At 72.8% G+C, this 229,890-nt stretch carries 191 protein-coding genes and 7 pseudogenes (2 of these 198 cut by a window edge); 104 read left to right on the top strand and 94 right to left on the bottom strand.

Annotated elements, in window-relative coordinates:
• A protein-coding gene (locus DEJ43_RS03640; protein WP_015031956.1) for an Lrp/AsnC family transcriptional regulator crosses the window boundary here: on the bottom strand, positions 1-236 show its 5' end (the start). Its footprint begins 244 nt before the window's first position; 236 of the gene's 480 nt are visible here — the first part of the coding sequence; its start codon is at positions 234-236; its stop codon lies off the left edge, out of view.
• 250 nt (positions 237-486) lie between these two features.
• Here DEJ43_RS03640 and DEJ43_RS03635 point away from each other — a divergent pair, with 250 nt between their 5' ends.
• The 3 genes from DEJ43_RS03635 to DEJ43_RS03625 all read left to right on the top strand — a co-directional run bounded on the left by DEJ43_RS03635 (position 487) and on the right by DEJ43_RS03625 (position 3,601).
• Positions 487-1,941 (top strand): FAD-dependent oxidoreductase, encoded by a 1,455-nt coding sequence (locus DEJ43_RS03635; RefSeq protein WP_015031955.1) that lies wholly within the window; start codon positions 487-489, stop codon positions 1,939-1,941.
• Between the two features lie 77 nt (positions 1,942-2,018).
• A complete protein-coding gene (locus tag DEJ43_RS03630; RefSeq protein WP_041662053.1) occupies positions 2,019-2,426 on the top strand; it encodes a YciI family protein in 408 nt (135 codons plus the stop codon).
• A gap of 8 nt (positions 2,427-2,434) precedes the next feature.
• Complete coding sequence (locus DEJ43_RS03625; protein WP_041662052.1) at positions 2,435-3,601, top strand: RNA polymerase sigma factor; 1,167 nt, start codon at positions 2,435-2,437, stop codon at positions 3,599-3,601.
• Positions 3,602-3,623: 22 nt separating this feature from the next.
• Here DEJ43_RS03625 and DEJ43_RS03620 read toward each other — a convergent pair whose 3' ends face one another.
• Positions 3,624-4,268: a DNA alkylation repair protein gene (locus DEJ43_RS03620; RefSeq protein WP_051026013.1), complete on the bottom strand. Its 645-nt coding sequence runs from the start codon at positions 4,266-4,268 to the stop codon at positions 3,624-3,626.
• A gap of 348 nt (positions 4,269-4,616) precedes the next feature.
• Between DEJ43_RS03620 and DEJ43_RS03615 the strand changes: the two genes are divergently transcribed.
• The gene (locus tag DEJ43_RS03615) at positions 4,617-6,119 is read left to right on the top strand and encodes an FUSC family protein (RefSeq protein WP_041662048.1); all 1,503 of its coding nucleotides are present in this window, start codon (positions 4,617-4,619) and stop codon (positions 6,117-6,119) included.
• Positions 6,120-6,431: 312 nt separating this feature from the next.
• Complete coding sequence (locus tag DEJ43_RS03610) at positions 6,432-7,487, top strand: lactonase family protein (protein WP_015031950.1); 1,056 nt, start codon at positions 6,432-6,434, stop codon at positions 7,485-7,487.
• Positions 7,488-7,577: 90 nt separating this feature from the next.
• On the opposite strand, the gene DEJ43_RS03605 is transcribed toward DEJ43_RS03610, so the two are convergent.
• Together DEJ43_RS03605 and DEJ43_RS03600 are read right to left on the bottom strand one after the other, a co-directional pair.
• Positions 7,578-8,501: a sirohydrochlorin chelatase gene (locus tag DEJ43_RS03605; RefSeq protein ID WP_071891122.1), complete on the bottom strand. Its 924-nt coding sequence runs from the start codon at positions 8,499-8,501 to the stop codon at positions 7,578-7,580.
• 145 nt (positions 8,502-8,646) lie between these two features.
• Positions 8,647-9,651 carry an N-acetylglucosamine kinase gene (locus DEJ43_RS03600; protein WP_041662047.1) on the bottom strand — a complete coding sequence of 335 codons (1,005 nt, stop codon included), beginning with the start codon at positions 9,649-9,651 and terminating at the stop codon, positions 8,647-8,649.
• A 141-nt stretch (positions 9,652-9,792) separates the two neighbouring features.
• Here DEJ43_RS03600 and DEJ43_RS03595 point away from each other — a divergent pair, with 141 nt between their 5' ends.
• Positions 9,793-10,470, top strand: a complete 678-nt coding sequence (locus tag DEJ43_RS03595) for a uracil-DNA glycosylase (protein ID WP_015031947.1) — start codon at positions 9,793-9,795, stop codon at positions 10,468-10,470.
• A 133-nt stretch (positions 10,471-10,603) separates the two neighbouring features.
• Here the strand turns inward: DEJ43_RS03595 and DEJ43_RS03590 are convergent, their stop codons facing one another.
• Both DEJ43_RS03590 and DEJ43_RS03585 read right to left on the bottom strand, forming a co-directional pair.
• Entirely contained in the window at positions 10,604-11,686 is a 1,083-nt protein-coding gene (locus DEJ43_RS03590) for a WD40/YVTN/BNR-like repeat-containing protein (protein ID WP_015031946.1), read from the bottom strand.
• Positions 11,687-11,783: 97 nt separating this feature from the next.
• Positions 11,784-12,869, bottom strand: coding sequence for an NADH:flavin oxidoreductase/NADH oxidase (locus tag DEJ43_RS03585; RefSeq protein WP_015031945.1), 1,086 nt, complete (start codon positions 12,867-12,869; stop codon positions 11,784-11,786).
• Between the two features lie 123 nt (positions 12,870-12,992).
• Here DEJ43_RS03585 and DEJ43_RS03580 point away from each other — a divergent pair, with 123 nt between their 5' ends.
• Positions 12,993-13,364: an ArsR/SmtB family transcription factor gene (locus DEJ43_RS03580; protein ID WP_015031944.1), complete on the top strand. Its 372-nt coding sequence runs from the start codon at positions 12,993-12,995 to the stop codon at positions 13,362-13,364.
• Positions 13,365-13,380: 16 nt separating this feature from the next.
• Here DEJ43_RS03580 and DEJ43_RS03575 read toward each other — a convergent pair whose 3' ends face one another.
• Complete coding sequence (locus tag DEJ43_RS03575; RefSeq protein WP_015031943.1) at positions 13,381-14,028, bottom strand: DUF305 domain-containing protein; 648 nt, start codon at positions 14,026-14,028, stop codon at positions 13,381-13,383.
• A 176-nt stretch (positions 14,029-14,204) separates the two neighbouring features.
• Here DEJ43_RS03575 and DEJ43_RS03570 point away from each other — a divergent pair, with 176 nt between their 5' ends.
• The gene (locus tag DEJ43_RS03570; RefSeq protein WP_015031942.1) at positions 14,205-15,740 is read left to right on the top strand and encodes an LVIVD repeat-containing protein; all 1,536 of its coding nucleotides are present in this window, start codon (positions 14,205-14,207) and stop codon (positions 15,738-15,740) included.
• On the opposite strand, the gene DEJ43_RS03565 is transcribed toward DEJ43_RS03570, so the two are convergent.
• The 4 genes from DEJ43_RS03565 to DEJ43_RS03550 all read right to left on the bottom strand — a co-directional run bounded on the left by DEJ43_RS03565 (position 15,719) and on the right by DEJ43_RS03550 (position 18,996).
• Positions 15,719-16,390: a TetR/AcrR family transcriptional regulator gene (locus DEJ43_RS03565; protein WP_015031941.1), complete on the bottom strand. Its 672-nt coding sequence runs from the start codon at positions 16,388-16,390 to the stop codon at positions 15,719-15,721. The two genes, DEJ43_RS03570 and DEJ43_RS03565, sit on opposite strands and share 22 nt — an antisense overlap.
• Positions 16,391-16,519: 129 nt before the next feature.
• Complete coding sequence (locus tag DEJ43_RS03560) at positions 16,520-17,209, bottom strand: phosphatase PAP2 family protein (RefSeq protein WP_051025832.1); 690 nt, start codon at positions 17,207-17,209, stop codon at positions 16,520-16,522.
• Between the two features lie 89 nt (positions 17,210-17,298).
• A complete protein-coding gene (locus DEJ43_RS03555) occupies positions 17,299-18,240 on the bottom strand; it encodes a M56 family metallopeptidase (RefSeq protein ID WP_015031939.1) in 942 nt (313 codons plus the stop codon).
• Between the two features lie 144 nt (positions 18,241-18,384).
• A complete protein-coding gene (locus tag DEJ43_RS03550; RefSeq protein ID WP_015031938.1) occupies positions 18,385-18,996 on the bottom strand; it encodes a DUF5134 domain-containing protein in 612 nt (203 codons plus the stop codon).
• Between the two features lie 174 nt (positions 18,997-19,170).
• Here DEJ43_RS03550 and DEJ43_RS03545 point away from each other — a divergent pair, with 174 nt between their 5' ends.
• The 5 genes from DEJ43_RS03545 (at position 19,171) to DEJ43_RS03525 (ending at position 24,017) form a co-directional block, all read left to right on the top strand.
• Positions 19,171-19,722, top strand: a complete 552-nt coding sequence (locus tag DEJ43_RS03545; RefSeq protein ID WP_015031937.1) for a GNAT family N-acetyltransferase — start codon at positions 19,171-19,173, stop codon at positions 19,720-19,722.
• Between the two features lie 157 nt (positions 19,723-19,879).
• Positions 19,880-21,286: a DUF6421 family protein gene (locus DEJ43_RS03540; protein WP_015031936.1), complete on the top strand. Its 1,407-nt coding sequence runs from the start codon at positions 19,880-19,882 to the stop codon at positions 21,284-21,286.
• A gap of 35 nt (positions 21,287-21,321) precedes the next feature.
• Positions 21,322-22,083, top strand: a complete 762-nt coding sequence (locus DEJ43_RS03535; RefSeq protein ID WP_041662043.1) for an SDR family NAD(P)-dependent oxidoreductase — start codon at positions 21,322-21,324, stop codon at positions 22,081-22,083.
• Positions 22,080-23,162, top strand: coding sequence for a threonine aldolase family protein (locus tag DEJ43_RS03530; protein ID WP_015031934.1), 1,083 nt, complete (start codon positions 22,080-22,082; stop codon positions 23,160-23,162). The genes DEJ43_RS03535 and DEJ43_RS03530 overlap by 4 nt, the downstream gene beginning before the upstream one ends.
• A gap of 162 nt (positions 23,163-23,324) precedes the next feature.
• A complete protein-coding gene (locus DEJ43_RS03525; RefSeq protein WP_015031933.1) occupies positions 23,325-24,017 on the top strand; it encodes a B3/B4 domain-containing protein in 693 nt (230 codons plus the stop codon).
• Positions 24,018-24,053: 36 nt separating this feature from the next.
• Here the strand turns inward: DEJ43_RS03525 and DEJ43_RS03520 are convergent, their stop codons facing one another.
• A complete protein-coding gene (locus DEJ43_RS03520) occupies positions 24,054-24,776 on the bottom strand; it encodes a lysophospholipid acyltransferase family protein (protein WP_015031932.1) in 723 nt (240 codons plus the stop codon).
• Positions 24,777-25,065: 289 nt separating this feature from the next.
• Here DEJ43_RS03520 and DEJ43_RS03515 point away from each other — a divergent pair, with 289 nt between their 5' ends.
• From DEJ43_RS03515 to DEJ43_RS03495, 5 genes are all read left to right on the top strand, one after another.
• The gene (locus tag DEJ43_RS03515; RefSeq protein ID WP_015031931.1) at positions 25,066-25,377 is read left to right on the top strand and encodes a TlpA family protein disulfide reductase; all 312 of its coding nucleotides are present in this window, start codon (positions 25,066-25,068) and stop codon (positions 25,375-25,377) included.
• A 197-nt stretch (positions 25,378-25,574) separates the two neighbouring features.
• On the top strand, positions 25,575-26,105 hold the full coding sequence (locus DEJ43_RS03510) for a flavin reductase family protein (RefSeq protein ID WP_015031929.1): 531 nt from the start codon (positions 25,575-25,577) through the stop codon (positions 26,103-26,105).
• 189 nt (positions 26,106-26,294) lie between these two features.
• Complete coding sequence (locus DEJ43_RS03505) at positions 26,295-27,080, top strand: electron transfer flavoprotein subunit beta/FixA family protein (RefSeq protein WP_015031928.1); 786 nt, start codon at positions 26,295-26,297, stop codon at positions 27,078-27,080.
• An 87-nt stretch (positions 27,081-27,167) separates the two neighbouring features.
• Positions 27,168-28,130, top strand: coding sequence for an electron transfer flavoprotein subunit alpha/FixB family protein (locus tag DEJ43_RS03500; RefSeq protein WP_015031927.1), 963 nt, complete (start codon positions 27,168-27,170; stop codon positions 28,128-28,130).
• A 171-nt stretch (positions 28,131-28,301) separates the two neighbouring features.
• Entirely contained in the window at positions 28,302-29,591 is a 1,290-nt protein-coding gene (locus DEJ43_RS03495) for a DUF6986 family protein (protein ID WP_015031926.1), read from the top strand.
• 154 nt (positions 29,592-29,745) lie between these two features.
• On the opposite strand, the gene DEJ43_RS03490 is transcribed toward DEJ43_RS03495, so the two are convergent.
• The gene (locus DEJ43_RS03490; protein ID WP_015031925.1) at positions 29,746-30,780 is read right to left on the bottom strand and encodes a LacI family DNA-binding transcriptional regulator; all 1,035 of its coding nucleotides are present in this window, start codon (positions 30,778-30,780) and stop codon (positions 29,746-29,748) included.
• Between the two features lie 182 nt (positions 30,781-30,962).
• On the opposite strand from DEJ43_RS03490, the gene DEJ43_RS03485 reads away from it, so the two are divergent.
• Positions 30,963-31,946 carry an ROK family protein gene (locus tag DEJ43_RS03485; protein ID WP_015031924.1) on the top strand — a complete coding sequence of 328 codons (984 nt, stop codon included), beginning with the start codon at positions 30,963-30,965 and terminating at the stop codon, positions 31,944-31,946.
• Between the two features lie 88 nt (positions 31,947-32,034).
• Here the strand turns inward: DEJ43_RS03485 and DEJ43_RS03480 are convergent, their stop codons facing one another.
• The gene (locus DEJ43_RS03480; RefSeq protein WP_015031923.1) at positions 32,035-32,229 is read right to left on the bottom strand and encodes a hypothetical protein; all 195 of its coding nucleotides are present in this window, start codon (positions 32,227-32,229) and stop codon (positions 32,035-32,037) included.
• Positions 32,230-32,367: 138 nt separating this feature from the next.
• Here DEJ43_RS03480 and DEJ43_RS03475 point away from each other — a divergent pair, with 138 nt between their 5' ends.
• From DEJ43_RS03475 to DEJ43_RS03455, 5 genes are all read left to right on the top strand, one after another.
• The gene (locus DEJ43_RS03475) at positions 32,368-33,402 is read left to right on the top strand and encodes an NUDIX hydrolase (protein ID WP_041662041.1); all 1,035 of its coding nucleotides are present in this window, start codon (positions 32,368-32,370) and stop codon (positions 33,400-33,402) included.
• Positions 33,403-33,561: 159 nt separating this feature from the next.
• The gene (locus tag DEJ43_RS03470; RefSeq protein WP_015031921.1) at positions 33,562-33,954 is read left to right on the top strand and encodes a peptidoglycan-binding domain-containing protein; all 393 of its coding nucleotides are present in this window, start codon (positions 33,562-33,564) and stop codon (positions 33,952-33,954) included.
• Between the two features lie 74 nt (positions 33,955-34,028).
• Complete coding sequence (locus tag DEJ43_RS37725; RefSeq protein ID WP_051025831.1) at positions 34,029-34,418, top strand: peptidoglycan-binding domain-containing protein; 390 nt, start codon at positions 34,029-34,031, stop codon at positions 34,416-34,418.
• A 5-nt stretch (positions 34,419-34,423) separates the two neighbouring features.
• Positions 34,424-34,837 (top strand): peptidoglycan-binding domain-containing protein, encoded by a 414-nt coding sequence (locus DEJ43_RS03460; RefSeq protein ID WP_015031919.1) that lies wholly within the window; start codon positions 34,424-34,426, stop codon positions 34,835-34,837.
• Between the two features lie 44 nt (positions 34,838-34,881).
• On the top strand, positions 34,882-35,286 hold the full coding sequence (locus DEJ43_RS03455; protein WP_015031918.1) for a peptidoglycan-binding domain-containing protein: 405 nt from the start codon (positions 34,882-34,884) through the stop codon (positions 35,284-35,286).
• A 52-nt stretch (positions 35,287-35,338) separates the two neighbouring features.
• On the opposite strand, the gene DEJ43_RS03450 is transcribed toward DEJ43_RS03455, so the two are convergent.
• From DEJ43_RS03450 to DEJ43_RS03440, 3 genes are all read right to left on the bottom strand, one after another.
• Positions 35,339-35,992, bottom strand: coding sequence for a DUF7691 family protein (locus DEJ43_RS03450; RefSeq protein ID WP_041662039.1), 654 nt, complete (start codon positions 35,990-35,992; stop codon positions 35,339-35,341).
• A gap of 39 nt (positions 35,993-36,031) precedes the next feature.
• Complete coding sequence (locus DEJ43_RS03445) at positions 36,032-36,712, bottom strand: MBL fold metallo-hydrolase (RefSeq protein WP_015031916.1); 681 nt, start codon at positions 36,710-36,712, stop codon at positions 36,032-36,034.
• 84 nt (positions 36,713-36,796) lie between these two features.
• Positions 36,797-38,161: a dipeptidase gene (locus tag DEJ43_RS03440; RefSeq protein WP_015031915.1), complete on the bottom strand. Its 1,365-nt coding sequence runs from the start codon at positions 38,159-38,161 to the stop codon at positions 36,797-36,799.
• Between the two features lie 165 nt (positions 38,162-38,326).
• On the opposite strand from DEJ43_RS03440, the gene DEJ43_RS03435 reads away from it, so the two are divergent.
• A complete protein-coding gene (locus tag DEJ43_RS03435; protein WP_015031914.1) occupies positions 38,327-40,039 on the top strand; it encodes a geranylgeranyl reductase family protein in 1,713 nt (570 codons plus the stop codon).
• Positions 40,040-40,100: 61 nt separating this feature from the next.
• Here the strand turns inward: DEJ43_RS03435 and DEJ43_RS03430 are convergent, their stop codons facing one another.
• On the bottom strand, positions 40,101-40,577 hold the full coding sequence (locus tag DEJ43_RS03430) for a nitroreductase family deazaflavin-dependent oxidoreductase (protein WP_015031913.1): 477 nt from the start codon (positions 40,575-40,577) through the stop codon (positions 40,101-40,103).
• A 167-nt stretch (positions 40,578-40,744) separates the two neighbouring features.
• On the opposite strand from DEJ43_RS03430, the gene DEJ43_RS03425 reads away from it, so the two are divergent.
• From DEJ43_RS03425 to DEJ43_RS03410, 4 genes are all read left to right on the top strand, one after another.
• Entirely contained in the window at positions 40,745-41,440 is a 696-nt protein-coding gene (locus DEJ43_RS03425) for a TetR/AcrR family transcriptional regulator (protein ID WP_015031912.1), read from the top strand.
• A 129-nt stretch (positions 41,441-41,569) separates the two neighbouring features.
• Positions 41,570-42,766, top strand: coding sequence for a sensor histidine kinase (locus DEJ43_RS03420; protein WP_015031911.1), 1,197 nt, complete (start codon positions 41,570-41,572; stop codon positions 42,764-42,766).
• A gap of 14 nt (positions 42,767-42,780) precedes the next feature.
• Positions 42,781-43,446 carry a response regulator transcription factor gene (locus tag DEJ43_RS03415; protein WP_041663587.1) on the top strand — a complete coding sequence of 222 codons (666 nt, stop codon included), beginning with the start codon at positions 42,781-42,783 and terminating at the stop codon, positions 43,444-43,446.
• 81 nt (positions 43,447-43,527) lie between these two features.
• Entirely contained in the window at positions 43,528-44,100 is a 573-nt protein-coding gene (locus tag DEJ43_RS03410; RefSeq protein ID WP_015031909.1) for a dihydrofolate reductase family protein, read from the top strand.
• Here the strand turns inward: DEJ43_RS03410 and DEJ43_RS03405 are convergent, their stop codons facing one another.
• A complete protein-coding gene (locus DEJ43_RS03405; protein WP_041663586.1) occupies positions 44,101-44,835 on the bottom strand; it encodes a maleylpyruvate isomerase family mycothiol-dependent enzyme in 735 nt (244 codons plus the stop codon). It lies immediately after the preceding gene.
• A 66-nt stretch (positions 44,836-44,901) separates the two neighbouring features.
• Entirely contained in the window at positions 44,902-46,122 is a 1,221-nt protein-coding gene (locus DEJ43_RS03400; RefSeq protein WP_015031907.1) for an MFS transporter, read from the bottom strand.
• A 275-nt stretch (positions 46,123-46,397) separates the two neighbouring features.
• Here DEJ43_RS03400 and DEJ43_RS03395 point away from each other — a divergent pair, with 275 nt between their 5' ends.
• Positions 46,398-46,631, top strand: coding sequence for a hypothetical protein (locus DEJ43_RS03395; RefSeq protein WP_051025830.1), 234 nt, complete (start codon positions 46,398-46,400; stop codon positions 46,629-46,631).
• A gap of 245 nt (positions 46,632-46,876) precedes the next feature.
• Positions 46,877-48,103, top strand: a complete 1,227-nt coding sequence (locus DEJ43_RS03390) for an ROK family protein (protein WP_015031906.1) — start codon at positions 46,877-46,879, stop codon at positions 48,101-48,103.
• A 154-nt stretch (positions 48,104-48,257) separates the two neighbouring features.
• Here DEJ43_RS03390 and DEJ43_RS03385 read toward each other — a convergent pair whose 3' ends face one another.
• A complete protein-coding gene (locus tag DEJ43_RS03385; RefSeq protein ID WP_041662037.1) occupies positions 48,258-48,728 on the bottom strand; it encodes an SRPBCC family protein in 471 nt (156 codons plus the stop codon).
• Positions 48,729-48,864: 136 nt separating this feature from the next.
• Here DEJ43_RS03385 and DEJ43_RS03380 point away from each other — a divergent pair, with 136 nt between their 5' ends.
• A complete protein-coding gene (locus DEJ43_RS03380) occupies positions 48,865-49,635 on the top strand; it encodes an SAM-dependent methyltransferase (protein ID WP_015031904.1) in 771 nt (256 codons plus the stop codon).
• Between the two features lie 54 nt (positions 49,636-49,689).
• Here DEJ43_RS03380 and DEJ43_RS03375 read toward each other — a convergent pair whose 3' ends face one another.
• Positions 49,690-50,274 (bottom strand): DUF4865 family protein, encoded by a 585-nt coding sequence (locus DEJ43_RS03375; RefSeq protein ID WP_041662036.1) that lies wholly within the window; start codon positions 50,272-50,274, stop codon positions 49,690-49,692.
• Between the two features lie 34 nt (positions 50,275-50,308).
• Positions 50,309-50,893 carry a TetR/AcrR family transcriptional regulator gene (locus DEJ43_RS03370; protein ID WP_015031902.1) on the bottom strand — a complete coding sequence of 195 codons (585 nt, stop codon included), beginning with the start codon at positions 50,891-50,893 and terminating at the stop codon, positions 50,309-50,311.
• Between the two features lie 158 nt (positions 50,894-51,051).
• Between DEJ43_RS03370 and DEJ43_RS03365 the strand changes: the two genes are divergently transcribed.
• Genes DEJ43_RS03365 through DEJ43_RS03355 form a run of 3 tightly spaced genes read left to right on the top strand, consistent with a single transcriptional unit; the run spans position 51,052 to position 54,697 of the window.
• Positions 51,052-51,351 (top strand): SHOCT domain-containing protein, encoded by a 300-nt coding sequence (locus DEJ43_RS03365; protein ID WP_015031901.1) that lies wholly within the window; start codon positions 51,052-51,054, stop codon positions 51,349-51,351.
• Complete coding sequence (locus tag DEJ43_RS03360; RefSeq protein WP_015031900.1) at positions 51,348-52,136, top strand: ABC transporter ATP-binding protein; 789 nt, start codon at positions 51,348-51,350, stop codon at positions 52,134-52,136. Before DEJ43_RS03365 ends, DEJ43_RS03360 begins: the two co-directional genes overlap by 4 nt.
• Entirely contained in the window at positions 52,133-54,697 is a 2,565-nt protein-coding gene (locus DEJ43_RS03355) for an ABC transporter permease (RefSeq protein ID WP_015031899.1), read from the top strand. Before DEJ43_RS03360 ends, DEJ43_RS03355 begins: the two co-directional genes overlap by 4 nt.
• Positions 54,698-54,721: 24 nt before the next feature.
• On the opposite strand, the gene DEJ43_RS03350 is transcribed toward DEJ43_RS03355, so the two are convergent.
• Both DEJ43_RS03350 and DEJ43_RS03345 read right to left on the bottom strand, forming a co-directional pair.
• Complete coding sequence (locus DEJ43_RS03350) at positions 54,722-55,366, bottom strand: ATP-binding protein (protein ID WP_015031898.1); 645 nt, start codon at positions 55,364-55,366, stop codon at positions 54,722-54,724.
• A gap of 193 nt (positions 55,367-55,559) precedes the next feature.
• Positions 55,560-55,880 (bottom strand): hypothetical protein, encoded by a 321-nt coding sequence (locus DEJ43_RS03345; protein ID WP_015031897.1) that lies wholly within the window; start codon positions 55,878-55,880, stop codon positions 55,560-55,562.
• Positions 55,881-56,056: 176 nt separating this feature from the next.
• Here DEJ43_RS03345 and cds1 point away from each other — a divergent pair, with 176 nt between their 5' ends.
• A complete protein-coding gene (cds1, locus tag DEJ43_RS03340; RefSeq protein WP_015031896.1) occupies positions 56,057-57,202 on the top strand; it encodes an L-cysteine desulfhydrase Cds1 in 1,146 nt (381 codons plus the stop codon).
• Here cds1 and DEJ43_RS03335 read toward each other — a convergent pair.
• From DEJ43_RS03335 to DEJ43_RS03325, 3 genes are all read right to left on the bottom strand, one after another.
• Complete coding sequence (locus DEJ43_RS03335) at positions 57,162-57,662, bottom strand: SRPBCC family protein (protein ID WP_015031895.1); 501 nt, start codon at positions 57,660-57,662, stop codon at positions 57,162-57,164. The genes cds1 and DEJ43_RS03335 overlap by 41 nt on opposite strands.
• Positions 57,663-57,875: 213 nt before the next feature.
• Positions 57,876-58,316 carry an SRPBCC family protein gene (locus tag DEJ43_RS03330; RefSeq protein WP_015031894.1) on the bottom strand — a complete coding sequence of 147 codons (441 nt, stop codon included), beginning with the start codon at positions 58,314-58,316 and terminating at the stop codon, positions 57,876-57,878.
• A complete protein-coding gene (locus DEJ43_RS03325) occupies positions 58,313-59,140 on the bottom strand; it encodes a DeoR/GlpR family DNA-binding transcription regulator (RefSeq protein ID WP_015031893.1) in 828 nt (275 codons plus the stop codon). Before DEJ43_RS03325 ends, DEJ43_RS03330 begins: the two co-directional genes overlap by 4 nt.
• 133 nt (positions 59,141-59,273) lie before the next feature.
• Between DEJ43_RS03325 and DEJ43_RS03320 the strand changes: the two are divergent.
• Positions 59,274-61,763, top strand: a pseudogene (locus tag DEJ43_RS03320) (hypothetical protein).
• On the opposite strand, the gene DEJ43_RS03315 reads toward DEJ43_RS03320, so the two are convergent.
• The 5 genes from DEJ43_RS03315 to DEJ43_RS03295 all read right to left on the bottom strand — a co-directional run bounded on the left by DEJ43_RS03315 (position 61,733) and on the right by DEJ43_RS03295 (position 68,154).
• Complete coding sequence (locus DEJ43_RS03315) at positions 61,733-64,138, bottom strand: right-handed parallel beta-helix repeat-containing protein (RefSeq protein WP_015031890.1); 2,406 nt, start codon at positions 64,136-64,138, stop codon at positions 61,733-61,735. The pseudogene DEJ43_RS03320 and the gene DEJ43_RS03315 sit on opposite strands and share 31 nt — an antisense overlap.
• A 192-nt stretch (positions 64,139-64,330) precedes the next feature.
• Positions 64,331-64,939 (bottom strand): Rv1733c family protein, encoded by a 609-nt coding sequence (locus tag DEJ43_RS03310; protein ID WP_015031889.1) that lies wholly within the window; start codon positions 64,937-64,939, stop codon positions 64,331-64,333.
• Positions 64,940-65,062: 123 nt separating this feature from the next.
• Positions 65,063-65,887 carry an MOSC domain-containing protein gene (locus DEJ43_RS03305; protein ID WP_015031888.1) on the bottom strand — a complete coding sequence of 275 codons (825 nt, stop codon included), beginning with the start codon at positions 65,885-65,887 and terminating at the stop codon, positions 65,063-65,065.
• Between the two features lie 55 nt (positions 65,888-65,942).
• Positions 65,943-66,458, bottom strand: coding sequence for a DUF6643 family protein (locus DEJ43_RS03300; protein ID WP_015031887.1), 516 nt, complete (start codon positions 66,456-66,458; stop codon positions 65,943-65,945).
• A gap of 517 nt (positions 66,459-66,975) precedes the next feature.
• Positions 66,976-68,154 carry a glycosyltransferase gene (locus DEJ43_RS03295; RefSeq protein WP_015031886.1) on the bottom strand — a complete coding sequence of 393 codons (1,179 nt, stop codon included), beginning with the start codon at positions 68,152-68,154 and terminating at the stop codon, positions 66,976-66,978.
• A 58-nt stretch (positions 68,155-68,212) separates the two neighbouring features.
• On the opposite strand from DEJ43_RS03295, the gene DEJ43_RS03290 reads away from it, so the two are divergent.
• From DEJ43_RS03290 to DEJ43_RS03265, 6 genes are all read left to right on the top strand, one after another.
• A complete protein-coding gene (locus DEJ43_RS03290; protein WP_015031885.1) occupies positions 68,213-69,007 on the top strand; it encodes a glutamate racemase in 795 nt (264 codons plus the stop codon).
• Positions 69,008-69,069: 62 nt separating this feature from the next.
• Positions 69,070-69,642 carry a hypothetical protein gene (locus DEJ43_RS03285; RefSeq protein WP_051025829.1) on the top strand — a complete coding sequence of 191 codons (573 nt, stop codon included), beginning with the start codon at positions 69,070-69,072 and terminating at the stop codon, positions 69,640-69,642.
• Positions 69,643-69,933: 291 nt separating this feature from the next.
• Entirely contained in the window at positions 69,934-71,616 is a 1,683-nt protein-coding gene (gene lnt / locus DEJ43_RS03280; RefSeq protein WP_015031883.1) for an apolipoprotein N-acyltransferase, read from the top strand.
• A gap of 68 nt (positions 71,617-71,684) precedes the next feature.
• Positions 71,685-72,167: an NUDIX hydrolase gene (locus DEJ43_RS03275; protein ID WP_015031882.1), complete on the top strand. Its 483-nt coding sequence runs from the start codon at positions 71,685-71,687 to the stop codon at positions 72,165-72,167.
• Between the two features lie 55 nt (positions 72,168-72,222).
• Complete coding sequence (locus tag DEJ43_RS03270) at positions 72,223-73,032, top strand: 3-hydroxybutyrate dehydrogenase (RefSeq protein WP_015031881.1); 810 nt, start codon at positions 72,223-72,225, stop codon at positions 73,030-73,032.
• A gap of 47 nt (positions 73,033-73,079) precedes the next feature.
• Positions 73,080-74,972 carry a helix-turn-helix domain-containing protein gene (locus tag DEJ43_RS03265; RefSeq protein ID WP_041662033.1) on the top strand — a complete coding sequence of 631 codons (1,893 nt, stop codon included), beginning with the start codon at positions 73,080-73,082 and terminating at the stop codon, positions 74,970-74,972.
• Positions 74,973-75,053: 81 nt separating this feature from the next.
• Here the strand turns inward: DEJ43_RS03265 and DEJ43_RS03260 are convergent, their stop codons facing one another.
• Positions 75,054-76,421, bottom strand: coding sequence for an MFS transporter (locus DEJ43_RS03260; protein WP_015031879.1), 1,368 nt, complete (start codon positions 76,419-76,421; stop codon positions 75,054-75,056).
• Between the two features lie 694 nt (positions 76,422-77,115).
• Here DEJ43_RS03260 and DEJ43_RS03250 point away from each other — a divergent pair.
• On the top strand, positions 77,116-77,658 hold the full coding sequence (locus DEJ43_RS03250; protein ID WP_041662028.1) for an SMI1/KNR4 family protein: 543 nt from the start codon (positions 77,116-77,118) through the stop codon (positions 77,656-77,658).
• A 159-nt stretch (positions 77,659-77,817) separates the two neighbouring features.
• Here the strand turns inward: DEJ43_RS03250 and DEJ43_RS03245 are convergent, their stop codons facing one another.
• From DEJ43_RS03245 to DEJ43_RS03230, 4 genes are all read right to left on the bottom strand, one after another.
• On the bottom strand, positions 77,818-78,273 hold the full coding sequence (locus tag DEJ43_RS03245; RefSeq protein ID WP_071891119.1) for a hypothetical protein: 456 nt from the start codon (positions 78,271-78,273) through the stop codon (positions 77,818-77,820).
• A 215-nt stretch (positions 78,274-78,488) separates the two neighbouring features.
• Positions 78,489-78,893, bottom strand: a complete 405-nt coding sequence (locus tag DEJ43_RS03240) for an STAS domain-containing protein (RefSeq protein WP_041662026.1) — start codon at positions 78,891-78,893, stop codon at positions 78,489-78,491.
• Positions 78,894-79,181: 288 nt separating this feature from the next.
• Positions 79,182-79,586 (bottom strand): hypothetical protein, encoded by a 405-nt coding sequence (locus DEJ43_RS03235; RefSeq protein ID WP_233447919.1) that lies wholly within the window; start codon positions 79,584-79,586, stop codon positions 79,182-79,184.
• A 163-nt stretch (positions 79,587-79,749) separates the two neighbouring features.
• The gene (locus DEJ43_RS03230; RefSeq protein ID WP_015031873.1) at positions 79,750-79,974 is read right to left on the bottom strand and encodes a hypothetical protein; all 225 of its coding nucleotides are present in this window, start codon (positions 79,972-79,974) and stop codon (positions 79,750-79,752) included.
• A gap of 162 nt (positions 79,975-80,136) precedes the next feature.
• Here DEJ43_RS03230 and DEJ43_RS03225 point away from each other — a divergent pair, with 162 nt between their 5' ends.
• Positions 80,137-80,535: a hypothetical protein gene (locus tag DEJ43_RS03225; RefSeq protein WP_015031872.1), complete on the top strand. Its 399-nt coding sequence runs from the start codon at positions 80,137-80,139 to the stop codon at positions 80,533-80,535.
• Here DEJ43_RS03225 and DEJ43_RS03220 read toward each other — a convergent pair.
• The 3 genes and pseudogenes from DEJ43_RS03220 to DEJ43_RS03210 form a co-directional block, all read right to left on the bottom strand.
• Positions 80,530-81,372 (bottom strand): IS5 family transposase, encoded by an 843-nt coding sequence (locus tag DEJ43_RS03220; RefSeq protein ID WP_015031871.1) that lies wholly within the window; start codon positions 81,370-81,372, stop codon positions 80,530-80,532. The two genes, DEJ43_RS03225 and DEJ43_RS03220, sit on opposite strands and share 6 nt — an antisense overlap.
• 262 nt (positions 81,373-81,634) lie before the next feature.
• Positions 81,635-82,054: pseudogene (locus tag DEJ43_RS03215) on the bottom strand (DUF4240 domain-containing protein); the annotation flags it as partial.
• A 69-nt stretch (positions 82,055-82,123) separates the two neighbouring features.
• Positions 82,124-82,923, bottom strand: a pseudogene (locus DEJ43_RS03210) (IS5 family transposase); the annotation flags it as partial.
• A gap of 447 nt (positions 82,924-83,370) precedes the next feature.
• Between DEJ43_RS03210 and DEJ43_RS37975 the strand changes: the two are divergent.
• From DEJ43_RS37975 to DEJ43_RS03195, 3 genes and pseudogenes are all read left to right on the top strand, one after another.
• Positions 83,371-83,469: pseudogene (locus DEJ43_RS37975) on the top strand (IS21-like element helper ATPase IstB); the annotation flags it as partial.
• Positions 83,470-83,646: 177 nt separating this feature from the next.
• On the top strand, positions 83,647-84,228 hold the full coding sequence (locus DEJ43_RS03200) for a hypothetical protein (RefSeq protein WP_145953689.1): 582 nt from the start codon (positions 83,647-83,649) through the stop codon (positions 84,226-84,228).
• 36 nt (positions 84,229-84,264) lie between these two features.
• A pseudogene (locus DEJ43_RS03195) lies at positions 84,265-84,576 on the top strand (leucine-rich repeat domain-containing protein); the annotation flags it as partial.
• Between the two features lie 60 nt (positions 84,577-84,636).
• On the opposite strand, the gene DEJ43_RS03190 reads toward DEJ43_RS03195, so the two are convergent.
• From DEJ43_RS03190 to DEJ43_RS37970, 3 genes and pseudogenes are all read right to left on the bottom strand, one after another.
• Positions 84,637-85,530 carry an SDR family oxidoreductase gene (locus DEJ43_RS03190; protein WP_015031865.1) on the bottom strand — a complete coding sequence of 298 codons (894 nt, stop codon included), beginning with the start codon at positions 85,528-85,530 and terminating at the stop codon, positions 84,637-84,639.
• A gap of 91 nt (positions 85,531-85,621) precedes the next feature.
• A complete protein-coding gene (locus DEJ43_RS03185) occupies positions 85,622-86,422 on the bottom strand; it encodes an SDR family NAD(P)-dependent oxidoreductase (protein ID WP_015031864.1) in 801 nt (266 codons plus the stop codon).
• Positions 86,423-86,523: 101 nt separating this feature from the next.
• Positions 86,524-87,132: pseudogene (locus tag DEJ43_RS37970) on the bottom strand (molybdopterin-dependent oxidoreductase); the annotation flags it as partial.
• A 719-nt stretch (positions 87,133-87,851) separates the two neighbouring features.
• Here DEJ43_RS37970 and DEJ43_RS03175 point away from each other — a divergent pair.
• From DEJ43_RS03175 to DEJ43_RS03150, 6 genes are all read left to right on the top strand, one after another.
• Positions 87,852-88,253: a hypothetical protein gene (locus DEJ43_RS03175; protein WP_051025827.1), complete on the top strand. Its 402-nt coding sequence runs from the start codon at positions 87,852-87,854 to the stop codon at positions 88,251-88,253.
• Between the two features lie 744 nt (positions 88,254-88,997).
• Complete coding sequence (locus tag DEJ43_RS03170) at positions 88,998-90,455, top strand: tetratricopeptide repeat protein (RefSeq protein ID WP_041662022.1); 1,458 nt, start codon at positions 88,998-89,000, stop codon at positions 90,453-90,455.
• Positions 90,456-90,631: 176 nt separating this feature from the next.
• Complete coding sequence (locus tag DEJ43_RS03165) at positions 90,632-91,807, top strand: carboxylate-amine ligase (RefSeq protein WP_015031861.1); 1,176 nt, start codon at positions 90,632-90,634, stop codon at positions 91,805-91,807.
• Positions 91,808-92,145: 338 nt separating this feature from the next.
• Positions 92,146-93,930 carry an N-acetylglutaminylglutamine amidotransferase gene (locus DEJ43_RS03160; RefSeq protein WP_015031860.1) on the top strand — a complete coding sequence of 595 codons (1,785 nt, stop codon included), beginning with the start codon at positions 92,146-92,148 and terminating at the stop codon, positions 93,928-93,930.
• Positions 93,903-95,969 (top strand): S9 family peptidase, encoded by a 2,067-nt coding sequence (locus tag DEJ43_RS03155; RefSeq protein ID WP_015031859.1) that lies wholly within the window; start codon positions 93,903-93,905, stop codon positions 95,967-95,969. Before DEJ43_RS03160 ends, DEJ43_RS03155 begins: the two co-directional genes overlap by 28 nt.
• 90 nt (positions 95,970-96,059) lie before the next feature.
• Positions 96,060-97,526: an aminotransferase class I/II-fold pyridoxal phosphate-dependent enzyme gene (locus tag DEJ43_RS03150; protein WP_015031858.1), complete on the top strand. Its 1,467-nt coding sequence runs from the start codon at positions 96,060-96,062 to the stop codon at positions 97,524-97,526.
• 103 nt (positions 97,527-97,629) lie between these two features.
• Here DEJ43_RS03150 and DEJ43_RS03145 read toward each other — a convergent pair whose 3' ends face one another.
• Entirely contained in the window at positions 97,630-98,835 is a 1,206-nt protein-coding gene (locus DEJ43_RS03145; RefSeq protein ID WP_015031857.1) for an amidohydrolase, read from the bottom strand.
• A gap of 471 nt (positions 98,836-99,306) precedes the next feature.
• On the opposite strand from DEJ43_RS03145, the pseudogene DEJ43_RS37965 reads away from it, so the two are divergent.
• The 6 genes and pseudogenes from DEJ43_RS37965 to DEJ43_RS03115 all read left to right on the top strand — a co-directional run.
• Positions 99,307-99,597: pseudogene (locus DEJ43_RS37965) on the top strand (xanthine dehydrogenase family protein molybdopterin-binding subunit); the annotation flags it as partial.
• Between the two features lie 83 nt (positions 99,598-99,680).
• The gene (locus DEJ43_RS03135; RefSeq protein WP_015031856.1) at positions 99,681-100,016 is read left to right on the top strand and encodes a hypothetical protein; all 336 of its coding nucleotides are present in this window, start codon (positions 99,681-99,683) and stop codon (positions 100,014-100,016) included.
• On the top strand, positions 100,013-100,279 hold the full coding sequence (locus tag DEJ43_RS03130; RefSeq protein WP_015031855.1) for a DUF4235 domain-containing protein: 267 nt from the start codon (positions 100,013-100,015) through the stop codon (positions 100,277-100,279). Before DEJ43_RS03135 ends, DEJ43_RS03130 begins: the two co-directional genes overlap by 4 nt.
• 112 nt (positions 100,280-100,391) lie before the next feature.
• Positions 100,392-100,751 carry a hypothetical protein gene (locus DEJ43_RS03125; protein WP_015031854.1) on the top strand — a complete coding sequence of 120 codons (360 nt, stop codon included), beginning with the start codon at positions 100,392-100,394 and terminating at the stop codon, positions 100,749-100,751.
• A 227-nt stretch (positions 100,752-100,978) separates the two neighbouring features.
• On the top strand, positions 100,979-102,109 hold the full coding sequence (locus tag DEJ43_RS03120; protein ID WP_051026011.1) for a spore photoproduct lyase family protein: 1,131 nt from the start codon (positions 100,979-100,981) through the stop codon (positions 102,107-102,109).
• Between the two features lie 85 nt (positions 102,110-102,194).
• Entirely contained in the window at positions 102,195-103,133 is a 939-nt protein-coding gene (locus DEJ43_RS03115) for an NAD-dependent protein deacetylase (protein ID WP_086024624.1), read from the top strand.
• 121 nt (positions 103,134-103,254) lie between these two features.
• Here the strand turns inward: DEJ43_RS03115 and DEJ43_RS03110 are convergent, their stop codons facing one another.
• The gene (locus tag DEJ43_RS03110; protein WP_015031851.1) at positions 103,255-104,226 is read right to left on the bottom strand and encodes a YihY/virulence factor BrkB family protein; all 972 of its coding nucleotides are present in this window, start codon (positions 104,224-104,226) and stop codon (positions 103,255-103,257) included.
• A 323-nt stretch (positions 104,227-104,549) separates the two neighbouring features.
• Here DEJ43_RS03110 and DEJ43_RS03105 point away from each other — a divergent pair, with 323 nt between their 5' ends.
• The gene (locus DEJ43_RS03105; protein WP_015031850.1) at positions 104,550-108,860 is read left to right on the top strand and encodes a ricin-type beta-trefoil lectin domain protein; all 4,311 of its coding nucleotides are present in this window, start codon (positions 104,550-104,552) and stop codon (positions 108,858-108,860) included.
• A gap of 96 nt (positions 108,861-108,956) precedes the next feature.
• Here the strand turns inward: DEJ43_RS03105 and DEJ43_RS03100 are convergent, their stop codons facing one another.
• From DEJ43_RS03100 to DEJ43_RS03080, 5 genes are all read right to left on the bottom strand, one after another.
• Positions 108,957-109,490: a hypothetical protein gene (locus DEJ43_RS03100; protein WP_015031849.1), complete on the bottom strand. Its 534-nt coding sequence runs from the start codon at positions 109,488-109,490 to the stop codon at positions 108,957-108,959.
• A complete protein-coding gene (locus DEJ43_RS03095; protein ID WP_233447918.1) occupies positions 109,490-116,617 on the bottom strand; it encodes a polymorphic toxin-type HINT domain-containing protein in 7,128 nt (2,375 codons plus the stop codon). Before DEJ43_RS03095 ends, DEJ43_RS03100 begins: the two co-directional genes overlap by 1 nt.
• Before the next feature lie 358 nt (positions 116,618-116,975).
• Positions 116,976-118,343, bottom strand: coding sequence for a pyridoxal phosphate-dependent decarboxylase family protein (locus DEJ43_RS03090; RefSeq protein WP_015031847.1), 1,368 nt, complete (start codon positions 118,341-118,343; stop codon positions 116,976-116,978).
• A gap of 53 nt (positions 118,344-118,396) precedes the next feature.
• Positions 118,397-119,815, bottom strand: a complete 1,419-nt coding sequence (gene pntB, locus DEJ43_RS03085; RefSeq protein WP_015031846.1) for a Re/Si-specific NAD(P)(+) transhydrogenase subunit beta — start codon at positions 119,813-119,815, stop codon at positions 118,397-118,399.
• A gap of 1 nt (position 119,816) precedes the next feature.
• Positions 119,817-121,385 (bottom strand): Re/Si-specific NAD(P)(+) transhydrogenase subunit alpha, encoded by a 1,569-nt coding sequence (locus DEJ43_RS03080; RefSeq protein WP_199868634.1) that lies wholly within the window; start codon positions 121,383-121,385, stop codon positions 119,817-119,819.
• A 172-nt stretch (positions 121,386-121,557) separates the two neighbouring features.
• Between DEJ43_RS03080 and DEJ43_RS03075 the strand changes: the two genes are divergently transcribed.
• Positions 121,558-121,830, top strand: a complete 273-nt coding sequence (locus DEJ43_RS03075; RefSeq protein WP_086024623.1) for a DUF6296 family protein — start codon at positions 121,558-121,560, stop codon at positions 121,828-121,830.
• Between the two features lie 9 nt (positions 121,831-121,839).
• On the opposite strand, the gene DEJ43_RS03070 is transcribed toward DEJ43_RS03075, so the two are convergent.
• Positions 121,840-122,811, bottom strand: a complete 972-nt coding sequence (locus DEJ43_RS03070) for a helix-turn-helix transcriptional regulator (RefSeq protein ID WP_041663565.1) — start codon at positions 122,809-122,811, stop codon at positions 121,840-121,842.
• 62 nt (positions 122,812-122,873) lie between these two features.
• On the opposite strand from DEJ43_RS03070, the gene DEJ43_RS03065 reads away from it, so the two are divergent.
• Entirely contained in the window at positions 122,874-123,485 is a 612-nt protein-coding gene (locus DEJ43_RS03065) for a TIGR03086 family metal-binding protein (RefSeq protein WP_015031842.1), read from the top strand.
• Positions 123,486-123,549: 64 nt separating this feature from the next.
• A complete protein-coding gene (locus tag DEJ43_RS03060) occupies positions 123,550-123,948 on the top strand; it encodes a PIN domain-containing protein (RefSeq protein WP_015031841.1) in 399 nt (132 codons plus the stop codon).
• A 60-nt stretch (positions 123,949-124,008) separates the two neighbouring features.
• Here DEJ43_RS03060 and DEJ43_RS03055 read toward each other — a convergent pair whose 3' ends face one another.
• The 5 genes from DEJ43_RS03055 to DEJ43_RS03035 all read right to left on the bottom strand — a co-directional run bounded on the left by DEJ43_RS03055 (position 124,009) and on the right by DEJ43_RS03035 (position 132,613).
• A complete protein-coding gene (locus tag DEJ43_RS03055) occupies positions 124,009-125,256 on the bottom strand; it encodes a cytochrome P450 family protein (RefSeq protein ID WP_086024665.1) in 1,248 nt (415 codons plus the stop codon).
• A gap of 208 nt (positions 125,257-125,464) precedes the next feature.
• On the bottom strand, positions 125,465-126,886 hold the full coding sequence (locus DEJ43_RS03050) for a GH1 family beta-glucosidase (protein ID WP_015031839.1): 1,422 nt from the start codon (positions 126,884-126,886) through the stop codon (positions 125,465-125,467).
• An 83-nt stretch (positions 126,887-126,969) separates the two neighbouring features.
• Positions 126,970-128,082, bottom strand: a complete 1,113-nt coding sequence (locus tag DEJ43_RS03045; protein WP_015031838.1) for a DUF1996 domain-containing protein — start codon at positions 128,080-128,082, stop codon at positions 126,970-126,972.
• A gap of 27 nt (positions 128,083-128,109) precedes the next feature.
• Positions 128,110-130,296, bottom strand: coding sequence for a discoidin domain-containing protein (locus DEJ43_RS03040; protein WP_015031837.1), 2,187 nt, complete (start codon positions 130,294-130,296; stop codon positions 128,110-128,112).
• A gap of 124 nt (positions 130,297-130,420) precedes the next feature.
• Positions 130,421-132,613, bottom strand: a complete 2,193-nt coding sequence (locus tag DEJ43_RS03035; protein ID WP_015031836.1) for a discoidin domain-containing protein — start codon at positions 132,611-132,613, stop codon at positions 130,421-130,423.
• Positions 132,614-132,803: 190 nt separating this feature from the next.
• Between DEJ43_RS03035 and DEJ43_RS03030 the strand changes: the two genes are divergently transcribed.
• Positions 132,804-133,823, top strand: a complete 1,020-nt coding sequence (locus DEJ43_RS03030; protein WP_015031835.1) for a LacI family DNA-binding transcriptional regulator — start codon at positions 132,804-132,806, stop codon at positions 133,821-133,823.
• Positions 133,824-133,910: 87 nt separating this feature from the next.
• Here the strand turns inward: DEJ43_RS03030 and DEJ43_RS03025 are convergent, their stop codons facing one another.
• From DEJ43_RS03025 to DEJ43_RS03010, 4 genes are read right to left on the bottom strand one after another with little or no spacing between them, the layout of a single operon-like run.
• Positions 133,911-135,302, bottom strand: a complete 1,392-nt coding sequence (locus DEJ43_RS03025) for a GH1 family beta-glucosidase (RefSeq protein ID WP_071891116.1) — start codon at positions 135,300-135,302, stop codon at positions 133,911-133,913.
• A 35-nt stretch (positions 135,303-135,337) separates the two neighbouring features.
• Entirely contained in the window at positions 135,338-136,177 is an 840-nt protein-coding gene (locus tag DEJ43_RS03020) for a carbohydrate ABC transporter permease (protein WP_041662016.1), read from the bottom strand.
• Positions 136,178-136,211: 34 nt separating this feature from the next.
• On the bottom strand, positions 136,212-137,204 hold the full coding sequence (locus tag DEJ43_RS03015; protein ID WP_015031832.1) for a carbohydrate ABC transporter permease: 993 nt from the start codon (positions 137,202-137,204) through the stop codon (positions 136,212-136,214).
• Between the two features lie 11 nt (positions 137,205-137,215).
• The gene (locus DEJ43_RS03010) at positions 137,216-138,520 is read right to left on the bottom strand and encodes an extracellular solute-binding protein (protein ID WP_015031831.1); all 1,305 of its coding nucleotides are present in this window, start codon (positions 138,518-138,520) and stop codon (positions 137,216-137,218) included.
• 171 nt (positions 138,521-138,691) lie between these two features.
• Between DEJ43_RS03010 and DEJ43_RS03005 the strand changes: the two genes are divergently transcribed.
• Complete coding sequence (locus tag DEJ43_RS03005) at positions 138,692-139,999, top strand: ROK family transcriptional regulator (protein WP_015031830.1); 1,308 nt, start codon at positions 138,692-138,694, stop codon at positions 139,997-139,999.
• 9 nt (positions 140,000-140,008) lie between these two features.
• Here DEJ43_RS03005 and DEJ43_RS03000 read toward each other — a convergent pair whose 3' ends face one another.
• From DEJ43_RS03000 to DEJ43_RS02980, 7 genes are all read right to left on the bottom strand, one after another.
• A complete protein-coding gene (locus DEJ43_RS03000; protein ID WP_015031829.1) occupies positions 140,009-140,920 on the bottom strand; it encodes an ABC transporter permease in 912 nt (303 codons plus the stop codon).
• A complete protein-coding gene (locus DEJ43_RS02995; RefSeq protein WP_015031828.1) occupies positions 140,917-142,044 on the bottom strand; it encodes an ATP-binding cassette domain-containing protein in 1,128 nt (375 codons plus the stop codon). Before DEJ43_RS02995 ends, DEJ43_RS03000 begins: the two co-directional genes overlap by 4 nt.
• An 85-nt stretch (positions 142,045-142,129) precedes the next feature.
• Positions 142,130-142,285 (bottom strand): class IV lanthipeptide venezuelin, encoded by a 156-nt coding sequence (venA, locus tag DEJ43_RS37300; protein WP_015031827.1) that lies wholly within the window; start codon positions 142,283-142,285, stop codon positions 142,130-142,132.
• Positions 142,286-142,300: 15 nt separating this feature from the next.
• The gene (gene lanL / locus DEJ43_RS02990; RefSeq protein ID WP_015031826.1) at positions 142,301-145,153 is read right to left on the bottom strand and encodes a class IV lanthionine synthetase LanL; all 2,853 of its coding nucleotides are present in this window, start codon (positions 145,151-145,153) and stop codon (positions 142,301-142,303) included.
• A gap of 185 nt (positions 145,154-145,338) precedes the next feature.
• A complete protein-coding gene (locus DEJ43_RS02985; RefSeq protein ID WP_015031825.1) occupies positions 145,339-146,742 on the bottom strand; it encodes a sulfatase family protein in 1,404 nt (467 codons plus the stop codon).
• Between the two features lie 119 nt (positions 146,743-146,861).
• Positions 146,862-146,954: a putative leader peptide gene (locus DEJ43_RS38750; protein ID WP_368857827.1), complete on the bottom strand. Its 93-nt coding sequence runs from the start codon at positions 146,952-146,954 to the stop codon at positions 146,862-146,864.
• Between the two features lie 183 nt (positions 146,955-147,137).
• The gene (locus DEJ43_RS02980; RefSeq protein WP_015031823.1) at positions 147,138-148,583 is read right to left on the bottom strand and encodes a purine-cytosine permease family protein; all 1,446 of its coding nucleotides are present in this window, start codon (positions 148,581-148,583) and stop codon (positions 147,138-147,140) included.
• Positions 148,584-148,794: 211 nt separating this feature from the next.
• Between DEJ43_RS02980 and DEJ43_RS02975 the strand changes: the two genes are divergently transcribed.
• The 8 genes from DEJ43_RS02975 (at position 148,795) to DEJ43_RS02940 (ending at position 160,698) form a co-directional block, all read left to right on the top strand.
• Positions 148,795-149,475 carry a class I SAM-dependent methyltransferase gene (locus DEJ43_RS02975; protein WP_015031822.1) on the top strand — a complete coding sequence of 227 codons (681 nt, stop codon included), beginning with the start codon at positions 148,795-148,797 and terminating at the stop codon, positions 149,473-149,475.
• Positions 149,476-149,545: 70 nt separating this feature from the next.
• A complete protein-coding gene (locus tag DEJ43_RS02970) occupies positions 149,546-150,184 on the top strand; it encodes an HIT family protein (protein ID WP_041662014.1) in 639 nt (212 codons plus the stop codon).
• A gap of 549 nt (positions 150,185-150,733) precedes the next feature.
• Positions 150,734-151,303, top strand: a complete 570-nt coding sequence (locus DEJ43_RS02965) for an RICIN domain-containing protein (protein ID WP_015031820.1) — start codon at positions 150,734-150,736, stop codon at positions 151,301-151,303.
• Between the two features lie 279 nt (positions 151,304-151,582).
• Entirely contained in the window at positions 151,583-153,157 is a 1,575-nt protein-coding gene (locus DEJ43_RS02960; RefSeq protein ID WP_015031819.1) for an AbfB domain-containing protein, read from the top strand.
• A gap of 130 nt (positions 153,158-153,287) precedes the next feature.
• Entirely contained in the window at positions 153,288-154,397 is a 1,110-nt protein-coding gene (locus DEJ43_RS02955) for an ALF repeat-containing protein (protein WP_015031818.1), read from the top strand.
• A 443-nt stretch (positions 154,398-154,840) separates the two neighbouring features.
• Positions 154,841-158,830: a hypothetical protein gene (locus tag DEJ43_RS02950; RefSeq protein WP_015031817.1), complete on the top strand. Its 3,990-nt coding sequence runs from the start codon at positions 154,841-154,843 to the stop codon at positions 158,828-158,830.
• Positions 158,830-159,414 carry a hypothetical protein gene (locus DEJ43_RS02945; protein WP_015031816.1) on the top strand — a complete coding sequence of 195 codons (585 nt, stop codon included), beginning with the start codon at positions 158,830-158,832 and terminating at the stop codon, positions 159,412-159,414. Before DEJ43_RS02950 ends, DEJ43_RS02945 begins: the two co-directional genes overlap by 1 nt.
• Before the next feature lie 180 nt (positions 159,415-159,594).
• On the top strand, positions 159,595-160,698 hold the full coding sequence (locus DEJ43_RS02940; RefSeq protein ID WP_015031815.1) for a PP2C family protein-serine/threonine phosphatase: 1,104 nt from the start codon (positions 159,595-159,597) through the stop codon (positions 160,696-160,698).
• A gap of 54 nt (positions 160,699-160,752) precedes the next feature.
• Here DEJ43_RS02940 and ligD read toward each other — a convergent pair whose 3' ends face one another.
• Positions 160,753-161,682 carry a non-homologous end-joining DNA ligase gene (gene ligD, locus DEJ43_RS02935; RefSeq protein ID WP_015031814.1) on the bottom strand — a complete coding sequence of 310 codons (930 nt, stop codon included), beginning with the start codon at positions 161,680-161,682 and terminating at the stop codon, positions 160,753-160,755.
• A 352-nt stretch (positions 161,683-162,034) separates the two neighbouring features.
• Between ligD and DEJ43_RS02930 the strand changes: the two genes are divergently transcribed.
• Positions 162,035-163,219 carry a zinc-dependent alcohol dehydrogenase gene (locus DEJ43_RS02930; protein ID WP_015031813.1) on the top strand — a complete coding sequence of 395 codons (1,185 nt, stop codon included), beginning with the start codon at positions 162,035-162,037 and terminating at the stop codon, positions 163,217-163,219.
• 15 nt (positions 163,220-163,234) lie between these two features.
• On the opposite strand, the gene DEJ43_RS02925 is transcribed toward DEJ43_RS02930, so the two are convergent.
• The 4 genes from DEJ43_RS02925 to DEJ43_RS02910 form a co-directional block, all read right to left on the bottom strand.
• Positions 163,235-164,236: a PHP domain-containing protein gene (locus DEJ43_RS02925; protein WP_015031812.1), complete on the bottom strand. Its 1,002-nt coding sequence runs from the start codon at positions 164,234-164,236 to the stop codon at positions 163,235-163,237.
• Between the two features lie 37 nt (positions 164,237-164,273).
• On the bottom strand, positions 164,274-164,903 hold the full coding sequence (locus DEJ43_RS02920) for a flavodoxin family protein (RefSeq protein WP_015031811.1): 630 nt from the start codon (positions 164,901-164,903) through the stop codon (positions 164,274-164,276).
• A gap of 9 nt (positions 164,904-164,912) precedes the next feature.
• Positions 164,913-167,321 carry a molybdopterin oxidoreductase family protein gene (locus DEJ43_RS02915; protein WP_015031810.1) on the bottom strand — a complete coding sequence of 803 codons (2,409 nt, stop codon included), beginning with the start codon at positions 167,319-167,321 and terminating at the stop codon, positions 164,913-164,915.
• 468 nt (positions 167,322-167,789) lie between these two features.
• Positions 167,790-170,699, bottom strand: coding sequence for a class III lanthionine synthetase LanKC N-terminal domain-containing protein (locus DEJ43_RS02910; protein WP_051025822.1), 2,910 nt, complete (start codon positions 170,697-170,699; stop codon positions 167,790-167,792).
• A gap of 311 nt (positions 170,700-171,010) precedes the next feature.
• On the opposite strand from DEJ43_RS02910, the gene DEJ43_RS02905 reads away from it, so the two are divergent.
• The 3 genes from DEJ43_RS02905 to DEJ43_RS02895 all read left to right on the top strand — a co-directional run bounded on the left by DEJ43_RS02905 (position 171,011) and on the right by DEJ43_RS02895 (position 173,488).
• Positions 171,011-171,571: an HPP family protein gene (locus tag DEJ43_RS02905; RefSeq protein WP_015031806.1), complete on the top strand. Its 561-nt coding sequence runs from the start codon at positions 171,011-171,013 to the stop codon at positions 171,569-171,571.
• 79 nt (positions 171,572-171,650) lie between these two features.
• The gene (locus tag DEJ43_RS02900) at positions 171,651-172,193 is read left to right on the top strand and encodes an ArsR/SmtB family transcription factor (protein WP_015031805.1); all 543 of its coding nucleotides are present in this window, start codon (positions 171,651-171,653) and stop codon (positions 172,191-172,193) included.
• A 17-nt stretch (positions 172,194-172,210) separates the two neighbouring features.
• Complete coding sequence (locus tag DEJ43_RS02895) at positions 172,211-173,488, top strand: MFS transporter (RefSeq protein WP_199868652.1); 1,278 nt, start codon at positions 172,211-172,213, stop codon at positions 173,486-173,488.
• 76 nt (positions 173,489-173,564) lie between these two features.
• Here DEJ43_RS02895 and DEJ43_RS02890 read toward each other — a convergent pair whose 3' ends face one another.
• Positions 173,565-174,314 carry a hypothetical protein gene (locus DEJ43_RS02890; protein WP_015031803.1) on the bottom strand — a complete coding sequence of 250 codons (750 nt, stop codon included), beginning with the start codon at positions 174,312-174,314 and terminating at the stop codon, positions 173,565-173,567.
• 182 nt (positions 174,315-174,496) lie between these two features.
• The gene (locus DEJ43_RS02885) at positions 174,497-175,327 is read right to left on the bottom strand and encodes a DUF1206 domain-containing protein (RefSeq protein ID WP_015031802.1); all 831 of its coding nucleotides are present in this window, start codon (positions 175,325-175,327) and stop codon (positions 174,497-174,499) included.
• A gap of 284 nt (positions 175,328-175,611) precedes the next feature.
• On the opposite strand from DEJ43_RS02885, the gene DEJ43_RS02880 reads away from it, so the two are divergent.
• The 4 genes from DEJ43_RS02880 (at position 175,612) to DEJ43_RS37295 (ending at position 179,309) form a co-directional block, all read left to right on the top strand.
• Positions 175,612-176,406, top strand: a complete 795-nt coding sequence (locus DEJ43_RS02880; RefSeq protein ID WP_041663551.1) for a DUF4389 domain-containing protein — start codon at positions 175,612-175,614, stop codon at positions 176,404-176,406.
• A gap of 142 nt (positions 176,407-176,548) precedes the next feature.
• Positions 176,549-177,190 carry a macro domain-containing protein gene (locus DEJ43_RS02875; RefSeq protein ID WP_233447916.1) on the top strand — a complete coding sequence of 214 codons (642 nt, stop codon included), beginning with the start codon at positions 176,549-176,551 and terminating at the stop codon, positions 177,188-177,190.
• A gap of 169 nt (positions 177,191-177,359) precedes the next feature.
• Complete coding sequence (locus tag DEJ43_RS02870) at positions 177,360-178,976, top strand: ADP-ribosyltransferase domain-containing protein (RefSeq protein WP_015031799.1); 1,617 nt, start codon at positions 177,360-177,362, stop codon at positions 178,974-178,976.
• Between the two features lie 177 nt (positions 178,977-179,153).
• On the top strand, positions 179,154-179,309 hold the full coding sequence (locus DEJ43_RS37295; protein WP_015031798.1) for a DUF6131 family protein: 156 nt from the start codon (positions 179,154-179,156) through the stop codon (positions 179,307-179,309).
• Positions 179,310-179,423: 114 nt separating this feature from the next.
• Here the strand turns inward: DEJ43_RS37295 and DEJ43_RS37290 are convergent, their stop codons facing one another.
• The gene (locus tag DEJ43_RS37290; protein ID WP_051025821.1) at positions 179,424-179,624 is read right to left on the bottom strand and encodes a hypothetical protein; all 201 of its coding nucleotides are present in this window, start codon (positions 179,622-179,624) and stop codon (positions 179,424-179,426) included.
• A gap of 200 nt (positions 179,625-179,824) precedes the next feature.
• Between DEJ43_RS37290 and DEJ43_RS02860 the strand changes: the two genes are divergently transcribed.
• The 10 genes from DEJ43_RS02860 to DEJ43_RS02815 all read left to right on the top strand — a co-directional run bounded on the left by DEJ43_RS02860 (position 179,825) and on the right by DEJ43_RS02815 (position 190,743).
• Positions 179,825-180,049, top strand: coding sequence for a DUF6458 family protein (locus DEJ43_RS02860; RefSeq protein ID WP_041662008.1), 225 nt, complete (start codon positions 179,825-179,827; stop codon positions 180,047-180,049).
• A 62-nt stretch (positions 180,050-180,111) separates the two neighbouring features.
• Positions 180,112-180,486, top strand: coding sequence for a hypothetical protein (locus DEJ43_RS02855; protein ID WP_015031795.1), 375 nt, complete (start codon positions 180,112-180,114; stop codon positions 180,484-180,486).
• A gap of 173 nt (positions 180,487-180,659) precedes the next feature.
• Positions 180,660-181,898 (top strand): hypothetical protein, encoded by a 1,239-nt coding sequence (locus DEJ43_RS02850; protein ID WP_015031794.1) that lies wholly within the window; start codon positions 180,660-180,662, stop codon positions 181,896-181,898.
• Complete coding sequence (locus DEJ43_RS02845; RefSeq protein ID WP_015031793.1) at positions 181,882-182,658, top strand: hypothetical protein; 777 nt, start codon at positions 181,882-181,884, stop codon at positions 182,656-182,658. The genes DEJ43_RS02850 and DEJ43_RS02845 overlap by 17 nt, the downstream gene beginning before the upstream one ends.
• 135 nt (positions 182,659-182,793) lie before the next feature.
• Positions 182,794-183,363, top strand: a complete 570-nt coding sequence (locus DEJ43_RS02840; protein WP_015031792.1) for a GNAT family N-acetyltransferase — start codon at positions 182,794-182,796, stop codon at positions 183,361-183,363.
• 107 nt (positions 183,364-183,470) lie between these two features.
• Positions 183,471-184,718: an ABC transporter substrate-binding protein gene (locus tag DEJ43_RS02835; RefSeq protein WP_015031791.1), complete on the top strand. Its 1,248-nt coding sequence runs from the start codon at positions 183,471-183,473 to the stop codon at positions 184,716-184,718.
• A gap of 12 nt (positions 184,719-184,730) precedes the next feature.
• The gene (locus tag DEJ43_RS02830) at positions 184,731-187,469 is read left to right on the top strand and encodes an ABC transporter permease subunit (RefSeq protein ID WP_015031790.1); all 2,739 of its coding nucleotides are present in this window, start codon (positions 184,731-184,733) and stop codon (positions 187,467-187,469) included.
• Positions 187,466-188,230: an ABC transporter ATP-binding protein gene (locus tag DEJ43_RS02825; RefSeq protein ID WP_015031789.1), complete on the top strand. Its 765-nt coding sequence runs from the start codon at positions 187,466-187,468 to the stop codon at positions 188,228-188,230. Before DEJ43_RS02830 ends, DEJ43_RS02825 begins: the two co-directional genes overlap by 4 nt.
• Before the next feature lie 129 nt (positions 188,231-188,359).
• On the top strand, positions 188,360-189,163 hold the full coding sequence (locus tag DEJ43_RS02820) for a class I SAM-dependent methyltransferase (RefSeq protein ID WP_015031788.1): 804 nt from the start codon (positions 188,360-188,362) through the stop codon (positions 189,161-189,163).
• A gap of 152 nt (positions 189,164-189,315) precedes the next feature.
• The gene (locus tag DEJ43_RS02815; protein WP_015031787.1) at positions 189,316-190,743 is read left to right on the top strand and encodes a lamin tail domain-containing protein; all 1,428 of its coding nucleotides are present in this window, start codon (positions 189,316-189,318) and stop codon (positions 190,741-190,743) included.
• 43 nt (positions 190,744-190,786) lie between these two features.
• Here DEJ43_RS02815 and DEJ43_RS02810 read toward each other — a convergent pair whose 3' ends face one another.
• From DEJ43_RS02810 to DEJ43_RS02750, 13 genes are all read right to left on the bottom strand, one after another.
• The gene (locus DEJ43_RS02810) at positions 190,787-191,449 is read right to left on the bottom strand and encodes a deoxynucleoside kinase (RefSeq protein WP_015031786.1); all 663 of its coding nucleotides are present in this window, start codon (positions 191,447-191,449) and stop codon (positions 190,787-190,789) included.
• Positions 191,450-191,625: 176 nt separating this feature from the next.
• Complete coding sequence (locus tag DEJ43_RS02805) at positions 191,626-193,593, bottom strand: GDSL-type esterase/lipase family protein (protein ID WP_015031785.1); 1,968 nt, start codon at positions 193,591-193,593, stop codon at positions 191,626-191,628.
• A 355-nt stretch (positions 193,594-193,948) separates the two neighbouring features.
• The gene (locus tag DEJ43_RS02800; protein WP_015031784.1) at positions 193,949-194,302 is read right to left on the bottom strand and encodes a UBP-type zinc finger domain-containing protein; all 354 of its coding nucleotides are present in this window, start codon (positions 194,300-194,302) and stop codon (positions 193,949-193,951) included.
• Positions 194,299-195,789 (bottom strand): ATP-binding protein, encoded by a 1,491-nt coding sequence (locus tag DEJ43_RS02795; protein WP_015031783.1) that lies wholly within the window; start codon positions 195,787-195,789, stop codon positions 194,299-194,301. The genes DEJ43_RS02800 and DEJ43_RS02795 overlap by 4 nt, the downstream gene beginning before the upstream one ends.
• Positions 195,786-197,462 (bottom strand): NAD(P)/FAD-dependent oxidoreductase, encoded by a 1,677-nt coding sequence (locus DEJ43_RS02790; protein ID WP_015031782.1) that lies wholly within the window; start codon positions 197,460-197,462, stop codon positions 195,786-195,788. Before DEJ43_RS02790 ends, DEJ43_RS02795 begins: the two co-directional genes overlap by 4 nt.
• Before the next feature lie 141 nt (positions 197,463-197,603).
• Positions 197,604-198,230, bottom strand: coding sequence for a TOPRIM nucleotidyl transferase/hydrolase domain-containing protein (locus DEJ43_RS02785; protein ID WP_015031781.1), 627 nt, complete (start codon positions 198,228-198,230; stop codon positions 197,604-197,606).
• A 107-nt stretch (positions 198,231-198,337) separates the two neighbouring features.
• Positions 198,338-200,704: an alpha-N-acetylglucosaminidase gene (locus DEJ43_RS02780; RefSeq protein ID WP_106433672.1), complete on the bottom strand. Its 2,367-nt coding sequence runs from the start codon at positions 200,702-200,704 to the stop codon at positions 198,338-198,340.
• A 274-nt stretch (positions 200,705-200,978) separates the two neighbouring features.
• Entirely contained in the window at positions 200,979-203,222 is a 2,244-nt protein-coding gene (locus DEJ43_RS02775; RefSeq protein ID WP_015031779.1) for an RICIN domain-containing protein, read from the bottom strand.
• 80 nt (positions 203,223-203,302) lie between these two features.
• Complete coding sequence (locus DEJ43_RS02770; protein WP_015031778.1) at positions 203,303-204,670, bottom strand: chitinase; 1,368 nt, start codon at positions 204,668-204,670, stop codon at positions 203,303-203,305.
• 388 nt (positions 204,671-205,058) lie between these two features.
• The gene (locus tag DEJ43_RS02765) at positions 205,059-205,847 is read right to left on the bottom strand and encodes an ABC transporter permease (RefSeq protein ID WP_015031777.1); all 789 of its coding nucleotides are present in this window, start codon (positions 205,845-205,847) and stop codon (positions 205,059-205,061) included.
• Positions 205,844-206,821, bottom strand: a complete 978-nt coding sequence (locus DEJ43_RS02760) for an ATP-binding cassette domain-containing protein (protein WP_234104686.1) — start codon at positions 206,819-206,821, stop codon at positions 205,844-205,846. Before DEJ43_RS02760 ends, DEJ43_RS02765 begins: the two co-directional genes overlap by 4 nt.
• A gap of 176 nt (positions 206,822-206,997) precedes the next feature.
• Complete coding sequence (locus tag DEJ43_RS02755; RefSeq protein ID WP_015031775.1) at positions 206,998-207,840, bottom strand: DUF4097 family beta strand repeat-containing protein; 843 nt, start codon at positions 207,838-207,840, stop codon at positions 206,998-207,000.
• Positions 207,841-207,957: 117 nt separating this feature from the next.
• Entirely contained in the window at positions 207,958-208,476 is a 519-nt protein-coding gene (locus DEJ43_RS02750; RefSeq protein ID WP_015031774.1) for a hypothetical protein, read from the bottom strand.
• A 265-nt stretch (positions 208,477-208,741) separates the two neighbouring features.
• On the opposite strand from DEJ43_RS02750, the gene DEJ43_RS02745 reads away from it, so the two are divergent.
• From DEJ43_RS02745 to DEJ43_RS02735, 3 genes are all read left to right on the top strand, one after another.
• Complete coding sequence (locus DEJ43_RS02745) at positions 208,742-208,951, top strand: helix-turn-helix domain-containing protein (protein ID WP_030315760.1); 210 nt, start codon at positions 208,742-208,744, stop codon at positions 208,949-208,951.
• Entirely contained in the window at positions 208,951-209,502 is a 552-nt protein-coding gene (locus DEJ43_RS02740; RefSeq protein WP_041662004.1) for a Clp protease N-terminal domain-containing protein, read from the top strand. The genes DEJ43_RS02745 and DEJ43_RS02740 overlap by 1 nt, the downstream gene beginning before the upstream one ends.
• A 178-nt stretch (positions 209,503-209,680) precedes the next feature.
• Complete coding sequence (locus DEJ43_RS02735; RefSeq protein ID WP_015031771.1) at positions 209,681-211,072, top strand: TerD family protein; 1,392 nt, start codon at positions 209,681-209,683, stop codon at positions 211,070-211,072.
• Between the two features lie 27 nt (positions 211,073-211,099).
• On the opposite strand, the gene DEJ43_RS02730 is transcribed toward DEJ43_RS02735, so the two are convergent.
• Positions 211,100-212,083: a hypothetical protein gene (locus DEJ43_RS02730; RefSeq protein WP_041662002.1), complete on the bottom strand. Its 984-nt coding sequence runs from the start codon at positions 212,081-212,083 to the stop codon at positions 211,100-211,102.
• Positions 212,080-212,475 carry a hypothetical protein gene (locus DEJ43_RS02725; RefSeq protein ID WP_145953688.1) on the bottom strand — a complete coding sequence of 132 codons (396 nt, stop codon included), beginning with the start codon at positions 212,473-212,475 and terminating at the stop codon, positions 212,080-212,082. The genes DEJ43_RS02730 and DEJ43_RS02725 overlap by 4 nt, the downstream gene beginning before the upstream one ends.
• Positions 212,476-212,494: 19 nt before the next feature.
• Between DEJ43_RS02725 and DEJ43_RS02720 the strand changes: the two genes are divergently transcribed.
• Positions 212,495-216,706, top strand: a complete 4,212-nt coding sequence (locus DEJ43_RS02720) for a CHAT domain-containing protein (RefSeq protein ID WP_015031768.1) — start codon at positions 212,495-212,497, stop codon at positions 216,704-216,706.
• Positions 216,707-216,805: 99 nt separating this feature from the next.
• The gene (locus tag DEJ43_RS02715) at positions 216,806-218,293 is read left to right on the top strand and encodes a tetratricopeptide repeat protein (protein ID WP_015031767.1); all 1,488 of its coding nucleotides are present in this window, start codon (positions 216,806-216,808) and stop codon (positions 218,291-218,293) included.
• Positions 218,294-218,504: 211 nt separating this feature from the next.
• Here the strand turns inward: DEJ43_RS02715 and DEJ43_RS02710 are convergent, their stop codons facing one another.
• Positions 218,505-220,178: an acyl-CoA dehydrogenase family protein gene (locus DEJ43_RS02710; RefSeq protein WP_015031766.1), complete on the bottom strand. Its 1,674-nt coding sequence runs from the start codon at positions 220,176-220,178 to the stop codon at positions 218,505-218,507.
• Positions 220,179-220,327: 149 nt separating this feature from the next.
• The gene (locus tag DEJ43_RS02705) at positions 220,328-220,945 is read right to left on the bottom strand and encodes a TetR/AcrR family transcriptional regulator (RefSeq protein ID WP_015031765.1); all 618 of its coding nucleotides are present in this window, start codon (positions 220,943-220,945) and stop codon (positions 220,328-220,330) included.
• A 122-nt stretch (positions 220,946-221,067) separates the two neighbouring features.
• On the opposite strand from DEJ43_RS02705, the gene DEJ43_RS02700 reads away from it, so the two are divergent.
• The 6 genes from DEJ43_RS02700 (at position 221,068) to DEJ43_RS02675 (ending at position 227,116) form a co-directional block, all read left to right on the top strand.
• Positions 221,068-222,405, top strand: coding sequence for a hypothetical protein (locus tag DEJ43_RS02700; protein ID WP_106433812.1), 1,338 nt, complete (start codon positions 221,068-221,070; stop codon positions 222,403-222,405).
• A gap of 478 nt (positions 222,406-222,883) precedes the next feature.
• Positions 222,884-224,227: an ATP-binding protein gene (locus DEJ43_RS02695; protein WP_041661994.1), complete on the top strand. Its 1,344-nt coding sequence runs from the start codon at positions 222,884-222,886 to the stop codon at positions 224,225-224,227.
• A 1-nt stretch (position 224,228) separates the two neighbouring features.
• Complete coding sequence (locus DEJ43_RS02690; protein WP_015031762.1) at positions 224,229-224,636, top strand: roadblock/LC7 domain-containing protein; 408 nt, start codon at positions 224,229-224,231, stop codon at positions 224,634-224,636.
• The gene (locus DEJ43_RS02685) at positions 224,633-224,989 is read left to right on the top strand and encodes a DUF742 domain-containing protein (protein WP_015031761.1); all 357 of its coding nucleotides are present in this window, start codon (positions 224,633-224,635) and stop codon (positions 224,987-224,989) included. The genes DEJ43_RS02690 and DEJ43_RS02685 overlap by 4 nt, the downstream gene beginning before the upstream one ends.
• Positions 224,970-225,593 (top strand): GTP-binding protein, encoded by a 624-nt coding sequence (locus DEJ43_RS02680; RefSeq protein ID WP_015031760.1) that lies wholly within the window; start codon positions 224,970-224,972, stop codon positions 225,591-225,593. The genes DEJ43_RS02685 and DEJ43_RS02680 overlap by 20 nt, the downstream gene beginning before the upstream one ends.
• Positions 225,590-227,116, top strand: a complete 1,527-nt coding sequence (locus DEJ43_RS02675) for a cytochrome P450 (RefSeq protein WP_015031759.1) — start codon at positions 225,590-225,592, stop codon at positions 227,114-227,116. Before DEJ43_RS02680 ends, DEJ43_RS02675 begins: the two co-directional genes overlap by 4 nt.
• Here the strand turns inward: DEJ43_RS02675 and DEJ43_RS02670 are convergent.
• Positions 227,091-228,236 (bottom strand): terpene synthase family protein, encoded by a 1,146-nt coding sequence (locus tag DEJ43_RS02670; protein WP_015031758.1) that lies wholly within the window; start codon positions 228,234-228,236, stop codon positions 227,091-227,093. The genes DEJ43_RS02675 and DEJ43_RS02670 overlap by 26 nt on opposite strands.
• 685 nt (positions 228,237-228,921) lie before the next feature.
• Here DEJ43_RS02670 and DEJ43_RS02665 point away from each other — a divergent pair.
• Positions 228,922-229,890, top strand: partial view of an alanine--tRNA ligase-related protein gene (locus tag DEJ43_RS02665; RefSeq protein WP_071891108.1) — the 5' portion only. Its footprint extends 198 nt past the window's final position; the window shows 969 of its 1,167 coding nt (coding positions 1-969); its start codon is at positions 228,922-228,924; the stop codon falls past the right edge of the window.

Genomic DNA, 229,890 nt, shown 5'->3' with positions numbered 1-229,890 from the left:
TCCAGATGCCCCTGGGTCACCTCGACGTGCACGAAGGCGAGCACCGGGTGGCCCAGGGCGGCGGGGGAGAGGACCGGACCGGTCGCGGTGATCACCCCGTCCCGCTCCAGACGGTCGATCCTGGCCTGCACGGTGCCCCGCGCCACCCCCAGGATCCGGGCGTACTCGCGCACGCTCGTGCGCGGCTGCTCGATGAGCAGCCGCAGGATCCGGGTGTCGAGCTCGTCCACCGCCATGCCCGGCAGCCCTCCTCAAGATCGGAACGGCTCCATTCTGGTACGGAACCCATCATCCCCGGGTACCGGCGGCGGAGCGGAGGGGACCGACTGCTCCCTTCGGCTCCGGGTAGAGGCCCAGGAGCGGCGCGGGCGCGAGCCGCCGTCCGCCGGTCACCCGCCCGAGCCGCCGCCCGCCGGGCACCCGCCCCCGGGTGGAGCGGGCGCGAGCCGCCGTCCGTCGGCCACCCGCCCGTGGAGAGGAACGATCATGTGCGCGGCGCGTACGCACGGAGCCGGGAACTCGTACTGGCTGGACTCCGCACCGCCCGGCGCCCGCCCCCACCCGCCCCTCGACGGTGATCTCTCCGCCGACGTGGTCGTCGTGGGAGCCGGCATCGCCGGCCTGTGCACGGCGCACGAGCTGGTACGCGCCGGGGCCGACGTGGTCCTGCTCGAAGCCGACCGGATCGCGGCCGGGGTCACCGGGCACACCACCGGCAAGCTGACCGCCCTCCACGGCCTGCGGTACGCAGCCCTGAGCCGCGCTCACGGCGCCGCCGCGGCGGCCCGGTACGCCGACGCACAGCAGCACGCCCTGGACCGCGTGGTCCGGCTCGCCGCCGAGCTCGGCGGCGACGCGGAGCTCGAACACCGGCCCGCGTTCACGTACACCCCGGACGACGAGAGCGTCCCCGAGATCCGCGCCGAGGCGGCCGCGGCCTCGGAAGCCGGACTCGACGCCACCGTCGTGACCGAGACGGGACTGCCGTACCCGGTGGCGGCGGCCGTACGGGTCGACGGCCAGCTGCAGTTCCACCCGCGCCGCTTCCTCCTCGCCCTGGCCGAGGACTACGTCGCGCACGGCGGCCGGCTCCACGAAGGCACCCGCGTCACCGGGCTCCGGGAGGGCGCCGCGTGCCACCTGACCGTCGAGGGCGGGGTCACGGTCGACGCCCGGGACGTCGTCCTCGCCACCCACTTCCCGCTCCGCTGCCACAGCAGCCTCCTGGTGCGGCTCTCGGTGCGCCGCGAACTCGTCGTCGCGGCCGCCGTCGCGGAGCGCCACGCCCCGTACGGGATGTACCTGACGCCCGAGGGCGGCACCCGCTCGGTGCGCACCGCGCCCCTGGCCGAGGGGCGGCGGCTGCTGATCGTCACGGGAGAGACCTTCGAACCGGGGAGCGGCGGCGTACGCGAGCGGTACGGCCGCCTCGACGCCTGGGCCCGCGAGCACCTGCCGGGCTTCGCCGAGGCGCCCGAGGTCCACCGGTGGGCCGCCCAGGACGTCCACACCCCCGACGGGCTGCCCTGCGTCGGCCACGAACACCCCGACACCCAGCACGTCTTCCTCGCCACCGGCTTCGGCGGCTGGGGACTCAGCAACGGTGTGGCCGCCGGACACCTGCTCGCCGCCCACGTCACGGGCGCGCCCCGCCCCGCCTGGACGGAACTCGTCGACCCGCGCCGCTTGCTGCCCGTCCGGGAACTGCCGGGCGTGGTCCGGCGGCAGACCGCCGTGGCCCGCCACTACGTGGCGGGTTTCCGGCCCGGCCCCCGCTGTACGCACATGGGCTGCGAGCTGGGCTTCAACGCGGCCGAGCAGACCTGGGAATGCCCCTGCCACGGCTCCCGCTTCGCCACCGACGGCCGAGTCCTCCAGGGCCCGGCGACCGAGCCGCTGGAGCACCCCCCTCGTCCCGCCGGAAAAAAGCTCGGCCGGTGATGTCGAGAATCCGCGTCCTGCTCCGTCCCCGGGGAGAACGCGGCCAGAATGGCCGCACGGAACCGAGGAGAGACACCATGGCGAAGTACCTGCTGCTCAAGCACTACCGCGGCGCTCCGGCCCCCGTGAACGACGTGCCCATGGACCGCTGGACGCCCGAGGAGATCTCGGCGCACATGCAGTACATGCGGGACTTCGCGGGCCGGCTCGAGAAGTCCGGCGAGTTCGTCGACGGCCAGGCGCTCGCACCCGAGGGGACGTGGGTCCGCTACGACGGCGAGGGGCGCCCGCCGGTCACCGACGGCCCCTTCGCCGAGACCAAGGACCTCATCGCCGGCTGGATGGTCATCGACGTCGACGGCTACGACCGCGCCGTCGAACTGGCCGGAGAGCTGTCGGCCGCCCCCGGGGCGGGCGGGAAGCCGATCCACGAGTGGCTGGAACTGCGCCCGTTCTACGGCGTGCCGCCCACCGTCACGGAATGACCCCTTCGATGGACGAGGTCCTGCTCCGGACCCTCACGCCGGGCGTGCTCGGAGTCCTCGTCCGCCGCGGAGCCGACTTCGCGGCGGCTGAGGACGCCGTCCAGGACGCCCTCGTCGAGGCGGTCCGCGTCTGGCCGGAGGACCCTCCCCGGGACCCCAAGGGCTGGCTCGTCACCGTGGCCTGGCGGAAGTTCCTGGACGCGGCACGGGCGGACACCGCCAGGCGCCGCCGCGAGGACCGCGTCGAGGAGGAACCGGAGCCCGGTCCCGCGCCGGCCGCCGACGACACGCTCCAGCTGTACTTCCTGTGCGCCCACCCGTCGCTGACCCCGTCGTCCGCCGTCGCGCTCACGCTCCGCGCCGTCGGCGGACTGACCACCCGCCAGATCGCCCAGGCGTACCTGGTGCCCGAGGCGACGATGGCGCAACGCATCAGCCGGGCCAAACGCACCGTCTCCGGAGTCAGGTTCGACACGCCCGGCGACCTCGCCACCGTGCTGCGCGTCCTCTACCTGGTCTTCAACGAGGGCTACTCCGGTGACGTCGACCTCTCCGCCGAGGCCGTCCGGCTCACCCGGCAGCTCGCCGCCGCGGTCGACCACCCCGAAGTCGCGGGGCTGCTCGCCCTGATGCTGCTCCACCACGCCCGGCGGGCCTCCAGGACGGCGCCCGACGGCAGCCTGGTGCCGCTCGCCGAGCAGGACCGGAGCCGGTGGGACACGGCGGCGATCGCCGAGGGCGTCGCCGTCCTGCAGGCGGCGCTCGCCCGGGACCGGCTGGGCGAGTTCCAGGCGCAGGCGGCCGTCGCGGCACTCCATGCCGACGCGCCCACCGCCGGGGAGACCGACTGGGTGCAGATCGTCGAGTGGTACGACGAGCTGGTGCGGCTCACCGACAGCCCGGTCGTCCGGCTCAACCGCGCGGTCGCCGTCGGCGAGGCCGACGGACCGCGGGCCGGCCTCGCCGAGCTCGCCGCGCTGGACGCCGCGCTGCCCCGGTACGCCGCGGTGGCCGCGTACCTCCACGAGCGCGAGGGCGACCTGGCGACGGCGGCCCGGCTGTACGCCGAGGCGGCCCATCAGGCCTCCGACCTCGCGGAACGCGACCATCTGACCCGCCAGGCGGCCCGGCTCAACGCCCGGCTGCGCGGCGGCGGCGACGAGGAGGGGCGCTGACCCGCCCGCGGCCCCCGCTCCGCTACGCGTCCTGGCGGCGGCGCACCAGCTCGGTGATCCAGACGGGCGCGTAGGGGGAGGTGCAGCCCGGGGAGGTCGGGTAGTCCTTGAGCACCTCCAGGCGCTCGCCGATGCCGATGGCCCGGGCGCGGTGCTCCTCGCGTTCGATCCCGATCTGGGCCAGGCAGTGGTTCATCGCCCACTGGAGGCGGTCCGGGGCGTCCTTCATGTCGGCCTCGATGACGTCGAGGAGTCCCGCGAGGTCGAGGCCGTCGGGCTGCTTCGCGACCCGTTCGGTGGTCAGCGCCCAGCCGGCGCTCGCGACCACGGGATCGGGGTCGGCGAGCCAGGCCAGGCGCAGCTCCTCGGCGTGCGGGTTCTTCTTCACCACGTAGTTCACGAGCCAGTCGTGCACCTTGGGCGTGCGCGCCTGGCGCAGCATGGTGTCCAGCTCGTCCCGCCCGAAGGCCTTCGGGCGGCAGATCAGGAGCGCGAGCAGCCGCGCCGCCGTGTCCCCGGTCTCCCACAGCTGCCGGGCGAGCTCCTGCTGCGTCTTCAGCCGCTTCGCGACCGCCCGGAGCTTGCCGAGGTTCACCCCGTGGTCGTCACCGTGCCGCTCGTTGACCTCGCGTGCCTTGGGGTCCTCGAGCGCGGCCAGCTCGGCCATCACCTCGGCCACCGTCGTACCGGTCACCACGGCCTCCCTTCTGTCGCCGACATGCCGGTCCAGCCTACGAGCCGGACGCCCGGATGGTCCGTTGGTCTCCCGCTGGACCGGTTCGACGGCCCTGCGCTGGACCATTGGCCCAGCGAGACCGCGATGAGTTGAGCCAAGCGCCGCCCGGATGGTTTCCTTGTCGTATCCAGGTACTTTCGGCGCCGCGCAGCGCCGGGGCGGCGACGAGGCCGGTCCGGACCGCGGCGCCTTCGTCATGTCCGCGAGCCCCCACCACCCCGGGACGCCGCCGACAGGACGAAAGGCAAGACGAGGGGGCGGTTCACAGCCGTGAAGAGGATGTTCGTGGCACCCGATCCGGGGCACGTCAGGTTGAAGAACTCGCTGCGGGCGGTCCTGGGCATCGCGCTCGCCGTCGCCCTCGCCGAGCTCGCCGGGCTGTCCCTGACCGCTTCGATCACCGGCGGTCTGGCCGCGCTGCTCGCGCTGTTCACCGTCATGGACTCCACCGTCCGCGAGCAGGCCGTGACCACGCTCCTCCTCCCGGCCGCCGGCTTCCCCGTCCTCGCCCTGGCCACCGCGCTGCACGACCTCACCCCGCTGCGAGACCTCGCGTTCCTCGCGGTGGTCTTCTGCGGGGTCTACGCCCGGCGCTGGGGCCCGCGCGGACACGCGCTGGGGATCTTCGCGTTCATGAACTTCTTCACGACGCAGTTCCTGCACGCCGTGCCGGGCCAGCTCCCCGAGCTGTACGCGGCGGTGGGCATCGCCCTGGCCGCCGCCGGCGCGGTCCGCTTCGTCCTGTGGCCGCTGGAGCGGCGCACGCCGCCGCCCGCCGCACCGGCCCCGCTGCCCGGTACCGGGCTGGCCCGGGTGACCACCCGGCAGGCGATCCAGGCCGCCGCCGCGTGCGCGGTGGCGCTGGCGATCGGGCAGGTGCTGTCCGAGGACCGCTGGTACTGGGCCGTCGGCACGACCTGGTGGATCTTCGTGAACACCGTGTCGCGCGGCGAGACGCTGGTACGCGGCTTCCGCCGGGTCCTCGGCACCGTGATCGGGATCGCGGTGGGCATGGTCGTCGCCATCCCGCTCGACGGCGCCGTGCTGCCGACGGCCGCCCTGGTGGCCCTCTGCGTCTTCGGCATCTTCTACACCGCGCCCGTCTCGTACAGCTGGATGATGCTGGCCGTCACGGTGATGGCGGGGCTGCTGTACGGCCTGCTCGGCGTGCTCGACCCGGCCCTGCTCGTGCTGCGCCTCGAGGAGACCGCCGTGGGCGCGGTGTCCGCCGCGCTGGCCGTGCTGCTGATCCTCCCGGTCACCACCCACGCGATCAACGACGCCTGGATCCAGCGCGCCCTGCAGGGCGTGCGGTCGGCCACCTCCGCCTCCCTGCGGCGCCTGTCCGGCGACGCGGACGCCGACCCGACGCCGCACGCCGCCGAGCTGGAGCTGCTCCTCGGCCGCGTACGGCTGTCCCTCGCGCCCCTGGTCCACCCGCTGAGCCCGTTCCGCGGCCGGAAGGCCCGGGCCCGCCGGGTCCTCGCCCTGCTCGACGAGTGCGCCGAGGAGGTGCGCGGGCTCGCCGCGGTGGCGGCCGATCCGGCCGCGAGCCACGACGCCCGCCTCGCGGCGGCCTGCTGGCGCGTCGAGGCCGCGGTGGAGCGGCTGACCTCGCCGCGCTCCGGCTCCGGGGCGACGGAGCGGCACCCGGCGGACGCCGGTACCGCGCCAGTCTCCGGCCAGGCCGCGCTCGGACACGTCAGCGGCCTGGAGAAGCTCCTCGCCGCCCTCGACGAGCCCCTGCGGACGCCCCCGGGCTCGCTGCTCGTCCGCTCCTGACGCGGGTACGCGGGCGCTCGGCGGCTCCTGACGCGTGTCCGCGGGCGCTCGTTCGCTTCCTGACGCGTGTCCCCGGGCGCCGGGCCGGGTCCGGTGGCCCGCGACGCCTGGCGCGCCCTCGGCCGCTCCCGACGCGCGCCCGCGGGCGCCGGATTCCGTCGGGCCGGGTCCGGGGAGTCCCACCCGGCCCGCGACGTCCGGCACGCCCTCGGTCGCTCCCGACGCGCCGCCCCCACTTTGGTCTAGACCGCCTGCTACCGTCGGCCGGACCAAGGCCGGTCGACCGCGACCGGCGGGGACAGGGGAGGCGTCGTGAGCGACACAGGGACGGTTCAGGGGCGGGGCGCGGTACGGGCGTACATCGGCTCCTTCACCTCGGCGGGCGGCCGCGGAGTCCTCGCCGCCGACGTCGACGCCGAGACCGGCGCGCTGACCGTCACCGGTGCCAGCGACGCCCTCGCCGACCCCTCCTTCCTCGCGCTCGCGGGCCCCGTGCTGCACGCCGTGTCCGAGACCGAGGCGGGGGCCGTCGCCGCCTTCGACGTCAGCGGGCCAGCCCCCCTGCCGCTCGGCGCGCCCGTTCCCGTCGACGGCGCGGGCCCCACCCACCTCGCCCTCGCCGACGGGCACCTCCTCACCGCCAACTACACCTCCGGCAGCGTCACCGCCCTGCCCCTGGCCCCCGACGGCACCGCCCGCGCCGCCACGAGCGTCCTGCGGCACGAAGGCGGCGGCCCCGTCACCGCACGCCAGGCCGGACCGCACGCCCACCAGGTGCTCCCCGACCCCAGCGGCCGCTGGGTCGTCAGCGTGGACCTCGGCACCGACTCCGTACGGATCTGCGCCCTGGACCCCGCCACCGGGACGCTCCGCCTCCACGGCGAGACCGCGCTCCGGCCCGGCACCGGGCCGCGCCATCTCGCCTTCCACCCGGCCGGCACCCACGCCTACGTCCTGAACGAACTGGAGCCCACCCTCACCGTCTGCCGCTGGGACGCCGCCGCCGGCGTCCTCGAACCGCTCGCCGAGACCCCCGTCGTCCCCGACGGCACCACCGGACCCAGCTACCCCTCCGAGGTCGTCGTCGCCCCCGACGGACGCTTCCTCTGGGCCGCCGTCCGCGGCGACGACACCCTCGCCGTGCTCGCCCTCGACCCCGAAGGCGCCAAGGCGTCCCTGGTCGCCACCGTGCCCTGCGGCGGCACCTGGCCCCGCGACCTGACCCTCGCCCCCTCCGGCCGGCACCTGTACGCCGCCAACGAGCGCTCCGGCGACGTCACCTGGTTCACCCTCGACCCGGAGACCGGCATCCCGGCGCGCGCGGGCGCGATCGAGGCCCCCGCCGCCTCCTGCGTCGTCCTCGGCTGAGCCGACGGTCCGCGCCCGTCCGGCAACGCCGAAGGGCCGCGCCGGACATCCGGTGCGGGCCCTTCGACGTACGGGCGGGGCGGGTCGGCCTCAGAGCGCGGGCGCGCCCTGCGGCTGCTGCGGCGGGAGGCCCAGCGTGGCCGTGTACTGCGAGAGCACCAGCTTGCCGATCGCCGGGTAGGCCCCCAGCGGCTCGGCGGAGGCGCACCCGGCCTCCTTGGAGGCCTCGTCCAGCAGACCCTCGGCCAGCTCCGGGCCGATCAGGTACGGGGCGAGGGCGAGCTGCTCCGCACCGGCGGCGCGCAGCTGCTCGGCGACGGAGGCGATCGAACCGTCCTGGTCGAGCGCGGCGGCCATCACCGGGACGGCGAGGCGGGCGGCGAGCAGCATGCCGGTGATCCCCGCGGCCTGGACGGCCTCCTCGCCACCGACGGTGGCCAGGACGATGCCGTCGGCGGCCGTGGCGACCGTGAACAGCCGGGCCCGGTCGGCGCGGGCCAGACCGGCCTCGGAGAGGCGCACGTGCAGCGCCTCGGCGAGCAGCGGGTGCGGGCCGAGCACGTCGGTCAGCTCGGCGGTGTTGCCGGCGTCCATGACGGCCTGGCGGACCTGGCGCGTCTGGGCGCTGTCCGGGCCCGCGAGCAGCGGCACGACGACCGAGGCCGGGCCGGTGGGGGCGCTGACCTCGCGGCCGGCGGCCAGGGCCAGCTCGTACCGCTCGGTGCGCAGCGTGGCGGCGGCCGTGAGCACGGTCGCGAGCGAGGGGTACTCGGTGTCGTCGCCCTCGACGAAGCCGATCAGGGCGTCGAGACCGGGGAGCTCGGAGCGGGCGATGCTCACGACCTCTTCGGCGAGCGAGCGTATGGCGGCGGAGGGCACGCCGGGCACAGCGAGAACCAGTGCGGGAGCGCCCTCGGGCGCCGCCGCGGGTTCGGGGCGACGGTGCCGCCCGGACTGACGGGGTCGAGGCATTCGTACAGGCAGGCCGGAAGCAGGCCCAGTGGGGGAGCTCATGGCGCCGCATGCTACTGGTTTCGCCCGGCGTGCCGTCGGCTGAGGTGCGATCATGCGCCTTCTGCCCCCGTATGTCCTCCTTGCCGTGGGCATCCCTCACCCCCGGACCGGGCACACCGCCTCCCACCTGGGCGGATGCCATCGCCTACGACAGCTCGCCGCCGCACCGACGCAGCAGCGCGACGTCCTCCGGCAGCCGCAGCGTGCCGCCGGCGAGCGCCGTCGCCAGCGCGACCGCCCCGGCCAGCGGGTCGCCCTCCGGCGCCACCGTCCGGGCCTCGGGCAGCAGCTCGGCGAGCGCCGCCCGCAGGGGTACGAGCAGGGGGTCGCCCATCTTGAAGAGACCGCCGGTCAGTGCCACCCGCGCACCCGGCCCGGCGGGACACACCGCCTCGGCCGCCTCGGCGATGTGCCGGGCCGCCCGCGCGAGGACGTCCGCGGCCACCGGGTCCTCGGCCGCGCACCGCGCCACCTCGGGCGCGAAGGAGGCGAGCACCGCGGGCCGGTCCGTACGGGGGTAGAGCGCGCCCGGCAGCCCCGCCACCGGCCCGAACAGCTTCTCCGCGCGGGCCAGGAGCGCGGCGGAACCGCCCCGCCGCCCGTCGTGCGCGCGCATCGCCGCCTCCAGTCCGGCCCGGCCGATCCAGGCGCCGCTGCCACAGTCGCCGAGGAGATGGCCCCAGCCGTCGGCCCGCCGCCAGGCGGTCAGGTCCGTGCCGAGCGCGATCATGCCGGTGCCGCCCGCGACGACGGCGCCCGGCCCCTGTCCGAGCGCCCCCGCGTACGCGGTGACCGCGTCGGCCGCGAGCGCGAGCCGCCGGACGCCCCAGGCGGAGGCGAACGCGCCGGGGAGCTCGGCCCGCAGCTCGTCCCCGAGGGTGGCCATTCCTGCGGCGCCGACGGCCACCGCGACGACCGGCCGGTCGCCGTGGGGCTCCGTCAGGGCGCGGACCGCCGGCAGCACCTGGTCGAGGAAGTGCCGGGCGGAGATCCCGCCGGGCCCGGTCCGCACCGGTTCGCGGGAGGCACGGGTGCCGAGGACGGCACCGCTCGCCGCGTCGGCGAGCGCGATCCGCAGCCCCGAACCACCGGAGTCGACACCGACCACCAGACCGCCGGAGGGGCCGGGGGAGCCCGGGGACTCGTTCACGGAAACCACGGTGCACCGTCCTCGCAGCAGGTGGGGAGGGGAAGGGGGCGGGGGAGTGGGGGCGCGCGGGCGGAGTCTAGGGGGTCCGGCGGGAACGGGAGCGGAGTGGGGTGTCACTGTAGGCCGGTAGAGTGACGGACCGTGACAGCGCGACCGTTGAACGAACTGGTGGAGCCCGGCTGGGCGGAGGCCCTGAGCCCCGTCGCGGGCCGTGTGGCGGAGATGGGCGACTTCCTGCGCGCGGAGATCGCCGCGGGCCGGACCTATCTGCCGGCCGGACAGCACGTGCTGCGGGCCTTCCAGCAACCCTTCGACGAGGTGCGGGTCCTGATCGTGGGTCAGGACCCTTATCCCACGCCGGGGATGGCGATCGGCCTGAGCTTCGCGGTCGCGCCCGAGGTCCGCTCGCTGCCGGGCAGCCTGGAGAACATCTTCCGGGAGCTGCACACCGACCTCGGGCTGCCCCGGCCGTCGAACGGCGATCTGACCCCCTGGACCCGCCAGGGCGTCCTCCTGCTCAACAGGGCGCTGACCACGGCGCCGCGCAAGCCGGCCGCGCATCGCGGCAAGGGCTGGGAAGAGGTCACCGAGCAGGCGATCCGCGCGCTCGCCGCGCGCGGCAAGCCGCTGGTGTCGATCCTGTGGGGCCGCGACGCGCGCAACGCCCGCCCGCTCCTCGGCAAACTCCCCGCGATCGAGTCCGCGCACCCGTCCCCGATGTCGGCGGACCGCGGCTTCTTCGGCTCCCGTCCCTTCAGCCGCGCGAACGAACTCCTGCTGCAGCAGGGCGCCCAGCCGGTTGACTGGCGCCTGCCCTGACCCGGGGCTCGCCCGCCGCGGTCCCTGACCTCAGGCGGGCGCCGGAGTCCCTGACTTCCAGCGCCGGCCGGCCGACCCTCATCTCGGTCCCTGACCTCAGGCGCCGGCCGCACGGCCCCGTGCGGCCGGTGTCTCAGACCACCGCCGCCCGGACGCACAGCACGTCCGGCAGGTGATCGGCGAGGAGCTGCCAGCTGTCGCCGTCGTCCGCGCTGGCGTACACCTCGCCGTTGCGGTTGCCGAAGTACACGCCCGCCGGATCCGCGTCGTCCGTGCACAGCGCGTCCCGCAGCACCGTGCCGTAGTGGTCGCCCTCGGGCAGTCCCCGGCTCAGCGGCTCCCAGCTGGCCCCGGCGTCGGTCGTGCGGAACACCCGGCACCGGCGGCCGGCCGGGACCCGGTCGGAGTCGGCGGTGATGGGGAAGACATACGCGGTGTCCGGCCGGTGGGGGTGCGCGGCGACCGCGAAGCCGAAGTCGGAGGGCAGCCCGGCGCCGATGTCCGTCCAGCTGGCGCCCGCGTCGTCGCTGCGGAAGACACCCCAGTGGTTCTGGAGGTAGAGCCGGTCGAGATCGCCCGCGTCCTGGGCGATCTTGTGCACGCACTGCCCGAACTCCGGGTGCTGGTCCGGCAGGAACACCGCGGACACGCCCTTGTTGGAGGGCTCCCACGCCGCCCCGCCGTCCCGCGAGCGGAACACCCCGGCGGTGGACACCGCGACCGTGAGCGCGTCGGGGTCGCGGCGGTCGGTCACGACCGTGTGCACGGCCTCGCCGCCCCCGCCCGGAACCCACTGGGAGCGGGTCGGGTGCTCCCACAGCGGGCGGACGAGCTCGAAGGACTCCCCGCCGTCCGCCGACCGGAACAGGGCGGCCGGCTCCGTCCCCGCGTACACCACGCCGGGGGCGTGTCCGGGCGCCGGGTGGAGCTGCCAGACGCGCTCCAGGGAGGCGCCGGTGTCCTCGGGGAACTTCACGGCGGGGCGGGCCGGTTCGGTCCAGGTCCTGCCGAGGTCGTCGGAGTGGAAGACGGAGGGGCCCCAGTGGGCGCTGTCCCCGCCCACGAGCAGCCGCGGGACCGGCCCGCGGGTGTCGATGGCGACCGAGTAGACCGCCTGGGCGGGGAAGGCCGGATCGTCGAACTCCCATCGGCCGTCGTGCCTGCGGCCGATGAAGAGCCCCTTGCGGGTGCCTACGGTGAGGAGTACGTCGGGCATGGATGCCACCTCCAGGACGCCGTTGTCGCGGATACGGGCCAGTCTGCACCCGGCCACTGACAACGGCTCCCGGACACTCCCGCACCGGGCTCCCGGCTCAGATCGCCCAGGCGTACGGCGGCGGAGCCGGGTGGGTCGTCGCGCCCAGGTCGCGGGCGGCGCGCCGGGCCCAGGAGGCGTCGCGCAGCAGCTCGCGGCCCAGGAGCACGGCGTCGGCCTCGCCGTTGGCGACGATCTTCTCGGCCTGGTCGCTCTCGGTGATCAGACCGACGGCGGCGACCGGCAGCCCGGTCTCCGCCTTGACGCGCGCGGCGAAGGGCACCTGGTAGCCGGGGCCGACCGGGATCTCGGCCGGTCCGCCGTTGCCGCCGCTGGACACGTCGAGGAGGTCGACGCCGTGCTCACGGAGCAGCGCGGCGAACCGTACGGTCTCGTCGGCGGTCCAGCCGCGCTCCGCGAGCCAGTCGGTGGCCGAGACGCGGAAGAAGACGGGCAGCTCCTCGGGCCACACGGCCCGCACGGCGTCGACGACCTCCAGGGCGAGGCGGGTCCGGTTCTCGAAGGAGCCGCCGTAGGCGTCGGTGCGGTGGTTGCTGTGCGGGGAGAGGAACTCGCCGATGAGGTAGCCGTGGGCGCCGTGGATCTCGACGACCTGGAAGCCGGCGTCGAGGGCGCGGCGCGCGGCGTCCGCGAACTGCCCGGTGATCTCGTGGATGCGCTCCACGGTGAGCTCGGTCGGCACCGGGTGGCCCTCGGCGAACTCGACCGGGCTCGGCGCGACGGGCTGCCAGCCGGGGCCGTCCTCGGGGACGGGTCCGCGGCCCTCCCAGGGGCGCTTGGTGGAGGCCTTGCGGCCGGCGTGGCCGATCTGGATGCCGGCCACGGTGCCGTGGTCCTTGAGGAAGCCCGCGATCCGGCGCAGCGCCTCCGTCTGCGTGTCGTTCCAGAGGCCGAGGTCGGCGGGGCTGATCCGGCCCTCGGGGGAGACCGCCGTGGCCTCGACCAGGATCAGGCCGGTGCCGCCGGTCGCCCGGGAGGCGTAGTGGGCGAAGTGCCAGTCCGTGGCGACCCCCGCGTTCGGGCCGGTCATCTCCGCGGAGTACTGGCACATGGGTGCCATCCAGACCCGGTTGGGCACGGTCAGCGACCGCAGGGTGTAGGGCTCGAACAGGGCGACGCTCATGAAGGACTCCGTTTCGGGGTGCCTCGAAGGACGCTAGTACGATAGCTCTCGTAGTACGGCGTCTGTCAAACTACGAGGGTTCTCGTACAATGACGGAATCCCGGATGAAGTGGAGCCGCCGTCATGACGACCGCCACCAGCCCCCGCGCCCTCGAACACCCCACGCGCGCCCAGATCCGTCTCGAGGCGGTGCTGCACGCGCTCTCTGATCCGGTACGCCTGCGGATCGTGCGGGAACTGGCGAGCGAGCGCGCGGCACTCGCCTGCTCGCACTTCGTCCTCCCGGTCACCAAGTCCACGACGACGCACCACTTCCGGGTGCTGCGCGAAAGCGGCGTCATCCAGCAGATGTACCGCGGCACGGCCAAGCTCAACGCGCTGCGCGAGGACGACCTCGAAGCGCTCTTCCCCGGCCTCCTCGCCGCGATCCTGGCCGCGGCCGGAGCCCAGTCCGACCGCGACCCCGAGGACGGCCCGGCCTCCGGCGACCGGTGACGAAGTCCCCGGCCCCTCACAGCCCCCGCATGCGTCCGATCTCCGCCGTCTGCTGGGCGATCACGTCGTTCGCCATCTCCTCCACGAGCACGTTGTTGCCCTCGCTCAGCACCTCGGCCGCCATCGTCACCGCGCCCTCGTGGTGGGTGACCATCAGCTTCAGGAACAGCTCGTCGAAGGCCTCGCCCTTCGCGGCTCCGAGCTCCTTCAGCTGCGCCTCGGTCGCCATCCCCGGCATCGAGTGGTGGTCGTGACCGGCCTGTTCGCGCGGGCCACCGTTGTTTTTCAGCCAACCTTCCATCGCGTCGATCTCCGGCTTCTGCGCCGCTGCGATCCGCTCGGCCACCTTCTTGACCTGCGGGGAGGCCGCCCGCTGCGGGGCGAGCGCCGTCATGGTCAGCGCCTGCCGGTGGTGCACGACCATCATCTGGACGTAGGTGAAGTCCGCGCTGTTCGGGGTCTCGTCCGGCAGCAGCTTCGCGGCCTCCTCGGGCGATATCCGCTTCGCCGGTTCACCCGGCTTCCCTGGCGCGACCACCGTCCCCGTCGAGGACTTCCCCTCCGGAGCGCCCTTGTCCTGCCCCGACTCGCAGGCGGCCAGGGCGAGTACGGCGAGGGCGGACACGACGGCTGCGGCGACGGCACGCCGGCGGCGGATCAACAACGCGACCTCCAGAGGTTCTTGCGGGGACAGGGACCGTTCCTAGCACCATTCTCGGCTTGACCGATCAAAAACCTTCATTACGTCTGTGTTGCCATCTGTTGAGATGTGCACGGCAAGGAAGATACTGCCGGGGTCCAACACCCGTTCAACGCTGAACGGATACCAGGGAGGACGGAGTGACTTCGTTGCGTACCCCGCGTACCACGTCCCACACGCGCGATCCGCGTGCCCGGCTCAGACGCCTGGGCGTGGCATCCGCCGCGGCGGGCCTGCTGGCCACGCTGCTCGTGGCCGGACCCGCCACCGCGACCCCCGACCCCGGCGACGCGCCCGCCCAGGGCAAGGTCTCCTCGGAGCAGGCCGCCGAGGCGCGCTCCGCCATCCGGAGCGGTGAGATACCCGGCGTGGACGAGATCGTCCACAGCTCGAACATCGAGCACCTCGCGAACATCCCCAAGGACGCCCTCCAGAGCCTCAACACGGACCTCGCGTTCCAGGGCAAGTACGCCTTCGCCGGCAACTACGACGGCTTCCGGATCTTCGACATCAGCAACCCGAAGGCCCCGAAGACCGTCGCCCAGGTCCTCTGCCCCGGCTCCCAGAACGACATCTCCGTCTCCGGCGACCTGCTGTTCCTCTCGACGGACTCCTCCCGGAGCGACAACTCCTGCGCCAGCACCACGCAGCCCGCCTCCGTCAAGGAGTCGTGGGAGGGCATGAAGATCTTCGACATCAGCGACGTCCGCAACCCCAAGTACGTCGCCGCCGTCGAGACCGCCTGCGGCTCGCACACCCACACGCTGGTGCCCAAGAAGCGGGACGTGTACGTCTACGTCTCCTCGTACTCGCCGAACGCGGCGTTCCCGGACTGCCAGCCCCCGCACGACGGCATCTCGGTCATCAAGGTGCCGCGCAAGTCCCCCGAGAAGGCCGCGGTCGTCTCCTTCCCGGTCCTCTTCCCGGGCGAGGGCCCGGACGGCGGCGGCAACCCCGGTGGGCCCACCAACCCGGGCGTCTCCAAGACCACCGGCTGCCACGACATCACCGTGCTGCCGGAGAAGGACCTCGCCGCCGGAGCCTGCATGGGTGACGGCATCCTCTTCGACATCAAGGACCCCGAGCACCCGCGGGTCATCGACCAGGTGCAGGACAACGTCAACTTCGCGTTCTGGCACTCCGCGACCTTCAACCAGAAGGCGAACAAGGTCGTCTTCACCGACGAGCTCGGTGGCGGCGGCGGTGCCACCTGCAACGCCGAGGTCGGCCCGAACCGGGGTGCCGACGGCATCTACGACATCGTCGGCAAGGGCAAGAAGAGCAAGCTCGTCTTCCGCAGCTACTTCAAGATCCCGCGCCACCAGGCCGACACCGAGAACTGCGTCGCCCACAACGGCTCGCTGATCCCGGTCAAGGGCAAGGACCTCATGGTCCAGGCCTGGTACCAGGGCGGCGTCTCCGTCTGGGACTTCACCGACTCGGCCAAGCCCAAGGAGATCGCCTACTTCGAGCGCGGTCCGCTCTCCGCCACCACCATGGCGACCGGCGGCTCGTGGTCCGCGTACTACTACAACGGATACATCTACTCCAACGACATCGCGAAGGGCTTCGACGTCCTGAAGCTCTCCGACCGCCGTACCGACCCCGCGAAGCGGATCCGGATGGACGAGCTCAACGTCCAGACGCAGCCGGACTACTTCGACTTCGACGACTGACCGGCTGACGACCGGCCGGTCGGTGGTCTGACCACCGGTGTGCCGTCGGGCGGACCTCCGTCCGGCGGCATGCCCGCGTCCCAGTCGAGCCCGTAGCGGTGGAACAGCTCCGAGCGCAGCCGCGGCAGCGGCATCTGCGCCCCGGGCAGCAGCACCGCCACCACCGCGCCCATCAGCAGGGCGCGCAGCAGCGGATAGTCGGTGTCCACGTCCTCGGAGCCGTACCGCGTGACCGTGTCCCGGAGCAGGAACGCCAGGCGCTGCTGCTCCGGGCACTGCACGAACCCCTCCGCCTGCAGGATGCCCGCCATGTGCGTCCGCATCAGGGTGGGGCGCTCCGCCGCGAGGCCCAGGATCGCGTCGATCGCGCGGGCCAGCCGCTCCCGGCCGTCCTCGGTGCGCGGCTCGCGTTCCAGCGCCTCCTCCAGGGTGAGGTGCATCAGCCGGTGCACCGCCGACTGGAGGAGCTGCCGCTTGCCCGGGAAGTAGTACGAGATGAGTCCCCGCGCCGTACCGGCCCGCTCCGCGATGTCGCCGAGCGTGGTCGCCTCGTAGCCACGCGTGTCGACCAGCTCCAATGTGGCCTGCAAAATACGCTCGCGGGACCTGCGTCGAAGCTCTTCATTGACCGATGGGCTACGCGGGGACATGCTTGACTCCTGCGTTGACTGGCTGCCGGCCAATATACTCGGCGCATCCCGTCGGCATGCCTTCGTGGCAGGCCGCCGGGGAGGCCGTCTGTTCTGGGCGACACGGGGGATCGTCCAGAACAGGCGGCTTCACTCTGTTCCTTCCATTCTGCTCCGCGGCCCGCCGGTCTCCCCGGCCCGAGCGCCCGCCCCGGAGCCGCGCCGCTCGCTCCTGCGGTACGTCAGGACCGCCACGGCCACGCAGCACCAGCCCAGCAGCCAGCCCCCGAGGACGTCCGTGGGCCAGTGCACGCCCAGGTAGACCCGCGTCCAGCCCACGCCGAGCACCGAGACGAGCGCCACGCCCGTGAGCGCCCCCCAGCCGCGCCACTCGTCCCGCCACCGCAGGGCGAGGACCCACAGCAGCAGCCCGCAGGTGACCGTGGCCGTCATCGCGTGCCCGGACGGGAAGGCGGCGAACCGCGCGGAGTCGACCGGATCGCTCCACTGCGGCCGATCCCTGCCCACCAGCGTCTTCAGTCCCTGCTGGAGGCCGACGGCCAGCAGGCTCGTCGCGGCCACCCACAGGGCGAGCCGCCGCTCCCGCTTCCACCACAGCAGCACCACGGTGGCCGCGGCGAGGGCGCGCATCGTCCACGGGTCCCACACCCAGTCGCTGAGGAAGCGCTGGAGCCCGGTCAGGCCCGGTTCGGCCACGGCGTCGCGGTGCAGCGCCTCGGCCACCGCCCGGTCGAAGGAGAGCAGCGGCTCCCATCCCACGGCGACGAGCACGAGCAGGAGAACGGCCAGGGCCCCGGAGATCACGGCGGAGGTGAGCATGGGCCGATCCTGCCCGACGAGCGGCCCGGGGCGGTCTTCCGCGCTCCCCGCGCGCGCCGCGGCGTGCGACTCGACCGGCGTGCGCGCGGTCACCGCCATCCCAGCGCGCCGAGCGCCGGGACGAAGGCCACGAGCACCGGGACCACCGGCACCATGGAGGCGGCGGCGGTGAGCCGCAGACGGCGTCCCGCGGTGAGCCGGGGCGCCGCGGTGAGCAGCCGGTTCACCCGCCGGGGCAGGTCCCCGTACGGCGCGGTCCCCGGCCCGAACACCCCCCGGTCCTCGTTGAGTTCGACCAGTGCCAGCGCGATCGTGAGACGCCCGAACCGGCGCGAGGCCACGTCGTCGGCGGCCAGCTCCACCAGCCGGTGCATCTCCTCGCGGAAGGCCGCGAAGACCGGGATGCCGGGGAACCCGGCGGCCAGCGCCGCCGACCAGTGCCGCAGCCAGTCGTGCCGGGCGCGCGCGTGACCCTGCTCGTGCGCCAGGACCGCGTCGAGCTGTCGCCCCTTCAACCGCCGGAGCGCCGCCGTGGTGATGACCAGCTGGGGCGTGCTCCCCGACAGCCACCAGGCGTTCGGCCGCTCGCCCTCCAGGACGACGAGGCGCTCGCTGCCCGGCTGTTCGCCGGGCAGCAGCGGGGAGCGGACGAGCAGGTCGCAGCGGCGCTGCCGGCGCCGGGACCGTGCCTGGCCGAACTCCCGGCCGAGCATCGCCCCGGTCCACACCCCGCCGGCCGCCAGGGCGACCGCGAGCACCGCGGACCAGGGGCCGGTCGTGCCGAGCTCGTACGCGTCGACCACCGCGCGCGGTGCGGGGGCGAAGAGCTGCCCCCGGACGGCCTGCCAGGCGGTCGAGGCGCTGAAGGTCATGGAGAGCGCGAAGCTCAGCAGGACGGCGGCGACCACGCACTGCCAGACCCAGAGGGCCACCACGGGTTCTCGCTCCACCCAGTCCGCCCGGGACAGCAGCCGGGGGGCCGCGAGGGCGGTCAGGATGCCGAGCAGGAACAGCGCGAGGGAGACCCACATGGCCGTCACCCTATGAGGGGGATACGGGTCGGGGGTACGGCCTCGTACGTCAAGTGACGTACGCCACGGTTTCGTTGCCGCGTGGGGCCGCCGCAGCCGTACGGCACCGGCCCGGTCGGTGAGACGCCGGCCGGTGCCGGCCCGTCACAGCGCCACGAGCATGGCGAGCATCGCGAGCGCCATCGACAGCCTGCAGCTGAGCGTCAGTTCCGGGCGGGTCGCCCAGCCGGGACGCCGCGCCCCGCCGAGGGCTCCCGCGGGCGCGGGCGCCACCCCCACCGGGACCGGCACCGTCGCCCCGGGTATCGCCTCCGGCGCGAGCCGCGCGCCCGTGTGCAGCACGTACGCCGTGTAGTAGAGGAGCAGCGCGCCCGTGAGCACGGGTATGCCTCCCGCCGTGCCCACCGTGTGCCCCGTGTGCGCCCCCGGGTCGGGCGAGGCCATCGCCACCGCCATGTAGACCATGGCGAGCGAGCCGACGACATGGTGCGCATGCCGCCCGCCGTGCCGGAGCGCGACGAGGCCGTGCAGTGCGGCGCCGCCGAACACCGCCGCGTACACCCCCCAGCTCCACCCGGGCGGGGTGAGCACCGCGGCGGGCAGCGCCATGGTCGCCATCCCGAAGCCCATCACGGCCTCGCCGCCCGCGGCCCGCCGCTCCTCCCCGGCGCACGCGCGCATCCGCAGCAGGCAGGAGAACCCCGTCGCCGCGCACAGGGCGACCATCAGCCAGCCGGGCAAGGCCGGTCCGTGCACGGCACACCTCCCCCTCGACGCCGTCCCCTCCCCGGAGGATGCCCGGCCCCGGCCGGGCGCACGCGGGCGCACGGGTGCGCACAGGCGTACGGGGGGGGAGTGAAGAGGGCGGACGCTAGGCTCGGGAACGATCGCGTACGGCGATCGTCAGCGCCCGAGGGGAGCCCCGTTCACATGGACACCGCCACGCCGCAGGAGACCGGCCGGATCAGTTACCGCGAGGCGGTCCTGGACGACGTCCCGGCCCTGGTCCCGCTCGTGGAGTCGGCCTACCGGGGCGACGCCAGCCGGGGCGGCTGGACCACGGAGGCGGACATCCTCCAGGGGCAGCGCACCGACCCCGAGGGCGTGGCCGCCGTGATCACCACGCCCGGCAGCCGGCTCCTGGTCGTCGAGCGCGACGGCGAGATCGTCGCCTGCTGCCAGCTGGAGCACCGCGACGAGGCCGCCTACTTCGGCATGTTCGCCGTCCGGCCGGAACTCCAGGGGGCGGGCCTCGGCAAGCAGATCATCGCGGAGGCCGAGCGCCGGGTGCGCGAGCTGTGGGACGTGCGCGAGATGCACATGACGGTGATCTCGGTGCGTGAGGAGCTGATCGCCTGGTACGAGCGCCGAGGCTACCGCCGCACCGGGCGGATGACTCCCTTCCCGTACGGCGACGAGCGCTTCGGGCTGCCCCAGCGCGACGATCTGGAGTTCGAGCTCCTGGTGAAGCCGCTGGGCTGAGTCCTGCGGCGGAAGGGTGGCTTCCCCCCGTCTCCACAGGAAAAACTTCTGCGATCAGGGGGGTCGGGCAGGATAATTTCTCTTGGCCCCTCTTGTGGCTGAGAACCGTCCATGGTTACGGTGTCTCGACGCGAGGTTCTCCTGTGGAGGAAGAGGCATGACGGAAATTCTTGTGCAGGACGTGACCGGTGAGGGGATATCCACCGCCGCCCGGGTGATCGACCACCCCGCCTGGCCCGAGCTCAAGAATGCCGTGGAGGAGATCCGCGCCTGGCAGAGCGCCGACGGCTCCATCGACTTCGAGGCCGAGGGCGCACCCGCCCGCGCCTTCGCCGAGCTGACCCTCGACCGCGTCACCGCCGCGATCGAGCAGCTCTCCCCGCTGGTCCCGCACGACGCCGCGTACCACCGCGCCCTCGTCTCCGACCTGCGCAAGTGGGCCGAGAGCGGCTTCACGGTCCCGGACTTCCTGGACTCGCTGCTCGCCTTCCAGCCGGCCGCCGACCGGGTGGACGGGCTCCAGCACCTGGTGCTGTTCCCGATGTACACGCAGAACGGCAACCCCGACCGCAACCTCGAAGCCGTCGTGCTCCGCATGGTGTGGCCGGAGTGGCTCGCCGAGCTGGAGCGCACCCGCTACGACAACCCGCTGTTCTGCGGCATCACCTTCGAGGACTTCACCGCCGGGTACGACACCAACTCGGCCGTCCTCTTCCCGGAGACCATCGCCGTCCGCGAGGCCCCCGAGCGCTTCTCCTGGGGCGGCATCTTCTGCGACCGCGAGGCCGCGCGCTTCCGCAAGGTCACCGAGGCCGCCGTCGACACCCTCGGCATCCAGCTGCCCGCCGACATCGCCGCGATGATCGACGACCAGGAGCGCTGCGAGAAGGCCTTCGTGCTCTGGGACATGGTCCACGACCGCACCCACAGCCACGGCGACCTGCCGTTCGACCCCTTCATGATCAAGCAGCGCCAGCCGTTCTGGATGTACGGCCTCGAAGAGCTCCGCTGCGACCTCACCGCCTTCAAGGAGGCCGTGAAGCTGGAGGCCGAGGGCAACACCCACGGCCGTGACGTGCAGTACGCCGTCCTCTTCGACCGGATGTTCCGCTTCCCGCTCTCCGGCGACCGCAACCGCAACTACGACGGTCTCGGCGGCCAGCTCCTCTTCGCGTACCTTCACAAGCACGACGTGGTGCGCTGGACGGACAACACCCTCAAGATCGACTGGCAGCGGGCCCCCGAGGTCACCAACCAGCTCTGCGCCGACATCGAGAAGCTCTACCGCGACGGCATCGACCGCCCCAAGCTGGTCCACTGGTTCAAGGCGTACGAGCTCGTCTCCACCTACCTCGCCCCCCACCCGGGATCGAAGTGGGCCAAGGGTCCCGACGCCCTCGACCTGTCCCTCCCGCCGCGCAAGCTCGTCGACGACGTGCTTCCGGACGAGTTTCCGCTCAGCATGTTCTTTGAGGCCCTCGCCAAGAAGCTGAAGGGCGTGATCGCCGACACCAAGGGGATCACCGCCGCCGACGCCTCGCGGACCGAGCGGGCCGCCGCGTGAGCGCGCGTACGGAGCACACGGAGGAGGCGTCGCCCATGAACGCCAACGGAAACGGCGGGCCGCTCGACGGCGCCGTCATCGCGGTCGCCGGCGCGGCCGGACCGGCGGGCCGCGCGACGCTGATGCGTCTCGCGGAGGCGGGCGCGACCGTCGTCGCGTCCGACGCCGACCCCGCGCGCCTGGTGGAGGCCGTCGACGCCGCCCGCTACGCCCACGGCGGCGCCCGGGTCGTCGGCGACACCGTCGACCTGCTCGACCTGGACGCCACCCGCGACTGGGCCGCGAAGACCGAGAAGGAGTTCGGCCGGATCGACGGCCTGGTCCACCTGGTCGGCGGCTGGCGCGGCGCGGGCTCCTTCACCGAGACGGACCTCGGGGACTGGGACTTCCTGGAGAAGCTCCTGATCCGCACCGTCCAGCACACCTCGCTCGCCTTCCACGACGGACTGCTGCGCAGCGCAGGCCGCGGCCGCTACGCCCTGGTCAGCCAGGTCGGCGCGCACAAGCCGCTCGCCAACAACGCCGCCTACAACGCGGGCAAGGCCGCCGCCGAGGCCTGGACCCTCGCCATGGCCGACTCGTTCCGCAAGCTGGGGGGCGACGACGGCCCGCAGGCGGCGGCTGCGATCCTGGTGATCAAGGCATTGGTGCACGACGCCATGCGCGCCGAACGCCCCAACGCGAAGTTCGCGGGCTTCACCGACGTCACCGTCCTGGCCGACGAGATCGCCGGTCTGTGGAGCAGGCCCGCCCAGGAAGTGAATGGACAGCGTCTGTGGCTGACCCCCAAGCCGTGACCGCGGCACTCGGCCCCAGGACCGACGCACGTCGGCACCACGACCCGTCGGTCCGGGGCTTCGCCAGCGACAACTACGCCGGCGCCCACCCCGAGGTCCTCGCGGCCCTAGCCCTCGCCAACGACGGCCACCAGGTCGCCTACGGCGAGGACCAGTACACCGAGCACCTCCAGCGGATCATGCACGGCCACTTCGGCCCCACCGCCGAGGCCTTCCCGGTCTTCAACGGGACCGGCGCGAACGTGACCGCGCTCCAGGCGCTCACCGACCGCTGGGGCGCCGTGATCTGCGCCGAGTCCGCGCACATCAACGTGGACGAGGGCGGGGCGCCGGAGCGGATGGGCGGCCTCAAGCTGCTCACCGTGCCCACCCCGGACGGCAAGCTCACCCCCGAGCTGATCGACCGGCAGGCCTGGGGCTGGGAGGACGAGCACCGGGCGATGCCGCAGGTCGTCTCGATCACCCAGAACACCGAGCTGGGCACCGTCTACACGGTGGACGAGATCCGTGCGATCGTCGAGCACTCCCACGCCAAGGGCATGAAGGTGCACCTCGACGGCGCCCGGATAGCCAACGCCGCCGCCTCCCTGGACGTGCCGATGCGCGCGTTCACCAACGCGGTGGGCGTCGACGTCATCTCGTACGGCGGCACGAAGAACGGCATGCTCTTCGGCGAGGCCGTCGTCGTCCTCAACCCGGACGCGGTCAGCCACATGAAGCACCTGCGCAAGCTGTCCATGCAGCTCGCGTCGAAGATGCGCTTCGTGTCGGTGCAGCTGGAGGCCCTCCTCGCGAAGGACCTCTGGCTGCGCAACGCCCGCCACTCCAACGCGATGGCCCAGCGCCTCGCGGCCGGGGTGCGCGAGCTCGACGGGGTCGAGATCCTCTACCCGGTGCAGGCCAACGCCGTCTTCGCCCGGCTGCCGCACGACGTGACCCGGCGGCTCCAGGAGCGCTTCCGCTTCTACTTCTGGGACGAGAAGGCGGGCGACGTCCGCTGGATGTGCGCCTTCGACACCACGGAGGACGACGTGGACGCCTTCCTTCAGGCCCTGAAGGAAGAGCTGGCCCGCCAGTAGCGATCGCACGACGACACACGGCCGGACGGAGAGTCACCGACTCCCCGTCCGGCCGTTCGCGTACGCCGTCCGCGATGTGGATTCGAGTTCATTAGAGTGCACTATCGAGTGCTCTATGCTGGACTTCGACAGAGCGACCCGAACATCAGCGAACGGCGGACCATGACTCTCACGCTCACCGTCTCCGACGAGGTGCGCACCCTCGTCCCCGGCTTCACCGCTCTGGTCGTCGAGGCCCGAGGACTGATCAACGGACCCAGCGACGAAGCCAGTTCGGCCCTCCTCGACGAGGCCGCACGGCGGCTCGCCGAGCGCCTCGACGGCCGGAGCCCCGACCAGGACCCGCACATCGCCGCCTGGCGCGCCGCGTACACCGCGTTCGGCGCCAAGCCCTCCCGTACCCGCAACTCGGCCGAGGCGCTCGCCAGGCGCGCGCTCGCGGACGGCGGCCTGCCCCGGATCAACCGGCTCGTCGACGCCTACAACGCGGTCAGCGTCGCGCACCTCATCCCGGTCGGCGGCGAGGACCTGGGCCGGATCCAGGGCGCCATGCGCCTGATCAGGGCCACCGGCGACGAGCCCTTCGTCACCGTGGCGGGCGGCGTGGAGAACGTCGAGCACCCCGAACCCGGGGAGATCGTCTGGTGCGACGAGGAGGGCGTGACCTGCCGCCGCTGGAACTGGCGCCAGGGCCCCCGTACGCGCATCGACGACGCCACCGTCGACGCGTTCTTCCTGCTGGAGGCGCTCGACCCGATGACCGGGGACGAGCTCCGTGCGGCCGGCGCGGAGCTGGCCGAGTCGCTGGCGAAGCTCAGCCCGGGGGCCCGGATCACCGTCCGCGATCCGGAGTGACGATTCAGCGCCGCTCCGGCAGCCCGCGCTCCCGCGTCAGCCCGCGTCCTTGACCTGGGCCGGCGTCGGAGCCGTGCCGCCGAGGTGGGCCGGAATCCACCAGGTGTCGCTCGCGTCCTTGGTGCGGACCGGGTAGGCGCGCTGCGCCGCCTCCAGGAGCTCCTGGACGCGCTCGCGCAGCCGCCGCGTGATCGCGCCCGCGTACTGGTCGGCCGGAGCCTCGACGGGCTCGCCGACGCGGATCGTGACCGGGATGTGGCTCCGCTTGAAGTTCCGCGGCCGGCCCTTGGTCCAGATCCGCTGCGTGCCCCAGAGCGCCATCGGGATCAGCGGCACCCCGGCCTCCTGGGCGAGCCGCGCCGCGCCCGTCTTGAAGCCCTTGAGGGTGAAGGACTGCGAGATGGTCGCCTCGGGGAAGACGCCGATGATCTCGCCGGCCCGCAGCGATTCCAGCGCGTGCTTGTAGGCGTGCTCGCCCGCCGCACGGTCCACCGGGATGTGCTTCATGCCGCGCATGAGCGGTCCCGAGATCTTGTGCCGGAAGACCGAGTCCTTCGCCATGAAGCGCACCAGGCGCTTCTGCGGCAGCGCGGCAAGGCCCGTGAAGATGAAGTCCAGATAGCTGATGTGGTTGCTGACCAGCACCGCGCCGCCCGTGCGCGGGATGTGCTCCGAACCCTGCGTGTCGATCTTCAGGTCGAGCGCCTTGAACATGCCCTTCGCGGCGCCGATGACCGGTCGATACACGAGTTCTGCCATCTGAGAGGAACCCCTTCTTCTGTGCCTGCGGAGGGTTCTCCGGGCGGAAGTTACGCGGCCGTAGGTTTTCGGCTTTGGGCAGATCGTGCCCCATGTGGGCCGCCGTGACCAGTCCAGGCGGCTTCGTACAGGGAGATTCTCGTCACTCGCGGTGGCCGTGGCGGGAATCGAACGCCGACGTGCGACGCTGCACCAGGTGGGACGGCCCGAGGCGGGGCCGCGAGGAACGCGGGAGATCCGGCGCGGATCCGGCGAAGGTCCGGGGAAGCCCGGGGAAGGGGAGACACGGGTGAGTGAGGTCCTGGGATCCGAGGCGCTCGGCGCCGAGCTGGGGGAGCGGGCCACCCTCGTCCAGTTCTCCACCGCGTTCTGCCAGCCCTGCCGCGCCACCCGCCGCACCCTCGCCGAGGTGGCCGCGATGGTGCCGGGGGTGGGGCACGTGGAGATCGACGCCGAGGAGCGACTCGATCTCGTACGCGCGCTCGGCATCGCCCGTACCCCCACCGTCCTCGTCCTCGACCGGACGGGCCGTGTCGTCCGCCGCGCCGCCGGACAGCCCCGCAAGGCCGATGTCATCGCCGCCCTGGGGCGGGCGGTCTGACGCCGTGACACTCCTCCCACATCACGGTACGCACTTGACTGCACGCGGCAACGATCGTCACCCTGACGGAGTGCCCCCAGAACTCCTTCTCTACGGCCGGACCCACGTGGACCTGGCCCGCAACGCGAGCGCGCGCTGTCCGGGCGTCTGACGACCCCCGGACCCCAGCCATGCCGCCCTCGCAGAAGGACAACTCCATGACGGTCTCGCCCGACCTCCGACTCGACACCGTTCCCACCATCGGCGCACCCCGGCAGGCCTCTCCCGACCTGCTCCGCTCCGTCTTCCGCCGGCACGCGGCCGGCGTCGCCGTCGTCACCGCCCACGGCGAGCGCCCCGTCGGCTTCACCGCGACCTCGCTCAACTCCGTCGCCGCCGACCCGCCGCTGATCTCCTTCGGGGTGGGGACGACCTCCTCCAGCTGGCCCGTGCTCGCCGAGGCCGAGCACATCGGCGTGCACATACTCGGCGAGCACCAGCAGGACCTCGCGGCCACCTTCGCGCGCAGCGGCGCCGACCGCTTCGGCGAGGGGACCCGGTGGAGCGTGGGGCCCGAGGGCGTGCCCGTCCTCGACGGCGTACTGGCCTGGCTGGTCTGCCGCGTGGTGGCCCGGGTGCCCGCGGGGGACCACCGGATCGTGATCGCCCAGGCCGTCGCGGGAGACCCCGACGGGGTGGGCAGGCCGCTGCTCTACCACCACGGCCGCTTCAACGCGCTGCGTGACTGAGGGTTCCCTAACCTGGGCGTTGTCAAGGTCACACGTCTGAGCGCTTGCTTACTGGTAACGGACTGGGTGTACTGGCGAGTAATATTCTGGTCGGGGCGTCCGGCGCCCCGACCGGAAACCCGCCCTTCAGGCGCCTATGCTGCGAGCAACAAGGCAGCCCAGTTATGACGATGCAGTAGGAGAGCCGGCGTGAGCTTGAGGATCGTTGTCTGTGTGAAGTACGTGCCCGACGCCACCGGCGACCGGCACTTCGCCGATGACCTGACCGTCGACCGCGACGACGTCGACGGCCTGCTGTCGGAGCTCGACGAGTACGCGGTAGAGCAGGCGCTGCAGATCGCCGAAGAGGCGGACGACGCCGAGGTCACCGTGCTGACGGTCGGCCCCGAGGACGCCAAGGACGCGCTGCGCAAGGCGCTGTCCATGGGCGCCGACAAGGCGGTCCACGTCGAGGACGACGACCTGCACGGCACCGACGTCATGGGCACCTCGCTGGTGCTCGCCAAGGCGATCGAGAAGACCGGCTACGACGTCGTCATCGCCGGCATGGCCTCCACCGACGGCACCATGGGTGTCCTCCCGGCGATCCTCGCCGAGCGGCTGGGCGTCCCGCAGGTCACGCTGCTCTCCGAGGTCTCCATCGAGGACGGCGTCGTGAAGGGCCGCCGTGACGGCGACACCGCCTCCGAGCAGCTGGAGGCCTCCCTGCCGGCGGTCGTGTCCGTCACCGACCAGTCGGGCGAGGCGCGCTACCCCTCCTTCAAGGGCATCATGGCCGCCAAGAAGAAGCCGGTGGAGTCCCTGGACCTCTCCGACCTCGACATCGAGGCCGACGAGGTCGGCCTGGAGGGCTCGTGGACCGCGGTCGACTCGGCCACCGAGCGTCCGGCGCGCACCGCCGGCACGATCGTCAAGGACGAGGGCGAGGGCGGCAAGCAGCTCGCCGAGTTCCTCGCGAGCCAGAAGTTCATCTAGGACTCGGCGCCGTGCGCCGGGACGACGTCCCAGGCCCGCGCGAGCCCCTCAGACCGCCCCTTTCCGTTCGCAGGAGATTGAAGTCCCATGGCTGAGATTCTCGTCTACGTCGACCACGTCGACGGAGCCGTCCGCAAGCCCACCCTGGAGCTGCTGACCCTCGCCCGCCGCATCGGCGAGCCGGTCGCCGTCGCCCTCGGCAACGGCGCCGCCGACACCGCGGCCGTCCTGGCCGAGCACGGCGCGGTGAAGGTCCTCACGGCCGACGCCCCCGAGTTCGCCGAGTACCTGGTCGTCCCGAAGGTCGACGCGCTCCAGGCGGCGTACGAGGCTGTGTCCCCGGCCGCCGTGCTCGTCCCGTCCTCCGCCGAGGGCAAGGAGATCGCGGCCCGCCTCGCGGTCCGCATCGGCTCCGGCATCATCACCGACGCCGTGGACCTGGAGGCCGGTGACGAGGGCCCGGTCGCGACGCAGTCCGCGTTCGCCGCCTCCTTCACCACCAAGTCCCGTGTCTCCAAGGGCACCCCGGTCATCACGGTCAAGCCGAACTCGGCCCCCGTCGAGGCCGCCCCGGCCGCCGGCGCCGTCGAGACCCTCGCCGTCTCCTTCTCGGAGAAGGCGCAGGGCACGAAGATCGTCGCCCGCACCCCGCGCGAGTCGACCGGCCGCCCGGAGCTGACCGAGGCCGCGATCGTGGTCTCCGGTGGCCGTGGCGTCAACGGTGCCGAGAACTTCGCGATCATCGAGGCCCTCGCCGACTCGCTCGGCGCGGCCGTCGGTGCCTCGCGTGCCGCGGTCGACGCCGGCTGGTACCCGCACTCCAACCAGGTCGGCCAGACCGGCAAGTCGGTCTCGCCGCAGCTGTACATCGCCTCCGGCATCTCCGGCGCGATCCAGCACCGCGCGGGCATGCAGACCTCGAAGACGATCGTCGCGATCAACAAGGACGCCGAGGCGCCGATCTTCGAGCTCGTCGACTACGGCGTGGTGGGCGACCTCTTCGACGTCGTCCCGCAGCTGACCGAAGAGGTCAAGTCCCGCAAGGGCTGATCTCTCCGTGCAGGTGTGACCTGCGCTTCTGTACGGTCCGGGGGCCGCGTGGTGATGATCACCGCGCGGCCCCCGGCCGTTTCGGACAGCCATTGACGCGGGTCCCGGCGGACTACTAACTTCGCTATACGGATTGTTGATTCCGTGAAGCGGAAAATAGGAGGATGTGGGATGGGTCAGCAGGAGAAGGTGTCGACGAGCCTCGCGGGCGCGGTCAGCGAGGGCATCAGCGCCTCCCTCGCCGCGGTGGACGCCGAGCTGGACCGCCGCTACCCGGGAGACCCCGGCACCCGCCAGCCCGTCCACACCGTCTACGTCCCCGGCAACGTCTTCGACGCCGGAACCATCCGCTCCTGGGGCGACCAGGCCCTCGCCGCCCTCGACGAGCACGCCCCCGACGCCGCCTCCTTCGCCGCCGTCCTCGGCCTCTCCGACGACCTCGCCGAGGACGTCTACGGCCGCGTCCGCGCCAAGCTGGAGCGCGAGCCGATCGAGGACCTCCGGGTCGACTTCGAGGACGGGTACGCCGGTGACGACGAGGACCAGGACGCGGCCCGCGCCGCCCGGCTGATCTCGGAGGCGTACGAGAAGGGCACCGCCGCCCCGTACATGGGCATCCGGATGAAGTGCATGGAAGCCGCCGTACGCGACCGCGGCATCCGCACCACCGACGTCTTCCTCACCGGCCTCCTGGAGAACGGCGGCCTCCCCGACGGGCTCGTCCTCACCCTCCCCAAGGTCACCTACCCCGAGCAGGTCACCGCCTTCGTCCGCCTCCTGGAGGCCTTCGAGAAGGCACACGGCCTCGACGCCGGCCGCCTCGGCTTCGAGATCCAGATCGAGACCAGCCAGGCCATCCTCGGCTCCGACGGCACCGCCGCCGTCGCCCGCATGATCGGCGCCGCCGAGGGGCGCGCCACCGGGCTGCACTACGGCACCTTCGACTACAGCGCCTGCCTCGGCGTCTCCGCCGCCTACCAGGCAAGCGACCACCCGGCCGCCGACCACGCCAAGGCGATCATGCAGGTCGCCGCCGCCGGCACCGGCGTCCGCGTCTCCGACGGCTCCACCAACGTGCTCCCGGTCGGCTCCACCGAGCACGTCCACGAGGCCTGGCGCCTCCACTACGGCCTCACCCGCCGCGCCCTCGCCCGCGCGTACTACCAGGGCTGGGACATGCACCCCGGCCACATCCCCACCCGGTACGCCGCCGTCTTCGCCTTCTACCGCGAGGGCTTCGAGGCCGCCGCCAAGCGCCTCTCCGCCTACGCCAACCACGCCGGCGGCGACGTCATGGACGAGCCCGCCACCGCCAAGGCCCTCAGCTCCTACCTGCTGCGCGGCATCGACTGCGGCGCCCTCGACACCGCCGAGGTCGACGCGCTCACCGGCATGAACCGCGCCGCCCTCGACCGCTTCGCGGCCCCGCGCCGCGGCGACCTGACGGCCTCCGCGGAGTAGGAACGCGGAGCCGGCCGACCCGCCGTTCCCCCGCTGTGCGTGCCACGGCGGGGGAACGGGCCGGCGTGCTGCCGAACCGGTGTCGGTCGGTGGCGGTCGGCCGGTGGGTGGCGGCCGGTCGGACGGTGCCGGCCGGGCTTTCGGTGTCGGTCGGTCAGACGGAGGGCGGCGGGATCTCGCCCGAGCCGCGGGCCAGGAGGGTGGTCCCGAGGACCACCCGCTCCGGTGCCTCGTCGACCCCGTCCAGACGACGGAAGAGACGTTCCGCAGCGGTCCGGCCGAGCGCCGCCGCGTCCTGGGCGATGACCGTGATGCCGAGCAGGTCCGCCAGCTCGATGTCGTCGAAGCCGACCAGGGCGACCCGCCGCGGGTGGCCGGAGAGAGCGCGGACCACCGTGACCAGGACCCGGTTGTTCCCCGCGAACAGCGCCGTCACCGGCTCCGGTGCGGCCAGCATCTCCCGTACCGCCGACCGCACCCGCTCAGGCCCCGTGGAACCCACCGAGACCCAGGCGTCCTCGACCGGCAGACTCGCGTCCTCCATCGCCGCGCGGTAGCCGCGCAGCCGCTCGGACGCGGTGTGGATACGGGGCCGGTCACCGATGAATCCGATCCGGCGGTGTCCGTGGGCGATCAGATGGGCCACCCCGTCGCGCGCCCCGCCGAAACTGTCGGAGAGGACGGCGTCGGCGTCGATCAGTCCCGCGGGCCGGTCGACGAAGACCGTGGCCACACCCGCCCTGATCTCCGGCTCCAGATAGCGGTGGTCGGTCCCGGCGGGGATCACGATCAGCCCGTCGACCCGGCGCGCGCACAGCGCGAGCGCCAACTCCTGCTCGCGGTACGGGTCCTCCGCGCTGGACCCGTTGATGAGCAGCGCCCCGTGCGCCCGTGCGACCTCCTCCACGGCCCGGCTGAGCGGCCCGTAGAACGGGTCGGCGAGGTCCTCGAGGACGAGGCCGACGGTCGCGGTCCTGCCCTTGCGGAGGACCCGCGCGCTGTCGTTGCGGCGGAAGCCGAGGATCTCGATGGCCTCCTGGACCCGGCGCTCGGTGTCCGGGGTGACCCCCGGCTCGCCGTTCACGACCCGCGACACCGTTTTCAGGCCGACGCCGGCCCGTGCGGCGACGTCCTTCATCGTGGGCCGGTTGCCGTAGCGGTGATCGGGGCGGCGGGCGATGTCGGCCACGGTGCGCGGTTCCTCCGTCGGGGCTCGGTCGGTCCGGCCGGAGCTCGGCGGCCGGTCGGACAGGGGGGTGTCCGGTGGACTTCCCCTGGCCGAAGCATAGGGCCTGGACAACGTTGTCAACGGGCTGGGAGACTGGACGTACACCGTTCCGCCGCACGTCGCCGACTGGAGACCCCTCGCCCATGCAGACCGATTCCGCCACCGGCCCCGCAGACGGTCTCGCCGACGGCCCCGTCGAGGGGCTCGTCGTCGCACTCGACATCGGCGGCACCAAGATCGCCGGTGCACTGGTCGACGGCGAGGGCGGCATCCGGGTCCGCGCGCAGCGCCCCACCCCCGCGCGCGAGGACGACGACACGGTGATGCGCGCGGTCGAGGACGTGCTCGCCGAACTCGCCGCCTCGCCCCTGTGGGAGGACGCCGGAGCCGTCGGGATCGGCAGTGCCGGACCCGTGGACGCCCACCGGGGGACCGTGAGCCCGGTGAACATCCCCGGCTGGCGCGACTACCCCCTGGTCGAGCGCGTCCAGAAGGCGGCCGGCGGCCGGCCCGTCACCCTGGTCGGCGACGGCGTCGCCATGACGGCCGCCGAACACTGGCTCGGAGCCGCCCGCGGCCACGACAACGCCCTGTGCCTCGTGGTCTCCACCGGCGTCGGAGGCGGCCTCGTCCTCGACGGCCGACTCCACCCCGGCCCCACCGGCAACGCCGGTCACATCGGCCACATGGTCGTGGACCTGGACGGCGAGCCCTGCGCCTGCGGCGGCCGCGGCTGCGTCGAGCGCCTCGCCAGCGGACCGAACCTCACCCGCCGCGCCCTGGAGAACGGCTGGCGTCCAGGGCCCGACGGCGACGTCTCCGCCGCCGCCGTGGCCGCCGCCGCACGCGCGGGCGACCCGATCGCCCGCGCGTCCTTCGAGCGGGCCGCCCAGGCCCTCGCGGCGGGCATCGCCGCGACGGCGGCGCTCGTCGAGATCGACATCGCGGTGGTCGGAGGCGGGGTGGCGGGCGCGGGCGAGATCCTCTTCGCCCCACTCCGCCGCGGCCTCGCCTCCTACGCCACGCTCTCCTTCGTCCGGAACCTGACCGTCGTCCCAGCCCTCACGGGCACGGACGCCGGCCTCCTGGGCGCGGCAGCGGCAGCGGCAGCGACGACGGCGCGCTGACGCGCCCCAGCTGGGCGCCCGCGACGGGACCGACGCCACCGGGCCGACGCAGGTCTCGCGCGCTTCCCCGGCCACCCGGCCACCCGCGTCATTCCTCCCGTACGGGCTCCGGTACCCGCTCCGGTGTCCGCTGCTCGACGATCACCAGGAACGTGTCGGTCTCCAGGTCCATCACGACCCGGGCCGGCACCCCCTCGTCGCGGCGCGCTCCGGCGAACTCCTCCGCCGGCCAGCTGCCCCGCGGGCCGCCGGCCGGAAAACGTTCGAGAACCTGACGACTCATTCTCCGCACCCCCTCGTGCTTGCCGTTCTCAACGACGGGGGCGCGGAAGCGTCACGCAGGTGCCCGGACATGTGTTCGTGGTTTTCGTGGCAGGGTGTTGAGGGCAAGCCACAGGGGGCTACCGATGAGGGGGGAATCGTGATCGTCTGGATCAACGGTGCGTTCGGCGCGGGGAAGTCCAGCACCGCGCGCGAGCTGGTCGATCTGATCCCGAACAGCACGCTGTACGACCCCGAGGTCACCGGCGGAGGCCTGCGCGGACTCCTCCCGGCCAAGCGGCTCGCCGAGGTCGAGGACTACCAGGACCTGCCGATCTGGCGGCGGCTGGTCGTCGACACCGCCGCCGCGCTGCTCGCCGAGGTCGGCGGCGTCCTGGTCGTACCGATGACCCTGCTGCGCCAGGAGTACCGGGACGAGATCTTCGGCGGGCTCGCCGCCCGCCGCATCGACGTGCGCCACGTCCTGCTCGCCCCGGAGGAAACGATCCTGCGTCAACGGATCGACGCCCGCTCCGAGGACGCCGACCCCGAGACCGACGCCCGAATCCGCGAGTGGTGCCACGACCACGTCGCGCCCTACCAGGCGGCCCTCGACTGGCTCGCCGCAGACGCCTACGTCGTCGACACCTCGACGCTCACCGCCCCCGAGGCCGCCCGGTCCGTCGCCGACGCGGTCCTGGGAGGCCACGCCACCCCCTGCGGCATCGTCCAGACGCCCGAGCCCACCGGCGAGACCGTCGCAGCCGGAGTGCTGCTCTTCGACGAGCAGGATCGTTTCCTGCTCGTCGACCCCACGTACAAGCCCGGCTGGGAGTTCCCCGGCGGAGTCGTCGAACCCGGCGAACCGCCGGCCCGCGCCGGCATGCGCGAGGTCGCCGAGGAGATAGGCCTCGCACTCGGCGCCGTACCCCGCCTCCTCGTCGTCGACTGGGAACGCCCCCAGCCCCCCGGCTACGGCGGACTGCGCCTCCTCTTCGACGGCGGAACCCTCGGCGCCGACGACACCGCCCGGCTCCATCTGCCCGGCGCCGAACTCCGCGCCTGGCGCTTCGTCACCGAGGAGGAGGCCGCAGACCTCCTGCCCCCGGTCCGCTACCAGCGCCTCCGCTGGGCCCTGCGCGCCCGCGAACGCGGCACCGTGCTCAACCTGGAGGCCGGAAGCCCCGTCGGCTGACCGGCGGAGGCACGCCCGTTCGGCCCGGGCGCGAACAAGGGCGGCCGAACGGCGTGCGGTCGGGGGCCCGTTGGGGCCTCGTTGGAGTCCTGTTGGGGAGCCGTTGGTGACGGTCGGCACAGTGCTGTCCACGTGCTCACCACGAAAGGCCCTTGCGACATGCGCACACCTCGCCCCGCGAAAGGCGTCACCTCGCTCCTCCTCGCGGCGGTCTCCGCCGGCGCCCTGCTCATGGCCGCGCCGGCCGCCCACGCCGACGACTCCGCGTACAAGATCTGCAAGGACACGTACGGGACACGGCTCTCTCCCAGCGGGTACGGCATTCCGCGCTACGACTACTCCCAGGGCGACTCCGACATCTGTGTCGCCGGACTCCAGGAGCTCGTCGCGCGGTTCGGCCTGACCTCGTGGGAGCAGAGCGGCGGCAACTTCACCGACGGCGTCTTCGGAGCCCGCACCGACTCGGCCGTCCGCAGGTTCCAGAGCAACCACGGTCTGGCCCCCGACGGCATCGTGGGGCCGCGCACCTGGGAAAAGCTCGTGACGGGCTGAGCCCCCCCGCCTTCTCCCGGACCTCCGTCCCGTACCCCTCCCTCCGCCTTCCTCCTCAGGAGACGATCCACGTGTTGACATCGCGCCGTGCGCGCCCCCTTGCCGCCCTGGTACTCGCCGCGTCCACGCTCGGGACGCTGCTGGCCACCGCGCCCCAGGCCTCGGCCAGTGAATACCGCTCCGCCTGCTTCGACAGCGTCGGCACCCGCAGGTCCGCCAACGGCTGGCTCATCCCCGCCCGGAACTTCCAGTACGGCTCGACGGGCGTGTGCGTCCGCGAGCTCCAGTCGGACGTCGCCTCGATCATGGGCATCGACCCGGCGGACTGGCCCTTCGTCGACGGCGTCTTCGGGACGAAGACCGACGACTACATCAAGGAGTTCCAGCGCCAGCACCACCTGATCGTGGACGGCGTGGTCGGCCCGAACACCTGGGAGGCGCTCATCTCCCGGACCACGGACTGACGGCCATGGCGAACAAGTGGGCGCGCACGCGCGCGTTCTGGGCCGGCGTCGTCGTCGCGAGCACCACCGCCCTGCTCGGCGGTCTCGCATCCTCCCCCGCACAGGCCTACTGGCCGCAGGACCTGGCCACCTGCAAGCAGGCGTACGGCTCCGAGGTCTACCTGGCGTGGGATATACCGACGGTGGTCCTGGCCAAGGGCTCGTCCGGAGTGTGCGTCAGGGGACTCCAGGACGCGCTGCTGGAGGCCGGGGCGGTCCGGGCCGAGGACCAGCCCGGCTTCGTCGACGGCTCCTTCGGCCCCAAGACGTACAACGCGGTGGTGGCCTTCCAGCGCAGGGCCGGGGTCACCGGCGGCGCGGACGGCGTCGTGGGCCGCTACACCTGGCACCACCTGATCGCCACCGTCGGCTTCGAGTAGCCGACCCGGCCGACCACATCTCTCCCAGAAAGCCATCTCCTGCCATGCACACCATCAGACGTACGGCCGTCCGCTCGGGCATCCTGGGCGCGGCGCTGCTCATGGCCGCGGGACTCGCGGCCCCATCGGCCTCGGCCGAGGCCGGCTACCTCGCGGCATGCACGAGCCAGGTCGGCACGCGCCAGGCGTACAACGACTGGCCCGTCCCGGCCGTGGACCTTGCCAGAGGTTCGCGGGGCGACTGCGTGCGGGCGCTCCAATGGGCCCTGATCCGGACGAACTTCGTCGACTCCGCCGATGTCATGACCTTCATCGACGGCGACTTCGGCCCCAAGACCGAGGCCGCCGTACTCCGGTTCCAGTCGAGGTACCCCCGGGAGACCGGCGGCCCGGACGGCATCGTCGGCATCAAGACCTGGGGCTACCTCCTCCCCGCCGCCGAAGGTTAGACGCCGCCCGCCGCGCGGGAGCGGTCGATCTCCCGGCCGCTCCCTCGACGGGTCAGCCGGTGATGGAGAAGAAGATCGAACCGTCCTCGGCCCACCACCAGGCGCCCTCGCCCTCGCTCCACTCCGACGCCCAGCTGTCGAGGGCCTCGATGAGCTGCCCGAGGTCGTACCGGAGATCGGCGTCGACCCGGTCGAGGACCGCGCGGTACGCCTCCACCGCGGGGACGGCCTTGGCGAGGGGCCAGCAACCGATCTCCGGCGAGCCCTCCGGGGGACGGGGTATGTGGAGCCCGATCTCCGAGGGCGGCCCGCTGAAGACGTACTGGTACGGCAGCAGGTCGGCCGGAACGCCCACCGCGCCGAGGGCGTCGTCCAGGGCGGAGAAGTAGGTGACGGGGCTCCGATAGCTCGCCAGGGTCGCGCTGTCGCTCGCGTTGTGGTCGATGATGATCTGAAGGGCCGCGTAGTAGGCGCAACCCGCGTAATCGGCGGAGGAGTCGGCCCGGCCGGCGACCAGCTCCGCGAGGGCGTCCGGCACCGAAAGACCCCAGTCCACACCCTGGTCGTCGAGACTCCGCTGACGCGCCTTCGCCCGGACGCCCATCGCGTCCAGGCGCCGGGACTCGTCGGCACTCAGCTCCAGGGCGGGCACGAAGCGCGCGATGTCCCCGCGGTTCGCCATGCTGTAATTCACAACCTTGCTCATGGGGTTCATGATGTCAGCGGGCACTGACATCCCCCCTCTTCAGGCCGCCGCGGCCGCCAGTCGGGCAGCCGTGTCCTCCGTCACCGGGGCGCCGTGGCCGCAGCACAGGACCGACGGGGACAACTTCGCCAGCGCGCGCATCGACTCCATGGCCACCGCCCGGTCCACATGGAAGACGCCGAACGTCACGTCCCCCACCGACGCCACCGTGTCCCCGGTGAACAGCACGCCGTGGCGCGGCAGATGCACCGCCATCGAGCCGGGCGTGTGCCCCGGCGTGTGGATCGCCACCGCGCCGTCCCCGAACCCGAGCTCCTCGCCGTCCTCGACCTCGCGGTCCACCCGCGTCGGCGGCGCCTCCGGCACCGTCAGGCCGTGCGCGAACAACGGCACCTCCCAGTCCAGGAGGTCCGGTTCGGGCACCGGCGCCTCGCCCCGGATCACCGGCGCGTCCAGCCGGTGCGCCAGGATCTCGGCGCCGTGGCGGTCCGCGAGTTCCCCCGCCGCGCCCACGTGGTCCCGGTGGCAGTGCGTCAGCACGATCCGGCGCAGCCGGTCCGGGTCGAGACCCGCCGCCCGGATCGCCGTCGCGGTCCGGTCGGCCGTTCCCGCCCAGCCGGCGTCGATCAGGGTCAGCTCTCCCTGGTCCTGCCAGAGGTAGGCCTGGCCGATGGAGTGGTCGAGAAGGTGCAGGCGCGGGGTGATCGGAGTCGGTTCCATGCGGCGAACCTACGCATCCGCGCAGGTCCGCCGCATCCTTCTACGCTCTCGGCGAGCTTCGCCGAACGCTGAACCGATCCTCCGTCAGACCTGCTTCGAACGGGCGTAGTTGACCAGGAAGTGCGCCTCGGCCACCGACAGGCGCTCCAGCTCCTCCGGCGAGACGGACTCGTTCGGCGCGTGGATCTGAGCCTCCGGCTCGCTGAGGCCGATGAGCAGGATCTCCGATTCCGGGTACAGCTCCGCCAGCGTGTTGCACAGCGGGATCGAGCCGCCCATGCCCGCCGTCTGCATCTCCTCACCGGGGTACGCGATCCGCATCGCCTCGGCCATCGACGCGTATGCCGGGCTCGACGTGTCCGCCTGGAACGGCTGGCCCTGGCCGACCTGCTCGAAGGACACCCGGGCGTTCCACGGCGTGTGCTTCTCGATGTGGGCGAAGAGCAGCTTCGTCGCCTCGACCGCGTCCTGGCCCGGCGGCACCCGCAGGCTGATCTGGGCACGCGCCGACGCCGGGATCGACGGGGTCGCCCCGGCCACCGGGTGGCAGTCGATGCCGACGACGGTGACGGCCGGCCGTGCCCAGATGCGGTCGGCGACCGTACCGGCACCCGGCAGGGCCACGCCCGACAGGACCTTGGCGTCCTGGCGGAAGTCCTCCTCCGGGTACTGCAGGCCCTCCCACGCCTTGTCGCAGGGCAGCCCGTCGATGACCGTGGAACCGTCCGGGCCGCGCAGCGAGTCCAGTACGCGGATCAGCGCGGCGAGCGCGTCGGGCGCGGCGCCGCCGAACTGACCGGAGTGCAGATTGCCCTCCAGGGTGTCGATCCGCACCCGGATCATCGTCATGCCGCGCAGCGTCGCGGTCACCGTCGGCAGACCCACCCGGAAGTTGCCGGCGTCGCCGATCACGATCGCGTCCGAGGCGAGCAGCTCCGGGTGCTGCTCGGCGTACCGCTCGAGACCGCCGGTGCCCTGCTCCTCCGAACCCTCGACGATCACCTTGACCGTCACGGGAACGCCGCCGTTCGCCTTCAGGGCGCGCAGCGCCAGCAGGTGCATGACGACCCCGCCCTTGCAGTCGGCCGCGCCGCGTCCGTACCAGCGCCCGTTCCGCTCCGTCAGCTCGAACGGCGGGGTGAGCCAGGCCGACTCGTCCAGCTTGGGCTGCACGTCGTAGTGGGCGTAGAGAAGGACGGTGGGCGCACCGGCCGGGCCGGGCAGGATGCCGTACACGGCCTGCGAACCGTCGGGGGTGTCGAGCAGCGCCACGTCCTGGAACTCCTCCGCGCGCAGCGCGTCGGCCACCCAGTTCGCGGCGGCCTCGCACTCGCTGCGGGGCGCCACGGCCTCGTCCGCCACCGACTCGAAGGCCACCAGCTCCGTGAGCTCGGCCTTGGCCCGTGGCATCAGGGACCGGACGGTCTCGGCGATCGGATTGGCGGTCATGGGCACGCTCCTGATGGGTGCGACGTTGACGACGTGAGGACGGCGATCGGCGTATGTCGTGGTACGGCGAACGCACCGCCGATCCTACGGCGCGGGCCGTCGGCTACCGCGCCGTAGGATGCCTGAGGAGCAGACCACCGGTCGGATCAGGAGCAGAAGCACATCGTGAGCAGCGAGCACGCAGAGAACGCCGGTCCGGAGCACACCGCGCCCGAGGGTGCGGCTCCTGAGGGCATCGGTGGGGAGGCGGCGGCGACGGACGGGAGCCCGGACGCGGCGCGCGTCGTCAAGGACGACGGAACGCGGGCCGAGCGGCCGGAGGAGTCCGGGTCGCCGGAGCCGGCGCTGCCGGCCGGGGACTCCGCGGACGCCACGTACGCCGTGGACCCCGTGGACGTCGACGACCCCGCCACCGCCGGTGCGGCCGGCGTCTGGGACGTCGTCGTGGTCGGCGCGGGACCGGCCGGCGCCTCCGCGGCCTACGCGGCCGCCGTGGCCGGCCGCCGGGTGCTGCTCCTGGAGAAGTCCGAGCTGCCCCGGTACAAGACCTGCGGCGGCGGCATCATCGGTCCCTCGCGCGACTCCCTGCCGCCCGGCTTCGAACTGCCCCTCCAGGACCGGGTGCACGCCGTCACCTTCTCCATGGACGGCCGCTTCGCCCGGACCCGCCGCTCGCGCAAGGTGCTCTTCGGCCTCATCAACCGCCCGGAGTTCGACGCCCAGCTCGTCGAGCACGCGCAGAAGGCCGGCGCCGAGCTGCGCACCGGCGCCACGGTGACCCGCGTGGAGCAGCACGGCCCGTCCGTCCCGGACCGGCGGACCGTCGCCGTGGTCCTCGCCGACGGCGAGACCCTGCTCGCGCGCGCGGTCGTCGGCGCCGACGGCAGCGCCAGCCGGATAGGCGCTCACGTCGGTGTGAAGATGGGGCAGGTCGACCTGGGCCTGGAGGCGGAGATCCCCGTGCCCGCGTCGGTGGCCGAGGACTGGAAGGGCCGCGTCCTCATCGACTGGGGTCCCATGCCGGGCAGTTACGGCTGGGTCTTCCCGAAGGGCGACACGCTGACCGTCGGCGTCATCTCGGCGCGCGGCGAGGGCGCCGCCACCAAGCGGTACATGGAGGACTTCGTCGCCCGGCTCGGTCTTTCCGGCTTCGAGCCCACGATCTCCTCCGGCCATCTGACGCGCTGCCGCACCGACGACTCGCCGCTCTCCCGCGGCCGGGTCCTCGTCTGTGGTGACGCGGCCGGGCTCCTGGAGCCGTGGACGCGTGAGGGCATCTCTTACGCGCTCCGCTCGGGCCGGCTCGCCGGCGAGTGGGCGGTCCGGGTCGCGGAGGCGAACGACGCGGTCGACGCCCGGCGTCAGGCCCTGAACTACGCCTTCGCCATCAAGGCCGGGCTCGGTGTGGAGATGGCCGTCGGACGCCGGATGCTGGCCGTCTTCGAGCGGCGGCCGGGGCTGCTGCACGCGACGATCACGGGCCTGCGGCCCGCGTGGAACGCGTTCGCCGACATCACGCGGGGTTCCGCGACGCTCGGTGGCATGGTCCGCTCGAACGGCATGGCCCGGCGGGCCCTTGAGATGCTCGACAAGCGCATGGACACGTCGAGCGGCGTCGGCCCCGTGGGCCGCGGCGTCGGCCGACGCGACCGCGCGGACTCGGAGACGTCCGACCGCTCCGAGACCCCGGAGACCCCCGAGACCCTGGAGACCGCGGAGGCCCCGGAGGCCGCCGAGGTCCCCGCCGAGCACGGAGCGGCTCCGGCGCCCTCTGCGACCCCTGCGCCCTCTGCGTCCTCGGACGCCTCGGCGATCGAGGGGGAGGGCGCGAAGGCTCCCGGTAAGGCGGCGGACCCGGAGGCTCCGGAAGCGGTCTGACGCGCCGGTTCGGCGTGGGTGTGACGAGCGAGGCGGACGGGCTCCGCCGCTCCGGCCGGCTTCACGCGGCGGGGGTGGCGGGGCCCGTCGGCGTGACGCGGAAGACGGGGTGCTTGGGGGCCACGGCGCGCAGCTCCTCGTCGGAGGAGTCGGGCCCGACGCCGCCGAAGAAGATCCCGACCTCGGCCTTCCAGCGCTTGAGGTAGGCGCGCAGCAGCTCGGGCTTGTCGTCGTCGGCCACCTCGACGACGGTGAAGTCCTGCGTGTGCTTGCCGAGGATCAGCTGCCCGCCGCCTGCGGCCCGCATGTTGTGGGTCCACTGGACGTGGCCCCGGGGCGCGACGAGGTACCGGGCGCCGTCCACCGTGAGGAGGTTGACGGGGGTACGGCGCCACTCGCCGCTCTTGCGGCCGCGGACGGCGAGGACCCGGGAGCCCCAGACGCTGAAGCCGCGCCGGGTCAGCCAGGCGACCGAGCGGTTGAGGACGTGGACGGTGAACCAGCCGGGCTTCATGACGTGGGTGGCGGTGGCGGACATGGGGTCCTCCTGAGGGTGCGGGCCGGGCGGCGGGGCGGTGGGGTGGGGAACCTTTGAAACGTGAGCACTGCTCTCGCTTGAGATCAGTGTGCACGGATCGGCGCGCACAATCAAGAGCGGTGCTCTCGTTTCGTATCGCTGCTCCGAAAGTGGATACACTGCTCTCCATGACGACCGTTCGAGGAGCCCGCGCCCGCGCCCGTATCGAGATCACCGCCGCCATCAAGGACGAGGCCCGCACCCAGCTCGCCGCCGAAGGCGCCGCGAAGCTCTCCCTGCGCGCCGTGGCCCGCGAGCTCGGCATGGTGTCCTCCGCGCTCTACCGCTACTTCCCGAGCCGCGACGACCTCCTCACCGCCCTGATCGTCGACGCCTACGACGCGGTCGGCGCCGCCGCCGAACGTGCCGTCGCCGACACCGCGGGGCAGCGACCGCTCGACCGCTGGACCGCCGTCTGCCGAGCGGTCCGCGCCTGGGCCGTCGCCCACCCGCACGAGTACGCCCTGATCTACGGCTCTCCGGTGCCCGGCTACACCGCGCCCCAGGACACGATCGCCCCCGCGGGCCGTGTCGGCCTCGTCCTCGTCGACATCGCCCGCCGGGCCCACGAGGGCGAGGGAGTCGCCCTTCCCCCGCTCCCCGAGGAGCTCCGCCCCGAGGCCGCCCGCCTCGCCGCGGACATCGCCCCGGACCTCCCCCCGGCCCTCGCCGTCGCGCTGGTGGCCGCCTGGTCGCAGCTCTTCGGGCTGGTCTCCTTCGAGGTGTTCGGCCACTTCCACCGGGTCGTCGAGGACCGGGAGGCCTTCTTCGCGACGGCGGCCCGCCGCCTCGGCCAGGACGTCGGCCTGCTGCCCCGCGGCTGAACGGGCCCGCTTCCGAGGCGTCGGGCGGACGGCGCGAGCCGCGCAGAGGCGTCTACTCCGGCGGGAGTACGCGGGACCACCTCGTCCGGCTGACGTGCTCGCGGCTCCGGTCCGGTTAGCGTGGCGGACATGGAAGAGGAACGGGCGCCCCGGCCCGCGTGGGGCCGGTGGCAGCGAGGGGACGGCGGCCGTGGGCTGCCCTGGCGGTCCACGGTCCTGATCGCCGTGATCGTCATGGTGGGCACCGGCTTCGCCGCCCGCAACCAGCCCGGCCGGGAGACGCTCGACGTGCTCGGTCGCGCCCTGCTGCTGCTCGGCGCGGCCCCGCTGCTGTTCCGTCACCGACGGCCCGTGCCGGTGGTGTTCGGCGTCGCCGCCGTCACCCTCGGCTACCTCGCCGCGGGTTACCCGTACGGCCCCGTCTTCGGCCTGGTCGGAGTCGCCTGCTTCGCGGCCGTCGTGCACGGTCACCGCACCGCCGCCGCCTGGGCCCTCGGCCTGCTCTGGGCGGGACACCTGCTGCTCTCGCACTGGCTCTACCGCTGGCTGCCCCCGGCGGGCGACGGGCCGGCCCCCTGGGGTCAGGAGCTTCCCGCGGCCGCCTTCGCGGTGGCGGTCCTCGCCGCCTCCGAGACGGTACGGGTGCGGCGCGAGCAGCGCGCGCAGCTGCGCGCCGACCGGGCCGCCGCCGAACGGCGCCGCGCCGACGAGGAACGGCTCCGCATCGCCCGGGAGCTCCACGACGTGCTCGCCCACTCGATCTCCGTGATCAACGTCCAGGCCGGGGCCGGCCTCGCCCTCCTCGACACCGATCCCGAGCAGGCCCGTACCGCGCTGAAGACCATCAAGGCGGCCAGCAAGGAGGCGCTCGGCGAGGTGCGCCAGGTGCTCGACACCCTCCGCACCCCCGGCGACGCGCCCCGCGCCCCCGCGCCCGGCCTCGACCGGCTCCCCGAACTCGTCGAACAGGCCGCCGCCACGGGCCTCGCCGTCACCGTGGCGACCACCGGACGACGGACCGGCCTGCCGCCCGGCGCCGACCTCGCCGCCTTCCGGATCGTGCAGGAGGCGCTCACCAACGTGGTGCGCCACTCCGGTTCACGTACGGCCGCGGTGCGGATCGCGTACGGCTCCGGGCGGCTTGAGCTGACCGTCGACGACGAGGGCCCCGCCACCGGCACCGAGGCGGGCGGCAGCGGCAACGGCCTGGCCGGGATGCGGGAACGGGCCGCCGCCCTCGGTGGCGGCATCGAGGCGGGCGCCCGCCCGGACGGCGGCTTCCGCGTCCACGCATCACTCCCGCTCCGCACCGAGGAATCCTCGTGACCGACAAGACCCCCGTGATCCGTGTGCTGCTCGCGGACGACCAGTCGCTGGTACGGGCGGGGTTCCGCGCGCTACTCGACGCCCAGCCGGACATCGAGGTCGCCGGCGAGGCGGCCGACGGCGGGGAGGCCCTGGAGCAGGTGCGGGCCCTGCGGCCCGACGTCGTCCTCATGGACATCCGGATGCCGAGGCTGGACGGCCTGGAAGCCACCCGCCGCATCACGGACGACCCCGGCCTCACCGACGTCCGGGTCGTCATGCTGACCACCTTCGAGCTCGACGAGTACGTCTTCGAGGCGATCCGGGCGGGCGCCTCCGGCTTCCTCGTGAAGGACACCGAGCCGGAGGAGCTGCTCCGCGCGGTCCGCGCCGTCGTCGACGGCGACGCGCTGCTCTCCCCGGGGGTCACCCGCCGGCTGATCGAGGAGTTCGCGGCCCGCTCGAAGGCGCCGGGGGCTGCGGCCTCGCTGGGCGCCCTGACCGAGCGGGAGCGGGAGGTGATGGCCCTGGTGGGCATCGGCCTGTCCAACGGGGAGATCGCCCGCCGGCTGGTCGTGAGCCCCCTCACCGCCAAGACCCACGTCAGCCGGGCCATGGTCAAACTCGGTGCCCGCGACCGCGCCCAACTGGTCGTCCTCGCCTACGAGTCGGGCCTGGTCCGGCCCGGCTGGCTGGGCTGAACGGCCCTCCTGGGCCGTGTCGCGGGTCCAGCGGGGTCCGGCGGTCGTACTGTCGAAGCCCTCAACCGAGGAGGACTTCTGATGCGCAGCGTGACCTATTCGCTGTCCGTCTCGCTCGACGGCTTCATCACGGCGCCGGACGGCGGCATCGACTGGGGGGTGCCCAGTCCGGACGTCTTCCGCCTCGCGATGGACGAGGTCCGGGGAGTGGGCGTCCATCTGATGGGGCGTCGGCTGTACGAGACGATGCTGTACTGGGAGACCGCCGAGCAGGACCACGAGCTCGACGACGCAGAACGCGAATGGGTCGCGCTCTGGAACCCGCTGCCGAAGGTGGTCTTCTCCACCACCCTGTCGGCGGTCGAGGGCAACGCCCGGCTGGCCTCCGGCGGCGTGGCGGAGGAGATCGAGCGCCTGCGCGCCGAGCCGGGGGAGGGGGACATCGCGATCGGCGGCGCGGCCCTCGCCGCCGAGGCGGCCGGGGCGGGACTGATCGACGAGTACCGGATCAGGGTCTACCCGATCCTGCTCGGCGGCGGCATTCCGTACTTCCCCCGGAACGAGCGCCGGGTGTCCCTCGAACTCGTCGAGAACCGCACCTTCGACTCGGGAGTCGTCTACCTCCGCCACCGCGTGGTGCGGACGCCGTCCTGATCAGATCGCCGAGGTCTCCTGCCACAGGCGCGCGAGCGCCGCGTCACCGGTGAGCGTGACGGCGTCGACGGGCAGCCGGTTCCACAGGCACAGGTACAACCGGTCGGCGGGGCCGCTCAGTTCGGCGTCCGCCTCACCCGTCGCCCGCTCGGTCGCAGGCGGCTTCGACGCCGAGAGCCGTACGGTCCACACGTCGCCCGTGTCGGTGGCCCGCACCCGCAGGGTCCGGGGCTCCGGCGTCCGCACGCGACTCCTGTCGCGGCCGTGGAACCCGCGCAGCAGCTCGTCGATGCCGTCGGCGGCCAGCACCGGATCCACCGGCCCCGGGCCGCCGGGCGTCGCCGACTCGGCGTCCGCGCGGTGCACGGTCGTCTCGTGCGCCTGGCGCCGCGCCCAGAAGGCGAGGGACGAGGGCGCCGGGAGGAAGCTCCAGCACTCCAGGTCCTCCGGCGCCGCGCGCAGGGCGGCGACCAGGCCGGCGTGCCCCTCGCGGTAGTGGGCCAGCAGCTCCGCGCCGTCGAGCGCGGTCTCGCCGGGCTCCGGCCGGTACGTCGGGTGTGCCTCGACGATGTGCTCGGTGGCCCAGCGGTGGACCTTCGTCGTGTGCCGGAGGAGGTCCCGGATCCGCCACCCCGGGCAGGTGGGGACCGCCGCGCCGACCCCGGCCTCGCCCGCCGCCTCCGCGAGGGCGAGACCGGCCGTCTCCACCGCGTCGACATACTCCGTGATCTTCAACGTTCCGCCGCTGGTCGAGTCCATGACGCGATTCTGGCAGTCCCGCGGACGGACCACCACCGCCCCTCAACTCGACTGTGCCGTCCCCGCGTTCCGTGCCCAGTACCCCATCGCGGCGGCGCCCGCGGCGAGGACCGCGACCGTCGTCAGGGCCACGGGCAGCGAGAACCAGTCGGCGAGGAACCCGATCGACGGCGGGCCCAGCAGCATCCCCCCGTAGCCGAGCGTGGACGCGGTCGCCACCCCGCCGGGGCCTGCGACGGCGCCCGCCCGGGCCACGGCGACGGGGAAGATGTTGGCGAGCCCGAGCCCGGTGACGGCGAAGCCGAGCAGGGTGGCCCAGACGCTGGGCGCGAGCGCGCCGAGCAGCATGCCGGCGGCGGCCGTCGCGCCACCCGCGACCAGCGTGCGGGTCTGGCCGAGCCGTTCGAGCAAGGCCGTACCGGAGAGCCGCCCGGCGGTCATCGTCAGCGCGAAGACGGAGTACCCGGCGGCGGCCACGCCGGGGTGCGCGTGCAGGTCCTGTTCGAGGTGCAGGGCGCCCCAGTCGGCGAGGGCGCCTTCCCCGTACGCGGTGCAGAGCGCGATCACTCCGAAGACGAGCACGATCCGCCGGGCCCCGCCCCGCGGCTCGCTCTCGGTGGTCGGTGCGAGGGACTCGGGCGGCGGCCCGGGGGAGGGGTGCCGCAGCAGCACCGGCCCGGCGGCGGCGGTCGTCGCCAGCCCGACGCCGGTGAGCGCGAGCAGATGGGCGGTCGGGGAGAGGCCGCCGGCGACCAGCCCGCCGAGCCCGGCTCCGATCATCCCGCCGAGGCTGAAGGCGGCGTGGAAGCTGGGCATCACCGGCCGTCGCAGCGCGGTGACGAGGTCGACGGCGGCGCTGTTCATGGCGACGTTGATCCCGCCGTACGCGGCGCCGAAGACCAGCAGGACGAGCCCCAGGGCCAGCGGGGAGCGGGTGAGGGCGGGCAGGGCCACCGAGAGGGAGAGCAGCACGGCGGTGGCCACGGTGACGGCGTGGGACCCGTACCGGCGGCAGAGGCGCCCGGTCAGCGTCATGGTGATGACGGCGCCGGCGGACACCCCGAGCAGGGCGAGGCCGAGGTCGCCCGCGGAGGCGCCGGTCTGCTGCTTGACGGCGGGGATGCGGACGACCCAGCCGGCGAAGAGGAAGCCGTCGAGGGCGAAGAAGAGGGTCAGGGCGACGCGGAGGCGGGACAGGGAGCGGGTGGCGGTGTCTCCGCCGGAGCCCCCCGGGACCGTCCGTACTTTGTTTAGTAGCGGCACAAACTCAGGATAGGGGGATTCCGCACCGGCAATCAAGCGAGCGGCGCACGTCCTCCGGAGGCCCGGTGGCGCCGTCCGGGTGACAAGGCCCAGGTCAAAGAGACGAGGGTGCTCCCCAAGGGCCCCTTGGGGAGCATCGTTTCCGCACCCGGGCGGCCCCCGGACTCGACTGCCCTGCATTGGGGTGAGACGCCGTGTCTCGCCCGGTATCCGTCCGTTTGACCGGCAGACGAGCCCCTTCCGGCACGTCGTTTCCAAGACCTTGAGGAGTAGCTATGCGTTCTCTCGCCGCGTCGGTCCTGGCCGTGGGCATCCTGCTGGGCGGCGCCGGTGCCGCGCTCGCCAACGACGGAGTCGGGATGGGTTACTTCAACGCCGGTGGCGCGGGTGCCAGCTCGCACTGCTCGGCGTCCGGCGTCCCGTCGGTGTACGGGACGATCTTCACGGGTTCGTGTCACGAGAAGGCCTGGGAGGTCGGCCCGGAGGGTGCCTTCCTCGGCGCCCACTGACCTGACGCACCCCTGCTCGGGCGAGGGCACGACCCTCGCCCGAGCGGCCGGGCCGCCCGAAAGCGCCCCGCCGACCGGCACCGGCACACCACCGCGCGCCCCGCCGACCGGCCCCGGCACACCAGCGGACAACCGGGCCGACCGGCCCCGGCGCACCACCGGGCACCCCGCCGAACAGCACCGGCGCACCCGCCGGAACGAGGCCACGGACCACTCCACCCCCCGATCATGGGAGACTCCACCCCATGAACGGCAAGGCGACGACGACCCGGACCCGGCTGGACAGGGGGCGCAACGCGCTCGGTCCCGCCCTTGAGCTGGTGCACACCGGCAGGGCTCCGACACGGGCCGTCCTCACGGCCGAACTCGGCGTCACCCGCGCCACCGCCGGCGCCGTCGCCGCCGAGCTGGAGGCCCTCGGCCTCATCCGCGTCGACTCCAACCCCGGCGCCGGCGCCGGATCCCAGGGCCGCCCCTCGCACCGCCTCGCCGTGGACGACAAGGGCCCCGTCGCCCTCGCCGCCCAGGTCCACGCCGACGGGTTCCGCGCCGCCCTCGTCGCCCTCGGCGGCTCCATCGTCGCCACGGCCCCCGGCTGCGTCACCGTCTCCGCCGACCCCGCCCAGGTCCTCGGCGCGGTCGTGGACGCCGGGGCCGCCCTGCTCAGGGAGTCCGGCCGCCGGTGCGTCGGCGCGGGACTCGCCGCCCCCTCCGCCGTCGCCGAGCCCGAGGGCACCGCGCTCAACCCCCTGCACCTCGCCTGGCCCGCCGGAGCGCCCGTACGGGAGATCTTCGCCGAGCGGGTACGGGCCGCGGGCATCGAAGGCCCCGCCTTCACCGGCAACGACGTGAACCTCGCCGCCCTCGCCGAACACCGCCACGGCGCGGGCCGGGGCGCCAGGGACCTGCTCTGCGTGGCCACCGGCCACCGCGGCGTCGGCGGGGCGCTCGTCCTCGACGGCCGGCTCCACACCGGCAGCGCGGGCCTGGCCCTGGAGGTCGGTCACCTCACGGTGAACCCGGAAGGCCGCCCCTGCCACTGCGGCAGCCGTGGCTGCCTGGACGTCGAGACCGACCCGCTCGCCTTCCTCACCGCGGCCGGCCGCGCCCCAGGACCCGAGGTCTCGCTTCTCCAGCAGGCCCGTGACCTGCTGCGCACCAGCCCCCAGGACCCGGGCGTCCGGGTCGCCGTGGGGGAGCTGATCGACCGTCTGGGACTCGGCCTCGCCGGTCTGGTGAACATCCTCAACCCCGACCGGATCATCCTCGGCGGACTGCACCGCGAACTGCTCGACGCCGATCCCGAGCGGCTGCGCGCCGTCGTCGCGGACCGGAGTCTCTGGGGCCGCAGCGGCGGGGTGCCGATCCTCCCCTGCACGCTGGACCACAACAGTCTCGTGGGAGCGGCGGAACTGGCCTGGCAGCCGGTCCTCGACGACCCGCTGGCGGCCCTGACCCGCGAACCGGTCTGACCGGCGGCCTCCGGGCCGCCGAAGCGCGACGCGCGCACCGGCCCCCGCCGCCGAAGCGCGACGCGCGCACCGGCCCACGCCCACCGACGCGCGCACCGGCCCACGCCCACCTACGCGCCCCGACCTACGGCACACCGCCCTGCCGCCCACTCGCCTACCGGTCCACGTCCCGCCCCTCGACCAGCGAGGCGAGCCGGTCGAGCGCCATCCGGGTGCCCGTCTCGTTGTCCGCGGCGGGCACGCCGTCCGGCACGCCCTCGTGGACGACGAGCACCTCCGTGCCGCCCTCCAGCGCGATCAGCGTCGTCGTGAGGGTCATGGGCCCCTGAAGGCGAGGGTCAGCCGTCTCGAACTCGGTGACCTCCACCACCCGTTCGTCCGGAAGCAGCTCCACGAAGCGGCCGTGGTACGTGTCCGTGCGCGCCCCCGACTTGCCCGTGCCCGCATCGGTCTCGTAGGTGAGCGAGACGCGGAACGCACCGCCTTCGCGCGCGTCGAACTCGTGCACCTCGCAGCTCATGCCGTACGGCACCCGCCAGCGCGCGATGTCGTCCGGGTCGACCAGGGCCCGGTAGACGGCGTGCGGCGGGGCGTCGACATGGCGGGTCACGCGCGTGGTGTACACGTGTCCCACGCTAGGCCGTGTGCCGCGGCACGGCCCGGCGGAATCGCCCGTTCTGCCGCGGGATTCTCCCGGCGAAGCCGACCGGAGGGGGAAACCCCCTGGTCAGCGCGGCTCGAACGCCGTAGCGTTCCGCCTCATGATCACTTCTGAGTCCGATCTCCCCCCGCGCCTCGGCAGCCTCACCTTCCACGGCCCGCTGTCCGAGCAGCGCGCCACCCGCATGATCGAGCGACTGGTCGCCGGCCGGCCCGCCGACGTGCTCGACATCGGCTGCGGCTGGGGCGAGTTGCTGCTCCGCATCCTCGACGCCGCGCCGGAGGCCAAGGGCATCGGCCTCGACATCAACGCCGAGGACCTGGCCCGCGGCCGGGCCCTCGCCGAGACGCGCGGGCTCGCCGATCGCGTCGAGTTCGTCGAGGAGTCGGCGCTCGGCACCGAGCGGGGCCCCGTCGACGCGATCCTCTGTCTCGGTTCGAGCCAGGCGCTCTGCGACCCCGAGCAGCCGCACGACCCCGCCGCCGCGCTGCGCGAGCTGCGCCGCCTGACCCGCCCCGGCGGCCGGGTCGTGCTCGGCGAGGGGTTCTGGCAGCAGGAGCCCACCGAGGAGGAGCTGGCGGGGATGTGGCCCGGCGCGCACGCCGGTGAACACCTCGGCCTCGGCGCCCTCGTGGACCTCGCGATCGAGGCGGGCTTCCGCCCCGCGTGGATCGAGACGGCGAGCGTGGAGGAGTGGGAGGAGTTCGAGTCGGGCTACCGCTACGAGACCGAGGTCTGGCTGGCCGCCAACCCGGACCACCCGCTGGCCGCCGAGACCCGCGAGCGGGTGGACCGGCAGCGCTCGACCTGGGTGAACGGCTACCGCAGGGTCCTCGGCATCGCGTACCTGACGCTCATCGCCGTCGCCTGACGCCCCGGGCGCGGCCGGAGGCCCGGGCGGCCGAGCGGGTCGCGCGCGACCCGCTCACCACAGCCCTCCGGCCCCCAAGGTCTGCCGCCCGGGCGCCGAGAGGTGGAGCACCGAGAAGCGCTCGCCCTCGTCGGCCGGTGCTTCCGTGTCCGCCCACAGGGTGAAGGCGAGCAGCTCCCAGTGGCGCGGGTCGACGGCCAGGGCCGAGGCCACCACCCCGTCCCTCCGCGCCGCTCGGGCGTGCCGGGCCACGGCGTCGGCCACGGCCTCGCCGGGCGGCACCGCCCCACCGAGCGGGATCCTGTGCCGCGTCGCGGTGCCCGGAGCGGCCGTGGCGGCGGGCCCCTCCTCGTACGACAGGCCGGTCCAGTGCTGCACCACGGGCCGGCCGAAGTCGTTCACGATGCCCTGGAACCCCGGGCCCCAGAGGAAGGAGTTCATGCCCGCCGGGGTGGCCCAGAGATAGAACGGCGCGTACTGGTTGACCGGCGAGCCGTCCGCGCGCTCCCGCACCAGGTAGGCCTTCAGGCCGAGTCCGGGGAAGGCGTCGAGCAAGTGCCCTTTGGTGGCGACCCGTTGGCGGATGATCCCCATGTCGTAGTCGGCGGGGAGGGTGATCTCGTACTGCATCGCGTCCACGAGGTACTCCGATTCGGGCTGAGGGGAACGTGGTTCAGGCGGTGGCGGCGGCCGGTGCGAGCAGCGTCAGCAGCCCCCGGACCGCATGGTCGAAGGGGTCGCGCGTGCCCGTCGCGCGGGCCAGCACGTAACCGCCCTGCACGGTCGCCAGGATCGTCGCCGCGACCTCGGCCGCGTCGAGCGGGCCGCTCAACTCGCCGCTGTCCAGGCCCTCCTGGACGACCTCCGCGAGCCGGGCACGCAGCCGTCCGAGCACCTCGTCGACCGGTGCGCGCAGCGCGGGGTCGGCGATCACCTCGGGGTCCATCGTGAGCCGTCCCACCGGGCAGCCCCGCAGGACGTCGCGCTCGCGCAGCAGATAGGCCTCGATCCGCGCGTACGCCGTGCCCTCGCCGCCCAGGGCGGCCTCGGCCGCCGCCCCCAGCTCCTCCGCCGTGCGCCGGATCGCCGCGAGCGCCAGGTCGGGCTTGCCCGCGAAGTGGTGGTACATGCTGCCCTGGCCCACGCCCGCCGCCTGCTGCACGGCCTTGGGGCTCGTTCCCACGTAGCCGCGCTCCCACAGCAGCTCGCGGGTCGCCTCGATCAGTCGCTCGGGGGTGCTCATGCACGCACTGTACATACCAGTAGGTACAGAACGGAAGGAGGTCCGGCGGCGCCGCGTACTCCCGCCGTCGTACACGCGATGCCGCTGCCCGTACGACGCGCCGGGACCCCCTCCGGAGAGAGCCTCGAACCACGGAAGAAGACCAGCACAGCGCACCCAGGAGCTGAACCGTCATGAACACACTCGCCTCCGCGGGCCCCGGCCCGTGGGTCCTGCTCTTCCCCCTCGTCTGGGCCGCCGCGATCGCCTGCGTCGTCACCGTCGCCCGCCGCGCCGGATGGCGCCGGGGCCGCGGCCCGTGGCGCGACGGCGGCCCCGGCCGGGGCACCGGCCCCGACGAGAATTCGCCCATCGCCCTGCTCGGCCACCGGTTCGCCTCCGGCGAGATCGACGAGGACGAGTACTGGCGCCGGCTGACCGTGCTCGAAGAGCAGTTCGGCCGCGGCATCGACCCCAAGGGGCGCCGGGCATGACCACCACCGACCCGCGGCCCCCGGCCGCCGCCGTCCGCGTCGTCGACGCCGTCAAGGTCTACGGCCACGGCGACACCGAGGTCAGAGCCCTCGACGGGGTGAGCGTCGACTTCCCGGTCGGCCGCTTCACCGCCGTCATGGGCCCCTCGGGCTCGGGCAAGTCCACCCTGATGCACTGCGCCGCGGGACTCGACACCCTCACCTCCGGTGCCGCGCTCCTCGGCGACACCGACCTGTCCACCCTCGACGACCGCCGGCTGACCCTGCTGCGCCGGGACCGGGTCGGCTTCGTCTTCCAGGCCTTCAACCTGCTGCCGACCCTCACCGTCGCCGAGAACATCACGCTCCCCCTCGACCTCGCGGGACGCACCGTCGACCGGCCGCGCCTCGACCGGCTCGTGGACACCGTCGGCCTGCGCGACCGGCTCCACCACCGGCCGAGCGAGCTGTCCGGCGGTCAGCAGCAGCGGGTGGCCGTCGCCCGCGCCTTCGCGGGCGACCCCGATGTCGTCTTCGCCGACGAACCCACCGGCAACCTCGACTCGCGCTCCGGCGAGGAGGTCCTGCGGCTGCTCGGCCGCACGGTGCGCGAGACGGGCCGCACGGTCGTGATGGTCACCCACGACCCGGTCGCCGCCGCCCACGCCGACGAGGTCGTCTTCCTCGCGGACGGCCGACTCGTCGACCGGATGACCACGCCGACCGCAGACCACGTCCTGGACCGCATGAAGGCGTTCGAGACGACGTCCGCCGGCCCCCGCACCACCGGGGGAGGCACGCCATGAACACCCGCGTCCCCGCCTCCGTCCGCCTGGCCGGCTCCTCCCTCCGCGCACACCGGCGCCGCTTCCTCGGCACCTTCGCCGCCGTCCTCCTCGGCGTCGCCTTCCTCACCGGCACCCTCGTCATGGGCGACACCCTGCGCGCGAGCTTCGACTCGATGTTCACCGGCGCCACCCGGGGCACCGACGCCGTCGTCCGCAGCGCCGTCACCGTGACGGCCCCCGGTGAGGCCCAGGGCACCCGGGGACCCGTCGACGCGGCGCTCGCCGACCGCCTCGCCCGGCTGCCCGGGGTCGCCGCCGCCGCACCCCGCATCGAGGGCGCGGGGCAGCTCCTCGCCGCCGACGGCACCCCCGTCGGCGGCAAGGGCCCGCCGACCCTGGCCGGGAACTGGATCGAGGACCCGGCCCTCAACCCGTACAAGCTCGCGGAAGGCCGTGCCCCGAGCGCCCCCGGCGAGGCCGTCGTCAACCGCGGTGCGGCGAAGACCGCAGGCCTCGACCTCGGCGACACGACGGTCCTGCGCACCCCCGACCCGGTGCGCGTCACCGTCGTCGGCCTCGCCACCTTCGGCGGCGCCGACGGCATGGGCCAGGTCACCTGGACCGGCCTGACCCGCGCCGACGCCGAGCGGTACCTGACGGCCCGCCCCGGCGAGGCGACGAGCATCGCCGTACGGGCCGGGCCCGGCGTCTCCCAGGAGGAGCTGGTGGCCGCGCTCGCCCCGGCCCTCCCCGACGGCGTCGAGGCGATCACCGGTCAGCGGGCCGCCGAGGAGAACACCGAGATGGTCTCCGGCCGTTTCCTCGGCCTCTTCACCACCTTCCTGCTCGTGTTCAGCGGGGTCGCGGTCCTCGTCTCCGTCTTCACCATCCACAACACCTTCGCCGTCCTCGTCGCCCAGCGGACCCGTGAGAACGCCCTGCTGCGGGCGCTCGGCGCCGCCCGCCGCCAGGTCGTCACCGGCACCCTGGCCGAGGCGCTGACGGTCGGTCTGCTCGCCTCCCTCGCCGGAGTGCTCGCCGGGATCGGCGTGGCGGCCGGGCTCCAGGCCCTCTTCCCCGCCATCGGCTTCCCCTTCCCGGAGGGCGACCTGGTCGTGGCGGGCACCTCGCTCGCCCTGCCGCTCGCCGTCGGGCTCGCGGTCTGCGCGGGATCCGCGCTCCTTCCGGCCGTACGGGCCGGGCGCACCGCCCCGCTCGCCGCGCTCCGCGAGACGGCGGTGGACACCTCGGGCACCTCCCGCACCCGCGCGCTGACCGGCGGCGGCCTGCTCGCCGTCGCGGTCGGCACGGTCCTCGCCGGGGTCCTCGGCACCCCCTCGCTGTGGCTCGCCGCCACCGGCGCGGCCCTCGCCGTGGCCGCCTTCGTGGTCCTCGGACCGGTCGCCGCCTCGGTCGCCGTCAGGGTGCTCGGCCGCCCCCTGCGCGGCACCAACCGGGGGCTCGCGCGCCGCAACGCCCTGCGCAGCCCGGGACGTACGGCGGCGACCGCCACCGCCCTGATGATCGGGGTCGCCGTGGTCACCCTCTTCACGGTCTTCGGCGCCTCCCTCAAGGCGACCACGGACCGCACGGTCGACCGGTCCTTCGCCGGGGACGTGGCCATCAGCGGAGCCACCTTCGGCGCGGGCGGCGCCGGCCTCAGCCCCGGTCTCGCCCCGGCCGTCGCCGCGCTGCCCGAGGTCGACACGGCCGTGGGCCTGGGGCGCGGCGTGGCCGAGGTCGACGGCCGGGGCCGCGCCCTGACCGTCACCGACCCGGCGTCGCTCGCCCGCGTCCTCGACCTGGGTGACGTACGGGGCTCCCTGGGCGGACTCGGTACGGACGGGCTCGCCGTCGCCGCCGACGAGGCGGCCTCCTCGGGCCTGGCCCCCGGCCGGACGGCCGAGCTGACCTTCACGGACGGCACCCGGCACACCTTCACCGTCCGGGCGGTCTACGAACGCTCCGACCTGGCCGGCGACTACCTGCTCACCCGGGAGGCATGGGCCCCGCACCGCACCCAGGACTCGGACGCCCTGGTCGCCGTCTCCTTCGCGGACGGAGTCACCACCGAACGGGGCGAGGCGGCCGTCACGGCGGTCGCGGACCGGTACGGGCAGCCCGAGGTGCAGACCCGGGAGGAGTACGCGGAGTCCTCGGCGGGCGGCATCGACATGATGCTGACCCTGGTGTACGCGCTCCTCGCGCTGGCCGTCCTGATCGCCCTGCTCGGCATCGCGAACACGCTCACCCTCTCCGTCCACGAACGGACGCGTGAGCTGGGGCTGTTGCGGGCCGTCGGGCAGACCCGGGCCCACCTGCGTGCCATGGTCCGCTGGGAGTCGGTCCTGGTGGCCGCGTTCGGCACGCTCGGCGGGCTCGTCCTCGGCGGCTTCCTCGGCTGGGTGCTCGTCCGCGCCTCGGAGGGCTCGGGCGACGGCGCGTTCGCCTTCGCCGTACCGGGGGTGCGGCTCGCGACGGTGGCCGTGGTCGGTCTCGTCGCCGGGGCCGTGGCGGCCCTGCGCCCGGCGCGCCGGGCGGCCCGCCTGGAGATCCTCCGGGCGATCGCCACGGAGTGAGCGGCGGGGGTGCCGCGAACCCCTTCAGCGCCCGCGGCCCGCCGGCACCCGGCGGGCCGCGGCCACGACCGTGGCCGGAACACCGACGGCGGACGGAACGCCGACGGGGGCCGGTGCGCGCACGGGGTCCGGGGCGCCGGCCGGCTCGGCCGGGGCGCTGAGCGGTACGCCCGGGAACGGCGCGTACCCCCGGAACGGGCCCTCGGTCATCGCGCCGTACACCGCGTAGGCACGCGTCCCGGCCGGGACGGCGGCGGGCGGGGCGGAGAGCGTGAACCACACGACCTTCCCGTCGGTCCCGCAGGACCGCACGCCCCAACTCTCGCTGACGGCACCGACGATGGCGAGTCCGCGACCGGACGTGGCCAGTTCGTCGTAGGCGTCCAGCGGGTCCGGGGAGCACGCCTGCGGTATGCGGGGGTCGTAGTCCCGGACGGAGACCGTGAGGCGGTCGAGCAGCAGCTCGATCTCGACGGTGCACCGCTTGTCCGGCTGGGCGTGCCGGTGGACGTTGCTCAGAAGCTCGGTGACACCGAGCACGGCATGGTCGACGAGGGCGTCGAGCTGCCAATGTCTCAGATGCGCGGAGACAATCCGGCGGACCTGTCCGATCCGCGACGGCAGGGCATGAAGCTCCACCGCGTAATACCTGCTCGGCTCGCTGATCACGGCTGCGACTCCCCGAAGTAGTCCGGAAGAAGACGAAGATTCGGATCTCACATGCGGTACAGCAGGGTGGCGACCGGAACGTCACGTCACCACCGGTAAACCCTCGGTGAGGTGGTTCCAGCCTGAACCAGTGGTGACCGTCCCGCAACTCACGGCGACGGCGAGTCGCCGTCCGCCCGCCTCGCCGGGCGTCTCAGCGCTTCCTCGCGGCCCGCTTCAGCGCGGCGAGGAAGCGTCCGGACTCCGCCGAGTCCCCGTGCCCGTCGCCGTCACCGTCCTTGTGCAGCGTCAGCCGGTACCGCGTGCCGTTCACCGTGGCCACGGCCTCGTCCGGCTTCGCGAACCACGGGCGCCCCGCCCGGACCGCCGACACCGGCGCGCTGTCGATCTCGCTGCCGTAACTGGTGAGCAGGGCGAGCCGCCCGTCCTCGATCCGCACCTCGCCGGCGCGCGTCAGCGAACGCGGCCAGCGGGCGATCCGTACACCCCTGGCGCTGAACTCGGGTTCCGACATGCCGATCCGCCCCTTTCACCCGGTTGTCCCTCCCAGTGTGCCGGGCCGTCCCGGTCCGCACCAGGGGCCCTTCCGCAAGGCATCCCTATGGAGAGTCAAAGGAAACGTTTGCCCAGGTGAGAGCGGTATTGTCGGGAGCGTGGACACCCCACGGACGTGACCGAGGAGAGGCGCGGATGAGCACCACGGAGAACAGTGCGGTGAGCTTGCGGACGGCCGGCGCGACGGCGACGGCCGACGTCGACCGCAGCGATCCGGCGTACCGGTCCTGGCTCAAGGAGGCCGTCCGCAAGGTCCAGGCCGACGCCAACCGCTCGGCCGACACCCATCTGCTGCGGTTCCCGCTCCCCGAGAAGTGGGGCATCGACCTCTACCTCAAGGACGAGTCGACCCACCCCACCGGCAGCCTCAAGCACCGCCTCGCCCGCTCCCTCTTCCTGTACGGGCTCTGCAACGGCTGGGTGCGGCCGGGCAAGCCCGTCATCGAGGCCTCCAGCGGCTCGACGGCCGTCTCCGAGGCGTACTTCGCGAAGCTCATCGGCGTGCCGTTCATCGCGGTGATGCCCCGCACGACCAGCCAGGAGAAGTGCCGTCTCATCGAGTTCCACGGCGGCCAGTGCCACTTCGTCGACGACTCGCGCACGATGTACGAGGAGGCCGCCGCGCTCGCGGAGCGCACCGGGGGCCACTACATGGACCAGTTCACCTACGCGGAGCGGGCCACCGACTGGCGCGGGAACAACAACATCGCCGAATCGATGTACCAGCAGCTGAAGTTGGAGCGCTACCCGGAGCCCGCCTGGATCGTGGCCACCGCGGGCACCGGCGGCACCTCGGCGACCATCGCCCGCTACGTGCACTACATGCAGCACGACACCCGCATCTGTGTCGCCGACCCCGAGAACTCCTGTTTCTTCGACGGCTGGACGCACCACGACCCGGACGCCACCGCCGACTGCGGTTCGCGGATCGAGGGCATCGGCCGGCCCCGGATGGAGCCGAGCTTCGTGCCCGGCGCCGTCGACCGCATGATGAAGGTGCCCGACGCGGCGAGCGTCGCCGCCGTCCGCGCCCTGGAATCCGCCATCGGCCGCAAGGCGGGCGGCTCCACCGGCACCGGCCTGTGGAGCGCCTTCAAGATCATCGCCGAGATGGTCGCCCACGAGCGGACCGGCAGCGTCGTCACCCTGATCTGCGACGGCGGCGAGCGGTACCTCGACAAGTACTACTCCGACGACTGGCTTGCCTCCCAGGGCCTCGACATCGGCCCCTACAGCGCCGCTATCGCACGGTTCCTGGAGACCGGGGCCTGGCAGGAGTGAGCCGCCGGTCCAGCCGGCGTGCCGCGTCCCGGAAGGAGAGCCCGACCCCCGGTCCGGCGAGACGGAGCGCCAGCCGGAACGGGGTGGCGCCGTCGGCGGCCATCGTCCACCGCAGCCTGGTCCCCTTCCCGGTGGGGGAGAGGGCCCATTCCTCGGCGAGGGCCGTGAGCCCCGGGGCGTTCGTCGAGTCGACCCGGTAGGCGTACCGGACGTCCGGCTCGGAGGCCAGGATCGTCTCCTCGAAGGCGATCCCGCCCCGGAGCCGTATGGTCCGGCCCGCCCCGTCGCCCGACGGGACGGCGGACCGCACCGCGGTGAACCAGGCGGGCATGCTCCCCACCTCCACGGCGAGCGAACGGTAGACGGCCGGGGGCGGCGCGGCGAGCGTGGCCGTGAAGACCAGACGGACGGGTGCGGACAGGGTGAAGTCGAGCTCCACCGGCCTCAGTCGGCGTGCCATGGACCGAACCTCCCCAGGACGGAACAGGACGGAAGCGGAAGTGCACCCTAGCTGACGGAATGTCAACGGCACAGGGGAGGACGGCGTGGCGGTCGCCACGCGACCGGAGGTCAGCCCTCGGTGGCGGTCGCCGCGCCCGGAGCTCAGCCCTCGGCGTGGCGGTCGCCACGCCCGGAGCCCACCCCTCGGCGTGGCGGTCGCCGCGCCCGGGGCTCAGCCCTCCCGCAGCAGTCCGTCCACCGCGCGGCCGAACAGGAACCGGCCCGCCGCGCCGAGCACCGGGTCGAACGCCCGGGGCAGCCCGCGCAGCGACAGCTCCTCCGTCCAGACGACCCGGCTGCCGCCACCGGGCGCCGAGGTCACCTCGACCACGGCCCAACCCCGTACCACCCGGCCGGACTTCTCCAGACGGCACACGCCGGGACGGCCCGCCGCCGGCGGCTCCCAGCGCACCACCTCCATCGGGTCGTCGAAGGAGAGCCGGCCGATGCCGGTACGGGCGGTGAACCGGACCCCGGCCCCGTTCGGCCCCGGAGTCAGCACCCTCGTCCGGGTCAGCGGCACCTGACGGCCGTGCGCCGGCCAGTCCGTGAGGCGCCGCCACACCTCCTCCGGTGCCAGCGGCACCGCACGCTCGACCCGGAAGAGGCTCACGCCTGCTCCTCGCCCGCCACCGTCAGGCCCGGCACGTGCTCCAGGATCTCCGCCCGCACCTCCCCCGACATGGCGCCGTCCGTCACCCAGGTGTCCACCTCGTCCAGCGCCGCGAACGAACTCAGGCCCACCGTCCCCCACTTGGTGTGGTCGGCGACCACCACCACCCGCCGCGCCGAGCGCATCAGGCAGCCGTTCGTCTCCGCCTCCGCGAGGTTCGGCGTCGACAGACCGGCCTCCACCGAGACGCCGTGCACCCCGAGGAACAGCAGGTCGAAGTGGAGCGAGCGGACCGCCCGGTCCGCGACCGGCCCCACCAGCGCGTCGGACGGCGTCCGCATCCCGCCCGTCAGCACGACGGTCGCCGCCCCGCGCCTCGACTCGCCCCCCGAACCGGCCAGTTGGGCCTCGTGGAACACGTCGGCCACCCGGACCGAGTTCGTCACCACGGTCAGCTCGGGCACGTCGAGGAGATGCCGGGCCAGGGCGTACGTCGTCGTCCCGCCGGACAGGGCGATCGCACTGCCCGGCGCCACCAGGGCCGCCGCCGCCCGGGCGATCTCGTCCTTGGCGCTCGGTTCGAGCACCGACTTCGCCTCGAAGCCCGGCTCGTGGGTGCTCGCCTCGACCACCGGAACGGCCCCGCCGTGCACCTTCGCCAGCATGCCCTGCCGGGCCAGCGCGTCCAGGTCGCGACGGATCGTCATGTCCGAGACGCTCAGGCGCCGGGTCAGCTCGTTGACCCGGACACCGCCGCGCCGCCGTACCTCGTCGAGGATCAGGGCGCGCCGCTGCTCCGCGAGGAGGTTCTGGTTGTCAGTCACCGCCGGGGCCGGTCCTTCCGCAGGAGACAAGGGGATGGGTGTCGGATTCGGTGAGGGACGGTGTGCGGGCGCACGCCGTCCGCGATCCTGGTTCCGACGTCGCATCTTCCCACCCTGAGAGGAAGTCCCCTCAGTGTCCCCTGCCACACCCGCCCCGGAGAGCGGGGGCGCGGCGCTCGAACTCCTCGTTCACGGAGTCGGCGGAGCCACCCCCCAGGACATGCTCGACGACCCCAGGACCGTACGGATCACCGGGGACCGGACCGCCGCCGTACACCGGCGCGCCGAGGACGTCGACGCGGAGGAGCACCCCGAGCGGTACGCGGCGCGCCCGGTCCCGGAGGCGTACGTCTGGTCCAACCTGACCTCCGGCGACGGCGCCCGCGCCCTGTGATTGCTGCTCCTGCCGTTCATGGTGGCCAACCTCGCCCACTGGATGCGCCCGCCCTCCCCGGGCCGGCCGGGGCTCGTCCGCCTCTACGGGGTCCTCGTCCGGCTCGTCGCGCTCACCCTCACCGTGCTGCTCACCGCAGCCGCCTGCGAGGTCGCCCTCGACCTGACCGCCTGGCAGTGCGCGGCCGGCGCCGCCTGCACCGACGACTACTCCTGGCTCGGCTTCCTCTCCCCGGAGCGCGGCGGCTGGTGGTCCGCGCCGGGGCGCCGCCTCGCGCTCGCCGCCGTGGTGCCGACCCTCCTCGTCGGCCTCCTCTGGTACCTGTCGAACCGCACGTGGAGCGCGTACGAGGCCCAGCGCCCGCCCACCGGGTACGACGACCCCACGACGCCGCCCCCGACGGATACGGAACCGGCCGACCCGGGCGAAGCCGACGGGCCGGAAGAGACCCCCGCCCCGGGGGAGGCCGCCGGCCCTCGCGGGCCCGTCGAACCGGTGACCGGCGCCCCCGGTCCCGTCCCCGCCCTCGGGCCGCTCCCGCCGCGACCCGCGCTCGGCCGCCCCGGCTTCTGGTACGGCCGCCGGCTCGTCGCCCGTCTCCGCGCCGCGCACACCGCCGCCGGGTTCCTGACCGTCGCCGCCGCCCTCGCCACGGCCACCGCCCGGCACGACGCCACGGCCCCCGGCCCGCGCGCCGTCCTCGGCTGGGCGCTCCAGGGCGCCGTCGCCGTCCTCGCCCTCCTCGTCGTCTGGGTCGTCTGCCGCCGGGGCCGCAGCGAGCGCCGGCTCGACCTCCGGGTCGAACGCGCCCTCGTCTCCTGGCTGCCCGGCGCCTCCCTCGTCCTGCTCGCGCTGACCGCCCTGCACAGCGGCTGGTCCCGCCCCGGCTGGATCTCCGAGGGGTCACTGCCAGGCAACGTCGCCTTCGGCGCCCTCACCGTCGTCCAGGGCGGCCTCGTCGTCGCCCTCGGCGCGGTCGCCCTGCTCCTCCAGCGACCCGGCCGGGACCCGCGCACCGCGCTGCGCGGACTCGGCGGTCCCGCGGTCGCCATGCTCGCCTGCGCCCTCGCCGGCGTGATGTCCGGCGGCGTCGCCCAGCGGGTCGCCGACTGGCTCGACGGGCCCGCCACCCCCGGCATGGGGGACGGCGGCCCCCGCATCGCGCCGCCCGTGTTGCTCAGCTGGCAGGCATCCGTCATCCCCGTCCTGCTCCTGCTGCTGCTCGCCCCCGCCGCCCTCCTCGCCGTACGGACCCTGCTCGCCACCCGGCGGCTGCGCGCGCGGGTGGAGGCCGACTACGCCGCGGAGGACGAGCGCGACCCGGTCCGCACCGGACAGATCGCGGCCGGCCGGGCCCGGGCCTCGCTCACGGACTCCGCACCCGTCCTCGTCGGCGTCGTCTCCGGAGCCACCCTGCTCCTCGGCGCCGGTTCCGTCGCCGGCGCATGGGCCAGCGGCAACGTCCCGGGACGGGCCTTCGACGGGGCCCACCCGGCGGTCGCCTCCCTGGCGACCGCCACCCAGGCCATCGGCTCCTGGATGATCGGCTTCGGCTTCCTGCTCTTCGTCACCTGGGGCCGCCGCGCCTACCGGGACGCCTCCGCCCGCCGCACCATCGGCATCCTCTGGGACGTCGGCACCTTCTGGCCGCGCGCCGCCCACCCGTTCGCCCCGCCCTGCTACGCCGAACGGGCGGTGCCCGACCTGACCTGGCGGATGAGCTCCTGGACCCGGAGCACCGGCGGCCGTCTCGTCATCTCAGGCCACTCCCAGGGCAGCGTCCTCGCCGCGGCCGCCGTCTGGCAGCTGCCGCCCGCCACCCGCGGCCGGGTCGCGCTCCTCACCTACGGCTCACCCCTGGAGCGGCTCTACGGACGCTGGTTCCCGGCCTACTTCGGACCTGAGGCGCTGCGCGGCCTGAACCGCACCGTCCACTGCTGGACCAATCTGTACCGCGCCACCGACCCCATCGGCGGTCCCGTCCGGGTCCCCGCCGAGGACGGCAGGCCCGCCGTCGACGCGGCGGTGCTGCTGGACCCGGTCGCCTACGGCCGCACCCGCCACCACCCGCTGCCCGAACCGATCCTGGGCCACTCCGACTACCAGGCCGACCCGGCCTTCGCCCGCCGGCGCGGCGCTCTCCTGGACCGCCTCCCGCCCGCCGTACCGCACCAGCGGCAGCCGGACGCCCGGACGGATCAGGGGAGTTCGGGGAGGTCCTCCGGATAGAGCAGGGTCAGGTCGTCCGTGCTCGCCTCGGCGAGCGCGGCGACCCGGCCCGCGTGCCGCTCCACCATCGACTCGAAGGTCTGCCGCGCCGTCCGGCCGTTGCCGAACGCCGGACCCTTCGGCAGCTTCGTGAAGTACGCGAGCAGCGCCTCGGCGGTCCCCGGAGCGAGCCGGTACTCGTGCTCGTCCGCCTGCTGGCCCACGATCCGCAGCAGCTCCTCCGGGTGGTAGTCGCCGAAGGTGATGGTCCGTGAGAAACGGGACGCCACACCGGGGTTGACCGTGAGGAAGCGCTCCATCTCGGCCGTGTAGCCCGCGACGATGACCACCACCGCGTCCCGGTGGTCCTCCATCAGCTTCACCAGGGTGTCGATGGCCTCACGGCCGAAGTCCCGCCCCGAGTCCTCCGGCGACAGCGCGTACGCCTCGTCGACGAACAGCACCCCGCCCCGCGCCCGGTCGAAGGCCTCCTGGGTGCGGATCGCCGTCGACCCGATGTGCTCGCCGACCAGGTCCACCCGGGAGACCTCCACCAGGTGCCCGCGTTCGAGGACGCCGAGCGAGGCCAGGATCTCGCCGTACAGCCGGGCCACCGTCGTCTTGCCCGTGCCCGGGTTGCCCGTGAAGACCAGATGGCGGCGGACCGAGGCCGCCTTCAGCCCCGCCTCCTGACGCCTGCGCCCCACCTCGATCATGTTGGTGAGGGTCCGCACCTCCAGCTTGACGCTCTCGAGACCCACCAGCGCGTCCAGTTCGCCGAGCACGTCCTGCGAGGAGCGGGCGTCGGCCGGCGGGGCGACCACCGCGGGCACGGGAGCCGCAGGGCGCGGCACCGGCACCGTCCCGAGCAGTCCCGCCGACCGGGTGGCCGTCAGGACCGTCCCGCCGTCGGGCACGGAGGAGCGGACCGCGCTCTCGTCGCTCGTGCAGTCCTCGGCGCTCGCGCCTTCCTCCGGGAACTCGTAACCGCCGCGCGCGCACCGCTCCGTACGGCACTTGCGCAGCGTCGTCCGGCAGCCGTCGGTGACGTGGAACCCGTATCCGCCGCTGCCCGTGACCCGGCAGCCGGTGAACGAACCGCGGCCCTCCGCCGACACGTAGAAACCGGCCTCGGCCGGCGAGGTGACCGTGCAGCGGTCGATCGTCGGGTCGGCGCCCTTGGTGACGATCACCCCGGTCTGCACGGAGTCGATGGTGCAGCCGCCGAGCGTGCCGCCGCTGCCGTGGTCGCGGAACCAGGCGCCCGTCGAGGCCTCCCGGATCCGGCAGTCGTCGAGCTGGGCGGTCGCCCCGTCGCTCACCGACACCGCCGTGTTCCGCACCTGGGACAGATCGCTGTCGACCACGTCCACCCGCGAACCCCGGTCGAGGACGAACAGCGCGTCCGGCACGTCGTGCACCCGGCAGGCGTCCAGGACGGCCGTCGCCCCGTCGCTCACCCACACCGCCGGGTAGTCGCCCGTACTGTCGTGGATCTCGCACTGGTTGGCGTCCACCCGGGTCCCCGGGTCCCACACGGACAGGCCGTTGCGCCCGAAGCGGCGGACCGTCGACCGGGTCAGCGTCAGCACCGAACGCGAGCGCAGGTCGACGGCGTTCTCCGGGACGTCGTGGATGTCGCAGTCGTCGAGCGTCAGCACCGCGTCCGTGTCGAGCGTGATGCCGTCGCCCGAGGTCCGGTGCACCGAGGAGTCGGTGAGATGGGCGGTGGCGCGGGCCGCGAGCTGTAGCCCCGCGCCCTTGATCTCGTACACCTCGCAGCCGACGCCCTCCAGCGCGCTGCCCTCGCCGGTCACGGCGATCCCGGCACCGGAGGCGTGGTGCACCCGGCAGCGGTCAAGCCGCGGGTGCGCCCCGCCCCGCACCGAGATCCCCGCCTGCCCGGCGGACACCACCTCGCACTCCTCGAACACCCCGCCCGCGCCGTCGACCACGGCGATGCCGACCCCGGCGGGATTGTCCACGGTGCAGCGGCGGACCGTCGGCCGGGCCGCGCCCCGCACCTCTATCCCGGCCGCCGAGCGGGTCATGATCCGCAGGTCGAGCAGCTCGGGCGTGCCGTCCTCGACGAGCAGGGCGGGCGCGGCGACGTCCTGCCCCTCGATGTGCAGGTCCTGGATGGTGACGGAGGCGCGCAGGGTCAGCGGCACGCCGTCCGGCGGAGCGATCCGCACCGAGCCGATCGCGCCCTCGGGGCCGCGCAGGGTGACGGCCCGCCGCACCACGAGGTTCTCCCGGTAGGTGCCGGGGGCGACGGTGAGCACGTCCCCGTCGCCGGCGGCCTCCAGAGCGGCGGCGAGCGAGGGGTACTCACCCGTGCGGCGCCGCCATCGGGATGTGCCGGTGTGCGTCACCTGGACCGTGCCCTGTGCCATGGGTGTGTCCTGCCCCCGCCTCATGCCTCGCTGCTGATCCGATGCCCCACCGTAGCGCGCGCGGGGCCCCCGGGTTGACGGGTCGTGGACCCGCCCCCGTACGCCCCCGGTGCGGGGCGCCGGGCAGGAGTCACGCCCGGTCGGGGCCGGTCGCGGGCGGTCGCGCTCGGTCGGTCTCGATCGCCCGCCGGCTCAGCTGCCCGTGCCCGTACGGCCCCAGTCGGGGCCCACCGCGGCCCACGCGCGGTCCAGGCGCGCGTACCGCAGCAGGACCAGGCGGCGTACGGCCAGACGGCGGACGGTCTCCACCATGAGCCCGGCGAGGAGCGCGGCCGTGAGGCCGGCCACGATCGCGTGCGCGCGGGCCGTGTCCGGGTGCATGGGCGGCGCCACCGGGTTCCCGTGACGGTCGGTCCACAGCGGGAAGGTGGTGCCCGGGGCGGAGGTCCGGCGGGCCGTCGTCACCGTCGCCGTCCGCACCGTGCCGTCCGGCGCGGTCCACCGCGCCACCACCGAGCGGCGCAGCCGCTCCTCCCCGGTCGCCTCGGCCGTCCGCCCGCCGCCGACGGGCCGGTCCGCGGCCCGCACCACCCGGGCGCTGGTCGGCACGCGCTGCTCCTGCTGGGTGCGGACCGCGCGCTGGAGCGAGCCGTGGGCGGAGGCGCCGGCCGCCCAGCCGGTCAGGGGGACGACGAGACAGAGGAGCGCGAGGGCCGCGAAGGCGACCCAGGCCTCGACGAGATCAGTGGTCCGGCGCAGGGGATTGTGCCGCCAGCGCCAGAGGCCGATGGCTGCGCGCACGTCGGAACCCCCTCGTTGTTCACCGCTCCTTCAACGAGTCTGCCCCGGGGGAGGGTTCCCCGCCCGTCGGGCCGGTGAGGTGTGACGCGATCGCCCGGGGCCGTACGGGACGGGCCGCACCGCTCAGTCCAGGATCTTCACCTCGTCGCCGACCCGGACCGTGCCGGTGTGCTCGGGGACGAGGTTCTGGCCGAAGATGACCCGGCCGTCGCTCTTGCGGTGCCGGGCGAGGGTCCGCAGCGGTTCCTTGCCGCGCTCCGCGCTGGACTGGTCCGTCGTGGTGACGACGCACCGGCCGCAGGGCCGGGCGACCCGGAAGGTGACCTCGCCCACGGCGAGCCGCGTCCAGCCGTCCTCCGCCCACGGCGAGGTCCCCTCGATCACCAGGTTCGGCCGGAACCGGTTCATCGGGAGCGGACCCTCGTGGGCGTGGTCCCCCTGCGCGATCAGGGAGTTGAGGGCGTCGAGCGAGGACGTGGCGGCGACGAGCAGCGGATAGCCGTCCGCGAAGCTCACCGTCTCCCCGGGCAGCGCGTAGTCCGGGTCGATCGGCCGCCGGTGCTCGGGCGCGTCCATGTGGACGAGCCGGAACTCGCCCTCCAGGTACGCCGAGAGCCAGGCCGCGGCCGCGTCGGTGGCCGGGACCGCCTCCACGTGCTTCTCGAAGATCTCGACCGCGACCGTCTCCGAGGGGTGCGGTACCTCGACGGCCAGCGGGGCGTGTCCGGCCGCGGAGAGGGTGATCCCGCCGTCCGGCAGCGGTTCCGCCGTGGCCAACGCCATCCGGGGGTGACGGCGTTGGGTCACGACCTTGCCCGCCGTGTCGACGACGGCCCAGCGGCGGTCGCCGGCCAGCCCCCAGGGCTGGACCTCGGCCTCCGTGCGCGCCAGCGCGCGCATGGCCTTCACCGGGTGGACGTGGACGGAGCGAAGAACGGGAGTCGGCATACGGTCATCCTGCCAGCCGCTCCGGACCCCACGCCGCCCGGTGGGGGAAAGCCGGTCAGTAACCCCCGCCCTGGTAGGGACGGTTGTACGGGTCGTCGTACGGCGTGGGGGCGGGGACCGGCGCGGGGGCGGGCCGGGGCGACGCCGGACGCATGGCCTCGTAGCCCGCGGGCGCCGGGCGGGGCGGCTGCGGGTACTGACCGCCCTGGTAGCCCCGGGGGGCCGCCTGCTGCTGCGGGATGTACGGGGCGGGGGCGTGCTGCAGCGGCACGGGGGCCATCTGCGGCGTGGGCTGCGGGTAGCCGTAGCCGTTGCCGTAGGAGGGCTGCGGGGTGGGCGCCGCCGGGAGGGCGGGCAGTGCCGCGGGGAGCGCCGGCAGGTAGGAACCGCTGGAGGGGAAGCTGCTGCCGGTCGGCTGGAAGCTGCTTCCGGTGTCGTAGGCGGCGGGCACTCGGATCGGGGCGATCTGAGGCGTGCCCCGCTCCGCGACCAGGGAGTCGTAGATCGGGGTGTCCGGGAAGGACGGCGCGGTGTGGTAACCGCCTCCATAGGTGGAGCGGGGGGAGGTCATGGCACATAAGTTAAGCCCACGATGTGCTGGATGGGGAGCCCGATAAGAGGGTTGTTTGACGGGCTTCGTGGAGAAGCGGATCCCCAATCCGAGCGAACGTGGCAAAAACGGGCGGCCCGCCCCGCCAAGATCGTGTAAAAGCCGAGTTCGGAGGGGGTTACCGGCGGGTCCGGAGGATCCGGACGGTCCGGCGCCCCGGGCATGAAGAACACATAAAGAAATGGTGCCGAGAAGGCATGGCGGAAGTGATCATGGGCATGATTGCCCGTCAATCCGAGCCCGCCGGGGGGACGATGGGTACACGCCGAATTGACGGCGCTACTCCCCGTGCAGGGAAAAGCATTTCCGTTAAGGCGACCGGCCGCCGCCCGGCGTCTCCCCGGGCGCGCGCGGCGGTCCTTCACCGGCCCGACGTCGCCTCAGGCCGCGCGGTGGTCGTTCACCGTTCCGACGTCGCCTCAGGCCGCGCGGTGGTCCTTCACCGTTCCCACGTCGCCTCAGGCCGCGCGGTGGTCGTTCACCGTTCCGACGTCGCCTCAGGCCGCGCGTACGTACGGCCCTTCCACGCGGCGCCCCGGCCGCGGTGGTGCCGCACCGCCGAGTCCACCGTCATCAGGAGGTAGAGGAACGCGGTGAACGGCAGCAGCGGAGCGAGCCACAGCGGCTGCCGGTAGTACCGGAGCATCGGCCCGTACGTCCCCGCCATCACCGCCCAGGCCACCCCGCCCGCCCACGCCGCCACCGCGTCCCCGCCCGCGACACCCGCCACCAGCGCCGCCGGCGGCACCAGATAGACCACCGCCAACCCCGCCACCGTCCCCGCCAGCAGCAGCGGACTGTGCCGCAGCTGCGCGTACGCGCTGCGGGCGACCATCCGCCACAACTCACCGAGCCCCGGATACGGGCGCACGCTGTCCACCCGCTCCGCGAGCCCCAGCCAGATCCGCCCGCCCGCCCGCCGCACCGCACGCGCCAGCGACACGTCGTCGATCACCGCCTGCCGGATCACCTCCGGCACCGCCGCCGCCACCGCCGTCTCCGTCCGCAGCAGCACACAGCCACCCGCCGCGGCCGTCGCCAGCGGCCGCCGCCGGTTGATCCAGCGGAACGGATACAACTGGGCGAAGAAGTAGACGAACGCCGGGACGACCAGACGCTCCCAGAAGCTCGCCACCCGCAGCCGGGCCATCTGCGACACCAGGTCCAGCCCGTTCGCCGTCGCCGCCGCCACCAGGAGCCGCAGACTGTCCGGCTCGTGGGCGATGTCCGCGTCCGTCAGGAGCAGGAACTCCGGCTCACGCGCGCGTGCCAGCGCCATGCCGTGCCGCAACGCCCACAACTTGCCCGTCCAGCCCGCCTCCGGCTCACCCGGCGACACCACGGTCAGCGGCAGCCCCCCGTACCGGCCCGCGAGCCCGACGGCGAGCTTCCCCGTCCCGTCCGTACTCCCGTCGTCCACGAGGATCACCTCCGCGACGCCCGGATAGTCCTGCGCGAGCAGTGACGGCAGGCTCAGTGGCAACACCCCGGCCTCGTCCCGGGCCGGGACCACGACCACCACCCGCGGCCAGCGGTCCGGCCCCCCGCGCGGGACCGGCGGCAGCCGCTGGTCCGTACGCCAGAAGAAGCCCTGGCCCAGCAGCAGCCAGGCCCAGACGGCCAGTGAACCGAGGGCGAACCAGGCGAGGGTGCTCATTCGCGGCAGTCTGCCCCAGAACGCCGGGCCCGGAACGCTCATCGGCTAGGGTGACCGGGTGAAGATCGCGCTCATGGACTCCGGAATCGGCCTCCTCCCGGCGGCGGCCGCGGTGCGGCGGCTCCGGCCGGACGCCGATCTCCTCCTCTCCAACGACCCCGACGGCATGCCGTGGGGCCCGCGCACCCCCGAAGACCTCACCGGCCGCGCCCTTGCCGTCGCGCTCGCCGCCGCCGAGCACCGCCCGCAGGCGCTGATCGTGGCCTGCAACACCGCCACCGTGCACGCGCTGCCCGCCATCCGCGCCGCCCTCGAACCGGACATCGCCGTCATCGGCACCGTCCCCGCGATCAAGCCCGCCGCCGCCGGCGGCGGCAAGGTCGCCATCTGGGCCACCCCGGCCACCACCGGCAGCGCCTACCAGCGCGGACTCATCCGCGACTTCGCCGACGGCGCCGAGGTCACCGAGGTGCCCTGCCCCGGGCTCGCCGACGCCGTCGAGCACGCCGACCCCGAGGCCGTGGACCGGGCCGTCGCCGCGGCCGCCGCCCTCACCCCCCGGGACGTCCGCACCGTCGTCCTCGGCTGCACCCACTACGAACTCGTCGAGGAGCGCATCCTGGCCGCCCTCGACGCCCGCGGCCGCGCCGGACTGCCCCCGATCGTCTTCCACGGCTCCGCCGACGCCGTCGCCGCCCAGGCGCTGCGCCGGGTGGGCGCCGAACCGGCCCCCGCCGCGGCCCCCACCGGCACCCTGTCCGTCCTGCTCAGCGGGCGTCCCGGCGCGCTCCCCGCCACCGCCCTCGGCTACGCCGAAGGCCGGCTCCTCGGGGCGGCCGCGCCCGCTCACTGAGCGTGCCCGGACGGACGCGCTCCGCCGCGCTGTCCCGGCGGAACCTGGGTACCCTTCCCGATATGAGGGAGCGTGCCCGGAACCTGCGTACCGACGAGCGGATGCCCGCCGTGTGGACCGGCCGCGCCACGAACCGCTTCCAGTGGGTCGCGGCGGTGGCCGGTGCCGCCTGCATGGCCCTGGGCATCACCATCGCCGTCGAGTCCGCCTGGACCTCCGGCATCCTGGCCCTCCTGATGGCCGTGATCGGCTGCGTCGCCGCCGGGCTGCTCGTGCTCTTCGGCACACTCGCCTTCGTCCACGTGGCCGTACGGGTCGACGACAGCGCCATGGAGGTCCGCTGCGGCCACATCGGCGTGCCGCGCCGCCGCATCCTCCTCGCCCAGGTCGTCGGCGCCGACTTCGAGCCGAGCGTCACCCCGCGGCACTGGGGCGGCTGGGGCTACCGCTGGCGCCCCGAGAAGGGCACGGCCGTCGTCGTCCGGCGCGGCGAGGGCCTGATCCTGCGCCTGGGCGACGGACGCACGTTCACGGTCACCGTCGACGACGCGGAGTCCGCGGTCCGCGTCATCCGCGACCACCTCCGCGACATCACCCCACCGACCCCGCCGGCGCCGACGGGCCGGGCGGTCTGATCACCGGCGCGGCGTCCGATCACGGGCCGCGCGGTCTGATCCCCGGCGCGCGGCGTCCGGTCACCGGCCGGGCGGTCTGATCCCCGGCGCGCGGCGTCCGATCACCGGCCGGGCGGTCCGGTCACCGGCGCGACAGCCGATCACCGGCCGCCGCCGCGTCCGGCCGCCGCCGCGGTCCGGTCACCGGAGGGCCGGGCCGGTCGCCCGGCGGCGTCCGGGCAGGTCATCCCCGCCGCCCTCACCGGCCCACCTCCCTCCTGGTCGACAGGAACGACCCGTAGACTCCGCAAGGTGAGCGCCACCATCACCCCCGTCGACGCGTCCGGCCCCGACACCGCACCCCCGCCGGGTCTCCGGCTGCGCCGGTTCGTGCGCCCCGGGGCGGCCCTGCTGTCCGGGTTCCTGCTCTACCTGAGCTTCCCGCCGCGTCCCCTCTGGTGGCTCGCGCTGCCCGCCTTCGCCCTGCTCGGCTGGACCCTGAGGGGCCGTCGCCCGCGCGCCGGTTTCGGCCTCGGCTACCTCGCCGGGCTCGGCTTCCTGCTGCCGCTGCTCGTCTGGACCGGCGAGGAGGTCGGCGCCGTGCCCTGGCTGGCGCTCGCCGCCGTCGAGGCGCTCTTCGTGGCCGCCGCGGGCCTCGGCATCGCGGCCGTCTCCCGGCTCCCGTGGTGGCCCGTGTTCGCCGCCGGGGTGTGGATCCTCGCGGAGGCGGCACGCGCGCGTGTCCCCTTCGGCGGCTTCCCCTGGGGCAAGATCGCCTTCGGGCAGGCGGACGGGATCTTCCTGCCGCTCGCCGCCGTGGGCGGCACCCCGGTGCTCGGCTTCGCCGTCGCCCTCTGCGGCTTCGGCCTGTACGAGACGTACCGGCAGATTCAGCTCCGCCGGGCCGCCCGTACCTCTCCGTCCGAGGACACAGTGGACACCGACACCGACACCGACACCGACGCGGGCACGGTCGCCGTCGGCACGCGCCCGCGCCCGCACCCGCGCGGACCGCTCGTCGCGGCCGCGCTCGCCGTGCTCGTCCCGGTCACCGGCGCCCTCGCGGCACTGCCCCTCGTCGACGATGCGGCCGAGGACGGCACCGCCACCGTCGCCGCCGTCCAGGGCAACGTGCCCCGCCTCGGGCTCGACTTCAACTCCCAGCGCCGCGCCGTCCTGGACAACCACGCCGCCCGCACCCGCGAACTCGCAGAGGACGTCAAGGCGGGCCGCGAGCCGCAGCCCGACTTCGTGCTGTGGCCGGAGAACTCCTCCGACATCGACCCGTACGCGAACGCCGACGCGGCCGACGTCATCGACGGCGCCGTCCGGGCGATCGGCGTCCCGACCGTGATCGGCGCGGTCGTCGCCCCCGAGACGGGCAAGCTCCGCAACACCCTCATCGAGTGGGACCCGCGGAAGGGCCCGGTCGCGACCTACGACAAGCGGCACGTCCAGCCCTTCGGCGAGTACATCCCGATGCGGTCCTTCGTCCGCCTCTTCAACAGCAACGTCGACCGGGTGAGCCGCGACTTCGGCGCCGGCACCAAGGTGGGCGTCTTCGACCTCGCGGGCACCAAGGTCGGCCTCGCCACCTGCTACGAGGCCGCGTTCGACTGGGCGGTGCGCGACACCGTCACCCACGGCGCCCAGCTCATCACCGTCCCCAGCAACAACGCCACCTTCGGCCGCAGCGAGATGACCTACCAGCAGCTCGCGATGTCCCGGGTGCGGGCCGTCGAGCACAGCCGGTCGGTGGTCGTGCCCGTCACCAGCGGCGTCAGCGCCGTCATCCGCCCCGACGGCGAGATCGTCGCGGAGACGAAGATGTTCACCCCGGACGTGCTGGTCGAGAAGGTGCCGCTGCGTTCCTCGCTGACCCCGGCGACCCGGATGGGCACCCTGCCGGAGGCCCTGCTCGTGGCGCTCGCGGCGGCCGGTCTCGGCTGGTCCGCCCTCCGTTCCGTACGGGCCCGGCGCGCGCGGACCGAGTGAGCCGGGCGCTCCGGCAGGGGCGCGGGGCCGCCGGGGCGCGATCACGCCGGTGATCTAGGGTCGAACGCATGGCTACCCCTGACTTCATCCGGGCCCTGCGCGAGACAGCCGGCCACCAGCTCCTCTTCCTGCCCGGGGTGAGCGCGGTCGTCCTCGACGACCGGGGCCGGGTGCTGCTCGGCCGGCGCGCCGACAACGGACTCTGGTCGGTCATCGGCGGCATCGTCGAGCCCGGTGAGCAGCCCGCCGACTGCGCGGTCCGTGAGGTGTACGAGGAGACCGCGGTGCGCTGCGAGGTCGAGCGGGTGGTGCTCGTCGAGACCCTGCGCAAGCCCGTGGTGTACCCCAACGGGGACCGGTGCCAGTTCATGGACGTGTCGTTCCGCTGCCGCGCGGTGGGCGGCGAGGCGCGGGTCAACGACGACGAGTCCACCGAGGTCGGCTGGTTCGACGTGGACGACCTGCCGGAGATGAAGCGCTTCGCGTACCTGAGGATCGAGAAGGCGCTGGCCGATGAACCCACATGGTTCCGCACCACAGCAACCAGCTGAACTGTGGGTCCGGCACACATCGGTGGGGGAGGGGCCCGTTCATAGGGTGCGGAGCATGAGCGCCCTAGATCTCGTCTCCGCCGCACCCCGGCCCAGCGCCGTCGTCCTCGACCTCACCGGCCGCACCGCGCTCGTCACCGGCGCGGCCGGCGGCATCGGGCGCGCCTGCGCGCTGCGGCTCGCCGCCGCGGGGGCCCGGGTCAGAGCCGTCGACCGGGCCGCCGAGGGACTGGAGACGCTGACGGCACAGGCCGAGGGGCTCCCCGGCAGCCTCGAACCCCGGCTCCTCGACCTCACCGACCTGGACGCCGCGGAGGCTGCCGCGGCCGGCGCCGACATCCTGGTCAACAACGCCGGGATCCAGCTCGTCCGTCCCATCGAGGAGTTCCCGCCGGACGTCTTCCACACCGTGCTCACGGTGATGCTGGAGGCGCCCTTCCGTCTGATCCGGGGCGCCCTGCCGCACATGTACGCGCAGGGCTGGGGCCGGATCGTCAACCTCTCCTCCGTCCACGGACTGCGCGCCTCCGCGTTCAAGTCCGCGTATGTGGCCGCCAAACACGGTCTTGAGGGCCTCTCCAAGACCGCCGCCCTCGAAGGCGCCCCGCACGGCGTCACCTCGAACTGCGTCAACCCCGGCTACGTCCGCACCCCGCTCGTCGAACGCCAGATCGCCGACCAGGCCGCCGCGCACGGCATCCCGCCGGAGCGCGTCCTGTCCGAGGTGCTCCTGAAGGACTCGGCGCTCAAGCGGCTCATCGAACCCGACGAGGTCGCCGAGGCCGTGCTCTACCTCTGCACCTCCCAGGCCTCCTTCATCACCGGCACCTCCCTCACCCTCGACGGCGGCTGGACGGCCCACTGATCCACAGGGGTGGTGCAACCACACCTTCGGCAGGTATCCCTGTGTCCATGTCCCACGAACACGTCTCCTACCTCGAACTCCTCGCCCGGGGAGCCGCGACGGAGGCCTACGACCGGCCCGTGTTGCTCGCCCGTGCGAGCGGCGCGGGCCCCGAGGCGCTGGCCGAGCTCGAAGAGGCCAAGCAGCTGGCCCTCAGGGTCCGGGCCGAGCTGGAGGGACGGCGGCGCCGCGAGGCGGAACTGTCCGCGCTCTTCGCCACCGCGCACGACCTCGCGGGACTCCGGGACCTCGACGCGGTGCTGCGCGCCATCGTCCAGCGCGCCCGATCGCTGCTCGGCACCGAGTGCGCGTACCTCAGCCTCAACGACCCGGCCGCGGGAGACACGTACATGCGGGTCACCGAGGGCTCGGTCTCCGCCCGCTTCCAGCAGCTCAGGCTCGGCATGGGGGAGGGCCTCGGCGGCCTCGTGGCCCAGACGGCCCGCCCGTACGTCACCGACGACTACTTCGACGACGCCCGCTTCCAGCACACCCGCACCATCGACACGGCCGTACGCGACGAGGGCCTCGTCGCCATCCTCGGCGTGCCGCTCACCCTCGGCAGCCAGGTCATCGGAGTGCTGTTCGCCGCCGACCGCAGGGCCAGGGTCTTCGAGCGCGAACAGGTCGCACTGCTCGGCTCCTTCGCCGCGCACGCCGCCGTCGCCATCGACACCGCCAACCTCCTCGCCGAGACCCGCTCCGCCCTCGCCGAACTGGAGCGCGCCAACGACATCATCCGTGAGCACAGCGGCGTCATCGAACGCGCCTCGGAGGTCCACGACCGGCTCTCCGAGCTCGTCCTGCACGGCGGCGGCGTCCACGACGTGGCCCGCGCCGTCTCCGAAGTCCTCGGCGGCACCGTCGAGTTCACCGAGGAGGGCGCCGGGACCTCCCGCGGCACCGGCGGCCACGCGGTCCGCGAGGGCGACGACTGGGTCGCCGCGGTCTCCGCGGGCGGCGAGGCCCTCGGCGCCCTCGTGCTCCACGGCCAGCCCGACCTCGACCCGGTCGACCAGCGGACCCTGGAGCGGGCCGCCCTGGTCACCTCCCTCCTCCTGCTCGCCCGCCGATCCGCGGGCGAGGCCGAGCAGCGGGTACGGGGCGAGCTCCTCGACGACCTCCTCGACGCCCCCGACCGGGACCGGCGGCTGCTCCGCGAGCGCGCCGCCCGGCTCCGTACCGACAGCGAAGCCCCGCACGTGGTGCTCGCCGCGCGGATCGACCGGGCCGGCGGCGCGGCCGACCCCGACGCCGGCGGGCGCGAGAGCGCCGACCGCCAGCGCCTCTGGTCGGCGGCCTCCCATCTGGCCGCCACCCGCCACGGACTCGCCTCCGCACGCGACGGCGGAACGGTCCTGCTGCTTCCGCTCGGCCCCGGGGAGAGCGCCGCCGACCTCGCCCGGCAGACCGCCCGCGGCCTCGGCGGCACCCTCCGCGAGCCGGTCACCGTCGGCGCCTCCGCTCCCGTACGCGCCCCCCTGGACCACCCGGACCAGGTGGCCGTGGCGTACCAGGAGGCACGCCGCTGCCTCGACGCCCTCCGGCTGCTGCACCGCTCGGGCCAGGGCGCCGCCGCCGAGGACCTCGGCTTCCTCGGCCTGCTGCTCGCCGACGGCCGCGACATCGACGGCTTCGTCGACCGGACCGTGGGCCAGGTCGTCGCGTACGACCGGCGCAGGGGCACGGACCTGGTCCGCACCCTGGACGCCTACTTCGCGAGCGGCATGAGCCCGGCCCGTACCAAGGACGAACTCCACGTCCACGTCAACACGGTGGCCCAGCGCCTGGAGCGGGTCGGCCGGCTCCTCGGCCCCGACTGGCAGTCCCCGGCCCGCGCCCTGGAGATCCAGCTGGCACTGCGCCTGCACGCCCTGTCGGACGCGGTCACCCGCGGCTGACGCGCCCGTGACACGCCGAAAGCCCGGTGCCCCGCTCGCTCACGAGCGGGGCACCGGGCTTTCGCGGTGACGTCCTCGGTCTCAGGCGCCGGCGCCGACCTTGGCGTCCGGCGACGTCCGCTCCTCGACGTCCCCGAGGTCACTGTCGCGGGTCTCGCGGGCGCAGGCGATGGCGACGACGGTCAGCAGTGCGGCGGCGATCACGTACAGGGCGATCGGCGTCGAGTCGCCGTAGTCGGCGAGCAGCGCGGTCGCGATGAGCGGCGCGGGCGCACCGGCGGCCACGGAGGAGAACTGGGCGCCGATGGAGGCACCGGAGTAGCGCATCCGGGTCGCGAACATCTCGGAGAAGAACGCGGCCTGCGGCGCGTACATCGCCCCGTGCAGCACCAGGCCGACGGTCACGGCGAGCAGCAGGGAACCGAAGGTGCCCCGGTCGATGAGCAGGAAGAAGGGGAACATCCAGGCGCCGACACCGACCGCGCCGATCAGGTAGACCGGACGGCGGCCGAGGCGGTCCGACAGCGCGCCCCAGAGCGGGATCACGGCGAAGTGGACGGCGGAACCGATGAGGACGGCGTTGAGCGCGGTCTGCTTGGAGAGTCCGACCTCGGTCGTCGCGTAGACGAGGATGAACGCGGTGATCACGTAGTACGAGATGTTCTCCGCCATCCGCGCGCCCATCGCGACGAGCACGTCCCGCCAGTGGTGCCGCAACACCGCGACCAGCGGCATCTTCTCGACCTGCGCGCCGGCCGCCTTGCGCTCCTCGGCGGCCGCGAGGGCCGCCTTGAAGACGGGCGACTCGTCGACGGAGAGCCGGATCCACAGGCCGACGATCACGAGCACACCGGAGAGCAGGAAGGGAACGCGCCAGCCCCAGGAGGCGAAGGATGCGTCCGACAGCAGCGCGGTCAGCGCCGACAGGACACCGGTCGCGAGCAGTTGGCCGGCGGGCGCGCCGGTCTGCGGCCACGAGGCCCAGAACCCGCGCCGCTTGGCGTCCCCGTGCTCCGACACCAGCAGGACGGCCCCGCCCCACTCACCGCCGAGCGCGAAGCCCTGCACGAGCCGCAGCACGGTCAGCAGCACCGGAGCCGCGGATCCGACGGTCGCGTGCGTAGGCAGCAGCCCGATGGCGAAGGTGGCCCCACCCATCAGCAGCAGGCTCAGCACCAGCAGCTTCTTCCGCCCGAGCCGGTCCCCGTAGTGCCCGAACACCAGCGCCCCGAGCGGCCGGGCGGCGAACCCGACCGCGTACGTCAGGAAGGACAACAGGGTCCCGACGAGCGGATCGGACTCGGGGAAGAACAGCTTGTTGAACACGAGCGCGGCGGCGGACCCGTACAGGAAGAAGTCGTACCACTCGATGGTGGTCCCGATGAGACTGGCGGCGACGATCCGCTTGAGCGAACCGGGTGGCGTCGGGGAGGGAGTTGCGGCGGCCATGTGCACCACTTCCAGGCAGGTACGGGGACGATTCGGTGTCGCCACACCGTAGGAAGCGGCAGGTCAGCGGCGTATGTGGTGGGACACCATAGTTCGGGGGTGCCGTGTGCGCCCAGCCTCCATGGCCTGCTGCTGTGACGGTGCCGAAGGCCCGCGAGGGGCGGGGAGAGGGGCTGCCCGTGGGACGGTCTGCCGTCCGCGGAGGCGGCTTAAGTCGGACGATTACCCGAGCAGCTGCGCACATTGAGGAGTGGGGCGCGGGGGCACGCGTCGGCGCCCTCCTGGGGCGGTTGCTTTTCAGCGGGCCCGAACTGGAGCTGACGCCTGGTGGATCCGCTTGGTGGAACTTCGTGGCCCGCGCGGACGAGGAGTTCCGCCAGGCGTACGAGGACTGGGTGACCGGCTCACGCTGCGGCGAGGTGAAAAGGTACGCCGGAGGCCGGCTGGACGCGCCGGAGATCCCGGAGACTCGGCCGAAGGCGTGCGGGCGGGTGTGCTGACCTGGGTTTTTCTTCTGCGTCGATTCAATGCGAGGGACGCTTGGCTGTCGTCGTGCCTGCGGGTGGATTTGTCGATGAGAACGAACAGCAGATGTTCATCACTTCGGGAGGCGCCTGCTTCCAGCTCTGTTCGATGTTCATGGCCTCGGCAGCAGTCGCGATGGGGTGTCAGCCCCTTCTGCCAGCATGCTGCCGTGACAGACACACGTGATCAGCGTCCCGCCGAAGCCACACTCGACTTCCTGCGCTCCGCGTTTCCGCCGGAATGGCGCGAGCAGGCGCTCGGACATGAAGCCGTCGCGGACTGGGAGCAGGAGAACGGGGTGGTCCTCCCGGAGCCGTACAGGACGTTCATCGCGGAGATCAGTAACGGGTCGAGCCTGGGGCCCGCTGGCGACGGCGGTCTCCAGCCGCTCGGCTGGCTGCCCAACGCATGGCCCGACCTTGGCCCGCGGCAGCCAGGAGAACCGTTCCCCCTGGCAGCGGCTTGGCCCTGGGAGGACGACGAGAGTGTCGACCCCGGGGACCCGCGGATCGACGCCGCATTCAACAAGGGGTCCATCGTTCTCGGGTCCGAGGACGGGCAGGCGTTCTGGCTCCTGCTGACCGCCGGCCCCCGTCGCGGCGAGGTGTGGATGATCGCCGACGTCGGCGCCGTCCCGGCGCCCGGCGACAAGGCATGGGGCTTTGAGGAGTGGGTGCAGCGCTGGCACACCGGCAACGACTGGTGGAACTGACGCTCCGTACTGACCGGTCACAGATCACGGGCTGTTCGAATCCCGGGTGCCTCCCGAAGTGGTGAACACTCGCTGTCCGTACTCCGGCCTTGACCCAACTTTTGTGGCCCGTGACCGGGGGGCACCAGGGAGGTCCGTGTCAGCTGGAAGTGCTCGCTCTCACTCCGCTCGCGCTGCCCGGCGGCGCCGCCAGGCCAGCGTCGGTGCCGTGATGGACAAGGCGAAGAGGGCGGCCGCCATGATGAGGTGCGGGATCGTGTGGCCCTGCGTGAGCGTGTAGAGCCCGCAGGCCGCACCGCCGGCAGCGATGCCCAGGACGGGCGGCCATCGGTCGGCGGTCAATCCGGTGACGACCACGAACAGCGTGGGCATCGAAGCGAGATACACCACCCAGCTGCGCAACTCGTAACCGTCGGCGGCGACGCAGCCGCCCCTAGGCCCGGGCTGGCAGCCGCCTTCGACGAACCCCAGGGAGCCCCAGGTCGCGGCCGCCACGACGACGACGCCCAGTGGAACCCACCATCCCTGCGAATAGTTCTTCTCATCGAGCGACCAGCGCGTCGAACGCCCGCCGTTCATAACCCCTACCCCCATGTCGATGGCCGCCGCGATCATAGAGCGCATTCGCCGGCCAGCGTTTCGCGGGATGGCGGATCGCCCTCACGACCATGCTTCTCCTGCCGGCCCAGCAGCTCATTTACAGCGGTCTGGCGCACAGCCCGGGCCAGCCCAGCTGTCGCTCAGGGTGTCCGAACCACACAAGTTGAGCCAGTGCCCGTACTCATGGACGAAGCCGGGGTGGGAAGTCGGCTTCGTGGCCTGATGGGGGTTCAGGCGGCGTCGTCGAGGGCGACGTCGAAGGCTTGCCGGGTGCCCGTGATGTCGAGCAGGCGGGCGATCGGCCCGGGGAGCGGGCCGATGAGGACGTGCCGCTCGGGCCGGCACTGGGTGTCCGTGAGTTCGCGGACGAACGCGGCGTCGCCGAAACGGACGGCCGCGAGGTCCAGGAGAACCAGCTCGATCTGCGGGTTGCGTACCGCGTCGAGCGCTTCGCGCAGGCTCGGGGTGGTGTCGGCGTCGAACGCGCCGGTGAGGACCAGGGCGGCCGTGGCCGGGCAGCCGACAGGGGCGTAGCGGACAAGGGCGTCGCCCACGTGGGGACGCCAGGCGGGTGCGCCGTCGATGAGGTGCAGGCGGGCGCGGGGGCCGTCGTCCTGAGGTCGGTTGGGTACCAAGAAAAGTGCCTCGATCCGTGCGGAGAGCCCTCCGGCATGGTGCTCCCGCTGACCTCCACGGGATCCCAGGCGTCGGACCTGGTGTCGAGGCGACATCACCGCCGGCGGGAAGGTGGAACGCCGGCGGGACCCGGATCGGTCCGGTACCCCCACCATCCTCTCCATCGAGCCGAAATGCCACACCCGCAGGTGACAGCTGTGGGAGAGGTGCGGGGACGGCACGACTGGGACAGCCCGACATCCTCCGCCTCTGCGCGCCCGTCCGTCGATCGTGCGGGAGCGGCGATTTCAGGCAGTTGTGATGGCGGCGAGGGCTTTCTGGAGCCGTCGGACCGCGTCCTCGGCGTCCTCGTACTGCTGAAGGGTGGGCTGCACGGCACCGAAGGTCGGGCCGTCGTCCGGAGGTAGAGCGCGCCAGTTCAGGATGGGGGTGAGGGCGGTTGTGGCTGCGCCCAAGAACCAGGCCATGCGTCCGTGAACATGCGCCAGGGCCACTGCCAGGACGGCGAGTGCTTCGCGTAGATGTGCCAGCCGTTGGACCAAGGGCAGCTCGTCCTGGACGAGGCGTGAGCTGATGGCGTCGTGCAAGTTGTCAGCGGCCTTGGTGGCGGCGGCGAGATCGGCGGCGCCCAAAATCCATACTTGATCACGGACCTGACGTTCAGCCTCGTCCGCGAGCTCCTCGATCACCATCCGCATACCCATACACGTCACCCTATGGCCCCCGCGGGTCGGTGACACGGGTCAGGCAAGCCACATGATCGGCCAAGCACGGTCGTCGAAGCCGGGACTCAGGGAATGCGGGACCGGGTGGGCGCCGGGAGGGTCCGAAACTGCCTTGGCCGGCCCTGTCGCGTCAGGCCGCGTCCCACTGGTGGGCGAGGCCTCCGCGCCACTCGACCCACGCAGGGTCGTCGATGGCAGTCTCAGGGTCCGGGACGCCCGCGCGGTCGAGGAACACCGCCAGGTCGCGGTCCGAGTAGGCGACGCCGAGGATTTCGTCATGGCCGTGCCGGTGCGCGGTCACCCTCCGGCCCCCGGACGGCGAGGGCCGGTGAACGGTGATCGGCGTCGAGCCCATCTACCTAGCTTCTCCTGACACCCGTGTCCCGGCGAGCCATGAGCCGCCCCCTCGGGCAGGGCCGGCCTGCTAAAAGAGCGTTTTGGCCTGGCAAGGGTGTTTGGTAACTAGCGCGATGCCAGCCGCTTGGGGTGGCCCGGGCTGGCATGTGAGGATCCGCCTGTGGAGTGTGATGTGTGCGGGCGGTCGATGTGGCGGTGGCCGCTGGCGCCGACGGTCTGGGAAGAAGAGATCTGGTCCTGCTTGTGGTGTCACGCCGCCACCCATGTGGGCGGCGAGTGGTTCGAGATCTTGCGACCGCCGTACCTGCCCATGGGGATGCGCTGGGAGAGAGCCGTCGCGGATGGCCTCACCGCCGGCGTCTCCCATGCCTTCGGCATCTTCGACAGGACACTGTGCGGCATCCAGGAATCCGGCATGTCACCGTCCGACCACTGGTGGCTCCCGGAACGGGAAGACGCCTGCGGCGCCTGCCGGGAAGCGGCGAATGTCATCGATGACCGCTGGCCGCAGGCGATGAGGGGCGAGAACGCGCGCGCCAGCGTGGCCCGGAGGCTATGAGTCCTTCCAGTTCGGAGTCGACTCTCGTGTGAGCCTGCGGCTCATGAGGTCGACCATGGCCACCTTGATCATGGCTTCGGAGCGATGCGGGTGGGTTTCATAGTCGCGGGCGAGCCGGCGGTGGTGCATGAGCCAGCCGAAGGTCCGCTCGACGACCCAGCGCCGCGGAATCACCTTGAAGCCCTTCTGGGCGGGGTCGCGTCGGGTGACTTCGACGTCGATGCCCAGGTGGGCGCCGTGGTCGATGACCTTGGTGCGGTAGCCGGTGTCGGCCCAGGCTTTGGTGATGCGGGGGTGGTCGGCGGCGATGTCCGAGAGCAGGTGGATGCCGCCGGTGTTGTCGGAGACGCTGGCGGCAGTGACCAGTACGGCCAGGAGAAGGCCGAGTGTGTCGACGCCGATGTGACGTTTGCGACCGGCGATCTTCTTGCCCGCGTCGATGCCCTGGCCGGCCGCGGGCACGTTGGCCGAGGTCTTGATGCTCTGGGCGTCGAGGACACAGGCGCTGGGCTCGACGTGGCGGCCTTCGGCTTTTCGGACCAGGCGTCGCAGGAGACCGTTGAGCTGGTCGAAGACCTCGTCCTTCTGCCATGCGGCGAAGTATCCGTAGGCGGTTTCCCATGGAGGGAAGTCGTGTGGCAGGTACCGCCACGGGATCCCGGTCCGGTCGACGTAGAGGATGGCGTCCATGATCAGGCGCAGATCGTGCTCGGGTGGCCGACCGATGTCCAGGCCCTTTCCTCTTCGCTCGGCCCGCCAGGCCGTCAGAGTTGGTTCCAGCAGTTTCCAACGGGCATCGGACAGGTCACTCGGATAGGGCCGCTGCTTACGAGGCATGTTTCTGTAGTACCGATGGCCGCCACTCCACCACAGGGCGCAAACCGGTCCCACCGGGGGCGCGTTGGGATCAGACAGGATCGAAGGGACCGAAACGGGCTCTCGAAGGCCGTCATCTGCCTCACCTGCCACAAGAGGCCTCTATTACCCCAGCCGACACGAAGCAGTCCGTCACCTGAACTGCGATGTAGCACCCTCGCCGGGACAAAACGCTCTTTAAGAGGTCGTTTCAGATGGTGAGGGTAGGAGCGACTGCGGGCGCCTATGCGGCGGTCCACCCGGCCGTGTTGGAGTACGACTCGTAGCTGTAGCGGGTGCTGCGGTCCCATTCCTCACCGGTGAGGTGCTTGTATGCGTTGTCAGGTACGTAGAGCAGGGCCTCAGCCCAGACGAGGTCGTTGGCGTACGGCATGAACCGCTCTGGGGATCGAAGTACGCGCTCGAACTCCTCACGGCCGGCTGCGACGACTGCAGCCCGGGTGTAGAGGAACTGATCGCTCGACAGACCATCGCCGTATTCCTTGCGGTCCAGCCTGTACAGGGCCCAGGAGAGCTGCTCGGCGAAGCCGACTACGTTCGCCACCGGGCCGTTCGTCAGGCGGGCTGTCAGTGCAGCGGCGAGCTCATCGCCCTCGGGGTCGGGGACAGAGGGGGTGCACGCTTCGATGAGCTGCCAGAAGGCGTTCTCGTTCATGTCGGAGAGCATGGCGGAGGGGTGTGACAAGTCGGGGTGCCAGGTGCTTGTCCTGGCTAGTCGGCGGTAGCCGATGAGGGTCGCGGCTATGCCGACGAAGGCGAGGAAGTGCTCGGCCTTGCGTTCGTAGCGGCGGTGGAGCCGTCGGCAGCCGGCCAGCCAGGACACGGTTCGCTCGACCACCCACCGGTGCCGCCCCAGCCGCTGTGAGGACTCGACCCCCTTGCGGGCGATGCGGTGGCGGATGCCACGTCGACGGAGCCATCGGCGCAAGTGGTTGTAGTCGTAGCCCTTGTCGGCGTGCAGTTTCGCCGGCCGTCGGCGCCGGGGCCCGCGGCGGGACCGGATGGGCGGGATGCCCCGGACGAGGGGCTCCAGGCCCTGGCTGTCGTGCATGTTCGCGCCGGAGATGCCCAGGGAGAGCGGTAGACCATTCCGATCGCAGATCAGGTGGATCTTCGATCCCAGTTTGCCGCGGTCGGTCGGATTTGGTCCCGTCAGTGGCCCCCTTTTGCGGCCCGCAGGCTGACCGAGTCGATCGCGCACCGCGACCAGTCCAGCTCGCCGCGCGCTCCGAGCTCGTCGAGAATCACGCGGTAGAGCTTCGCCCAGACCCGGTCACGGCTCCACTGGGCGAACCGACGGTAGACCGTGGGCCAGGCCGGACCGAACACCGGCGGCAACTGACGCCACGTACAGCCCGACGTCGCCACGAAGATGATCGCCGCCAGTGCCTCACGGTCACCCGCGCGCCGCCGGCCACCGCCCTGCGGACGTATCACTACCGTCGGCGGCACCACCCGGCGGAACAACACCCACAACTCCTCCGGCACCAACCGCTCAACTAGGTCCGTCATGCACGGATCAACGAACGATCACGCCATAAGAAACGACGTCTAAACGCGGAGCGGGGCCACGTGCAGCAGGCTATGAGGGTCGACACGTTCCTGGTGAGAGGTGCTGGTCATGCCGCGGATGTCGAAGGTCGAGCTGTACGCGGCGATCCGGCGTGACCACCGTGGCGGCATGTCGACGCGGGAGCTTGAGAGCGGGCACGGCGTGACGTGGCGGACGGTGCGGAAGGCGTTGGACTCGTCCTGGCAGGAGCCTCGTAAGACTCTGCCGCCGCGAGCGACCGGACTGGACCGCTACAAGTCGGTGATCGACGAGATCCCGGGGGCGGACCTGGATGCGCCGCGCAAGCAGCGGCACAAGGTCACCCGGATCTTCCACCGGCCGGTCGAAGAGCACGGCGCCGACGTCTCCTACGGGATGGTCCGCTACCCATCGCGGCCCGGAAGCCCGAGATCCTGCTCATCGACGAACCCGGCTACGTGGAACTCGACCGTCACGGTGCCGAACTCCTCTTCCAGGTCCTGACCGAACGCGGAGTGAAGGACAGCGAGCTCTTTCCATCACCGGTCTGAGCTGGACAAATGCAGGGTCAGGACGGCCTGCACCGCTTGTGCGCCCTGCTCGTCAAGGCATCGTGGGAGCCATGCCGACGGCAGCCCCGCGCCATCGGGGTCCGCCGATCATTCCGGGTGACAGGCCGGACCAGCGGGTGGCACCATGCGGCCATGTGCGAAGACTGCCTGGCCGGCTACACACGCTGTGTCCACGTCACCGCTGACGCCGCCGACGCGTACCGCCAGGCCATGCGACTGTGCGCGCTGATGGAAGACTGCGGCGACGAGGCGGAACTGCTGACGCGCCTGGAGAGCGTCGACGAGGTCCGCCGAATGACTGCGACGCTGCCGAACTCCCGCTTTGTGCACCCCGCTTACCCTGGCACCCGACCCTCTTGCGGCGCCGGCGGCTGCGAACCGGACGTGTCGGTCATGGATGACCGTGAACTGGAGGCGCACCTGCCGCTCGAAATGTCGGCACGGCTCGCCCAGGGGACGGCCGAGGACCAGATCATCGCGGCACTGGGCGACAACGGCAACGCGGTCTTCCTCGTATGGTCAGGTCGCTGGCCGGACAGACCCGAGCACGGCCTGCACGGCTCCCGCCACGACGCGGTACAGGTCGCCTTCCGCGGCGACCACTCCGACCCTGCACTGCTGTCCGGCCGGCACGCGGTCCACGTTCACGTGTCCAAGGAGTCCGGCCACCGCGGCGTCGAGTATCTGGCTGCTCAGGCGGGCGTCCACCCGTGACCAACTGGCGCTCGTGCGCGCCGCCGTCCGGTCGGCCGGCTCCGCAACCTGCGCGAACTCTGGCTACGCGGAAACACCATCGAGCACCTGCCGCCATCGGTCGCCGCACTCCAGGAACTGCGTCACCTCGACCTGCGGGAGAACGCCGTCGCTGAGTTTCCCGAGCCTGTGGCCGGCCTTCCGCTCCTGCGGCAGATCGACCTGCGGAGCAACCGCCTCAGCCACCTGCCCGGCTGGCTCGTTCAGATGCCATCACTGGAGAAGCTGGATCTGAGGTGGAACGAGATCGATCCCTCCCTGCCGGTGCTGACCGAACTGGAGCGACAGGGGTGCGTGGTCTTGACGTGATCGCGCTTCAATACTCCAGCGTGTCGTTCGCCCGGCGAACGCGAGCCACTCGTTCGGGGTCTACGGCAGGGGTGTGCCGCCTGTGGCGTTGATGATCTCCCCTGTGATGTATGACGAGCGGTTCGAGGCCAGGAACACGTAGGCGGGCGCCATTTCAGCCGGCTGTGCGGGGCGGCCCAGCGGCGACTGCTTACCGAAGTTCGTCGGGTCGGGCATCGTGGCGGGGATCAGTGGAGTCCAGACCGGCCCCGGCGCCACGGCGTTGGCACGAATCCCCTTTTCGGCGAGCATTTGGGCGAGGCTCTGGGTGAAGGAGATGATCGCGGACTTGGTCATGGCGTAGTCGAGGAGGTGCGGGCTGGGCTGGTAGCCCTGCACGGAGGCGGTGTTGATTACCGAAGCACCGCGGGGCATGTGGGCGAGGGCCGCCTTGGTGAGCCAGAACATGCCGTAAAGGTTGGTCTTCATGACCCGGTCGAACTGTTCGGTGGTGATCGCTTGGATGCCGTCGGGCTGGGACATCTGGTAGGCGGCGTTGTTGACGAGCAGGTCGATGCCACCCAGCTCGACGACGGTCTTGTCGATGAGGGCCGTGCATTCGTCTTCGTTGCGGATGTCGCAGGTGACGGCCACTGCGGTGCGGCCGGCGTCGCGGACCAAACGGGCAGTCTCCTCAGCTTCGCCGGCTTCTTCCGGCAGGTGGGTGAAGGCGACGTCGGCGCCCTCCCGGGCGAAGGCCAGGCAGACGGCCCGGCCGATTCCGGAGTCCCCGCCCGTCACCAGCGCCCTTCGTCCCCGCAGCAGGCCGTGGCCTTCGTAGGAGTCTTCACCGTGATCGGGCCGGGGATCCATGGACTCAGTCGTCCCCGGGTGGTCCTGGCCCTGCTCGGGAAACGGGGGCTGCGGATACAGGGTCACGGGGTCGGTGAGGCGGGACTGGTCGTACGAGGGCATTGCAGGTTCCCTTCCGGTAAGAGCGCTCAGAGTGGGTGGGATCAGAAGAGGGTGGGTAGGCAGCGGACTGGGCGGGGCTGCGGTAGGGCATCTACTGGTCGGCGGATCCGGGTTCCGCCATCCGGCGGTGCCCTTCGGCCTTGAGACTGTCGGGCAGAACCTTGTTCGCCAGGCCCTGCGCCTTGGTCTTCAAAGATCCGGCGATGACTTTGTCCTTGCCCGCGAAGAGCGCGTCCAAGCCCTGTTCGGCGACCTGGGCGGGGTCGTCCTTGTCGCCCTGGCCGACCTTGGTGTCGCCCATCTCGGCGCGGCGGAAGAAATCGGTGTCGGTGGGGCCGGGCATCAGAGCGGTCACGGTCACCGGGGTGTCCTTCAACTCGTTCTGCAGCGCCTGCGAGAACGACTGGAGGAAGGACTTGGAGGCGTTGTAGACGGCCTGGAAGGAGCCTGGCATGGTGGAGGCGATGGACGAGGTGATCAGCATCCGGCCCTCGCCCGCCGCGGCCATCGGCCGCAGCAGCCGCTTGGCCAAGTGCACCGTGGAACGCACGTTCAGATCCACGATCTCGAGCTCGTCCTCCAAATCGGTGTCGAGGAACGCGCCCCCTTCGCCGACGCCGGCGTTGAGCGCCGCGACGGCCACGGGGCGGCCGGTGGCGGTCACCGCGGCGACGAGACGTTCGGCGTCCTCGTAGTGGCGCAGGTCTGCTTGTACCGGCTGTACGGCCGCCCCGGTTTGGTCCCTGATGTTCGCCGCCGCGGCTTGCAGTCGCTCTTCGTCGGCGGAGTTCACGATCAAGTCGTAGCCGCGATCGGCGAGCTGTCGGGCGAGTTCGAACCCGATGCCGCTGGAGGCGCCGGTCACGACCGCAAGTCCTCGGTTCTGGTTCATTCACGGCGCCTACCCGGCGCATCGCATCATATACGGACAAATGCCGGTCGAGGTCCAGCTGAAGACTGCCGCTGGCCCCCCCACGCGCACGACAACCCGCCCCTGAGGGGGCGCGGGCCCCCGCAACCGGTTGGCATGCCGTGCTGCGGGCAGGGGCCGTGAGTGACCCGCATCCACTGGACGAGCTGCGTCTCGGCGATGTTGTGCCCGAACAGGGCGATGGCGTCCGCGTGGTCGATGTCCTCGTACGAGCCGGGCCGGCCGTCGCAGCCGAAGGACTCTTCAGCGCCTCCGCCGCCGTCGCCGTGCACAGGGGAGTGTTGCCGTCCAGGTAAGGGGTGCCGATCCCGGCGCGCGCGAGGACGGTCAGCGTGTAGTACTCCTCAAGGAAGAACTGGCTGGAGGTGTAAAACGCGAGCGCCTTCGCCCGTACGGACCGAGGAGTTCCCGCGGCCTGGCGACGATGCGGTTCATGGCTGTGGGCCAGTCGGTCTCGACCGGGCGTCCGTCCTCGCGGACGAGCAGGTGGGACAGGTGCCGCGGGCAGCGTTGGACTGCCAGGTGTAGAGGTCCTGGGGCTCCAGCTGGCCCGGGTTGAACCGGTCACCGTGCCGGCCGCGTACTTCGACGATCCGTCCGTCGTGCACTCCGATGTCCATCGCGTCGCCATCGGAGTGCAGCAGCGAGGCCGCCTGGCCACGCCTCACGATGCGCCTCGGTCACGCCGTCGGCGCCGGGCGCGTGGCGCGCATGGCTCGGGCCAGGAGCCTAGAGCCTGTCGCTCAGAACCGTCTGTGGCATCGCCATGCTCGTAACCGGGTCCTGGCTGGCTCGGCGATTTCTAGGGCCAGCACCGCCTGGCGCAGGGGGAAGGCGTGGTTCACAGTCCATTCGACGTTTCTTTGGCGCACGGCCAGAGCATGCAGTGGAAACTCGGCGGGTCTGGGTGGGCCACCTGGCCATGGTCAGTGAACGCTGCGGAACAGAAGGTGCGCGCCTCCTATGTAGGACCGAGGTCCTGGCGGCGTTCATGACCGGTGTCCGGGATCTACTCCGTGGGTGCAGTGCGACCTTCGGGACGTTCTTCGACGAGCCAAGCCTGGTGGTCGGACGCGAAAATGTTCTGGGCGGTCGTCTACCAACAGAGGCATTTGTCGGGGCTTTCATGGCCATGATTGAGGAACTTCTATCCGAGCACGGGCAGACGGGTACCTCAAGCGCTGGGGTTGCGAGTTCCCCGCCCTGGAATGGGAGACGCCCCAGGCAGCGCACAGGACGGGAGGCGTCACCTGTGTGTCGCCACCGGGCGTTGCTGTGGAGTGGGCAAGATATTGATAGCGAGACCGGTCCGTGACCGTTCGTCTGAGGAAGGAAGTGCCCTCCCGGGGCGGTTGTGGGGTGTGGTGAGCGGGCGTGGTAGACACGCGGCATGGCTGAGTTCATGGCGTTCTTCGACGGTTCGACCACCACCTGGCGGGTCAGCTCAGCCGCCGTGTCTTCCGGGATCACGGAACTCTGGGCCGAGGTCGAAGCCGATCCGACGCAACGCAGTGAGGTATGTGCCTTCAGCTGGAGCTTCTGCACGGATGAGGGCCCGGGCGAGGTGCTTCTGCCGGCGGATGGGACGGGCCTGTATGTGGACGGGGCCCTGGCAGACTCGGCGCACGTCGCCTGCTTGCTTCGCCAGCTGATGCCGGATTCCGTCGAGCTGGTGTTCTGCGATCAGGGATACAGCTTCGATGTTCGAGTCCAGCCGGGCGTCACCGCGGGGGAGCTCATCGCAGATGTGGATGCCCAAACCCGAGGGGAAACCGATGGCAGGCCGGTCTAACGCCGTGCGCCTGCCGGCCGGGATGCGCCTGGGCGCCGCCGAAGTGCGCGTCCCTGAGAACCGCGTCGCCGCGGGCGAAGGCCGCCAACCCCTTGCGCTGCGCCTCGCTCACCTTGACGACCTCGCTGCCGGCCGCCGTCAGGTCGCGGGCCGCGCGATCCTGGGCGTAGAGGAAACCGTCGTGACGCAGGAGGGCGGCGCCGACGTTCTGGACGGCTACGGGAATTCTCGCCAGTGCGGCTCTTGGTCTGTCCCAGCAGGCGGTCCGACGCCTCGGTCGCCGATTTCGTCGACGGGCGGCTGGTGCGGGCGCTCCTCGGCGACGAGTTGGAGCGCCGTCGGCAGCCCCCGCATCGCCACCACCGTCATGGAGGCGATCCGTACCGCCGCCGGCAGTGAGGCCTGCGCATCCTGCCCTGGCCCGGTCGCGGTACCGCGACGGAGGAGTCCTCGGGCATCGGCACCGGCACGCACGAGACGGGGGGACCCTGGCAGTTCGGCGACGGAAACCGTGGCGGAGGCTCGAACCGGGATGCTTCCGCGGCGGGTCGGGTGACGGCTGCGGCTGCGGGGGCTGCTGCGACCCGTGCAAGTGCTGCTGCGGCTGAACGCGGGTTGCCGGGCGGGCGGCCCATCACCTGTTCAGGGACTGGGCTCCGCGGCCCTTTCAATGGCTCCATGGAACGTGGCGTCCGGCGTCGCGACGCCTATCCGAGTACGGCTCACGTGACGAGGTGATCAGTGTTGGCGACCGACCGGTACGGCCACGCCCTGTACAACGGCTCATCCGAGGCAGTCGGGCATCTGGACCGGGCGGTGGAGCACCTGCTCTTCTTCCGTCCCGAAGTCGCCGGAGCGGTCGACGACCTGCTGGAGGCCGCCCCCGCCTCCCCGGTCGCGCACGCGTTCGCGGCCTATCTGGGGGTGCTGGGCACGGAGTCGGCCGACGCCGTCGCGGCGCGGCGGCGTTTCGAGGGTTCGGTCTCCGGGCTGGACCTGAGCGGCCTGCCCCGGCGGGAGCGACTGCACACGGCCGCGGCCGAACGTCTCCTCGCGGGCGATTGGCGGCGGGGGAGCGCGCTTCTGGAGGAGCTCACCACGGCCTACCCGCGGGACGCGCTCGCCCTCTTCGTCGGGCACCAGCTCGACTTCCTCACGGGTGACGCGCTGCGCCTCCGGGACAGGATCGGAGGCGCACTGTCCGCCTGGGACGAGGACGACCCCCATCGGGGCCCGCTCCTTGGCATGTACGCCTTCGGCCTGGAGGAGTGCGGACACTACGCCCAGGCCCGGGAGACGGGATCGGCCGCGATCGAACGGAACGGCCATGACGTGTGGGCCATCCACGCGGTCGTGCACACCTATGAGATGCAGGGCCGCTTCGCCGACGGCATCGCCTTCCTCGACGCGCGCGTCGAGGATTGGGCCGACCGCAACTTCATGAAGGTCCACACCTGGTGGCACTACGCGCTGTACGCCCTGGAGGCGGGCCGCCCCGACACGGCGCTCGGCATCTACGACGCGGCACTGCACAACCCGGAGTCCAGAGGACTGGCGATGGAACTCCTCGACGCGGCGTCCTTGCTGTGGCGGTTCCACCTCGCGGGATCCGATCAGACCCGACGGTGGGAGACGCTCGCCGACGCCTGGGCCGCCCGGTCCGATCCTCCGTTCTACGCCTTCAACGACGTGCACGCCGTCATGTCCTACGTCGGCGCGGGCCGGACGGAGGAGGCGCGACGGCTGATCGCCGATCGTCGGCGCTGGCTGGTGGAGCCGGGCTCCCGCACCGTCACCAACCACGCGATGACCGCGACCGTCGGTCTGCCCGTGTGCGAGGCGCTCGTCGCGCAGTCCGCGGCGGACCACGACACCGTCGTCGAGCTGCTGTGGCCGCTGCGGCGGCGACTCCACGAGTTCGGCGGGAGCCACGCCCAGCGCGACGCCGTCCAGCGGACCCTCGTCGAGGCGGCCTTGCGATCCGGACGCCACGACATGGCGCGGCTGCTGATCAGCGAGCGGACCGCGCTGCGTCCGGACAGCCCGTACAACTGGCTGATGAGCGCACGTCTGGCGGACTCCGTGGGCGACGCCGTCCGAGCCGGCCTCGCCCGGGACCGCGCGCTGCGACTCGGACGGGCGGACCTCTCGGGTCCGACCGTCGCCGCCCGAATTCCGCAACCCGTGCCACCAGCAGTCTGAGGAGGGGCAGCATACCCGCATGAGTGCTCGAACGAGCGTGGGCAATGACAGATGAGCGGGCGATGCTTGGATTCGTCTCGACGGGGCAGTCGCACATCATGCCCATGGAGGGCGAAGGGACGCCGATCGGATCGATCAGCACACCCGAAGATCGTCGAACTCGTACAGGAGACCCCGTGGTCGTCCGCATAGGTGTCGAAGAAGAGTTCCATGTGATCGACGTGGAGAGTGGCGCGCTGGTGCCCCGGGCCGACGCCGTACTGGGCCGGCTCTCCCGGCGCGGCAGCGCCTACACGCAGGAGTTCCCCCAGTCGGTCGTCGAGTCGAACAGCGGAGTGCACGCGCGTCTCGACGAGCTCCACGCCGATCTCACCGCGTCCCGCAGGCGACTGAACGAGGCCGCCTCCGCGCAGGGCCTTGCGGTCATGGCGGCGGGGGCGGCCCCCATCGCGCGACTCGGAGTCGTACCGGCGACCGATGATCCCCGGTACCACGCCATGCGGGAGGAGTACCGGCGCGTCGCGGACGAGCAGCTGATCTGCGGCGCCCAGGTCCACGTGGACATCCCCGATCGGGACACCGCCGTACGGGCGCTCTGCGCGATCAACCCGTGGCTTCCGCCCCTTCTGGCGCTGTCCGCCAGCTCCCCCTACTGGCTCGGAGCGGACACGGGCTACGCGAGCTGGCGGACCATGATCTGGCAGCGCTGGCCCACCTCCGGACCGGCAGGATGCTTCGGGAGCGCCGAGGAGTACGACGCCGCGGTCGAGGAGCTGATCGTCAGCGGCGTCATCAGCGACCCCGGGATGATCTACTACGACATCCGGCCGTCCGCCCATCTGCAGACGCTCGAACTGCGCATCTGCGACGCCTGCCCGCGCGTCGAGACCGTGGTTCTCATCGCGGCACTGTTCCGGGCGCTCGTCGTCGACGCCTCCGCTCAGGCCGAGGCGGACCGCGACGCCGGCTGCGATGGCCGGCACGAATGGCTCCGGACGGCGACCTGGCGGGCCGCGCGATCCGGCCTGGAAGGCGACCTGATCGACCCCGCGACCCACGAGCCCGCACCCGCTCCCGACGTCGTACGCGGCGTGCTCCGACGCCTCCGCCCGACACTGGAGGCGCAGGGCGACTGGGACCTGGTGCACGACTTGGCCGACGAGGCCCTGGCCCGGGGAAGCGCCGCCCACCGCCTCCGCCGAGCGGCGTCCGAGGACGACCTGCTCTCCGCCGTGGACATGCTCCTGGCCGAGACCCGGGGTGAGGACGGCGCTCGCACGCCGCTCGGCCCGCGCCGCAGGCCGACCCGCTCCCGCGCGGAGGGCATGCCGGCGAAGGCGTACCGGAGGTGACCGGCCGGCACCGACGATCACGCGGGCAGACCCACGCGGACGGACCCACGCGGACAGGCCCACGCGGACGGAACCACGCGGACAGGCCCACACGAGCAGACCCACGCGGGCATACCCACGCGTACCGCTTACGTACACCACCACCCACAGGGCACGTGGACCGTCGGCCTGTCGTGCAGCGGCCCTGCCCCCGGACGGCGCTTCGAGGAGAGCGACACCATGCTGATGTCGGACAACGTGTCGAGGAGAACAGGATTCATGCGGACACGCGCACGACCCGTGCCGCCCCGGGTGTTCCGGGGGCACGCAGCGATGTCCGCCCGGCAGGGAGGTGCCGGGTGTGTGGCTTGAGCGGTGAGATCCGCTTCGACGAGGGACGGCCCGATCTGGCGGCGGTCGAGCGCATGACCGACCGGATGGCGGCCCGCGGCCCGGACGGCCGGGGCATGTGGTCCCAGGGAGCAGTCGCGCTGGGCCATCGGCGCCTGAAGATCATCGACCTCTCGGAGCGCGGAGGCCAGCCGATGACGGACAGCGAGGCGCTGGTGACCTGCGTCTTCAACGGCTGCGTCTACAACTACCGGCAACTGCGCGAGGAACTGACCCGGCTGGGCCACCACTTCGTCACCACGTCCGACACCGAGGTGGTGATCAAGTCCTACCGGCAGTGGGGCACCGACTTCGTCCAGCACCTCACCGGCATGTTCGCGGTGGCCCTGGTGGAACACGACACGGGCCGACTCGTGCTCGCCCGTGACCGGCTGGGCATCAAGCCCCTCTACCTGGCCGAACTGCCCGGCCGACTGCGCTTCGCCTCCACGCTCCCGGCCCTGCTCGCGGGCGGCGGGGTGGACACCTCGCTCGACCCGGTGGCGGTACACCAGTACATGAGCTGGCACGCCACCGTCGCCGCACCGCGCACCGTACTGGCCGGAGTGCGCAAGCTCCCGCCGGCGACCGTCCGTGTCGTGGAACGGGACGGAACGCATCGCGACCACCGCTACTGGCAGCCCTCATACACGCGCCGGGGCGAGTTCGCCGGGATGGGGCCCGCCGACTGGCGGGACGCCGTCCTAGCCGCGCTCCGGACGGCCGTCCGGAGACGGACGGTGGCCGACGTGCCCGTGGGCGTGCTGCTGTCGGGCGGCCTCGACTCCAGCCTCATCGTGGCCCTGCTGGCCGAGGCGGGGCAGCACGACCTGGCGACGTTCAGCGTGGGATTCGAGTCGGAGGCGGGCGAGGAGGGTGACGAGTTCGCCTACTCCGACCAGGTCTCGCGGCTCTTCGACACGGACCACCACCAGCTGATGGTGCCGTCGGACCGGGTCTCCACCGCCCTGGGCGGTGCGATCGCCGCCATGAGCGAGCCGATGATGAGCCACGACGTCGTCGCCTTCCACCTGCTCTCGGAACTGGTCTCCAAGGAGATCAGCGTCGTACAGACGGGCCAGGGGGCCGACGAGGTGTTCGCCGGCTACCACTGGTACCCCGCGCTGGCGGACGTCGACCGGGCGGAGGAGCCCCGGAGGTACGAGGAAACCTACTTCGACCGCTCGCACGCCGACCTCGCGAAGATCCTGCAACCGCACATGCTGCCCGACCACGACGCGTCCGCCGAGTTCGTCCACCGGCACATGGCCGCGCCGGGTGCCGAGACCGCGCTGGACGCGGCACTCCGGCTCGACACCCACGTCATGCTGGTGGACGACCCGGTCAAGCGGGTCGACAACATGACCATGGACTGGGGCCTGGAGGCGCGGGTGCCCTTCCTCGACCACGAGCTGGTCGAACTGGCGGCCGCCTGCCCGCCCGAGCTCAAACTCGCGGAGGGCGGCAAGGGCGTGCTCAAGCAGGCCGGGCGCACCGTGCTCCCGCTCAGCATCGTCGACCGCCCCAAGGGCTACTTCCCCGTGCCGGCCATCCGCCACATGGCCGGTCCCGTACTCGAACGCGTACGGGAGTCCCTCGCCGCGCCGGAGGCACGGTCACGCGGTCTCTTCCGCGACGAGTACGTGGCTTCGCTGCTGGCGGCACCCGACGACCACCGCACGAACCGAGGGGCGAACGCCCTGTGGCAAGTAGCGTTGTTGGAGACATGGCTGCAGACACACGGAATCCACTGACGGACCGGTCCGCGGCGACGGCCCCCGTCGCGACGACGGCCCGCGCCGCGACGGCTCCCGTGGCCGCTCCGGTCGCCGACGCGGCCGGCCCGCGCGACACCCCGCGGCCGAGGGTGGCCCACGGCTGCTGGTATCCCTCACCCGACCCCCGGGGCGAGCAGGTGGCGTTCATCTGCGACCGCGACGGCGCGCCACAGCTCTGGGCCGGGCCGGTGGGAAGCGACGACGCCCATCTCCTCGACACCGGTCCGGACCACGTCACGGAGGTCTCCTGGTCCCCGAGCGGCGAATGGATCGCGTACACCGTGGCGCCCGGCGGGAGCGGTCACACGCGCGTGCTCTGCGTCCGCCCCGACGGCTCGGACCGAAGGGTCCTGGCGGGCGCGGAACCGGGAAGTTCGGCCTATCTGGGGTGCTGGGCGCGGGACGGCTCCGCTGTCGCGGTGACGGTCGCCGAGCCGGTCGGTGAGAGGGCCCGCCCGCTGGCCTCCACCGGCCCTTCCGCCGGCTGGACGGAACGCGACGGGCACGCGACCCTCCTCGACGGCGTACCGCCAGGCGGTGCGGACAGGGCGCCCGCGCCGGTACGTGACCGGCTCACGGCGTACCTCCTCGACCCCGCGGGAACGACGGCGCCCCGGCTCCTCGCCGACGAGACCGGGGCCGCGACGCTCCGCGTCTGCGACATCAGCCAGGACGGGCGCCTGGCCCTGCTGCGCCGCGGGCCCCGGGCGAGGCGCGAGGCCGTCGTCGTCCGCACGGCGGACCAGGCGCTGACGTGCGCGCTGCCGGTCGCCGACGGGGATCCGTGGATCGGCCGCTTCTCGTCCGACGCCCGCACGGTGTGGCTGCGCAGCGACCACGAGCGGGAGTTCGCGGCGCTGCTCGCGCTCCGTCTCGACGGCGCCGGCGAGCGGAAGGACCTGGCCGTGGTGGTCGCACGCGACGGGTGCGACCTCGAACTCCTCACGTTCGTGGAGGGCGACCGGCGCGCGGCCCTGGCCTGGAACGACGGAGGGACGAGCGTGCTCGAGACCCTCCCCCTGACGCCGGAAGGGAGTGCGCCGCCCGCGCCGCGCGAGGTGCCGTTGGCGCACGAGGTGGTCACCCGGGTGGCGGCCGCGGGGCCGGACGGCATGGTGGTCGCCCTCTCGGGCTCACGGCGACGGCCCGGCGTGTGGTCCGTACCGGCTGCGGCGCCGCCCGCGCGGACGCCCTGGTCGGCGGGCGACGCCGCCTCCGTACCGCGGGGACTTCCGCCCGTACCGCCCGTACCCCTGCGGGCCACCGCGCGCGACGGGCTGCTCCTCGGGGGCTGGTACCACCGTGCCCCCGGCAGGTCCCCCGGCGAGCCGGCCCCGTGCGTCGTCCATCTGCACGGCGGCCCGGAGGAACAGGAACGTCCGGTCTTCGACCCGCTCTACCAGGAACTGCTCGGCCGGGGCATGGACGTCTTCGCCCCCGACGTCCGCGGCTCCTCCGGCTGGGGGCGCTCCTTCGTCGACGCCGACCTGGGAGAAGGGCGGTTCGCCGCGATCGACGACGTCGCCGACTGCGCGACCCACGCGGTCGCGTCCGGACTCGCCGATCCGCAGCGGCTGGCAGTGATGGGGCACTCGTACGGCGGCTACCTCACCCTGGCCTCACTCGTGTGGCACCCGCACCTCTTCCGTACGGGCATCACGGTGTGCGGGATGTCGGACTTCGCCACGTTCTTCGCCGGGACCGAGCCCTGGCTCGCCGAATCCGCCGCTCACAAGTACGGCCATCCCGAGCGGGACGCCGCGCTGCTGCGCGCGCTGTCGCCCATGAGCCGCGTCGACGAGCTGCGCGTGCCCTTGCTCGCGGTGCACGGCGAGCACGACACGAACGTCCCGCCCGGCGAGTCCGAGCAGATCGTCGGCGCCGCACGCGCACGAGGGCTGGTGGCGGAACTCCTGATGCTGCGCGACGAGGGCCACGACTTCCGCCGGGCCGGCAACCGCCGGCTCTTCCGGCGCGCCGCCGCGGAGTGGATGCAGCGGTGGCTGCTCGGCTGAGCCGCTGTTCCTTCCCGGAGGTGGGGCCCCGGACCGGCGCGTGCGGCCGGCGGAGGTGTCGTCCCCCGCTTCAGGGGAATCCGCGGTTCCATGGACCACTCGAAGGCACCCGTGCTCGACGCCCTGGCCGCGTACCACACGGAGAACCAGACACCCTTCACCCCGCCCGGCCACAAGCAGGGAAAGGGCGCGGACCCCCGGGTCCGGGCGGCCCTCGGCGACGGCGTGTTCCGGTCCGACGTCCTCGCCGTCAGCGGCCTGGACGACCGGACCTCCTCCAAGGGCGTGATCGCCGAGGCCCAAGAGCTGATGGCGGACGCCGTCGGCGCCCAGCACACGTTCTTCTCCACCTGTGGCAGCTCGCTCTCGGTCAAGGCCGCCATGCTCTCCGTGGCCGGCCCCTACGAGAAACTGCTCGTGGGGCGGGACGCGCACAAGTCGGTGGTGTCGGGCCTCGTCCTCGCAGGCATCGTGCCGATCTGGGTCGATCCCCAGTGGGACCCGGAGCGCCATCTCGCCCACCCACCGTCCGCGGAATCCTTCCGCGCCGCCTTCGCCGAGCACCCCGACGCGAGAGGCGCCCTGGTCACCTCGCCGACTCCGTACGGCACCTGCTCCGACCTGGCCGCCATCGCCGACGCCTGCCATGAACACGGCGTGCCCCTCATCGTCGACGAGGCATGGGGTGCCCACCTGCCGTTCCACCCCGACCTGCCGACCTGGGCCATGGACGCCGGTGCTGACGTCTGCGTCACCTCCGTGCACAAGATGGGATCAGGACTCGAGCAGAGCTCGGTCTTCCACCTCCAGGGTGATCTGATCCAGCCGGAGGTCCTCAAGAACCGCGAAGACCTGCTGGGAACGACGAGTCCGTCCGTGCTCGTCTACGCGGCCCTCGACGGCTGGCGCCGCCAGATGGTCCAGCACGGGCACTCCCTCTACGACGACGCGCTCGCCCTCGCCAAGTCCGTACGGGCACGGATCGCGGAGATCGACGGGCTCCGCGTCCACGGGCGGGACGACTTCTGCGGGCCCACGCGTGCCGCCGACCTCGACCCCCTCCAGGTCATCATCGACATCAGCGCACTCGGCACCAGCGGCTACCGGATCGCCGACTGGATCCGCTCCCACCACCGGATCAACCTGCACCTGTCCGACCACCGGCGCACCAGCGCACAGCTCACCCACGCCGACGACGCCGACAGCGCCGAGGCGCTGATCGCCGCACTCAGCGATGTCGTCGAGCACGTCCACGAGCTGCGCCCGGCACCACGGCTGCACGTACCCGGCCCGGAGGAGCTGCGCCTGGAACAGGCCATGCTGCCGCGTGACGCCTTCTTCGGCCGGGTCGAGCAGGTGCCGTGGAAGCAGGCGGTCGGCCGCGTCAGCGCCGAGATGCTGACCCCCTACCCGCCCGGCATCCCGGCCGCTCTGCCGGGCGAGCGGCTCGACGCCGGAGTCCTGCGCTATCTCCGCGAGGGCGTCGACGCCGGCATGGTCGTGCCGGACGCGGCCGACACCGAGGTCAAGACCGTGCGCGTGGCCGTCGAGGAGTAGTCGGGGGCGGGGGGAGGCCGACGTGGCCGCCGCCCCGACGTGGCCACCGCCCCGACGTGGCCACCGCCCAGGGACGAGTCCCGGTGCGGCCCTACGTGCCCGCTCACCGTCCCGCGGCTGCCTTCGCCCTCAGCAGCTCCCAGGCCCGCTCCCGTACGTCCGGACGCGTGAGTACGTCGACAGCAGTGCACGCGAGCGCCTCCGCCGCGGCCGCCATCACCCGCCGCGCACGGGGCCCGGCCGCCGCCTCCGCGAACTCGGGCGTGTGGTCGGATCCGTCGGGCCCCATGATGGCGACCCACGGGTGGATCCCCGGCACCCGTGTGCTGACGTTCCCGAAGTCGGACGATCCCAGGTACACGCCGGGCTCGGGCTCCGACAACCGTATGCCCGCCCGGTCCAGGTGACCGGCGAACAGACCCGAGAGCACCTCGTTGTCACGGAAGTGCTCGTACCGTCCGCCCACGTCGGTCACCTCCGCCCTGGTACGCGTGGCCGACGCGACGCCCAGCGCGCAGGAACGCAGCTCCTCCACCAGCTCCTCCAGCGCGGACGTGGTCGCGCCGCGCAGCCCGAACAGGCCCTCCGCGTACTCGGGGACGATGTTGGTGGCCCGCCCGCCGTCCGTCACGATGCCGTGGACGTGTGATCCCCCGGGCAGCCGCTTGCTCAGGACGCCGAGCGTGTTGAAGAGCTGGATCAGCGCCCCCAGCGCGTCGATTCCCTCCGTGGGGCTGCCGGTGGGGTGCGCGGCGCGGCCGTGGAAGCCCACCCGGACCTGCGCGCTGGCCGTCAACGGCGCCCAGGTCCAGTCGTGGACCCCCGGGTGGAACATCAGCGCCGCGTCCACGCCTTCGAACAGCCCCGCCGCCACCTCCGTGACCTTGCCGCCGCCGCGCTCCTCGGCGGGCGTTCCGACCGCGAGCAGAGACCCCTCGACCTCGCCGAGCGCGGCCCGCGCGGCGAGCGCCGCGCCGAGGCCCGCCGCGGCGATCAGATTGTGCCCGCAGGCATGGCCGAGAAGGGGCAGCGCGTCGTACTCCATGAGCAGGGCGACGCAGGGTCCCTTCCCCGACCCGTTCCCCGAGCCCGTACGGGCGAGGAACGCGGTCGGCAGGTCCGCCACGCCGCGCTGCACCTCGAAGCCCTCCCGTTCGAGCTCGCCCGCCAGCAGACGGGCCGCCCGGTTCTCCTCGTAGGCGGTCTCCGGCTCACGATGCAGCGCGAGGCTCACGTCCCACAGCCGCTCCTCGCGAGCGGACACCTCCTCCCTGACACGGGCATACAGGGATTCGGCGGCCTGGGACACGTGAACCTCCTCGGGACGACTCGATCACCGTGCTGGTTCTGGGCACTTCATGGAGCGGCCAGTTCGGTGTGATCGCTCTGCCGTCGTGGCAGGCACCGAAGGGGCACCTACGGATCCGCTTCCCTGTTCTTCCGTCGCGACACGTATGTCCGATGTCTGCCACGTCTGCCACGCCTCCGCACGTTTCCGCCACCAGGACCCGGGCAAACCGTACAAAATAACCAATTGGTGAAACTCCTGAGGCGAGCCCGCCCCAAGGAGCCGAGCCCGAAAGGCAGTGAACGATGGGCGTCGTAAAAGCTGCGTACCTGCAGGTCCGGGGACTGATGAAGGAGTCCGATGGCAAAGCCCTGCAGAATCCGTCCCTGCGAGCCGAAGGACGCCGGATGCGCGACGCGGGCCGATCGGGGCGCGAGCGGCGCCGCCTGCCGCGGCCCCCGGCCTAGTCCCGCGCCGGCCCCCGCGCCGCGGTTCGCGGAGGTCGACGTGGACACCGTGACGGGGTAGGTACGGGTCCGGCGCCTGCTCGGGGTCTTCGCGGCCGGGCGGGTGCTCAGCCGGCGCACCGGGCGCTCCCCGTTCGTCCCCGTCTGCTGGGCAGCAACGGGATCGGCGAGATCGGCATCGAGGGAGACGGCGGCCGCGATCGCGAACGCCGTGCACCACGCGGTGGGCGTACGGCTGCGGGACCTGCCCCTGACCCGGCGGGGTCACGCGGGGCTGACCGGCGATCCGGATGGGAGACAGGTGGTCTGCCGATGACGGGGTAGGCGCCAAACGGCGGCACCCGCCGGGACCCAGGCCGTCAAGGCCGACACGTGCGAGATCAAGGAGAAGGCACACCGATGAGTCAGTACCCCCGAAGCGACACATCCGCGCCCGGACCCGAGGAATTGCGCAAGGCGGTCGCGCACGCCGGCGAGAAGCTCGGACAGACCGTGGAAGCCCTGGCCGCCAAGGCCCCCGACACGGCCGTGGACAAGGCTGCTCAGGCAGCCGCGCAGCTGCGGAGCACGGCTGCGCGTGCCGGACAGCTCGCCGCCGAGCGGACACCGGACCTCGTCGCGGACAAGGTCGGCCAGGGGGCGTCCGCGGCCCGGGCCTACCGGACCCCGCTGCTCGTAGGTGTCGCCGCGCTCGGCGTTCTCCTGCTCGTGCGCCGGAGCCGGAGGCACCGATGAAGACCGCCAAGCTCGCCTACCGTCCGCTCGGCCTGGCGTTCGGATTCGCCGGCGGCATCGCGGCGCGCGCCGCCTTCAACCAGGTGTGGAAGTGGGCCGGGCACGACGACGACGCCCCGGACGCGATGGACGAGGAACGTACCTGGCGGGAGATCCTCCTCGCGGCAGCACTGCAAGGAGCGGTCTTCGCCGTCGTGAAAGCCGCCGTCGACCGCGCCGGGGCCACCTCGGTTCGGCGCCTGACGGGAACCTGGCCCAGCTGATGCCCGGGCGCCGCCGTCCGCCCGACGGCGGTGGCGCCCGCCCGTCCCCGCGGCAGCCCCGCCCCCAACGGCTCCGCCGGCAGGAACCGCCCCCCAGAGGAAGGTGAGCCCTATGACCACCCAGCAGGAGCCCGATCGGGCGGACCGGCGCGATGAGACGGAAGGGCGCCACGAGACGGACGCCGATCACGGGACGCACGCCGGCCACGAGACGGACGCCGATCACGAGGCGGACGCCGACCACGAGACACACACGCGCTACGAGCCCGACGCGCCGGAAGGGGCGGACGAGCCGCTCCCTCGCGACCCGCAGAACCAGCAGGCGGAGCAGGGAGAGGACCCTCTGGCCATACCCGTACCGGACTGGCCGGACTCCGCGGCGCCGGAGACCGACGTGGCGGGAACCGGACGTCGGGGCGACGCCCACGATGCGCAGCACGAGAATCCCGACGTCGACGAACCGGTGGACTGACGCGCGCACCCGCGCAATTCTGCGCACCTCCGAAAGCCGGACGACCGTCGCGCCGAAGTCACCGGATTGTCGGTGCCCCTCCGTAGGCTGGTTCCGCGCGTACACAAGTCGGCTCGGTCCGGTCGGCCGGCGCGGACATCGGCGTCGGGCGTGACAGTGGAGTGCGGATGCGACAGGGTTCCGGAGACATGGGGGAGCAGGGGGACGAATCCGACGGCCTGTTCAGCATGGGCGACCTGGCTGCCGCCGCGTCGCCGAGCGATGCCGCGGACGGTCGGCGGTTCCACGACGAGCCCCGGGCGCGCAGACTGCTCGATGTGACGGAGATCTACGCCGAGCCTGCCGCCGCGGACTCGCTGCGAGGACGGCAGATCATCGCCCGCTTTCCCGAGGCCCGGCTCATCGAGACGGACTCGCACTGGCGCATTCCGCACCTGCACGGAAACGAAGGAAACGTGGAGCGGTGGGTGAGAGTCAAGCGCGAGACCCTCGTCCTGGGTGAACGGAAGTCCTTCGGCATCCGGCCCAACGGTCGCTCCGCCGACTGGATCGCTCCAGGCCTCTCCAACGGTTGCGCCATGGCGTGCGCGTACTGCTACGTCCCCAGGCGCAAGGGGTTCGCGAACCCGATCACGGTGTTCACCAACGTCGAGCGAGTCCTGGGCAGCCTGGGCCGCCACATCGCGGGGGTGGGCCGCAAGGAGGAACCCAACCAATGCGACTCCCACGCCTGGGTGTACGACATCGGAGAGAACGGCGACTGCTCGGTCGACGACCTCATCAGTGACAACACCGCCGACCTGATCCGCGCGTTCCGACGGTGGCCCACGGCCAAGGCGTCGTTCGCCACCAAGTTCGTCAACCCCGACCTCCTGCGGCTCGATCCGCAGGGCCGTACCCGCATCCGGTTCTCCGTCATGCCGCCCGAGGACTCCCGGCTCCTCGACATCCGGACCAGTCCGGTCCCCGACCGTCTCGCGGCCGCTGCGGATTTCCTCGACGCGGGGTACGAGGTGCACTTCAACCTCTCGCCTGTGGTCATCCGCCCCGGGTGGGAACAGTCCTGGGCCGACCTGCTCCGCGCCATGGACGACGTACTCCCGCAGCGTGTGAAGGACCAGGCGGCGGCGGAGATCATCCTGTTGACCCACAACGAGGACCTGCACCAGGTCAACCTCGGCTGGCACCCGCGCGCGGAGGACGTTCTGTGGCGCCAGGACATCCAGCAGCCGAAGCGCTCCGAGAACGGCAGCTGGAACGTGCGCTACCGCAATGCCACCAAGGCGCAGGCCGTCGACACGCTGTCCCGCTTGATCGAGGAGCAGGCCCCGTGGCTGCGGGTGCGTTACGCCTTCTGACCCTCGGCTCCGCCTCGAAGAGCGGCGGACGATCGCGGCGCCGTGGTGCAGGCGAGTGGTGGGGCCGACTCCGTACCCTGGCGTCATGCGTATGCGCCCCACCCTGAGCTGGACCCCCACCGAGGACCTGCCGCCGGGCACCACCAGTCTGGCGCCGGTCACCGACGCTCTACGCGCGGGTGGCGTGCTGGTGCTCACCGGGGCGGGCATCTCCACGGAGTCGGGCATCCCCGACTACCGGGGCGCGGGCGGAAGCCTGAGCCGGCACACCCCGATGACCTACCAGGAGTTCACCGCCGACGCCCGGGCACGGCGCCGGTACTGGGCGCGTAGCCATCTCGGCTGGCGTACCTTCGGCCGCGCCCGGCCCAACACCGGGCACCGGGCCGTGGCCGCCTTCGGACGACACGGCCTGCTCACAGGAGTGATCACCCAGAACGTCGACGGTCTGCACCAGTCGGCCGGTAGCGAGGGCGTGGTGGAGCTGCACGGAAGCCTGGAGAGGGTCGTCTGCCTCTCCTGCGGCGCCTTCAGCCCCCGCCGCGAGCTCGCCCGGCGGTTGGAGGAGGCCAACGCGGGCTTCGCGCCCACGGCGGCCGGCCTCAACCCGGACGGTGACGCCGACCTCACCGACGAACAGGTCGGGGACTTCCGCGTGCTGCCCTGCATCGTCTGCGGAGGCGTCCTCAAGCCGGATGTGGTCTTCTTCGGCGAAGCCGTTCCGCCACAGCGGGTCGAGCACTGCCGGGAGCTGGTGGATCAGGCCGATTCGCTGCTGGTTCTGGGATCCTCCCTGACCGTGATGAGCGGGCTCCGGTTCGTCCGCCAGGCGGCCCAGGCCGGGAAGCCGGTGCTGATCGTCAACCGGGACCCGACCCGGGGCGACCGGCACGCCGTCACGCGGGTGGCGCTGCCTTTGGGGGCGGCCCTCACCACCGCGGCCGCCCGACTGGGCATCCCCGTCGACGACCAGACGGCGGGGCGGGACCACGAGGAAGGCGAGGGCGGCGAGGTCGCCCCGTGATCGCGGCCGGTCTCGACAATCGGCGTACGCTGCGCAGCGCGGTGCGGGCCCGGCATATCCGGTCCGGTCCGTCGGAGAAGCGGCGCCTGCGTCTTTCGCCCCCCGTGCTTCCCGTCCGCCGCTATCTGTGGGGGGACGGGGCCTCAACGTCCGCCGGCGCCTCCCGGGCCCGTTCCACAGTCCTTTCCACAGTCCGTCCTCCGGTCCGTTCTTCGGTCCGTTCTTCGGTCCGTGCGCGCACCGCGTTGAACTGGGCGCCGGTGAGCAGGGCCAGGTTGCTGAACCACAGCCATACGAGGAAGACGACGACGCCCGCCAGTGACCCGTAGAGGCGGCTGTAGGTGCCGAACTGCGTGTAGACGGTGAAAAGCGCCGAGGCGCCGAGCCACAGCAAGGCCGCCAGGGCCCCGCCCGGGAATCCCCGGCGTGCGCCACGGGCTTGGACGGGTCCCGTGCGGTAGAGGAGGAGGATGAGTGCCGTGACGATCACCAGGAGCACGGGCCACCGCAGGACGGCCATGGCGGCCGTACCGGAGTGGCCGGCGCCCGCGGCGAGCTGACGGGCCACGGGGCCGCTCGCGACGAGGCTCGCGGCGCCCGCGACCAGCAGGGCCAGCAGCGCGCCGGCGGTGAGGACGAGGACGTGCGCCGCGCGCAGCGGCGGCCGCGTGTCGGGCAGCCGGTGCATCGTGTGCAGGGCGCGACGGAAGACCGCCAGATAGCTGGAGGCCGACCACAGGGCGCTCAGGACCCCGCTGACGAGGAGTGCCCACAGGGAGGAGGGCGCCGAGGTGAGGCCCTCCAGGGCCTCTCGAAGCACCTGCGCCGATTGGGGCGGGAGATAGGAGGTGAGGTCGCGGATCAGATGTTCGCGGGCGTCGGCTCCGGCCAGTCCCACCAGGGAGACCGAGACGAGCAGGGCGGGTACGAGCGCCAGCACCGCGTAGTAGGTGAGCGCCGCCGCGCAGTCCGCGATGTTGTCGTCCCACAGGCGTACGGCGGTGAGCCGGAGGTCGGAGCGTGCCCGGCCCAGCAGTTCGACGCCACGATGCCCGGGAGCTCCTTGACGCGGGTGGCGAGTGTTCGGTGTCACGGTGCCTTCCTGCCCTGCGTCACCGATCTCATCCGTCACCTTGTCGCGCGGAATCGCCTGGAAGGGGTTTGAGCCAGTGGTCGAGGCGGCCTGACAGGGATGGGCGTGGTGGCCTCGGCCCGGTTGTCTGGCATGGGGCGCCAGTGGCATCTTCCCGCGCGGGTCTGGAAAGTCCCCCGAGGCGCCACGATCTGATGATCAATCTGGACAAGCCACACACACCGGTATAGCCGCCTTGACCCCACTTCACGGACCCTGCATCGTTCCCGACCGTATGCCCGCCGAAGGACCGGCGGGCCCGTGCGAGGGGACACTCGAACCGCATGTCAGACATATCCGCGAGACGCCGGACCACCCGGTCGTCCCGCGCCCGCACCAAGGGCGCCGTCGGCCGGGGAATGGTGGCCGTCGCCGCCGCGCTCGGCCTCGGCATGAGCGGCGTACCGTTCGCCGCCGCCGTGACTCCGGCCGCATCCACCCCCGGTGCGCCGACCACGACGAGCCCCACGAACCCCGGTGGCCCCCGGTCCACGGCGCAGCCGCCGAACGGCGCCGACACCGCGACCCTCACGGCAGTCCACGACGCGCTGCGGAAGGCCCGGACGACCGGCGAGCCCGTCACCGTCGACGCCCTGACGACCGAGACCTCGGAGACGGTCGCCAACCCCGGCGGCCACCGCCTGACCACCAAGAGCCACGCCCAGTCCGTCCGCGTCAAGCGGTCCGGCCGCTGGCAGACCCTGGACGCCACCCTCGCCGCCGGACCCGGCGACACCGTCGCCCCCAAGGCCACCGGCAACCGGCTCGTCCTGTCCGGCGGCGGCACCGGTCCGCTCGCCACCGTCACCACCGACGATGGCAAGCAGTTCGCCGTCACCGCCCCGTTCGCGCTGCCCAAGCCCACCCTGAGCGGGGCCACGGCGACGTACGCCGAGGTCCTGCCCGACGTCGACCTCCAGGTCACCGCCCTCGCCGACGGCGGCTGGCGCGAGGTCGTCGTCGTCCGGACGGCGAAGGCCGCCGCCGACCCCCGGCTCAAGGAGCTGCGTTTCCCGGTCCGCACGAACGGGCTGACGCTCTCCGCCGACCGGGCCGGCAACATCGCCCTCAAGGACGCGCACGGCAAGGCCCGGTTGCACGCCCCCACCCCGTTCCAGTGGGACTCCAGCCACGCCGCCCCCACCTCGCGCTGGGTCGGGAAGACCCCCGCGACGGCCCCCGCCGCGACGCGCGCCGCCGCCACGGGCGCCTCCGCGGCCGCGCCCGCGGCCGGCCTGCGGTCCTCGGCCGAACAGCCCGGAGACGGCGCCAACGTCTCCACCATGAAGGTCACCGCGACCGCGGACGCCCTCGTCCTCACTCCCGACCCGAAGACCTTCGGTAAGGGCACCGGTCCCTGGTACCTCGACCCGACCTTCGGCGCCGAGGCCAAGCGCCAGGTCAACGCCCAGGTGCAGGAGAACCACAAGACGACGTCGAACGTCAACACGCTCTCCAGCCTCGGCGTCGGCTACTGCGGCTACTCCGACTGCACCGGATATGGCCGCTACCGCTCGTACTTCCAGCTCGGCATCCCCTCGGTGCTCTACGCCGACGGCTCCCGCGGCACCGCCCAGATCGCCCGGGCCACCCTGACCGCCCAGGTCGTCAGCTCCGCCGCCCCCGGCACCAACAAGCCGATCGGCCTCTGGCACACCCCGCCGATCCCCGGCGGCGCCACCTGGAACAACCAGCCCTGCGGCGTCAACTCCATCATGGAGGGCTGCACCAAGGTCGGCACCGCCTGGATCACCGGCAACGGCAACATCTACTACGACGTCACCTCGTACCTCCAGTCCGCGGCCAACGGCAAGTGGCCCAACTGGACCGTGGGCTTCGCCGCCGACAACGAGAACGAGAAGTTCTACCGCCACCACCTCGGCGCCGACCCGTCCATCGTCATCGAGTACGACATCGCGCCGACCATCTGGTACCCGCGCACCGTCCCCACGCCCTCGTTCGCCGACAGCGGCAACACCAGTGAGTGCCAGACCCCCGGGGGCAACCCCTGGGACAACCCCGGCTGGGTCGGCGCCAACCAGTACATCAAGCTGCGCGTCAACACCTGGTCCCCGACCGGCTGGAACCAGCTGTACACCAAGTACCACGTCTGGGACGACAACGACTCCACGTGGGGCATCTACCAGGACATCGGCCCCACCGGCAGCTACGGCGAGGTCGACTACCCGGCCGACCGGCTCACCGACGGCCACCAGTACGGCTGGAGAGCCGAGGTCAGCGACGGCTGGCTGTCCTCGGGCAGCACCCCGTGGTGCTACTTCCGGGTCGACAAGACACCCCCGGCCGTCACCGTCCGCTCCACCGACTTCCCGGCCAGCGGCACCCTCAACGTCAAGCCCAAGCTGAAGATCAACGACACCGGAACCTTCACCGTCGACGTCACCGACCCCGCGCCTGGCGCCGGACTGCGCGCCTCCGGCCCCGCCTGCGTCCGCTGGAGCACCGACCCCACCCCGGTCACCGGCTGGAAGTGCGGCGACCCCGGCGTCATCCGCGGCTCGGGCGGCAGCTTCAGCTACACCCCGCGGCTGTGGGGCACCAACATCCTCTTCGTCCAGGCCATGGACGTCGCGGGCAACTACAGCCAGCCCTTCCCCTACACCTTCTACGTCCCCTGGGACCCGAAGACCGGCCAGGCGGTCCCCGGTGACCTCGACCAGGACGGCCGCGGCGACATCCTCAAGCCGGACGCCGCCGGCAACTTGCTGCACATGACGGCGGACACCGATCCGACCCTCGCCCAGGCCGCGCTGCTCGGCCTCGCCCCGCAGGGCACCAACTGGAACGACGTCCAGACCAGCCACCGCGGCGCGCTGCGGTCCACGGGCGTCGACGACGTCTTCGCCCACACCACGGCCAACCCGGCGCTGAAGGGAAACCTCTACCTCTACCCCAACAAGGGCGACGGCACCTTCCACACCTACGCCACCGTCGACAAGCCCACCACCTGGGCCGCCCCCGACGGCACTCCGCTCGACGGGCCGCCCGCCTCCTGGGTCCCCGACTGGTCCGAGGCCACCCAGATCCTCGCCCTCGGCGCGCCCAAGGCGACGCTGAACGACTTCGACGGTGACCTCGCCCTCGACCAGACCGCGGTCCTCGCGGTCGAGCGCGGCAACCTGTGGCTCTACCGCTCCAACAGCATCAACACCCTCGACGCCGACGCCGTGCTGGTCTCCGGCACCGCCAACTGGGGCGGCTTCGAGCTGATCAACCCCGGCTCGGCCAGCGGCAAGGCGCAGCCCACGCTGTGGACCCGCAGCCTGTCGGACGGCGCGATCCGCTCGTACCCGATCGGCACCCGGCCCGACGGCAGGCTCGACCTGTCCGGCCTGGCCGACCCGCTGGCCCCCGCGCCGATCCTCACCGGGATCACCACGGCCGCCTACCCGAAGGTGGGGTCGGTCGGCGACGCCACCAAGGACGGCCGCGCCGACCTGTGGGCCGTCGCCGCGGGCAGCGAGACGCTGACGTTCTGGCGCGGCACCGCCGCCGCGGGCGCCCCCGCCGGCGCCGTGACCGGCTTCGAGGCCCCGGCCGAGCTCGGTGACACCACCGCGCCGGTCGACCGGATGCGTCTCGCCACCCAGGTGGACGGCAAGACCCCCGACACGTACGGCAAGTTCTCCGGCATCGTCAAGGGTGGGGTCAGCTTCACCGACGACACCGTCAACGGCGCGCCGGCGAAGGTCGCCACCTTCAACGGTACGGACGGGGTCATCGAGTCCGACGGCCTCAGGGTCGACCCGACCAAGTCCTTCTCGATCTCCTTGTGGACCAAGGCGAACGCCCTCACCGACGGTGTCGTCATCAGCCAGGACAACAACGAGGCCAGTGGCTTCATGGTGTGGCCGGCCACCATGGGCAACGGCTTCGTCAACTGGCACCTCGGCATGGCCACCGCCGACAACGGCGGCTGGCCGTACGACACCACCGACGTCCGCAGCAGCGCGGCGCGCGTCAAGGTCGGCGCCTGGACCAAGCTGACCATCAGCTACAACGCGACCACGGGCCAGATGGCCCTGTACGTCAACGACGCGCTCGCCGCCTCCGGCTCCCACACCACGAAGCAGGTGGGGACCGGTTCGCTGGTCCTGGGCCGCTACAAGTACCAGAGCCGGGGCAGAAACTACTACGACGGCTCCATCGCCGACGTCGTCGTCCACGACTACTCCGTCGACCCGGCGGGTACCACCGGTCCGATCGCCTCCGACCAGGCGTCCGGCTCCTGCCTCGACCTGAGCGGCGGCGTCGCCGAACAGGGCCGGCCGGTCCAGATGTACGCCTGCAACGGAACTCCGGCGCAGATGTGGAAGGGCATGCCCGACGGCAGCCTCCAGATCAAGGGTCACTGCTTCGACGCCCCGGGCAACACCTCCCTGGGGAACGGCACCCCGCTCCAGATCTGGCCCTGCAACGGCAGCGCCAACCAGAAGTGGCTCTTCCGCGCGGACGGCTCGGTCTACAACCCGGCCTCCGGCCGGTGCCTGGACGCGCCGGGCGGAAACACGCTCTACCTGTGGGACTGCAACCAGACCAGGCCGCAGCGGGTGATGCCGGTGCCGGTGACGTGATCCGTGTGCTGAACCCGTGAAGCAGAAGGGGCCGGAGGTATCCGTGGATACCTCCGGCCCCTTCCTCCCTTCTCCTTCCGTGGTCTACGGCCGGAGTCAGAGCGATCCGGAGATCCTGTCCTCGGCTGCCGAGATCGCCTCGACCAGCTCGTCGAACCGGGCGCTGAGCGGGCTCGTCCACTGTGCCGCGGCGGCGCCGAGCGATTCGGAACCCTGCCTGAGGGACCGGAGAACCTCGTGCTCCCATCCTGCCCTGGGCACATAACGGAACGTGTTCTCGGGCGCTGCTGAGCGCAGTGATCGCGCCCAGGTGCCCAGCGATTCCGACACCGTGAGCAGCACGCGGATGATCCGCTCGGTGAGGTGCGGATCGGACGAGGCAGCGATCTCCATCAGGACGGCGACCGCTGGTGCGGTCGCCTCTTCGACCGCCGCCCCCTGGTGACACACCCTGAGCACGATGTCGCTCACAGCGCGACCCGCCTCCGCGGCCGTGCCCGTACGGAGCTTGTCGAGCAGGGCCGGCAGGTCGGCCGCCGACCCGTACGCGTGGGTGAGGCTCGGCCAGTCCACCGGGGTGTGGGCCCCCGACCGACGGCCGGGCGACGGGTTGATCGGATCGGTACTCATCAGCCGATCCCGAACTGCTTCAGGAACGCGACACAGCTCTGGCACGGCGGAATCGCTTCGGTGTGTTCCTCCATCGGGAAGTCCCGGCCACCGATCTTGATGGGTGTGACTCTCGACCCGATGAGTTCGTCCACGTTGCCGCCTCGCTGCACTATGCGATCCACGAGCTGATTGACACAGCCGACTTCAGCACAACCACCATGATGCCCGGTGGCATCGACGGCGCTCTGCACGATCGGGTGGAGGCTGCCCCCGGCCCGAGGCTGGCTGATGTCACGGGCGATGTCGCCGCCGGAAGTCTCGATCTCCGCAGCGACCTGCGAGTTTCCGATGTTGGCGTCGGCCAGGTCCAGCAGCTCGTCGGACGCCTCGTCGTCGCCACAGTTGTGCACGAGAACCGGAGCCGTGCCCGCCAGCACGTAGTACGTGTGCAGGCGCTCCACCGTGAGGTCGTACGTGACCACGGCCTGGTGGTAGTTCCGGACGCCGCTGACGGTGATCAGGGTGCCGTCCGGGGTGCGGAGCTTCCCGCCCGGCTTCAGTTCGCTGGCGTTCGTCCAGCGCTTCGTCGTGGCGTCCCAGAAGGGGTGGTGCCACGTCGTGGTGAGGCCGCCGGCCTTGCCGTCGGTGGAGGTCAGGACGAGGTCGGTGAACTCCTTGTCGTCCGGAGTGACGATCAGCTGCTCGACCGTCTCCGCGCGGGTCACACCCGTCTGGGGATCGGTCGCGAGGACCTGGTCGCCCTCCTTGACCTGTTCGATGGGCTTGGTCGTGCCGTCCGCGAGCTTGACCGCGGTTCCGGCCGGGAAGCTGTGCCGCTTGAGGGGGCACGAGCCCGGGGTGTCCGCGGACTTGGCCGCCTGCGCCGCCTCCGCCTCGGCCTTCATCGCCGCCGACTCCGCCGACGCCGCCTCGTCCGCCGTCTTGCGCGCGACGACGAGCGCCTCCTCCGCCTCCCGCGAGATGCGTTGCGCACTGCGGATGGCGTCGTAGGCTTTCTCACCCTCCTTCCAGAGCTTGAAGGCCTTGATGCCGACCTTCACCGCCTTGAAGACCTTCGACCACGGGACGAAGTTCAGGGCCGTGTTGACGCAGCCCATCACGTCGCCCTTGGTGAAGCAGTCGCGCGCGTCGTTGAAGCCGATGAGGTCGCCGACCACGTCGACGATCTTGCTCATCAGCTCTTCGCGCTGCTGCTTCGCCTTGGCGAGCGCCTCGTCGGCGGCCTGCTTCTGGCGCAGGGCCTCGGCCGCCGCGGCCTGCTTGGCCGCGTTGTCGTTCTTGGCCTGCGTGGTGGCCGGGGTGGAGCCGGTGTCGGTCTGGCTGCCGCTTCCGGTTCCCGTGCTGCCGCTGCCGCCGCCGCTGTTGAAGTAGCGCGACCACGCCGCCGCGCTCATGCACCGGCCGCTGCCGTCGTCGGCGGGGATGCACGTACCGCTGGGGTCCGCGTTGTCGACCGGGTTGTTGTCGGCGTACGCGTAGCCGTTCCAGGACTGGGGGTCGCCCTCGCTGAAGACCGGGTCGACCGACAGGAAGCGGCCCGTCACCGGGTCGTACTGTCTCGCTCCCAGGGTGGTGAAGCCGGTGCCCTCGATGGTGCCGCCGACGAAGCCCTGGCTGCCCGCCCAGACCCCGGCGCCCGGCTGGGTGCCACGGGCGTTGCCGAATGGGTCGCTCGGCCGGCGGGTGGAGAGCAGTGTGCCCGCCTCGAACTGGACGCCGTTGGTGCCGTGCGGGTCGGACGCCTGGTAGACGAGCTTGGCCGCCCCGCCCTTGGTGACCCGGGTGATGGAGAGGCCGCCGGGGCCCGGGTAGGTGCGGGTGTCGGTGACGACTCCGGTGCCCTTGTCGAGGGTGATCTCGTCCGCGCCGAGGAAGAGGGTGACCGTCTTGTCCGTGCGCCGGATGAGCTGGCTGCCCCCGGCGTCGTACACGTACTTCGTCGAGCCGCTCGCGGTGTCGTCGACGGCCTCGATGCGGCCCTCGCCGTTCCAGGTGAGCTTCTTGGTGCCGGAGGTGTCCGTGATCGCCGTGGTGTTGCCGGACGCGTCGTACTGGTAGGAGGCGGTCCGCACCTCACCGCCGACGGTCGTCTTCGACGTCTTCAGGGCGTGCGGGCCGCCCGTGCCACCGCCCGTGTCGGGTGCGCTGGTCGGGGTGTTGCGGCCGGTGGCGAAGGTCTGGTCGACCGTCTGGTCCTTGGCCGTGTCACCGGTGGTGTCGTGCCGGACCAGCTTGGTGCGGTTGCCGGTCAGGTCGTAGCCGTACGACTGCCAGTAGGGCGCCGGGCCGCCGATCCGCGCGGAGGCGTTGCCCGCCGTCGGTTCGTGGGGGTTGACGCAGCCACCGATGCCGGAGACCGAGGGCGCGGGCGCCGTGCTGGTTCCGGCCCGGTCGGTCCAGGCGGCGGAGAGCCGGCCCAGGTAGTCGTAGGCGAAGCACTGCGTGTCGACGGTGGAGCCGTCCTGCACGGTGCTCGACGAGGTGAGCGATCCGACCTTGTTGTAGGTGTACGAGGTCAGGTCGACGTGGGTGGTGTCGCTGGTCTGCTTGTCCAGCGTGGACTGCACGGTGCGGCCGGTGGCCGCGTCGTACAGCTGGGTGGAGACGACCTGGCTGCCCCACGGGCCCACGGTCGTGCGGGTCGGCCGTCCGAAGGCGTCGTACTGCACGTCCGTCACCAGCACGGACTTGCCGCTGGAGCCGATGAAGTTGCCGTCGACGTCGTAGGAGTGGGTGAGCCGCTCGGCGGTCAGTCCCGCGCCCGTGACCGCGGGCAGGGTCGCGGTCTTGGGCAGACCGAGCACGGGGGTGTACGTGACCGACGAGGTGTACGTGCCGGCCAGCGCGCCCTCGCTCGACGGGATGACCGTCGACACGCCGGTGGGCCGGTAGCCGATGTCGTAGCCGTTGACGGTGGCCTTGTACGGCACTCCGTTCACAAAGCGGGTGGACGAGTCCGGTTTGCCCTTCTTCTTGCCGTCGTAGGTCCACTCGAGGGTCTTCTTCGAGGCGTCGGTGGTGTCCGTCCCCTCGTAGACGGCGGTCTGCCGGCCCAGCAGGTCATAGGTGAAGCTGGACGTCCTGCCGCGGGCGTCCGTGCTGGACGCGACCCGGCCGGTGGCGTCGAACTGCCTGTGCAGCTCACCCGAGTCCGGATCCGAGCTGCTGGTCGCCTGACCCAGCAGGTCGTACGTGTAGCGCCATTCGTTGTTCGACGAGTCCTTGCGCAGTACCACCCGGCCCGCGACGTCGTACGTCGTCACGGTGGCGTCGTACAGCCCGGTCGGCGTGCCCGCCTTGTACTGGCGGACCTCCGTCGTGCGCCCCAGCGCGTCCGTCAGCGTCGACGACGCGAACCCGCCCTCCGGCGGGGTGACGTCGACCCGGTCCGCACCGGCGTACGTGGTGCTCGTCCGCCACTGCTCCTGGCCGTACGACATGAACTTGCTGACTGTCACCCGGCCCAGGGCGTCGTACTCGTTCCAGCTCTGGGCCGGGATCTGCGCGTCCTGCGGGTCGAAGACCGTGGCCGTCGGACCCGAGTCCTTGTTGAAGTAGGACGGGGTCGTCTTGACCTGGCGGCCCTGCGAGTCGAAGATCGCGTCCGAGATCAGCCGGCCGACGGAGCCGAACGGCGGCATCGCCTGGGTCTGGCGGATGCGGCCGAAGCCGTCGTGGATCTGGACGCTGGTGCCGTAGCTGCCGTCCTCGCGGATGTTCTGCGTGGTGATGGCGGCCGGGCCGTCGCGGCCGAGCTTCAGGTCGTACGCGAACTTCTGGTGCGGGCTCTGGGTGGCCTTGTCCCGGCCGGGCTTCCACACCGCGATCAGCCGGCCGAGGGCGTCGTACTCCTCGTCCGTCGCGTGCCCGTTCTCGTCGACTGCGCGCGTGGGCAGGCCGCGGCCCGGGTCCATCGTCGTGGTCGAGGACCAGCCCAGCGGGTTGGTCACGGTCAGCGCGGTCGGCAGCCCGCCCTCGGACGGCGTGTAGGCCGTCTTCGTCTCGCTGCCGTCCGGGTGCGCCGTGTCCTTGTTGTTCGGGTCGACGGTGGAGATCTGGCGGCCGTACTTGTCGAAGGACGCCTTGACCGTGGTGCGGTACCGCGGCGAACCGTCGGCGGCGTACGAGGTCAGGATCTCCGTCGATGTCTGCAGGGCCCGGTCGCCGACGGTGCCGAGCGGCCTGCCGTCGTAGAGGGTGTGCGTGTCCGCGATCGTGTTCGCCGCGTTCGCCGTGCCCCCGCACCCGCCCGCCAGCGTGAGCACCCGGTACGGCAGCTCCACCAGCATCGCGTTCGCGCCCGTGGTGTACGAGGTCTGCGTGCACTGGCGCTGCTCGGGCTTGGTCACGTCACCGAAGACGTCGACCGTCAGCACCCGGCCCGCGTGCGTGCGGTCGGTGTCGTACGTGACCTCGCGCTTGGTCTCGCGCCAGGTGCCGTCGGCGAGCCTGGCCCGCTCACGGACCTGGGCGGTGTTGACGAAGCGGGCCGTCACCTTCGGGACGCCGGAGACGGACGGGGTGTGGGTGACCGTCGGCTCCGAGCGCCACGGGGTGCTCAGCTCACCGCTGAGGACCTTGGCGTCCGGGGCGACCGACTCGAAGGTCCGGGTCTCGCGGACGAAGCCCGCGTACTCCTCCTCGTCGGTGATCGTGCCGCCCCAGGTGTCGGTGACCTGGCCGCCCATGCCGCGCAGGAAGGTCGCGACGGACTTGCTCTTGGGGCCGTCGGCGATCGTGCCGTTGCCGGTGGTCGTGGTGACGGTCGCGTAGCCGCGGAAGTTGTCCCAGGTACGGGACTCCTCGTCGGCGAACTCGGAGTCGTTGCGGTGCCACGCGGCGCCGCCGCCGTACTCGTACTCGGTGATCCGGCCGACGCCGGAGGTGACCCGCGACTCCTGGCTGATCGAGCCGACCAGGTACTTGTGGAACCAGTCGACCGACGGCTTCGTGTTGGTGGGGGAGCCGGGCTTCACCCACTTCACCGGCATGCAGGGCAGCGTGTTGGTCTCCGGCGCGGACGGCATCGGGCCGTTGCGCCGTGAGCAGCCCGCGTTCGCGTCCTTGTAGCCGATGTTGATCCGGCCGCCGGTCTCGGTGAGGATCTCCGTCATCCGCGGCCGGTAGAACCGGGACGCGGTGACGACCGGCTCGTCGACGCGGTTCGGCATCTGGATGCCGGTGAAGGAGACGGGGGGCAGCGGGGTCGCCGTCTTGCCGTTGGAGCCGGTGCGCTGGATCGAGTCGAGCCAGAGCGTGGGGCTGTTGGTGCCGTCCTCGGGGTACGACCAGCTGTGCTTGAGCGCCCAGGTGTCGACCGTGCGGTAGCCGCCGTCGACCAGGACCTCGGTCTTCACCTCGGCGAGCCGCTTGGAGGTCCAGAAGGTCGGACCGTAGACCGTGCAGGTGCCGCCCGCGGCGCACGCCTGGTCGAGCGGGGAGTCCTTCCAGCGGGCCTTGTTGTCGAGGGTGCGGTCCGCCTCCTCGCAGTCGGTGGCCGCTTCGAGGCAGCGCTCCTCGGCCTTGAAGCTCATGACCACGGCCGGCTTGAGGGTCCCCTTGGCGGCGATCTGCTCGGGCAGCCGCTGGCCGTAGGAGACGGTGCGGGGGAGTGAGTAGCGCTCGTACCGGGTGAGCGAACCGGTGCCGTTGTTCTGGCCGCCGCCGCGCGCGTAGTGGTTGACCTCGGGGTCGTACGTGTACGAGATCAGGTTGCCCTGGAGGTCGACGATGTGGTCCAGGTTCCACTGCCAGCCCATCTGGCACCAGGACGCGGCGCCCTTCGCGGAGCTGTAGCAGGGGTCACCGGCCTTCGGGTGGTACACGGGGACGGTGGACACGGACTTCGTCGCCGGGTCGCTGCCGTCACCGCCGGGCAGGTGGTTGGCGCCGAAGTAGTACTCGGTGCCGTCGGTCGTGGTGACCTTGAAGCCCTCGCCGTTCCAGGCGCCGTTGTTCAGGCCGGTCAGCGGCGTGATCTTGGTGCCGTCGTCGCCCTGGAGGCGCAGCTCGCCGCTCTGGTCGTCCTTGACGACCTGGCCGGAGTGGCCCGCGAGGTTCAGGGAGAGGAACTGGCCCGCCCAGCACTGGTCGCCGGACATGTCGATGCCGGCCTTGAGGCACGGAGTGTACTGCCGTGAGATGAAGCCGGGGTGGTAGTTCCAGCCCTCACCGAGCCACGACGACTGCGAGTTGGACGCGGCCGTCATGCCGTCCACGGTGGAGGAGTCGTAGCCCAGCATGGCGCTGGGAGCGGCTCCGCCGATCGAGGTCGGCAGCGAGAGCGTGTAGCTGTAGGTGAAGTTGCCCGCGTTCGAGCCCGCGCTCCACGACGCCGAGGGGGAGATCGGCGTCGCGGCGAACGAGCCGCCGGAGCCGGAGGCGGCGGGCTCGGCGCTGAGCAGCACGGCGCCCGCGGACTGCGGGGAGGCGGCGGGCAGGGTGATGTCGGCGGTCAGCTTGCCGGTGATCGGGTCAACGCCGGACACGATGGGCGTACGGGTGCGGCAGGCGGCCTTCGCGGGGGTCGTCAGCGCGCAGGCGGGCATGCTCACGAGTCGGGCCCGGTCGTGCCAGTCGCCCGTGCCCTCAAGGGTCTTGACGTCGAGCTCGACCCGGACGGAACGTCCACCGTCGGTCGCGGGGGACGCGCCGCGCACGGTGATCAGGTTGCCGAAGGCGCCCGCGGCCTTGGACGCGGCGGCGTCGTGCACGGTGACGCCGACGGTGGCCGCGGAGCTGACCGACGGGGCCTTGGCGGCACGGTGCGGGGCACCGAGGTCGGCGACGGCGACCGGGAGGCCGCCCGCGCGGGTCACAGGTGTCTTGCGGCCGGCCGCGGCCTTGCCGTCCGTGGCCTTCCCGGCGGCGGGGGCGGACAGGGTGACGGTGGCGGAGCCCGTCGGGACGGCCCGGCGGGCAGGCCGCCAGCGGCTGCTGCCCTTCTTGCCGGGGGCGGCCGAAGTGCCCAGCTCGCCGTGGTCGTTCGACCCCTCGACGGACCGGGTCTTGTCCAGTCTGGTGTTCGGCGGGGTCCACACCTTCGGGTGCGGCCCGGCCACGGCGTCCGCGGCGGGGACCGTCACCAGGGACAGCAGCACGGCGAGGACCGAGGTCAGGACCACGGCTATGGATCTTTCCCTGCGTCTGGTCCACAGGGGTGGGTGGGCGTACCAGGCCCTCATGTCGACTCCAAAGACTTTGAGGCAGCACAAAACAACGCCCGTCCGGAATGAGGGCGGGCGTCATCGCGCGCGGTGCGCGATCAAGCGCACCCTATGGACGAACGAGCGTCCAACACCACGTGCGACCAGGCGATTTGACGGCGGCTTTACTTTGCGGAATGGCGGGAAAGGGCGGAGATCTCGGATATGGGCAGGGTTGTGCGCGCTGCGGCCGGGTGCGGGCGACGACGCCGGGGTCCCGGGCAGGGCGGGCTCCCGGCCCCCACTCAGGGGCGTACGAGGGGTGGTTCGGCGGTCGTCAGGCTCCGGTGGCCGCGTGGCGGATCGTGTCGAGGGTGCGTGCCACGTCGGTGTCGGTCGTCGACCAGTTGCTCACCGAGATGCGCATCACGCGCCTGCCGTGCCACGTCGAGCCGCTGATCCACGCGGTGCCGTCGTCGAGCAGCCGGGTGAGCACCCGGTCGGTGCCTGCGTCGGTGCCGAACGCGGCGCAGACCTGGGTGAACGTGACCTCGTTGAGGACGGTCGCGCCCTCGATCGCGGCGATGCCGGCGGCGAACGCGGAGGCGTGGCGGCACAGCCGTTCGACGAGGTCGGAAACGCCCGATCGGCCCAGGGACCTGAGGGCGGCCCACACGGTGAACGCCCTGCCGCGCCGCGAGAGTTCGGGGACCTTGTCGATGGGGTCGCCGTGCTCGTGCTGGATGAGGTAGTCGCCGCGCTGCCCCATCGCCGCGCTCAGCGCGGACCCGTCGCGCACGATCGCGAGGCCGCAGTCGTAGGGGACGTTCAGCGTCTTGTGGGCGTCCGTCGCCCAGGAGTCCGCGGCCGCGCAGCCCGCCGTCAGGTGGGCGTGGCGCGCGGAGGCGGCCGCCCACAGTCCGAAGGCGCCGTCGACGTGCACCCAGGCGCCGGCCCCGCGCGCCGCACGGATGCTCGCGGTGAAGGGGTCGAAGGCGCCGGAATGGATGTCGCCTGCCTGGAGGACCACGATCGTGGGGCCCGGTTCGCCGCCCGCCAGCGCGCTGCGCAGGGCCTCGGGCCTGATCCGGCCCTGGTCGTCCGCCGCCACCGGCTCGGGCCGGCCGAGCCCGAGGTAGCGCAGGGCCAGGTCGATGGCCATGTGCCGGGACTCGCCGGCGAGGACACGCACCCGCGGGCCACCCGTGAGGCCGTCGCGGGCGGCGTTCCAGCCGGCGCGCCGCAGTACCGTGTCGCGCGCGGCGGCGAGGCACGTGAAGTTCGCCATCGTCGCACCCGTGGTGAAGCCCACGGAGCTCTCCCCGGGCAGGCCGAGCAGGTCGAGCACCCACCCGCCGGCGATCTCCTCCGCCGCCGTGTACGCGGGCGATACGGTGCGCATCACACAGTTCTGGTCCCAGGCGCTGACCAGCCAGTCGGCGGCCAGCGCGGCCGGTTCCGTGCCGCCCACGACGAACCCGTAGAAGCGGCCGCTGGGGAAGGCGGTGAGCCCCGGCTCGCAGGCCGTGGCCAGCAGGTCGACGACGTCGGCGGGCGTGCCGGGGCCGGCGGGCAGTTCGGCACCGAGGGCGCCGACGATCTCGTCGACCGTGGCGCGTGCCGGAATCCGGCGGTCGGGCAGGCTCGCCAGCCACCGGACAGCATGGTCGTACGCCTGTCGGAGCGCTGCCTCCCGCGCGTCCATACCTCGGAGTGTCCGACTGCCGCGGCAGCCCCGCAACCGGGCGTCGTGGTGCGTCAGAGGGCGCCGACGATGTCCTCGACCCGGGCCTTCGCGTCGCCGAAGAGCATCGCGGTGTTCTCCTTGAAGAACAGGGGGTTCTGCACGCCCGCGTAGCCGGAAGCCATCGAGCGCTTGAACACGATGACCTTGCCGGCCTCCCAGACGGTGAGGACCGGCATGCCGGCGAGCGGGCTGCCGGGGTCCTCGGCGCCGGCCGGATTGACGGTGTCGTTGGCGCCGATCACGAGGACGACGTCGGTGTCGGCGAAGTCGTCGTTGATCTCGTCCATCTCCAGGACGATGTCGTACGGCACCTTGGCCTCGGCGAGCAGCACGTTCATGTGGCCGGGCAGGCGGCCGGCGACCGGGTGGATGCCGAACCGCACGTCGACGCCCCTGGCGCGCAGCTTCGAGGTGAGCTCCGCGACGGGGTACTGGGCCTGGGCGACGGCCATGCCGTACCCGGGTGTGATGACCACCGACCGGGCCGAGCCGAGCAGTTCGGCGACGCCCTGGGCGGTGATCTCCTGGTGCTCGCCGTAGTCGACCTCCGAGCCCGACGGCGCCTCGATGCCGAAGCCACCCGCGATCACCGAGAGGAACGAGCGGTTCATGGCCTTGCACATGATGTACGACAGGTACGCGCCGGAGGAGCCGACGAGCGCGCCGGTGATGATCAGCAGGTCGTTGCCGAGCAGGAAGCCGGAGGCGGCCGCGGCCCAGCCAGAGTAGCTGTTGAGCATCGAGACCACGACCGGCATGTCGCCGCCGCCGATCGAGGCGACCAGGTGCCACCCCAGCGCGAGTGCCAGGGCCGTCACGGTGATCAGCAGCCACAGCTCCGGCGTGATCACGAACCACACCGTCAGGGCGACGAACAGGCCCAGCGAGCCGAGGTTCAGGGCGTTCTTGCCCGGCAGCATCAGCGGCTTGGAGTCGATCTTCGCGGAGAGCTTCAGGTACGCCACGACGGAGCCGGTGAAGGTCACCGCGCCGATGAACAGGCCGATGAACACCTCGGCGTGGTGGATGCCCAGGGTGCCGAGCGCGTCCAGGGCCTCGGCCTCGTGGCCGTTCGGGTCGTGCTCGACGTTCAGGTAGCCGTTCCAGCTGACCAGGACGGCGGCCAGACCGACGAAGGAGTGCAGCAGGGCGATCAGTTCGGGCATGCCGGTCATCTCGACGCCGCGGGCCCGCTGGAGGCCGATCAGCGCGCCGATCAGCATCGCCACGGCCATCAGGCCGATGCCCGCGGTGCTGATGTCGCCGTCCCACGCGAGCACGGCCGTCGCGACGAGCGCGACGCCCATGCCGAGCATGCCGAACGCGTTGCCCAGCCGGGCCGTCTCGTGCTTGGAGAGTCCTGCCAGCGCGAGGATGAACAGCAGCGCGGCGACAAGGTAGGCCGCCTGTGCGGCGATGGTCGCAGACATGTCAGCTCCGGTTGAACATGGCGAGCATGCGACGCGTCACCGCGAAGCCGCCGAAGACATTGATACTGGCCAGCAGGATCGCCACGGCCGAAAGCACCGTGACCGCCGCGCTCGCGTGCCCGATCTGCAGCAGCGCGCCGACGACGATGATCCCGGAGATCGCGTTCGTCACCGACATCAGCGGGGTGTGGAGCGCGTGGTGCACATGGCCGATCACGTAGTAGCCGATCACGATCGCCAGGACGAAGACCGTCACGTGGGGCAGCAGCGCCGCCGGCGCGAACCCGGCGGTGAGGAAGAGCACCAGGGCGCCGATGGCCACGCCGCCGAAGCGCCGCTTCGCCGACATCGGAGGCTTCTTCGGCGCCGGCTCCCGCACGGCCGCCGCGGGGGCGGCGGCCGGGGCCGCCGAGACCCGCACCGGCGGGGGCGGCCAGGCGGTCTCGCCCTTGCGGACGACGGTGATCGAGCGCTGTACCGGGTCCTCCCAGTCGAGGACGAGGCGGGCGTCCTTGTCCGGGGTCATCAGCTTCAGCAGGTTCACCAGGTTCGTGCCGTACAACTGCGAGGCCTGCGCGGGCAGTCGGCCCGCGAGATCGGTGTAGCCGATGATCGTCACGCCGTTCGCCGTGACGGTCCGCTCGCCCTTCACCGTGCCCTCGACGTTGCCGCCGTTGGCGGCCGCCATGTCGACGATCACCGAACCCGGCTTCATGCTCGCCACCATCTCCGCGGTGATCAGCGTCGGCGCGGGACGGCCGGGGATCAGGGCGGTGGTGATGACGATGTCGGCCTCGCGGCACTGGGCGGCGTACAGTTCGGCCTCGCGCGCCTTGTACTCGTCGCCCATCTCCTTGGCGTAACCGGTCCCGGAGACCTCCGTCTCGGGGGACTCGATCGACAGGTACTCGCCGCCGAGCGAGCGGACCTGGTCGGCGACCTCCGGCCGGGGGTCGGTGGCGCGCACGATCGCGCCGAGCGAGCCGGCGGCGCCGATCGCCGCGAGACCGGCGACGCCGGCGCCCGCGACGAGCACCTTCGCCGGAGGCACCTTGCCCGCCGCCGTCACCTGGCCGGTGAAGAACCGGCCGAACTCGTGCGCGGCTTCGATGACGGCCCGGTAGCCGGCGATGTTCGCCATCGACGACAGGACGTCCATCGACTGCGCCCGGCTGATGCGCGGCACGGCGTCCATCGAAAGGGCGGTGAAGGGGCGCCGGCCCAGGGCCTCGACCATCGCCGGGTCGAAGGCCGGTGCGAACAGGGCGATCACCGTCGCCTCGGGCCGGACCCGGTCCAGCTGCGCCGGGGTGGGGGCGTTGACCCCGAGCACCACGTCGGCCGTCAGCGCGTCGCCCACGGTCGCACCGGCGGCTTCGTAGGCGGCGTCGGTGAAGCCGGCCGCGATGCCCGCGCCCGGGTCGACGACCACGTCGTACCCCAGTGTGCGGATCTGTTCGACCGTGGCCGGCGTGGCCGCGACGCGACTCTCACCCGGCCGCGCTTCCTTGAGGACTCCGACAATCACGCGTGTTCTCCGTTCGCTACCCAAAGGCCGGCCGTGACTCATGCCCTACCCTGCCGCAACCACGCCGGGCCGCGGAGAAGAACATCACCGGATGGCGAAGACCCCACGCCGGTTCTCGGGATCACCGACGGTTCCGCCGCTCCGCGTCCGCGTCGTACGCCCCGTGATCTCCCCGCACGTGTCGAGACTCGGCCTCCGGCGTAGAATGGGTGAAATGATCCCAGTCCGTTACGAGCTGGTGTTCCCCGACGACACGGGTTCGGGCCAGGACGTCGTCCTCGTCGAGCGCACCTCGGCCAAGGGGCCCGGCGGCCATCCGGTGTACGCGGACCCCACCGGCATCATCCGGGCGGAGATCAGCGACCACGACGAGGTACGCGTCCTCGCCACCGGCGGGCACCAGGCCCCGCACGCGCACGTGGAGGCCCGCCGCGTCACCGACGTCGACCCCCACGATCCCGCCGGCCCCGCCGCCCCCGCGGCCTGAACCGGCGCCTCACCCCGCCGAACCCTCGCGCGAGCCCGACGGCGGCCCGTATACCCCGGCCAGCTCGACCGCAAGGAGGGCGAGACGCTCCCTCGCCTCCGGCGGGTCCAGCACCTCGATGCGCGCCCCGAGACCGGCCAGCTGTGTCGCCACCACCTCCGGCGTCGGCCCGTCGACCCGGATCTCCGTCCACCCGTCGGGAAGCACCGCGCCGACGCGCAGACGACCGTCGAACAGCCGCTCAAGGATCGCCATGGCGTCCGGCCGGGCCCGGGCCCGCACCGTCGCCGCGTACAGCCGCTCCTCCAGCCGCGCGGCGAACGAGCGCCAGACCGTGGGCAGGTCGAAGTCGTCCGGCCGCACGACGGGTTCGCCGGTGGGCTCGACCGAGGCCACCCGGCTGAGCCGGAAGGTCCGCAGGCCCCGCTCCGTCCCGGCGACGAGATAGTCGTGACCCGCCTTGGCCACGAGCCCGAGCGGATGGACGGTCCGCACGCCCACGGGCTTGCCGGGCCCGGCGTACCCGAGCCGCACCTGGATCCCGTCCACGACGGCCCGCCGGAGCGCGTCGAGGTGCGGCCCGGTGGCCGTGTCGGCGCGCGACCAGTGCGTGCCGTCGGCGAGACCGGCCCGCGACGCGGCCTCGGCGCCCGACCGCAGGGGCGCGGGCAGCGCGCGGACCAGCTTGCGCAGCGCCGTACGGAGTTCGGGCGTGGTCGACGAAGGGCCCGCGAGCAGGAACAGCGCCCGGATCTCGTCGGCGGTCAGGCCGGTGAGGTCCGTACGGGCGCCGCCGACCAGCGACCAGCCGCCGCCGCGGCCTCGCTGCGAGTAGACGGGGATGCCCGCGGTGGACAGGGCCTCCAGGTCCCGGCGTGCGGTCCGCGGCGACACTTCGAGCTCGGCGGCGACCTCGGCCACGGTCACCCGGGTGCGGGTCTGGAGGAACAGCAGGGTGGCCACCAGGCGATCGGCTCTCATGCCGGCCATTCTCTTCCGGAAAGTGGCCAGGAGGTGACCTGTTCGGCTTCCAGGATGAGCTCATGACTCACACCGAGAACACCTCACGGTCCACCGCCGCCCCTGCCACCGACGACCCCCGCCGGCACCTGATGAAGGCGATCGCGCTGGCCGGACGCACCGTCGCCGCGGTCCGGCCCGAGCAGTTCGACGGGCCCACGCCCTGTACCGAATTCACCGTCCGGCGGCTCACCGGGCACCTCGTCGCCGTCCTGCGCCGCATCGCCCTCGCGGGACGCGGCGGCGACGTGACGACTCTCCCCACGGTCGACGACGACCTCGCGGACACCGCGTGGCGGGAGGCGTGGGACGCCGCGGTCCGTGAGGTCGAGGAGGCCTGGGCGGACCCCTCGATCCTGGGCCGGACGCTGATCCTGCCGTTCGGGAACCTTCCCGGCGCCGCCGCCGCGGCCGTCTGGACCTCGGAATTCACCGTACACACCTGGGACATGGCCACCGCGACCGGCCAACTCCCCGACTGGGACCCCGAGGTCGTGGCGGTCTCGTACGCCGCCATGAGGCGCGGGCTGCCCGCCGGCCCGCGTGACGGCGCGCCGTTCGGCGCGGCGGTCGAGGTCGACCCGGACGCGCCGGCCATCGACCGCCTCGTGGCGTGGTGCGGACGCAAGCCGTAGCCGTATGGAACCGGTCGTCATGCGGCGCGCCGCGGTGTGACGAGCCGGGTGGCATCCTGGGGCGATGAGCGCTGAGGATCCGCCGCTCCGTCCGCTGCTCGTGGTGGACGGCGCCAACGTCGTGGGATCGGTGCCGGACGGCTGGTGGCGGGACCGGCGCGGGGCCGCGGAGCGACTGCGCGACCGGCTCGCCACGACGGGCGGCCCGGCCGACGGGCCGTTCCCGGGACCGTACGAGATCGTGCTGGTCGTGGAGGGACGCGCCCGGGGCGTCGCCTCCGTACCCGGTGTGCGCGTGGAGGAGGCCCCGGGCAGCGGCGACGACCTGATCGTCGAGCTGGCCCGGGCCGCGAACGGCCGGCCGTGCCTGGTCGTCACGGCGGACCGTGAACTGCGCCGCCGGGTGGAGGAGGCGGGCGCCCGCTGCACGGGGCCGCGCGGCCTTCCGGCGGCACCGCCCTAGGCCGTGTCCGGACAGCAGCGCCGTCCGCCCGCGGGCCGGGCGGGACGTGCCGAACACGGCCTAGGGCGTCGACGCGAGGACCGGGAGGGACTCCAGACCGCGGACGAGTCGGGTGGGGCGCCATGTCAGTTCGTCCGGCGGTACGGCGAGACGGATGCCCGGGAAGCGGGTCAGCAGGGCTCGTAGGGCGATCTCCGTCTCCGCCCTCGCCAGGGGCGCGCCGACGCAGCGGTGGATGCCGTGGCCGAACGCGAGGTGGGCGGACGCGTCGCGGTCCAGGTCGAGTCGGTCCGGGGCCGGGAACCGTACGGGGTCCCGGTTGGCCGCTCCGAGGGCGATCAGGACCGGGACGCCCGCGGGGATGTCGGTGCCGCCGAGCGTGACGGGTTCCGTGGTGAACCGGAAGGTGGCCGTGCTCACCGCCGAGTCGAAGCGCAGCAGTTCGTCCAGCGCGGCGGGGACGCCGTCGGGGTCCGCGCCGAGGCGGGCCAGCGCGGCCGGATGCTGGAGCAGGGCCAGGAGGGCGTTGCCGAGGGTGTTGGTGGTGGTCTCGTGGCCGGCCACGAGCAGGAGCACGGCCAGCGAGACCAGCTCCTCCTCGCTCAGACGGTCGTCGCCGTCGCGAGCCACGACGAGCCGGTCGAGCAGCGAACCGCCGGGGTCCCGGCGCTTGGTGGCGATGAGGCCGGTCATGTACTCGGCCAGCGCGTGCGAGGCCGCGTCGACGACGTCGGGCCGCCCGGCCGCGAAGAGCTGCCCCGACCAGCGCTGTACTTCGGGCCGGTCGTGCTGGGGGATCCCGAGCAGCCGGCAGATCACGATCACCGGGAGCGGCACCGCGAGGCCCGCCACGACGTCGAACGGCTCGCCGTCCGGCCACTGGTCCAGCAGTTCGTCCGTGACGCGGGCGATGAAGGGACGCAGCTCCGCGACGGCCCCGGTGGTGAACGCCCTCGTCACCAGCTTGCGGAGCCTGGTGTGCCGGGGCGGGTCGCTGGCCAGCATCGTGTGGGCGACCGCGGGGTGGAGCCGGCGCCGCGACCCCTTGCCCGCGAAGAACGCGGCCGTGTCCTTCGAGAGGCGGGAGTCGCCGAGCGCCTCCCGGGCCTCCGCGTAACCCGTGACCAGAAAACCGGGGCGCTCCCCGGTGCCGGGGGCGGGCCGCACGGGGCAGGTGGAGCGCAGGGCCGCGTAGGCCGCGTATGCCGGGTGAGGCGGATGGGCCGGGTGGGCCGCGTATGCCGGGTGAGGCGGATGGGCCGGGGAGGAATTCTGGCGGGAGTCGGGCTCCTGGGTCGGGTCGGTCATGTCCTCGGGCTTCATCGGGGCTCGGTCGGGCGTGGCCGGGGTGCTCGTCGGGCCCGGCCGGGCTCGGTCGGTCGGGCGTGGCCGGGGCGCACATCAGGTCCGGCGGGGCTCGGTCGGGCCCGGCCGACGATACGGCAGACGGCGTCGGCGGTGCTCCTCGCCGGCGAGCCGACGGTGACTTCCCCCCCCCCGAGTCGCCCCCAGGGCCTCACCCGTGCCCGCCGGCGGCCCGGACGCGGCGGGCCGTCGCGCCGAGCCACAGGGCGCTGCGCTTGGGCGTACGGGTCTGGGTGGCGTAGTCGACGCGGACGAGGCCGAAGCGCTTGTCGTAGCCGTACGCCCACTCGAAGTTGTCCAGGAGCGACCAGGCGAAGTAGCCGCGGACGTCGGCGCCCCGGGTGCGGGCCTCGGCCACGGCGGCGAGGTGGGACGCGAGGTAGGCGGTGCGGTCGGAGTCCTCGACGAAGCCGTCGGCGTCGGGCACGTCCTCGTACGCGGCGCCGTTCTCGGTGACCACCATCGGCGTGCCGGGGTAGTCGCGGGAGATGCGCAGCAGCAGCTCGGTGAGGTCGTGCGGCATCACCTCCCAGCCGAGGCCGGTGACCGGCAGGCCGCCGTGCGGCAGGTTCCGGGTGACGGGGACGCCGAGGGAGTCGGTGCCGGCGCCGGTCTCGTCGACTCCCGACGTACGCATCGAGCGGTAGTAGTTGACGCCCAGGGTGTCGATCGGGCTGGAGATGATCTCCAGGTCGCCCGGCCTGACCGGGATCTCGACGCCGCGCGCGGCCAGGTCGTCGACGAGGTCCTGCGGGTACCGGCCGCGCAGGACCGGGTCGAGGTAGAAGCGGAACCCGAGGGCGTCGGCCCGGCGCGCGGCCTCGCGGTCGGCGGCCGATCCGGTGGCGGGCCGGCTGGTGCCGAGGAGGTGCGTGACGGCCAGGTCGAGGGGCCGGCGGGCGGCGGAGCGCAGCCGCTGGACCGCGAGCCCGTGGGCGAGGTGCAGGTGGTGCACGGCGCGCACCCCGTCGGCGAAGGAGCGGCCGCCGGGCGCGTGGACGCCTTCCACGTGGCCGAGGACGGCCGAGCAGAACGGTTCGTTGAGGGTGGTCCAGTGGGTGACGCGGTCGCCGAGACGTTCGTGGACGAGTTCGGCGTAGTCGGCGAACCGGTGGGCGGTGTCGCGGGCGGGCCAGCCGCCGGCGTCCTGGAGCTCCTGGGGCAGGTCCCAGTGGTACAGGGTGAGCCAGGGGGTGAGGCCGTGCGCGAGGAGTTCGTCGACGAGGCGGTCGTAGAAGCCGATGCCCGCCGGGTTGGCCGGTCCTCGGCCGTGGGGCTGGACGCGGGACCAGGAGACGGAGAAGCGGTACGTGTCGAGGCCGAGGGAGGCGAGCAGGGCCACGTCCTCGGGCATGCGGTGGTAGTGGTCGCAGGCCACGTCTCCGGTGTCGCCGTTGTCGACGGCCCCGGGGACGCGGCAGAAGGTGTCCCAGATGGACGGGGTGCGGCCGTCCTCGGCGGTGGCTCCCTCGATCTGGAAGGCGGAGGTGGCCGCTCCGAAGCGGAAGTGCGGCGGGAGGAGGTCGATGAGCGCGTCGTGGTGGGCGGTGGCGGACGGCGCGGGCGCGTTCATGGGGTGCTCCTGTGTCGGGGCGGCGGACGGGACGGCGGCCCGGGCGCCCTGGCGGGCGTCCGGGCCGTGTGCGGGTGGTCGGGTCAGGGCAGGCGGTGGTTCTCGTCGAGCACGACACCGCGTTCGGGGCGGTACAGGTCGAAGCCCCGGGTGTCGCACTGCAGGCCGCCGACGATGCAGTGGTCGACGAGGGCCTTGAGGGTGCGCTCCTCCCACGCGTTGAAGAAGTCGTAGTGGAAGGAGTAGCCGCGGCCGCTGGCCAGGCGGATCTGGCTCATGTCGCCGTTGACCGGCCACGCCATCTTGAACTCGATCATCGGCAGGGCGACCGGGTGGGAGGCCGGGCACATGTTGTCGTTGGTGCCGGGCTTGACCACCGGGTACGCCATGTGGCTCTTGTGGTCGGGGGTGTCGAGGTGCAGGCCGTTCCAGCAGCTGGGGGCCTGCATGCGCAGGTTGAGCTGGACGTCGGGCCGGCTCGGACAGCTCGCCGGGAAGTCGGTGTTGAAGAAGCTGTCACCGCATTCCCAGCCCTCGACGAACCCCTTGTGGCCGCGGAACTCCTCGGCGGTCTGCGTCGGGTTGCCGACGACGAACCGCAGCCCCTTGGGGAAGGGGCGCACGCTCCGGTAGTCGGTGACGCCCGCCTTGTAGTAGATGACCTGCGGGCCGACGGGCAGGATCTTCTGGTCGCCCTTGTACAGCGAGGGCATCCAGTAGGCGGAGGCGTCCGCGGGCGCCTTGCAGGTGGTGTTGCCTCCGTAGAGCGAGCCGGTGGTGCTGGCGGCGTTCGTGGAGGTGTTGCCCATGAACGTGTGGTCGTGGGACTTGCCGAACTGGCCCGGGTAGACGATCGGGTCGTCCGGCGCGGTGTGGGTGACGGAGCAGCCGGCCTGGAACTCGTGGTGGTAGGCCGGGGGCGGGGTGGCCGTGGACGGGGTCACCCCGGTGACCGGGGGTACGGCCGGGATGTAGCCGTCGCCGTCGGCGTCGTCCCCCGAGGGGAGCGCGGAGGCCGCCATGACGTGGCCTTGGGCGGCGCCCGCCGAATGCGCGCTGTGGGCGCCGGCGGCGGTGGCCGGGGCGGTGGTCTCCCCGTGGGCGGTGGCCGCGGTGTAGGTGTTCACCGTGAGGGCGGAGACGCCCAAGGCGGCGGTGAGCAGTGAGGCGGACAGGGTCCGGCCGCGGATTCTCATCGTGATCTCCTCGTTCTCCTCAGGGGGTCAGCTGTAGATGCCGAACTCGTGGAGCGAGTAGCCCCAGCCGGTGCCGCGCGCGGTGAGCTGGAGCTTGACGTACCGTGCGGTGGCGCCGGTCTCGATGGTGTCGATGTCGCCGTTTCCGGTGGTGGTGGCGTGGATGGTGCGCCAGGTGGCGCCGTCGTCGGAGACCTGGACCTCGTAGGCGCGGGCGAAGGCGGGGTCCCAGACCAGCTGGAGCCGGTTGAAGGAGCGGACCGAGCCGAGGTCGACCCGGATCCACTGCGGGTCGCTCCAGTCGCTGGCCCAGCGGGTGGTGGGGTTGCCGTCGGTCGCGTGGGTGGCCGGGCAGGGGCAGTCGCCGTAGGAGGCCTGCGCGGAGGAGGCGGTGGTGGGCCTGTTCAGGGCGATGTTGGTGCCGGCGACGGGCGGGGCGACGACCTTGACGGACTTCGTCTCGATGCCTGCGTTGCCGCGGCCGTCCTCGGCCTGGACGTACACCTTCCACAGGCCGAGCTTCTCGGGCGCGGTGACGGCGAAGGTGCCGTTGCCGAGGGAGCGGTACGGGGCCTCGATCAGGCGCTTGTCGCCGTTGGCGTAGTTGCCGCTCAGGTAGATCTTGGTGGTGACGGGGTCGCCGTCGGGGTCGCGGATGTCGGCGCGGACCGTGAACTCGCCGCCGGCCGGGGCGGATCCGGCGGGGGTGACCGTCATGCCGCTGATGACCGGCGGGGTGTTGTCGCCGGCGACGGAGCCGGTGTACGCCTTCTTGAGGGCGTAGTACGAGAGGCGCTTGAGGCCGTCGGGGAGCAGGTTGAACCAGACGCCGCCGAAGTCGTGCTCGGTGCCGTAGTGGAAGACGGTCGCGCCGAGGGCGACGCCCTGGTGGCCGGTTACGCAGTTCCAGGCCTTGGTGTATCCGTCGGCCTTCTGGACGTCGGTGGGTTCGTCGGGGACGCCGTTGGCGTCCTTGGGGGTCTCCCATTCGCCGGCCGGCCCGGTCTCGGTGATGATGTACGGCTTGGTGTAGCCGCCCTCCACCCAGTCCTGGCGGACCCCGCAGATGTCGCCGTAGGCGTTCATCGAGTAGAGGTCGAGGTCGGGCGCGTTGCGCTGGTAGTAGGGCCAGGCGCCGGTCCACGCGTCCGTGGAGGTCACGGGGTGGTCGGGGTCGATGGAGTGGATCTTCTTGGCGACGTCGTTGACGAAGGTGGTGTAAGCGTTGCGCTGGGCTTCCAGCTCGGTGCCGCCGTAGCAGTTCTGCAGACCGAGGACGGACTCGTTGCCGACGTTCCACATGAGGGTGGCGGGGTGGGACTTGTAGGTGTCGACCCACTTGGCGAACTCGGTGAGCATGCTGCTCTTGTACGCGCTGTCCGTCACGTAGTTGACGCAGCCGCCGGAGCCCGGGCCGCCGCCCGGCTGGAGCCAGAAGCCGTTGATCACCTTGACGCCGTGGGCGGCCGCCGCGTCGAGCAGCGGTTTGGTGCCGGCGTCGGTGCCCCAGGTGCGGACCGTGTTGACGCCCATCGATCTGACGTCCGGCATGTAGCGGGGGGCGTCGGCCATCGCGGGGCCCCAGGTGACGCCCTTGACGGTGTACGGCTGCCCGCCGACCGTCAACTGCCAGTTGCCCTGGGTGCCGGTGACGCGGACGGCGCCGCCGGGCTCGGGCTGCGTGGACCCGCCGCCGTACACCCGGAACTCCCACAGGGAGTAGCCGTAGCCGGTGCCCCGGGTGATCCCCTGGAGGCGGACGTAGCGGCCGGTGCCGGTGACCGCGAGTTCGTCGGTGCCGCCGTCGCCCGCGGTCACGGACTTGACGGTGCGCCAGTCGGTTCCGTTGTCGGAGAGCTGGATGTCGTACGCCTTGCCGTAGGCGCCCTCCCAGTTCAGGACGACGCGGCTGATGTTCGCGCCGGCGCCCAGGTCGACCTGGAGCCACTGGGCGTCGCTCCACTGGCTCGCCCAGCGGGTTCCGGTGAGGTCGCCGTCGACGGCGGCGGAGGCGGCCCAGGCGGCGCCCTCGGTGGAGGAGGCGGTGGCGGTCTTCCCCTGGGAGAGGAGGGTCTCCGCGGCGGTGGCGGGCGCCGCGGTCAGCATCGTGGCGGAGGAGAGGGCGGTGGTGAGCAGGGCACCGACGGAGACGAGCGAGGCCGTCGTGCGGGTGCGGGTGCGCCTTCGTGTGGTGGGGGCTTGGGTCGCGGTCATGGCGGCTCCTGGACGGAGGGGGAGGGGATCGCCTTCCGGGCGGCGCTGCGGGGACTGGGGCGCCGCCCGGAAGGGGTGAGGGGGCCGGGACGCACCGGAGGTGAGGGGCGTCCCGGCGGGCCGGTCAGGGGAAGGAGACGACGGTGGAGGGCACGGTGGAGGTGCCGGCGGGGATGGTGGACGCCCCGGTGTCGTTGATGACGTGGTTGTAATGGCCCATGCCGCCGAGGGACACGACGAGGAGGCTGTGGAACTTCACGCCCGGCTTGACGGGTGCCTTGAAGCCGTGGTCCTGGACGATCGTCGGATCCACGTTGTAGTTGCAGTAGCTGCCGAGGCCCCAGGCCTCGTGGGTGGTCACGGAGTCGTCGACCCGGTAGGCGGCGTACCCCTTGGTCGCGCCGTTCTGGATGGCGGCCTGGTTGGGGGCGTCGTACGCCTTCTCGTTCTGGTAGAAGATCGTGCGGCCGCGCTCGCCGTACCACTCGACGTCGTACTTGTTGAAGTGCTCGACGAAGAGTCCGGTGGCGAGGACGTCGTCGCCGTTGACCCGGACGCCGTAGTCGGCCCGGTTGGTCTCCCAGCCGACGCCCTCGCCGTGGTCGGCGCGCCACACCCAGGTGTGGTCGATGATGGCGTCGTCGCTGTTCACGACCACGCTGGTGGTGGCCTTGCCCGCGCCGGCGCCGCCGATGCGGACGTACACGTCCTGCACGGTGGTCGGGTTGGCGGCGTGGTCGGCGGCGGAGTTCTGCGGTCCGAGTTCCAGCAGGGTCGGCGAGTTGACCGGGCCGGCGTCGATGAGGAAGCCGGCGAGGCGGACGCCGTCGACGTCGGCGACCTTCATCGCGGTGACGCCGTTGTCCGGGATGATCGTGGCGAGGCCGAGGCCGAGCACGATCGTGTTCGCGCGGTTCACGTTGATGGTCTGGTCGACGTGGTAGACGCCGGGCGTGAACAGCAGGTGCAGGCCCTGGGCCAGCGCCTGGTTGATGGTGGCGGCGGTGGCGCCCGGCTTGACCACGTAGAACTGGCTCAGCGGGATCGACTCGCCCTGCGGGGCGCCGTTGGCCCAGCTGGTGCCGCGGGCGTTGACGCGCTTGGCGGGGGCGAAGACCTTGTACTCGTTGCCGTCGAGGTAGAGGTACGGCTTCTCGCGGGAGACGGGCGTGGTGTCGAGCGTGGTGTAGCGGGGCTCGGGGAAGGAGGTGGCCGGGGCGCCCTCGACGCCGGAGAAGGTCTGGTTCCAGACGCTGTTGGACCAGCCGCCGATGGAGCTCTCCCGGGTGTACCACTGCTGCTGGGAGTAGTTGCCTATCTGGCCGTCGATCTTGGAGTCGGCGATGTAGCCGCCGCTGGCCCAGCCGTAGCCGTTCGGCGCCAGGTTGAGGCCGCCCTTGACGTGCATGCGGCGGAAGGAGGAGGCCTGCGAGACGGCCCACCGGTCGGTGCCGTTGACCGGGTTGAGGGTCAGGCCCTCGGCGCCGCGCCAGAAGTTCTGGGTGGCGTTGCCGTTGAACCAGCCGGCGTCGACGGTCACGTCTCCGTTGATGGTGGTGTCGCCGGGACGCAGCCCGAGGCCGGCGATCTGGGTGTAGAAGCCGATCTGGGCGTTGAGGCCGTTGTACGTGCCGGGCTTGAAGAGGAAGGCGTGCCGGCCGCTGCCGAACTGGGCCGACTCCTGCTGCTGGAAGACCTGGTCCAGCTTGGCCTGGATGCCCGGCGTCGACGGGTCGAAGACGTGCACGTTGGGGCCGAGGTCGCCGCCGCCGGGGAGCGTCGGGCCGGTGCCGCCGGTGGTGCCGTAGACCTGGAACTCCCAGAGGGAGAAGCCGTATCCGGTGGCCCGGGTGAGGCCGTTCATGCGGATGTAGCGGCCGGTGCCGGAGAGCGTGACGTCGTCGGTGCCTCCGTCGCCCGCGCTGACGGAGGTGACGGTCCGCCAGTCGGTGCCGTTCTCGGAGGCCTGGATGGTGTAGCTCCTGCCGTAGGCCGCCTCCCAGGTGAGGACGGCGTGGCTGAGCGTGGCGCTGCTGCCGAGGTCGACCTGGATCCACTGGGCGTCCTGCCAGGCGCTGGCCCAGCGGGTTCCCAGGTTGCCGTCGACGGCGGCGGAGGCGGAGAAGGCGGCGCCCTCGGTGGAGGAGGCGGTGGCGGTCTTGCCCTGGGAGAGCAGGGCGGGGGCCGCTTGCGCGGTGGTGGCGGGGGAGAGGGCGAGCAGGCCGCCGGCCAGGGAGGTGACGAGCGCGCCGACGGTGGCGCGTCGGACACGTGAGGCGGGTCGCCGGAGGACCGGCGGGGACCCGACGGAAGACATGGGGTCTCCTCTGGATACAGGGGGGAAACATGGGAGAGCGCTCTCCCGAAACACTGCCCGCAGGGCGAGTGACGGTCAAGGCGTATGACACGCCTTTTCTTTTGGCTTTCATTAAGTGTCGACAGCAAGTGGTTCCGGCCGGCCGTGGACCGTCCTGCCACCGGACACACGGCACCGCTAAGGTGCGCGGGTGGGGAATCGAGGACCGACTCTGGAAGACGTCGCACGCGAGGCGGGGGTCTCGCGCGCGACCGTGTCCCGCGTCGTCAACGGCGTGCGCAACGTGGCCCCCGACATCCAGCGGAGCGTCCGCGAAGCCATCGCCCGCATCGGCTACACGCCCAACCAGGCCGCCCGTTCCCTGGTCACCCGGCGCACCGGGACCGTGGCCCTGGTGCTCTCCGCCACGGGCAGGTCCTTCACCGCCCGGGTGTTCTCCGACCCGTTCTTCGGCCGCGTGGTGGACGGCGTCCTGCCGGTCCTGCGCCGCCGCGCGATCCAGCCCGTCCTGCTCGTCGCCGAGTCCGAGCAGGCCAGGGCCCAACTCGTCGAGTACCTGCGGCAGGGCGGAGCGGACGGAGCCCTGGTCGTGCCGCTCGACGAGAACGACCCGCTCCCGTCGATGCTGGTCGCGGCGGGCCTTCCCACGGTGCTGTTCGGCCGCCCCCGCGACGGGGAGCGTTGCCGGTACGTCGACCTGGACAACGGCGCCGGCGCGCGACTCGCGGCGGAGCACCTGTGGGCCACCGGCCGCAGACGACCGGCCACCATCGCCGCACCCGTCACCGCCCCCACGGCGCGGGACCGCCTCGACGGCTTCCGGGAGGCGCTCGCGGCGCACGGGGTGACGTCGGTTCCCGTCGCACGGGGCCGGTTCACGGTGGACAGCGGCAGGCGCGCCATGGCCAGGCTCCTGAAGGACCACCCGGGGATCGACGCCGTGTTCGCCGCCAACGACCTGATGGCCCGGGGCGCCTGCCAGTACCTGCGTGAGCAGGGCGTCCCGATCCCCGGCACGGTGGCGGTGGTGGGCTTCGACGACTCGGTGGCGGCGCGCGACGCGCGGCCGCAGCTGACCACCGTCCGCCAGCCGGTGGAGCGCATGGCTGCCGCGATGGCCACGCTCCTCGTCGAACAGCTCGACGGCGCACCCTCGGAGACGGCCGCGAAGGTGTTCGAACCGCTCCTCGTCGTACGCGAGTCCGGCTGACCCTCACGGGCGGCCGGGACCGCTACCCCGGAAGGCCGCCCCGGTGGTCCCGGGGCGGCCTTCCGGACGGTGGCGCGGGGGCTCCGGTCAGCCGGTGTGCGCCGCCCGGTGGGCGCGGACGATGTCCGCGTAGCGGCGCCCGCTCGTCTTCACGGTCCTGCGCTGGGTGGCGTAGTCGACGTGGACGAGGCCGAAGCGCTTGTCGTAGCCGTAGGCCCATTCGAAGTTGTCGAGCAGGGACCAGGCGTAGTAGCCGGCGAGCGGGGCGCCCTTGCGCAGCGCGCTCGCACAGGCGGCGAGGTGCTGCTCCAGGTAGCGGGTGCGCTCCGGGTCGTGGACCGAGCCGTCGGGGGCGACGGTGTCGGGGAAGGCCGAGCCGTTCTCGGTGACGTACAGCTTCTGTACGCCGTACTCCTCGGTGAGCCGCAGCAGGAAGGCCTCCAGGCCGCCGGCGTCGATCTGCCAGTCCATGCCGGTGCGGGGCACGTCGGGGAGGCGCACCTCGCTCGCGTACGGGGCGGGTCCCGTCGGGTCGTCGGCGACGGTGACGGGGAAGTAGTAGTTGAGGCCGTGCCAGTCCAGCGGGGCCGCGATGAGCTCCAGGTCGCCGGGCCGCTCCGGGAGTTCGACTCCGTACAGTTCGCGCATGTCGGCGGGGAAGCCGCGGCCGTACACCGGGTCGAGCCACCAGCGGTTGGTGTGGCCGTCCGCGCGGGCGGCGGCGGCGATGTCCTCGGGCCGGGTGGAGGCGGGCGCGACGGTGGAGTGGTTGGTGACGAGGCCGACCTGGGCGCCGGGGGCGGCGGCGCGGATGGCCTGGGTGGCGAGGCCGTGCCCGAGGAGCAGGTGGTACGAGGCGCGGACGGCGGCCGTCAGGTCGGTCAGGCCCGGGGCCATCCGGCCTTCCAGGTGGCCGATCCAGGCGGAGCAGAGCGGTTCGTTGAGGGTGGCCCACTGGGTGACGCGGTCGCCGAGGCGTTCGGCGACGACGGAGGCGTAGGCGGCGAGGTGCTCGGCGGTGGCCCGCTCGGTCCAGCCGCCGCGGTCGTCCGTGCCCCGGTCCTGGAGGGCCTGCGGGAGGTCCCAGTGGTAGAGGGTGACCGACGGGGCGATCCCGGCGTCGAGGAGTCCGTCGACGAGCCGGTCGTAGAAGTCGAGTCCCGCCGCGTTGACGGGTCCGTCGCCGCCGGGCACGACGCGGGGCCAGGCGACGGAGAGCCGGTAGGCGTCGGTGCCGAGGCCCTTCATCAGGGCGATGTCCTCGGGCCAGCGGTGGTAGTGGTCGCAGGCGGTGTCGCCGTGGTCGCCGTTGTCGATCGCGCCGGGGACGCGGGAGAAGGTGTCCCAGATGGACGGCGCCCGGCCGTCCTCGGCGACGGCGCCCTCGATCTGGTACGCGGAGGTCGCGGTGCCCCAGGTGAAGTCCGGCGGGAAGGCCTCCAGGTCGAGCGCGGTGCGGGAGTCGGTGGATTCGGACACGGGGAACCTCTTCGTGGTGGGTGAGGAGAGGGGCGTCACTTGACCGCACCTGCGGTGAGGCCGGCGACGAGATAGCGCTGGAGGAGCAGGAAGCCGACGACGACGGGGACGCTCACCACGAGGGACGCGGCCATCACCTGGTTCCAGTAGACGTCGTTCTGGGTGGCGTACCCCTGGAGACCGACGGCGAGGGTGCGGGTGGTGTCGTTGGTCATGACGGAGGCGAAGAGGACCTCGCCCCAGGCGGTCATGAAGGCGTAGACGGCGACGGCGATGATGCCGGGGGACGCGGCCGGGACGATGACCCGGAACAGCGCGCTGATCGGCCCGCAGCCGTCGACCTTGGCGGCCTCGTCGAGCTCGCGCGGGATCGAGTCGAAGTAGCCGGTCAGCATCCAGATGGAGAACGGCAGCGAGAAGGTCAGATAGGTGAGGATCAGGCCTTCCCGGGAGCCGAAGAGGGCGATGCCGGTGGCGTTGCCGATGTTGACGTAGATGAGGAAGAGCGGCAGCAGGAAGAGGATGCCGGGGAACATCTGGGTGGACAGCACCGTGACGGTGAAGACCCGCTTGCCGCGGAAGGTGTAGCGGCTGACGGCGTACGCGGCGAAGATCGCGACCACCACCGAGCACACCGTGGCCGCGCCCGCGACCACGATCGAGTTCACGAAGTAGTCGGCGAGCGGGACGGTCTCCCAGATGTCGACGTACGGGCGGAGCGTGAGCCCGGAGGGGATCCACTCGAACTTCCCCGAGACGTCCTCCAGCGGCTTCAGGGAGCTGGAGACCATGACGTACACCGGCAGCACCACGAACGCGGTGAGCAGCGTGAGGAAGATCCGCCGGGCCCAGAGGAACGAGCGGGGCGCCGCCATGGGGGAGCGCGCAGCGGTGCGCGGGGAGGCGTGTTCAGACATCGGAGGTCTTCCTTCCGCGGCTGGTGAGCAGGAGGTAGACGCCCGTGACGACGAGCAGGAACAGCAGGAGCAGGACCGACATGGCGGAGCCCGTACCGAAGTTCCAGGTCTGGAAGGACGACTGGTAGATGTGGAGCGAGATCAGGTCGGCCGCTTCGGGCGCGGCCTTGCCGAAGAGCACGAACGGCGTGTTGAAGTCGTTGAACGTCCAGAGGAACAGGACGAGCACGAGGACCTGGTTCACGGAGCGCAGCGACGGCAGGGTGATGTGCCGGATCTGCTTCCACACGCCGGCGCCGTCGAGCGCCGCCGCCTCGTACATGTCCCGGGGGATGTTCTGCAGTCCGGCCATGACGGTGAGGAAGGCGAACGGCCAGCCCTTCCACACGGAGACGACCAGCAGGGCCCAGAAGCTGTTGTCCCCGATGAGCCAGAACGCGGGGCTGTCGCCGATGCCGAGCTGGTCGTGGAGGACGTGGTTGATCAGGCCGTTGTCCCGCTGGAACATGAACGCCCAGGTGATGACGGCGGCGTAGACCGGCAGGGCGTACGGCACGAGGAACAGCGTCCGGAGGAAGCCCCGGCCCCGGAAGTTCTCCTGGAGGAAGATCGCGGCGGCCGTTCCGAGGAGCCAGCACAACCCCACGGAGAGGACGGTGAACAGACAGGTCGTCAGGAAGGACTTCAGGAGCGCCTGTCCGACGGGGGCGTCGAAGTCGATCGCGACGGTGTAGTTGTCGAGACCCGACCAGGGAGCCTCGCCCCAGTTGCGGATGTAGAACTGGGTGAGCTCCTTGAAGCTCATGGCGATGCCCATGAGCATCGGCACGAGGTGGACGAGGAGTTCGAGGAGCAGGGCGGGCAGGAGCAGCAGGTAGGGCAGTGCGATGCGGCGACGCCCGGAGCGGCGTGGTGCGCGTGCCTCTCCGGGTGTGGCCTTGCGCACCGCCGGCTCGGTCGGGGGAGCGACGGCGGTTTCGGTCATGGTGGGGCTGCCTACTTCTTGGGCATCTGCTGCTGGGCCTTTTCGAGCTTGGCCTTCACGGACTCCGTGGTGACCGGGCGGCCGGCGGCGGCGTCGGCGAACAGCTCCTTGACCGCGGTGCCCACGACCGTCTCGAACTGCGACTCCTCGGGCACCTGCGGCAGGGCCGCGGCGCTGGTGGCCAGGGTGTCGCGGATGACGGCGAGCGACGGGTCGGCGAAGCCGGGGTCCTTCTGGGCGGACTTGACGGGCGGGACGGAGCCGTACGCCTTGTTGAGGAGGATCTGCTCCTCGTCGCTGGTCATGAACTTCACGAACTTCAGCGCGCCGTCGAGGTTCTTGGTGTTCTTGAAGACGGCCAGGTTGATGCCGGCGACCATCGAGTTGGTCTGGGCGCCCTGACCGGGCTTGCCCGACGGGACCGGGGCGGGGGCCACGCCCCACTCCTCCGGGGCCATGCCCTGGGAGGAGAAGGTCTGCGACGGGGTCTGCCACAGGACCATGCCGGTCTTGTCCTTGGCGAAGTCGCTGAGGGACTGGTTCTGGGCGTACTCGGCGTTGCCGGGGGCGACGATCTTGTGTACGGCCATCAGGTCGATGTACTGCTTGACGGCGGCGACGGCGCCGTCGGAGGTGAAGTCGGGCTTGCCGTCGGCGGTGAAGAAGTCGGCACCGTGCTGCTTGCCGAGGACGAAGACCTGGTGGATGTTGTTGGAGAGGTTGGAGCCCTCGACCCCGATGCCCGCCTTGCCGTCCTTGCTGAGCTTCTTGCCGGCCGCGATCACCTCGTCCCAGGTGGTCGGCGGCTTGGCTATGCCCGCGTCCTTGAACATCTGCTTGTTGTAGTAGAGGGCGTAGGCCATGGAGTAGAGCGGTACGGCGGCGGGGTCCTTGCCGGGGGCGCCGGTGGAGCCGAGCGCGGAGTCGACGAAGCGGTCCTTGCCGCCGATGGCCTCCAGGTTCTTCGCGTCCCAGGGCAGGAGGGCGCCGGTGGACTGGAGCGAGGCGCTCCAGGTGTTGCCGATGTTGAGGATGTCGGGGCCCTGGCCCGAGGTGGTCGCGGTGAGGATCCTGTTGAGCAGGTCGGACCACGGGATCACCTCCAGCTTGACCTTGATCCCGGTCTCCTTCTCGAACTGGTCGAGCTCGGGCTGCAGGACCTTCTTGTCGACCTCCAGGCTGGCGCCCTGGTTGGAGGCCCAGTAGGTGAGTGTCTTCGGCGACGACTCGCTCCCGTCACCGCCCCCGCAGGCGGTGGCGGTGAAGGCGAGGGAGAGGGTGACGACACCGGTGACAGCGGCTCTGACTCTGCGCATGGCTCCTGGGCCCTTTCGGGGACGAGGGGATGGCCGATGTGGTGGGCGACTGGAGGCCTCGCCGTGCCATTCGGCTTAATTTAGGATGTGAGTTAAACCCCATGAGAAGGTCGCGTCAAGGCCTGTACTGCGGGTATGTTGCAACGAACCACTCCAGAGACGGGGACCAAAGTGCACGCGAGAACTGGCCGCACAGTTCGTGACCTGCGGCGCGAGAACCGCACCGCCGTTCTGCGCAGGCTGTACTTCGACGGGCCGATGAGCCGCCTCATGCTCGGCCCGGCGACCGGGCTCAGCTCGGGCTCCGTCAGCAACGTGGTCGCCGAACTCGTCGCCGACGGCCTCGTCGAGGAGGCCGGCAGCGTCGACTCCGCCGGTGGGCGCCCCCGCACCCTCGTCAGGATCACTCCCGCCAGCGGCTTCATGATCGGCGTCGACATCGGCGAAACCCGGGTCAGGATCGAGCTGTTCGACCTCACCCTCACCGAACTCGCCCGCACCGAGCACCCGTTGGCCTGCTCCGGACCCCGCACGGACCGCTACGACGTCGATCTCGTCGTCGACCGCGTCCGCGAGGGCATCGCCGAGGTGCTGCGCCTCGCGGACGTACCCGCCGACCGTCTCATCGGCGTCGGCATCGGCGTCCCCGGAATCGTCGCCCGCACCACCGAGGACGGCGCCGTCGTGCACGGCCAGACCATCGGCTGGGACGCCGTCCCCTTCGAACGGCTCCTCCGCGCCGCCGTCGACCTGCCCGAAACCGTCCCCTACTGGATCGACAACGGCGCCAAGACCCTCGGCCAGGCCGAGATGTGGTTCGGCGCGGGACGCGGCGCGCGCAGCGCCGTGGTGGTCCTCTTCGGCTCGGGCGTCGGCGCCTGCGTGGTCACCGACCCGATGGGCCCCGGCCGGGCCATCGAATGGGGTCATCTGACGGTACGGGTCCGGGGGCGGCGCTGCCGCTGCGGCGCACGCGGCTGCCTGGAGGCGTACGCCGGAGCCGAAGCCCTCCTGGAACGGTGGCGGGAGGCGGGCGGGAAGCCCCCGGCGGGCGCGGACGAGGAGACCGCGCTGACGGCGATGCTGGCCGCGGCCTACCCGGCGGAGGCGGCGACGGAACCCGACGCCACCGCGGTCGCCGTCCTGGAGGAGACCGCCGAGTACCTGGGCGCCGGCTTCGCCGACCTCATCAACCTCTTCCAGCCCGAGCGCATCCTGGTCGGCGGCTGGGCCGGACTCCAGCTCGGCACCCGCTTCCTCGAAACCGTGTCCGGCCACGCACGCGCGTACGCGCTCACGTACCCCGCCAGCCGCACCGGCATCGGTCTCGGCACCCTCGGCCCGGAGGCGGTCACGGTCGGCGCCGCCCTGCTGCCGCTGGTCGACTTCTTCGCGCAGGGCGGCCGGCGCCCCGAGAGCAAGCCCACCACCCCCGCCCCCGCCTGGCAGTCGGCCCTCCAGGACCGGGTCTCTCCCTGAACCGGTACGTCAGTCAGGACGGTTGAAGCGGCGCGCGGCCCAGAACAGGGCGACAGCGCCGACGGAGAGGAGGAGACCCGCTTCGAGGGGAAGGGGAGGCTGCCGGCCGTCCCACTCGACGCCGGTCTCCGCCTGCCCACCGGGCACTTGGTAGGCGATGCACCGGCGCAGCAGGTCCACGGCGAGGGCCAGCGGGTTGGCGCCGGCGACGGCATGGGCCCAGCCGGGCAGCGCCCCCAGGGGGAAGAAGCCGCCGGAGAGGAACAGCAGCGGCATCATGACCACGCCGAGGAGGGTGTGGAACGTCTCCGCCCTGCGCAGGGACACGGCCAGGGTCAGGGCCAGCGCGGTGATGGTGAACGAGGCCAGGACCATCCCGCCCAGCAGCAGGACCAGGAGGAGCGGGTCGTAGGGCAGGCCGACCGTGCCGACCAGGCCGAGCAGCACGGCGCCCTGCGCCGTGGCCGTCAACGTGCCGCCCGCGCAGTGCCCCAGGAGGAGGGTGGTGCGGCCGACGGGGGCCATGAGCAGCTCCCGCACGTAGCCGCTCTGCCGGTCGGTGATCAGACGGATGCCGACCATGATGGCCGGGGTCTGCACCGTCATCATCAGCATGCCGGGGAAGAGATACGTCTGGTAGCCGACGCCCAGGGAGGAGCGCGGGATGAGGGCGGCGAGCCCGCCTCCCAGGACGAGGAGGTAGAGCACCGGGTGCAGCAGCATCAGCGCCGTGTGGGTGCGCTGGCCCGCGAGCCGCAGCAGGTCGCGGTGGACCAGGGCGTGGATCGCGCGCAGTTCGCGCCGGAGCCGGGCCGCCCGCCCCCTGCCACCGCCGTCGGAGCCCCGACCGTCGCCGTCGCCGGAGACGCGCGAGACCGCCGTGCCCGTGGTCCGGGGGGTCTTCACCGTGAGGTCGGTCATCGCTCGCCTCCCGCGTCCGGCGCGGACACGGACGGCGCGGCCACGGACGGCGGGGTGGGACCGGCCGGCGGGCGGCCCGTCCCGGGGGCGTCCAGACTGCGGCCGGTGTGGTGGAAGAAGACGTCGTCGAGCGTGGGCGGGGCCGCGGAAGCGGCGTGCACGGCGACGCCGTGGCGTTGCAGCGCCGCGCACAGCCGCGGAATCCACGTGCTGCCCTCCGGCAGCCGCAGGGAGACTCCGCCGGTGTCCACGGTGACAGCCCGGTCCGGCGGAACCAGGCCGCACACGATCCGTCCCGCCACCGCGTCGTCGCCGGTCCGCAGGACGACCCGGTCGTCCCCGATCGCCGCCTTCAGCGCTCGGGGCGTGCCCCGCGCCACCACGCGGCCGCGGTCGATGATGGCGATGCGATCGCAGTTCTCCGCCTCGTCCAGGTAGTGGGTGGTGACGAAGAGCGTGCTGCCGTCCCGGTCGCGCAGCGCGCGCAGCTGGTCCCAGACCTGGGCGCGGGCGTGCGGGTCGAGTCCCGTGGTCGGCTCGTCGAGGAACAGCACGCGGGGCGAGTGCAGCAGGGCCCGGGCGATCTCCAGGCGCCGCCGCATGCCCCCCGACAGGGTGCGTACGGGGGAGCGCCGCCGGTCGGTCAGCCCGGCCGTCCCGAGAACCTCCGCGGTGCGCGAGCGGGCCCGGCGCCGGGACAGCCCGTACAGGCGGGCGTGGATGAAGAGGTTCTGCTCGGCCGTCAGATCCCCGTCCAGAGCACTGTGCTGGAACAGCATGCCGACGCGCCGCCGTACCTCGTGGGGCCGGCCGACCACGTCGGCGCCCGCGACGGTGGCCTGACCGGCGGTGGGCCGGGCCAGGGCGCACAGGACGGCGATGGTGGTGGACTTCCCCGCGCCGTTGGGCCCGAGGAAGGCGAACGTCTCGCCCTGCCGCACGTCCAGGTCGACGCCGCGGACCGCGAGGGTGCTCGTCCCGTGCGGCCCCGGGTAACTCTTGACCAGGCCGCGGGTGCTGATGGCGTACCCCGGCTCGGGAACGTGCGGTGCGACGGCCGTACGGTCGGCGGCCGCCCCGAGGGGCACGGGGGCGAGGTCGTCGTCACCGGCGGGTGGCTGCATGCGGTCGGGTCCTCCCTGCGGTTCCGGGGGAACATCCGGTCGGCGGCTTCCCGGGCGGGCCGCCGGCCGGATGCATGGGTGCGTGCTACGCGCAGCTGATGCCGATACAGACCGTGTTGAGGAGCGTCAGCAGGCCGACGCACTCACACGTCGCCGCGAACGGCGCCCCGTCGACGCCGACGGGGTCGGTCTCCGGGAGGGCGTGGAGGTGGGCGAGCAGTTCGATGTCGTGGTTCTCCATGGTTCTCTCCTTCGTTCAGTGAGCCGGCGACAGTCCTGCTGCCGCTCGGACCGGCCGCTGGACCATCCAGTGCCGGGGGTCTGCGTGCCGGATCCGCAGGAGGAAGGCCAGGATTCCGGCGGATCCGTCGCTCCAGCTGGTCGAGACGTCCCCGTACTCGTTGGGGAAGACCACCTGGGCTCGGCGGTGGGCCCGCTCGCCGAGGAGCAGCCGGGCCAGGTCCTCGGCCGCGGTCCGGTGGACCGGGTCGCCCGTGGCGTCGGCCATGTCGAGGAGGAAGTCACCGTTGCCCGCCAGACCGTGGCACTGGGCCAGGGCCGCGCGGGAGGCGCGCTCGGTGACGGCGTGCGTGGCGCGGCGGGCGAGCTCGCCGAACCTGTCGTCCCCGGTCGCCTGCCACAGCCGGACGAGGAACGTCCCGATGCCCGCCGCCCCGTGACACCAGTACGCGGCCGTGGGCGGGTCCGCCGACCGGGCGGGCCAATGGGCGGCCTCGCCGGTGAGCACGGCCTGGTCCCGCAGGTGCTCGCCCGCCTCCACCGCGAGGTCCAGGTGCTCCGGGCGCCCGGACACGGCAGCGGCGGCGAGGAGGAAGCAGCCGATGCCGGCCGTTCCGTGGGCGAAGCCGAGATAGCCCGTGCCGCCCTCCGGGGAGGCGGCTTCGGCGGGCACCGGCCAGCCCACCCCGGAGCGGTCGCGCCGGCCCGCGGCGGTCAGCCGGTCGGCCGCGTCGACGACCAGCTCGGCGAAGCGCGGATCACCCGTGCGGTGCCAGAAGTGGACGGCGGCGACCCCGCTCCCCGCGGTGCCGTGGGTGATGTCGTGGTGGGGCGTCGACTGCTGCGGGGCCAGGGCCAGGGCCGTCGCGTGCGCCATGAGCCGGTCGTCGTCCACGGCGCGCCCGGCGTCGTACAGCGCCCAGGCCGTTCCGCGTCCGCCGAAGTGCAGGCCGGGGCGGGTGGAACTGAGATCGGTGCGGTGCGCGATCCAGTGGCCGGCGGTGGAGATCAGCTCGGGCAGCCGGTCGTCACCGGTGAGTTCCCAGTACCGCGTGAGGACGCCCAGGACACCGGCAGCGCCCTGCTGCACCGTGCAGGAGTCGGTCTCCCCGGCCATGGTGGACACGGGCCACAGCCGCCGCTCGTCCGCCGGAGTCATCGCGTCGAGGAGATGGTCCACGATCCCGGCGACGGCCTCGTCCACGCCGACGGCGATGTCGTCGGCGCCGGCGGCGCTCGCGGTCCCGGGTGTCGGGTGGGCCAGGGGCCTGGCCACCGTGCCGCCGACGTTCACGGTGACCGCGTCGCCGACGTTCCCGGCCTGCGAGCCCTTCGAGCCCTTCGAGTCCTCCGGCTTCCCGGTGACCGGGTCGTCGCGGTCCGCCCTTCGCAGGGCCTCGCGCGCCCGGGCGGGGTCCCACCGCTCGGCGGGGGCGTCCTTCATCAGCCCGAGGACCATCTCCGCGAGGCCGTCCGGCAGCCGAAGCGGCCCCGCGCAGGCGCTGAGCCATGCGGCGAGCCGCTGCTCCGGGGCCCTGGTGGCGGGCTCCTCGGGCAGCAGGTTCGGTACCTTCCCGGCCAGGACGAAGCACGCGGTGGCACCGAGGCTGTAGTAGTCGCCCGTCGGGCTGACGGGCGCGCCGGTCAGGCGCTCGGGGGCGCTGAACCCGGGGGTTCCCACGCGGGTCGGCCGGGCGGCGTCGCCTTCCAGGACGGCGAGTTCGAGGTCGATGAGGCGCAGCTCGCCGTCCGGACGGACCATGACGTTGCCGGGTGTGAAGTCCCGCAGGACGCAGCCGTGGGCGTGCGCCGCCGCGACCAGCTCCACCAGGCGCCCGACCTGCGCCCGCGCGTCGACGCGGTAGCGCTCCGCCCCGGCGTCGCGGAAGTGCTCGGCGACCCAGGTGCGCAGGGCGACGCCCGGCACTTCCTGCTGGGCCAGGAAGAGGTGCCCGCCGTGCTCGAACAGCGCCAGCGGTTCCGGAGCCAGTCCCGTGCCCCTGAGCCGCTCCAGCGTCCGGGCCTCGGTGCGCAGCCAGTCACGCACGTCGTGGCCGGAGGCGTCGGCCTCCACGTGCGGCCGGGCCTCCTTGATCACGACGAGGGCGCCCGTACGGACGTCGCTGCCCCGGTAGACGCCGCCCTTGTTGGTGTGCCGGATCGCCTCCCGTACCGCGAAACGACCACCGAGCAGTACCGGAGCACCTGCCCCTCGCGCCTCTCGCGAACCGTCCGCCCCTTGCCCCCCTTCCGCCGCACGGGGCACCACGGGAACCGTGGCGGGGAACGGGCACACCGCCCAAGGGGGCGGGGCGTACCGGCCGGTGCGCTGGTCCTCCACGGGGTTGCCGTCGGGGTCCTCGATGAACCACACCAGCAGGCCGTCGTCCGAGAGCCGCCGCCGGCCGACGAACGAGCCGTACCGGTAGTGCACCAGCGAGTTCACGGCGTACGGCTGGTCGGACAGGATCCGCGGTCCGGCAAGACCCGCCGTGGCCCCGTGCAGCTCGTGGGCGAGCCGGGCCGCCCCGGCGTCGGAGCGCGGGTAGACGGTGATGAACTTGCCCGAGCTTCCCAGGGGCGTCGCGCGGGAGTTGAGCGCGCTCACCTGATCCAGCGACCGGGCGAACTTGAACGGCGACTCCTCCCGCAGCAACACCCCCAGGGCCTTCTCGAGGACGGCCGGCGCGGACGCGGCCGTCGCCGACAGGTGGAGCTTCCACCCCTGGTCCCGCCGTGTCCCCGCCCCGGGCGTGACACGGCACCACATCTCGTCCGCTTCGACCGCCCAGCGCGCGCCCGTACCCGTGGCGTGCAGCGCCTCGCGGAGCAGTCCTTCCAGCTCGACTTCCGTAACCCGGCTCGTCATGCGTGTCCTTCTCGACGGTGAGGTCCGCTGACCGGAAGGTTCCCGACCGCATCACGGAACCAACACACCACCGCCCGCATTCACTTGAACCGGCGAGCGCACAGCGCGAAGCCGCGGCCGACGGGCACGCCCAGCGCGGAAACGCGCTCGGGGAGCCCGAAACCGGCAGGTCCGCGCGCCGGAGCTCAGTAGCGGAGCAGTCCGGAGTCGATCCCTTCCCAGGCCGCCCGCAGCTCGGCGAGGCGCGCCGGTTCGAGGGGTGCCCGGTCCGCCTGCTCGCGGGCGTCCTCGGAGAGCCGGAAGAGCTGATCGCGGCCGGACTTGCCCCGGTAGTACTTCCAGTCGCCGCGGCGCAGTGCCCGCTCGCCCCTGACCCGCCAGAAGAGGTCCCGCTCGGGCACGTCGGCGCCGCGGAGCAGGTGTCCGGCGAGGCTGGTCCCGTCGAGGGGGTACGCGGGATGGGGGCGGGCTCCGGCCAGGTCCAGCAGGGTCGCCGTCCAGTCGGGCGTGAACACCGGCAGGTCGCTGACCTGGCCGCCGTCGATCCTGGCGGGCCAGCGCAGGATCGAGGGGACGCGGATGCCGCCCTCCTGGAGCGAGCCCTTGTTGCCGGCGAGCGGCCAGTTGTACGAGAAGCGCTCGCCGCCGTTGTCGCTGGCGAAGAAGACGAGCGTGTCCTGCTCCTGGCCGGAGCGCTTCAGGGCGGTGAGGACCTGCCCGATCGAGCGGTCGAGGTCCTCGACCATCTCCTTGTACTTCTCGACGGAGCCGCCGTCCTGGTGCCACAGGGCGGAGCGGTCGCCGGCCTTGATCCGGCGGACGATCTCGTCGCTCGCCTCCTTGTCGCCGTCGGCGATCCAAGGCCAGTGCGGGGTGGTGAAGTTCAGGTTGAGCAGCCAGGGCTTCTCGTGGTCGCGGCCGACGTAGTCGACGGCCCGCTCGGTGAGGATCCGGGTGTAGTAGCGCAGGTCCTTGTACTCGGCGTCACCCTCGTAGAGGTCGTACTCGCCGCCGAGACCGAGCTTCGAGTAGTACTCCAGCGCCCCGCCGAAGTTGCCGAAGAACTCGTCCCAGCCGGAACGGGTGGGGGAGTAGTCGGGCAGGTAGCCGCAGTGCCACTTGCCGATGAGGGCGGTGGCGTAGCCGGAGTCCCGGAGGAGCGAGGCGAGCGTCGGATGCGTGGGCTCAAGTCCGACGGACTTGTCGGCGATCGGCTCGGCGAGTCCGCCCTTCGTCCGGCCCGGGTAGCGGCCGGTGTAGAGGCTGAAGCGGGTGGGGGAGCAGGTCGCGGAGCCGGAGTAGGCGTCGGTGAAGCGGACGCCGCCGCGGGCGAGGCGGTCCAGGTGGGGGGTGCGGATGTGCGGGGAGCCGTACGAGGAGAGGTCGGCCCAGCCGAGGTCGTCGCCCAGGATGAACAGGATGTTGGGCCGCCGGGAATGGCGGCGCGGGTGCGCGGCCCGGAAGGGCCGCTCCCGCAGGTCGGCCGCGGGGGCCGCCTGTGCGGCGGGCGCGGTGGCTCCGAGGGCGGCGGCGGCCGCGGCACCGGCGGCGACCCCGCCGAGGGCACGGCGGGACAGGGGCGTGGACATGTGGATCTCCAGGAGGGCGTGCGCGCATGCCTCCGGGCCCGGCGGGCGGACCGGGCGGAGGACGCGCGGGTGCGGGGTGAGCGGGAAGGCGGCCGTTCAGATGCGGTGACGGCGGCCGGTCAGATGCAGCGACAGACGGCGCTTGCGACACGGACGAGGTCCACGTGCCGGCGCTGGACGCGGGTGACCGAGCGGTCACGGAGGGGCTGCATGGGGCAGGAGTCTTGCCGAGGCGGACGAGGCCGTCAACGGCGTACGGGCAGGTTGACGCGCGTAGTTCGCATGATCGAAACGCCGGCGGAGCCCGGGACGACGAAGCGGCGGGCGAGAGCGTCCTACCGCTCTCGCCCGCCGCCGCCCCGGCCGGCTCGTGCCGGCCGCCGGGGGAGTACGGGTCAGCCGACGGGCGCCGCCACGCCGCCGGGCTCGGTGCCGGCCGGGTGGACGGTCTCGGCCGGCGGGTCGGCCGTGCGTCGCACCCACACCCAGTACAGGGCCGCGGTGACCAGGAGCCCGACGATCCACGAGATGTCGGCGCCGTCGAGCCTCTTGGTGATCGCGCCGGTGTACAGCTTGGTGGCCAGGAACGGGATCTGGACGGCGACCCCCACGACGTAACAGGTCAGCGCGGTGACGTTCCAGCGGCCGTAGCGGCCCTCCGGGTCGTACAGGGCGGGGATGTCGACGCGTTCGCGGGAGACCAGGTAGTAGTCGACCAGGTTGATCGCACTCCACGGCGTGAACACCATCAGGATCAGGAGCACGAAGTTCTTGAAGTTGTTCAGGAAGTCGTCGCTTGCGGCCAGTGCGATGACCATCGACACCGCGGTGAACCCGACGATGTAGGCGGCGCGGGCGGCGGCCGAGATGCGCGAGCGGCCGTCGAAGGCGGTGACGGTGGTCAGGATCGACATGAAACCGCCGTAGGCGTTGAGGCAGTTGACCGTCAGCTTGCCGACCACGATCACCAGGTAGATCAGGACGGCGAGGACCGCGGGCCCGGCGAGGTCGCCGAGGAAGCCCACCTGGTCGCCGAGGAAGGACTTGCCGGCCACGGCGGCGGTGAGCGCCCCCAGCGTCATGGCCCACTGGGAGCCGATGACGGAGCCGGCGAACGTCGACCAGAACGTGGCACGCGTGCTCGTGTCGCGCGGCAGGTAGCGCGAGTAGTCGGCGACGTACGGGCCGAAGGTCAGCTGCCATCCGGCGCCGAGCCCCACGGCGAGCAGGAAGGTCGCCGGGTCAAAGCCCTTGGTCCCGAGGTGCGCGCCGACGTCGTACTGCGTGAACAGCCGCACCAGCAGGTAGCCGAGGCCGAGGACGCCGACGACGGTGGCGACACGGCCGGCGATGTGGATGAGGCGGTAGCCGGTCACCGCGACCACGGCGGTCAGCGCGCCGAAGACGAGGATGCCGGCGTTCGTGTTGCCGATGTGCAGCATCTCGGACAGCGCCTGGCCGGCCAGGACACTGCCGGTCGCGGCGAAGCCGAGGTACATGAGGATCACCAGCAGCAGCGGCAGGACCGCCCCGTGGACACCGAACTGGGCCCGGCTGGAGATCATCTGCGGGACGCCGAGTCGGGGTCCCTGCGCGGAGTGCAGCGCCATCACGATGCCGCCGAGGACGTTCCCGATCAGCAGCGCGGGTATCGCCCACAGCGCGTCGGCGCCGAAGACGACGGCCAGCGCGCCGTCGACGATCGCGGTGATCTGCATGTTGGCGCCGAACCAGAGGGTGAATTGGCTGCGCGGCGTGCCGTGGCGCTCGGCGTCAGGGATGACCTCGATGGTGCGTGTCTCCATCGAGAGTCGCTCCCCGGGGGTGTGCTGGACCGGCATGGTGGAGACCTCTCCCGCAGCGATGGACGGTGTCCGGACGGAGCGCAGCCGTCGACCGGGCTGCGTGCGCCGAATCTCGCATAGGGTTGAACAGGTATCAAGATTCTGAATGGAGAATTTCAGAAAGGTTGACCGGCGGTGCCGGGCCCGTCTTTTGCCGGACCGGCAAAAGGAGCGGCGCGAGCGGGGACCCCAGGGGCAGGGTGGGGCCATGACCGACGACAGCACAGCGGGCTCGCCCGCGCCCGCCGCCCCCTCGCCCCTCGACGGATACGCCGGAGACCCCGCGGTACGGGCCGAATGGGACGGCATCTACGCCGAACGCCGACAGCTCTGGAGCGGCCGGCCCAACGGCGCCCTCGTGGCCGAGGTCGCCGGGCTCACTCCCGGACGTGTTCTCGACGTCGGCTGCGGAGAGGGCGCGGACGCCGTCTGGCTCGCCCGCGGCGGCTGGGACGTGACCGCGCTCGAAGTCTCGGGCGTGGCCCTGGAGCGGGCGGCCGGGCACGCGCGGGACGCGGGCGTCACCGTCCGCTGGGTCCACGCCACCCTGACGGACGCCGCACTCCCGCCGGCCTCGTTCGACCTGGTCTCCGCGCAGTACCCGGCCCTCCTGCGCACTCCGGACGCCGCCGCCGAACGCGCACTGACCGCGGCCGTCGCCGTCGGCGGCGTGCTGCTGCTCGTCCACCACGCGGGCATGGACACCCGGCAGCCGGACGAAGGCGGCTTCGACCCGGCCGACTACGTCTGGCCCTCGATGGTCACGGCCCACCTCGGCGACGACTGGGTGGTGGAGGTGGACGAGCAGCGCGCCCGCGTGGCACCGGAGGGCGGAGCGGGCGCGCACCACACGGACGACCTGGTGCTGCGCGCCCGCCGACTGCGCTGACTGCGCCGACTCGCCGACTGCGCCGACTCCGCCGAATGCGCCGACTGCGAGTCGAACTACTCTTCGTGTCATGGCTCTTCGACCTGACGAATTCCATGAACACGCCCTCGCCGCCGCCGATGCCGAGCGGCGGCTCCCGCTCGCCCGCATGACGGGGTGGAGCATCAGCCCCTTCGAAGCGGACGGACTGCGCGTCTCGCCCCTGCGCCCGCCGGTCCTCCCCGAGCCTCCCCGGCACGGCGAGGACCCGGCGGACTGCCAGTCCTGCCGCGACCGGGACGAGGGGATCTGGTTCAACGACCGCTGGCGGCTCACGCGGATCGCCGGAGTCGGCGTCCCGCTGGTGCTCATGCTGCATCCGCTGGAGCACCATGACATGGCGGACCTTCCCGATGAACTGGCCGCCGAATTGGGGGTCCTGTCCACGCACATCGTGCGCCACGTGCAGGCCCTGCCCCACGTCTCGCGCGCCCACGTCTACCGCATCGGGGACGGAGGCGCGCACCTGCACATCTGGTTCTTCGCCCGACCCGAGGGGCAGGCCCAGTTGTACGGGTCGTGGCTGCCGGTCTGGGACGACCTGCTGCCGGAGTACCCGGCCGACGTCGCGGAAGCGGACGCCGCGGTCGTGGCGGACGCGCTGGTCGCCTCCGCCGGGGGGCGCCGCCCGGCCGCGGCCGCTTCCCTTCCTCTTCCTATTGCGGATTGATTCGAAAAGAAGACAGGAGTCGGCCGCGATGCGTTCACCGGTCGCGGCCATGACGAAGTACACATTCCCCAGGCCGCGTTGCGAGGTTCCCTTCGTGCCGGTTAGAGTGCTGAAGCCAGCCTGACCAGCTGTGCACCGGAGGGGCGGTGGAGTGCGAGCACTCCACCGAATTGCATGTGTTCCGGAGAACGATGTGTATCGGGGGATTTTCAATGAGCCGCACGTCTGACCAACTCGGCCTTCAACAATGCCATTTCGGTGGCCTCCCCGTGTCCGGACGGCCGCACGCCGGCTGACTCGCCGGCCCGCGCCGCGACCACGCTCTCCGCGCGTCGCTTCCGAGGCGTTCGCCTCCGTGACCGCGTGACCCTGCCGTGGCGCCCCCGGGGCCGTGCTCCGGCCATCTCTCCGCGGACCTCCCGCACGTCCCACCTCCGACGTCTCGCGACGTACGCGCCCCGCCGCGTACCGAGTCGTACGGGCGCTCCCGCACGCGCGTGCAGTACCGCCGTGCCCTCGCGCCGCCGCATTCCAACGAACGGATCCACCATGTCCCGTACCGTCAGATTCGCGCTGACCGCCTGCCTCGCCGTCGCCGCGCTCACGAGCGGCTCGGCCGCTGCCCAGGCCGGCCAGCCCACCTCTCCGGCGGCGCAGGCCGCGGCGCCCGCCGCGGGCACCTCCGCCCTCACCGCCCGGATCCAGGTGAAGTACCGCGACAAGTGCCTGACCATTGCGAACGGCAGTCTCCGTCAGGGCGCCCACGCCATCGAGGGCACCTGCGACGACACCGCGGACCACCAGGTCTTCACCCCCGTGCCGCACGACAAGGGCGGCTGGCAGCTCGTCGCCAAGCACAGCGGGCGGTGCGTGACGCACGTGGCCTCGGCCAAGGCCGAGGTCGTGCAGAACTGGTGCGACGATTCCGCCGCCCAGCGATGGGAGATGCAGTTCTTCGACGGCAGCGAGAAGAACCTGATCCGCTGGCACCCGATGGACGCTCCCGAGGAGTGTCTGACCCTGGGCGGCACCCAGCCCGGCGAGGAACCCGCCGCGTATGTCATGACCTGCTTCAACAACGTTCCCAGCCAGGAATGGCGTCTCCGTTTCGTCCACTGACCCGGGCGCGCGGGTGACCTGAACGCCCGCCTTAACCAACAGCCGTTGTTTACACGGAAATTGAAGGCGTATGAGGGGCGCCGTCGCGCCCACGTCCTGGAATTCGACGGACCGATCCGCACGGAATGCAGACATGCGGCGCTCCGTCATGCCGTTCTCAAGGAATTGCGACGCGCCGGTAGGTCACTCTTCCGGTGCCGCAAGGAATGCAGCTCCCTCATACACCGCTTTCGTCGTGCCGCCCCCTTGTGCGGTGGCAGAGGAGTCACTGACATAAGCATGAACAATCCGCACCACACCCCCGCGCGCACCCGCATGCTCCTCACGAGCCCCCTGGTGACCATCACCGCGCTCGGCGCCCTCGCGGGCGCCGCCGTCCCCGCGGGCGCCGCCGTCCCGCAGCCCTCGACCGACGTCGTCGCCCGAGCCGCCGGCATCGGCACCACCGACACCCAGCGCGTCGAAGCCGCGGCCGTCGTCCGTCTCGACCCCACCGCCGACGTACTGCTGCTCAGCGACTACGACTTCATCCACGCGCTGTGGCAGAAGGCCAACGACGCCGGAGAGAAGCTGGAGTCCGTGCGGACGGCCGCCGAGCTGGCGATGGTCAGCACGGTGCCCGCGGACCACGTGACGTACATCGTCACCGGCATCCACACCGCGTACCGCCTGGACCAGCAGCGCGAGCGCGACAAGGCCGAGGCCGAGCGCGTCGCCCGGCTCGCCAAGTCCCAGGCGCTGCTCGCGATCGGCATCCCCAGCACGCCCGAGCTGCTGGCCCTGAACGACGACAACTTCGTCCGGGCCGTCGCCCGGCACGCCGCGTCGGGCCCCGAGGTGAAGGCCGCCGCGCTCAAGGCACTGGCCGGAGAGGCCGCCGACTGGCGGGAGTTCATCGTCAACGGCGCGCGCGAGGCCCACAAGCGCGACGTGGCCAAGGAACTGGAGGAACTGGAGGAGCAGAACCGCAAGGAGGCCGAGCGCAAGAAGGAGCTCGCCGCGCGAACCAGCACCGCCGCACTCTTTCGCCTCACCCCCACCGAAGCCCAACTCGCCCTCAGCGCCGACAACTTCATCCGTGAGCTGCTGCGCCAGGCCCCGGCCGATCTCAGGGACGGCGAGCTCTACGCCGAGGGCCAGCGCGCGGTGCTGAGCTCCGACCCGGCCGTCTGGAAGGCGTACATCCACACCGGCGCCGACGCCGCGTACAAGCGCGACGACGAGAACCGCCGCAAGAAGATCGCGGCCGCCAACCGCAAGCTCGCGCTCCAGATCCAGGCCGCGGCGGCGAACAGCGGCGTCAACCCGAACCTGGTCGCCCTCGCGAAGAAGGCGCTCGCCGGGACCGACGAGGACGTCGCCGCGTTCCTCAAGGAGGACAACCTCCAGCGCGCCCGCCGCCAGTCCTTCCAGCCCACCGACGCGAAGCTCGCGGGCTGGCACGTACGCCGCTCCACGCCGGACGGCGACGCCACCTTCATCGCCCCGGTCGACGCCGGCAGCAAGCAGGCCGACCGCGAGGACGCCACCTGGGTCGTCGTCCCCTCCCTGGCCGCCCTGCCCGGCTGCTACTCCTTCGAGTCCGTCCGCAAGCCCGGGCACTTCCTCAAGGGCCAGCCGAACCTCGACGTGATCAACGCCCCCGACGACCGCAGCAACGCCTTCCGCACGGCGGCCTCCTGGTGCCCGGTCAAGGGCCTCTCCGGCACCGGCACCTCCTTCAAGTGGGGCGTGGGCCCGACCGTCCGCTACCTCCAGCAGATCCAGGGCGGGCTGTACGCGGCCCAGGACTACAAGAACGCCCCCGGCAACATCGCGCAGAGCTGGACGGTCACCGCCCCGCTGGCGCCCTAGCGATGCCGCCGCGCACCGGTTCGCCGGGCGTCCCGCGCGCGTAACGTCGGGTGACGCGGCCCCCGCACGCCTCCCCTTCCCCCCTTCCCGCGCGCGCCGCGCGCTCCCAGCCGAGAGGAACCCCTTCCCGATGCACCACACCACCCGAGCCGCGCGTGCCGTGGTCGCCGCCGCTCTGGCGGGCGGCCTCCTCGCGGGCGCGGCCCCCGCGTGGGCCGACGGCGGCACCCCGGAAACGGCGCCCGGGACCGTCGCCACCCCTGCGGCCGACCCCGCCGCCGACATCGCGGCCGAGGCCGCGGCGGAGGCGCGGGCACGCGTGGAACGACTGGCGAAGTCCGCACTGCCCGCGGAGATCCGCACATCGGCGTGGAACGCGCTGCGCAGCACGCGCGGCGACGCGGCCGTCACCGACTGGCTTGCCCCGGGCGGCGGCTACGACGCCGCCAAGCAGCGCCTCCGCGACGCGCGCTCGCGCAACAGGGCGTTCTGCGAGCGGGTCGTACGGACCCACCCGGTGAGCTTCTCCCCGGAGGTACGGGCGGCCGCCGAGCGCGCGCTCAAGGGCAGCGACGCCGACCGCGCGGCCTTCGTCAAGACCGGCTACGCGGCGGCCGAGCTGCGCGACCGGTCCGCGCGCGACGCCGACGCGCAGCACCGCGTCGAAGTCGCCGCCAAGGAAAGGGCGTTCGTCCTGGCGCTGGTCACCGAGGCACCCGGTGAGCACGTGCGCACGGCGGCTCAGTGGGCACTCCGCCCCGGGGCCACCGACGCGGACGTGGCGGAGTTCTTCGGGTACGGCTGGGCCAACGGCGCGATGCTCGACCTGGAGGCGCACCGGCTGGGCGCGGCGGACGCGGAGGTGCGCCGCCACCATGTGCTGACCGGCCTCGTGGACCGGGCCGCCGCCGTCGAGCGTGCCCTGGAGTCCGCGCCCGACAAGGAGCAGGCCCGGACCGATGCCGTGCTGGCATGGCGGGCCGTGGCCGAGCACGCGGACGCGGCGCACCTGGCCTTGCTGGCGCAGCAGGAGTCCGCCCGTGTGCAGGCGGAGAGCTGGCGGAGCGTCATGGCGCTGGCCGAGGGCGACGGCGGGGAGCTGTGGAAGCACATCACCGCCCCGGCTCGGGCCCGCGCGGCGGAGTGGGAGCAGGAGCGGGTGCAGGCCGGCGAGACGGCCCTGTTCTGGCAGGGCATGGCGGCCAGGGCGCGCGCGAGCGCGACACGCCTCACGGGCTGACGCCGGGGGCCGGCGCGCGGGGGGGGGCTACGGAGCCACGGCGACCGTCCCGGCGCGTCCCGGCGGGACTGCGGCCGGGGCGGGCGAGTCGGTGGCAGGTCTGTGGCCGGTTCGTGGCCGGTCCGCGGCCGGTCCCGGACCGGTCCGTGGTCGGTCTGTGCCGGTCCGCGGCCGGTCTGTGGCCGGTCCCGGCCGATCCGTGGCCGGTCTGTGCCGCTCCGTGGTCGGTCCCGGCCGGTCTGGGGCCCGTTCCGGCGGGCCCCCGGCCCGTCGCGGCCAAGTCCCCGGACCGTTCCGGCTGTCCTTCCGTACGCCCGGTACACCCGGTACGCCCCGTACGCCCCGCCCGTGCGGCGCCGCCGACGTGCGCGCACCCGCGGCCCGAACCCCCTGCCCGTCGAGCGTGGGCGGGGGCATTTTTTTGACCACCGAGAGGAAATTCAGTGATAAATAGGTTCCGGCCACGGGCCGGACAGCGCACGACGCGAGACCGTGTCCCCCGGGTCGTCGGCAAGGTCGTGTCGGCGACGCTCGCCGTGGCGCTGCTCGGCGGGATGACGACGCAGGCCGCCGCCGAGGAGAGGACGCCGCGGAAGCAGCCCGACATGGCGCAGCTGCTGTCCGCCCTCGGCGGACCGCAGCCCGGGGCGCCTCGCCGGGCACCGACGCGCCTTGAGGCGATGAGCGCGGCGTCGGACCGCCAACTCGTCGAGGACTTCGCGGAGTTCGACGAGGAGGAAGAGGTCCGCGCGGCCGCCCGCGCCGCGCTGGAGAGCACCGATCCGAACGCGATCCGGAACTTCCTCGAGCACGGCGAGGCCGAAGCCCGCCAGCGCGCCAAGGACAAGCAGGGCGCCACGGACGTGGCGAACCGGCAGAAGATCGAGTTACTGCGCGGCACGGGTGGCCCGTACTTCAACGCCGAGGTCGAACGCGTCCTCAAGGGCACCGCCCGCGACCGCGCGGACTTCCTGGCGTTCGGCGCGGACATCGCGCGTCAGCGCGACGCCGCGACGGAGCAGAACGAGAAGGAGCGCGCGGCGGAGAACCGCAAGCGCGTGGAGATGCTCGTCGCGGTCGGCGGCCCGGCGGTGAAGGCCGCCGCGCAGCAGGCGCTCGCCGCCGGCGACGACAAGACCCTCGCGGAGTTCCTGGCCCACGGCTACCTCGTCGCGGCGCGGAAGGACTCCGCGGATCAGGCGGCGCACGAGAAGGCCCAGCAGGAGGCGTTGGCCGAGGCGGCCCGGCTGCGGAAGCTCGCGGAGAACACGGCGCGCGCCGCCGAGGCCCGTACCAAGCTGATCGCCGCGCACGGCTCCGCCGTCAAGGGCCTGATGGAGGCGTCCAACGCGATGAGCGCGGCCGCCGCGCAGTCGCGTCTGGCGGACCGGATGCTTGCCGCCGACAAGGCGGGCAAGCGGGTGTCGGACTACGGCCCGGTCAAGGCGGAGATCGCCCGGCAGGTCGGCAACGCCCGGGGCGCCGCGCAGGCCGCGCAGGTCGCGGCGGGCCTCGCCAAGGTGCAGGCCGATGTCCTGGTCGAGACCGGCCTGACCCACGGCGTGCAGTGGTCGGCCGTCGCCACGGGCATCGCGGCCGCCGCGGACTCCGCGGTGAAGGCCGCGGAGACGGCGCAGCACGCGGTGGACGCCACGGCGGCCGACGCGGCGGGCCTCCACGCGCAGAACCAGGCGGAGCTCCACGCGCGACAGGCCGCCACATGGCGGGCCAACGCCGAGCAGCACGCCGCCGCGGCGGCGCGGCTCGCGGCGGCCGCCGCACAGCAGGCCAGGATCGCGACGGACGCGGCGGCGAAGTCCCGCCAGGCGCGCCTCGACGCCGAGCAGGCCGAGAAGCAGGCGTGGGCGCACGCCCAGAAGACCCGTGACGCGCGGATCGAAGCGCAGCGTCAGGCGAAGGTCGCGAGTGAGCAGCGGGCGATCGCCGCGAAGGAGCGGGAGCTGGCGGCCGCCGCACGGGCCCGGGCGGAGCAGGAGCGTGACCGGGCCGCGGCGGCGCGGGCCCGGGCGGAGGCCGAGCAGCGCGAGGCGTCCGCACGGCGCGCCGACGCGACGGCCGCGGCGGCGACCGCCGCCCAGAAGCGTGCCGCGGCACAGACCCAGGAAGGCATCGCGTCCAGGGCCGACGAGAACGCCCGCGGTGAGGAGAGCAAGGCGCGGACCGCGCGGGACAAGGCCGCGGAGGCCGAACGGCTGCACCGCGCGGAGGACTCGCGGGCGCGTGCCACCGAGGCCCACGCGGCCAAGGTGCAGGGGACGGAGTACGCGGAGGAGGCGCGGAAGGCCGCGACCGAGGCACGGAGTGCGGCCGGCGAGGCCAGGAAGGCCGCGGATCAGGCCCGTACCGCCGCCGACGCCGCGTCCGGTGCCGCGACCCGTTCGCGCCAGGCGGCGATCGAAGCCGCCGGAGCGGCCTCCCGCGCCCGCGCCGCCGCGTCCGAGGCCACCGCGCACGCGGCGCGTGCCGACGCGGCCGCGAACAAGGCGGAAGCGGCCGCGTTCGCGGCGAACGCCGCCGCGAACAGGGCGGAGTCGGAGGCGGCCCTGACCCGGGCCGCCGCCGACCGGGCCGGCGCCAAGGCGTCCGAGGCCACCGCACAGGAGGCGCGGGCCGGCGTCGCCGCGCACGAGGCGTCGCGGCTCGCCGGTCTGGCCGCGATGGAGGCGAACCAGTCCCTCCAGGCCGCCAACCGCACCCGGGAGGAGGCCGACGGCGCCGTGCGCGAGGCCGCCATGGCCCGTGTGCAGTCGGGGATCGCGGTCCAGGCCGCCACCTCGGCCCGTGGCACCGCGGCCGGCATCGCCGACCCGGCCAACACCGCGCTGCTCATCACCGCGCCGTTCGTCGGTTCGGACGTGAGCGCGGACTTCGCGGCCGAGGTCGCCAAGGCGGCGCTGGAACTCGGCCAGTCCGAGGTCACCAAGGCGGAGGCGCGGGCCGCGGAGTCGGTCCGGGCGGCGGAAGCCGCCGAAGCGGCGGCGCGGAAGGCCAACGCGCAGGTCGCGCCCGCCTTCACGGCCGCCGCGGCGGCGGCGCGCTCCTCCGCGGACGCGGCCCGCTCGTCGGCCTCCGCGATGAAGTCGGCGGCGGCCGCCGCCGAGGACGGTGCCAAGGCCCGCGCGGCTGCCGCGCGCGCCCACCAGGCGGACGTGCAGGCCCAGGGCGACGCGAAGGTCGCCCGCCAGGCCGCCACCGAGGCGTTCGCCGACGCGGTGGCCGCCCGCGACGCCGCCACCCGCGCCGAGGGCGAGGCCGAGCGCGCCCGCGGCGCGGCCACGGAGGCGGAGAACCACGCGGCCGCCGCCGACAGCGCCGCCGCTCTGGCGGAGAAGGAGGCGAGCACCGCGCAGGCCGCGGCCACCCGGGCGGAGAAGGACGCGACCGACGCCGCGAAGCTCGCGACCTCCGCCGAGGACCACGCCAAGTCCGCCGAGGAGGCGGCGAGGAACGCCGGCACCTACGCCAGGGAGGCCGACGAAGCCGCCAGGCGCGCGGAGGAGTACCAGCGCGAACAGGAGCGCAAGGAGCGGGCCGAGGCCGCGAAGAACAAGGAGAAGAGCGAGGGCGGCCCGCTCGACCCGGAGGAGGGCGAGCGGCTGGCCCTCGAAGCGGCGGGCATCACGCCCGAGCAGTACGAGGCGGCCCGCAAGCTCGCGGAGATGGGCATCCTCGACTACCTGATGGAGAACGGCGCCGAGATCCTCGTGGAGCTCGCCGCCGAGGACATCATGGCGTGCATCGACGACCCGGACCTCGTCACGTGCATCTGGGCGATCGTGCAGAACTTCCCGGTGCTCAAGGCCGTGAAGATCGCGAGCAAGCTGCCCAGGATCGCCAAGGCCATCTGGGGCATCAAGGAGTTCCTCGACAAGTCGGCCAAGGCGAAGAAGGTGATCGACAAGGCCGACGAGATCATCGAAGCCACGTACAAGAAGCTCCCGGCGTGCCTGAAGGACAAGAAGAAGAGCGCACCGGTGGCACGCGGCGCGGCCTTCGCCTCGTTCTCCGGCACCGGCGCGAACCGGGCCTTCGCGACGGCGGCGGGCGGCGGCCACGACTCGGGAGGCATCGGCCTCAGGCGGGAGGAGTACATCGCCAAACTGGTCGGCGGTACGGTCGCCAAGGACGACAAGGGCCAGGACATCAAGATCGTCATGCCCAACGTCGGTTCGAGCGGTCTGGACGTCATCGGCCCGAACGGCGAGTACATCTACGTCGGCGGCGGAGCCAAGGCGAAGGATCCGTCCAAGTTCGGCAAGGCCCTGAAGATCAACAAATACGCCGCCGACGAGGCCGGGGTGAAGGCGATCTACTATCTGGCCGACAATACCCCGGAATCAGCGATCAAGCAGGCCAAAAAGGTCTTTGGAGACGAGAATGTGCACATCTTCACCCTGCCGAGCTGTGACTGATGGCTGACGGCTTCATCCGCTGGTACCGGGAGTCGGCGGCCACCCCGGTCTTCGCGGAGCAGGCACGACTCTTCGCGGAGTACGGGATCCACCTCGCCCACCCGGTCACGGGCGAGGCGACCGCCGTCGACGTGGAGGGCGAGGACGTGCCGATCGGGCGGGAGGAGCTGGCGCTCCTGCTCGGCCGCCGCATCGCGTCCATCACCATCAACTGGTGGCTGTCGGCCGACACCAACGTCCTGGACTCCTTCGGGTACGAGCCGCTGGGCTGCGAGGTCCAGACGCTGTGGCTGGACGGTCTGACGGTCGACGAGGCACACCGCGTCGAGTCGGCGGTCACCGCGGCGACAACGCGGCTCCCCGTGCCGACGCGCGCGGTGATCGTGGACCGGCAGGGGGCCACGGACCCGGAGGACTGGGACTCCCCGGTGCTGTACGACGGCGACGAGCTCCCCCGCTTCCCGGACGCCGTCGTGGCCCGGGGCCCGGTCGCGGACAAGCTCGTGGCCCGCGCCCCCGGGCTCGTCCGTGAGCCGGCGGGTGCGCACCTGCACCGGGTGACGCGGGGCCCGGGCACGGTCTGAGCGGTGCCCGCCGGGCCGACGGCGCTCGGCGGGTCTGAGCGGTGCCCGCCGGGCCGACTGCGCTCGGCGGGCACCGACCACGACGAAGACCTCCGGTGGGGTGCGCGGCACGACCGCGCACCCCACGCGGAGGTCTTCGCGCGGAGTGCGCGGCACACCGGCCCATAGGAGCCTGGTGGTGTGGTGAAGGCAAGGAAGGCGGCGACCGACGCGCCCCGGCGGACCTGGCTGCGCGGGGCCCCGCCGCCCCGCTGGGTGCGGGTCCTGCCCGTGCTGCTGCTCGTCGGCGTCGGAGCGGCCTCCCTGAGCGACTCCGTCCCGGTGGACCTCGGCTTCCTGCTCGGCGCGGTGCCACCGCTGGCCGTCCTGGCCTACGGACCGTGGGCCACCGCGTTCCTCGGCGCCGCGACGATCGGGCTGCTGACCCTTCCCTTCTTCCATCTGAACCGGCCCGGCAACACCGACCTCTTCACCCTCGGCTTCGTCGCGACCCTGAGCGTCTTCGTCTCCTTCGTCCGCGGACGCCGGGACGAGCAGCTCGACCTGGAACGCACCGTCGCCGAGACGGCCCAGCGGGCCATCGTCCCCGACGTACGACGGCAGGTCGGGCCCGTGCGCTGCGCCAGCCTCTACCGCGCCGCCGAGCGCGGCACGCTGGTCGGAGGCGACTTCTTCGACGTGCGGCCGGGCCCCCACGGGGTGCGGGCCGTCCTCGGAGACGTACAGGGGCACGGTCTGTCGGCCGTCGCGACGGTCGCCTCCGTCCTGGGGGCGTTCCGCGAGGCCGTACTGGACGACGTGGACGCGGTGTCGATCGCGGCCCGCCTCGACCGCAGGCTCGTGGTCGACTCGGCGCGCACGGAGCACGCGGAGCTCTTCGCCACGGCCGTCCTCCTGGACTTCGCGCCGCGCGGACGGGAGGTCCGCGTCCTGGCCTGCGGCCACCCGCCGCCGGTCCTGCTGCGCGGGGGAGCCGTGAGCACCGTGGAACTCGATCCGGGACCGCCGCTGGGGCTGGGCCTCGCCGACGTCATGCCCGGAACCTCCACCACGGTGTCACTGCTGCCCGGGGACCGGCTGATCCTCGCGTCGGACGGTGTCCTGGAGTCGCGGGACGCCTCCGGCGCCTTCTACCCCTTCGTCGAGCGTCTGGCGGGCATGACCGGGGTCGGCATGGACGAGCTGCCCGGCGAGATCTGGTCCGACCTGTGCCGCTTCGCCCCCAAGATCCAGGACGACGTCACCCTCCTGATCCTCGCCCTGGACGCCTCAGGGCCGGCCTGACGGGACGAGGTCCTCCCCGCCACGGGTCACCCGCCACGGGTCACCCGCCACGGGTCACCCGCCACGGGTCAGTTCCGCGAGCAGGTCGCGGGCCCTGCGGAGCGAGCGGGGCCGAGGAGGGTCGTGCCAGGGGTCGTCCTTGAGCAGGCCGTCGACGGTGGCCACGGTCCAGCGGCGGGCGGTGAGGTCCGGATCGTCGAGATCGCTCCAGGCCAGCGGGGCCGCTACGGGCGCGCCGGGGCGGGCACGGACGGCATAGGGGACGACGGCTGTCTGGGCGTAGCCGTTGCGCTGGACGTCGAGGTAGAGGCGGCCGCGCCGGGCGTTCTTCCGGGCCTCGGTGGTGAACCGGTCGGGGTGGCGGGAGGCCAGGACGTCGGCGACACCGCGCGCGAAGGCCCGTACGTCGTCGAAGGGCGCACGGCGGTCCAGGGCCACCACGACGTGGAGGCCGCGGGAGCCGGTGGTCATCAGGGAGGAGGGCAGTTCCAGCTCGTCCAGGAGCCGGTGGAGGCCGAGCGCCGCTTCCCGTACCGGCGCGAAGTCCTCATCGGCCGGGTCGAGGTCGAAGACCAGCCGGTCGGGCCGGTCGGGGCGGTCGGCGCGGGACAGGAAGCGGTGCGGGGTGGTGCACGCCTGGCCGGCCAGGTAGAGGAGGGTGGCGGTGTCCTCGCAGAGCACATACGTGACGGTGCCGCCCTCCTTGGGCAGCTCGGCCCGGTGGACCCAGTCCGGGAAGTGGTCCGGAACGTCCTTCTGCATGAAGGCCGGGCCGTCGATCCCGTCCGGATGCCGTTCCAGCATGAGGGGCCGGCCGCGCAGATGGGGCAGCATGCGGTGGGCGACCGTCCGGTAGTAGCCGGCGAGATCCGCCTTGGTGAGGCCGTCACCGGGGAAGAGGACCTTGTCGGGGCGGCGGATCTCGACGGTCCGGCGGCCCGCTCGCACGCGCTCCGGCGGAGCGGTCCGCGATGTCGGGGTCATCGTGCCCTCCCGGCCGGCCGCCCACGTACCCGCTCCGGGGCCCGGCTCGTCGTCGTCAAGGACGGTCGCCCCGCCGCGGGAGTGCGTCGGCGGCGACCCGGGGCGTCGCGCCCCACGGTCTCGGCTACCCGGCTTCGCCGCCGTCATCCGGGCCGGTCCAGGGGCCGCGCGCGGACCCTGACCCGGGTTCTCCGCCGATTCCTCGCCGATTCCTCGCCGAATGACGGGCGCGGGCTGGTTGACGAGGCCCTTCGGAGGGCAGCCGCGCGAGTATCGGGCCGCCGCGACCTGCTGCGTGGCCGATGAGCCGACAGGCGCGCCGGACCGCCCGTGCGTGACCGGAGGAGGCGTGATGAAAGCCGTGACCTGGCAGGGCCGCCGCTCGATCGAGGTGACAACGGTTCCCGATCCACAGATCGTCGATCCCACGGACGCCGTGATCGAGGTGACGACGACCGGCCTGTGCGGATCGGACCTGCATCTGTACGAGGTGCTCGGGCCGTTCCTGGACGCCGGGGACGTCCTCGGCCACGAGCCGATGGGAGTCGTCGCCGAGGTGGGCCCCGAGGTCCGGGACCTGAAGGCCGGCGACCGGGTCGTCGTCCCGTTCAACCTGTCCTGCGGCACCTGCTTCATGTGCGAGCGCGGCCTGCACTCGCAGTGCGAGACGACCCAGGTTCACGAGTACGGGACCGGTGCCAGCCTCTTCGGATACACCAAGCTCTACGGCCAGGTGCCCGGCGGCCAGGCCGAGTACCTCCGCGTGCCCTTCGCCGACACCCTCCCGATCCGCGTCCCCGAAGGGCCGCCGGACGAACGCTTCGTGTACCTGTCGGACGTCCTGCCGACCGCCTGGCAGGCCGTCGTCTACGCCGACGTCCCACCCGGCGGCAGCGTCGCCGTCCTGGGCCTCGGGCCCATCGGCGACATGTGCACCCGCGTCGCGGCCCACCGCGGGGCCGGCCGGGTGATCGGCATCGACCTGGTGCCCGACCGCCTCGCCCGCGCCGCGGGCCACGGCGTACAGGTCTTCGACCTGGCCCGGTACGGAGATCACCTCGTCGACGCCGTCCGCGACGTGACCGGCGGCCGCGGCCCCGACGCCGTGATCGACGCCGTCGGCATGGAGGCGCACGGCAGCCACGGCGTCAAGGCCGCGCAGACCGCGGCCGGACTGCTCCCCGACGCCCTGGGCGCCGCGCTGATGCAGAAGGCGGGCGTGGACCGCCTCGGCGCCCTGAAGCTGGCCATCGAACTCGTACGCAGGGGCGGCACCATCTCCCTCTCGGGCGTCTACGGCGGGGCCGCCGACCCGCTGCCGCTGCTGACGATGTTCGACAAGCAGATCCAGCTCCGCATGGGGCAGGCCAACGTCCGCCGCTGGGTCGACGACCTGCTGCCCCTGGTGACCGACGGGGACCCCCTCGGCGTGGAGGGCTTCGCCACCCACCACCTGCCCCTGGACGACGCCCCGAAGGCGTACGAGGACTTCCAGAAGAAGCGGGACCACATGGTGAAGGTCCTCTTCCACCCCTGACGGCCAGGCCGTCGTTCACGACTGGCCGCTCCTGCCGGTCAGCAGCCGCTCGAGCGGCCAGGTCGTGATCAGCCGGTCCCCTCCGAGCCCGATCCGCGCCGCCCGCGCGTACCCCGTGCTCTGCCAGCGCAGCTGTTCGGGGGCGTGGGCGTCGGTGTCCACGGCGAAGCGGCAGCCCGCGGCGGCGGCACGCGCGAGCAGGTCGTCCGGCGGGTCGCGTCGCTCGGGCCGGCAGTTGATCTCCACCGCCGTACCGCCCTCCGCGCACGCGGCGAACACCGCGTCGGCGTCGAAGCGGGACTGCGGACGCCCCCGGCCGGTGATGATGCGACCCGTGCAGTGACCCAGCACGTCGACGTGCGGATTGCGCACCGCGGCCACCATACGGGCGGTCATCGGTTCCGGTTCCGAGCGGAGCTTGGAGTGCACCGACGCCACGACGATGTCGAGCCGGCCGAGCAGGTCCTCGTCCTGGTCGAGCGAGCCGTCCTCGAGGATGTCGCACTCGATGCCGGTGAGCAGCCGGAAGTCCGGACCCGTCCGGGAGTTCACGGCGGCCACGGCCTCCAGCTGGCGTTCGAGCCGTTCGGCGCTCAGCCCGTGGGCGATCGTCAGCCGTGGCGAATGGTCGGTGAGCACGGCCCACCGGTGGCCGAGGGCCAGGGCGGCGTCGGCCATGTCCTCCAGCGGGCTGCCGCCGTCCGACCAGTCGGAGTGCAGGTGGCAGTCCCCGGTGCTCGCGGCCGCGAGGTCCCAGCCGGCGAGGGCGCCCGGGTCGGCTTCGGCCTGCAGACGGGCGAGGTAGCTCGGTACCGCTCCGCTCGACGCCTGGGCGATCACCTCGGCGGTGACCGGGCCCACCCCGCGCAGCCGCGCGACCCGCGCGGAGTCCACCGGGCCCGGCGGCAGCTCACGGACGGCGTCGGCCGCCGTGTGGAAGGCCCGCACCCGGTACGGGGACGCCCCGCGCCATTCGAGGAGGAAGGCGATCCGCCGCAGGGCTTCGTCCGGGGTCATGGCAGTACGCGATCAGTGGGGGGCGATCGCCTCGGTCTCAGGACGAGGGCGGGTACGGAGCGCTCTTGAGGCGGCGCGCGAGGTGCGCGGTGTTCACGGCGAGGGTCCTGGTCGTCGCGGCCGTCTTCTCCGGGGTCTTGTCGAGGTCCTGGTAGTCGGTGCCCTGCATCGCCTCGCCGACCCAGTAGGTGACGGCGTTCGGGGCGATGGAGAACCCGACGTCGTTGAGGCCCTGGAACAGTTCGGCGCTGACGTGATGGGCGCCGTCCTCGTTGCCGACGACACAGACGGCCGCGGCCTTGCCGTAGGTGAGCATGCGGCCTTCGTCGTCGCTCTCGCCCAGCTCGGCGTTGAGGCGCTCCAGGACCCGCTGGGCGATGCTGGAGGGGTGGCCGAGCCAGATGGGGGTGGACAGGATCAGGATGTCGCAGCCCAGGATGGTGTCGCGGATCTCCGGCCAGGCGTCGCCGTCTCCCATGTCGACCCCGACGCCCGGTTTGACGTCGTGGTCGGCGATCCGGATGACCTTCCCGGTGACGCCGTGATCGGCCAGCGCGGCCATGGTCTGCTCCGCCAGCAGCTGGGAGCTCGAGGGTTTCGGCGACGGGGAGAGCGTGCAGACCAGCGCGACAGCGCGCAGCGGTGTGGTTCCGGATGTGGTGTCCATGTGATCCGGCTACCCCGTGGGCCGGGCCGTATCCCGTCCTCCCTCCTGGGGCTTGCGGGGCGCCGGTGCGACCAGGGTCAGGGCGGCCGCGGCGGTCTTGAACTGCGGCTGCTTGGACACCGGGTCCCAGGCGGTGGGGATCACCTCGTTCACGGCCCGCCCGGGCGCGCCCGGGGCGGGGGAGCGGCCGCCCGGGGTGTCCCAGTACCCGTAGTGGAACGGCAGGAACAGCACACCCGGGCGCATCGACCCGATCCGAAGCCTGCCGCGGAGCGCGCCGGTCCGGGTGGTGACCTCGACGAGATCGCCCTCCGCGAGCCCGAGGCGGGACGCGTCGGAGGCCGCGATCTGGACCCACACGTCCGGCGCGGCGTCCGCGAGCTGCGGCACCCGTCCCGTCTTGGTACGGGTGTGGAAGTGGTACAGGGTGCGTCCGGTGGTCAGCTGGAAGGGGTGCTCCTCGTCCGGCCACTCCCGCGGCTGGACGTACGGGGCGGCCCTGATCAGCGCCTTGCCGTCCGGGTTCGTCGACCGGTACCACTCCTCACCCAGCGGCTCGCCGGTCACCAGGTCCTTCCCGTACGTCTCGCACAGGTCCGGGTGGGCCCACGACACGCCGTCACCGTAGAGGCGGTCCGTGCCGTCCGGGGCGTCCTCGGTGCACGGCCACTGGATGCCGCTCGGGCCGCGGAGCTTCGCGTACGTCAGGCCGGTGTAGTCGCAGGGACGTCCGGCACTGCACCGCTTCCACGCCTCGAAGGCCTCCTCGGGGCCGCTCCAGTGGACCAGGCGGCCGCCGTCCTTGTCCTCGAAGCCCATCCGGGCCGCGTAGTCGAGGAAGATGTCCAGGTCGGGCCGGGCCTCGCCGGGCGGCTCGACCGCCTTCTCGGACAGGTGGACCGTACGGTCGGCGTTGGTGAAGGTGCCCGTCTTCTCGCCCCACGTCGCGGCGGGCAGCACCACGTCGGCGAACTGCGCCGTCTCGGTCAGGAACAGGTCCTGGACCACCGTGAACAGGCCCTCCCGGGAGAGGACGGCGCGGATCCGCGCCAGGTCGGGCAGGGACACGGCCGGGTTGGTGGCGCTGATCCACAGCATCCGCACCGCGCCCTGCTCCGCCAGCCGGAAGATCTCCATGGCGTGGGTGGGCGGCGCGTCGTGGGGGATGGCCGACGGGTCGACGTTCCAGACCCGCGCGAGGTCGGCCACGTGGTCCTCGTTCTGCCAGTTCCGGAAGCCCGGCAGGTCGCCGTCGGCCCCGCACTCGCGGGTGTTCTCCGCGGTGGGCTGCCCGTTCATCTGGAGGACCCCCGCCCCGGGACGGCCGAGCATGCCGCGGATCAGATGCAGGTTGTCGACCTGGACGGCGGCGGCGGTCGCCTGGTTGGCCTGGTAGAACCCCTGGAGCACGGTCGACAGCAGCCGGTCGGCGGTGCCCACCAGCTCGGCGGCCTCCTCGATCGCCGCCGCCGGTACGTCGCAGATGCCGGCGGCCCACCGAGGCGTGCACGGCTCGACCTGCGCGCACAGGGCGTCGAACCCGACCGTGCACCGGGCGATGTACCCGGGGTCGGTCCAGCCGCGCCGGACGACCTCGTGCAGCAGGGCGTTCAGCAGCGCCACATTGGTGCCGAGCCGCGGCGCGAGGTGGACGTCCGCCCGGCGCGCCACCGGGGTGAGCCGCGGGTCCACGCACAGCAGACGGGGCGGCCGGTCCCCTTCCAGCCGGTCCAGGATCCGCATCCACTGGACGACCTGCGTCTCGGCGATGTTGTGCCCGAACAGGGCGATCGCGTCCGCGTGGTCGATGTCCTCGTACGAGCCGGGCTGGCCGTCGCTGCCGAAGGACTCCTTCAGCGCCTCCGCCGCCGTCGCCGTGCACAGGCGGGTGTTGCCGTCCAGGTGAGGGGTGCCGATCCCGGCGCGGGCGAGGACGGCCAGCGTGTAGTACTCCTCCAGGAAGAGCTGGCCGGAGGTGTAGAACGCGACCGACTTCGGTCCCTGGGAGTCGATGAGCTCCCGCGACCTGGCGACGACGCGCCCCATCGCCGTGGGCCAGTCGGTCTCGACGAGGCGCGTGCCCTCGCGGATCAGCGGCCGGGTCAGCCGGTCCGCGGAGCCGTTGGCCTGCCACGCGTACAGGTCCTTCGGCTCAAGCCGCCCGCGGTTGACACGGTCGCCGGCCCGGCCGCGTACTCCGACGATCCGCCCGTCCCGGACGGCGATGTCCATCGCGTCACCGTCGGAATGCAGGAGCGACGCCGCTCGTACCCACGCGTCGACGTCCTCCTCGGCCACCCCCTCGGCCAGGCAGGAGTCCGTGCGCTCGGGCCACCGACCGCCCCGGCCGTAGGGGGTGCGACGCCCCCACGGGTCGGCGATCCGCTCGTCGGACAGCACCAACGGATTGCGCCTCACAGCTGCCCCTCTCCGCCGCGCGGCGCCGACGGCGCCACACCCTCGATGAGGCGCGGCTACCCGGGACGCACCGCCTGACACGGCGGCCGGAGGGCGTGGCGCACGAACCGGGCCGGGGCCGGTGGCAGGGCCACCGGCCCCGGCCCTCCCGGGGATCGGTGCGTTACATCGGCTCGGGGAAGATGTCGCTGATGCTCCAGGCGACGCTGAAGCAGGGCGGCAGGGAACAGGCCTCCGGCTCGGTGTCCAGGGTCTGGAGCGCGAGGATCTGAGTCATGGTGCTCTCCGCTTCTACTCGGGGGTGGTGCCGGTTTCTTTCTCGGGTGGTGCCGGTTTCTTCTCGGGTGCCGCCGATCTCCTCGCGCCGGCGCGAAGCTCGGGCGATGCCGGTCGGCACCCGGGTACCTCGGCCCGGCGGAGTCGCCCGCCGCCGGGCCGAGGCGTTCATGGGACGCGCGCCCGACGCCGTCAGCCGACGGCCGCGACCGGGGGACGCGCGTGATGGGGCTCCGCCAGGAACGGGCCGGTCAGCAGGCGGTGGAGGGCCAGCAGCACCCCGGCCCCGCCGCTGGACAGATCGGCGGTGAACCGCTGCGAACCCGCTCCGAGGAAGCGCACGCCGCGCCGGTGGGGGACGGCGTACTTCCACAGCCCGGTCGCGGCGCGCACGGCGTCCGCGCGGGCCGCCGCCGTCCCGGTGAGCTCGGCGTGCTCCGTGAGGAACCAGGAGAGTCCCGCAAGACCCCGGTACAGCCCCGCCTCCTTCGTGGCGCAGGAGACCCGGACGCCGGCGACCAGCCTCGGCAGCGCCTCGGCGCAGCGCTCGTCCGGCGCGGTGGCCACGTAACGGCCGAGCACCGCGGCGACGCCGGCCGCGCCCGTGGCCAGGTACGGCATGGCACGGCTGAACCGTGCGTCGTCGGAGACGGACAGGGAGCCGTCGTCCAGCGGGAACGTCCGGTCGAGCTCCTGGTGGAGCAGGACGCGACCCGCCTCCAGGCAGCGGGCATCGCCGGTGGCGCGGGCCAGGCGGTGCAGGAAGAGAGCGAGCCCCGAGCGGCCGTGCAGCAGCCCGCGGGCGTCGTGCTCACCGAGGGCGGCCGGCAGGTCGGGGGTCCGCAGCAGGCGCTCCCCGGCCGCGGCGGCCCGCTCCAGGTGGGCGCCGTCCCCGGTCAGCCGGTGCAGGGCGAGCCAGCCGAGGCCGACCCCGGCCAGGCCGCCGGCCAGCGTGGCGCAGGAGGCGGTGAGCGGGTGGCCGTCGGCGTCCCCGAGCAGTTCGACGGCCTCGTCGAGCAGGCCGAGACCGGCCAGGACCGGGGCGAGGCCGGCCGTGCCGACGAGCAGTCCCGGGGGCAGCGCCCCGCGCTGTGCCAGGGCGTCGCGACGCAGCCGTTCGCGGATCTCCTCCGGCACCGCGGCCCCGGCGCGCCGCAGGGCGTGCACCACCCCGGCCGTGCCGTAGGCCAGGCACACGGTGTTGGTGCGGAACGCCTCGGGCGAGGGAGGGAAGGCCCATTCCGGCCGGCCGGCGTCGGCCGTCGCCAGGAGCCCGGCGGTCACCTGCGCGGCCAGCCGGGTGAGGCAGCCGCGCGGATCGGCGTCCAGCTCGGCGGGGGAGGGCGGGCGGTCGGCGCCGTGGTCATCCCGTGCCAGGCGCCCCGTCCGGGCCGGTGCCGACCGCGGCTTCGGGTCCGGTGCCGGGGGTCCGGTCAGGTTCGGTGCCGGGGGTTCGGTCAGGTCCTCTGCGGACGGTTCCGTCGGGTCCGGTGACGGCGGTCCTGTCAGGTCCGGTGCCGGCCGTCCCGTCAGGTCCTCTGCGGACGGTCCCGGCGGGTCCGGTGCCAGCCGCCCCGTCGGGACCGGTGCCGACGATCCGGTCAGGTCCGGTGCCGACGGTTCCGCCAGGTTCTCTGCCGACGGTCCCGTCCGGTCTATCGCCTGCCGCCCCGTCGGGTCTGCCGTACCCCGCCCCATCCGGTGGAAGGCGGTGGCCCGCTCCCACAGATCCGGGGGCGGAGCCACGTCCGCCAGGTCGCGGTGCAGCAGCGCGAGGTTGGCGGGCGCGTGGCGGGCGAGCTCGTGGAGCGGCGCCAGGAAGGCGAACGCGACCGCCGACATGCCGTACCGGTCGTGCAGCAGCGGATCGCTGTCGGCCCGGACCAGTCCGGGCGGCGGCGTGAACCCCGGGGTGCCGATCCCGGAGGGCGCCGCGGACAGCGCGGACGCCGCCTCGAAGTCCACCAGACGGACCCCGCCCGCCGCCGTGACCATGACGTTGCCCAGGCTGAGGTCGCCGAACCGGTAGCCGGCGGCGTGCACCCGTTCCAGCGAGACGTCAAGGCCGGCGAGGAGACCGCGGCAGGCCTCGTAGTACGCGGCGACGGACGCGGCCGTGCGGTCGGCGCGGGCCAGGGGGGAGGACCGGCTCAGCCAGCCCACCAGCGGCTGCCCGGCCACGTACTCGGTGACGAGGAAGTCGTGCTCCCACTCCGTGAAGTGGTCCAGCGGCTCCGGGCCCACCCCGGGCGCGGCCGCGTGCAGCTCGCACAGCACGCGGTGCTCGTGCCGCAGCCGCTGCCGCGCGTCGGTGCCGTCGAAGACCAGACCGTTGTGGGCGCGGGCCTCCTTCAGGAAGACGGGGCGGCCCGTACGCCGGTCCCGTGCCTCGTACGAGCCCCCGGCGTTGCTCAGGCGCACCGCGCGGGTCACCTCGTAGTCGCGGATCAGGATCGGGCCCGAGTGCGGCGGTTCCTCCCGCTCGGCGAACGGGTCCGTGATCCCCTCGGGCAGGTGGAAGGCGGGCAGCCGCAGGTCGGCGACCTCGCGGCCGGAGCCGTCGCGGACCAGCCCCTCCCGGGTGCCGTCGGCTCGCAGCCGGCTGCGGCCGCCGAAGGAGCCGTAGCGGTAGTGGACCGTCCGCGAGTCGCGGAAGCGCCGGTCGGTGAGGACGTACGGCCCCTCCTCCCCGTCGAGCGCGTCGCGCAGGCGTTCGAGGAGTCGGCGGGCGGTCGCCGTGTCCGGCGGGTAGACGACGCAGAACTTGCCCGCCTGGGCCCGCGCGGCGTGCTTGTGATGGACGAACAGGAAGAAGAGCCGGGCGCTCAGGTGCTTGAACGGCACGCCTTCGGAGAAGCAGATCGCGGCGACCGTGTCGAGGACGTGCTGCGCCCGGTCCAGTCGCGCGGACACGTGGATCTTCCAGCCCTGCTCGGCGAGCCCGGTCCGCGCGCCCGCCCAGGCCGTCCAGACGCCCTGGGCCGCGCCCCGCGCGCCCGCCGGCACCACGCCGGGGGTGAAACGCGGCCCGGGGTCGGCCACGCTGGTCAGCGGCAGGTAGTACTCCGGGTCCGCGAGCGCCTCGCCGAAGCCTTCGAGCACGGGATCTCCTCGCGGGATGGGGACGGGCGGCCACACCGGCCGTCCCGGACGCTAGGGCCGGCGGGTATGGAAACGGTTCGCCGTCGGCATGGGATCGGCATGCGGTCGGCAGGCGATCGGTTTCAGCCGCCGGTACGGGGTGCGCCACCCCCCGTCATACCGCCGCAAAACCGCAGGTTAGAGTCGTGGGCGGTCGCGCCGCCGCACCACGGCGATGCGCGGGGCCGGGCCGGCTGTCGATCACAGAGCCCGATACGAAGACGTCCCCACCGCCACCGCCCCCTTCGCCGCCTGCCACGGAAACAGCACCCATGACTACCGACGCCCCCTCGCGTCCCGAGCACGCCCACGCCCACGCCCCCGTCGAACGTCCCCGCCCGCCGCGGTTCGGCGGCCGGGCTCCGGCCAGGCCGACCCCGGCCGCCGCGTTCCACAGCGTGAGCGCGGCGACGGCCGTCCTGTTGGCCCTGGTCGCCATCGGCGCGGTCATCCACGAACCGGTCCTGATACCCCCGCTGGCCGCCAGCGCCGCTCTCGTGCACGCCGCGCCCACGCTGCCGCTGGCCCAGCCCCGCAGCGTCGTCGTCGGGCATCTGCTCGGCGCCGCCGCGGGGTACGCCGCCCTCGCCGCGGCGGGGAGCAGTGCGTGGGCCGCGGCCGTCGCGGCGGGCGCCACGCTGGCGCTGACCACGCTTGCCCGCACACCGCACTCCGCCGGCTGTGCCACGGCCGTGGTCATCGTGTTGCAGACCCCGGAGGCGGCCCGGTTCGTCCCCCTTCTCTTCGGCTCCACGGTCCTCCTCGTCCTGACCGGGTACGCCGGTTCCCGCATCCGCCGCACGTCACCGAGGTACCCCGCGTACTGGTGGTGAGGTGGTGCGGCCGTGAGTGCTCGGCTGATGGCCGAAAATCGTCCTTGCTCAATGGTCAAGAAGTGTTGACCATTGAGCCATGCCCTCCACAGACGATCTTCCGGACGCCTTCCACGTCACCACCGACGAGCAACTGCGCGCCGTCTCCAACCTCACGCGCCACCGGATCATGGCCGTGCTCCGCTTCGAGCCCGCGACGATCACGCAGATCGCCGAGCGGATCGGCCTCGCGAAGGGGAGTTCCAGCTACCACGTACGGCTCCTGGAGCGGGCCGGCCTGGTGAAGGTGGTCCGGACCCGCAAGGTCCGGGGGGTCACCGAGCGGTACTACGCCATGGCAGCGCGGTCCATCGTGCTCCCGGACCCCGGCGAGGGAGGCCCCGACGTGCTGATGCGGCACGCGGTGGCGGACCTGGAGGCCGCCCCGGCGGACGGCGAGCGGCACGTGGGGATGATGCACCTCCGGCTCACCGACGAGCAGTTCTCGGAGCTCGGAGCCCGCCTCCAGGCGCTGGCGCACGAGTACCGGGAGCTGTCCGATCCCTCGCTTCCGGACACGTCCCTCGTCTTCGCGCTGTTCCACCCGGCGTCGGGCGAGCAGACCGAGGGAGCCGCCAAGTGAGCTCCGACATGAAGAAGCTGCCGACCGGATTCGGTCGCCTGTGGACCGCGCAGACGGTGTCCTCGCTCGGTGACGGCGTGTCACATGCCGCGCTGCCCCTGCTCGCACTGACCCTGACGCGCGACCCGATGGCCCTCGCCGTCGTCACGGCCGCCGGCACGCTGCCCTGGCTCCTCTTCGGCGTGCTCGGCGGAGCGCTCGTGGACCGCTGGGACCGCCGGCGCACGATGTGGGTCACGGACGCGGTGCGTGCGGGGCTGCTCGCGATACCGGCCGCCGCGGCCGCGCTCGACGCCCTGAGCATTCCCCTCCTCGCGGCCGTCGCCTTCCTGCTCGGCCTCGGCGGACTGTTCTTCGACACGGCCGCCACGGCCTATCTGCCGGACCTCCTCGGCCGTGACCCCGCGCTCCTGGAACGCGCCAACTCCCGCCTGCGCGGCACCCAGACCGCCGCCTCCGGCTTCGCCGGGCCGCCCGCGGGCAGCGCCCTGCTCGCGCTCGGGCGGGCTGTCCCGCTGCTCGCCGACGCGGTCTCGTTCGCGGTCTCCGCCCTGCTCGTACGGTCGCTGCCCGCCGCACCCCGCCCCGTACCGCAGGTCCGTGAGTCGCTGCTGCGGCAGGCGCGGGCCGGTGCCTCGTACGTGTTCCGGGACCGGCTGCTGCTCGGGCTCGCGCTGCGCCCGGCGGTCGGGAACATCGCGTTCGTCGCCGTGGAGACCGTCCTCGCCCTCTTCGCGCACGATCACCTCGGCATCGGCGCCTTCGGCTTCGGTCTCCTCCTCACCGCGGAGGCCACCGGCGGACTCCTCGGCGCGGCCATCGCCTCCTTCCTCGGCCGGCGACTCGGCACCGGCACCGCGCTGACCTGCACGGCCGCGGTCGAGGGACTCGCCGTCCTGGGCCTGGCCGCAGCCCCGAACCCCTGGGTCGCCGGCCTCGCGCTCGCCGTCTGCGGCGCGGGCATGGGCGCCACGATGGTGCTCGCCCCGTCGCTCCGGCAGGCCATCGTCCCCGCCCACCTGATGGGCCGGGTCGCCTCCACGTCCCGCATGCTCGCCATGTGCGCCGCCCCGTTCGGCGCCTTCGTCGGCGGCTGGCTGGCGTCCACCTCCGGCGTCCGCACCCCGCTCTACGCCGCGGCCGGGCTCCTCCTCGCGATGACCGCCGTCACCGCGACCATGACGACCGACCGCCGGATCGAGGCGGCCCTGCGCGTCGCCGCCCCGGCCGCCGAACCGGCCGCCGAACCGGACCGCCCGGAGTCCGGGGACCGCGTACCGGAAGCCGCCGTCTAGCCCCGGACTTCGCGGGTCGCCGTTTCAGATCTTGCGACGGAGCGTCGTCGTGCGGGCGATCGGTCAAGGCACTCGGTCACGGGTCCGGCAGGAGGAGGAAGACCTCCGAGAAGGCGAGGCCGTGCTCGTGGGTCACCGCCCCGCACGGGCAGCCCAGCGAGATCCGGCGCCAGTCGCAGGTCACCGTCCACGGGCCGTCCTTCCCCCCGCATGCCGGGCAGCCGACGGTCTCGGCGGTCCACACCCCGGAGGCGGGTCTGCCGTAACGACGGAAGCGGCCCGCGTACCGGACCTGTCGGGGCTCGGCCGGGGGCGTGAGCGGGACGGTCCCGGGTGGGCTCGCGGAGACCAGCGCGGCGAACAGTGCGATCAGATCGGGGAGGAGGGCCTCGCCCGCCTCCGTCGGTGGCACGGCCGGGCCGTCCGCCGTCCCCACAGGGGTCCCGTATCTCGGGGCCGCCGCCGCGCCCGGTGGGTTCGGGGTGGCGTGCCACGGCAGGAAGGCGCGGGCGACGGCGGCCAGGAGGGCGGCCGCGGGCGGGCTGACAGCGCCCGCGTCGAGGTGGTGGAGGGTGGTCCGCAGGATGCGTTGAAGGCGCCGGTCCCGGTCCGTGGCCGACGTCGCCGCGGTCGCTGACCGCCGGGTGGGGAGCGGGGCCGTGAGGCGGGCCAGGACGCGCGCTGCCGCCTCGGAGTCCGCGGCGGCGGGACGCCACTCCCCGGCGGCCAGGAGCTGCCGTGCCCGCCCGGCCTCACGGGTCAGGTCACGTGTCCGCAACGGCTGTCGGCCGGAACCCGCCCCATGCGTCCGGTGCCCGCTCGTCATGGCCCCCGTCTCCTGTCCTCGTTCGTCGCCGCGACGTATCCCCGCGCTCTGCAAGCGTTGGCGGACATCCCATCACACAGGTGGAGACGATCATGCCCCGCTCACGAGGGCGCCCGCTAAGGAGGCGCCGGCCCGCCGACGTACGGCGGCGGGGTCGGGCGCTCCTGGCTCGAACCGACGTGTCACACGTCGCGCCACTTGGCCTGGCCGAAGGAGAACACGCCGAAGAGGACGAGGCCGACGGCGACCGCGACGAGCAGCCAGGGTCCCGCCGGGGTCTGGGCGAACGAACGGATCGCGTCGTCCATCCCCTTGGACTCCTTCGGGTCGAACGTCACCGCCGCCCGCAGGCCGAAGTAGCCGATCGCGCCGAAGACGAGACCGCGTCCCACGCCACCCGCGATGCCCGTCACGTCCATGAACCGCCGCTGGGCCTTCGACATCCGGCCCCAGGCGAGGTGCTTGCGGTACGCGCGCAGCACGGCCCGGCCCGCGATCCACAGCCCCGCGCCGAGGAGCCCGGCCGCCGCGGCGCCCACCCACCACGCCCCGCCGGGCAGGCCGAGGAGGCGGGCGGTGATGTCCTGGCTCTGCTGGTCGGTGGACCCGGCCCCGCTGCCGCGGTAGCCGGCCGCGAAGGCCAGGACCAGGAACGACGACACCCCGTAGAACACGCACCGCGCGCCGGACAGGGCGCGCTTGCCCACGCCGTCGCCGTCGGGCCCCGCCGCGCCGAACAGCACCTCGGAGAGCCGCCACAGCGCCATCCCGGCGAGTCCTATGCCAAGCGCCCACAGCAGAACGGCCCCGAAGGGCGTCGCGGCGACCTCGGCGAGCGCCCCGCCCCGGTCGGCCTGCTCGTTCGTGCCCGTCAGGCCGACGCGCACGGCCAGAACTCCGACGAGCAGGTAGAGCACACCGCGTGCCACGAAACCCACGCGGGCACCGACGCGTACGACGTCCCCCCGAGCCGCACGTCTCGCGGCGGCCCATGACGATCCGGCTGCGGTCATGTCAGGTCACTCCCCTTCGGCCTGTGACCTCTCGGGTGCCCCGAACCCGCCGCTCGAACCGACCCACCGCGAACGGGGCGCCTTGAAAGGGCGCCGAGCCCGGTTCCCGGCTCGTCGCGGCGACTACGCGCCGTATCAGAGACGGCCTGGCCGGAGGGCGCGCGGAACGCCTGGGGGCAAGCCCTGTGGTCCAGGTGGCCCCCGTGGCGGTGCGCGGGCCGGCCGGCTGCGTCAGCATCGACGTGACCCGGGAAGCGGGGGACGCGGGAGAGACGGAGACGGCCATGGCAGCAGGGTGGGAGCCCCGACCCTCGACCGACGCCGACGGAGCCGAATGGCGGCCGGTCCTGGACGTGCCACCGCCGGGACGGCAGCGTCGCTGGACCGTGTTCCTGCGCTGGCTGCTGCTCCTGCCGCAGTTCGTCGTCGTCGCCGTGCTGTCCATCGCCGCGTTCTTCGTCACCGTCGTGGGATGGTTCAGCGCGCTGGTCCTCGGCCGCCTGCCCGACCCGATCTTCTCCTTCCTCGGCTCGGTCCTCGCCTATCAGACCAGGGTCACGGCCGCCGCGGCCCTGCTCGTCGACCGCTACCCGCCGTTCGCCTTCGACGCCCCCGACTACCCGGTGCGCATCGAACTGCGGGCCACCCCGCTCAACCGGCTCGCCGTCCTGTTCCGACTGATCCTGATGATCCCGGCGGCGATCGTCAGCAGCCTCGCGCAGTCCGGCTGGCTCGCGATCAGCTGGGTGTTCTGGCTGATCGGCATCGTCCTGGGCAGGCTGCCCGAGCCCGTCTTCGGAGCCACGGCGGCCGTCGTCCGCTACCGCATGCGGCTGACGGCCTACACGACGATGCTGACGCCGGTGTACCCCAAGGGACTCCTGGGCGACGCCCCCGGCGCCGCCGCCCAGCCCGCGTACTCCGCGACGCGCCCCCTGCGGCTGAGCACGGCCGCGCAGGTACTGGTCTGGCTCTTCCTCCTCCTCGGCCTCGCCGGCCACCTGACGTCGGGCACCGTCAACTACGACACCACGGACGACGACTACAGGGCCGCGACCGCCACACGAACGGCGAACTGACCACCCGGCCCCGCCTCCGCCCGCGCGCGCCGGGGACCCCGCTCCCCGGCCGCGTTGTCAGTGCCCCGCGATAGCTTCGATCTTGTTCGAGCGGTCGTGCGAGAGAGGCGAATGCGTGGGTTTCGGACGTGCGTTGAGGGTCGTGCTGGTCGATGTCAACGACGAGGTGGTGGCAGCCTGGCGGTCCGCTTTCGCGGACACGCCCGAGGTGGAGATCCGGCGGGGTTCCCTGCTCGACGAGGACGTCGACGCGTGGGTGTCCCCGACCAACGCGAAGGGCAGGATGGACGGTGGCGTCGACGCCGTCGTCAAGCGCCACCTCGGCGCGGGCATCCAGGTGAAGGTGCAGCGGGCGATACGCGACCGGTTCGGCGGGAGCCTGCCGGTGGGCAGCGCGGTGTGCGTCCCGTCCGGGGCGACCGTGCCCCGCTATCTGATCTCGACGCCGACCATGCGGCAGTCCGCGCAGAACGTCAGCGAGACGATGAACGTGGCGCTGGCCTGCGCGGCCGCGTTCCAGGCGGTGCACCTGCAGAACCGTGCGAAGCCCGGCAGCATCAGGTCGGTCGCGCTCGTGGGGATGGGCGCGCGGACCGGCGGGGTCCCGGCGGGGGTGTGCGCCAACCTGATGTGGACGGGCTACACCCTCTTCCACGACCACGGGTTCGCGGACTACGACGAGTTGCGGGCCGCGGTGCTCGGGCAGCTCGACGACATCGAGGGAGCGGGGTCCGCGCGGCGGGTCCGGATCAACGTCCCGCAGCGACCTTCCTTTCGCCGCTGACGCGCAGGCCCCGCAGGCCGGCGTCACGCCCGCCGCTGACGCGCAGGCCCCGCAGGCCGGCGCCGTGCCCCAGCACGGCGGGGCCGCAGGCGGTCGCCCCACCGAGTCCGTACAGCACGCCGGTGCGCCCGAGGGGGCGGCCGGTCCGAGTTCTGGGAGCCCCGCCCTCGTGAACGACGTCGACACGCCGGCCGCCGCCGGTTCCCCCACCGGTGACCCCCTCGGTCTCGCCGACCTGTTCACCGGGGGCGGCGAGCCGTGGCTTCCGCTGCTGGCCCCGGTGATCGAGGCACAGCCGGGCGCCGCCGACTACATCGGCCCCCAGCGGAGCCCGGAGGTCGTCCCGGTGCGGGAGCTGACGTTCCAGGCGCTGAAGCCCCACCCGCCGCACAGGTGGAAGGTGGTCGCCTTCGGGCAGAACCCGTACCCGCGGGCGGAGAGCGCGACCGGCATCGCGATGTTCGACAACACCTTCAACGACTGGAAGGACAGCCAGTTCGGCCGCGTGGTCAGCATCCGCTGCCTCATCAAGGCGGCCGCGATGTGGAAGTACGGCATCGTCAAGAAGACGCCGATCGCCGACGTGCGCGCGCTGCTGAAGAAGGAGGACACGGTCGCGCCGCCGGAGTGGTTCCAGGCGATGCTCACCCAGGGCGTGCTCCTGCTCAACGCCTCCCTCACGGCGAGTGCCGACGGGGCGATGCCCACGGATCACCACACCACCTTCTGGCGCCCGGTGGCCGAGCAGATCGTCGAGGAGATCCTGCGGGCGAAGCAGGACGCCGCCGAGGAGGACCGGGGTGTGGTGTTCGCCTGGTGGGGCGCGCACGCCCGGAGCCTGAAGCGGGTCGTCCAGCGGCTGGAGAAGAAGTACCCGGGGGTCGAGGTGCGCCACCTCGACCACGCGAACCCGGCGGCCCAGGGAGACATCTTCTGCGAGGGCGACCACTTCGCCCAGGTGAACGACGCCCTGGCCGCGGTGGGCGCGGAGCCGGTCGACTGGCTGCCGAGCAAGGGCTGGGACCGGAAGGCGGCCGGCCCAGGCGGCGCGGACCGCGGTGACGTCGCGGAGCGGATGGGGGCGTTCATCGCCTCGACGATGGAGCTCCACCAGCTCTATCTGGAACGGCTCACGAGCGTCAAGGACGAAGGACTCGTCCTCCCGGCCGTCACCGGGGTCTTCGACACGCCGCTGATGGACTTCCGCAAGGCCGTCGAGCCGGTGTCGCACGTCCTGGCCCGACTGGACCGGCACATAGAGCGGTCGAGCACGTTCGGCGCGTCGTCGCCGGGGCACGGCCTGACCGGGGACCAGGTCTCGGCGCTCCACCTCTACACCTGCGAGTCGGCGTTCTACCGCGAGATCAACGCCGTCCTGCGGTCCCCGGACCGGGAGCGCCTGCGGCCCTACCTGCCGTACCTGCGTCTGCTGTTCTCGGCGGTGGAGTCGCTGCCGGCGCAGACCCGGCCGCTGTGGCGCGGTGTGGCACTGGATCTGCGGTCGCAGTATCCGCAGGGCCGGACCGTGACGTGGTGGGGCGTGTCGTCGTGCACGTCCGAGCTGGGCGTGGCGAAGGCGTTCCTCGGCAGCCGCGGCCGGCGGACCCTGTTCGAGGTCACGCCGGCGCGGGCGGTGGCGATCCGGCGGTTCTCCGCCTTCACCGGCGAGGAGGAGTACATCCTCGCGCCGGGCACCCAGCTGAAGGTGACGGACGTGCGGACGGAGCGCGGCGGCCTCTGCACCGTGCGGCTGACCGAGCTGGAGGGCCAGGGACTGGTGTCCTAGCGGAGAAGGCAGGGGGCGGTGATCCCGGTATCCGACAACCGTTCCGCCCCGGCACCCGTACTACGGCGCAAACGGGGCAGACGCAGTGCATGAGGTGACGGGACGCGCGGCGGCTCCGCCGAAAGGAACCCGCGGCCCGACACGTACGCGGCCCACCTCCAGAGAGCGAGGCACACCATGATCCTTGTCGGAGTCATTCTGCTCGTCATCGGATTCGTCACCGGCATCTCGATCCTGTGGACCATCGGGATCATCCTGTTGGTCATCGGCGCGATCCTGTGGATCCTCGGAGCCGTCGGACACGCGGTGGGAGGACGCCGCCACTACTGGTAGCCGTGCCGGTGCCGCCACCGGGGCGCGCGGTGGCGAACGCGTGACAGGACCCGGCCGAGGTGACTACGGGCCCGGCCGGGTCCTGCGTATGGGGGCGAGACGGTGCGACCGGGGTCAGCGGCCGTCGCGCGGGTCGTCGTCCCTGTCGAGCCCGCGGGACATCTCGTCCTGGCGGCGCCGCTCGAGCTCCTCGGGGCTCACGCCCTGAGTGTCCCGCCGGGCGCCGGGGTGGACCGGGTCCTGCCCCTGGCGGCCGCGCGTCTGCTCCTCGCGACCCTTGCCCGGCTGGTGGCGCTTGTCCTGCATACCGCCCATGACGGTGACCTCCGTGGTGCGTAAATGGGGAATCGGGGGATTCCCTGCTTCCACGCTGCCACGGATGGTGACGTTCCGCACCCCGTGGGTGACGCGGCGTGACGGGGCTCGAATGCAGCCCCGGGAGCGCCGAGCGCGGAATGTTCCTCGAAGCCCCGGGTACGCGAACGTTGTCCAACCCATATGGGAGGGAGCCAATCATGGGTCTGGGAATCTTCATCATCATGATCGCGGTCGGAGCCATCCTCACGTTCGCGTCCGACTGGGAGCTCGAAGCGGTCAACCTCGATGTGGTCGGACTGATCCTGATGGGGGTCGGCATCTTCGGAACGGCCGTCTACACCAGCGTGCTTCGCCGTCGCCGGATGGTGGTGCCGCCCGTGGCCCCGACGGTCACCGACGACGATCGGCGCGACCTGCTCTGAGGCGGTCCGCACCAGCCGGTGCCGACGCGCCCACGACGTACAGCGACGGAGGAGTGACAGCGATGACCGACGGCATGTGGAACTACGGTACGGAGGCCGGGCGTCTGCCGGGCGTGGACCTCACCGGATGGCGGGTCGAGGCGTGCGACGGCCACATCGGCACGGTGGACAGGCACTCCGACGAGGTGGACGACTCCTGCCTGGTCGTGGACACGGGTGCGTGGATCTTCGGCAAGGAAGTGCTGATCCCGGCGAGCGCGGTGACCTCCTTCGACCTGGAGGAACAGGCGGTGCACCTCGCCCTGACCAGGGAACAGGTCAAGGACGCCCCCGAGTTCCACTCGGACAAGCACTTCGCCGACCGGCAGTACCGCGAGGAGATCACGCAGTACTACCGCACCGGCGGCCCGTTCTCGGGCGGTGCGGGCGCCATCTGACGCCCCACCAGGGCGCCCGTCGGTCGCGGTGGAATCCCGTTTGTCCGCCGTCGGGGCCCATGAGATCATCGAGGTCCGACGGTCCGTCCCCTCTCGTCCGCGTTTCGCGAGGCGGATGAGGGAGTGCGGGCCGTTGCCATATCCGTATCCGGACCGCGAAGGGCAGACGGGGTGTGACGAGCACAAGGGAGCCGGCGCAGGCGCGCATCGACGACACGGGCAACATCCTGGTCGCGCCACCGGCGTTGCGGGAGCACGACACCGTCCGGGACTTCTTCGGGTACACGGTCACTCCGGAGCAGCTCGCCTCCGGCACGATCGACCTCACGCACAGGACCGTCTACCTGTGCGGCGACGTGTCCGGCGTCGACCGCGGCCAACTGGCTTCGGCTGCGCGGGTGTTCATGGTCCGTGACCTCTCGCACGACGGCGGGGCGGAGGTCGAAGGACCCTGGCCCGTCGTCGGACCGGGCCGCGTGCCCCTGCGCGTCCACGGCGCCGGCGTGTACTACCGCCGCTTCTTCGACCCCGGCGCCGACCACTTCGGACGGATCGGGGCGGAGCACGCCTTCCAGTCCCTGACGGAGTCCACCAAGCCCGGAACGGCCCACCGCAGCGGAATCTATCTGACGCCCGTCACGCGGGACGGCGACGAACTGCGTTTCCGGCTCCTCCGGTGCTCCACGAACTTCTCGGGGCCGACCGAGGGCTTCCGCCCGACCGACACGGACATCGTGGACGCCCTGAACGACGAGGCGGCCACCGTCTTCCGGGACCAGGCGCCGCTCAACCACGTGCTCGCGCAGATCTACCACAACACCCTGGGCACCCCGGAGCGCAAACAGTCGAAGGCCAGGATCTCGGCGCACGCCGACAAGACCAAGGACATGCCCGCCAACGGCATCATGGCCTTCTGCACCTTCTACGACGGGCTCGACAAGCTGCAGCCCCTCGCCGCAGACCCCTTCGACCACGGCGTGAAGGGCGTCAGCGGGCTGACCAGGCTCCACTTCCGCCTCAAGGAGCAGACCGGAGAACGCGGCGAGGCCGATCCGGTGCTCCCGGCGCAGTTCAGCGTGACCCTGTATCCCGGCTCCGTGTTCTTCATGCCGCTCTCCACCAACCGCCTGTACACGCACGAGATCCGGCCCTCGGGGCTGGACGCCGAGTCGCTGCCGACGCGCCTGGGGTACGTGGTGCGCTGCTCGAAGACCGAAGCCGTCCACAAGGACGGCCACACGTTCCTGGAACTGGCCGGAGAGCGGGTGAAGCTGGAGCCGCCCACCGAGGCCGGCATGGACGAGCTGCGCGGGCTGTACGCCGAGGAGAACAGGACCTCGTCCTTCATCGACTACGGCGACCGGTTCCTCTTCAGCATGAACACGGGGGACTACCGTGCGCCCCGGGTCTAGCATTTCGGACGAGATCATCTCGTGCTCCGTGCCGGCCGAGGAGAACCTCTTCACGGAGCTTTCCGCCTCGGTCCGCTGGGAGGACGTGGGCAAAGGGCGGCGGGGCGCCACGCTCGCCCGGATCGACGAGGCGGACGGTGGCGTTCCCCTCGTGCGCACGACGACACGGTACGCCCATCCCACGCAGCGTTTCCGGGCGGTGCACGAACGGCTGGCGCGGCAGATCCAAGAGCGTGCGGCGTTTCCGGTCGGCTTCAACAACGCGCTCATCGAGACCTACACGAACGCCTACACCACCATGGGCAGCCATTCCGACCAGGCGCTCGATCTGGCCGACGGCTCGTTCGTCGCGGTCTTCTCCTGTTATCGGCACCCCGAGGCGGGCCCGCCGAGAAAGCTGATCTTCGAATCGAAGGAGCCCGGTGGCGAGAAGTTCGAGGTCCCCCTCGTCCATCACGGCGTCGTCGCGTTCTCCGTCGCCTCGAACCGGCGGCTCAGGCACAAGATCGTGCTCGACAGGCCCGTCCCGGCGACGGACAACACCTGGCTGGGCGTGACGTTCCGAACGTCCAAGACCCTGATCCGGTTTCGCGACGGCCACGCCTACCTACCGGAGGGCACGCCGCTCACGACGGCCGACGAGGAGCAGAGCCGCGAGTTCTACCGACTGAGGCGCCGCGAGAACCATGAGACGGACTTCAGCTACCCCCGCCTGACGTACACCGTCAGCGAGAGCGACCTGACACCACCGCCCGCGTGAGCCCAGGCGCCCATGTCTTCCCCGTATGCCCAGGGTGCGGGTCCACCCGCGCGGAAGGAGTGCTGTGATGAGCGGACCGGTGGCACGAGGCACCGTCCTGGCCCCGTCGGCGCCCGTGCCGGCGCGAGGCGCCTGATGGCCGCCGTCGAGCGGGTCCCCGGGAGCCGTCTCCTCGCGTACGCCTACGGGATACGCGCGGTGTACGCGGACGCTTTCGGCGTCCCGCCCTGGCTGGAGGGGCCGGAGCAGGCCGCCGCCTATCTGGAGCGGCTCGCCGATGACGTGCGCCGACCCGGATTCACCGCGGCGCTGGCCCTCGACGGGGACACGGTGGCGGGCTGGGCGACGGCCTGGACGACCCCGGACGTGTTCCCCGCCGACCGCGCCTACGCGCTGGTGTCCGCCGCGCTGGGCGAGCGCCGCACCGCCGACTGGCTCTGCGGTGCCCGTGAGGTCGACGAGCTCGCCGTCTCCACCGCCGCGCGCGGCTCCGGCCTCGGCGCCCGGCTGCTGCACGCGGTCACGGAGGACCGGGCCGACGGCCGCTGCTGGCTGCTCACCTCGGCGGCGGCCCAAGACACCTGCGCCTTCTACGAGCGGGCGGGCTGGACGCGGGCCGGCCACGCCGGACCCGGCGGATCCGGCCTCGTCACCTTCCTCGGACCCCGCCATCCGGCCCGCCGACTCCCCGCACCCCCGCGTTGACCCGGTCGCCGAGCGAATTCTGACGAACCGTCAATTCGCCCCGTACCAGTCATTGACGGTTCGTCAGATCGGTCACAGAATGCGGTCACCCGACGGAGGGATCGCCCGTGCCCCGAGCCTTGCGCGTCAGTGCCGCCGCCTTCGCCCTGTTCCTCGTCACCGCCTGCAACTCCGCCTCCACCGGCGGGAGTACGTCCACGTCCGTACGCGGAGTCACCGCCGACACCATCAAGGTCGGCGGCATCGTCTCCATGACGACCGCCAGCGGCTACTCCAAGAAGGACACCGACCTCGGTGCCCGGGCCCGCTACGACCGGGCCAACGCCGAGGGCGGCATCAACGGACGGAAGATCGAGTACCTGGGGGCCGAGGACGACGGGCAGGACCCCGCCAGGAACCTGGCCGCGGCCCGCAAGCTCGTCCAGCAGGACAAGGTCTTCGCCGTCTCCCCCATGAGTTCGGTGACCTTCGCCGGGGCCGACTTCCTCGACACCCAGAAGGTCCCGACGGTGGGCTGGGGCACGCTGCCCTCGTTCTGCGGGCCCGCACACCTCTACGGCTTCAACGGCTGCCTCGTCCCGACACCGGGCGGCACGCTCAACCAGACCTGGCCCGAAGGCCTCGCGGCCGTCCTCGGCGGCGCGCGCGGCAGATCCGTCGCGCTGATCGCCGGCGACAACGACGCCGGCAAGTTCGGCATCCGCACCTTCACCCAGGGCTTCAAGGCGGCCGGCTTCCAGGTCGCGTACGCCAAGGCCGTGGTCCCGGCGACCTCGATGCCGAGCGACTGGTCGGCGTACACCAAGGAGATCCTCCGCTCGGGCCCCGGCGGCCGCGCACCCGACGCCGTCGTCTCCGTGATGCAGACCCCGTACAACATCGGCCTGTTCACCTCGCTCAAGCGGTCCGGCTACAAGGGCGTCATCTCCGACCCGACGGACTACGACCCCGGCCTGCTCGCCAAGGACGCGACCAAGCAGGCCCTCGACGGCGTGCACGTCCTGCTGCAGTTCCAGCCCTTCGAGGCGGACACCCCCGCGATGCGCCGGTTCAAGGACGACATCAAGAAGGCCTCCGGCGGCACGGAAGTACCCCTCAACATGCACATGATGACGGGGTACATGAGCGCTGACCTCTTCCTCTCCATCGCCGCGAAGGCCGGCAAGGACCTCACCGTCGAGGCCTTTCAGAAGGCCGCCGACGGCTTCTCCGACACCGGGACCCTCGTCGGTGACCGTGCCCTGCCGAAGGGGAAGAAGGAGAGCTTCGGGTGCGGGGCGCTCGTCCGGCTGAAGAACGGACGGTACGAGGTGGCGGTGCCGTTCACGTGCTACCCGCCGATCCCCTTCGGCTGAGGGGCGCGTCACGTGGGTGACCTGCTGGGCTTCGTCCTGAGCGGGCTGGTCTCGGGCGCGCTGTACGCGCTGCTCGCGACCGGCCTCGTGCTGTCCTACTCCGCCTCCGGGCTCTTCAACTTCGCCCACGGCGCCACCGCCTACCTGTGCGCGCTCGCCTTCTACGAGCTCCACTCCGGCTTCGGCTGGCCCGCCGTCCCCACCGCGCTGCTCCTGGTGACCGTGGTGGCGCCCGGCCTCGGCTGGGGACTCGACCGGCTCATGTTCAGAAAGCTGGCCAAGGCCGGCGAGACGGCGCAGATCGTGGCCACCATCGGCCTCCTCGTCGCGCTGCCCGCCGCCGGACTGTGGGTGGTCGAACTCCTGGAGCGGGCGGGCGCCCCGGTCCTCCCCGCCGAGAACCAGTTCGGACTGCCTGGCGTCGGACCGAGCCCCGCGGTCTCCTGGCAGCCCCTCGACGGCGTCGGGATCGACTCCGACCAGCTGATCACCTGGATCGTCACCGCCCTCACGGCCGCCGGACTCTGGATCCTGATGCGGCACACCCGGCTCGGCCTGCGACTGCGCGCGGCGGTCGACAACCGTGCCCTGACCGAACTGCGGGGCATCGGCGCGGACCGGCTGTCCTCGATCGCCTGGATGCTCTCCTCCGGGCTCGCGGGCCTCGCCGGTGTCCTCGCGACCCCGCTCCTCGGGCTCTCCGCGCACGACTACACCCTCTTCCTCTTCGTCTCCGCCACCGCGGCGGTCCTCGGACGCTTCGCCTCGGTGCCGCTCGCCTTCGCGGGCGGCCTCGGGCTCGGCGTGCTGCAGAACCTGGTGGCGGGGTACGCGTCGTTCGCCGAGGGCGTCACCGGCTTCCGCACCGCAGTACCGTTCCTCATCCTCTTCGCCGGTCTCGTCGTCCTCGCCCGACGCCGCCGCGCGACGGGCACGGCCGCCGTGGACCCGCCACCGGTGGACTACCTCGCCGGAAAGGGGTGGGGCCGCCGATGGGGCGCGTGGATCGTGGCGGCCCTCCTGCTCGGCACCGCGTTCTACACGGTCACCACGCCCTTCTGGAGCGGCATCCTGGCCCAAGGGCTCGCGATCGGGCTGGTGTTCATGTCGTTCACCGTGGTCACCGGGCTCGGCGCGATGGTCTCGCTGGCCCAGGCGACGTTCGTGACCGGCGCCGCGCTGGTCGCCGGGCTCCTGATGAGCCACGGCTGGCCCTTCGTCGCCGCGGCGGCGGCCGGCACGGCGGCCGCGGCCCTGCTCGGCGCGGTGGTCGCGCTGCCCGCCCTGCGGCTCGGCGGCAGATCCCTGGCCCTCGCCACCCTGGCCCTCGCCTTCCTGGCCGACCAGGTGCTCTTCCAGCTCGGCCCGCTGCGCAACGGCGACACCGGGTGGGAGATCCCCCGGCCGGTGGCCGGGCCCGTGGACCTGAGCGACGACCGGGCGATGGGGCTCGCCCTCGTGCTCCTCAGCTGTGTGCTCGTCGCACTGCTGACCCGGCTGCGCGGCTCCCGCTGGGGCCGCGCCATGCTGGCGGTCCGCTCGGCCCCGGAAGCCGCGGCCGCGTCGGGGGTCTCCGTGGTACGTACGAAACTGCTGCTCTTCACGGTGTCGGCGGGCCTCGCGGGCTTCGGCGGGGTGCTCTACGCCTCGTACAACACCAGGATCACGGCCACGGACTTCACCGCGATGACGGGCCTGGTGTGGCTGGCGGTCGTGGTCGCGGCGGGGGTGCGCAGGCCGCAGTTCGCCGTGGTGGCGGGGCTGGTCTTCGCCGTGGTCCCGCACCTGATGGCGACGTACGTGACGGAGTCCGCGCATCTGCCGGTGATCCTCTTCGGCCTGGCGGGGCTCGCGCTGGCCAACGACCCGGACGGATACTGCGCCGCGCTGCCGTCGAGACGGGCGGCCCGCCGCGCCACGAAGCGCGGAGCCGCGCCGGGAGTCCTGCCGGAGGCCTCGCAGGGTCCGGTTCCGGGAGTCGCGCCGGGCGCCGTGTCGGCAGGCGTACCGGGGCCGCCTGCCCCGGAACCCGGCGGCGGCCCCGGCCCGGCGCCGGGCGCGCTCGAACTGTGCGGCGTACACGCCGGGTACGGCGGCGCGCCCGTGCTGCACGGCGTGGACCTCACGGTGCGCGGCGGCGAGGTGCTGGTGCTGCTCGGGCCCAACGGGGCCGGGAAGTCCACCCTCTGCCGGGTGGCGGCGGGACTGCTCAGGCCGGCCGGCGGTCTCGTGCGCGTGCGGGGCGCGGACGCCACCCGCGACGCGACGGTCGCCCGGGCCCGCCGGGGCGTGCGGCTGGCGCCCGAGGGGCGGGGGATCTTCGCCGGGCTGTCGATCGAGGAGAACCTGACCCTGCAGCTGACGGCGGCGGACGACCGCGACGCCGTGTACGCGCGGTTCCCCGCCCTCGCCGCCCGCCGCTCCGTCGCCGCCGGGTCCCTGTCGGGCGGCGAGCAGCAGCTCCTCGCCCTCGCCCCGCTCCTCCAGCGACCGCCGGCGGTCCTCGTCGCCGACGAACCGTCCCTCGGTCTCGCGCCCCGCGTCGTGGACGAGGTCTTCCGCCTGCTGACCGAACTCCGCGACCACGGAACCGCGTTGGTTCTGGTCGAGGAGAAGGCGGCCGAGGTGCTCGGCATCGCCGACACCGTCGCGTACCTCGCCCAGGGCGAGATCGCCTGGTCCGGGCCGCGCTCCGAGGTGGACCGGGACCGGCTCGCCGAGACCTATCTGGGGACGGGAGTCCGCCGATGAGCCAGGCCCTGCTCCGCGCGAGCGGGATCGGCGTCCGCTTCGGCGGCGTCCACGCCCTGCGCGACGTGACCCTCTCCGTCGGCTCCGGTGAGATCTGCGGCCTGATCGGGCCGAACGGCGCGGGCAAGACGACGCTCTTCGACGTGGTGTCGGGGATGCGGCGGCCGGACGCGGGAACCATCGCGTACGACGGTACGGACATCACCCGCAGGTCCCCCGTGTGGCGGGCCCGGCACGGCATCCGCCGCACCTTCCAACGCCAGCAGCTCTTCGGCCAGTTGACCGTCGCGGACAATCTCCTCGTGGCGCAGGACTGGCGGGGCGGAGTGCGGCCCGCGGTGCGCCGCCACCGGGAGCGGGCCGCCGCCGTGCTCCACGAGTGCGGGCTCGACGCCCTCGCCGGCTCGTACGCGGGTGGCCTGCCCGTCGGGCAGGCCCGCATGGTCGAACTGGCCCGTGCGCTCGCCGATCCGCCCCGGGTCCTCCTCCTGGACGAGCCCGCCTCCGGGACGACCGCCGAGGAACGCCGCCAACTCGCCGCCGTCATCCGTCACATGGCCGACGAGGAGAACTGCGCCGTGCTGCTCGTCGAGCACAACGTGGCCTTCGTGATGGAGCTGTGCTCCCGTGTCGTGGTGCTCGACCTCGGCCGGGTCCTCGCCGAAGGAGCGGCGGCCGAGGTCCAGGCGGACCCGGCGGTGCGGGAGGCGTACCTCGGCACCGGTCCGACCGGGCGGGAACCCGGCCACCTCGACCGCTGACGCCGAAACCACTGACGCCGGCGCGCCGCGTGCGCCCGTTCGGGCGGCCGGGGCGAGGCGCCGTCGACAGGGGTGGCTCCGGCCGTCAGACTGTGCGCGGAGGTGACGAAGGTGGTGGAACGGGTGGAAATGCGCGCCGCTGTTCGGGAGACGTACGGTCCGGCCGACCTCAGCTCGGTCCCGGTGTTCGCCGGAGGGTTCATCAACTTCGGGTACTGGCGGGCGATCGACCTCGCGGGACCGATCACGGTCGACGACCGGGTCCGCAGCCAGCAGGACATGTACCGGCAGGTGCTCGACGCCGCGGGCCCGCTCACCGGCCGGCGGATCGTCGAGGTCGGCTGCGGGCTCGGCGTCGGCTGCGCGCTCGCCCTGCGCGAGTACCGGCCGGAGCGGGTGACCGGCATGGACATCCATCCGCAGCAGCTGGACCGGGCCCGGAGGGCCAACGCGGAACTGCTGGAGTCCTCGCCGTCGGGGCTCCGGTTCATCCGCGGTGCGGCGGAGGAGATGCCGTTCGGCGAGGGCGAGTTCGACTGCGTCTACAGCGTCGAGGCCGCCCAGCACTTCGACGACATGGTCGCCTTCACCCAGGAGGCGGCGCGGGTGCTGCGGCCCGGTGGGCGCGTGGTCGTCGCGAGCTTCTTCACCCCGGACGACGACCCGGACCACGGCGCCCGGCTCGCCTCGCACCTGGAGACGTTCGCCGACGGGCTGGACATCGCGCGTCCCGTCACGCTCGTGACCGACGCGCTGACCCGGGCGGGGCTGGCGGACGCGCGGGCCGTGTCCATCGGGCCGGACGTGTGGCAGGGCTGGGACCGCTGGCTGTCCGACCAGTGGAAGCCGGGCACCTGGCCACGTAACTTCCTGAAGGTCTACGAACAGGGCGACCTCGACTACTACGTCGTCTCGGCCACCCGGCCGTCCTGATCCTCGGGACCGGGCGCGATCGTCGAGCGTGTGCCGTGCGGCCTGCCGTTCGGCACGCGTTCACCTGACAAGGGGCCCGACGCCGACCGGCGTTCGGCGACGGGCGTGAGTCTCGTGACGCCCTTTCGCCCCTCTCTCAGGACGGACACGCCGTGCTTGCAGTACGCGCTCCCCGGAGGCGCCGTCGCCTCGCCCCGATCCGCCTCGCCGTCGCCTGCTCGACGCTGCTCGCCGCCGCGACACTCGTCGCACCGGCCGCGCACGCCGCTCCCGCGGACGACATCCGCATCAACGAGGTGGTGACGACCGGCGGCGTCGCCGACTCGATCGAGCTGTTCAACAAGGGCACGGCCGCGGTCGACATCTCCGGCTGGGTCCTCAAGGACGACGACGCGAGCCACACGTTCAAGGTTCCGGCCGGGACGAGCCTCGCTCCGGGGGCGGCGCGCGCGTTCGCCGTGGACACGGCGTTCGGCCTCGGCGCGAGCGACAAGGCGCGACTCTACCTGCCGGGCGGCAGCACCCTCGTCGACAGCTACACCTGGAGTGCCCACTCCGCCCCGTCCTGGTCCCGCTGCCCCGACGGCACCGGAGCCTTCAAGAAGGCGGCCCTGACCCTCGGCGCGCCGAACGACTGCGGCTCCGGCGGCGGGACGGGCCCGGCGGCCTGGCCCGGCGGCGGCTCCGTGGCCACGGCCGACGGGTCCGACGTCTTCGGCGAGGACCTCAGCGGCCTGTACCAGGAGGGCTCCGTCCTCTGGGCCGCCCAGAACTCCGGCAAGCTGTGGCGGCTGGTCCGCGACGGCTCCGGCGGCTGGCGCCCGGACACCGCCGACGGCTGGACCTCCGGCAAGACGCTGCGCTACCCCGGCGGGAGCGGCAGCCCCGACGGCGAGGCCGTCACCCTGACCGGCGCCGGCGCGGCGGGCGGCGCGTACGTCGCGACCGAGCGCGACGGCGACGCCTCCGGCACCAGCCGCCTGTCCGTCCTGCGCTACGACGTCGCCACCGGCACCGGCGGCGCCCTGACCGCCACGAAGGAGTGGAACCTGACCGCAGGACTGCCGTCCGTCGGCTCCAACCTCGGCTTCGAGGCGATCACCTGGGTCCCCGACACCACCCTCGTCGCGGCCGGCTTCAAGGACGAGTCGACCGGCGCCGCCTACGACCCGAACCGGTACGGCGCGCACACCGGCGGTGTCTTCCTCCTCGGCGTGGAAGGCACCGGAGCCATCCACGCGTACGTCCTCCAGGACAGCGGCGCCGCCACCCGCGTCGCCACCGTCGCCAGCGGCATGGCCGGTGTGATGGAGCTCCAGTGGGAGCCGCAGGCCGCCCGCCTGTGGGCGGTCTGCGACGACACCTGCGGGGGCCGGCACACCACTCTGAAGATCGGCGGCTCCGGCACCTTCGCCCCCGTCGCCTCCTACGCCCGCCCGACCGGCATGCCCGATCTGAACAACGAGGGCTTCGCGCTGGCCGGGGCCGACGAGTGCGCCGGCGGCACGAAGCCCGTCTACTGGTCCGACGACAGCAACACCGGCGGGCACGCCCTGCGCCGGGGCACCGTCAGCTGCTGACGGGATACGCCGGCGAGGACGGGGTACGCCGGCGAGGACGGAGTCAGGCCCGGTGGGCGACGGCGGCCAGGGCGTTCTTGACCTCCTGCGCCACCCGGGCCGCGTCCTCGGGGTTGTTGACCACGTCGGTGTGGTTCATGTCGATCACGAGGACCTCGCTCGCCGAGTAGTGCTTGTGCACCCAGTCGTCGTAGCCGGACCAGAGGATCCGGTAGTACTCCACGAGGTGCTCGTCCTGCTCGAAGTCACGGCCCCGCAGGCCGATGCGGTGCAGCACGGTCTCGAAGTCGGCCTTGAGGTAGACCATGAGATCGGGTGCCTTGCGGTACGGCAGGCCGTCGATCTCGCGCATCATCTCGTCGAGCAGCCCCTCGTACACCTGCATCTCGAGCGAGCTGATCCGCCCCAGGTCGTGATTGACCTTGGCGAAGTACCAGTCCTCGTAGATCGACCGGTCGAGGACGTTGTCGCCCTGCTTGTACGCCTCCTTGATCGCGGCGAAGCGCGTCTGGAGGAAGTAGAGCTGGAGGAGGAAGGGGTACCGCTTGGCCTGGATCTCCTCGGGGCTCGCCGTGTAGAAGAGCGGGAGGATCGGATTGTCGTCCACGCTCTCGTAGAAGACCTCGCTGCCCAGATCCCTGGCGATCAGCTCGGCCACACTCGTCTTGCCGATGCCGATCATGCCGCCGACGCAGATCACGGACATACCTCACTTCTCCCCGGGGCTCTTCTTGTCGTGGGCGGGTGAGCTGGGAACCCGCGCCAGTCCGGCCTGACCGTGCCGCGGCCGCCGCGGCCGGCGACACGCCGCGGCTCTGAAGCCGCCCTGAATCTTAGATGACGAATTGCCCCGGTCCGGCGCGAGCGCCGGACCGGCCCTGGTCAGGCGGGCTCGACGAGAAGCTGCCCGCCGCTGAAGTGGACCTGGGCCTTGGTGCCCGTGTTGATGTTCCACTGCGGGGTGATGGTGACGCGCTCGCCGGGCTTCATCCCGGTGAGCAGGTGGCGGCGGGAGGCGTAGACGCGGCTGGGGCCGTGGGCGGAGAGACCGCGGGCCGGGCTCGCGGGGGTGTACCCGCCGCTGGCCCGCCACAGCGCCCACACGGTGGCCGTGGGTCCCGCGGTGGTGTGGAGCGCCGCGGAGATGGTGACGTAGGCGGCGCCCGAGGACGGCACCGTGAAGGTGATCGGGGCCCAGTCGGCGGCCGGGAAGTCGTTGGACGTCTCCAGCCGGTCGCAGGCGGGCGGGTTCTGCTGGCTCGAGATCAGCAGCGGGGGACGGTGCGTGCCCTCGGTGAAGGGCGCGTCGGCCTGCCGGCGGAGCTGCTCGGCGGCGTGTCCCGCGGGTATCCCGTGCACCTGGATGCGGACGGCCGCGGGCTCGGAGTGGTTGCTCGCGACCCAGGCGACGGCCTCGATCCTGCGGGGCCCCGCGGACCAGGTTCGCGGCGGGCTCCAGCTCCACCGGCCGTCGGCGCCCACGGGGGACGCGCCGACGCGGACGCCGTCGTCGAGGATGTGGACCGTGCGCACGCCCTTCTGGGCGGTGCCGCGGAACTCGGGCCGGGGGTGGGTGTACGAGCCGTCCGCCGGCGACTCGATGACCGGCGGCGCCACGTCGGTGACCACGTCGAAGGTGACGGTCGCGGTGTTGGTGAGGTCCTGGCCGCGCCCGGCGGCGACGGTCAGGGTGTGCTCGCCGGCCGCCCAGCCGCTCTCCAGGCGCCAGCTCCAGGCCCCGTTCGGGCCGGGGCGGGTGCTGCCGAGGCAGCGGCTGCCGACGAAGAAGTAGAGGGCGTCCGTGTCCGCCGGGCAGGTGCCGCTGAGGGCGTGCAGCGGACCCACGATCGCCTGTGCGCGGGGCGCCGCGATCGTCACCGGCTGCGGCGCGGGGGCGGGCTCGGGCGCGGGCTGGGCGCGCCACGGCCACTGCCGCTTGCGCTGCGGCTCCTCGGGTTCCCGCCCCAGCCATGTCGCGACCCGGTCGAGGTGGGCCTCCTGCTCGGCGGCCGCGGTCTTGAGGGCGCCGGTCTCGTCCTCGGTCAGGAGGGCGTCCAGCGCTCGCCGCGGGAGGTCGGCGGCGGTGAGCAGGTCGTGGTCGGCGACCTGGGCCAGCAGCCAGGCGGCCGCCGCCCGGGCGCCGCGGGCGTTGAGGTGGGTCCAGTCCCGCTTGCCCTGCGGGTGCTCGGGGTGCTCGCCGGGTTCGAACCAGCCGAGGAGCCGCACGGTCGCCGTCGGGCCGAGGTCCTGCCACAGCTCCTCGGACCACCGGTTGAGGTCCACGAGCGGCACGTTCACCTCGGCGGCGGTCTTGACCATGAGGTCGGCGCGCTCGCGCAGGCCGTTGGCCACCCGGCCGTCCGCGTGGAAGGTGCCCCGGGCCAGCGACGTCACGAAGACCGGCGACACCCCGAGCTCGCGCAGCGTGTCCGCGAAAAGCTCCAGGTATGCCCGGAATTCCTCAGGGCTGGTGTACTTGTCGGGATCCATCATGTTCTGGTCGTTGTGACCGAAGGAGATGAGCGCGATGTCACCCGGGCGCGCCTGGTTGAGCACACCGATGAAGGGGTGGGTGTAGAAGCTGCGGCTCGACGCGTTGTAGAGGGCGAAGTTCAGCACCTCGGTGTGCCCGGCGAGCAGCTCGGTCATCGCCTGGCCCCAGCCCTGCAGGGGGTGCTGCTTGGGATTCACCTTGGCGGTCGAGTCGCCCAGCACCAGGATGCGCGGCCGGCCCTCGCCCGACGCCACGTCACCGGGCGTCCCGGCCGCGGCAGTCGACTCCGTGGCCTGCGGCGGAATCACCTGACCGGAGGCCGATATCTCGGAATTCTGCGCGGCTGCGGGGGTCATGACGGGATTGCTCCGATGTGAACGGGGGCTTGTGGTGGCCGTACCGAGACGCCGCCGTTTCCTGCGCGGCGGCGCAGGTCAGCCAGCTGGGACCGGAGGTCCGTCAGGCTCTTTCGAAAGGGATTCGCGGGCAGCGTGGACACGCCTGGACAACATGCCACGCCGACGGCGAGCGGTCAAAGGAATCCCACAGGAAACTCAAGGCCCCGGCGAATGGGAGCCGCCGATTCGCGAGAAACGTAAGGTATGCCCGACTTTACGGGCGCATTACTCCCTTGTGAGGGTGAGCAAGGCCATGTGGGCCCAATTGATCACGCCTGTTCGATCGCGTCCGTTCTGTCCTGAATGCGGGCGCTCAACGGTGCAGGCGTCGCTGCCAATCCTCGGGCACCCGGCCCGACGGGCCGGGGGTCGGCTGGTCCGTCGGGTGGGCGGCCGGCGGGGCCAGGGCGGGGCCCTTCTCGTACAGGGCGTCGGTGTCGTAGTTCCAGAACCACTCCTCGCCCGGTTCGAAACTCTGCACCAGCGGATGCCCGGTGGACTTCCAGTGGGCGGTGGCGTGCTGGGCCGGGGAGGAGTCGCAGCAGGCCACGTGGCCGCACTGGGCGCAGCGGCGCAGGTGGAACCACCAGCCGCCCACCGCGTCGCAGTCCGTGCAGCCGGGGCCGCTGGGCGGGGCGCTCGGGTCGATTCCCTCGATCTCGGTCATGCGGACTGCTCCTCGGTGGTGTCGGCCCCGCTCGCGGGGGCGGGCTCGGCTTCGGGTTCCGGGGCGGTCAGGGGCAGGAGCACCTGGAAGCGGGTGTCCCCGGGCACGGACTCGACCTGAAGACTTCCGTGGTGCTTGTTGACGACGATCCGCCACGAGATGTCCAGACCGAGCCCCGTGCCCTCGCCGACCGGCTTGGTGGTGAAGAACGGGTCGAAGATGCGGCCGCGGATCTCGTCGGGAACGCCCGGGCCCGTGTCCCGGAACTCCACCAGCAGCCGGTCGCCCTCCCGCGCCGTACGGACCGTGAGGACGCCCTCGCCGCCGGCGCTCCCCATCGCGGACACCGCGTTGTCGATGAGGTTGGTCCACACCTGGTTCAACTCCGCCGGATACGCGGGCACATCGGGCAGCGAGCGGTCGTACTCCTTGACCACCCGCACCCCGGAGCCGATCTTCCCGGACAGCATCAGAAGGGTGCTGTCGAGGAGTTCGTGGACGTCCACGTCCCGGTGCGGGGCGCGGTCGAGCTGCGCGTACTGCTTGGCCGCGTCCACCAGATGGGAGATGCGGTTGGTGGAGTCGTCGATCTCGTCCATCAACAGCTCGGTCTCGATGGTGTAGTTGAGCCACCCGATCGCCCCCGGCAGGACGTCCTCCGCGACGGTCGCCGCGACCTGCTCCAGCCAGTCCGTGTCGAGCCCGGCCTGGACGAAGGTGGGCGCGACCCGCCAGCTCTCCTGGATGCCGTGGTCCTCCAGCCAGTCGGAGAGCTCGTCCTCGCGGTCCGCGGCCTTCAGCGGGCTCAGCACCGGCGCCTTGGCGACGCGTTCGGCGGTGCGGTCCTGGATCTCGATGAGATCCGCGAGGGCCTCCCGCGAGTAGGGGCCCCGGGCGATGATCGCCAGCTTGTGCCGCATCTTGCCGACCCGCTCCCGCAGGGCGGCCGTGGCCCGGACCGCCGCCGCGGCCGGATTGTTCAGCTCATGGGTCAGTCCGGCGGACAACGAGCCGAGCGCCAGCAGCCGTTCGCGCTGGCCGACGGCCCGCTGGGTGTTCCTGGAGCCGAAGAAGAGCCCCTCGAGGAGGTGCGCCGCCATCGGGAACCACTCCCGCATGACGTCCGCGAACGACTGCGCGGGCAGCACGAAGAACCGGGTCGGCTCGGTCACCCGCATCGAGTTGTTGTACGTCTGGGGGACCCGGTCGCCGAGGTACGCCTGCATGGCCCCCGCGTACACCCCCCGCTGCGAGGTACGGCTGACCTCCACGTCGTCGCCGCCCACCCTGCGGGAGAGCACGACCGTGCCCTCGACCATCACGTAGAAACACGTGGCCGGGTCGCCCTCGACGTACACCGGGCCGGGCTCGAACCGCTCCATGCGCCCCTCGACGCACAACCGGCCGAGCTGCTCCGGGGTGAGCTTCTCGAACAGGAACAGCGAACCGATCTCGTGCGGATCGCAGGGCGCGGTCTCTCCGCTCATGACTGCTCCAGGTACCGGTGGACAAGCATCACGGCCATGGCTCCCTCTCCGACGGCGGAGGCGACGCGCTTCGCGGACTGGGCGCGCGCGTCGCCCGCCACGAACACCCCCGGAACGCTGGTCTCCAGGTGGTACGGCGGCCGGTCAAGATCCCATTCGGCCGGCGGCCGGCCGTCCGGCGTGAGGTCGGGTCCGGCCAGGATGAAGCCGTGCTCGTCCCGCAGCACCGCCCCGCCGAGCCAGTCGGTCAGCGGCGCGGCGCCGATGAAGACGAACATCCACTGCGCGTCGACGTCCTCCGTGGCACCGGTGACGGCATCGCGCAGGGTCAGCCGCTCCAGGTGCTCCTCGCCGTGCGCCGACTCCACGACGGTCCGGGGCCGCACGGTGATGTTCGGCGCCTCCTCGATCTGCTGGATCAGGTAGTACGACATGGAGGCCGCCAGGGACTCCCCGCGCACCAGCAGCGTCACCGACTTCGCGCCCCGCGCCAGGAACACCGCGGCCTGCCCGGCGGAGTTCGCGCCGCCGACGATGTACACGTCCTGGTCCTCGCACGAGGACGCCTCGGTGAGCGAGGAGCCGTAGTAGACGCCGCGGCCGGTCAGGTCCTCGCAGCCCGGCGCCAGGAGCTGCCGGTAGGACACGCCGGTCGCGAGGATGACGCTGTGCGCGGCGACCTCCGAACCGTCCGAGAAGCGCACGACGCGCGCCGCGCCGTTCACCTCGAGGCCGGTGACCTCGCGCGCGGTGAGGATCTCGGCGCCGAAGCGGGTGGCCTGGCGGCGGGCACGCTCGGTGAGCTGGGCACCGGAGACGCCGTCCGGGAAGCCGAGGTAGTTCTCGATCCGGGAGCTCTGCCCCGCCTGCCCGCCGGTCGCCGAACGCTCGACGAGGACGGTCCGCAGCCCCTCGGACGCCCCGTACACCGCGGCGCCGAGCCCGGCGGGGCCGCCGCCGATGACGACGAGGTCGTAGAAGTCGGCGGCCGGAGTCGTCGCGAGCCCCACGTGGCCGGCGAGCTCGGACGGCTCCGGTTCCACCAGCGCCGTGCCGTCCGGCGTGATCACCAGCGGCAGCCGGTGGCTGTCGGCCCCGGCCGCGTCGAGGAGCCGCCGCCCCTCGGGCTCGTCCGAGGAGTACCAGCGGTACGGCACCTGGTTGCGGGCCAGGAACTCGCGCACCGACGAGGAGCGGGCCGACCAGCGGTGCCCGACCACCTTGGTGGCGGGCACCGGCCGGTAGTCGCTGGAGCGCCAGGCCGTGAGGAGGTCGTCCACGACCGGGTACAGCTTCTCCTCCGGCGGGTCCCACGGCTTGAGCAGGTAGTGGTCGAGGTCGACGACGTTGATCGCGTCGATGGCGGCGTTGGTGTCGGCGTACGCGGTCAGGAGCACGCGCCGCGCCCCCGGGTACACGCCGAGGGCCTGCTCCAGGAACTCGATGCCGTTCATCTGGGGCATGCGGTAGTCCGCGAGGATCACGGCCACCAGGTCGCCCCGGAGCTTCAGCTCCCGCAGCGCCTCCAGCGCGGAGTCGCCGGACTCGGCGCGCACGATCCGGTACCGGCCGCCGTAGCGGCGCCGCAGGTCACGGGCGATGGCGCGGGAGACTCCCGGGTCGTCGTCCACCGTCAGGATGACGGTCCGTGCCGCGTCGGTGGCCTGTGCCATGCCTCTCCGCCCTCTTCGATCCGGACGGCCGGCCCGACGAGCTGCCGACGCCGGCTCCCGCCCATCGTAGGTTCGATCGCCCGGGACCGCTCCGGCAAGCCGCCCGGCCGTGCGCCGTCAGGAGCCGTGCGCCGGACACCGTCAGGAGACGTCCGCGAGCAGGCGTTCCAGGGGGCGCGGCACCCGGCCGGGATCGAGGCGCTCGACGAGCGCGCGGGCGTACTGCTCCTTCCGGCCGCTGTGCGTGCCCAGGAAGCGCCGGAGCTGCCGCTCCACCGGACGCTCCCGCTGCGCCGGCTGCTTCTGGAAGGTGCGGAACGTGCGCAGCTCGCCCTGCTCGTCGACGACCCGCTGCACCGAGTCGGCGCCGAGCGCGCGGATCAGCTCGTCCTCCAGGTCCGCCTCGCAGATGTGGAAGGTCCCGAAGCCGAGCCCCGCCCGCGCCAGACTCCGCCGGAAGTGCGCCTCCTCACCGACGTCGCAGAGCCCCGCGAGCCGGAGCCCGAGGCCCTGCGGGCCGAGGAGCGGAACGAACCGCGTGATGCTCGTCGCGCCGCCCAGCGGCACCACCGCGACCCCTTCCGCGGCGAGGTCCCGGCCCCGGCGCGCGGCGAGCGCCTCGACGGCGGCCACGTCGCTGACGCCCTCGACGAGGACGACCGCGCCCAGTCCGCCCGCCAGGTTCCGCGCCTCCGGAGCCGCGCGGTCGTGGCCGGCCGCCCACGCGACCGCCGCCCGGACGAAGCGTCTCGTGTCATCTGCAGGCATGGGGAGTCTCTCCGGAAGACGCGGGCGACACCGCCCCCCGAAGGGGGCGGCGGAACCCTTCCATGATCCTCCCCGTGGCGGAACGCGAACAAGCGATTTGCGGGCCGTCAGGCCGGAGTGGACGCCTCCGCCAGCGCCCGCGACACCTCGGCCGCCAGCGTGAAGGGGTCACCCGAGGGCAGCGTCGGATAGGACCGGTGGCCGCGCGCCCAGGCGTCGTCCCGCGCGAACCAGTCGATCGCGACCGGCTCCGTCCCGTTCACCAGCGCGCGGTCCAGACTCGCGAAATAGGCGGCCCAGCGGGGCGCGTACACGTCCCGCACCAGGCCCGACCACTCCCGGTTGGCGTAGTCGTGCAGACCGCCCGACTCGCTCGGCACCCGGTCGGCCCAGGTGGTGAGGATGGAGCGGGCGTCGTACTCCAGCCGGTCGCGCTCGGCCGGATCGGCCCCCCACGAGCGCGCGGCGGCGAGCCAGGGACCCACCAGGAACCGCCGGTCGGAGCCGACCAGCCGCCCGAGCAGCTCCTCGGCCGCGCCCCACTCCCGTACCAGCGCCCGGAAGGCGTCCAGGTCCCGGGCCTCGTACGCGGCCCTGATCCGGGGCAGCAGCACGCGGGCACGGTTGGTGAGCGCCTGCCGCGCCACGTCCACGACGTCGAAGCGGTACGCGTCGGAGGTCCGCAGCCGCGGCGCGACCCGGAGCAGCTCCGCGAGGGCCCGCTCCACCGTGGCGGCGTCGTACCGCATGGCCTTCGGGCTCCAGCGCGCCGCGGTGCTCGCCGTCAGGCTCGGCCGCGCGGCGAACAGGCTGTCCTGCGGCTCGCTCCAGCTGCCCGTCCGCATGCTGTACGGGCCGAGCCGCAGCGCCTCCCACGCGGCGGCCGCGTGCCGGTCCGCACCGCCGTAGCGGCGGGCGGCGTACCCGGCGAACCAGCGCTGCTGGTCGATCGGGCCCGGCTGCCAGGCGAGTTCGGTGAAGAGGCCGAACGCGACGGGGTTCGTGCCGGTGGCCTCCGGGAGGTACGCGATGCCGCGCAGCGCGCTGTCCGGCTTGGCGAGCCAGGCGTGGAAACGGCTCACCCACGCCCCGGTGTTGGCGCCGATGCTGGTGTGCCCGCCGAAGTTGGGGATCGTGCCGAAGGCGTACGGCGTGCCGCCCCACCGCGTCTCGCGGTCGAGCTCGTCGTAGCGGTCGGACAGGCCGTCGACGATCAGCAACCGGCGGCGGTCGACGCCGTGCAGCAGGGCGGGCGTCGGGTTGAGCTGCCAGCCGAGCATGACCCAGGTGGCGCCGGGACGCGCCGCCTCCAGGGCCCGCTGGACCGCGCCGGCGGCCGCCGAGACGTCGACCGTGCCCGGAGCCCCGCCCTCGTGCAGCAGGTCCATCTTGAACATGTCGCTGTCACCGAACCGCTGCCGCTGGTGGCGGTAGTAGACGGCGGCCAGCCGGGCGAACACCGGCCCGGTCGGATCCAGCCAGTCGGGCCGGCCGAACCCCACCCACCGGCCCTGCGGCACGGTGTGCGCCCCCGGGTTCCGTGCGGTGAAGTCCGGCGGCACCGTGCCGAAGTAGCCCGGCAGCACGGGCGTCATCCCCAGCGAGCGGAGGTGCCGCGCGATCCGGGCGCCCAGCGCCGCACGGGCCTCGATCAGCTGCTCGGACACCGGACCCGCGAAGCCCGACAGGTTCTGCAGCAGCCACCAGCCCTGGTGGGCCGGCGCGGGGATCCAGCGGCGCAACTCCTCCGCCTCGTAGCCGAAATCCTGGAGCGCCCGGTAGTACGGGTACTCCGCACCAGTCGGCACGAAGACCTCGTTCACTCCGTGCAGAGCCATCAGGTCGATCTCGCGCTCGTAGGAGGCGAAGTCGCGGTACGGGCCGGAATAGCCCTCGTCGGTGTCGTTCAGGGCGTAGCGGTGGGGCACGGCCGCCGACCGGGTGACGGTCCCGGAGACGGCGGGGAGCGTGCCGGGCAGCCGGCCGAGGCTGTCGCCCGGCCATCCGACGTCGACCCCGGCGACCTGCTTCAGGTACCAGCCGACGCCGGTGAGGAGGGTGGCCGGCGAGGTGCCCCGGACCACGATGTCCCCGGCCCCGCCCGTGAGGGAGAAGGAGGCGCCGGCCTCGGACTCCCGGACCGGAACGAGGGTGAACTGGGCCGCATGGGAGGGCAGCAGCCGCTCGAGGCCGGCCCGGGCGGGCGAGGCGTCGAAGGGTTCCGCCGCGGGGGAGCCGGGCGCGGGCGAGGACGCGGAGGCGGTCGTGCCCGGCAGCGGCGGCGCCCCGGACACGGCCGCCGTCACGGCGACGAGCACCGTGACGGCGAGGGCGATGCGGCGTCTGAGACGACGCCGGCGGCCCGTGGGGCTCCCCGCCGGGGGGCGGCTGGGCGGGCGACGGCGCGAACTTCCGGCGGAGGGCCGGGAGACGGAAGCCCCGGTCGGGCCGGGGGAGGGGAAAGTACCTGCCATGTACGGATGATCGTCCCGGGTCGGCGGGCGTGCATGCCGGGCGCGCCGCGCGGGGGGTCGCGGATGGGGGAAGTTGCGACGAGCGGTCGTCGCACCTCGGGCGGGGTGTGCGCGGGCTCCCTGACACGTACGAAGCGCGAACGGACGCACGAACGGATCGGCGGCCGGACGCGCGGTTCCGTACCGGACCGGTCCGGGCACACGGGGTGCCCGGACCCGGTGGCGTCTGCCTAGGGCACGGCGGTGGACCGGAACTGCCGGGCCCGGGTCGGTCTCATGGGTAGCTCACCAGGTTCGCGACGTTGGTGGACGAATTGGACGGGCCCCCACGGTCGTTGACCACGTGCCGGATGGTGCCGGTGCCCCCGAGGGAGACCGTGACCATGCTCCGGAAGCGCACGTCGGGACGGTTGGGGGCCTCGATGGCGTGCTCGGCGGTGACGCCCGGATTGACGTTGAAGTAGCAGTAGCTGCCGAGCCCGTAGGCCTGGTGGCTGGTGACCGAGTCGGCGACCTTGTAGGCCGCGTAGCCCTGGGTCGAGCCGTTCATCCAGGCGGCCTGGCTGGGCGGGTCGTACGGCATCTCGTTCTGGTAGAAGAACGTCCGGCCCCGGTTGCCGTTCCAGACGGTCTGGTGCTTCTGGTAGTGCTCGACGAACAGGCCGTACATGGTGACGTCGTCGGCGTTCACGACGAGGCCGGTGTCGGCGGTGTTGGTGGTCCAGCCGACGCCGCTGCCGTGGTCCGCGCGCCAGATCCACATGTGGTCGCCGATGACGTGGTCGCTGTTGACGACCAGGCTGGTGGTGGCCTTGCCGACGGCGGCGCCGCCGACGCGGAAGTACACGTCGTGCAGCGAGGTCGGGTTCGCCGCGTGGGAGGCGGCCGAGCCGGCCGGGCCGATCTCCAGCAGAGTCGGCGAGTTGACCGTACCGGCGTCGAAGAGCACGCCCGCGATCTTCACCCCGTCGACGTCGGCGACGGTCATCGCGGTGATGCCGTTGTCGGGGACGAAGGTGGCGAGCCCGAGGCCGAGGATCACCGTGTCGGGCCGGGTGACCCGGAGGGTCTGGTTCAGGTGGTAGACGCCGGGGGTGACCAGGAGGTCCTTGCCGGCGCCCAGGGCGGCGTTGATCTCGGCCGCCGTCGCCCCGGGCCGGACGACGTGGAAGCGGTCCATGCCGAGCGTGGTCCCGGCGGGGGCGCCGCCGGCGGCCCAGGTGGTGCCCGTGGAGTCGGTGCGCGGGGCGGGTACGAACACCTGGTAGGCGCCGCTCGCGTCGACCATGAGGAAGGGCTTCTCGCGCACGACGGGAGTGCGGTCCACCGTGGTGTACGGCGGGTTGGGGAAGCTCGTGCCGGGGACGCCCTGGCTGCCGACGAAGACCATGTTCCAGTTGGAGCCGGTCCAGGAGCCGAGCTGGGAGTTACGGGTCAGCCACTGCTGCTGGGTGCCGGACCTGACCTGGCCGTCGATCCTGGTGTCGGCCATGAAGCCGCCGCTCGACCAGCCGCCGTCGCTGAGTTCCAGGTTGCCGCGGACGTGCATCCGGCGGTACGAGGAGGCCTGCGACACGGCCCAGCGGTCGGTGCCGCCGGTGGGGGTGACGGAGAGGTTCTCGGCGCCCCGCCAGAAGTTCTGGGTGGCGTTCTGCGGCGGGAACCAGTCGGCCTCCACGTGCACGGCGCCGTTGATCGTCACCGCGTCGGGCGACTGCCCGAGGCCGAGGACCTGGGTGTAGAAGCCGACGTTGACATCGTTGGCGTACGTGCCCGGCTTGAACAGGACCGCGTAGCGCTCCGAGCCGAACTGGTTGGTCTCCTGGCGCTGGAAGATCGTGTTCAGCCGGCTCTGGACCGTCGCCGAGGGCATCGACGGGTCGAGCACGACGACGTTCGGCCCGAGGTCGACGTCACCGGGCGAGGTGCTCACCGGTGTCACCTGGAAGCGCTGGGCGGCCGTGCCGTTGCAGGTGTACTGGGCGAGCTGGACGCTGTCGGCGGCGGAGGCGGCGGGGACGTCGAGGCACTTGCCGCTGTTGCGGTTGACGAAGCGGTAGGCCCCGGCGCCGTCCTCGACGGCCTGCCACTGCTGGTTGAGACCGCCGCCGTACGTCCAGAGGTGCACGGGGGCGCTGTCGGCGGTGGAGACGTCACGGACGTCGACGACCTGCGCGGAGTCGGCCCGCGCCCCGATCCGGACGTAGCCGTCCGAGGTGGACGTGATGCTCCACTGCTGCGCGGTCGTGCCGTTGCAGGAGTACTGCTGTACGGCGGTGCCGTTGGCGGTCTGCGCGGCGCGGGCGTCGAGGCACTTGCCGCTGCCGCTGTTCACGACCGTGACCGGGCCGGTGGGGAGGGCGGCGGCTGCCGGGGCGGTGGACCCGGCGGCCGCGGGGGCGGGGGAGAGGGCGACCAGGGCGGAGCAGATCGCTCCGCCGGCGGCGAGGACGGCGCCGAGGCGGCGGCGGAGCGGTGTGCTCCGCCGGTGCGCGGGCGCGCGTTCGGGGAGGCGCATGGGACTCCTTGACGGGGGTGGGGGGAAGGGGGGCAGCGGCCGGGACGCGTGTCGGCGGCCCGGCCGGGCCGGGTCGGTCGTCAGCCGTTGTAGGCGGCGAGGATGCGGGTGAACTCCCAGTTCTGCTGCCCGATGCCGGAGCAGGTGTCGGCGCCGCCACCGGTGCAGGGGCGGTCGCGGTTCACGGACCAGAAGGTCAGCCGGGCGAGGTGCCGCTGCTGCGCGTAGGCGAGGATCGTGCGGAAGTCGGCCTGGGTGATGGTCTCGCCGACGTCGGTGACGCCGTTCATCGAGGAGATGCCGGTGTGGCGGTAGGCCTGGTCGTCGCCGTAGCCGTACGCGTTCTTCACGGCGGTCTTCAGGCCCTCGGCCGCGCGGACGGTCAGGGTGCCCATGTTCTGGCCGTTGCCGCCGAAGTTGAACGGCATGATGGTCCAGCTGTCGACGGTGAGTCCGGCCGCGGCCGCGCGGTTGACGAGGCTGGTGTCGGGACCGTTCTGGCCGGTGCCGAAGGTGACGTACACCTTGATGCCCGGGTTGTTGGCCTTGACGGTCTTGAGGGCGTCCACCGTGCGCTGCTGGACGGTGGGGCTGTCGTAGGCGGCGGCCTCGATGTCGATGTCGATGGCCTTCAGGCCGTACGCGTTGATGACCTTCTGGTACGCGGCGGCGAGTTCGCCGGCGCTGGAGCAGGAGCTCTCCAGCTTGTTGCCGCTCCAGCCGCCGAAGGAGGGGATGACGTCGCCGCCGGCCGCCCGGACGGTGTTGACCGTCTGCTGGTCGACGCCGCCGACGAGGGGACGGCCGCCGTCCCACTGCGGGTTGCAGTAGCCGTTGCTGAGGACGAAGGCGAGCGTGAACCACTTGACGCCGGTGGCGTTCATGACGGTGGTCGGGCTCGGCGGGCTGCCCCAGCCGTTGTACAGGTACGGGGCGACCGCCATGTTCCCGCCGGGTGCCGGGCCCGTGCCGCCGGCCGGGGGAGCCGTCCACTTCTGGTTCGCGGCGCCGGTGCAGGTCCATATCTGGAGCCGGGTGCCGTTGGCCGAGCTGTTGCCCGTGGCGTCGAGGCACTTGTCAGCCTGGGGGTTGACGATGTCGCGGGCGGCGGTGACCGTCCAGCGCTGGGCGGCGGAGCCGTTGCAGTCCCAGAGCTGGATCGCCGTGCCGTTCGCCGTACCGGCGGAGGTCACGTCCAGGCACTTGCCGAGGGCCTTGATGGTGCCGTCGGTGCCGACGTCCCAGTTCTGGGCGGCGGTGTCGTTGCAGTCGTAGAGCTGGACGGGGGTGCCGTTCGCGGAAGCGGCCCCCGCGACGTCGACGCACTTGCCGCCGATCCCGGTGATCCGGCCGGTGGCCGCTTCGGCGGGGGCGTCCGTGGCGACGGTGAGACCGGCGGCGGTGAGGGCGAGCAGGGCGAGGGTGAGCGGCAGACGGGTCCGGTGCATGCGGGGGTCCTCTCGGGTGGGGGGGTGACGCGGTGGGGGCGCGATGGGCGCGGTGGGGCGCGGTGGGGACGCGAGGCCGGTGCAGGGCTGACTCAAGACTGGTTCAAGGACGTGAACGTCATTCCTCTTTCTGCGCGGCGAATGTAAAGGTCTGAACCAAGTGCGTCAAGGGCCCGCGCATTCACGTCTTGAACGCCCAACCCGCCTGGCATGGGCGCCAGTTGGGAAACGTCGGGAGTTGGCGTGAAGTGTTGATGGCAGCAGGGTGTACAGGACTCCGTCAGTCGTGGAAACGCGAACGGGGCGGCGTACCCCGACGCGATGGTCGGTGTTCGCCGCCCCGGAGGCGGTGGGGGCGGCCGGGGCCCTCGCCCCGGCCGGCTCCCGGCTATCGCGGGTCGCGGTCGAAGGCCGCCTTCGACCAGAAGTAGCCGAGCACGGACAGGACCAGGGCCCAGCCGAGGGCGAGCCAGCCGTTGTGGCCGATCTCGCTGCCGAGGAGGAGACCGCGGAGGGTCTCGATGGCGGGGGTGAAGGGCTGGTACTCGGCGATCGGCTGGAACCAGCCCGGCATCGCGTCCACCGGGACGAACGCGCTGGAGATCAGCGGCAGGACGATCAGCGGCATCGCGTTGTTGCTGGCGCCCTCGGGGTTGGGGCTGACCATGCCCATGCCGACCGCGATCCAGGTGAGCGCCAGGGCGACCAGCGCCATCAGGCCGAGGGCCGCGAGCCATTCCAGGGCGGTGGCGTCCTTGGACCGGAAGCCGATGGCCACGGCGACGGCGCCGACCAGGGCCACGCTGGCGACCGACTGCAGGACACTGCTGATGACATGGCCGACGAGGACGGAGCCGCGGTGGATGGCCATGGTCCGGAAGCGGGCGATGATGCCCTCCGTCATGTCCATGGACACGGAGACGGCGGTCCCGACCACGGTGCCCCCGATGGTCATCATCAGGATGCCGGGCACGACGTAGGCGATGTACGAGGAGCGGTCGGCGCCGCCGCCCATGCCCGCGCTCATCACGTCACCGAAGATGTAGACGAAGAGGAGCAGCAGGACGATCGGCGTCAGCAGCAGGTTCAGGGTCATGGACGGGTAGCGCCGGGCGTGCAGCAGGTTGCGGCGCAGCATCGTGGTCGAGTCGCGCACCGCGAGGGAGAAGGAGCTCATCGGACAGCCTCCTTGGGCTGGTCGGTGCCGCCGGTGAGGGCGAAGAAGACGTCGTCGAGGTCGGGGGTGTGGACGGTGAGTTCGTCGGCCTCGATGCCCGCCGAGTCCAGCCAGTCGAGGATCGAGCGCAGTTCGCGCTGCGTGCCGTCGCTCGGGAGCTGAAGCGCGAGGGCCTCGTCGTCCCGGGTCACCTCGCCGAGCGCGGAGGCCGCGTTCCGGTACGCGGCGGGGTCGGTGAAGCGGAGCCGGACGTGACCGCCGGGGATGAGGCGCTTGAGCTCCTCGGCGGTGCCGTGCGCGGCGATCTTCCCGTCGTTCAGGACCGCGATGCGGTCGGCGAGTTCGTCGGCCTCCTCCAGGTACTGGGTGGTGAGGAAGACGGTGACGCCGCCGGCGACGAGTTCGCGGATGATCTGCCACATGTTGTGCCGGGAGCGGGGGTCGAGGCCCGTGGTGGGCTCGTCGAGGAAGATGATCCTCGGGTCGCCGACCAGGGTCATGGCGATGTCGAGACGGCGCTTCATGCCGCCGGAGTAGGTGGAGGCGGGCTTCTTCGCGGCCTCGACGAGGTCGAAGCGTTCGAGGAGCTCGGCCGCGACCCGGCGGCCCTCCCGCTTGGACAGGTGGTGCAGATCGGCCATCAGGAGCATGTTCTCCTCGCCCGTGATCAGGCCGTCCACGGCGGAGAACTGCCCGGTGACGCCGATCGCGGCGCGGACCTTCTGCGGCTCGGCCGCCAGGTCGTGCCCGGCGACGCGGGCGTGCCCGCCGTCGGCGGAGACGAGGGTGGAGAGGATCTTCACGGCGGTGGTCTTGCCCGCGCCGTTCGGACCGAGCAGGGCGAAGACCGAGCCGGCCGGGATGTCGAGGCTGATGCCGTCGAGGACGGTCTTGTCCCCGTAGGACTTGCGCAGATCGGTGGCGGTGACGGCGAAGCGGGTGGCGGAGCCGTCCGACTGACTGGGCATGGGCATGACAGAAGAAGGCATGGGGGCCTCCGATCGAAGGCTGAGAGGACGGGGGAGGGGGGTGGTGACCGCCCGGGGGTGCGGGCCGGGCGGTGGGGCGGGCGGGTGCGGGTTCGGGGCGTGTGGGCCGGGCGGCCAGGCGTGAGGCTCGGGCCTTGGTCCGGCTCGGGCCTCGGTCGGGCTCAGACCTTGGCGCGGCGGACGTCGATGTTGCCGTGCCGGGTACGGGCCCGGATCTTGACGGTCTCCTCGCTCCCCTCCGGGGACTCCGAAGGCGTGAGCGTGTTGCGCACCTGCCCGGCACCCGAGCTGACGTCGAGCCAGGCGGCCGTGCCCTCGCGGACGCCGACCTCGATGGCGCCGTACGAGGTCTCCAGCTGGACGGTGCCACGGACGATGTCGGCCACCCGCAGGGTGCCGTGGGCGGTGGTCGCGGTGACCGAGTCCTCGGCGGAGCGGATCTCGATGTCGCCGTTGGCGCCGCTCACCCGCAGCTCGCCGTGCGCGCTGCCGACGGTCGTGGTGCCGTGCGAGTTCTTGAGGACGGCCGGGCCCCCGATGTGGCCGACGCGCAGACTGCCGGAGCTGGTGGTGATCTCGGCCGAGCCCTCGACGCGGTCCACGGTGATCGAGCCGTGCGAGGCGGTCAGGTGCAGCGGGCCGGTGGTGTCGAGGCGGACGTCGCCGGAGGAGGTCTTCACCCGGACGTCGCCGAGCCGGCCCTCGCCGAGCACCTGGGTCCAGGCGCCGCTCAGTTCGACGTGCGAGCCGGCCGGCAGCTCGACCGTCGCGTCGACGACGCCGGTGCGGCCGAACAGGTTGGACTTGGGCGTCCTCAGGGTCAGGACGCCGTTGCGGTACGAGACCTCGGTCTGCGCGGCCGTCCGCACGTCCAGGTCCTTCTTCGGGTCGCGGGGTTCCACCGTGACGAGGGTGTCGACGCGGTCGCCCGCGACGAACTGGATGGAACCGGCCTCCACGCGCGCCGTGGCCGAGATCGGTTCGGGGGTGTCGAAAGAAGGCATGGCTGTCCCGTCCTCTTGGGTCTGTGGGCCGTCCCCGCTGGTGGGGCGCGGTGTGGGTGACGTGATGGGTGGGTGAGGTGGTACGGGTGCGGCGGGGTGCCGAGGGCGGACGCGCGGCTAGCGCGCCCACCCCGTGAAGCTCTGGCCGAGGCTCTGCGCCCGCTCCGGCGTGCGGGGCGCGGTGCCACCGCCGACGGCGGCCGACACGGCGCGCACCAGCCACGCGTTGACGGACAGTCCCTCGCGGCCGGCGGCCTCCTCGGCGCGGGCCTTGAGGTGGGCCGGCAGCCGGAGGTTGACGCGGGCGGTGCCGCCCTCGTCGCCTTCGGCCGGGGCCGGGCCGGTGAACGGTTCGGCGGGCGCGAGCGGCTCGGCGGGGGCGCCGGCGCCGGACGGCGGCAGCGTCACCACGAAGTCGGGGTCGAGGCCGCGCAGTCGTACGTCGACGGAACCGGGGGCGAGTTCACGGGTGATCTCGTCCATCGCGGCGGAGAGCACGTTGAGCATGATCAGGCGGGTCGCCGACTCCAGAGGAGCGGTGAGCCTCCCGGCGAGCTCGCGGGCTTCGTCCCCGCCGGCTTCGGCGGCCACCGCGAGTTCGCGGCGAAGGGTGTCGACATACGGCGTGAGGTCCATGACGTCATCATGGCAGCACTATGGCGCCACGCGCAAGCGCGGGTGGCATCTCGCGCGTGTCAATTTCTCTGACGCGCCCCTGACCTGCATGAACGCGAGAAAATGGCGGTGCATCACGATGGCGCCACGTGCGCTCACGCGGCCGCGCGTGTCACGAGTGGCACCGCGTGGCACCTGTTGGCGCCATGTGGCGTCACTGTGGGATGTCGATCCACATGTCAATCAAGGTTGACAGATCGGGCCGCTGTCAACGATGGTTGACACCATGACCGATGCGACCGATCTCGCCGCACGGGCCGGTGACCGCGACCCCCGGGTCGGACTACGGGCCGTCTCCGCCCTGCGGCGATTGCTGGAACAGCTGGAAGCCGTCCAGGTGCGCAGTGCGCGCAACCAGGGGTGGTCGTGGCAGGAGATCGCGACCGAACTGGGCGTCAGCAGGCAGGCCGTTCACAAGAAGTACGGGAGGCAGTGATGTTCGAACGGTTCACGAAGGCCGCGCGCGCCGTGGTGAAGGGTGCGGTCGAGCACGCCGAACGGGCCGGCGCGGCGGTCGTCACCGAGGAGCACCTGCTGCTCGCGCTGCTCGACCGGGAGGACACCCGGGCCGCGGACGCGCTGCACGCGCTGTGCCCGCCGGACCGCCGCCCGTCCCTGCTGGCCGCCCTCGCCGAGGCCCGCCGCCGGGCCGGGCTGTCCCGCGCGGACACGGAGGCGCTCGCCGACCTCGGCATCGACGTGGGTGCCGTCGTGGCACGGGTGGAGGAGGCCCACGGCGCGGGCGCGCTCGCGGGCGACCGCAAGGACGCCGGCTGGTGGTCGGGCCGGCGGTCCTTCTCCCGGGAGGCCAAGGCCGTCCTGGAGAAGTCCCTCCGGGTGGCGCTGGCCCGCAAGGACTGGGAGATCGGCGACGAGCACCTCCTCCTCGCGCTCACCGCGACCGGCGGGGTCGTCGCCGAGGCCCTGGCCGACCACGGCGTGACGTACATCGCCGTCGAGGACGCGGTCTCCAGCCCGGCCGTGTGACGACCGCGCCCCGCCCGTATTACTGGACGGTCGACCACATCCGCCTCGGCCGACCCACCGGGCGCGACAGACCCCGGGACCGGAGGCGGACCCGGGGCCTTGTCCGTGGGGGCTCGCCCCCTGCAAGATCATCACTGGGCCGACGGGGTGGGGACATGAGGGGAAGGGTCGGGGCATCATGAGCGTGCTGGTCAAGGGCGGGAACGGGTTCGTCCCGTCCGTGCCGCTGAGGATCGCCGTGTCCGGGGGCATCGACACGATGGCCCTGCTGCTGACGGACGGCGGGGCGGTCAGGGGTGACGGGGACGTCGTCTTCCACGGAGCGCCGACCCATCCGTCCGGCACCGTCCGGCTGACCGGCGGCCCCGGCGGCACCGCGTGGCTGGAGGCGGACCTGCCGGGCGTCGAGGCGCAGATCGCGCGCGTCCTGGTCGTCGGGTCGTCGGAGCACGGAGCGCTGCGGGACGTCCGGGGGCTCTCCGTGGAGGCCTTCGCCCCTGACGGCACGTCGGTGGCGCGGTACGACGTCACGGACGCCGCCGGGGAGACCGCGATGGTCCTGGCCGAGCTGTACCGGCGGGCGGGCGGCTGGAAGTTCCGGGCCGTCGGCCAGGGGTACGTGAACGGCCTGGTGGGACTGGCGACGGACCACGGCGTCGACGTGGCCGAGGCACAGCCGAGGGCCGGCGGGGGAGCGGTGCCGGTGACTCCGGTGGTACCGGCGGCTCCGGTGGTTCCGGCAGGGCCCGTGCCCGGGTTCGCCCCGCCGCCGGACGTGACGGTGCCGGTGGGGGCGCCCGCCGTCGTGACGCCGCCCGCCGCTGCCGGGGCCGGGGGCGGGTGGTCGTACGGCCCCGTCTTCGCGCCGTACACCAAGATCGGCCGGAACAACGACGTGATCACCGTGGACGGCCTCCCGCCGGGGCCGGTCGTCGTGCAACTGGACGTCCAGGGCGACGGGTACACGGGTCTGACGACCCTCGACCGCCGCAACAAGGAGGAGGACAACCTCGTCAACAGCACCGAGGACGACTTCCGTGGCCGGGTGCTCGCCACCGTTCCCGCGAACCGCCCCCTGCGCCTGAAGCTGGAGGCGGAGGGACCGTGGCGGGTGGAGGTCTCCCCGCTCGCGGCGGCGCGGCGACTGACCGAGGACGATGCGGAGTTCCGGGGCCCCGACGTGCTGCTGCACACCGGCGGTGTGGCCGACCTGGCCGTGCACTACCGGGGCGACGACAACCTGATCGTCAACATCTACGAACTCGACGGCCACGGCGACCCCACCGCGCTGCCCGAGGACGAGAACGTGATCAACGAGATCGGCGAGCGGAGCGAGACCGTGCCGCTGCCCGAGGGGCCGCTCGTGGTGCAGTTCGAGATGGCGGACGGCCCCTGGCGGGCCCGCCTTAAGCGGGTGCAGCCCCCCAGCCGGCCGACGCCGGGCCCGGCGGCGCGAGAGGGCGTGGCACCCCATCCGTTCGCGGACCCCGGGAAGGACGACACGGTGGCCTGGGCGCCCGCGACCGGCGGGATCTCGGGCTGGCTCTCGCGCGGCCGCCGCGACCGGTGAGCCGCGACCGGTGAGCCGTGAGCCGGTTCAGGTCCCCTTGCGCAGCGTGCGGGTGATCGCCAGGCCGGTGGTGGCGGTCAGCTGCTCCTCGCACGGAATGCCCAGAGCGGTGGCGAGGTCCCGGCCGTGCAGGTCGACGGCCGACTCCACGAGTTCGGCGAACTCGTGGACCGCCACCCGGCCCTGACGCCAGGCGCCACCCCAGGTGACGACGGCGATCAGGGCGGCCGGCCACCACCACAGCGCGGGCAGCAGATAGAGCAGCCCCCAGGCCGCCCGGCGGGCCGCGGCGGTGAGCGCGGACCGGGCCGCCCGGACCTCGGCGTGCGCGGTGTCGGACAGTAGCAGCCAGAGCCGGGGCCACGCCGAGGTGAGGTCGATCCGGTACGTCCGGTGGACCCGGGCGTCGGCGGCGAGCAGTCGGTCGCCCATCCAGGTCGGCCGGGCCGGCCGGGTCAGGGCGATCCGGTTGCGTGCGTCGTTGAGGCCGACGGTGTCCGCCGCCGGGTCCGGGTGCCCCGGGCCCTCGCTCCCGGCGGCGTCCGGTCCGGCCACGTCCAGGGCGGGCTCCAGGGCGGGCTCCCCCCGGCTCTCCGCGGCGAACCGCAGCGCCGTGGCCGCCACCGCCCGGCGGTGAGCCGCGTCGGCCGCCGCCCACCGGGTCGCGCGGCGCCGGGTCAGGGCACGCGAGGCGGGCCGCAGCGCCGCGGGCCAGTCCCCGAGCCACAACCGCTCGACCCCAGCGCCCAGCGCGGCGGTCAGCCGGCTGACGCCCGCGGCGGCGACCAGGAGGAGCACACCGAAGACGATCACCGTTCCGGGTGCGTGCGCGGCGGGATCGTCGGCCAGCGCGTCGATCCGCGCGGTCAACAGACCGTGGTCGAGGGCGTGTCGGTGGCCGAGCACCGGGGCGGCCGAGAGGACGGCGAGGTACAGCAGGCCCGGCAGGACGAGCAACGAGACCCAGGTGTCGGCGAGTTTGCCGCCGAGGGTGGCCAGGAACGTGGTCACGCCCCACCCCACCTGACCAGGCGCAGCGGGGCGACGTACAGCTCGCACCGCCCGCCCGGTTCGAGGACCACCCGGTCGCAGCGGCCCGCCGGGCACACATGGGCCTCCTCCACCGGATGTCCGCCGCCCAGAGCGGGGAGCACGCCACCGGGGGAGCGCTGGTCGCCGAGACCCCGCGCCACTCCGCACCGGCGCAGCAACTCATCGGCCCGTGAGGTGAGTTCGGCGGCGTCGCCGTCCGCCCGGAGTCCGGTCAGGACGGCGTCGAGTTCCGCCGCCTCGCCCTGGCGTTCCGCGAGCGCGTGGATCGCGGTGAGCTGTGCGCACAGCCGGCCGAGCCGGTACTTCTCCTCGCCCGCCACGCAACCGCCCCCTCGGTCGGACACCGCCACGCTCGGTACCGTAACCCGTATGGCGGTCACGAGGCGGGACGATCTGCTGCACGCCCTGGCGGCGCGCGTACTGCTGTTCCGGACGACCATGGACCGTGCGGCGATCCTCGACCCCGAAGCGCTGCGGATGGCCCGTGAGTTGATGCGGCACGTGCCCGACCCGGCCGCCGATCCCGAAGCCGTCCTGACCCTCGCCGACCTCCACCGGTGCCGGAGCGTGCTGCTCGGTGCCGAGGCCGGACGGCAGGACGCGGCCATCGCCGCGGCCCTCGATCGGTACGCGGGCCGCCGGGAAGCGCGGCCGGACCCCGACGCCGACACCGAGGCGGCGGGCCTCACCGCCCTCCACGAGCGGGCCCGCGCGGCCGTCTTCGCGGCCGAACGCCAGCTGGGCCGGGGGCAGTTGGAGGACGCCGTCCAGGCCTGCGAGGCCGCCGTCGCGGGAACTCCCCGGCGGTTACGCCCGCTGTACGCCTCCGCCCTCGCGCTCCAGGGCGTGGTCCTGCGCCTGCGGTACGAGCGCGAGGGCAGGCCCGAGGACCTCGACGCCGCGGTCGCGGTCCTGCGCGAGGCCGAGGCGGAGGCGGGTCCCGGCCACCCCGAGCGGAGCCTCGTCCTGAGCGGCCTGTGCGCCGCGCTCCGCGAGCGGTACGAACACCGGGGCGCGCTCGACGACGTGACCGAGGCGGTACGGGTCGCCCGCGCGGCCGTCGACGAGGGCGGCCCGGAGGACCGGGGCGGCCGCCTGCACAACCTCGGCCTCGCCCTGCGGATGCGCCACGAACGCACCGGAGACCCCAAGGACCTCACCGAGGCCGTCGCCGCGCACAAGGAGGCCGTCCTCCTCGCGCCGCCGGGCCACCGCGACCACGTCCTCCTCCAGCAGGGCCTCGCCAACGTCCTGCGCGTACGGCGCGAACGCGGCTCCGACGAGGCGGACTCGCGGGCGCGGATCGACGCCCTGGAAGCGGCGGCGGCCGACGCCGACACCGCCCTCGGGCCGCGCGTGGGCGCCCTGCTCAACCTGGCCTCCGCGCTCACCGAGCGCTTCCAGCTCGCCGGACGCGCGGAGGACGCCGACCGCGCCGAGAGCCTGCTCCGTACGGCGGCCGCCGCACTGCCCACCCGCCACCCCCGGTACGCGGGCGTCCAGCACCAGCTCGGCCTCGTCCTGGCAGCGCGCGGGCGCCCCGGAGCATCCGCCGCGCTGCGCGCCGCCGCGCTCCACCCCACGGCGCCCCCTCTGACGCGGCTCAGGGCGGCCCACGCCTGGGGGTTCGAGGCGATGAAGGCGCGCCGGCCGGAGGAGGCCGCCACGGCGTACGGCCACGCCCTCGCCCAACTCCCCACGCTCGCCTCCCGCCACCTGCCCCTCGCCGACGCGGAACGCGTACTAGCCGAAAGCCGCGGCCTCGCCGCCGACGCGGCGGCCTGCGCCCTATCCGCCGACGCACCGACCCGAGCGCTGAGCCTCCTGGAGTCGGGCCGCGGCATCCTCCTCACCCGAGCCCTCGGCACCCACGCCGACGACCTGCCCAGGCAGCGCGCCGAGGCCCCGCAGCCCGCCGACCGGCGCGAGTGGCCGCGTACCGGGCGGAGCGCCGATGTCGATGTAGCCGCAGGCGTCGAAGCCGACGCCGAAGCGGACGCAGGCGTCGAAGCGGCTGCGTCCGTGGACCGGTCCGTGTGCGGCGCGGGAGGGGACGCGACGCCCGCCGCGGTCCGGCGCCGTGCGGGATCGGACGGCGACGCCGACGCCCACGCCGACGGGACAGCGGCCGACGCTGCTGCTGCTGCCGCCGCTGACGCCGACGCCGCTGACGCCGACGCGGGCGTCGGCGCGGCCGCTGCCGTGGGCCGGTCCGCGTGCGGCGGGGGAGGGGACGCGCCGCCTGCAGCCGTTCGGTGTTGTGCGTGCTCTGACGCCGATGCGGGCGTCGGCGCGGTCGCTGCCGTGGGCGGGTCCGCGTCCGCCGCGGGAGGGGCCGCGACGCACGCCGCCGTTCGGTGTCATGCGAGCTCTGACGCCGAGGTCGGCCGCGTAGCGGCCGCCGCCGTGGATCGGCCCGCGTCCGCCCCGGGAGGGGACGCGACGCCCGCCGCGGTCGGGCGCCGTGGGGGATCGGACGGCGACGCCGACGCCCACGCCGGCGGGACAGCGTCCGACGCTGCTGCTGCTGCTGCTGTTGCCGCCGCCGCTGACGCCGACGCCGCTGACGCCGACGCGGGCGTCGGCGCGGCCGCTGCCGTGGGCCGGTCCGCGTGCGGCGGGGGAGGGGACGCGCCGCCTGCCGCCGTTCGGCGCCGTGCGGGATCGGACGGCGACGCCGACGCCCACGCCGGCGTCGCAGCGGCCGCCGCCGTGGACCGGCCCTTGTCCGCCGCGGGAGGGGAGGCGATGCCCGCCGCGGTCCGGCGCCGTGCGGGATCGGATGCCGACGCCGACGCCCACGTCGGCGTCGGCGTGGCCGACGACGCTGCCGGCGCGGGCGTCGGCTCGGCCGCTGCCGTGGATCGGCCCGCATGTGCCGGGGGAGGGGACGCGACGGCTGCCGCCGTTCGGTGTCGTGCGGGCTCCGACGTCGACGCCCATGCCGGCGTCGCAGCGGCCGCCGCAGACGCCGACTCCGGCGTCGCAGCGGCAGCCGCGGTGGACCGGCTCGCGTCCGCCGCGGGAGGGGACGCGAAGCCCGTCGCCGTCCGGCGTCGTGCGGGATCGGACGTCGGCGCCGACGCCCATGCCGGCGGCGCAGCGGCCGACGCTGCTGCCGCCGCCGACGACGCGGGCGTCGGAGCGGTCGCTGCCGTGAACCGGTCCGCTCGCGCCGCGGGAGGGGCCGCGACGCACGCCGCCGTTCGGTGTCATGCGAGCTCTGACGCCGACTCCGGCGTCGGAGCGGCCCCCACCGTCGTTCGGCCCGCGTGCGCCGCGGGAGGGGACGCGAAGCCCGTCGCCGTTCGGCGTCGTGCGGGATCGGACGCCGACGCCGACGCCCATGCCGCCCCCGGCGCGGCCGCCGACGGCGCCCCCGCCCCCGGCGCTGCCGCCGCCGTCGACCGGCCCGCGTCCGCCACGTCAGGGGACGCGGCCCCCGCCGCCGTTCGGCGTCGTGCCGGATCCGAGGAGCCGCTGCTCCCGCCGGAGGCCGACGGGCTCCTCGCTGAAGGTGCCGACGGGCCCGTCGTTCTTGTCAACGTCAGCCGCTTCCGCTGTGACGCCCTGGTGATCACTGCCGAGGGGCTGCTCGTCGTGCCGCTGCCGCGGCTCACGTTGCGTGAGGTGGTCGACCGGACGGTGGCCTTTCTCGGGGCCCTGGAACGGCTCCAGGCCGGGGACGGTGGCGACCTGATGGTGGGTCCGGCCGCCGAGGACGAGCTCGACGGGCATCTCGGATGGCTGTGGGACGGCGTCACCGGACCGGTGCTCGACGCCCTCGGCATCACCGGCCCGTCGGCCGACGGCCGGCCGCCCCGCGTGTGGTGGATCCCCACCGGCCCGCTGGCCTTCCTGCCGCTGCACGCCGCCGGACACCACCGCGAGGCCACCGGGCGCACCGTGCTCGACCGGACCGTGCCGTCCTACGCCCCCACCGTCCGCGCGCTGGCGGCTGCTCGCCGCCGCACCGCGGCGTCCGTCCCCTCCTTCCTGGTGGTCGCCGTGCCCGAGGCACCCGGCGCCCCGCCGCTGCCCGGGGCGGCCGGCGAGGGAGCCGCCGTCGCCGGGGCACTGCCGGGTGCCCGGCTCCTCGCCGGCGAGGCCGCCACCAGGGACGCCGTCGTCTCGGCCCTCGCCGACCACACCTGGCTGCACTTCTGCGGCCACGGCACCTCCGAGCCGCTGACGGCCGTGGGCAGCAGGCTCCTGGTCCACGACCACCTCGACCACCCCCTGACCGTGGCGGGGATCTCCCGCCTCGACCTGTCCGGCGCGGACCTGGCGTACCTGTCCGCCTGCGGCACGGCACGGTCCGGGTTCACGGTCATGGACGAGGGCCTCCACCTCGCGGGCGGTCTGCAACTGGCGGGGTTCCGGCATGTGGTGGGAACCCTGTGGGAGATCGAGGACACCCTCTCCGTACGGATCGCGGAGCAGGTCTACGAGGGGCTCGGGGCGCCCCGGCCGGTCGCCGACCGGGCCCCGTACGCGGTGCGCGAGGCGGTGCGCGGCATTCGCGACCGGTACCCCCGCACACCCTCCCTGTGGGCCGCGCACATCCACGTCGGACCATGAACCCGCCCCGTGAACTCCGTTGCCTTATCCGTGCGTTGGTGTGTTGTCTTCGGGCGTGCGGGGTCACAATGCCCCTACGGCGACGGGCGGGGGAGTGGCATGGCCGCGTGGTGGAGGAGACGGGCGGGGCGGGGATCGGCCTCGGGGAGGTCCCGGGCGGCTGAGCTGGACGAGCTGGTCAGAGCGGCGTACGAGGAAGGCCGGCCGATCCCGGAGGAGCTGGCGGCCGAGGCCGCGGTCGCGGGCGACGTGCGGGCGATGACGGTGTACGGCATCGGCCTCGGCAACCGGGGAGCCGTCAAGGAGGCCGAGGAGTGGCTCCGGCGCGCGCGGGCCGCGGGTGACCCGATGGCCGCCCTGGCGCTCGGAACGCTCTTCATGGACCGAGGGGAGTTCGACGCGGCGGAACGATACTTCCGGCCGGTCGCCGAGACCGGGCACGTCGGGGCCCGCCAGGCCCTGGTCGAACTCCGCGCCCTGCGGGCGGCCGCCGCCCGCCACGCGCCGCCGCCGTCCCGTCCGGCGGAGAGGACGGAGAGGACGGAGAGGACGGAGAGGGCGGAGAGGGCGGAGCCGGCCGGTTCACCGAACCCGTCCACCGTCTCGCGCCCGCCCGGGGAGGGCCCGCCCGGGGACGGGACGTCCGCCTCCGCGCCCCCGGCGGATTCCCCTGTCGAATGGGCCGCGCGTCAGCTGCTCCTGCACCCCGACGACAACGGCCACCCCCATGTCCTCATGGCGATGGCCGTCCTTCAGGCCCATGAGGGCGAAGTGGCCCGCGCCCGCGCGTGCTTCGCTGCCGCCCTCGCCTCCGGTGATCCCGAGGTCCTCTTTTGGGTGTCCAGGATCCACGTGGCCCAGGACGGGCTCCACGGCGCGCGTGAGCACATCCGGCGGGCCGCGGACGCCGGACACACGGCGTCCCGGCACACCATGGGCGTACTCCTGACCGAAGAGGGGGACACGGCCGGGGCGGAGCGCTACTACCGGCTCGCCGCGGCGGACGGTCACACCGACTCGTACGTCAATCTCGGCGTGCTGCTGCGCCAGCGCGGCGACCTCGACGGAGCGGAGACGTACTACCGGAAGGCCGTGGAGGCGGGCGACGCCGGAGGCATGAACAATCTCGGCAACCTGCTGCGCCAGCGCGGCGACCTGGCGGGTGCCGAACGGTGGTGGCGCGAGGCGGCCGCCGCCGGCGACACGGACGCGCTGGTCAGCTGCGGCGCCGTCCTCGCCGAGCGCGGCGACTGGGCCGGCGCCGAGCCGCTGTGGCGCCGCGCGGCCGAGGCGGGACACGCGGGGGCCCGGCTCAACCTCGTCCAGGCCCTGGTGCGCACGGGCCGGATGGAGGAGGCCGAGCGGTGGCTGCGCTCCGTCGACCTCGACGCCGCCGCGACGGCCGCGGCCGCCTCGGCCTCCACCGCTCCCCCCTCCGCCCCCGCCGCCGGTCCGCCGGACTCCGGTCCACCGGACGGGCCCGACCTGGCGGCCGTGGCGGACTGGCTCAGCGGCCCCGCCCGCGCGGGAGACGCGGACGCCCGCGCCGCGCTCGACCTCCTGAACGGAGCGTCCGACGGCCACTGACAGGGGCGCCGGAGTACGCGCGCGGCGACGGAACGCCAGGCGCCGGGAGGCCGTCAGGAGTTGAGGACGCGGGCCTTCTCGGGCCTGCGTCCTCTCGAAGGCTCTGGCGAGCCGGCAGCCCACGCGTTCTCCCGGACGACGACGGCCGCCGACGAGTTCGAGGACGCGAACGGCGCCGGCTTCCTGGCGGTCCCGCAGGGCGGGGACGGTTTCAGGCCAGTCCTGCCGGGAGTCGTTCGAGGATCGCCCCGAGGTCCGTGTCCGGCGGCAGCGTGCCGAAGGCCAGGCCGCGGTCGCCGGCCAGCCGCGACGCGCAGAACGCGTCCGCCACCGCGGCGGGGGCGTGCCGGACGAGCAGCGAGCCCTGCAACACGAGCGCCAGACGCTCCACGAGCCGCCGGGCCCGCAGTTCCGCGTCCTCGGGCCGGGTCAGCTCGCCGAGTACCTCCCGCCACGCGGTGTCCAGCCGGGCGTCCGCGCCCCCGGCCGCCTCCACTTCGGCACGGAAGGCCTCAAGGGACTCGGGTTCCCGGACCAGCGCCCGCAGGACGTCGAGGGCGTTGACGTTGCCCGAGCCCTCCCAGATGCCGTTGAGGGGTGCCTCGCGGTAGAGCCTCGGCATCCCCGAGGCCTCGTCGTAGCCGTTGCCGCCCAGGCACTCCAGCGCCTCGGCCACCGCCGCGGGCTGGCGCTTGCACACCCAGTACTTTCCGACCGCCGTGGCCAGCCGCAGGAACGCCCGCTCGCCGGCGTCACCGCGCTGCGCGCGGTCCGTCGCGCCCGCGATCCGCAGCGCCAGGGTGGTCGCCGCCTCCGACTCCAGGGCCAGGTCCGCGAGGACGTTGCGCATGAGCGGCTGGTCGACGAGCCTGGCGCCGAACACCGAGCGGTACCGGGCGTGGTGGGCGGCCTGCGCCAGCGCGGCGCGCGTGCCGGAGGCGGAGCCGAGCACACAGTCCAGGCGGGTCATCGTGACCATGTCGATGATGGTCCGTACGCCCTTGCCCTCCTCGCCCACCAGCCAGCCCACGGTGTCGTCGAACTCCGGCTCGCTGCTGGCGTTGGACCGGTTGCCCAGCTTGTCCTTGAGCCGCTGGATGCGGAACGTGTTGCGGGCGCCGTCGGGCAGCACGCGCGGCACCAGGAAGCAGGACAGCCCGCCCGGCGCCTGGGCGAGGACGAGGAACAGGTCGTTCATCGGGGCGCTGGTGAACCACTTGTGACCGCGCAGCCGCCAACTGCCGTCGCTCGCGGCCACGGCCGTCGTGGTGTTGGCGCGGACGTCGGTGCCGCCCTGCTTCTCCGTCATGCCCATTCCGGCGAGGAGGCCGCGCTTGGCGCCCGGCGCCCGTAGCCCGGGGTCGTACACCCGGGAGGTCAGCAGCGGCTCGTACGCCGCGGCAAGACCGGGGGAGTTGCGCAGCGCGGGCACCACGGCGTACGTCATCGACACCGGGCAGCCGTGGCCCGCCTCGGCGGAGCTCCACACCATGAAGCCCGCCGCGCGCGCCACGTGGACCCCGGGGCGGTCGTCGGCCCAGGGCGCGCCGGCCAGGCCCTCGCTGATCGCGACGTCCATCAGGGAGTGGTACGCGGGGTGGAAGTCGACCTCGTCGACGCGGTTGCCGTAGCGGTCGTGGGTCCGCAGCTCGGGTTCGTGGCGGTTGGCCTCGTCGGCCCAGCGCTGGACCTCCTCGCTGCCGGTGCGGCGCCCGATCCGGTGCAGGTCGTCGAGGTACCACTCGGCGCCCTCCCGGCGTACGCCCTCCAGCAGGACCGGGTCCTCGGCCACGTCGTGGCCGACCAGCGGGGGAGCCTGGTTGGTGACGTCGTGGGTGTGTGCGGTCGGCCTGCTGACCGGCCGGGAGTCGGCGGTGGTGGTCACGGTCGGGTCCTCCGGAGTCGTCGGGTACGGGGTGGCGGTCGCGCGGTGCTTTCCTACGGCGGGTGCGGGTGCGGGTGCGGGTGCGGGTGCGAGTGCGGGTGCGGGTGCGGGTGCGAGTGCGGTTCGGTACGGGCCGGGGCGCCGGTCCGTCAGTCCTCGCCGTCCTGAGTCGCGCCGAGGCACCGCAGGGCCATCGCGGTGAGTTCGCCGATGAGCTGTTCGGCGGAGTCCGCGCCGGGTGCGCCGAGCGGGTCCACGAGGACCTCCGCGACGGCGCCGGTCAGGGCGGCGGCGGTGACCTCCGGGTTCTGCCGCGGCAGCGCGCCGCCGGCCACGCCCTCGCTCACCACCTCGGCGAACAGCGCGCGGTAGCGGCGGCGGAACTCCAGCCGTTCGGCGCCGACCGCGGGCTCGGCGGGGGCCGCGAGGAGCGCGTACGCGAGGCCCCGGCGTTCGAGGGAGCGCCGGGCGAACACCTCGACGCCACGGACGAGACGGTCCACGGGGTCGCCCGGGCTGCTCAGCACCTCGCCCAGCACCTCGACCTCGCGGCCGGAGGCGCGCCGGAAGACCTCGACGGCGAGCGCCGCCTTGGACGGGAAGTGCTGGTAGACCGAGCCGGCCGCGATGCCGGCCGCGGCGGCGACGGCGTTCACCGAGGTCTGCGCCCAGCCCACCTCGGCCACGACGTCGGTGGCCTGCTGGACCAGGTGCTCCCGTGCGCTGCTGAGCCGGGCCAGCTCGGCCGGGCTCTTGCGGTATGCCATGAAAGCAGTGAATCACCGTTCAGATCTTCGCGCCAGACGTGTCCGTCACCCGTTCGTCCCGCGCCGCATGGCCGGAACCGCGTCCCCGGGATTGCGTGGAGTGCGACCAGGAGGAGGCGCCCGTGCCGGACGACGAGCATCCGAACGAACTCGCCGCGCTGCGCGCCCGGGTCGCCGCCCTGGAATCGGAGGCGGCGGCGGGGGCGAAGGCGGCGCGGCCCGCTCCCCGCCACCGCGGCCGCTCGTTCCTCGCGGCGGTGCTCATCGTGCTCGGCTGTCTGCTCGCCCCGCTGGGCATCGTCGCCGCGTGGACCGCCGACATCGTCGGCGACACCGACCGGTACGTCGCCACGGTCGCCCCGCTCGCCGCCGACGAGGACGTGCAGGCCGCGGTCGCCGACCGGGTCACCGCCGCGGTCATGGAGCACCTCGACCTCCAGGACCTCCTGGCGGGCGTCGCTCCCGACCAGCGTCCGCTGCTCGCCAAGGCGCTGGGGCGGCTCGGCGGATCGCTGGAGGACGCGGTCCGCAGCTTCGTCCACGACAAGGCGGGGGACATCGTCGCATCGGACGCCTTCGACACGATCTGGACCGACGCCAACCGGGCCGTCCACACCTCCGTCGTCCGCGCCCTGACCGGCAGCGGTGACGGAGCCGTGCGGATCGACGACGACACCGTGACGGTCGACCTCGCACCCGTGATCGACCGCGTCAAGGAACGGCTCGTCGACTCCGGCCTGACCGTCGCCGAGAAGATCCCGGAGATCCACACCGACTTCACGGTCGTCAGGTCCGAGGACATCGGCAAGGTCAAGACCGGATTCCGGCTCCTGGACGTCACGGGGGCGTGGCTGCCCGTTCTCGCGCTGCTCCTGGTGGCCGCCGGCGTCCTGCTGTCCCTGCGCCGCCGCCGCGCCCTGATCGCCTCGGCGCTCGGTGTCGCGGCCGCGGCCCTGGTCCTCGGCGTCGCGCTCACCGTCTTCCGCGCGGTCTATCTCAACGCCCTGCCCGACACCGTCTCCGAGGCGGCCGCCGCGTCCGTCTACGACGCACTGATCCACTTCCTGCGCACCACGGTCCGCATGGTCGTGACCCTGGGTCTGGTGGTCGCCCTGGCCGCCTGGCTGACCGGTCACGGCCGCGCGGCCGTGGTCACCCGGCGGGTCTGGGACTCGGGCATCGGCGCGGCGCGCGGTGCGGCGGACCGGGCCGGCCTCCGTACCGGTCCGGTCGGCCCGTTCGTACGGCGTTTCCGGACCTGGATCACCTGGGTTCTGATCGCGGCCGCCGTCGTCACGTACGTCCTCTGGGACCACCCGACCGGCTGGGTCGTGGTCGGTCTCGCCCTCGGTCTGCTGTTCGCCTTCGGGGTGGTCGGGTTCCTGGCGGCCGAGCCGTCCGGCGCCGAGCCGGCCGCCGTCGAAGGGGAAGAGCCGCTCGATCGCGGCGCCGGGGCGTAGACCGGAGCGTAGAAACGTTCGGGGGTCACGAGCCCTGGCGAATCGACGCCCGGAGGTGATCGGTTCATTGCATTTTCCGGGAGCTGATTGGTCGTTTTATGAGCAAGAAATGATCAGTGGAGCCTGCGACTCCAGCATGGGCACACGGTGAACCCGAACTGACTATGCTCCCCGTTGTGTTGCGCTGCGCTCACAGCGAGTCATGGACGCTGTGGTGCGCACGGACGGAATGCGGCCGCGAAAACCCGTGCCAATTCATTCCTGTCGGCGCATCGCCGCACTTCAGTCCGCTCATTCCTGACTGTTTAGGGACCCATTGATGGTTCGTGCAGGTTCATTCTCCAGAGCCCGGCCACCAGCGGTCGCCAGGGTATGGCTCCTCACGCCCGGAGTTCTGGCCGGAGCCTTCGCCATAGCGCTGCTTTTCTCCCCTGCACAGATACGGACACCGCTCGCCTGGTACGCCCTCGCCGCGGTCGTGGTGACGGCCTTCACCTCGGCGGTGGTCGCCCGCCGGCTCCGCTCGGCGGACGCGTCCCGCTACGCGCGGGCCAGCGCCGAGGCACAGGAGTACTACGCCCAGCGCGAGGCCGCCCTCCTCGGACGGCTGGCCGACCAGCGTGCCACCACCGTCTGGCTCGCCGAGGAACTCCTCCCCGCCGCCGTCGCCCGTCTCCAGAAGGGCGACCCCGCCTCGGAGATCCTGCGCTCCGTGAACCTGGGCGACCACCTCGACGACGAGTTCAGCGAGGCGCTCCGAGGAGCCCTGCAGACGCTCCTGGAAGCCGTCGAGGCCGAGGAGAACACCAAGGACGCCTCCCAGCGGGCACTCGTGGCGGTCGCACGCCGCGTCCAGGCGATCGTGCACCAGCTCGCCAAGGACCTGCACTCCATGCAGATCATCCACGGCAACGACCTCGTCGTCTCCCGCGGCCTCCAGGGCGTCGACCACCGGACCGCGCTCATCGGCCGCCTCGCCGCCAGCATCGCCGTCCTCGGCGACGCGCGCCCCGGCCGGCAGTGGTCGAAGCCGATCCCGCTGTACGACGTGCTGCGCGGCGCCATGTCCCGCATCGTCGACTTCCCCCGGGTCAAGCTCCAGTCGGTGACCGAGGTGGCGGTGGTCGGCCCCGGAGCCGAGCCGATGATCCACCTGCTCGCCGAACTCCTGGACAACGCCACCACGTTCTCCCCGCCGCACACCCCGGTGGAGGTGACCGCGAGCGAGGTGCCCACCGGCATCGCCATCGAGATCGAGGACCGCGGCGTCGGACTCACCGAGGAGGTCCGGGAGCGCATCGAGCGCATCATGGCCCAGTCCGCCACGGGCATCCACCTGGCGGGCCTCGGCGAGGTGACCCAGCTCGGGCTGCCCGTCGTCAGCCGGCTCGCCCGCGAGCACGGCTGCGAGGTCGACCTGCGCACCTCCGCCTACGGAGGCGTACGGGCCGTCGTCCTCGTCCCCCGGAGGCTGATCACCACCGTGCCGCCGTCCGCCCTGCGGATGCCGCCGCCCGTCCGGCGGCGCACCGGCGGCCCCGGCCCGGTCCTGCCCCGGCCGACACCGCCGGGCGACGCCCCGACGGCCACCGGAGAGGTCAGGAAGACGGCCAACGGACTCCCGCAGCGGCGCCGCGAGTCGCCCGTCCCGACACCGATCGTCAGTGTCGGCCCCACGCCCCAAGAAACCCCCACCGCTCCCCGGGGAACCTCCGGCCCGACCCGCCAGCCGGGGCTGATGTGGGAGGCCTTCAACGGCGACAAGAGAGCGGTCGCACCCCCTTCCCTTCCCCCCAGCGAGCCGTCAGATGAGGACGAGTAACATGCAGCCACTGCCGAACATGGACTGGATGCTCAAGGAGCTCGTGGGCGGCGTCCCGTACGTGCGACACGTGGTCGTCCTGTCGTCGGACGGACTGTGCATCGGCCAGGCGAACACGGAACCGGACACCGCCGACGCCATCGCCGCCGCCTGCTCCGGGATCCAGAGCCTGGCGCGGGCCATCTCCCAGCGGTTCCCGCAGGGCGACGGCTCCACCCGGATGGTCGGGATCGAGGCCGACGGCGGCTACTTCTCCCTGATGGCGGCCGGCCCCGGTGCCTACCTCGCGGTCCTCGCGGACGACCAGGTCGACGCCGGCCTGCTCGGCGACCGGATGCGGACGCTCGTGGTCAGGATCGGCCAGCACATGACCAGCCCGCCGCGTGACGACGTCGGGATGGCGATGTGACGTCGGAGAACCAGGACCGCTGGGAAGAAGGCCAACCTGTTCCGCTCTACGTCATCAGCGGTGGCTCGGGCATATCGGCACAGAACTTCAACCTGGTCACCCTCATCGCCGCGAGGGCCTCGCCGGAACCCGCCATGCAGCCCGAACAGGCGGCCATCCTCACCATGTGCGCGTACCCGCTCTCGGTGGCAGAGGTGTCGGCGTACCTCAGCCTCCCGTTCAGCGTCGTCACCGTGCTGCTCACCCAACTCGTCGACGAGGAACGGGTCGAGGCCATCGCGCCCGTACCCGTCGCGGCATTTCCCGAACGCGGCTTACTTGAGGCGGTGATCCATGGACTACGCAAACTCTGACGCCCTCGTGACCGGTCGGCACGACACCGAACTGCTGCTGCCGCACAGCGCCAGAGGGGTCAAGGTCGTCGTCGTCGGCGGCTTCGGAGTCGGCAAGACGACGATGGTCGGGTCGGTGAGCGAGATCCCGCCGCTGACCACCGAGGAGACCATGACCCAGGCGGGCGTGGGGATCGACCACAATCCCGGCGCCCAGGGCAAGAACACCACGACCGTCGCGATGGACTTCGGACGGATCAGCATCAACCAGGAGCTGGTCCTCTACCTGTTCGGCACACCCGGACAGGAGCGCTTCTGGTTCCTGTGGAACGGCATCTTCGAAGGCGCGCTCGGCGCCGTCGTCCTCGTCGACACCCGCCAGATCGAAGTCTGTTTCGAGGTCATCACCCGCCTCGAGGACCGCCGCGTCCCCTTCGTCGTGGCCGTCAACACCTTCCCCGAGGCACCGCAGCACCCCCTACACGACCTGCGCACTGCTCTGGCCCTCAGCGACTCCGTACCCATCGTCACCTGTGACGCACGAGACCGGGCGTCCTGCCGTGACGCCCTGCTGTCGCTGATGGTCTACCTGTGCACCCTCGCCGCCGCCCAGGAGACCGCATGACCCTCCCACCCGCCGAACACACCGCCGAGAAGGCAGGGGCGGTCCCGCCCCCGGGCTGCCCGGCCCACGCCTCCAAGGGACCCGGCGGAGCGACCCGGCTCTACGGCCCCGCCGCCGAGACGGACCCCATGGGCCTGTACGAGGCACTGCGCGCCGAACACGGCCCGGTCGCCCCCGTGCTGCTCGACGGAGACGTCCGCGCCTGGCTCGTGCTCGGCTACCTGGAGAACCGCGACGTGGCCAGCCGCCCGACGCAGTACTCCCGCGACCCGCGCGTCTGGCACGGCTGGCGGAGCGGCGAGATCGACCCCGCCACCTCGCCCCTCGTCCCGATGATCGGCTGGCGTCCCGACTGCGTGTGCGCCGACGGCGAGGAGCACCAGCGGCTGCGCGGGGCGGTCACGGCCGGGCTCAGCCAGTTCGACCACCGGGGGGTCCGCCGCCACATCACCCGCTTCGCGCACCAGCTGATCGACACGTTCTGCGAGGACGGCGAGGTGGAGCTGGTCGGGCAGTTCACCGAGCACCTGCCGATGCTCACGCTGACCCATCTGCTCGGCATGTCGGACGAGTCCGGGCCCCGGCTCGTGCACGCCGCCCGTGACCTCTTCAAGGCCACCGAGACCTCGCTCGCCAGCAACGCCTACGTGATCGAGTGCCTCGAACAGCTCGTCGTCGCCAAGCGGTCCCGGCCGGGGCAGGACATCGCCTCCGCGCTGATGGCACACCCCGCCGGGCTCACCGACGAGGAGGTGCTGCACCACCTGCGCCTCATCCTCCTCGCGGGGTACGAGACGACCGCCAACCTCATGTCCAACGTCCTGCGCATGGTGGTCACCGACCCCCGGTTCCGAGGATCGCTGGCCGGCGGCCAGATGACCCTGCCCGAGGCCGTCGAGCAGGTCCTCTGGGACGAGCCGCCGCTGATGGTGTGCCCCGGCCGGTGGGCCAACGGCGACACCACCCTCGGCGGCCGGCAGATCAAGGCGGGCGACATGCTGCTGCTCGGCCTGGCCGCCGGGAACGTCGACAAGGCGATCCGCCCGGACGCCTCGACCCCCGTCCACCACAACCGCGCCCACCTGTCGTTCAGCGCCGGCACCCACGAGTGCCCCGGCCAGGACATCGGCCGCATCATCGCCGACGCCGGCATCGACATCCTGCTCACCCGGCTGCCCGACATCGCCCTGGCCGTCCCCGAGGAGAGCCTGTCCTGGCGCTCCTCCACCTGGGCCCGGCACCTGACGGCGCTGCCCGTGCACTTCGCCCCCCGCGTCCCCGAGGGGCACGACGTCCCGAACCCGCTGCCCGCCCCGCCGGCCCCGAGCTTCGGGCCCCCGTCGGCGCCGCTGTGGCCGTCGCCCGGCCCCGGACCCGCCCGCCCGTCGGATCAGGCGCCGCCGCCCGGCCCGGTGCCCGGCGGCGGGGCCACGGGAGGGGCGTCCGGGCCCGCGTCGGAACACGGCCCCGGACCCCGCGCCACCTGGCGTACGAGGGTCATGCGCTTCCTGCGGAGGCGGTAGGCCCGCACGTCTGGGCCTCCGCGCCCCGGGCCAGGGAGGAGGCTGCCGGCGCGTGTCTGTCGGCAGCCCCCTCGGAACCGCCGCGCTGACGCTGCTCCGGTACGGAGTGGTCCGTGGGCGCGTAGCGGGGCGCCCCGGTGTACCAGGCGTGGAGGCCCGAGAGGAAGCTGGCGGCTCCCCCGAGCCAGGTCTCCAGCTCCTCCCGCTCGTCGGGGCGCAGCCCGAACCGGTCGACCAGCGGCGGCAGTTCGTGGTGCCGCAGGTGCTCGAAGTCCCGCATGCGGGCGTTCACCATGTGCAGCGCGGCGGGTACGGCCTGGTGGAGGGTGATGCCGAGGGACGTTCCGATGACCACCACGAGGTTGTTGACGTCGCGTTCCTCGTGGACCTCCCGTTCGTAGGAGGCGACATCGTTTGCCAGGCCCATGACGTCCATGAACGCGTCGAGCAGGGCGTGGACGGTCCTGGTGTGCCGGAGCTGCTCGGGTATCCGCGCGCCGGTGGCCAGTTCGACGGAGTAGGGGGCGGTGTGGGCGGCGAAGCTCTCGCGTCGGAACGGCGCGTACTCGATGAGATGGGGGACGCGGCCGCCGCGGCTGTTGGTGAGTTCCTGCACGCCGGCGTCGATGTAGTGGGCGAGCGCGAGGTTGAACTCCTGGCGCCAGTGGGCCAGTCGGGGCGGGAACAGGTGCTTCTGGAGATCGGCGATACCGCGCTCGACGGCGTTCACCGGTTCTGGCGACCGGGCGTCGGCCTCTGGTCGCAGGAAGGCGTGCAGCCGGGCGGTGAAGTCCAGCGCCCCGGGCAGGTCGCCGGTCTGCTTGAAGGTGGACGCGAAGTAGTCGTCCCAGGCCAGCGCCCAGATGTTGAAGCGGTGGTTGAGCCGCAGACCGGCGAGCGAGGCGTCCGGCAGGGTCCAGGCGGTCAGCAGCTCCACGGTCATGGCGTGGAACTGGGAGCGGGTCCATATCGCGCCGCGGGCGGACGGTCCTTCGCCGCCCAGCATGCCCATCTCGCGGGCCCAGGTCTCGCTCTCCTCGCGCAGGGCCGACAGGTAGGGGTTCACCCGCAGCGGATAGGGCATCCACAGCTGGGGGAGCTCGACGGCACGCACTGTCATCGGGACCAGCCTCCTTCTTCCTCGGCCCGCTTCGGGATGCGGGCCAGTGTGCGAGCGCTCTCTGGCGGGGGCAGGGGCAAGCCTGCCCGATCGTTGACACTTGTTGACCGTCGACTTGTGGGTGATCGCGCTCTCAGCTCCTGGGGCACCAACTCCCTTCGTTTCGGCCAGGCGTTGGCCGATCCGCGTCGTCACCGCCGCTGACGTCGGACGATGCCCGCCCTGCAACCCTCCAAACCTGCCCGCCCCCGGACGGCGGCAACCCCGGGGCAGGGCCCGGCTGTTGATCAGGGGGGTGGTAAGCGGAGGGATGGAATGGTCGCCGAGGAGCACTTTCCGTAAGCACCGGGTCGTTGACAATGTAACGGTCTCGACAGAAAACGTCTCGGATCCCGCGCGGCGAAGATCAGCGGCTCCAGCCGCCGAACCACCTCACCACCTGCGAAAACCGGATGACCCGGGACAGGAGGCGCGTTAAAGTCGTTGTATGAACGTCACCGGCCGAAGCCTCACCGCGACCGCGCGAGCGACCAGCTCGCCGGTTGCCGCCGTCTGACCTTCCCCCCTTTCCACCGGCGACCGGAAACGGCCCGCCGGTGGTTCCGTGGTTCCCCTTCCCGGTCCGACGACCGATCCGGCCCCGTTCTCCGGTGCCTCCCGTGCGCTGACGCGAAGGAGTCACCCCATGAAGACCGAACAGATCGTCCGCACGTTCGTCGAGTACTTCGAGGAGCGCGGTCACCGCCGCATCACCGGATCGACCCTCCTGCCGCCGCCCGGCGACCCCGTCCTGTTCACCACCTCCGGCATGCACCCCCTCACCCCCTACCTGGAGGGACGCCCCCACCCGCTCGGCCGGCGCCTCGTCGACGTCCAGCGCTGTCTGCGCACGACCGACCTCGACGAGGTCGGCGACGCCACCCATCTGACCGTCTTCGAGATGCTCGGGACCTGGTCCCTGGGCGACTACGAAGGCCCGCGGAGCCTCGACTGGGGATACGGCCTGCTGACGGAGGGCTTCGGCATCGACCCGGGGCTCCTGCACGCCACGGTGTACAGCGGAGACGGCCGGACGGAACGGGACGACGCCTCGCTGGAGCTCTGGCAGGACCGGGGCGTCCCCGTGGAACTCACCCTCCAGGACAACTGGTGGTCCAACGGGCCCACCGGCCCCTGCGGCCCCGACTCGGAGATCTTCCTGTGGAGCGGGGACACCCCGCCCCGCTCCACGCCGACCCGGGACGACCGCTGGGTCGAGGTCTGGAACCACGTGATGATGCGGCACCGCCGGCTCGACGACGGCTCCCTCGTCCCGCTGCCGCAGCGCAACGTCGACACCGGACTCGGCCTCGAACGGCTCGCCTCACTGCTCCAGGGGAAGTCCTCCGTCTTCGACTGCGACGTCTTCGACCCCTGGCGCCGTCTCCTCCCCGGCCTGTGGCCCCTGGAGGAGACCTCCCTGCGCCTGGTCTCCGACCATCTGAGGTCGGCCGTCGTCGTCATCGGCGACGGCGTGCGCCCGGGCGCCACCGGCCGCGGATACGTACTGCGCCGCCTCATCCGCAGGGTGCTCACCGTGCTGTGGCGGGACGACCCGCGGCGGGGCCTCGTCGACCTGCCGTCCGAGCTGGTCGAACACACCCTGGACCACTTC

Origin of the sequence: Streptomyces venezuelae ATCC 10712 (genome assembly GCF_008639165.1) — a bacterium.
Lineage (GTDB): Bacteria > Actinomycetota > Actinomycetes > Streptomycetales > Streptomycetaceae > Streptomyces > Streptomyces venezuelae.
Note: the sequence above shows the minus strand (reverse complement) of the source record. Positions and strands in the feature narration are given on the sequence as shown.

Coding starts and splice junctions, on each gene's coding strand:
- DEJ43_RS03635 (WP_015031955.1), top strand. CDS start 487: ATGTGCGCGGCGCGTACGCACGGAGCCGGGAACTCGTACTGGCTGGAC.
- DEJ43_RS03630 (WP_041662053.1), top strand. CDS start 2,019: ATGGCGAAGTACCTGCTGCTCAAGCACTACCGCGGCGCTCCGGCCCCC.
- DEJ43_RS03625 (WP_041662052.1), top strand. CDS start 2,435: ATGGACGAGGTCCTGCTCCGGACCCTCACGCCGGGCGTGCTCGGAGTC.
- DEJ43_RS03620 (WP_051026013.1), bottom strand. CDS start 4,268: ATGGCCGAGCTGGCCGCGCTCGAGGACCCCAAGGCACGCGAGGTCAAC.
- DEJ43_RS03615 (WP_041662048.1), top strand. CDS start 4,617: ATGTTCGTGGCACCCGATCCGGGGCACGTCAGGTTGAAGAACTCGCTG.
- DEJ43_RS03605 (WP_071891122.1), bottom strand. CDS start 8,501: ATGAGCTCCCCCACTGGGCCTGCTTCCGGCCTGCCTGTACGAATGCCT.
- DEJ43_RS03590 (WP_015031946.1), bottom strand. CDS start 11,686: ATGCCCGACGTACTCCTCACCGTAGGCACCCGCAAGGGGCTCTTCATC.
- DEJ43_RS03585 (WP_015031945.1), bottom strand. CDS start 12,869: ATGAGCGTCGCCCTGTTCGAGCCCTACACCCTGCGGTCGCTGACCGTG.
- DEJ43_RS03580 (WP_015031944.1), top strand. CDS start 12,993: ATGACGACCGCCACCAGCCCCCGCGCCCTCGAACACCCCACGCGCGCC.
- DEJ43_RS03565 (WP_015031941.1), bottom strand. CDS start 16,390: ATGTCCCCGCGTAGCCCATCGGTCAATGAAGAGCTTCGACGCAGGTCC.
- DEJ43_RS03560 (WP_051025832.1), bottom strand. CDS start 17,209: ATGCTCACCTCCGCCGTGATCTCCGGGGCCCTGGCCGTTCTCCTGCTC.
- DEJ43_RS03555 (WP_015031939.1), bottom strand. CDS start 18,240: ATGTGGGTCTCCCTCGCGCTGTTCCTGCTCGGCATCCTGACCGCCCTC.
- DEJ43_RS03545 (WP_015031937.1), top strand. CDS start 19,171: ATGGACACCGCCACGCCGCAGGAGACCGGCCGGATCAGTTACCGCGAG.
- DEJ43_RS03540 (WP_015031936.1), top strand. CDS start 19,880: ATGACGGAAATTCTTGTGCAGGACGTGACCGGTGAGGGGATATCCACC.
- DEJ43_RS03535 (WP_041662043.1), top strand. CDS start 21,322: ATGAACGCCAACGGAAACGGCGGGCCGCTCGACGGCGCCGTCATCGCG.
- DEJ43_RS03525 (WP_015031933.1), top strand. CDS start 23,325: ATGACTCTCACGCTCACCGTCTCCGACGAGGTGCGCACCCTCGTCCCC.
- DEJ43_RS03520 (WP_015031932.1), bottom strand. CDS start 24,776: ATGGCAGAACTCGTGTATCGACCGGTCATCGGCGCCGCGAAGGGCATG.
- DEJ43_RS03510 (WP_015031929.1), top strand. CDS start 25,575: ATGACGGTCTCGCCCGACCTCCGACTCGACACCGTTCCCACCATCGGC.
- DEJ43_RS03500 (WP_015031927.1), top strand. CDS start 27,168: ATGGCTGAGATTCTCGTCTACGTCGACCACGTCGACGGAGCCGTCCGC.
- DEJ43_RS03495 (WP_015031926.1), top strand. CDS start 28,302: ATGGGTCAGCAGGAGAAGGTGTCGACGAGCCTCGCGGGCGCGGTCAGC.
- DEJ43_RS03485 (WP_015031924.1), top strand. CDS start 30,963: ATGCAGACCGATTCCGCCACCGGCCCCGCAGACGGTCTCGCCGACGGC.
- DEJ43_RS03480 (WP_015031923.1), bottom strand. CDS start 32,229: ATGAGTCGTCAGGTTCTCGAACGTTTTCCGGCCGGCGGCCCGCGGGGC.
- DEJ43_RS03470 (WP_015031921.1), top strand. CDS start 33,562: ATGCGCACACCTCGCCCCGCGAAAGGCGTCACCTCGCTCCTCCTCGCG.
- DEJ43_RS03460 (WP_015031919.1), top strand. CDS start 34,424: ATGGCGAACAAGTGGGCGCGCACGCGCGCGTTCTGGGCCGGCGTCGTC.
- DEJ43_RS03455 (WP_015031918.1), top strand. CDS start 34,882: ATGCACACCATCAGACGTACGGCCGTCCGCTCGGGCATCCTGGGCGCG.
- DEJ43_RS03450 (WP_041662039.1), bottom strand. CDS start 35,992: ATGAGCAAGGTTGTGAATTACAGCATGGCGAACCGCGGGGACATCGCG.
- DEJ43_RS03445 (WP_015031916.1), bottom strand. CDS start 36,712: ATGGAACCGACTCCGATCACCCCGCGCCTGCACCTTCTCGACCACTCC.
- DEJ43_RS03440 (WP_015031915.1), bottom strand. CDS start 38,161: ATGACCGCCAATCCGATCGCCGAGACCGTCCGGTCCCTGATGCCACGG.
- DEJ43_RS03430 (WP_015031913.1), bottom strand. CDS start 40,577: ATGTCCGCCACCGCCACCCACGTCATGAAGCCCGGCTGGTTCACCGTC.
- DEJ43_RS03425 (WP_015031912.1), top strand. CDS start 40,745: ATGACGACCGTTCGAGGAGCCCGCGCCCGCGCCCGTATCGAGATCACC.
- DEJ43_RS03420 (WP_015031911.1), top strand. CDS start 41,570: ATGGAAGAGGAACGGGCGCCCCGGCCCGCGTGGGGCCGGTGGCAGCGA.
- DEJ43_RS03410 (WP_015031909.1), top strand. CDS start 43,528: ATGCGCAGCGTGACCTATTCGCTGTCCGTCTCGCTCGACGGCTTCATC.
- DEJ43_RS03395 (WP_051025830.1), top strand. CDS start 46,398: ATGCGTTCTCTCGCCGCGTCGGTCCTGGCCGTGGGCATCCTGCTGGGC.
- DEJ43_RS03390 (WP_015031906.1), top strand. CDS start 46,877: ATGAACGGCAAGGCGACGACGACCCGGACCCGGCTGGACAGGGGGCGC.
- DEJ43_RS03380 (WP_015031904.1), top strand. CDS start 48,865: ATGATCACTTCTGAGTCCGATCTCCCCCCGCGCCTCGGCAGCCTCACC.
- DEJ43_RS03370 (WP_015031902.1), bottom strand. CDS start 50,893: ATGTACAGTGCGTGCATGAGCACCCCCGAGCGACTGATCGAGGCGACC.
- DEJ43_RS03365 (WP_015031901.1), top strand. CDS start 51,052: ATGAACACACTCGCCTCCGCGGGCCCCGGCCCGTGGGTCCTGCTCTTC.
- DEJ43_RS03360 (WP_015031900.1), top strand. CDS start 51,348: ATGACCACCACCGACCCGCGGCCCCCGGCCGCCGCCGTCCGCGTCGTC.
- DEJ43_RS03355 (WP_015031899.1), top strand. CDS start 52,133: ATGAACACCCGCGTCCCCGCCTCCGTCCGCCTGGCCGGCTCCTCCCTC.
- DEJ43_RS03345 (WP_015031897.1), bottom strand. CDS start 55,880: ATGTCGGAACCCGAGTTCAGCGCCAGGGGTGTACGGATCGCCCGCTGG.
- cds1 (WP_015031896.1), top strand. CDS start 56,057: ATGAGCACCACGGAGAACAGTGCGGTGAGCTTGCGGACGGCCGGCGCG.
- DEJ43_RS03335 (WP_015031895.1), bottom strand. CDS start 57,662: ATGGCACGCCGACTGAGGCCGGTGGAGCTCGACTTCACCCTGTCCGCA.
- DEJ43_RS03315 (WP_015031890.1), bottom strand. CDS start 64,138: ATGGCACAGGGCACGGTCCAGGTGACGCACACCGGCACATCCCGATGG.
- DEJ43_RS03305 (WP_015031888.1), bottom strand. CDS start 65,887: ATGCCGACTCCCGTTCTTCGCTCCGTCCACGTCCACCCGGTGAAGGCC.
- DEJ43_RS03300 (WP_015031887.1), bottom strand. CDS start 66,458: ATGACCTCCCCCCGCTCCACCTATGGAGGCGGTTACCACACCGCGCCG.
- DEJ43_RS03295 (WP_015031886.1), bottom strand. CDS start 68,154: ATGAGCACCCTCGCCTGGTTCGCCCTCGGTTCACTGGCCGTCTGGGCC.
- DEJ43_RS03285 (WP_051025829.1), top strand. CDS start 69,070: ATGAGGGAGCGTGCCCGGAACCTGCGTACCGACGAGCGGATGCCCGCC.
- DEJ43_RS03275 (WP_015031882.1), top strand. CDS start 71,685: ATGGCTACCCCTGACTTCATCCGGGCCCTGCGCGAGACAGCCGGCCAC.
- DEJ43_RS03270 (WP_015031881.1), top strand. CDS start 72,223: ATGAGCGCCCTAGATCTCGTCTCCGCCGCACCCCGGCCCAGCGCCGTC.
- DEJ43_RS03265 (WP_041662033.1), top strand. CDS start 73,080: ATGTCCCACGAACACGTCTCCTACCTCGAACTCCTCGCCCGGGGAGCC.
- DEJ43_RS03260 (WP_015031879.1), bottom strand. CDS start 76,421: ATGGCCGCCGCAACTCCCTCCCCGACGCCACCCGGTTCGCTCAAGCGG.
- DEJ43_RS03245 (WP_071891119.1), bottom strand. CDS start 78,273: ATGATCGCGGCGGCCATCGACATGGGGGTAGGGGTTATGAACGGCGGG.
- DEJ43_RS03235 (WP_233447919.1), bottom strand. CDS start 79,586: ATGGTGATCGAGGAGCTCGCGGACGAGGCTGAACGTCAGGTCCGTGAT.
- DEJ43_RS03230 (WP_015031873.1), bottom strand. CDS start 79,974: ATGGGCTCGACGCCGATCACCGTTCACCGGCCCTCGCCGTCCGGGGGC.
- DEJ43_RS03220 (WP_015031871.1), bottom strand. CDS start 81,372: ATGCCTCGTAAGCAGCGGCCCTATCCGAGTGACCTGTCCGATGCCCGT.
- DEJ43_RS03200 (WP_145953689.1), top strand. CDS start 83,647: ATGTGCGAAGACTGCCTGGCCGGCTACACACGCTGTGTCCACGTCACC.
- DEJ43_RS03190 (WP_015031865.1), bottom strand. CDS start 85,530: ATGCCCTCGTACGACCAGTCCCGCCTCACCGACCCCGTGACCCTGTAT.
- DEJ43_RS03185 (WP_015031864.1), bottom strand. CDS start 86,422: ATGAACCAGAACCGAGGACTTGCGGTCGTGACCGGCGCCTCCAGCGGC.
- DEJ43_RS03175 (WP_051025827.1), top strand. CDS start 87,852: ATGGCTGAGTTCATGGCGTTCTTCGACGGTTCGACCACCACCTGGCGG.
- DEJ43_RS03155 (WP_015031859.1), top strand. CDS start 93,903: ATGGCTGCAGACACACGGAATCCACTGACGGACCGGTCCGCGGCGACG.
- DEJ43_RS03150 (WP_015031858.1), top strand. CDS start 96,060: ATGGACCACTCGAAGGCACCCGTGCTCGACGCCCTGGCCGCGTACCAC.
- DEJ43_RS03135 (WP_015031856.1), top strand. CDS start 99,681: ATGAGTCAGTACCCCCGAAGCGACACATCCGCGCCCGGACCCGAGGAA.
- DEJ43_RS03130 (WP_015031855.1), top strand. CDS start 100,013: ATGAAGACCGCCAAGCTCGCCTACCGTCCGCTCGGCCTGGCGTTCGGA.
- DEJ43_RS03125 (WP_015031854.1), top strand. CDS start 100,392: ATGACCACCCAGCAGGAGCCCGATCGGGCGGACCGGCGCGATGAGACG.
- DEJ43_RS03120 (WP_051026011.1), top strand. CDS start 100,979: ATGGGCGACCTGGCTGCCGCCGCGTCGCCGAGCGATGCCGCGGACGGT.
- DEJ43_RS03115 (WP_086024624.1), top strand. CDS start 102,195: ATGCGTATGCGCCCCACCCTGAGCTGGACCCCCACCGAGGACCTGCCG.
- DEJ43_RS03105 (WP_015031850.1), top strand. CDS start 104,550: ATGTCAGACATATCCGCGAGACGCCGGACCACCCGGTCGTCCCGCGCC.
- DEJ43_RS03100 (WP_015031849.1), bottom strand. CDS start 109,490: ATGAGTACCGATCCGATCAACCCGTCGCCCGGCCGTCGGTCGGGGGCC.
- DEJ43_RS03090 (WP_015031847.1), bottom strand. CDS start 118,343: ATGGACGCGCGGGAGGCAGCGCTCCGACAGGCGTACGACCATGCTGTC.
- pntB (WP_015031846.1), bottom strand. CDS start 119,815: ATGTCTGCGACCATCGCCGCACAGGCGGCCTACCTTGTCGCCGCGCTG.
- DEJ43_RS03080 (WP_199868634.1), bottom strand. CDS start 121,385: ATGAGTCACGGCCGGCCTTTGGGTAGCGAACGGAGAACACGCGTGATT.
- DEJ43_RS03075 (WP_086024623.1), top strand. CDS start 121,558: ATGATCCCAGTCCGTTACGAGCTGGTGTTCCCCGACGACACGGGTTCG.
- DEJ43_RS03070 (WP_041663565.1), bottom strand. CDS start 122,811: ATGAGAGCCGATCGCCTGGTGGCCACCCTGCTGTTCCTCCAGACCCGC.
- DEJ43_RS03065 (WP_015031842.1), top strand. CDS start 122,874: ATGACTCACACCGAGAACACCTCACGGTCCACCGCCGCCCCTGCCACC.
- DEJ43_RS03060 (WP_015031841.1), top strand. CDS start 123,550: ATGAGCGCTGAGGATCCGCCGCTCCGTCCGCTGCTCGTGGTGGACGGC.
- DEJ43_RS03055 (WP_086024665.1), bottom strand. CDS start 125,256: ATGACCGACCCGACCCAGGAGCCCGACTCCCGCCAGAATTCCTCCCCG.
- DEJ43_RS03050 (WP_015031839.1), bottom strand. CDS start 126,886: ATGAACGCGCCCGCGCCGTCCGCCACCGCCCACCACGACGCGCTCATC.
- DEJ43_RS03045 (WP_015031838.1), bottom strand. CDS start 128,082: ATGAGAATCCGCGGCCGGACCCTGTCCGCCTCACTGCTCACCGCCGCC.
- DEJ43_RS03040 (WP_015031837.1), bottom strand. CDS start 130,296: ATGACCGCGACCCAAGCCCCCACCACACGAAGGCGCACCCGCACCCGC.
- DEJ43_RS03035 (WP_015031836.1), bottom strand. CDS start 132,613: ATGTCTTCCGTCGGGTCCCCGCCGGTCCTCCGGCGACCCGCCTCACGT.
- DEJ43_RS03020 (WP_041662016.1), bottom strand. CDS start 136,177: ATGGCGGCGCCCCGCTCGTTCCTCTGGGCCCGGCGGATCTTCCTCACG.
- DEJ43_RS03015 (WP_015031832.1), bottom strand. CDS start 137,204: ATGACCGAAACCGCCGTCGCTCCCCCGACCGAGCCGGCGGTGCGCAAG.
- DEJ43_RS03010 (WP_015031831.1), bottom strand. CDS start 138,520: ATGCGCAGAGTCAGAGCCGCTGTCACCGGTGTCGTCACCCTCTCCCTC.
- DEJ43_RS03000 (WP_015031829.1), bottom strand. CDS start 140,920: ATGACCGACCTCACGGTGAAGACCCCCCGGACCACGGGCACGGCGGTC.
- DEJ43_RS02995 (WP_015031828.1), bottom strand. CDS start 142,044: ATGCAGCCACCCGCCGGTGACGACGACCTCGCCCCCGTGCCCCTCGGG.
- venA (WP_015031827.1), bottom strand. CDS start 142,285: ATGGAGAACCACGACATCGAACTGCTCGCCCACCTCCACGCCCTCCCG.
- lanL (WP_015031826.1), bottom strand. CDS start 145,153: ATGACGAGCCGGGTTACGGAAGTCGAGCTGGAAGGACTGCTCCGCGAG.
- DEJ43_RS02985 (WP_015031825.1), bottom strand. CDS start 146,742: ATGTCCACGCCCCTGTCCCGCCGTGCCCTCGGCGGGGTCGCCGCCGGT.
- DEJ43_RS38750 (WP_368857827.1), bottom strand. CDS start 146,954: ATGCAGCCCCTCCGTGACCGCTCGGTCACCCGCGTCCAGCGCCGGCAC.
- DEJ43_RS02980 (WP_015031823.1), bottom strand. CDS start 148,583: ATGCCGGTCCAGCACACCCCCGGGGAGCGACTCTCGATGGAGACACGC.
- DEJ43_RS02975 (WP_015031822.1), top strand. CDS start 148,795: ATGACCGACGACAGCACAGCGGGCTCGCCCGCGCCCGCCGCCCCCTCG.
- DEJ43_RS02970 (WP_041662014.1), top strand. CDS start 149,546: ATGGCTCTTCGACCTGACGAATTCCATGAACACGCCCTCGCCGCCGCC.
- DEJ43_RS02965 (WP_015031820.1), top strand. CDS start 150,734: ATGTCCCGTACCGTCAGATTCGCGCTGACCGCCTGCCTCGCCGTCGCC.
- DEJ43_RS02960 (WP_015031819.1), top strand. CDS start 151,583: ATGAACAATCCGCACCACACCCCCGCGCGCACCCGCATGCTCCTCACG.
- DEJ43_RS02955 (WP_015031818.1), top strand. CDS start 153,288: ATGCACCACACCACCCGAGCCGCGCGTGCCGTGGTCGCCGCCGCTCTG.
- DEJ43_RS02945 (WP_015031816.1), top strand. CDS start 158,830: ATGGCTGACGGCTTCATCCGCTGGTACCGGGAGTCGGCGGCCACCCCG.
- ligD (WP_015031814.1), bottom strand. CDS start 161,682: ATGACCCCGACATCGCGGACCGCTCCGCCGGAGCGCGTGCGAGCGGGC.
- DEJ43_RS02930 (WP_015031813.1), top strand. CDS start 162,035: ATGAAAGCCGTGACCTGGCAGGGCCGCCGCTCGATCGAGGTGACAACG.
- DEJ43_RS02925 (WP_015031812.1), bottom strand. CDS start 164,236: ATGACCCCGGACGAAGCCCTGCGGCGGATCGCCTTCCTCCTCGAATGG.
- DEJ43_RS02920 (WP_015031811.1), bottom strand. CDS start 164,903: ATGGACACCACATCCGGAACCACACCGCTGCGCGCTGTCGCGCTGGTC.
- DEJ43_RS02905 (WP_015031806.1), top strand. CDS start 171,011: ATGACTACCGACGCCCCCTCGCGTCCCGAGCACGCCCACGCCCACGCC.
- DEJ43_RS02900 (WP_015031805.1), top strand. CDS start 171,651: ATGCCCTCCACAGACGATCTTCCGGACGCCTTCCACGTCACCACCGAC.
- DEJ43_RS02890 (WP_015031803.1), bottom strand. CDS start 174,314: ATGACGAGCGGGCACCGGACGCATGGGGCGGGTTCCGGCCGACAGCCG.
- DEJ43_RS02885 (WP_015031802.1), bottom strand. CDS start 175,327: ATGACCGCAGCCGGATCGTCATGGGCCGCCGCGAGACGTGCGGCTCGG.
- DEJ43_RS02880 (WP_041663551.1), top strand. CDS start 175,612: ATGGCAGCAGGGTGGGAGCCCCGACCCTCGACCGACGCCGACGGAGCC.
- DEJ43_RS37295 (WP_015031798.1), top strand. CDS start 179,154: ATGATCCTTGTCGGAGTCATTCTGCTCGTCATCGGATTCGTCACCGGC.
- DEJ43_RS37290 (WP_051025821.1), bottom strand. CDS start 179,624: ATGGGCGGTATGCAGGACAAGCGCCACCAGCCGGGCAAGGGTCGCGAG.
- DEJ43_RS02860 (WP_041662008.1), top strand. CDS start 179,825: ATGGGTCTGGGAATCTTCATCATCATGATCGCGGTCGGAGCCATCCTC.
- DEJ43_RS02855 (WP_015031795.1), top strand. CDS start 180,112: ATGACCGACGGCATGTGGAACTACGGTACGGAGGCCGGGCGTCTGCCG.
- DEJ43_RS02840 (WP_015031792.1), top strand. CDS start 182,794: ATGGCCGCCGTCGAGCGGGTCCCCGGGAGCCGTCTCCTCGCGTACGCC.
- DEJ43_RS02825 (WP_015031789.1), top strand. CDS start 187,466: ATGAGCCAGGCCCTGCTCCGCGCGAGCGGGATCGGCGTCCGCTTCGGC.
- DEJ43_RS02820 (WP_015031788.1), top strand. CDS start 188,360: ATGCGCGCCGCTGTTCGGGAGACGTACGGTCCGGCCGACCTCAGCTCG.
- DEJ43_RS02810 (WP_015031786.1), bottom strand. CDS start 191,449: ATGTCCGTGATCTGCGTCGGCGGCATGATCGGCATCGGCAAGACGAGT.
- DEJ43_RS02805 (WP_015031785.1), bottom strand. CDS start 193,593: ATGACCCCCGCAGCCGCGCAGAATTCCGAGATATCGGCCTCCGGTCAG.
- DEJ43_RS02800 (WP_015031784.1), bottom strand. CDS start 194,302: ATGACCGAGATCGAGGGAATCGACCCGAGCGCCCCGCCCAGCGGCCCC.
- DEJ43_RS02795 (WP_015031783.1), bottom strand. CDS start 195,789: ATGAGCGGAGAGACCGCGCCCTGCGATCCGCACGAGATCGGTTCGCTG.
- DEJ43_RS02790 (WP_015031782.1), bottom strand. CDS start 197,462: ATGGCACAGGCCACCGACGCGGCACGGACCGTCATCCTGACGGTGGAC.
- DEJ43_RS02785 (WP_015031781.1), bottom strand. CDS start 198,230: ATGCCTGCAGATGACACGAGACGCTTCGTCCGGGCGGCGGTCGCGTGG.
- DEJ43_RS02780 (WP_106433672.1), bottom strand. CDS start 200,704: ATGGCAGGTACTTTCCCCTCCCCCGGCCCGACCGGGGCTTCCGTCTCC.
- DEJ43_RS02775 (WP_015031779.1), bottom strand. CDS start 203,222: ATGCGCCTCCCCGAACGCGCGCCCGCGCACCGGCGGAGCACACCGCTC.
- DEJ43_RS02770 (WP_015031778.1), bottom strand. CDS start 204,670: ATGCACCGGACCCGTCTGCCGCTCACCCTCGCCCTGCTCGCCCTCACC.
- DEJ43_RS02765 (WP_015031777.1), bottom strand. CDS start 205,847: ATGAGCTCCTTCTCCCTCGCGGTGCGCGACTCGACCACGATGCTGCGC.
- DEJ43_RS02760 (WP_234104686.1), bottom strand. CDS start 206,821: ATGCCCATGCCCAGTCAGTCGGACGGCTCCGCCACCCGCTTCGCCGTC.
- DEJ43_RS02755 (WP_015031775.1), bottom strand. CDS start 207,840: ATGCCTTCTTTCGACACCCCCGAACCGATCTCGGCCACGGCGCGCGTG.
- DEJ43_RS02750 (WP_015031774.1), bottom strand. CDS start 208,476: ATGGACCTCACGCCGTATGTCGACACCCTTCGCCGCGAACTCGCGGTG.
- DEJ43_RS02745 (WP_030315760.1), top strand. CDS start 208,742: ATGACCGATGCGACCGATCTCGCCGCACGGGCCGGTGACCGCGACCCC.
- DEJ43_RS02740 (WP_041662004.1), top strand. CDS start 208,951: ATGTTCGAACGGTTCACGAAGGCCGCGCGCGCCGTGGTGAAGGGTGCG.
- DEJ43_RS02735 (WP_015031771.1), top strand. CDS start 209,681: ATGAGCGTGCTGGTCAAGGGCGGGAACGGGTTCGTCCCGTCCGTGCCG.
- DEJ43_RS02720 (WP_015031768.1), top strand. CDS start 212,495: ATGGCGGTCACGAGGCGGGACGATCTGCTGCACGCCCTGGCGGCGCGC.
- DEJ43_RS02715 (WP_015031767.1), top strand. CDS start 216,806: ATGGCCGCGTGGTGGAGGAGACGGGCGGGGCGGGGATCGGCCTCGGGG.
- DEJ43_RS02705 (WP_015031765.1), bottom strand. CDS start 220,945: ATGGCATACCGCAAGAGCCCGGCCGAGCTGGCCCGGCTCAGCAGCGCA.
- DEJ43_RS02690 (WP_015031762.1), top strand. CDS start 224,229: ATGCAGCCACTGCCGAACATGGACTGGATGCTCAAGGAGCTCGTGGGC.
- DEJ43_RS02680 (WP_015031760.1), top strand. CDS start 224,970: ATGGACTACGCAAACTCTGACGCCCTCGTGACCGGTCGGCACGACACC.
- DEJ43_RS02675 (WP_015031759.1), top strand. CDS start 225,590: ATGACCCTCCCACCCGCCGAACACACCGCCGAGAAGGCAGGGGCGGTC.
- DEJ43_RS02670 (WP_015031758.1), bottom strand. CDS start 228,236: ATGACAGTGCGTGCCGTCGAGCTCCCCCAGCTGTGGATGCCCTATCCG.